The 228,490-nt window shown below is 73.6% G+C and carries 207 protein-coding genes, 4 tRNA genes and 1 pseudogene (2 of these 212 cut by a window edge); 70 read left to right on the top strand and 142 right to left on the bottom strand.

Going from position 1 to position 228,490, the window contains the following annotated elements; genetic code table 11:
• On the bottom strand, positions 1-2,078 hold the 5' portion of the coding sequence (locus tag HGB54_RS06140; RefSeq protein WP_168915654.1) for a purine-cytosine permease family protein. The gene continues 1,024 nt to the left of window position 1, outside the view; only the first 2,078 of its 3,102 coding nucleotides appear in the window; it begins with the start codon at positions 2,076-2,078; its stop codon lies beyond the left edge, outside the window.
• An 18-nt stretch (positions 2,079-2,096) separates the two neighbouring features.
• On the bottom strand, positions 2,097-2,993 hold the full coding sequence (locus HGB54_RS06135) for a DMT family transporter (RefSeq protein WP_228545990.1): 897 nt from the start codon (positions 2,991-2,993) through the stop codon (positions 2,097-2,099).
• Positions 2,994-3,099: 106 nt separating this feature from the next.
• Between HGB54_RS06135 and HGB54_RS06130 the strand changes: the two genes are divergently transcribed.
• Positions 3,100-3,471 carry a hypothetical protein gene (locus HGB54_RS06130; RefSeq protein WP_168915653.1) on the top strand — a complete coding sequence of 124 codons (372 nt, stop codon included), beginning with the start codon at positions 3,100-3,102 and terminating at the stop codon, positions 3,469-3,471.
• A gap of 37 nt (positions 3,472-3,508) precedes the next feature.
• Here HGB54_RS06130 and HGB54_RS06125 read toward each other — a convergent pair whose 3' ends face one another.
• From HGB54_RS06125 to HGB54_RS06110, 4 genes are all read right to left on the bottom strand, one after another.
• On the bottom strand, positions 3,509-3,916 hold the full coding sequence (locus HGB54_RS06125; protein ID WP_168915652.1) for a hypothetical protein: 408 nt from the start codon (positions 3,914-3,916) through the stop codon (positions 3,509-3,511).
• Positions 3,917-3,969: 53 nt separating this feature from the next.
• On the bottom strand, positions 3,970-4,902 hold the full coding sequence (locus HGB54_RS06120; RefSeq protein ID WP_168915651.1) for a PDDEXK family nuclease: 933 nt from the start codon (positions 4,900-4,902) through the stop codon (positions 3,970-3,972).
• Between the two features lie 105 nt (positions 4,903-5,007).
• Positions 5,008-5,080, bottom strand: a tRNA-Val gene (locus HGB54_RS06115).
• A 13-nt stretch (positions 5,081-5,093) separates the two neighbouring features.
• Positions 5,094-5,558 (bottom strand): peroxiredoxin, encoded by a 465-nt coding sequence (locus HGB54_RS06110; RefSeq protein ID WP_168915650.1) that lies wholly within the window; start codon positions 5,556-5,558, stop codon positions 5,094-5,096.
• Positions 5,559-5,729: 171 nt separating this feature from the next.
• Between HGB54_RS06110 and aceE the strand changes: the two genes are divergently transcribed.
• From aceE to HGB54_RS06080, 6 genes are all read left to right on the top strand, one after another.
• Positions 5,730-8,456 carry a pyruvate dehydrogenase (acetyl-transferring), homodimeric type gene (gene aceE / locus HGB54_RS06105; protein ID WP_168915649.1) on the top strand — a complete coding sequence of 909 codons (2,727 nt, stop codon included), beginning with the start codon at positions 5,730-5,732 and terminating at the stop codon, positions 8,454-8,456.
• A gap of 88 nt (positions 8,457-8,544) precedes the next feature.
• Positions 8,545-9,714, top strand: a complete 1,170-nt coding sequence (locus HGB54_RS06100; protein WP_168916855.1) for a PucR family transcriptional regulator — start codon at positions 8,545-8,547, stop codon at positions 9,712-9,714.
• A gap of 94 nt (positions 9,715-9,808) precedes the next feature.
• On the top strand, positions 9,809-10,723 hold the full coding sequence (locus HGB54_RS06095) for an ACP S-malonyltransferase (protein WP_168915648.1): 915 nt from the start codon (positions 9,809-9,811) through the stop codon (positions 10,721-10,723).
• Positions 10,720-11,721, top strand: coding sequence for a beta-ketoacyl-ACP synthase III (locus tag HGB54_RS06090; protein ID WP_168915647.1), 1,002 nt, complete (start codon positions 10,720-10,722; stop codon positions 11,719-11,721). Before HGB54_RS06095 ends, HGB54_RS06090 begins: the two co-directional genes overlap by 4 nt.
• Positions 11,722-11,817: 96 nt before the next feature.
• On the top strand, positions 11,818-12,066 hold the full coding sequence (locus HGB54_RS06085; RefSeq protein ID WP_168915646.1) for an acyl carrier protein: 249 nt from the start codon (positions 11,818-11,820) through the stop codon (positions 12,064-12,066).
• Between the two features lie 96 nt (positions 12,067-12,162).
• Positions 12,163-13,401, top strand: coding sequence for a beta-ketoacyl-[acyl-carrier-protein] synthase family protein (locus tag HGB54_RS06080; RefSeq protein WP_168915645.1), 1,239 nt, complete (start codon positions 12,163-12,165; stop codon positions 13,399-13,401).
• A gap of 200 nt (positions 13,402-13,601) precedes the next feature.
• Here HGB54_RS06080 and HGB54_RS06075 read toward each other — a convergent pair whose 3' ends face one another.
• Positions 13,602-14,081, bottom strand: a complete 480-nt coding sequence (locus HGB54_RS06075; RefSeq protein ID WP_228546004.1) for a DUF3145 domain-containing protein — start codon at positions 14,079-14,081, stop codon at positions 13,602-13,604.
• 349 nt (positions 14,082-14,430) lie between these two features.
• On the opposite strand from HGB54_RS06075, the gene HGB54_RS12625 reads away from it, so the two are divergent.
• Positions 14,431-15,000 (top strand): PadR family transcriptional regulator, encoded by a 570-nt coding sequence (locus tag HGB54_RS12625; protein ID WP_228545989.1) that lies wholly within the window; start codon positions 14,431-14,433, stop codon positions 14,998-15,000.
• A gap of 4 nt (positions 15,001-15,004) precedes the next feature.
• Here HGB54_RS12625 and HGB54_RS06065 read toward each other — a convergent pair whose 3' ends face one another.
• The 9 genes from HGB54_RS06065 to HGB54_RS06025 all read right to left on the bottom strand — a co-directional run bounded on the left by HGB54_RS06065 (position 15,005) and on the right by HGB54_RS06025 (position 24,503).
• Entirely contained in the window at positions 15,005-16,663 is a 1,659-nt protein-coding gene (locus HGB54_RS06065; protein ID WP_228545988.1) for a bifunctional 3'-5' exonuclease/DNA polymerase, read from the bottom strand.
• Positions 16,664-16,787: 124 nt separating this feature from the next.
• A complete protein-coding gene (locus HGB54_RS06060) occupies positions 16,788-17,195 on the bottom strand; it encodes a DUF779 domain-containing protein (RefSeq protein ID WP_168915643.1) in 408 nt (135 codons plus the stop codon).
• Between the two features lie 100 nt (positions 17,196-17,295).
• Complete coding sequence (exaC, locus tag HGB54_RS06055) at positions 17,296-18,819, bottom strand: acetaldehyde dehydrogenase ExaC (RefSeq protein WP_168915642.1); 1,524 nt, start codon at positions 18,817-18,819, stop codon at positions 17,296-17,298.
• Positions 18,820-18,976: 157 nt separating this feature from the next.
• Entirely contained in the window at positions 18,977-20,296 is a 1,320-nt protein-coding gene (locus tag HGB54_RS06050) for a GAF domain-containing protein (protein ID WP_168915641.1), read from the bottom strand.
• Positions 20,297-20,371: 75 nt separating this feature from the next.
• Positions 20,372-21,199, bottom strand: a complete 828-nt coding sequence (locus HGB54_RS06045) for a DUF1684 domain-containing protein (RefSeq protein WP_228545987.1) — start codon at positions 21,197-21,199, stop codon at positions 20,372-20,374.
• A 55-nt stretch (positions 21,200-21,254) separates the two neighbouring features.
• Positions 21,255-22,034 carry a hypothetical protein gene (locus HGB54_RS06040; RefSeq protein WP_168915639.1) on the bottom strand — a complete coding sequence of 260 codons (780 nt, stop codon included), beginning with the start codon at positions 22,032-22,034 and terminating at the stop codon, positions 21,255-21,257.
• A gap of 31 nt (positions 22,035-22,065) precedes the next feature.
• Positions 22,066-22,139, bottom strand: a tRNA-Ile gene (locus HGB54_RS06035).
• Between the two features lie 108 nt (positions 22,140-22,247).
• Entirely contained in the window at positions 22,248-23,483 is a 1,236-nt protein-coding gene (locus HGB54_RS06030; protein ID WP_228545986.1) for a glycosyltransferase, read from the bottom strand.
• A gap of 99 nt (positions 23,484-23,582) precedes the next feature.
• Positions 23,583-24,503 (bottom strand): DMT family transporter, encoded by a 921-nt coding sequence (locus HGB54_RS06025; RefSeq protein ID WP_228545985.1) that lies wholly within the window; start codon positions 24,501-24,503, stop codon positions 23,583-23,585.
• 40 nt (positions 24,504-24,543) lie between these two features.
• On the opposite strand from HGB54_RS06025, the gene def reads away from it, so the two are divergent.
• Positions 24,544-25,110: a peptide deformylase gene (def, locus tag HGB54_RS06020; RefSeq protein WP_168915638.1), complete on the top strand. Its 567-nt coding sequence runs from the start codon at positions 24,544-24,546 to the stop codon at positions 25,108-25,110.
• A gap of 213 nt (positions 25,111-25,323) precedes the next feature.
• Here the strand turns inward: def and HGB54_RS06015 are convergent, their stop codons facing one another.
• The 9 genes from HGB54_RS06015 to dusB form a co-directional block, all read right to left on the bottom strand.
• Positions 25,324-25,638, bottom strand: a complete 315-nt coding sequence (locus HGB54_RS06015) for an AzlD domain-containing protein (RefSeq protein WP_168915637.1) — start codon at positions 25,636-25,638, stop codon at positions 25,324-25,326.
• Complete coding sequence (locus HGB54_RS06010) at positions 25,635-26,423, bottom strand: AzlC family ABC transporter permease (RefSeq protein WP_168915636.1); 789 nt, start codon at positions 26,421-26,423, stop codon at positions 25,635-25,637. Before HGB54_RS06010 ends, HGB54_RS06015 begins: the two co-directional genes overlap by 4 nt.
• Positions 26,420-27,310, bottom strand: a complete 891-nt coding sequence (locus HGB54_RS06005; protein WP_168915635.1) for a sensor histidine kinase — start codon at positions 27,308-27,310, stop codon at positions 26,420-26,422. Before HGB54_RS06005 ends, HGB54_RS06010 begins: the two co-directional genes overlap by 4 nt.
• A 109-nt stretch (positions 27,311-27,419) precedes the next feature.
• A tRNA-Asn gene (locus HGB54_RS06000) sits at positions 27,420-27,495 on the bottom strand.
• 86 nt (positions 27,496-27,581) lie between these two features.
• A complete protein-coding gene (locus HGB54_RS05995; protein ID WP_228545984.1) occupies positions 27,582-28,664 on the bottom strand; it encodes an NAD(P)-dependent oxidoreductase in 1,083 nt (360 codons plus the stop codon).
• A 106-nt stretch (positions 28,665-28,770) separates the two neighbouring features.
• Positions 28,771-29,610 carry an ATP-binding cassette domain-containing protein gene (locus tag HGB54_RS05990; protein WP_168915634.1) on the bottom strand — a complete coding sequence of 280 codons (840 nt, stop codon included), beginning with the start codon at positions 29,608-29,610 and terminating at the stop codon, positions 28,771-28,773.
• A 148-nt stretch (positions 29,611-29,758) separates the two neighbouring features.
• Positions 29,759-31,684 (bottom strand): DNA primase, encoded by a 1,926-nt coding sequence (gene dnaG / locus HGB54_RS05985; RefSeq protein ID WP_168915633.1) that lies wholly within the window; start codon positions 31,682-31,684, stop codon positions 29,759-29,761.
• Positions 31,685-31,727: 43 nt separating this feature from the next.
• Positions 31,728-32,969 (bottom strand): deoxyguanosinetriphosphate triphosphohydrolase, encoded by a 1,242-nt coding sequence (locus HGB54_RS05980; RefSeq protein WP_168916850.1) that lies wholly within the window; start codon positions 32,967-32,969, stop codon positions 31,728-31,730.
• Positions 32,970-32,989: 20 nt separating this feature from the next.
• Positions 32,990-34,216 carry a tRNA dihydrouridine synthase DusB gene (gene dusB / locus HGB54_RS05975; RefSeq protein WP_168915632.1) on the bottom strand — a complete coding sequence of 409 codons (1,227 nt, stop codon included), beginning with the start codon at positions 34,214-34,216 and terminating at the stop codon, positions 32,990-32,992.
• Between the two features lie 83 nt (positions 34,217-34,299).
• Here dusB and HGB54_RS05970 point away from each other — a divergent pair, with 83 nt between their 5' ends.
• Complete coding sequence (locus tag HGB54_RS05970) at positions 34,300-34,779, top strand: aminoacyl-tRNA deacylase (RefSeq protein ID WP_168915631.1); 480 nt, start codon at positions 34,300-34,302, stop codon at positions 34,777-34,779.
• Positions 34,780-35,100: 321 nt separating this feature from the next.
• Here the strand turns inward: HGB54_RS05970 and HGB54_RS05965 are convergent, their stop codons facing one another.
• From HGB54_RS05965 to HGB54_RS05885, 16 genes are all read right to left on the bottom strand, one after another.
• Positions 35,101-36,078, bottom strand: a complete 978-nt coding sequence (locus HGB54_RS05965) for an IS481 family transposase (RefSeq protein ID WP_168915630.1) — start codon at positions 36,076-36,078, stop codon at positions 35,101-35,103.
• 92 nt (positions 36,079-36,170) lie between these two features.
• Entirely contained in the window at positions 36,171-36,344 is a 174-nt protein-coding gene (locus HGB54_RS05960; protein WP_168915629.1) for a hypothetical protein, read from the bottom strand.
• Positions 36,341-37,009 carry a DsbA family oxidoreductase gene (locus tag HGB54_RS05955; RefSeq protein ID WP_168915628.1) on the bottom strand — a complete coding sequence of 223 codons (669 nt, stop codon included), beginning with the start codon at positions 37,007-37,009 and terminating at the stop codon, positions 36,341-36,343. The genes HGB54_RS05960 and HGB54_RS05955 overlap by 4 nt, the downstream gene beginning before the upstream one ends.
• Positions 37,006-37,938: an endonuclease domain-containing protein gene (locus HGB54_RS05950; RefSeq protein WP_168915627.1), complete on the bottom strand. Its 933-nt coding sequence runs from the start codon at positions 37,936-37,938 to the stop codon at positions 37,006-37,008. The genes HGB54_RS05955 and HGB54_RS05950 overlap by 4 nt, the downstream gene beginning before the upstream one ends.
• 372 nt (positions 37,939-38,310) lie before the next feature.
• Positions 38,311-39,693, bottom strand: a complete 1,383-nt coding sequence (locus tag HGB54_RS05945; RefSeq protein WP_168915626.1) for a UDP-glucose dehydrogenase family protein — start codon at positions 39,691-39,693, stop codon at positions 38,311-38,313.
• A 182-nt stretch (positions 39,694-39,875) separates the two neighbouring features.
• The gene (locus HGB54_RS05940) at positions 39,876-41,045 is read right to left on the bottom strand and encodes a right-handed parallel beta-helix repeat-containing protein (RefSeq protein WP_228545983.1); all 1,170 of its coding nucleotides are present in this window, start codon (positions 41,043-41,045) and stop codon (positions 39,876-39,878) included.
• On the bottom strand, positions 41,042-42,889 hold the full coding sequence (locus HGB54_RS05935; RefSeq protein ID WP_168915625.1) for a right-handed parallel beta-helix repeat-containing protein: 1,848 nt from the start codon (positions 42,887-42,889) through the stop codon (positions 41,042-41,044). The genes HGB54_RS05940 and HGB54_RS05935 overlap by 4 nt, the downstream gene beginning before the upstream one ends.
• Positions 42,886-44,148, bottom strand: a complete 1,263-nt coding sequence (locus HGB54_RS05930) for a glycosyltransferase (RefSeq protein ID WP_228545982.1) — start codon at positions 44,146-44,148, stop codon at positions 42,886-42,888. Before HGB54_RS05930 ends, HGB54_RS05935 begins: the two co-directional genes overlap by 4 nt.
• Before the next feature lie 343 nt (positions 44,149-44,491).
• Positions 44,492-45,877, bottom strand: a complete 1,386-nt coding sequence (locus tag HGB54_RS05925) for a glycine--tRNA ligase (RefSeq protein WP_168915624.1) — start codon at positions 45,875-45,877, stop codon at positions 44,492-44,494.
• A gap of 82 nt (positions 45,878-45,959) precedes the next feature.
• A complete protein-coding gene (locus HGB54_RS05920; protein ID WP_228546002.1) occupies positions 45,960-46,739 on the bottom strand; it encodes an isoprenyl transferase in 780 nt (259 codons plus the stop codon).
• Positions 46,740-46,828: 89 nt separating this feature from the next.
• Positions 46,829-47,614, bottom strand: a complete 786-nt coding sequence (recO, locus tag HGB54_RS05915) for a DNA repair protein RecO (RefSeq protein ID WP_168915622.1) — start codon at positions 47,612-47,614, stop codon at positions 46,829-46,831.
• Between the two features lie 142 nt (positions 47,615-47,756).
• Positions 47,757-48,932: a cysteine desulfurase family protein gene (locus tag HGB54_RS05910; protein ID WP_168915621.1), complete on the bottom strand. Its 1,176-nt coding sequence runs from the start codon at positions 48,930-48,932 to the stop codon at positions 47,757-47,759.
• A complete protein-coding gene (nadC, locus tag HGB54_RS05905) occupies positions 48,929-49,825 on the bottom strand; it encodes a carboxylating nicotinate-nucleotide diphosphorylase (RefSeq protein ID WP_168915620.1) in 897 nt (298 codons plus the stop codon). The genes HGB54_RS05910 and nadC overlap by 4 nt, the downstream gene beginning before the upstream one ends.
• Positions 49,822-51,657: an L-aspartate oxidase gene (locus tag HGB54_RS12620; protein WP_228545981.1), complete on the bottom strand. Its 1,836-nt coding sequence runs from the start codon at positions 51,655-51,657 to the stop codon at positions 49,822-49,824. The genes nadC and HGB54_RS12620 overlap by 4 nt, the downstream gene beginning before the upstream one ends.
• 8 nt (positions 51,658-51,665) lie before the next feature.
• Entirely contained in the window at positions 51,666-52,937 is a 1,272-nt protein-coding gene (gene nadA, locus HGB54_RS05890) for a quinolinate synthase NadA (RefSeq protein WP_168915619.1), read from the bottom strand.
• Positions 52,934-53,629 carry an NUDIX hydrolase gene (locus HGB54_RS05885; protein ID WP_168915618.1) on the bottom strand — a complete coding sequence of 232 codons (696 nt, stop codon included), beginning with the start codon at positions 53,627-53,629 and terminating at the stop codon, positions 52,934-52,936. The genes nadA and HGB54_RS05885 overlap by 4 nt, the downstream gene beginning before the upstream one ends.
• A gap of 122 nt (positions 53,630-53,751) precedes the next feature.
• On the opposite strand from HGB54_RS05885, the pseudogene HGB54_RS05880 reads away from it, so the two are divergent.
• Both HGB54_RS05880 and HGB54_RS05875 read left to right on the top strand, forming a co-directional pair.
• Positions 53,752-54,405 (top strand): annotated as a pseudogene (locus tag HGB54_RS05880) (trimeric intracellular cation channel family protein); the annotation flags it as partial.
• Positions 54,406-54,794: 389 nt separating this feature from the next.
• Positions 54,795-55,400 carry a P-loop NTPase family protein gene (locus HGB54_RS05875; protein WP_228545980.1) on the top strand — a complete coding sequence of 202 codons (606 nt, stop codon included), beginning with the start codon at positions 54,795-54,797 and terminating at the stop codon, positions 55,398-55,400.
• Positions 55,401-55,535: 135 nt separating this feature from the next.
• On the opposite strand, the gene leuA is transcribed toward HGB54_RS05875, so the two are convergent.
• Complete coding sequence (leuA, locus tag HGB54_RS05870; protein WP_168915617.1) at positions 55,536-57,296, bottom strand: 2-isopropylmalate synthase; 1,761 nt, start codon at positions 57,294-57,296, stop codon at positions 55,536-55,538.
• Between the two features lie 267 nt (positions 57,297-57,563).
• On the opposite strand from leuA, the gene HGB54_RS05865 reads away from it, so the two are divergent.
• Genes HGB54_RS05865 through HGB54_RS05855 form a run of 3 tightly spaced genes read left to right on the top strand, consistent with a single transcriptional unit; the run spans position 57,564 to position 59,694 of the window.
• Entirely contained in the window at positions 57,564-58,847 is a 1,284-nt protein-coding gene (locus HGB54_RS05865; protein WP_168915616.1) for a sensor histidine kinase, read from the top strand.
• Positions 58,844-59,005: a hypothetical protein gene (locus tag HGB54_RS05860; protein ID WP_168915615.1), complete on the top strand. Its 162-nt coding sequence runs from the start codon at positions 58,844-58,846 to the stop codon at positions 59,003-59,005. Before HGB54_RS05865 ends, HGB54_RS05860 begins: the two co-directional genes overlap by 4 nt.
• Complete coding sequence (locus HGB54_RS05855) at positions 59,002-59,694, top strand: response regulator (protein WP_168915614.1); 693 nt, start codon at positions 59,002-59,004, stop codon at positions 59,692-59,694. The genes HGB54_RS05860 and HGB54_RS05855 overlap by 4 nt, the downstream gene beginning before the upstream one ends.
• Positions 59,695-60,075: 381 nt before the next feature.
• Here the strand turns inward: HGB54_RS05855 and era are convergent, their stop codons facing one another.
• From era to hrcA, 9 genes are read right to left on the bottom strand one after another with little or no spacing between them, the layout of a single operon-like run.
• Positions 60,076-61,011, bottom strand: a complete 936-nt coding sequence (gene era / locus HGB54_RS05850; protein ID WP_168915613.1) for a GTPase Era — start codon at positions 61,009-61,011, stop codon at positions 60,076-60,078.
• Positions 61,008-62,324, bottom strand: a complete 1,317-nt coding sequence (locus HGB54_RS05845; protein WP_168915612.1) for a hemolysin family protein — start codon at positions 62,322-62,324, stop codon at positions 61,008-61,010. The genes era and HGB54_RS05845 overlap by 4 nt, the downstream gene beginning before the upstream one ends.
• Positions 62,321-62,788, bottom strand: coding sequence for an rRNA maturation RNase YbeY (gene ybeY / locus HGB54_RS05840; RefSeq protein ID WP_168915611.1), 468 nt, complete (start codon positions 62,786-62,788; stop codon positions 62,321-62,323). The genes HGB54_RS05845 and ybeY overlap by 4 nt, the downstream gene beginning before the upstream one ends.
• Positions 62,789-62,791: 3 nt before the next feature.
• Positions 62,792-63,880, bottom strand: a complete 1,089-nt coding sequence (locus tag HGB54_RS05835; protein ID WP_168915610.1) for a PhoH family protein — start codon at positions 63,878-63,880, stop codon at positions 62,792-62,794.
• Positions 63,881-63,887: 7 nt separating this feature from the next.
• Positions 63,888-64,244: a histidine triad nucleotide-binding protein gene (locus tag HGB54_RS05830; protein ID WP_168915609.1), complete on the bottom strand. Its 357-nt coding sequence runs from the start codon at positions 64,242-64,244 to the stop codon at positions 63,888-63,890.
• Between the two features lie 10 nt (positions 64,245-64,254).
• The gene (locus HGB54_RS05825) at positions 64,255-65,040 is read right to left on the bottom strand and encodes a phosphotransferase (RefSeq protein WP_228545979.1); all 786 of its coding nucleotides are present in this window, start codon (positions 65,038-65,040) and stop codon (positions 64,255-64,257) included.
• 4 nt (positions 65,041-65,044) lie between these two features.
• Positions 65,045-65,824, bottom strand: coding sequence for a 16S rRNA (uracil(1498)-N(3))-methyltransferase (locus HGB54_RS05820; protein WP_168915608.1), 780 nt, complete (start codon positions 65,822-65,824; stop codon positions 65,045-65,047).
• Between the two features lie 6 nt (positions 65,825-65,830).
• The gene (gene dnaJ, locus HGB54_RS05815; RefSeq protein ID WP_168915607.1) at positions 65,831-66,940 is read right to left on the bottom strand and encodes a molecular chaperone DnaJ; all 1,110 of its coding nucleotides are present in this window, start codon (positions 66,938-66,940) and stop codon (positions 65,831-65,833) included.
• Between the two features lie 4 nt (positions 66,941-66,944).
• On the bottom strand, positions 66,945-67,964 hold the full coding sequence (gene hrcA / locus HGB54_RS05810; RefSeq protein ID WP_168915606.1) for a heat-inducible transcriptional repressor HrcA: 1,020 nt from the start codon (positions 67,962-67,964) through the stop codon (positions 66,945-66,947).
• Positions 67,965-68,178: 214 nt separating this feature from the next.
• Between hrcA and HGB54_RS05805 the strand changes: the two genes are divergently transcribed.
• The gene (locus HGB54_RS05805) at positions 68,179-68,559 is read left to right on the top strand and encodes a DUF4870 domain-containing protein (protein WP_168915605.1); all 381 of its coding nucleotides are present in this window, start codon (positions 68,179-68,181) and stop codon (positions 68,557-68,559) included.
• A gap of 79 nt (positions 68,560-68,638) precedes the next feature.
• On the top strand, positions 68,639-69,010 hold the full coding sequence (locus tag HGB54_RS05800) for a DUF4870 domain-containing protein (protein WP_228545978.1): 372 nt from the start codon (positions 68,639-68,641) through the stop codon (positions 69,008-69,010).
• Positions 69,011-69,040: 30 nt separating this feature from the next.
• Here the strand turns inward: HGB54_RS05800 and hemW are convergent, their stop codons facing one another.
• Entirely contained in the window at positions 69,041-70,270 is a 1,230-nt protein-coding gene (gene hemW, locus HGB54_RS05795; RefSeq protein WP_168915604.1) for a radical SAM family heme chaperone HemW, read from the bottom strand.
• Between the two features lie 193 nt (positions 70,271-70,463).
• On the opposite strand from hemW, the gene HGB54_RS05790 reads away from it, so the two are divergent.
• Together HGB54_RS05790 and HGB54_RS05785 are read left to right on the top strand one after the other, a co-directional pair.
• Complete coding sequence (locus HGB54_RS05790; RefSeq protein WP_168915603.1) at positions 70,464-71,582, top strand: flavin-containing monooxygenase; 1,119 nt, start codon at positions 70,464-70,466, stop codon at positions 71,580-71,582.
• Complete coding sequence (locus tag HGB54_RS05785; protein ID WP_168915602.1) at positions 71,579-72,280, top strand: HAD family hydrolase; 702 nt, start codon at positions 71,579-71,581, stop codon at positions 72,278-72,280. Before HGB54_RS05790 ends, HGB54_RS05785 begins: the two co-directional genes overlap by 4 nt.
• A 44-nt stretch (positions 72,281-72,324) precedes the next feature.
• On the opposite strand, the gene HGB54_RS05780 is transcribed toward HGB54_RS05785, so the two are convergent.
• Both HGB54_RS05780 and truB read right to left on the bottom strand, forming a co-directional pair.
• Positions 72,325-72,693, bottom strand: a complete 369-nt coding sequence (locus HGB54_RS05780; RefSeq protein WP_168915601.1) for a hypothetical protein — start codon at positions 72,691-72,693, stop codon at positions 72,325-72,327.
• A gap of 61 nt (positions 72,694-72,754) precedes the next feature.
• Positions 72,755-73,633, bottom strand: coding sequence for a tRNA pseudouridine(55) synthase TruB (gene truB, locus HGB54_RS05775; protein WP_168916843.1), 879 nt, complete (start codon positions 73,631-73,633; stop codon positions 72,755-72,757).
• Between the two features lie 52 nt (positions 73,634-73,685).
• Between truB and HGB54_RS05770 the strand changes: the two genes are divergently transcribed.
• On the top strand, positions 73,686-74,741 hold the full coding sequence (locus tag HGB54_RS05770) for a ketopantoate reductase family protein (RefSeq protein WP_228545977.1): 1,056 nt from the start codon (positions 73,686-73,688) through the stop codon (positions 74,739-74,741).
• An 80-nt stretch (positions 74,742-74,821) separates the two neighbouring features.
• Here HGB54_RS05770 and HGB54_RS05765 read toward each other — a convergent pair whose 3' ends face one another.
• From HGB54_RS05765 to HGB54_RS05750, 4 genes are read right to left on the bottom strand one after another with little or no spacing between them, the layout of a single operon-like run.
• Positions 74,822-75,697, bottom strand: a complete 876-nt coding sequence (locus HGB54_RS05765; RefSeq protein ID WP_168915600.1) for an aldehyde dehydrogenase family protein — start codon at positions 75,695-75,697, stop codon at positions 74,822-74,824.
• Entirely contained in the window at positions 75,694-77,205 is a 1,512-nt protein-coding gene (locus HGB54_RS05760) for an aldehyde dehydrogenase family protein (protein ID WP_168915599.1), read from the bottom strand. Before HGB54_RS05760 ends, HGB54_RS05765 begins: the two co-directional genes overlap by 4 nt.
• A gap of 3 nt (positions 77,206-77,208) precedes the next feature.
• Entirely contained in the window at positions 77,209-78,222 is a 1,014-nt protein-coding gene (deoC, locus tag HGB54_RS05755; protein WP_168915598.1) for a deoxyribose-phosphate aldolase, read from the bottom strand.
• Complete coding sequence (locus HGB54_RS05750; protein WP_228545976.1) at positions 78,219-79,223, bottom strand: sugar-binding transcriptional regulator; 1,005 nt, start codon at positions 79,221-79,223, stop codon at positions 78,219-78,221. The genes deoC and HGB54_RS05750 overlap by 4 nt, the downstream gene beginning before the upstream one ends.
• Positions 79,224-79,409: 186 nt before the next feature.
• Between HGB54_RS05750 and HGB54_RS05745 the strand changes: the two genes are divergently transcribed.
• A complete protein-coding gene (locus tag HGB54_RS05745) occupies positions 79,410-80,342 on the top strand; it encodes an ROK family protein (RefSeq protein WP_323740686.1) in 933 nt (310 codons plus the stop codon).
• Positions 80,343-80,418: 76 nt separating this feature from the next.
• On the opposite strand, the gene HGB54_RS05740 is transcribed toward HGB54_RS05745, so the two are convergent.
• The 5 genes from HGB54_RS05740 to lepA are packed head-to-tail and all read right to left on the bottom strand — an operon-like array spanning position 80,419 to position 85,634.
• Positions 80,419-81,672 (bottom strand): MFS transporter, encoded by a 1,254-nt coding sequence (locus tag HGB54_RS05740; protein ID WP_168915596.1) that lies wholly within the window; start codon positions 81,670-81,672, stop codon positions 80,419-80,421.
• Positions 81,673-81,677: 5 nt separating this feature from the next.
• On the bottom strand, positions 81,678-82,637 hold the full coding sequence (locus HGB54_RS05735) for a bifunctional riboflavin kinase/FAD synthetase (RefSeq protein ID WP_168915595.1): 960 nt from the start codon (positions 82,635-82,637) through the stop codon (positions 81,678-81,680).
• The gene (locus tag HGB54_RS05730) at positions 82,634-83,056 is read right to left on the bottom strand and encodes a hypothetical protein (protein WP_168915594.1); all 423 of its coding nucleotides are present in this window, start codon (positions 83,054-83,056) and stop codon (positions 82,634-82,636) included. The genes HGB54_RS05735 and HGB54_RS05730 overlap by 4 nt, the downstream gene beginning before the upstream one ends.
• Before the next feature lie 16 nt (positions 83,057-83,072).
• Positions 83,073-83,774 carry a DUF1990 family protein gene (locus HGB54_RS05725; RefSeq protein WP_168915593.1) on the bottom strand — a complete coding sequence of 234 codons (702 nt, stop codon included), beginning with the start codon at positions 83,772-83,774 and terminating at the stop codon, positions 83,073-83,075.
• A gap of 3 nt (positions 83,775-83,777) precedes the next feature.
• Complete coding sequence (lepA, locus tag HGB54_RS05720; RefSeq protein WP_168915592.1) at positions 83,778-85,634, bottom strand: translation elongation factor 4; 1,857 nt, start codon at positions 85,632-85,634, stop codon at positions 83,778-83,780.
• Between the two features lie 260 nt (positions 85,635-85,894).
• On the opposite strand from lepA, the gene rpsT reads away from it, so the two are divergent.
• Complete coding sequence (gene rpsT / locus HGB54_RS05715) at positions 85,895-86,155, top strand: 30S ribosomal protein S20 (RefSeq protein WP_168915591.1); 261 nt, start codon at positions 85,895-85,897, stop codon at positions 86,153-86,155.
• A gap of 155 nt (positions 86,156-86,310) precedes the next feature.
• Here rpsT and holA read toward each other — a convergent pair whose 3' ends face one another.
• The 5 genes from holA to HGB54_RS05690 form a co-directional block, all read right to left on the bottom strand.
• Entirely contained in the window at positions 86,311-87,351 is a 1,041-nt protein-coding gene (gene holA, locus HGB54_RS05710) for a DNA polymerase III subunit delta (RefSeq protein ID WP_168915590.1), read from the bottom strand.
• A gap of 115 nt (positions 87,352-87,466) precedes the next feature.
• The gene (locus HGB54_RS05705) at positions 87,467-89,866 is read right to left on the bottom strand and encodes a ComEC/Rec2 family competence protein (protein WP_168915589.1); all 2,400 of its coding nucleotides are present in this window, start codon (positions 89,864-89,866) and stop codon (positions 87,467-87,469) included.
• Complete coding sequence (locus tag HGB54_RS05700; protein WP_168915588.1) at positions 89,863-90,630, bottom strand: ComEA family DNA-binding protein; 768 nt, start codon at positions 90,628-90,630, stop codon at positions 89,863-89,865. Before HGB54_RS05700 ends, HGB54_RS05705 begins: the two co-directional genes overlap by 4 nt.
• A gap of 98 nt (positions 90,631-90,728) precedes the next feature.
• Entirely contained in the window at positions 90,729-93,380 is a 2,652-nt protein-coding gene (leuS, locus tag HGB54_RS05695) for a leucine--tRNA ligase (RefSeq protein WP_168915587.1), read from the bottom strand.
• 22 nt (positions 93,381-93,402) lie between these two features.
• Positions 93,403-94,824 (bottom strand): anthranilate synthase component I family protein, encoded by a 1,422-nt coding sequence (locus tag HGB54_RS05690; protein WP_168915586.1) that lies wholly within the window; start codon positions 94,822-94,824, stop codon positions 93,403-93,405.
• Between the two features lie 225 nt (positions 94,825-95,049).
• On the opposite strand from HGB54_RS05690, the gene HGB54_RS05685 reads away from it, so the two are divergent.
• The 3 genes from HGB54_RS05685 (at position 95,050) to HGB54_RS05675 (ending at position 98,111) form a co-directional block, all read left to right on the top strand.
• Positions 95,050-96,711: a DUF2510 domain-containing protein gene (locus HGB54_RS05685; RefSeq protein ID WP_168915585.1), complete on the top strand. Its 1,662-nt coding sequence runs from the start codon at positions 95,050-95,052 to the stop codon at positions 96,709-96,711.
• A 117-nt stretch (positions 96,712-96,828) separates the two neighbouring features.
• Positions 96,829-97,746 carry a DUF2510 domain-containing protein gene (locus HGB54_RS05680; RefSeq protein ID WP_168915584.1) on the top strand — a complete coding sequence of 306 codons (918 nt, stop codon included), beginning with the start codon at positions 96,829-96,831 and terminating at the stop codon, positions 97,744-97,746.
• Between the two features lie 53 nt (positions 97,747-97,799).
• Complete coding sequence (locus HGB54_RS05675) at positions 97,800-98,111, top strand: tryptophan synthase subunit alpha (RefSeq protein WP_168915583.1); 312 nt, start codon at positions 97,800-97,802, stop codon at positions 98,109-98,111.
• A 40-nt stretch (positions 98,112-98,151) separates the two neighbouring features.
• Here the strand turns inward: HGB54_RS05675 and HGB54_RS05670 are convergent, their stop codons facing one another.
• Positions 98,152-100,710: a DEAD/DEAH box helicase gene (locus HGB54_RS05670; protein WP_168915582.1), complete on the bottom strand. Its 2,559-nt coding sequence runs from the start codon at positions 100,708-100,710 to the stop codon at positions 98,152-98,154.
• Between the two features lie 125 nt (positions 100,711-100,835).
• Between HGB54_RS05670 and HGB54_RS05665 the strand changes: the two genes are divergently transcribed.
• Positions 100,836-101,054: a hypothetical protein gene (locus HGB54_RS05665; protein WP_168915581.1), complete on the top strand. Its 219-nt coding sequence runs from the start codon at positions 100,836-100,838 to the stop codon at positions 101,052-101,054.
• Between the two features lie 27 nt (positions 101,055-101,081).
• Here the strand turns inward: HGB54_RS05665 and HGB54_RS05660 are convergent, their stop codons facing one another.
• The gene (locus HGB54_RS05660) at positions 101,082-101,933 is read right to left on the bottom strand and encodes a CPBP family glutamic-type intramembrane protease (protein WP_168915580.1); all 852 of its coding nucleotides are present in this window, start codon (positions 101,931-101,933) and stop codon (positions 101,082-101,084) included.
• Between the two features lie 129 nt (positions 101,934-102,062).
• Between HGB54_RS05660 and HGB54_RS05655 the strand changes: the two genes are divergently transcribed.
• From HGB54_RS05655 to HGB54_RS05645, 3 genes are read left to right on the top strand one after another with little or no spacing between them, the layout of a single operon-like run.
• On the top strand, positions 102,063-102,290 hold the full coding sequence (locus HGB54_RS05655; RefSeq protein ID WP_168915579.1) for a hypothetical protein: 228 nt from the start codon (positions 102,063-102,065) through the stop codon (positions 102,288-102,290).
• Entirely contained in the window at positions 102,287-102,544 is a 258-nt protein-coding gene (locus tag HGB54_RS05650) for a hypothetical protein (RefSeq protein ID WP_168915578.1), read from the top strand. The genes HGB54_RS05655 and HGB54_RS05650 overlap by 4 nt, the downstream gene beginning before the upstream one ends.
• Before the next feature lie 7 nt (positions 102,545-102,551).
• Positions 102,552-102,803 carry a hypothetical protein gene (locus HGB54_RS05645; RefSeq protein ID WP_168915577.1) on the top strand — a complete coding sequence of 84 codons (252 nt, stop codon included), beginning with the start codon at positions 102,552-102,554 and terminating at the stop codon, positions 102,801-102,803.
• A gap of 109 nt (positions 102,804-102,912) precedes the next feature.
• Here HGB54_RS05645 and HGB54_RS05640 read toward each other — a convergent pair whose 3' ends face one another.
• Entirely contained in the window at positions 102,913-103,359 is a 447-nt protein-coding gene (locus tag HGB54_RS05640) for a GNAT family N-acetyltransferase (RefSeq protein ID WP_168915576.1), read from the bottom strand.
• Between the two features lie 178 nt (positions 103,360-103,537).
• Here HGB54_RS05640 and HGB54_RS05635 point away from each other — a divergent pair, with 178 nt between their 5' ends.
• Positions 103,538-104,821 carry a DUF2510 domain-containing protein gene (locus HGB54_RS05635; protein ID WP_228546000.1) on the top strand — a complete coding sequence of 428 codons (1,284 nt, stop codon included), beginning with the start codon at positions 103,538-103,540 and terminating at the stop codon, positions 104,819-104,821.
• Here the strand turns inward: HGB54_RS05635 and HGB54_RS05630 are convergent.
• Positions 104,818-105,525, bottom strand: coding sequence for an alpha/beta hydrolase (locus tag HGB54_RS05630; protein ID WP_168915574.1), 708 nt, complete (start codon positions 105,523-105,525; stop codon positions 104,818-104,820). The two genes, HGB54_RS05635 and HGB54_RS05630, sit on opposite strands and share 4 nt — an antisense overlap.
• Positions 105,526-105,576: 51 nt before the next feature.
• Positions 105,577-106,005, bottom strand: coding sequence for a hypothetical protein (locus HGB54_RS05625; RefSeq protein ID WP_168915573.1), 429 nt, complete (start codon positions 106,003-106,005; stop codon positions 105,577-105,579).
• Between the two features lie 111 nt (positions 106,006-106,116).
• On the opposite strand from HGB54_RS05625, the gene HGB54_RS05620 reads away from it, so the two are divergent.
• The 4 genes from HGB54_RS05620 to HGB54_RS05605 all read left to right on the top strand — a co-directional run bounded on the left by HGB54_RS05620 (position 106,117) and on the right by HGB54_RS05605 (position 109,581).
• On the top strand, positions 106,117-107,601 hold the full coding sequence (locus HGB54_RS05620; protein WP_168915572.1) for a phytoene desaturase family protein: 1,485 nt from the start codon (positions 106,117-106,119) through the stop codon (positions 107,599-107,601).
• On the top strand, positions 107,601-108,062 hold the full coding sequence (locus HGB54_RS05615; RefSeq protein WP_168915571.1) for an SRPBCC family protein: 462 nt from the start codon (positions 107,601-107,603) through the stop codon (positions 108,060-108,062). The genes HGB54_RS05620 and HGB54_RS05615 overlap by 1 nt, the downstream gene beginning before the upstream one ends.
• Before the next feature lie 71 nt (positions 108,063-108,133).
• The gene (locus tag HGB54_RS05610; protein ID WP_168915570.1) at positions 108,134-108,721 is read left to right on the top strand and encodes a hypothetical protein; all 588 of its coding nucleotides are present in this window, start codon (positions 108,134-108,136) and stop codon (positions 108,719-108,721) included.
• A gap of 17 nt (positions 108,722-108,738) precedes the next feature.
• Positions 108,739-109,581: a PKD domain-containing protein gene (locus HGB54_RS05605; RefSeq protein WP_168915569.1), complete on the top strand. Its 843-nt coding sequence runs from the start codon at positions 108,739-108,741 to the stop codon at positions 109,579-109,581.
• A gap of 74 nt (positions 109,582-109,655) precedes the next feature.
• Here the strand turns inward: HGB54_RS05605 and HGB54_RS05600 are convergent, their stop codons facing one another.
• The gene (locus HGB54_RS05600; RefSeq protein WP_168915568.1) at positions 109,656-113,204 is read right to left on the bottom strand and encodes a TM0106 family RecB-like putative nuclease; all 3,549 of its coding nucleotides are present in this window, start codon (positions 113,202-113,204) and stop codon (positions 109,656-109,658) included.
• A gap of 149 nt (positions 113,205-113,353) precedes the next feature.
• Between HGB54_RS05600 and HGB54_RS05595 the strand changes: the two genes are divergently transcribed.
• Positions 113,354-113,689, top strand: coding sequence for a DUF3024 domain-containing protein (locus tag HGB54_RS05595; protein WP_168915567.1), 336 nt, complete (start codon positions 113,354-113,356; stop codon positions 113,687-113,689).
• 34 nt (positions 113,690-113,723) lie between these two features.
• Here HGB54_RS05595 and HGB54_RS05590 read toward each other — a convergent pair whose 3' ends face one another.
• The 3 genes from HGB54_RS05590 to HGB54_RS05580 all read right to left on the bottom strand — a co-directional run bounded on the left by HGB54_RS05590 (position 113,724) and on the right by HGB54_RS05580 (position 115,734).
• The gene (locus HGB54_RS05590; RefSeq protein WP_168915566.1) at positions 113,724-113,894 is read right to left on the bottom strand and encodes a hypothetical protein; all 171 of its coding nucleotides are present in this window, start codon (positions 113,892-113,894) and stop codon (positions 113,724-113,726) included.
• 76 nt (positions 113,895-113,970) lie between these two features.
• Positions 113,971-114,735, bottom strand: coding sequence for a hypothetical protein (locus HGB54_RS05585; RefSeq protein ID WP_168915565.1), 765 nt, complete (start codon positions 114,733-114,735; stop codon positions 113,971-113,973).
• 228 nt (positions 114,736-114,963) lie between these two features.
• Positions 114,964-115,734 (bottom strand): DarT ssDNA thymidine ADP-ribosyltransferase family protein, encoded by a 771-nt coding sequence (locus HGB54_RS05580; protein WP_168915564.1) that lies wholly within the window; start codon positions 115,732-115,734, stop codon positions 114,964-114,966.
• A gap of 142 nt (positions 115,735-115,876) precedes the next feature.
• Between HGB54_RS05580 and HGB54_RS05575 the strand changes: the two genes are divergently transcribed.
• Positions 115,877-116,842, top strand: a complete 966-nt coding sequence (locus HGB54_RS05575; protein WP_168915563.1) for a carbohydrate kinase family protein — start codon at positions 115,877-115,879, stop codon at positions 116,840-116,842.
• On the top strand, positions 116,839-117,702 hold the full coding sequence (locus HGB54_RS05570; RefSeq protein ID WP_168915562.1) for a DUF429 domain-containing protein: 864 nt from the start codon (positions 116,839-116,841) through the stop codon (positions 117,700-117,702). Before HGB54_RS05575 ends, HGB54_RS05570 begins: the two co-directional genes overlap by 4 nt.
• Positions 117,703-117,713: 11 nt before the next feature.
• Here HGB54_RS05570 and HGB54_RS05565 read toward each other — a convergent pair whose 3' ends face one another.
• The 4 genes from HGB54_RS05565 to HGB54_RS05550 all read right to left on the bottom strand — a co-directional run bounded on the left by HGB54_RS05565 (position 117,714) and on the right by HGB54_RS05550 (position 119,821).
• Positions 117,714-117,887 (bottom strand): hypothetical protein, encoded by a 174-nt coding sequence (locus HGB54_RS05565; RefSeq protein ID WP_168915561.1) that lies wholly within the window; start codon positions 117,885-117,887, stop codon positions 117,714-117,716.
• Between the two features lie 114 nt (positions 117,888-118,001).
• Positions 118,002-118,457 (bottom strand): hypothetical protein, encoded by a 456-nt coding sequence (locus HGB54_RS05560; RefSeq protein WP_168915560.1) that lies wholly within the window; start codon positions 118,455-118,457, stop codon positions 118,002-118,004.
• An 86-nt stretch (positions 118,458-118,543) separates the two neighbouring features.
• A complete protein-coding gene (locus HGB54_RS05555; RefSeq protein ID WP_168915559.1) occupies positions 118,544-118,804 on the bottom strand; it encodes a hypothetical protein in 261 nt (86 codons plus the stop codon).
• A gap of 90 nt (positions 118,805-118,894) precedes the next feature.
• Entirely contained in the window at positions 118,895-119,821 is a 927-nt protein-coding gene (locus HGB54_RS05550; RefSeq protein ID WP_168915558.1) for a J domain-containing protein, read from the bottom strand.
• Between the two features lie 53 nt (positions 119,822-119,874).
• Between HGB54_RS05550 and HGB54_RS05545 the strand changes: the two genes are divergently transcribed.
• A complete protein-coding gene (locus HGB54_RS05545) occupies positions 119,875-122,121 on the top strand; it encodes a S9 family peptidase (RefSeq protein ID WP_168915557.1) in 2,247 nt (748 codons plus the stop codon).
• Between the two features lie 250 nt (positions 122,122-122,371).
• On the opposite strand, the gene HGB54_RS05540 is transcribed toward HGB54_RS05545, so the two are convergent.
• Positions 122,372-124,360 carry a heavy metal translocating P-type ATPase gene (locus HGB54_RS05540; protein WP_228545973.1) on the bottom strand — a complete coding sequence of 663 codons (1,989 nt, stop codon included), beginning with the start codon at positions 124,358-124,360 and terminating at the stop codon, positions 122,372-122,374.
• Between the two features lie 168 nt (positions 124,361-124,528).
• Between HGB54_RS05540 and HGB54_RS05535 the strand changes: the two genes are divergently transcribed.
• Positions 124,529-124,861, top strand: coding sequence for an ArsR/SmtB family transcription factor (locus tag HGB54_RS05535; protein ID WP_228545972.1), 333 nt, complete (start codon positions 124,529-124,531; stop codon positions 124,859-124,861).
• A 718-nt stretch (positions 124,862-125,579) separates the two neighbouring features.
• Here HGB54_RS05535 and HGB54_RS05530 read toward each other — a convergent pair.
• Positions 125,580-126,485, bottom strand: coding sequence for an aldo/keto reductase (locus HGB54_RS05530; protein WP_168915555.1), 906 nt, complete (start codon positions 126,483-126,485; stop codon positions 125,580-125,582).
• An 82-nt stretch (positions 126,486-126,567) separates the two neighbouring features.
• Positions 126,568-127,062: an 8-oxo-dGTP diphosphatase gene (locus HGB54_RS05525; protein WP_228545999.1), complete on the bottom strand. Its 495-nt coding sequence runs from the start codon at positions 127,060-127,062 to the stop codon at positions 126,568-126,570.
• Between the two features lie 55 nt (positions 127,063-127,117).
• Between HGB54_RS05525 and HGB54_RS05520 the strand changes: the two genes are divergently transcribed.
• From HGB54_RS05520 to HGB54_RS05505, 4 genes are all read left to right on the top strand, one after another.
• Complete coding sequence (locus HGB54_RS05520) at positions 127,118-127,822, top strand: Pr6Pr family membrane protein (RefSeq protein ID WP_168915553.1); 705 nt, start codon at positions 127,118-127,120, stop codon at positions 127,820-127,822.
• 89 nt (positions 127,823-127,911) lie between these two features.
• Entirely contained in the window at positions 127,912-128,151 is a 240-nt protein-coding gene (locus HGB54_RS05515) for a hypothetical protein (RefSeq protein ID WP_168915552.1), read from the top strand.
• Between the two features lie 91 nt (positions 128,152-128,242).
• Positions 128,243-129,118 carry an aminotransferase class IV gene (locus HGB54_RS05510; protein ID WP_168915551.1) on the top strand — a complete coding sequence of 292 codons (876 nt, stop codon included), beginning with the start codon at positions 128,243-128,245 and terminating at the stop codon, positions 129,116-129,118.
• 56 nt (positions 129,119-129,174) lie between these two features.
• Positions 129,175-130,497, top strand: a complete 1,323-nt coding sequence (locus HGB54_RS05505; protein ID WP_168915550.1) for a maltokinase N-terminal cap-like domain-containing protein — start codon at positions 129,175-129,177, stop codon at positions 130,495-130,497.
• A gap of 45 nt (positions 130,498-130,542) precedes the next feature.
• On the opposite strand, the gene HGB54_RS05500 is transcribed toward HGB54_RS05505, so the two are convergent.
• The gene (locus HGB54_RS05500) at positions 130,543-132,675 is read right to left on the bottom strand and encodes a DEAD/DEAH box helicase (protein ID WP_168915549.1); all 2,133 of its coding nucleotides are present in this window, start codon (positions 132,673-132,675) and stop codon (positions 130,543-130,545) included.
• 339 nt (positions 132,676-133,014) lie between these two features.
• Here HGB54_RS05500 and HGB54_RS05495 point away from each other — a divergent pair, with 339 nt between their 5' ends.
• Entirely contained in the window at positions 133,015-134,376 is a 1,362-nt protein-coding gene (locus HGB54_RS05495) for a M20/M25/M40 family metallo-hydrolase (protein ID WP_168915548.1), read from the top strand.
• 31 nt (positions 134,377-134,407) lie between these two features.
• On the opposite strand, the gene HGB54_RS05490 is transcribed toward HGB54_RS05495, so the two are convergent.
• The 4 genes from HGB54_RS05490 to HGB54_RS05475 form a co-directional block, all read right to left on the bottom strand.
• Positions 134,408-135,334, bottom strand: a complete 927-nt coding sequence (locus HGB54_RS05490) for a glycerophosphodiester phosphodiesterase (protein WP_168915547.1) — start codon at positions 135,332-135,334, stop codon at positions 134,408-134,410.
• 82 nt (positions 135,335-135,416) lie between these two features.
• Positions 135,417-136,190: a CAP domain-containing protein gene (locus HGB54_RS05485; RefSeq protein ID WP_168915546.1), complete on the bottom strand. Its 774-nt coding sequence runs from the start codon at positions 136,188-136,190 to the stop codon at positions 135,417-135,419.
• Between the two features lie 59 nt (positions 136,191-136,249).
• Positions 136,250-137,713: an SDR family oxidoreductase gene (locus tag HGB54_RS05480; protein WP_168915545.1), complete on the bottom strand. Its 1,464-nt coding sequence runs from the start codon at positions 137,711-137,713 to the stop codon at positions 136,250-136,252.
• Between the two features lie 64 nt (positions 137,714-137,777).
• Complete coding sequence (locus tag HGB54_RS05475) at positions 137,778-138,452, bottom strand: nucleoside/nucleotide kinase family protein (protein ID WP_168915544.1); 675 nt, start codon at positions 138,450-138,452, stop codon at positions 137,778-137,780.
• A 41-nt stretch (positions 138,453-138,493) separates the two neighbouring features.
• Between HGB54_RS05475 and HGB54_RS05470 the strand changes: the two genes are divergently transcribed.
• A complete protein-coding gene (locus HGB54_RS05470) occupies positions 138,494-139,369 on the top strand; it encodes an HhH-GPD family protein (protein WP_228545998.1) in 876 nt (291 codons plus the stop codon).
• Here the strand turns inward: HGB54_RS05470 and HGB54_RS05465 are convergent.
• Entirely contained in the window at positions 139,348-139,893 is a 546-nt protein-coding gene (locus HGB54_RS05465; RefSeq protein WP_323740685.1) for a helix-turn-helix domain-containing protein, read from the bottom strand. The two genes, HGB54_RS05470 and HGB54_RS05465, sit on opposite strands and share 22 nt — an antisense overlap.
• Before the next feature lie 78 nt (positions 139,894-139,971).
• Here HGB54_RS05465 and HGB54_RS05460 point away from each other — a divergent pair, with 78 nt between their 5' ends.
• Both HGB54_RS05460 and HGB54_RS05455 read left to right on the top strand, forming a co-directional pair.
• Positions 139,972-141,264, top strand: a complete 1,293-nt coding sequence (locus tag HGB54_RS05460) for an MFS transporter (protein ID WP_168915543.1) — start codon at positions 139,972-139,974, stop codon at positions 141,262-141,264.
• A 123-nt stretch (positions 141,265-141,387) separates the two neighbouring features.
• Positions 141,388-141,564, top strand: coding sequence for a hypothetical protein (locus HGB54_RS05455; RefSeq protein WP_168915542.1), 177 nt, complete (start codon positions 141,388-141,390; stop codon positions 141,562-141,564).
• Between the two features lie 106 nt (positions 141,565-141,670).
• Here the strand turns inward: HGB54_RS05455 and rbfA are convergent, their stop codons facing one another.
• The 8 genes from rbfA to HGB54_RS05415 all read right to left on the bottom strand — a co-directional run bounded on the left by rbfA (position 141,671) and on the right by HGB54_RS05415 (position 151,139).
• Entirely contained in the window at positions 141,671-142,111 is a 441-nt protein-coding gene (gene rbfA / locus HGB54_RS05450; RefSeq protein ID WP_168915541.1) for a 30S ribosome-binding factor RbfA, read from the bottom strand.
• 68 nt (positions 142,112-142,179) lie between these two features.
• A complete protein-coding gene (gene infB, locus HGB54_RS05445) occupies positions 142,180-144,834 on the bottom strand; it encodes a translation initiation factor IF-2 (RefSeq protein ID WP_228545971.1) in 2,655 nt (884 codons plus the stop codon).
• A 79-nt stretch (positions 144,835-144,913) separates the two neighbouring features.
• Complete coding sequence (locus tag HGB54_RS05440) at positions 144,914-145,201, bottom strand: YlxR family protein (RefSeq protein WP_168915540.1); 288 nt, start codon at positions 145,199-145,201, stop codon at positions 144,914-144,916.
• A gap of 55 nt (positions 145,202-145,256) precedes the next feature.
• Positions 145,257-146,252 carry a transcription termination factor NusA gene (gene nusA / locus HGB54_RS05435; RefSeq protein WP_168915539.1) on the bottom strand — a complete coding sequence of 332 codons (996 nt, stop codon included), beginning with the start codon at positions 146,250-146,252 and terminating at the stop codon, positions 145,257-145,259.
• 143 nt (positions 146,253-146,395) lie between these two features.
• The gene (locus HGB54_RS05430; RefSeq protein ID WP_168915538.1) at positions 146,396-148,165 is read right to left on the bottom strand and encodes a proline--tRNA ligase; all 1,770 of its coding nucleotides are present in this window, start codon (positions 148,163-148,165) and stop codon (positions 146,396-146,398) included.
• A 329-nt stretch (positions 148,166-148,494) separates the two neighbouring features.
• A complete protein-coding gene (ispG, locus tag HGB54_RS05425; RefSeq protein ID WP_228545970.1) occupies positions 148,495-149,643 on the bottom strand; it encodes a flavodoxin-dependent (E)-4-hydroxy-3-methylbut-2-enyl-diphosphate synthase in 1,149 nt (382 codons plus the stop codon).
• Positions 149,644-149,703: 60 nt separating this feature from the next.
• Complete coding sequence (locus tag HGB54_RS05420) at positions 149,704-150,351, bottom strand: CoA transferase subunit B (protein WP_168915537.1); 648 nt, start codon at positions 150,349-150,351, stop codon at positions 149,704-149,706.
• Positions 150,351-151,139 (bottom strand): CoA transferase subunit A, encoded by a 789-nt coding sequence (locus HGB54_RS05415; RefSeq protein ID WP_168915536.1) that lies wholly within the window; start codon positions 151,137-151,139, stop codon positions 150,351-150,353. Before HGB54_RS05415 ends, HGB54_RS05420 begins: the two co-directional genes overlap by 1 nt.
• Before the next feature lie 201 nt (positions 151,140-151,340).
• Here HGB54_RS05415 and HGB54_RS05410 point away from each other — a divergent pair, with 201 nt between their 5' ends.
• The gene (locus HGB54_RS05410) at positions 151,341-152,522 is read left to right on the top strand and encodes an acetyl-CoA C-acyltransferase (protein WP_168915535.1); all 1,182 of its coding nucleotides are present in this window, start codon (positions 151,341-151,343) and stop codon (positions 152,520-152,522) included.
• A gap of 48 nt (positions 152,523-152,570) precedes the next feature.
• Here HGB54_RS05410 and HGB54_RS05405 read toward each other — a convergent pair whose 3' ends face one another.
• On the bottom strand, positions 152,571-153,887 hold the full coding sequence (locus HGB54_RS05405) for a M50 family metallopeptidase (protein WP_168916835.1): 1,317 nt from the start codon (positions 153,885-153,887) through the stop codon (positions 152,571-152,573).
• 100 nt (positions 153,888-153,987) lie between these two features.
• Here HGB54_RS05405 and HGB54_RS05400 point away from each other — a divergent pair, with 100 nt between their 5' ends.
• Positions 153,988-155,364, top strand: a complete 1,377-nt coding sequence (locus HGB54_RS05400) for a serine/threonine-protein kinase (RefSeq protein WP_228545969.1) — start codon at positions 153,988-153,990, stop codon at positions 155,362-155,364.
• Entirely contained in the window at positions 155,361-155,864 is a 504-nt protein-coding gene (locus HGB54_RS05395; protein WP_168915534.1) for a hypothetical protein, read from the top strand. The genes HGB54_RS05400 and HGB54_RS05395 overlap by 4 nt, the downstream gene beginning before the upstream one ends.
• Here HGB54_RS05395 and HGB54_RS05390 read toward each other — a convergent pair.
• From HGB54_RS05390 to HGB54_RS05380, 3 genes are all read right to left on the bottom strand, one after another.
• A complete protein-coding gene (locus HGB54_RS05390) occupies positions 155,861-156,946 on the bottom strand; it encodes a 1-deoxy-D-xylulose-5-phosphate reductoisomerase (RefSeq protein WP_168915533.1) in 1,086 nt (361 codons plus the stop codon). The two genes, HGB54_RS05395 and HGB54_RS05390, sit on opposite strands and share 4 nt — an antisense overlap.
• 41 nt (positions 156,947-156,987) lie before the next feature.
• Positions 156,988-158,001 (bottom strand): FKBP-type peptidyl-prolyl cis-trans isomerase, encoded by a 1,014-nt coding sequence (locus HGB54_RS05385; protein WP_168915532.1) that lies wholly within the window; start codon positions 157,999-158,001, stop codon positions 156,988-156,990.
• 63 nt (positions 158,002-158,064) lie between these two features.
• The gene (locus HGB54_RS05380; RefSeq protein ID WP_168915531.1) at positions 158,065-158,550 is read right to left on the bottom strand and encodes an OsmC family protein; all 486 of its coding nucleotides are present in this window, start codon (positions 158,548-158,550) and stop codon (positions 158,065-158,067) included.
• A 53-nt stretch (positions 158,551-158,603) separates the two neighbouring features.
• Between HGB54_RS05380 and HGB54_RS05375 the strand changes: the two genes are divergently transcribed.
• The gene (locus HGB54_RS05375) at positions 158,604-159,602 is read left to right on the top strand and encodes an asparaginase (protein WP_168915530.1); all 999 of its coding nucleotides are present in this window, start codon (positions 158,604-158,606) and stop codon (positions 159,600-159,602) included.
• Positions 159,603-159,662: 60 nt separating this feature from the next.
• Here the strand turns inward: HGB54_RS05375 and HGB54_RS05370 are convergent, their stop codons facing one another.
• Genes HGB54_RS05370 through HGB54_RS05355 form a run of 4 tightly spaced genes read right to left on the bottom strand, consistent with a single transcriptional unit; the run spans position 159,663 to position 163,824 of the window.
• Complete coding sequence (locus HGB54_RS05370; protein ID WP_168915529.1) at positions 159,663-160,460, bottom strand: ABC transporter permease; 798 nt, start codon at positions 160,458-160,460, stop codon at positions 159,663-159,665.
• Positions 160,457-161,371 carry an ABC transporter permease gene (locus HGB54_RS05365; RefSeq protein ID WP_168915528.1) on the bottom strand — a complete coding sequence of 305 codons (915 nt, stop codon included), beginning with the start codon at positions 161,369-161,371 and terminating at the stop codon, positions 160,457-160,459. Before HGB54_RS05365 ends, HGB54_RS05370 begins: the two co-directional genes overlap by 4 nt.
• A gap of 3 nt (positions 161,372-161,374) precedes the next feature.
• Positions 161,375-162,574: an ABC transporter ATP-binding protein gene (locus HGB54_RS05360; RefSeq protein ID WP_168916833.1), complete on the bottom strand. Its 1,200-nt coding sequence runs from the start codon at positions 162,572-162,574 to the stop codon at positions 161,375-161,377.
• Between the two features lie 44 nt (positions 162,575-162,618).
• Positions 162,619-163,824: an ABC transporter substrate-binding protein gene (locus tag HGB54_RS05355; RefSeq protein WP_168915527.1), complete on the bottom strand. Its 1,206-nt coding sequence runs from the start codon at positions 163,822-163,824 to the stop codon at positions 162,619-162,621.
• Between the two features lie 249 nt (positions 163,825-164,073).
• Between HGB54_RS05355 and ald the strand changes: the two genes are divergently transcribed.
• A complete protein-coding gene (ald, locus tag HGB54_RS05350) occupies positions 164,074-165,189 on the top strand; it encodes an alanine dehydrogenase (RefSeq protein WP_168915526.1) in 1,116 nt (371 codons plus the stop codon).
• A gap of 13 nt (positions 165,190-165,202) precedes the next feature.
• Here the strand turns inward: ald and HGB54_RS05345 are convergent, their stop codons facing one another.
• From HGB54_RS05345 to HGB54_RS05300, 10 genes are all read right to left on the bottom strand, one after another.
• Entirely contained in the window at positions 165,203-167,845 is a 2,643-nt protein-coding gene (locus tag HGB54_RS05345) for an FtsK/SpoIIIE domain-containing protein (RefSeq protein WP_168915525.1), read from the bottom strand.
• 93 nt (positions 167,846-167,938) lie between these two features.
• Positions 167,939-169,264, bottom strand: coding sequence for a zinc-ribbon domain-containing protein (locus HGB54_RS05340; RefSeq protein WP_168915524.1), 1,326 nt, complete (start codon positions 169,262-169,264; stop codon positions 167,939-167,941).
• Positions 169,261-171,624, bottom strand: coding sequence for a transglutaminase-like domain-containing protein (locus HGB54_RS05335; protein ID WP_168915523.1), 2,364 nt, complete (start codon positions 171,622-171,624; stop codon positions 169,261-169,263). Before HGB54_RS05335 ends, HGB54_RS05340 begins: the two co-directional genes overlap by 4 nt.
• Entirely contained in the window at positions 171,618-173,045 is a 1,428-nt protein-coding gene (locus HGB54_RS05330; protein ID WP_228545967.1) for a DUF58 domain-containing protein, read from the bottom strand. Before HGB54_RS05330 ends, HGB54_RS05335 begins: the two co-directional genes overlap by 7 nt.
• Positions 173,042-174,010 (bottom strand): AAA family ATPase, encoded by a 969-nt coding sequence (locus HGB54_RS05325; RefSeq protein WP_168915522.1) that lies wholly within the window; start codon positions 174,008-174,010, stop codon positions 173,042-173,044. Before HGB54_RS05325 ends, HGB54_RS05330 begins: the two co-directional genes overlap by 4 nt.
• Positions 174,011-174,098: 88 nt before the next feature.
• Positions 174,099-180,020 (bottom strand): fibronectin type III domain-containing protein, encoded by a 5,922-nt coding sequence (locus HGB54_RS05320; protein WP_168915521.1) that lies wholly within the window; start codon positions 180,018-180,020, stop codon positions 174,099-174,101.
• Between the two features lies 1 nt (position 180,021).
• Positions 180,022-181,410 carry a serine/threonine-protein kinase gene (locus HGB54_RS05315; protein WP_228545966.1) on the bottom strand — a complete coding sequence of 463 codons (1,389 nt, stop codon included), beginning with the start codon at positions 181,408-181,410 and terminating at the stop codon, positions 180,022-180,024.
• A 70-nt stretch (positions 181,411-181,480) separates the two neighbouring features.
• On the bottom strand, positions 181,481-182,272 hold the full coding sequence (locus tag HGB54_RS05310; RefSeq protein WP_168915520.1) for a PP2C family protein-serine/threonine phosphatase: 792 nt from the start codon (positions 182,270-182,272) through the stop codon (positions 181,481-181,483).
• Positions 182,273-182,343: 71 nt separating this feature from the next.
• The gene (locus tag HGB54_RS05305; RefSeq protein WP_168915519.1) at positions 182,344-182,952 is read right to left on the bottom strand and encodes an FHA domain-containing protein; all 609 of its coding nucleotides are present in this window, start codon (positions 182,950-182,952) and stop codon (positions 182,344-182,346) included.
• Positions 182,953-182,976: 24 nt separating this feature from the next.
• On the bottom strand, positions 182,977-184,431 hold the full coding sequence (locus tag HGB54_RS05300) for an aminobutyraldehyde dehydrogenase (RefSeq protein WP_168915518.1): 1,455 nt from the start codon (positions 184,429-184,431) through the stop codon (positions 182,977-182,979).
• A 124-nt stretch (positions 184,432-184,555) separates the two neighbouring features.
• Between HGB54_RS05300 and HGB54_RS05295 the strand changes: the two genes are divergently transcribed.
• From HGB54_RS05295 to HGB54_RS05275, 5 genes are all read left to right on the top strand, one after another.
• On the top strand, positions 184,556-185,023 hold the full coding sequence (locus HGB54_RS05295; RefSeq protein WP_168915517.1) for an Lrp/AsnC family transcriptional regulator: 468 nt from the start codon (positions 184,556-184,558) through the stop codon (positions 185,021-185,023).
• On the top strand, positions 185,020-186,501 hold the full coding sequence (locus HGB54_RS05290; protein WP_267237856.1) for an aspartate aminotransferase family protein: 1,482 nt from the start codon (positions 185,020-185,022) through the stop codon (positions 186,499-186,501). The genes HGB54_RS05295 and HGB54_RS05290 overlap by 4 nt, the downstream gene beginning before the upstream one ends.
• Positions 186,498-187,883 (top strand): NAD(P)/FAD-dependent oxidoreductase, encoded by a 1,386-nt coding sequence (locus tag HGB54_RS05285; RefSeq protein ID WP_228545997.1) that lies wholly within the window; start codon positions 186,498-186,500, stop codon positions 187,881-187,883. The genes HGB54_RS05290 and HGB54_RS05285 overlap by 4 nt, the downstream gene beginning before the upstream one ends.
• A 116-nt stretch (positions 187,884-187,999) precedes the next feature.
• Positions 188,000-188,533, top strand: a complete 534-nt coding sequence (locus tag HGB54_RS05280; RefSeq protein ID WP_168915516.1) for a TspO/MBR family protein — start codon at positions 188,000-188,002, stop codon at positions 188,531-188,533.
• Positions 188,534-188,561: 28 nt separating this feature from the next.
• Positions 188,562-189,668 (top strand): hypothetical protein, encoded by a 1,107-nt coding sequence (locus HGB54_RS05275; RefSeq protein WP_168915515.1) that lies wholly within the window; start codon positions 188,562-188,564, stop codon positions 189,666-189,668.
• Positions 189,669-189,687: 19 nt separating this feature from the next.
• Here the strand turns inward: HGB54_RS05275 and HGB54_RS05270 are convergent, their stop codons facing one another.
• On the bottom strand, positions 189,688-190,677 hold the full coding sequence (locus HGB54_RS05270; RefSeq protein WP_168915514.1) for an aldo/keto reductase: 990 nt from the start codon (positions 190,675-190,677) through the stop codon (positions 189,688-189,690).
• Between the two features lie 139 nt (positions 190,678-190,816).
• Here HGB54_RS05270 and HGB54_RS12735 point away from each other — a divergent pair, with 139 nt between their 5' ends.
• Together HGB54_RS12735 and HGB54_RS05260 are read left to right on the top strand one after the other, a co-directional pair.
• On the top strand, positions 190,817-191,416 hold the full coding sequence (locus HGB54_RS12735; protein WP_168915513.1) for a methylated-DNA--[protein]-cysteine S-methyltransferase: 600 nt from the start codon (positions 190,817-190,819) through the stop codon (positions 191,414-191,416).
• The gene (locus tag HGB54_RS05260) at positions 191,416-192,012 is read left to right on the top strand and encodes a DNA-3-methyladenine glycosylase I (RefSeq protein ID WP_168915512.1); all 597 of its coding nucleotides are present in this window, start codon (positions 191,416-191,418) and stop codon (positions 192,010-192,012) included. The genes HGB54_RS12735 and HGB54_RS05260 overlap by 1 nt, the downstream gene beginning before the upstream one ends.
• 51 nt (positions 192,013-192,063) lie before the next feature.
• On the opposite strand, the gene HGB54_RS05255 is transcribed toward HGB54_RS05260, so the two are convergent.
• The 13 genes from HGB54_RS05255 to HGB54_RS05195 form a co-directional block, all read right to left on the bottom strand.
• The gene (locus tag HGB54_RS05255; protein WP_323740684.1) at positions 192,064-192,840 is read right to left on the bottom strand and encodes a YaaA family protein; all 777 of its coding nucleotides are present in this window, start codon (positions 192,838-192,840) and stop codon (positions 192,064-192,066) included.
• Complete coding sequence (locus HGB54_RS05250) at positions 192,837-193,358, bottom strand: AAA family ATPase (RefSeq protein ID WP_168915511.1); 522 nt, start codon at positions 193,356-193,358, stop codon at positions 192,837-192,839. Before HGB54_RS05250 ends, HGB54_RS05255 begins: the two co-directional genes overlap by 4 nt.
• A 1-nt stretch (position 193,359) precedes the next feature.
• Positions 193,360-193,623, bottom strand: a complete 264-nt coding sequence (locus tag HGB54_RS05245) for a F0F1 ATP synthase subunit epsilon (RefSeq protein ID WP_168915510.1) — start codon at positions 193,621-193,623, stop codon at positions 193,360-193,362.
• A gap of 2 nt (positions 193,624-193,625) precedes the next feature.
• The gene (gene atpD, locus HGB54_RS05240; RefSeq protein ID WP_228545965.1) at positions 193,626-195,128 is read right to left on the bottom strand and encodes a F0F1 ATP synthase subunit beta; all 1,503 of its coding nucleotides are present in this window, start codon (positions 195,126-195,128) and stop codon (positions 193,626-193,628) included.
• A 22-nt stretch (positions 195,129-195,150) separates the two neighbouring features.
• Entirely contained in the window at positions 195,151-196,050 is a 900-nt protein-coding gene (locus HGB54_RS05235) for a F0F1 ATP synthase subunit gamma (RefSeq protein ID WP_168915509.1), read from the bottom strand.
• Between the two features lie 112 nt (positions 196,051-196,162).
• On the bottom strand, positions 196,163-197,791 hold the full coding sequence (atpA, locus tag HGB54_RS05230) for a F0F1 ATP synthase subunit alpha (protein WP_168915508.1): 1,629 nt from the start codon (positions 197,789-197,791) through the stop codon (positions 196,163-196,165).
• Between the two features lie 60 nt (positions 197,792-197,851).
• A complete protein-coding gene (locus HGB54_RS05225) occupies positions 197,852-198,640 on the bottom strand; it encodes a F0F1 ATP synthase subunit delta (RefSeq protein WP_168915507.1) in 789 nt (262 codons plus the stop codon).
• A gap of 2 nt (positions 198,641-198,642) precedes the next feature.
• Entirely contained in the window at positions 198,643-199,194 is a 552-nt protein-coding gene (locus HGB54_RS05220; protein ID WP_168915506.1) for a F0F1 ATP synthase subunit B, read from the bottom strand.
• 9 nt (positions 199,195-199,203) lie between these two features.
• Positions 199,204-199,437, bottom strand: coding sequence for an ATP synthase F0 subunit C (atpE, locus tag HGB54_RS05215; protein WP_168915505.1), 234 nt, complete (start codon positions 199,435-199,437; stop codon positions 199,204-199,206).
• A 53-nt stretch (positions 199,438-199,490) separates the two neighbouring features.
• Positions 199,491-200,300 (bottom strand): F0F1 ATP synthase subunit A, encoded by an 810-nt coding sequence (gene atpB, locus HGB54_RS05210; protein WP_228545995.1) that lies wholly within the window; start codon positions 200,298-200,300, stop codon positions 199,491-199,493.
• Positions 200,301-200,451: 151 nt separating this feature from the next.
• Positions 200,452-200,931 (bottom strand): hypothetical protein, encoded by a 480-nt coding sequence (locus HGB54_RS05205; protein WP_168915504.1) that lies wholly within the window; start codon positions 200,929-200,931, stop codon positions 200,452-200,454.
• Entirely contained in the window at positions 200,928-202,184 is a 1,257-nt protein-coding gene (locus tag HGB54_RS05200; protein WP_168915503.1) for an MraY family glycosyltransferase, read from the bottom strand. The genes HGB54_RS05205 and HGB54_RS05200 overlap by 4 nt, the downstream gene beginning before the upstream one ends.
• Positions 202,181-202,858 carry an L-threonylcarbamoyladenylate synthase gene (locus tag HGB54_RS05195; protein WP_168915502.1) on the bottom strand — a complete coding sequence of 226 codons (678 nt, stop codon included), beginning with the start codon at positions 202,856-202,858 and terminating at the stop codon, positions 202,181-202,183. The genes HGB54_RS05200 and HGB54_RS05195 overlap by 4 nt, the downstream gene beginning before the upstream one ends.
• 105 nt (positions 202,859-202,963) lie before the next feature.
• Between HGB54_RS05195 and HGB54_RS05190 the strand changes: the two genes are divergently transcribed.
• Positions 202,964-203,587, top strand: coding sequence for an HAD family hydrolase (locus HGB54_RS05190; RefSeq protein ID WP_168915501.1), 624 nt, complete (start codon positions 202,964-202,966; stop codon positions 203,585-203,587).
• 22 nt (positions 203,588-203,609) lie between these two features.
• Here HGB54_RS05190 and prmC read toward each other — a convergent pair whose 3' ends face one another.
• The 9 genes from prmC to HGB54_RS05145 all read right to left on the bottom strand — a co-directional run bounded on the left by prmC (position 203,610) and on the right by HGB54_RS05145 (position 215,420).
• Positions 203,610-204,473 (bottom strand): peptide chain release factor N(5)-glutamine methyltransferase, encoded by an 864-nt coding sequence (gene prmC / locus HGB54_RS05185; RefSeq protein ID WP_228545964.1) that lies wholly within the window; start codon positions 204,471-204,473, stop codon positions 203,610-203,612.
• 28 nt (positions 204,474-204,501) lie between these two features.
• Entirely contained in the window at positions 204,502-205,584 is a 1,083-nt protein-coding gene (gene prfA, locus HGB54_RS05180; protein ID WP_168915499.1) for a peptide chain release factor 1, read from the bottom strand.
• Positions 205,585-205,625: 41 nt separating this feature from the next.
• Positions 205,626-207,812: a transcription termination factor Rho gene (gene rho, locus HGB54_RS05175; RefSeq protein ID WP_168915498.1), complete on the bottom strand. Its 2,187-nt coding sequence runs from the start codon at positions 207,810-207,812 to the stop codon at positions 205,626-205,628.
• A gap of 188 nt (positions 207,813-208,000) precedes the next feature.
• Complete coding sequence (thrB, locus tag HGB54_RS05170) at positions 208,001-208,948, bottom strand: homoserine kinase (RefSeq protein WP_168915497.1); 948 nt, start codon at positions 208,946-208,948, stop codon at positions 208,001-208,003.
• On the bottom strand, positions 208,948-210,033 hold the full coding sequence (gene thrC, locus HGB54_RS05165) for a threonine synthase (protein WP_168915496.1): 1,086 nt from the start codon (positions 210,031-210,033) through the stop codon (positions 208,948-208,950). Before thrC ends, thrB begins: the two co-directional genes overlap by 1 nt.
• 5 nt (positions 210,034-210,038) lie before the next feature.
• Entirely contained in the window at positions 210,039-211,367 is a 1,329-nt protein-coding gene (locus tag HGB54_RS05160) for a homoserine dehydrogenase (RefSeq protein ID WP_168915495.1), read from the bottom strand.
• Complete coding sequence (gene lysA, locus HGB54_RS05155) at positions 211,364-212,818, bottom strand: diaminopimelate decarboxylase (protein WP_168915494.1); 1,455 nt, start codon at positions 212,816-212,818, stop codon at positions 211,364-211,366. The genes HGB54_RS05160 and lysA overlap by 4 nt, the downstream gene beginning before the upstream one ends.
• Positions 212,819-212,910: 92 nt before the next feature.
• A complete protein-coding gene (locus HGB54_RS05150; RefSeq protein ID WP_168915493.1) occupies positions 212,911-213,750 on the bottom strand; it encodes an LmeA family phospholipid-binding protein in 840 nt (279 codons plus the stop codon).
• 2 nt (positions 213,751-213,752) lie between these two features.
• On the bottom strand, positions 213,753-215,420 hold the full coding sequence (locus HGB54_RS05145; RefSeq protein WP_168915492.1) for an arginine--tRNA ligase: 1,668 nt from the start codon (positions 215,418-215,420) through the stop codon (positions 213,753-213,755).
• A gap of 62 nt (positions 215,421-215,482) precedes the next feature.
• On the opposite strand from HGB54_RS05145, the gene HGB54_RS05140 reads away from it, so the two are divergent.
• The gene (locus tag HGB54_RS05140; protein WP_168915491.1) at positions 215,483-216,091 is read left to right on the top strand and encodes a hypothetical protein; all 609 of its coding nucleotides are present in this window, start codon (positions 215,483-215,485) and stop codon (positions 216,089-216,091) included.
• Between the two features lie 35 nt (positions 216,092-216,126).
• On the opposite strand, the gene HGB54_RS05135 is transcribed toward HGB54_RS05140, so the two are convergent.
• Complete coding sequence (locus HGB54_RS05135) at positions 216,127-216,957, bottom strand: transglutaminase-like domain-containing protein (protein WP_168915490.1); 831 nt, start codon at positions 216,955-216,957, stop codon at positions 216,127-216,129.
• An 89-nt stretch (positions 216,958-217,046) separates the two neighbouring features.
• Between HGB54_RS05135 and HGB54_RS05130 the strand changes: the two genes are divergently transcribed.
• Positions 217,047-217,122, top strand: a tRNA-Arg gene (locus HGB54_RS05130).
• 109 nt (positions 217,123-217,231) lie between these two features.
• On the opposite strand, the gene HGB54_RS05125 is transcribed toward HGB54_RS05130, so the two are convergent.
• Positions 217,232-217,708 (bottom strand): ATP-dependent zinc protease family protein, encoded by a 477-nt coding sequence (locus HGB54_RS05125; protein WP_168915489.1) that lies wholly within the window; start codon positions 217,706-217,708, stop codon positions 217,232-217,234.
• Between the two features lie 25 nt (positions 217,709-217,733).
• Here HGB54_RS05125 and HGB54_RS05120 point away from each other — a divergent pair, with 25 nt between their 5' ends.
• Positions 217,734-218,927: a RimK family alpha-L-glutamate ligase gene (locus tag HGB54_RS05120; protein ID WP_168915488.1), complete on the top strand. Its 1,194-nt coding sequence runs from the start codon at positions 217,734-217,736 to the stop codon at positions 218,925-218,927.
• A 34-nt stretch (positions 218,928-218,961) separates the two neighbouring features.
• Here HGB54_RS05120 and HGB54_RS05115 read toward each other — a convergent pair whose 3' ends face one another.
• Entirely contained in the window at positions 218,962-220,416 is a 1,455-nt protein-coding gene (locus HGB54_RS05115) for a helix-turn-helix domain-containing protein (protein ID WP_168915487.1), read from the bottom strand.
• A 114-nt stretch (positions 220,417-220,530) separates the two neighbouring features.
• Between HGB54_RS05115 and HGB54_RS05110 the strand changes: the two genes are divergently transcribed.
• From HGB54_RS05110 to HGB54_RS05080, 7 genes are all read left to right on the top strand, one after another.
• Positions 220,531-222,393: a phosphoenolpyruvate carboxykinase (GTP) gene (locus HGB54_RS05110; RefSeq protein WP_407663498.1), complete on the top strand. Its 1,863-nt coding sequence runs from the start codon at positions 220,531-220,533 to the stop codon at positions 222,391-222,393.
• 95 nt (positions 222,394-222,488) lie between these two features.
• Positions 222,489-223,061, top strand: coding sequence for an RNA polymerase sigma factor (locus HGB54_RS05105; protein WP_168915485.1), 573 nt, complete (start codon positions 222,489-222,491; stop codon positions 223,059-223,061).
• The gene (locus HGB54_RS05100; RefSeq protein ID WP_168915484.1) at positions 223,051-223,770 is read left to right on the top strand and encodes a hypothetical protein; all 720 of its coding nucleotides are present in this window, start codon (positions 223,051-223,053) and stop codon (positions 223,768-223,770) included. Before HGB54_RS05105 ends, HGB54_RS05100 begins: the two co-directional genes overlap by 11 nt.
• Positions 223,771-223,779: 9 nt before the next feature.
• Positions 223,780-226,041, top strand: a complete 2,262-nt coding sequence (locus HGB54_RS05095; protein WP_168915483.1) for a TPM domain-containing protein — start codon at positions 223,780-223,782, stop codon at positions 226,039-226,041.
• A 130-nt stretch (positions 226,042-226,171) separates the two neighbouring features.
• On the top strand, positions 226,172-226,906 hold the full coding sequence (locus HGB54_RS05090) for a PspA/IM30 family protein (RefSeq protein WP_168915482.1): 735 nt from the start codon (positions 226,172-226,174) through the stop codon (positions 226,904-226,906).
• A gap of 94 nt (positions 226,907-227,000) precedes the next feature.
• The gene (locus HGB54_RS05085; RefSeq protein WP_228545993.1) at positions 227,001-228,032 is read left to right on the top strand and encodes a DUF418 domain-containing protein; all 1,032 of its coding nucleotides are present in this window, start codon (positions 227,001-227,003) and stop codon (positions 228,030-228,032) included.
• Positions 228,029-228,490 carry the 5' portion of an arginase family protein gene (locus HGB54_RS05080; RefSeq protein ID WP_168915480.1) on the top strand. The gene runs 351 nt beyond the window's last position, so the window shows 462 of its 813 coding nt (coding positions 1-462); its start codon is at positions 228,029-228,031; the stop codon falls past the right edge of the window. The genes HGB54_RS05085 and HGB54_RS05080 overlap by 4 nt, the downstream gene beginning before the upstream one ends.

Genomic DNA, 228,490 nt, shown 5'->3' with positions numbered 1-228,490 from the left:
AGGCGGGGGTCGACGCCGAGGGGCGCGAGGGCGGAGGCGGTGCCCGTGCCGAGCATCCACAGCAGGGCTGCCGCCCACAGCAGACGGGTCAGCACCGACAGCGCCGCGGGCACCGCGTTGCCGACGACGCCGAAGGTCGCGCGGGAGACCACGATGGTCGGCTGGCCGCTCCACTTGCCGGCGAGCGTGCCGAGCCCCAGGGGCAGGAACGAGACGGCGACGCCGATGAGCGCCGAGAGGATGGCCTGCCGCAGGCTCATGCCGAGCCCGAGCAGCACGCCGCCGAGGCCGATGCTGACGGCGCTGGCCGAGACCGAGAACCAGAGCCAGAACAGCCGCAGCGACCGCCCGGCCCGGAGCGCCGCGGGCGTCGGCTCGAGCGCGGCCTCCTCGACGCGGAGCGGCGCGGGGTCGCGGGGCGGCCCGGCCGTCGGCAGGGGGACGATGGGCGCCGTGCCGGGGGCGGGGGTGCGCGGCGCGGGCGGGGCGGCGTCGGGTCGTCCGGCGGCGGCGAAGGCCGGCGCCGCGGCGGGTGCGGAGGATCCGACGGGAACGGCGGGCGCGGAAGGGGACGACGTCGACGGCGCGACCGGCGGCGCAGGCGGGCCGGCGGGCGCAGGCGCGGCGGTCGCGGTGGACGCCGGGGCGAGCGGGTGAGCCGGGGCGAGGGGGGCGCTCGGCGCGCTCGAGCCGGGGCCTCCGCTCGTCGACGTGCTCGCGGAGGCGCCGTCGGCGTCGTCCGCCGAGCCCGGCGCGTCGGTGCGACCCAGCGGCGTCTCCCCCGTCGGCGGGGGGATGCTCGCGAAGAGCCGTTCGAGGTCGGTCAGCCCGGTCGTGGTCGGCACCGGCTCCACGATCGGCTCGACGAGCGGCACGGGCTCGGGGGTCGGGCTCACGGGCGATGCCGACGGCGGGGCGCCCTCGTCGGCGGGCGACGGGGTCGGCGCGGCGGGTGCGGGGGCGGCCGACGACGACGGCACGGGGTCGACGGACCAGGGCGAGGTCGGCAGCACGAGCGGGATGTCGGCCGTGTCGTCGTCGGCCGGCGGCGGCGCCACGGCGGAGGGCACGAGGCCGTAGGGCGGCGGCGCGGCGGCGAGGGATCCCGCGCCGGGTGCGGCCGGGGAGCCGGGCAGCGGCGCGGGGCTCATCGAGGGCACCGACGAGCCGGATCCGCTGGCCTCCGGCGCCGCCGCGCTCTCGACGGGCGAGGGCACGGTGACCCCCGTGCCGACGACGGGGGGCGGAGCCTCGGCGAGGGCGCTCAGCAGGTCGGGGGCGGGGCCGGCCGCAGGTGCGGGCGAGGCGGGAGAGGCGCTCGGCGCCGCAGGACTCGGCGTCACGGGCGTCAGGGGGTCGACCCCCGCCGGGCCGGGTACGGCAGCGCCGACCGCCGCGGGAGCGAGCATCGTGTCGGGCGACGGCGACGCCGGCCGCGCATCCGCCTCGACGCCGGCCTCGACGGCCGGGGCCGCCGGCGCGTCCTCCGAGCGGACGACGAGAGGAGCGTTCGCGGGCTCGCGGTCCTCCTCCGAGCGCGGCGGCGGCGAGACCGTGCCCGGGTACTGCGCCCAGGGGTCGTCGCCGACGGTCGGCGCCGCGTCGCGCGGCGGAACGAGGTCGATCACGCCCGTGAAGCTGCTGCGCACCGACTGCACGAGCTCGTCCGCGTCGGGCACGCCCGCGTCGCGCACGGCGCGCTCCCAGAGCTGCAGCCGCTCGGCCTCCTCGACGCGCAGCGACAGCTGCTGCTCGACGAGCGCGATCAGCGCGGCGGTGTCGGCGTCGGCGGCGTCCGGGTCGGCGACGCGCAGCAGGGCCTCGTCGGTGAGGGATGCCCGGCGCGGTGGATCGGGGATGCTCACGGGTGCCGACGCGGGCGAGGGCGAGGCCGCGCTGGGCATCGCGTCGACCGGCATCGGCGAAGGGGCCGGAGCCGCGATCGGCGGCGCGCCCTCCCCATCGGTGAGCGAGCCCGGGCGGTACTCGGCACCGGCCGGGGGCGGGGTGAAGGTCGACCGGCGGGGCCCGGGCGGAGCCGCGGAGCCCGGGGACTCCTCGGGCCGATCGTCGATCATGCCCCGATGATAGGGGCGCTACGCGGCGATGCGCGGGCGACGGGCCGTGGAGACGACGGCCACTCCGAGCAGGATCAGCAGCAGCCCCACCCAGCCGATCGGCTGCAGCCGCTCCCCCACGACGAGCACGGCGAGCAGCGTCGCCACGAGCGGTTCGAGCAGGGTGATGACCGTGACCGTGCTGCTGCGCAGCGCCCGCAGGCCCCAGCCGAACAGCAGGTACGCGAGCAGCATCGGGCCGAGGGCCAGATAGGCGGCGAGCGCGAGCGTCGTGGGCCCGCTCGTCAGCAGCGGCCCGCCGGTGACGAGCAGCACGAGTGCGAGCGGCACCGCGCCGAGGCCGAACACCGCGCCCATCGCGCTGCGGCTCGGCACGCCGAGACCGATGACCCGGCTGGAGGCGTAGGTGTAGAGCGCGTAGGCGGCGCCGGCGAGCAGCCCGAGCGCGACGCCGAGGCCGAAGGACTCACCGCCCTCCTCGGCCGATGCGCCGCCGTGCCCGCCGACGACGAGCAGGGCGACCCCGGCGATCGCGGTGCCGGCGCCGAGCATCCATCGCCCGGTCAGCCGGCGGCGCTCGATGAGCCGCTCGAGCAGCGCCGCGAAGAGCGGCCCCGATCCGAGCGCGGTGATGTTGCCGATGGCGACCCCGGCGAGATCCATCGCGGAGTAGAAGGCGAGGGGGTACACGACCACGCCGACGGCGCCGAGCAGCAGCCAGCGGCGGGTCTCGGGGCGGCGGATCGCGGCGAGCGAGCCGCGGGCCGAGACGGCGAAGAGCAGCGCACCGCCGACGGCCATCGTCGCGGCGCCGATCGCGAGCGGGCTCACCGCGTCGCTCATGAGGCTCGCCGCCGTGCCCGTCGTGCCCCAGAGCACGCTCGCGGCGACGAGCGCCCAGACGGCACTGCTCACGGCGCGCTCCTCTATCGTGGGCCGGGTGCGGCACCCGCCGCGAGCACCATTCTCACCGAGACGGCGCGGTCGCTCCGACCGCCGCCGCGAGACCCCGGGAGCCCTCGTGACCGAGACGCAGCTGATCGCGCACTGGAACACCGCCCGCTGGCACATCATCGTCTCGCAGCTGGCCCCGACCTTCCTGCTGGCGGTCACGGTGTGGATGCTCGTCGACGGTCTCGCGGAGACGGCTCTGCCCGTGCGCCTCGCCGCCATCGGCATCCTGCTCGCCTCCGGCGTGCTCGGCGCCGTCGCCCAGTTCGCCGCCGCCAACGAGGGCGCCGCCGTCATCGAGGAGCTCCGCGGGCTGGATGCGCCCAGCGCGATCTCGCGCCGGATCATCGCGACGGGCCGCGGGGTCGACGTCGTGCGCTTCGTCTCGCCGACGATCTTCGTGCTCGTCTTCGTCGCCCTGCTCGTCGCCCTCCTCGCCTAGTCCATCCCGGGAGCGACGGGCCGCGAGGCGACGCCGCTCAGAAGGGCTCGTCGTCGGCGGGCTCGGGCGGACCCTCCGGCTCGACGGTCGGCGCGACGCCCCCGAGCCAGTCGAGCACGATGCCGTGCAGCTCGGGTGCGGGCGGCGCGGGGCGCTCGACGTTCCAGACCGCGTGCCGCCGCGTCTCGGCGCGCCGCTCTCCGAGCTGGATCGCCGTGCGCTCGGCGGCCAGGGGCTGCAGCTGCAGGAACCGCTCGGCGGGGTCGTCGAGCCGGTGCAGCATGATCCACTCGCCCCCGGCGCGCGCATCGGCGACGAGCCGGTCGAGATGATGCCAGGACTGCACGCGCCCCGCGCGGCCGCCGAGGGTCGGCGAGCGGTAGCCCAGGGGCATCGAGAGGCGCGGCTCGGCGGCCGGGCTGTCGCGGATCAGCGTGGTCATCATGGCGCCTCCTCAGCGGCTCGTGCCCTCACGCTACGGCCGACCGCCGACACCGCTCAGGCCCGGCGGTAGGCGGCCACCATGAGCTCGCCGCGGGCCTCGCCGATGCGGTCGACGAGCTTCTCGGCCGCGCGCTGCGAGATACCCGGCACGACCAAATCGTGCGGCCCGAGGGGCGCGAGCGGCCGCACGCGCAGCCGGATGACCTCCCATCCCACCTCGCGCAGCAGGCGGTCCTTGCGCCGATCGATCGCCTCGCGCCGGCCGATGTGCTCGTCGCCCGCGCGGCCGATCGTGTCGAGCTCGATCGCGAGCGCGAGCTCGGGGATGACGATGTCGGGCCACACCTCGAGCCGCTCGAAGAAGGCCGTGCGCACCCGCACCGCGTTCGGCGTGAGATCGACCGCGAGCCGCTCGGTCAGGAGCGCCCGCACGCGGCCCTCGGCGGCCGAGGTCGCCCGCGGGGCCCGGGCGCTGCGGAAGGCGCGGCCCACGGGCACGCGGCCGACGTCGACGGTCGGCACCGCGCGGTGCGCCGCCGGCACGTGCCGCGGCCGGGGAGGGCGGGACGGGCGAGTGCCCGACGATGCGGCGCGCGGGTCGGCGCGCGCCGGGTCGAGGGTCGGGGCATCCCGCACCGCCGCGATCTCGGCAGCGGCGGGCCATCGCCGCCCGGGCGGCGGCGCCTCGCTCGGGGCCGCGCACACCGGGCACCAGGATCGCGCACCGCTCGCTCCCCCGGGGCGCGCCCGCTGCTCGGCGGGCGTCGCGACGAACTCGTGCCGCAGGGCGCACACCCAGATCAGCCAGACGTCGGCGGCCGGCGGGATCTGCGAGAGCAGCAGCCCGGCGTTGCGCTCGGGCCGGAACTGCTCGACGAGCGCCCGGTACGGCGACCACGCGGCCCGGTGCGCACCGATGCCGTAGGGCACGGAGCGGCCCGTCGACCACTGCCGACGGCGCCACCACTGCTCGACGCTCTCGGTCACGGCGCCGCCCTCCCTCCGCGCCGCGGGGCGCACGGGGAGGCTACGGACGACCGCCGACACCGGGCGATCGAGCCCCGGACGGGCCGAGGGAGAACGGGACAGGGGTGGGCCCTGAGGGACTCGAACCCCCGGCATCCTCGGTGTAAACGAGGCGCTCTACCAACTGAGCTAAGAGCCCTGACCGCTCGAGGCTACCGCTCGAGCGCGCGCAGCGCCTCGCGGTACGCGTCGAGATCGCGCGCCTCGCCCGGGCCCGTGACGAAGCTCGCGCGCAGCATCCCCTCGCGGTCGATCACGAAGGTGCCGCGGGTGGCGAAGCCCTTGTCCTCGAGCAGGACGCCGTAGCGGCGGGCGACCTCGCCGTGCGGCCAGAAGTCGGCGAGCAGCCGGAAGGGGTAACGCTCGCGCTCGGCGAACTCCCGCAGGGTCGCGGTCGAGTCGACCGAGATCGCGAGCAGCTCGACCCCGGCGTCGTCGAACAGGGCAATGCTGTCGCGCAGCGCGCAGAGCTCGCCGGTGCAGGTGCCCGTGAAGGCGAGCGGGAAGAAGACGAGCACGACCGGGCGCGCGCCGACGGTCTCGGAGAGCGTCACCGTCGCCCCGTGGTGATCGCGGAGGGTGAAATCGGGGGCGGGGGCATCGAGGGCGGGGAGCACGGCGGCCTTCCTGGCGTCGGCGGGCGGGATGCGCCCAGCATCCCACCAGCTCGCACGGAGTCTTCGTCAGACGCGGGTCTAGAGTGGAACCGCCGTGCCCGCGCGGGTCGTGACCCGACCGCGACGCCGAGCCGGCGCACTCCCCCATCTACCCCCAGGAAGAGGTCAAGGGTGACGGTCAACGACCAGGATCCGTACTCGGTGAGCACCATGGATGCGGATCCCGAGGAAACCGCCGAGTGGAACGAGTCGCTGGACGCGCTCGTGCAGCAGCACGGCCCCCAGCGCGGGCGCGAGATCATGCTCAGCCTGCTGAAGCGCTCGAAGGAGCTGCACCTCGGCGTGCCGATGGTGCCGACCACGGACTACCTCAACACGATCGCGCCGGAGAACGAGCCCGAGTTCCCGGGCGACGAGGAGCTCGAGCGCCGCTACCGCGCCTGGATCCGATGGAACGCCGCGATCACCGTGCACCGCGCGCAGCGCCCCGGCATCGCCGTCGGCGGCCACATCTCGACCTACGCCTCGAGCGCCGCCCTCTACGAGGTCGGGCACAACCACTTCTTCCGCGGCGCCGACCACCCCAACGGCGGCGACTCGATCTTCTACCAGGGCCACGCCTCCCCCGGCATGTACGCCCGCGCCTTCCTCGAGGGCCGGCTCGGCACCGAGCAGCTCGACGGGTTCCGTCAGGAGAAGTCGCATCACACGGGCGGCCTCTCGAGCTACCCGCACCCGCGCCTCATGCCGCACTTCTGGCAGTACCCCACCGTGTCGATGGGCCTCGGCCCGATCAACGCGATCTACCAGGCGCAGCTCAACAAGTACGTCTCGAACCGCGGCATCGTCGACGGCGACGACTCGCAGGTCTGGGCGTTCCTCGGCGACGGCGAGATGGACGAGGTCGAGAGCCGCGGCGCGCTGCAGCTCGCCGCCAACGACGGCCTCGACAACCTCAACTTCGTCATCAACTGCAACCTGCAGCGGCTCGACGGTCCGGTGCGCGGCAACGGCAAGATCATCCAGGAGCTCGAGAGCTTCTTCCGCGGCGCCGGCTGGAACGTCATCAAGGTCGTCTGGGGCCGCGAGTGGGATGCCCTGCTCGCGCAGGACCACGAGGGCGCGCTGCGCGACCTCATGAACGTCACCCCCGACGGCGACTACCAGACCTACAAGGCCGAGTCGGGCGCGTTCATCCGCGAGCACTTCTTCGGCCGCGACCCCCGCACGGCGGCCATGGTCGAGGGCTACAGCGACGACCAGATCTGGAAGCTCAAGCGCGGCGGCCACGACTACCGCAAGGTCTACGCCGCCTTCAAGGCCGCGCAGGAGCACAAGGGCCAGCCGACCGTCATCCTCGCGAAGACGGTCAAGGGCTACGGCCTCGGCCCGAGCTTCGAGGGCCGCAACGCGACCCACCAGATGAAGAAGCTGACGCTCGACAACCTCAAGCAGTTCCGCGACGAGATGCGCATCCCGATCACGGACGCCCAGCTCGAGGCCGACCCGTACCAGCCCCCGTACTACCACCCGGGCAACGACGACCCGGCGATCCAGTACATGCACGAGCGCCGTCGCGAGCTCGGCGGGTACCTGCCGGAGCGCCGCTCGAAGCACGTCGACATCACGCTGCCGCCCGAGAGCGCCTACGCGATCGCGAAGAAGGGCTCCGGCAAGCAGGAGATCGCCACGACGATGGCCTTCGCCCGCCTGCTGAAGGATCTGCTGCGCGACAAGGAGTTCGGCAACCGCATCGTGCCGATCATCCCCGACGAGGCCCGCACCTTCGGCATGGACGCGTACTTCCCGACCTCGAAGATCTACAACCCGAACGGCCAGCACTACACCTCGGTCGACCGGGAGCTGCTGCTCGCCTACAAGGAGAGCCCGCAGGGCCAGATCATCCACACCGGCATCAACGAGGCGGGCGCCTTCGCGGCCTTCACCGCGGTGGGCACGAGCTATGCCACGCACGGCCAGCCGCTCATCCCCGTCTACGTCTTCTACTCGATGTTCGGGTTCCAGCGCACGGGCGACGCCATGTGGGCAGCCGGCGACCAGATGGCTCGCGGGTTCATCATCGGCGCGACGGCCGGCCGCACCACGCTCACGGGCGAGGGCCTGCAGCACGCGGACGGCCACTCGCCGCTGCTCGCGAGCACGAACCCCGCGGTCGTCAGCTACGACCCGGCCTACGGCTACGAGATGGGCCACATCGTGCGCGCCGGTCTCGACCGCATGTACGGCGGCCATCACGAGGACCCCAACGTCATGTACTACCTGACGGTCTACAACGAGCCGATCGTGCAGCCCGCCGAGCCCGAGGGCCTCGACGTGGACGGCGTGCTCAAGGGCCTCTACCTGCTCAACCGCAGCGAGGCCGAAGGCCCCAAGACGCAGCTCCTCGCCTCCGGCGTGGCGGTGCCGTGGGCGCTCGAGGCCCAGCAGCTGCTGCAGCAGGACTGGGGCGTCTCGGCCGACGTCTGGAGCGTCACGAGCTGGAACGAGCTGCGCCGCGACGGCCTCGCCGCCGACGAGCACAACTTCCTGCACCCCGAGCAGGAGCCGCGCACGGCCTACGTCACGCAGAAGCTGCAGGACGCGCAGGGCCCGGTCGTGGCCGTGAGCGACTTCATGCACGCCGTGCCCGACCAGATCCGGCAGTTCGTGCCGGGCGACTACGCGACGCTCGGCGCCGACGGCTTCGGCTTCAGCGACACGCGTCCGGCCGCCCGCCGTTTCTTCACCATCGACGGGCCGTCGATCGTCGTCCGCGCGCTGCAGCAGCTCGCGCGCCGCGGCGAGATCGACCCGGGCGTCGTCGGCCGCGCGATCGAGCAGTACCGCCTGCACGACGTGACCGCCGGCACGACCGGCTCCGCGGGCGGCGAGGCCTAGCCACGGGCACCATCACCGGGGTCCCGCGCAGCGGGGCCCCGGTGCATCCATTCTCCGAACGATCGACGAGGGGCGCGACGTGGCGCAGATGACCAAGGCGCAGACGCTGGCGTACCTGCGCAACATCTCGGGCGACCTCGCCACGGCGACGCTCAAGCGGCTCGACGACACGCTGCCCTGGTACCGCGACATGCCGCCGAGCCGGCGCAGCGCCGTCGGCCTCGTCGCGCAGGCGGGCATCTCGTCGCTCATCAGCTGGTACGACGACCCGACCTCGCAGCCGTGGATCGCGGCCGACGTCTTCGGAGCCGCCCCGCGCGAGCTGCTGCGCTCGGTGAGCCTGCAGCAGACGCTGCAGCTCATCCGCGTCACCGTCGAGGTCGTCGAGGAGCGCGTCACGAGCGGCGACCAGGGCCTCCGCGAGGCGATCCTGCTGTACAGCCGCGAGATCGCCTTCGCCGCGGCGGACGTCTACGCGCGTGCCGCCGAGGCGCGGGGGCTGTGGGATGCCCGGCTCGAGGCCCTCGTCGTCGACTCGATCCTCAGCGGCGAGTACGACAACGAGCTGCCCAGCCGCATCGCCGCGCTCGGCTGGAACGGCCACGGCTCGGTCTGCGTGCTCGTCGGCACGACCCCCCGCATCGTCGACGTCGACCAGATCCGGCGCACCGCCCGCCACGTCGATGCGGACGTGCTCATCGGGGTGCAGGGCAACCGCCTGGTCGTCGTCATCGGCCGCGCGGCGCCGAAGTCGGAGGAGGCGCCGGCCGCGCCCCTCGCCTTCCCGCAGATCGCCGAGGGCCTCGAGCCCTTCTTCGGCACCGGGCACCTCGTGCTCGGCCCCGAGGTGCCCGACGTCGTCGACGCGGGCAAGAGTGCGAAGGCCGCGCTCGCGGGCTTCGCCGTCGCGCGCTCGTGGCGCAACGCCCCGCGGCCCGCGCTCGCCGACGACCTGCTGCCCGAGCGCGCGCTCGCGGGCGACCCGATCGCCCGCGGCACGCTCATCAACCGCATCTACAAGCCGCTCAAGCAGCACAACGTCGAACTGCTCACGACGCTCTGGGCGTACCTCGACAACGGCCGCAGCCTCGAGGCCACCGCGCGCGAGCTCTTCGTGCACCCGAACACCGTCCGCTACCGCCTCAAGCGCATCAGCGAGCTGATCGGCTGGGACGCCACGGGCGCCCGCGAGGCGATCATCCTGCAGTGCGCGCTCATCGTCGGCTCGATCTCGGAGCCGGAACCGCCCCGCCGCTGAGGCGTCGCGCTGTGCCCTGCGCACAATGTCGCGCCGATGCGCTGTGGGGATCCCACCACCGTCCGCCGCTCCGCCTCTTGGGAGGATGAAACCCATGATCGTCGTCGTCGCCCCCGGCCAGGGGTCCCAGACCCCCGGCTTCCTCGAGCCCTGGGTCGCCGACCCCGTGCACCGCGCCCGCCTCGAATCGCTCGGCGAGGCCGCCGGCCTCGACCTCGTCGCCCACGGCACCACCTCCGACGCCGACACGATCCGCGACACCGCGATCGCGCAGCCGCTCATCGTCGCCGCCTCCCTGCTGAGCGCCGCCGTGCTGCTCGAGGGCCGTCGCGACCGCATCGGCGCCGTCGCCGGGCACTCCGTCGGCGAGTTCGCCGCCGCCGCCATCGCCGGCGTCATGACCGACCGCGAGGCGCTCGGCCTCGTCCGGGAGCGGGGCCTCGCCATGGCCGAGGCGGCCGCGCTCGTGCCCACCGGCATGAGCGCCGTCCTCGGCGGCGACGCGGATGCCCTCGCCGAGCGGCTCGTCGAGCTCGGGCTCGAGCCCGCCAACGTCAACGGCGGCGGGCAGACCGTCGTCGCGGGCGAGCTGAACAACCTGGAGGCGCTCGCCGCCGACCCCGTGCGCGGCAGCCGCGTGATCCCGCTGCAGGTCGCCGGGGCGTTCCACACCAGCTACATGCGGCCCGCGGTCGACCGCGTGCGCGCCGCGGCCGCCTCGATCGAGGGGCGCGCGCCGAGCATCCGGCTGTACACGAACCACGACGGCACGGTCGTCACCGACGGCGCGCGCGCGATCGAGCTGCTCGTCGGCCAGGTCGCCTCGCCCGTGCGCTGGGACCTCTGCATGGAGTCGATGGCCGCCGACGGCGTCACCGGCATCATCGAGCTGCTGCCCGCGGGGGCGCTCGCGGGCCTCGCGAAGCGCGGCCTCAAGGGCGTGCCCACCGTGGCCGTGACGACCCCCGACGACCTCCCCGCCGCCATCGAGATGCTGGAGACCGCATGACCGAGCCCGTGCTGCAGCAGTCCGTGGGAGTGCCGTTCACCCGCATCCTCTCGCTCGGGGCCGCCCGCGGCGACCTCACCGTGCCGAACGACGACATCGTCGGCCCGATCGACTCCTCCGACGAGTGGATCCGCCAGCGCACCGGGGTCGTCACCCGCAAGCGCGCCTCCGCGGGCGTCGGCGCGATCGACCTCGCCGAGGCGGCCTCGCGCGAGGCCATCGAGCGCGCGGGCATCGACCCGAGCGAGATCGGCGCGGTGATCGTCTCGACGATCTCGAACGCCGTGCAGACCCCCTCCCTCGCGGCGCTTCTCGCCGAGCGGGTCGGCGCCAACCCCGCCCCCGCCTACGACGTCTCCGCGGCCTGCGCCGGCTACACCTACGGCATCGCCCAGGCGGATGCCCTGGTGCGCGCCGGGGCCGCCCGCTACGTGCTCGTGGTCGGCGCCGAGAAGCTCAGCGACTTCGCGAAGCCCACCGACCGCACCATCTCGTTCCTGCTCGGCGACGGGGCCGGAGCCGCCATCGTCGGCCCGAGCGACACCCCCGGCATCGCGGCGAGCGTCTGGGGCTCCGACGGCTCGAAGTGGGAGACCATCGGCATGGACCGCACGATCGCCGAGAGCGTCGACGCCGGGGAGTTCCCGACGCTGCGCCAGGAGGGCCAGACGGTCTTCCGCTGGGCGGTGTGGGAGATGGCGAAGGTCGCCCAGCGGGCCCTCGACGCCGCCGGCGTGACGGCCGAGCAGCTCGCCGCCTTCATCCCGCACCAGGCCAACATGCGCATCATCGACGAGTTCGCCAAGCAGCTGAAGCTGCCGGAGTCGGTGGCGATCGCGCGCGACATCGCCACGACCGGCAACACCTCGGCCGCGAGCATCCCGCTGGCCACCCATCGGCTGCTCGAGGAGCACCCCGAGCTGAGCGGCGGGCTCGCCCTGCAGATCGGCTTCGGCGCCGGGCTCGTCTTCGGCGCGCAGGTCGTGCGCCTGCCCTGACCGACCGCGGCGCCCCGCCGTCGACCGCCGCCGCCGGCGGGAGCCCCCGCCCTAGGATGGGGGACGGTCAACCGACACCCCCTTTAGGAGAACCACATGGCACTGTCCACCGAAGAAGTCCTCGCCGGCCTGGCCGAGCTCGTGAACGACGAGACGGGCATCGCGACCGACTCCGTCCAGATGGACAAGTCGTTCACCGACGACCTCGACATCGACTCCATCTCGATGATGACCATCGTGGTCAACGCCGAGGAGAAGTTCGACGTCAAGATCCCCGACGAAGAGGTCAAGAACCTCAAGACCGTCGGCGACGCCGTCACCTTCATCACCAACGCCCAGGGCTGATCGAGCCCTGATCGCGTCGGGGCCGGGAACGCCGGCCCCGACGCGCAGCACCACCCGCGCCGCACCGTGCGCGCCCGACCAGAGAGAGCCGATGCCATGACCACCATCGTCGTCACCGGAATCGGTGCCACCTCCCCCCTCGGCGGCACCGCGCGCGAGAGCTGGGACGCCCTGCTGCGCGGGGAGTCGGGCAGCCGCCCGCTCGAGCAGGAATGGGTCGCGACCCACGAGCTGCCCGTGACCTTCGCCGCGCAGGCCAAGGTGCGCCCCTCGGAGGTGCTCGAGCGCCAGGAGGTCAAGCGCCTCGACCCCTCCGCCCAGTTCGCCCTCATCGCCGCCCGTGAGGCCTGGGCCGATGCCGGCGCCCCCGAGATCGAGCCCGAGCGCATCCTCGTCGACTACGCCACCGGCATCGGCGGCCTCTGGACCCTCCTCGACGCCTGGGACGTGCTCAAGGAGAAGGGCCCCCGTCGGGTCCTGCCCATGACCATCCCCATGCTCATGCCCAACGCCGCCGCGGCCGCGATCAGCATGGGCATCGGCGCCCGCGCCGGCGCCCGCACCGTCGTCTCCGCCTGCGCCTCCGGCACCGAGGCCATCGCCAATGCCTACGAGCACCTGCAGCAGGGCCTCGCCGACATCGTCGTCGCCGGCGGCACCGAGGCCGTCGTGCACCCCCTGCCCATCGCCGCCTTCGCCTCCATGCAGGCGCTCTCGCGCCGCAACGACGACCCGGCCGCGGCATCCCGCCCCTACGACACGGGCCGTGACGGCTTCGTGCTCGGCGAGGGGGCGGCCGCGATCGTGCTCGAGACGAAGGAGCACGCCCTCGCCCGCGGCGCCCGCATCTACGCCGAGCTCGCCGGCGGCGCGGTGACGAGCGATTCGTACCACATCACCGCCCCCGACCCCGAGGGCTCGGGCGCCGCCCGCGCCGTGCTCGCCGCGCTCGAGCAGGCCGGCGCCACGGCCGACGACGTGACGCACATCAACGCGCACGCGACCTCCACCCCCGTCGGCGACGTCGCCGAGTTCGAGGCGCTCAAGCGCGTCTTCGGCGATCGGGTCGGCTCCATCCCCGTCTCGGCGACGAAGGCCTCCACCGGGCACCTCCTCGGCGGCACGGGGGCGCTCGAGGCCGTCTTCACGATCCTCGCCCTGCACGAGCGCACCGCTCCCCCGACGATCAACCTCGACGATCAGGACGAGCGGATCCCGCTCGACGTCGTCACGAGCCCGCGCCCGCTCGGCGACGGGCCGCAGCTCGCCATCTCGAACTCGTTCGGCTTCGGCGGGCACAACTCGGTCATCGCGTTCCGCTCGTACGACGACTGACGGCGCGGCGGCGCGGCAGGCGCGGCGTCGAGCGGCGTCGATGACTCAGGACGATGCGTGCCGCCTCGCGCGGGCATCCCGATCAGGCGGGATGCTGCACTCACGCGCTGCGGCGAATCCGCTGAGCCGTCGACACCGCCCTCCGCCGGGTCCTGATGCCGCGCCGGCCGGTCGGCCGCGCGGATGATGCCGGAGCGGGCTCAGCCCGCGCGGTGCAGCCAGACCACGCGCTGCCCGTCGCCCGCGTGCCGGAACGCCTCCAGCTCGTCGTCCCATGCCTGGCCGAGGGCGAGCCGCAGCTCGCGGTGCAGCTCGAGGGCGTTCGAGCCCGCGACCTCCATCGCGTAGCGCACGCGGTCCTCGGGGATCACCGTGTTGCCCGCGACGTCGGTCTGCGCGTAGAAGATGCCGAGGTCGGGGGTGTGCATCCAGCGGCCGCCGTCGGTGCCGGGGCCGGCATCCTCCGTGACCTCGAAGCGCAGGTGCTCCCAGCCGCGCAGGGCGCTCGCCATCCGGGCGGCGGCGCCCGGCTCGCCCTCCCACACGAACTCGGTGCGCTGCGCGTTCGCCAGCACGGGCTGCTCGATCCAGTCGAAGCTGACGGGGCGGCCGAGCGCTCGGCCCGCCGCCCACTCGATGTGGGGGCTGAGCGCGCGCGGCGCGGAGTGGACGAAGAGCACGCCGCGGGCGACCGGCGAGGCGGCCGCGGCGGTCGGCACGTCGGTCGTCAGCGCGTCCGACGTCGACGAGGAGGCCCCCGTCGTCGTGGACGACGAGCGCCGGGCGGAGTCCTCCGCCGGGGTGCGCGGGGTCGTGGGACCCTGCGTGATGTATCCCTGTGCCACAGTCCGCTCCGTTTCCTCAGGTTCGACTTCCCCATCGACCTGGTCACGGTGCATGCAGCTCTTCAGTTTTGCGCGCGAGCGCTGCTCGTAGTATCACCTATCCGGCGCACGAATGACAAGCATGGGATTCGGCGTTCACTCCGGAGCGGTGCTCACGTCTCCCGGTGACGTATAGCCTGGAGCCATGACGCTGCGTCATTCCCTCCTCGCCGTGCTCACCCTCGGACCGGCGTACGGCTACCAGTTGCACGCCGAGGTCGTGGAGCGCACCCGGCGCGACGCCCCCCTCAACGTGGGCCAGGTCTACTCGACGCTCGACCGCCTGCGTCGCGACGGCCTCGTCGAGGACGCGGGCAGCACGCCGGACAACCTCCCCCTGTACCGCCTCACCGACTCGGGCGGCATCGAGGCGCGCATGTTCCTCACCGAGCCCGATCTCGCCGACTGGCACGACATGGTCGAGCGCGTGCTGCTCGCCCTCTCCCTGCCGGGCGACCACGCCCCCGAGCTCGTCGCGAGCTACCGCCGGCTGTGGGCCCCTCGCCCCGGCGTCTCCGACGAGGTGACCGACCCGACGGGCGGAGCCTCGCAGGCCTCGGCCGCCCACGCCCAGCGCCTGCTGCGCTCGGCCGCCCTCGCCTGGCTCGACTCGCTGCCCCAGCTGGAGCCCTGGCCGCTGCGCACCGACCGCCGCCGGCGCGGCCGTCGGGCCGCCGACCCGGCCGAGAGCCTCGCGCAGGACGCGACGGGCTGACGGCCTACTTCGCCTCGCTGTACCGCTCGACGATCGCGACCGTGACCGGGAAGGTCACCGGCGCGGTGCCGAAGAGCAGCCGGCCGGCATCGGCCGCCGCCTCGCGCAGCGCGGTCGCGGCCTCCTCCGCGCGGTGCGCCGGGGCATGCACCATCAGCTCGTCGTGCAGGAAGAACACCAGGTGCGGCTGCACCGTGAGCGGGCCCGCGTCGGGGCTCCAGAGTCGACGACGCACCCCCGCCATCCACGCGAGCGCCCACTCGGCCGCCGTGCCCTGCACCACGAAGTTGCGGGTGAACCGGCCCTGCGCGCGGGAGGCGGTACGGGCATCCCGTCGCTCGCCCTCGCCGACGCCCTCGGCCGCCGCGAGCAGGCGGCGCTCCTGCCAGGCCTCCCCGGGTGCCGGGGAGGTGCGCCCGAGCCGCGTGCGCACCGTCTCGCCCCGCTCCCCCGCCCGCGCGGCCTCCTCCACGTAGGCGGTCGCCCGCGGGAACACCCGCTGCAGCCGCGGCAGCACGAGCGCGCTCTGCCCGGTCGTGCCGCCGTACATCGCGCCGAGCATGCCGAGCTTCGCCTGCTCGCGCGAGCGCACGGCGCCGCTGTCGACGATGCCCTGGTAGAGGTCGACGCCCGCGCCGGCGCGCGCCATCTCCGCGTCCTGCGAGAGGGCGGTGAGGATGCGCGGCTCGAGCTGCGCGGCGTCGGCGACGACGAGCACCCAGCCCTCGTCGGCCCGCACGGCGCTGCGCACCTGCCTCGGCAGCTGCAGCGCTCCCCCGCCGTCGGAGGCCCAGCGCCCGGTGACCACCCCGCCGGGCACGAACACGGGGCGGAACCGGCCGTCGCGCACCCACTCGTCGAGCCAGTTCCAGCCGTTGGCGGTCATGAGGCGGCTGAGGCTCTTGTACTGCAGCAGCGGCGCGATGGCGGGATGGCCCTGCTGCTGCAGCTCCCACGACCGGGTCGAGGCGACGTCGATGCCGGCGCCGCGCAGAGCGGCCACGAGCTCGGGCGGCGAGTCGATCGCGAGCGAGCCGGGGCGCACGCCGAGCCGGCGCTCGACCTCGGCGGCGAGCTCGACGAGGCGCGCCGGCCGCTCCCCCGGGCGCGGCCGGGCTCCGAGCGCGTCCTCCAGCAGCCGTTCGTGGTCGGTCGAGCTCCACGGCAGGCCGGCGTGGGTCATCTCGGCGGCGGCGAGGGCGCCCGCCGACTCGGCCGCGGCGAGCAGGGCGAGCGCGCCCGGCTGCGCCGCCGAGGCGCGCTCGAGAGCCGCGAGCTGCTCGGCGAGCAGTGCGGCCGCAGCGGGCGCCTCGGCGGGCGGCGCGCCCTCCGACTCGAGATCGAACAGGGCGGTCGACTGCCGCTCGGGCAGGGCGACCGCGGCGCGCGGGCGGGAGGCGAAGGCGCGCACGGGCCGCCCCTCCACCCCGGCGAGGATGCCCTCGACGAGGCGCAGATCGTGGCAGCGCTCGACCCGCACGCCCGCGCGGAGGAGCGGCGGGTACCAGTGCGCGGTGTCGCTCCAGACCCATCGGGGCGGATCGGCGCGGCGTTCGCGGTCGGCGACGAGGGCGGGGAAGGCGGCGGCCGGGACGACCTCGGTGCCGCCGCGATCGTCGGTGAGGAGCATCCCCTCGGGGTGGCGGTCGACGACGAGATGCACGTCGGCCAGTCTGCCCTGCCGCACCGACGACGCGATGCCCGCGACGGCCGGCCACGCCGGGACGGCGGCGGGCGGCGTCCGACGGGCGGGCGACCCGAAACGCGCCCGCCCGTCGGGGCCCGGATCAGGCGAAGGGCTGCGCGTCCTCCATCAGCCGGGAGCGGATGAGGAACCGCACGCCCTCGGGCGCCTCGACGCTGAAGCCGCTGCCCCGCCCGGGCACGACGTCGACCGTGAGGTGGGTGTGGCTCCAGTAGGCGAACTGCTCGCTGCTCATCCAGAACTCCAGAGGTTGCGGGTCCTCCCCCGCCTCGGCGAGGTCGAAGCGTCCGAGCAGCACGTCCTGCGCCGAGGTCATGAAGTCGCCCGCCGGGAAGCACATGGGCGAGGAGCCGTCGCAGCACCCGCCCGACTGATGGAACATCAAGGGCCCGTGGATGCCCTGCAGTCGCCGCAGCAGCGCCACGGCCGCATCGCTCAGCGCCACCCGCGAGCTCGTCTCGTTCTCGATCGTCACGGCGGATTCCTGCATGCTCGCTCCTCTGCTCGGGGCTCGGCGGCCCGGGTCGTTCGATGGTGCGCGGCGGCCGGCCCCACCAGGCCGGGAGCCGACCGCCGCGCCGTCGCGGGGCCTAGAAGAACCCGAGCTTGTTCTCGCTGTACGACACCAGCAGGTTCTTCGTCTGCTGGTAGTGCGAGAGGGCGAGCTTGTTGTTCTCGCGGCCGATCCCGGAGCTCTTGTACCCGCCGAACGCCGCACCCGCGGGGTACGCGTGGTAGTTGTTCACCCAGACCCGTCCGGCCTGGATATCGCGTCCGGCGCGGTAGGCGACGTTGCCGTTGCGCGACCAGACGCCCGCACCGAGCCCGTACAGGGTGTCGTTGGCGATGGAGATCGCGTCGTCGTAGCCGTCGAAGCTCGTGACGGCGACGACGGGGCCGAAGATCTCCTCCTGGAACAGCCGCATGCCGTTATGACCCTCGAAGATCGTCGGCGTGACGTAGTAGCCGTCGGTCAGGTCGCCCCCGAGGTCGTTGCGCTCGCCGCCGAGCAGCAGCTTCGCGCCCTCCTGCTTGCCGATGTCGATGTAGCTCATGATCTTCTCGAGCTGGTCGTTCGAGGCCTGCGCGCCCACCTGGGTGTCGGTGTCGAGCGGGTTGCCCTGCACCGCCGCGCGGGTGCGCTCCACCGCATCCCCCAGGAAGCTGTCGTAGATCGGCTTCTCGATGAGCGCGCGGCTCGGGCTGGTGCAGACCTCGCCCTGGTTGAAGGCGAAGAGCGTGAAGCCCTCCTGCGCCTTGTCGTAGAACGCGTCGTCCTTGTCGGCGACGTCGGCGAAGAAGACGTTGGGGCTCTTGCCGCCGAGCTCGAGCGTCGCCGGGATGATGTTGGCGCTCGAGTACTGCAGGATGAGCCGGCCGGTGGTCGTCTCACCGGTGAAGGCGATCTTGCGGATGCGGTTGCTGCTCGCGAGCGGCTTGCCCGCCTCCACGCCGAAGCCGTTGACGATGTTGATGACCCCGGGCGGCAGGATGTCGCCGATGAGCTCGATGAGCACGAGGATCGACACGGGCGTCTGCTCGGCCGGCTTCAGCACCACGGCGTTGCCGGCGGCGATCGCCGGGGCGAGCTTCCACGCCGCCATGAGGATGGGGAAGTTCCACGGGATGATCTGACCGACCACGCCGAGCGGCTCGTGGTACTGGTAGGCGGTCATGTCGCCGTCCATCTCCTGGAAGTCGCCGTCCTGCGACCGGATCGCGGCGGCGAAGTACCGGAAGTGGTCGGCGGCCAGCGGCAGGTCGGCGTTGAGCGGCTCGCGGATGGGCTTGCCGTTGTCCCAGGTCTCGGCCACCGCGAGCAGCTCGAGGTTCGCGTCGATGACGTCGGCGATCCTGTTGAGCACCGCGGCGCGCTCGGTGGTGCTCGCCCTGCCCCAGGCCGGGGCCGCCTTGTGCGCGGCGTCGAGGGCCGCCTCGATGTCCTCCGCCGTGCCGCGCGCGACCTCGGCGAAGGGCTTGCCGTTGACCGGCGAGATGTCCTCGAAGTACATGCCCTTGACGGGCTTCACCCACTCACCCCCGATCCAGTGCTCGTAGCGCGACTTGAACTCGACCTTGCAGTCGGGCGAACCGGGAGGGGCGTAGACGGTCATGATACTCCTTGCGACGTCGTTGTCGGGATGCTCGCGCTGCGATCGCGCGTGCCGCCACGGTAGATCGGCGCAGGTTGCGTCGGGTTGCGCGGTGTTGCGCCGTGCTGCGTCCCTCGCAGCGCCCGAGCCCGCGCGCGATCGCCCCGGAACTCGAGGCTCAGCGCCCGAGCTCGCGCTCGATCGCTTCGATGCGCGTGACGACGGCGGTGCGCCGCGGGCTGTCGACGGGGAGAGCGCGGAACGCCGCCGTCCACACCGGCAGGTCGAGCGCGGCCTCGTCGCTGCGGGCGTAATCGAGCAGCGTGTCGACGTGGGCGTCGGCGAGCATCGCATCGCGCAGTCGCGCCGACACTTCGGCCCGCACCGCCTCGACCCCGGGAGCGCCCGAGCCCGGCAGAACCGGTCCCGCGTAGTGCCCGAGGGCCACCCGGTGGGCGCCCCGGTCGAGGAAGGCGAGCACGCGCTGCGCGTCGAGCGCGAGCGGCACGGGCAGGCGGTACGGCCGGGAGACCGGCGCCAGAGCGCTCAGGCCGGCGCTCGCGAGCGCGCGACGGAGGCGCACCATCTCCGCCCGGAGCGTGACGAGAGCGTCGTCCCGGCCGTAGACGGCGAGCGCGAGCGCCTCAGCCCCGAGACCGGCGCGGTGCCAGGCGAGCAGCGCGAGGATCTCGGCGTGCCGGGCGCTCAGCTCGAGCTCGACGCCGTGGGCCTCGAGGAATCCGGTCTCGCGGCCGAGCACGTGCAGCTTCGGCTCCACGAGCGGGGCGGGCGGCGGAGCGGCGGCGCGGGACGGGGTGCTCGGGCGGGCGGCGCGCCGGGCCAGGGCATCCAGCCGCCGCACGTGCAGTTCGGCCTCGACGGCCGCGACCGTCGCCTCCAGCAGCGGCAGCGTCGCCGGCGCGACCGCGTCATCGCCGCCCGTGATGTCGATGACGCCGACGATGCGCCCGCTCGCCGGGTCGTGCACGGGCACCGCGGTGCAGCTCCACGGGTGCACGATGCGGCTGTAGTGCTCGGCGCCGCGGATCTGCACGCCGTGATCGAGCGCGAGCGCGGTACCGGGGGCCGAGGTGCCCGCGACCTCCTCCGACCAGTTCGCGCCCTCGACGAAGGCCATGCTCTCGGCGCGGCGGCGCAGCCCCCGGTCGCCGTCGATCCACAGCAGACGCCCCGACTGGTCCCCGATCGCGATGATCAGGCCCGCGTCGAAGGTGTGGCGGATGAGCAGGCGGTGGATGATCGGCACGGCGCTCGCGAGGGGATGGGCCGCGCGGTACTCGCGCAGGGCATCCTCGTCGAGGTCGATCGCGCCGGGCAGGCGATCAGGATCGACGGCGCGGTCGCGGGCGCGCCGCCAGGACTCCTGGACGATCGAGCGCACGGGGGCGCCGCCGCCGGTCGCCTGGGCCTCCTCCAGCCGGTCGCGCCAGGCCGAGGGGTCGTCGGGCGCGGGCGAGGAGAGCCACGGGTTCGACACGCCCACCTCCGCCGCGCAGCCGCCGGTGGATGCGCGAGCACATGGTACCCCGGCGCCCTGACGGCGGGCGAGGACTCAGTGCAGGAGCGAGCCGTCGGCCTTGAGCACGTTCTTCTCGCCGGCCTCGATCGCGAAGGGGAAACGGTTCTGCTTCGGCGGCAGCGGGCAGTTGAAGTTGTAGCTGAAGGCGCACGGCGGCAGGATCGCCGTGTTGAAGTCGAGCGTGATCGTGCCGTCGGGGTTCGGCGCCATGAAGAGGAACCGGCCGACCGAGTAGGTGCTGTCGCCGGCGGTCGCGTCGCTGAAGACGAGCTGCAGCGCGCGGCCCGACTTGAACGCCGCGATGTCGTACTCGACGCCCTCGTGGGTGAAGCGGATCTCGCCCGGCACGACCTCGTCGCGGGTGCGTCCCTCGTCCTTCAGGTGCTCGAAGCCGACGGTCGTGCCGCCCTCGATCTCGCGGAACGTGCCCGTGAGCACCCAGGCGGGGGCGTAATCGAAGGCGTCGATGCGGCCGAAGCTCGCGATGGCCTCGCTCTCGGCGTCCCACACGCGCAGGGCGTAGGCGCCGCCCTCGCCGGCGATGACGAAGCCGGTGGTGTGCTCGTCGAACACGATCGTGCTCGGCGCGGCGTCGTCGTTGCCCCGCACGCGCACCGTGCCGTCGACGAGCGCGTCGTCCACACGGATGCCGTCCGCCGCCTCCGCCGTCAGCAGCAGGCCGCCCTCGGGCGCGGGCGCCCATCGGCCGGGCACGCCCCAGATGCTCTGCTCGCCGTCGACCCACTGCGTGTTGACGAGCGCGAGCGGGCCCTGCGGCTGCACCGCGGCGAGGTCGCGCCGCTGCCGGAACACGGCGTAGCGCTCGGCGGGGCTGGCGGGGGCGGGGGATGCGCTGCTCATGCCGTCCATCCTGTCGAGTCGAGGGCGCTCGACGCGAATCGACGCGCTGCCCGGCTCAGGCCGCGGCGGGCACGAGCAGCAGCAGGGCGAGCGCGGCGAGGACGAGCGGCAGCAGCGCGAGCAGCACCAGCTGCACGACCTCGGCGCGGGCGGCGGGATGCTCGGCCGCCCCCGGACGCCGGGCGGCGACCCACACGGCCGCCCACACGAGCGCGCTCAGCACGAGGGCGACGATCGTGACGACCCGCACCGCGACGCTCGGCCCGGCCCCCGCGAGCCCGCCGCCCACCTGCGCGAAGGCGATGACGCCCCAGGGCACGATGGCGATCGCGGTGCCGAAGGAGTAGGCGAGCAGCCCGCGGCGCCCCGGCTCGGTGCGGCGGTCATGCAGCACGAGCAGCAGGGGCGCCGCCGCCCCGATCGCGTACAGCAGCACGAGCGCCGGGATCTCGGCGATGCCGTTCAGCTGCCCGATGAGGAACACCGTGACGCCGCTCAGCTGCGAGAGCTCGATCCAGCGCAGACCGTGGCGATCGCGCGCGACGGCGTCGAGCCAGGCGCCCTTCGCCGCCGGCCGCGACGACGCGAAGCGCAGCAGCGCGGTGAAGGCGAGCAGCACGACGATCGCGAGCACCAGGTCGACCTGCGCGAGCACCAGGCGCACGGGCGCGCCCTCCCCCGCTCCGAACGAGGCCTCGGCGGGCAGCAGCAGACGATCGCGGGATGCCCCGACCGAGGCCGCGACGACCGCCGCGACGAGCAGCACGAGGCCGGTGCCCGCGTTGACGATGGCGAGCAGCCGCTCGGCCCCTCCGCGATCCGACTCGGATCCCATGACGACCTCCTCGGCGGCGCGACGGTGAGCGTAGGGCGGACGGGACTTGAACCCGTGACCGACGGATTATGAGTCCGCTGCTCTGACCAGCTGAGCTACCGCCCCGTGGGGCCCGCGGCGGCGCGCCCGCTCACACTCTACCGAGCGCGCGGCCGCGGCAGCGGCATCCGCCCCGCTCGTCAGCGGCATCGGCGTGCCGAAGGTGCGGCCGCCTCAGTGGCTCGTGGTGCCCACGCCGTCGACCACGGTGTCGTCGACCTGCTCGCCCCGGTACAGCGCCTCGAAGGTGTCGAGCGTGCGGTTGATGTCGTGCGCCTCGACGATCGCGAGGCTCTCGCGCTTGAGCACGAGCAGCTCGTCGTGCGGCATCGTGAGGATGCGGTTCAGGCGCTCGGCGAAGCCGTCGATGTCGCCCGGCTCGTACAGGAACCCGTTCTCGCCGTCGTGGATGAGGTGCGGCAGGGCCATCGCGTTGGCGCCGACGACGGGCAGGCCGCTCGCCATGGCCTCCATCGTCGCGATGGACTGCAGCTCGGCGATCGACGGCATCGCGAAGACCGTCGCACGCGTGAGCTGCTGCGTGAGGTACTCCTCGGGCGCGTAGCCGGCGAAGTGCACGCGGTCGGCGATGCCGAGCTCGCGTGCGAGCCGCTCGAGCGCGGGGCGCTGCTCGCCGTCGCCGATGATCTCGACCTGCACGGCGAGGGCGGCGTCGAGGCGGGCGACCGCGCGCAGCATCTCGTCGATGTGCTTCTCGGCCTCGACCCGGCCGAGGAACAGCACGACGTTCTCGTCGCGCGGCTGCATCGAGGGGGTGTAGTTGTCGATGTGCAGGCCGCAGCTGATCGCCCGCACGCCGCGCAGCTCGGTGTACTTCTCGAGGTAGTCGGCCGCCTTGCGGGTCGGCGTGGTGACCTCGGCGGCGAGGCCGAAGGTGCGCCCGGCGGCCTTCCACATCGCGGAGATCGCGCTGTCCTTCAGACCGCCGATGAACGGCGTGAACTGCATCGCGTTGTCGGGCATGAAGTGGTTGGTGCCGACGATGCGGATGCCGCGCTTCGCCGCCTGCCGGGCGAGACCGCGCCCGACGACGATGTGCGACTGGAAGTGCACGACGTCGGGCCGCACCTCGTCGAGGATGCGAGCGGCGTTCTGCTCGATGCGCCACGGCAGGGCGTAGCGCAGCCAGGGGTGCGGGTGCCAGCGCCACGAGCGCAGGCGGTGCACCGTCATGCGCTGACCCTCGTGCTCCTCGACGCGCGTGACGTTCGGCCCGCCCTCGGGGCGCGGGGCGACGACGTGCACCTCGTGGCCGCGCTCGACGAGACCACCGGCGAGGCGCTCGGCGAACTTGGCGGCGCCGTTGACGTCGGGGGCGAAGGTGTCACCGCCGATGAGGATGCGCAGGGGGCGGGCGGTGGAGCCGGGCTGATGCGGGGCGTCCGTCAACTCGAGGGTCCTTGACGTAGGGGGAGGTGGGGGGCCGATTCCGGCACTCGGTCGGCTACGCGATAACGGTACCGCAGAGCGCGCCCGGGACGGCGGCGCTCAGCGGTGGGTCTGCGGATGGTGCTTCGCGAGCCGCACGACGCCGATGATCGCGACGACGCCGGCGACGCCGCAAAGCAGCGCGGCGGGCAGCGGGATGAACACGGCCTCGCCGAGCACGAGCACGCCGATGAGCACCGCGACGAGCGGATCGATCACCGTGAGCCCCGCGATGACGAGGTCGGGCGAGCCCACGGAGTACGCGGTCTGAACGAAGTAGCTGCCCAGCGCGGCCGAGGCGAGCAGCGCGACTAGGCCGATGACCGTCAGCACGTCGAAATCGCCGCTCGAGATGCGGCTGATGATGACCTTCGCGAGGGTTGCGACGAAACCGAACAGGATGCCCGCCCCGACGATGTAGAACATCGCGCCCGCGCGGCGCCGGTAGCGGGCGAACAGGACGCCGAATGCCGCTGTGACCACCGCGAGGATGCCGAGCACCGTGAGCAGCTGCTGCTCGTTGATGCGCTTCTCGACCGCGAAGGTGGCCGCGACGATGACGAACACCGCCACCCCGCCGACGCTCATCCCGATCGCGGTGATCGCCTTGCGATCGAGCCGGATCCGCGAGATGCGCGCGTTGAGGATCGCGGTGATGACGAGCGCCACGACGCCGATCGGCTGCACCACGATGAGCGGCGCGAAGCCGAGCGAGGTGAGCTGGAAGAGGATCGCGAGCCCGAGCATCACGGTGCCGAGCACCCACGAGGGACGGCCGAGCAGGTGCATCAGCTGCCGCGGGCTGAGGCCGGCGCGCGCCCCATCGCCGAGCCGCGCCTCGACCTTCGTGACGCCCTGGCTCTGGAACTGCGCGCCGAGGGAGAGGAAGACCGCACCGACGAGCGCGAGCGGGATGCCGAAGCCGAGGGTCGGCGATCGGAAGAACTCCTCCGTCAATTCCTCGATCCCGGTCCCCAGCACGCGGACAATCTAGCGGCCCCCGCGCGGATATCCTTGGCGAATGGCCGTGCTCCCCATTCGCATCACCGGTGAGCCGGTGCTCCACACCCGCGCCGAACCGGTCACCGAGTTCGACGACGCCCTGCGCGCGCTCGTCGACGACATGGTCGCCACGATGACCGCGGCCCCCGGGGTCGGCCTCGCCGGGCCTCAGGTCGGGGTTCCGCTGCGGCTGTTCGTCTACGACTGGACGGACGAGGACGACGTGCGCTGGCAGGGCGTCGCCATCAACCCGGAGCTGCTCATCAGCCCGCTCGAGCTGGACGAGCTCGACGAGGATCTCGAGGCCGAGGGCTGCCTCTCGGTGCCGGGCGAGCGGTTCCCGCTGCGCCGCGCCGAGCGCGCGCTGCTGCGGGCCGTCGACCTCGACGGCGCGCCCTTCGAGATCGACGCGCGCGGCTGGCTGGCGCGCATCTTCCAGCACGAGTACGACCACCTCGACGGCGTGCTCTACGTCGACCGCCTCGCCCACCCCTACGGCAAGGCCGCGGCCAAGGCGGTGCGCCGCAACTCCTGGGGCTCCCCGGGCGCGAGCTGGCTGCCGGGGCGCGACCACCTCGACGACTGAGGCCTCGCCGACCGCTGCGCGCCGCCCGCTCCGTGCTGCGCGCCTCCCGGCGCGTCCCGCGCCGCGGTGCGCGGCGTCGTCGGCGGCCGCCGATGTCGACAACTCAGGAACCGTGCGCGTTCGCAGGCTCGATCCGGGACGCAGCGGCCACGGCGGCGGCGGATCTCCTGAGTTGTCGACGGACCGCGGGCCAGGCGTGGGCGGGCGGAGTGGTCAGGCGGCCCAGCCGAGCGCGCGCAGCGCCGCCGCGGTGAGCGCCGCCGCGAGGATCACGAGGATGAAGGGCGCCCGCAGGGCGAGCAGCGCGGCCGCGACGACGACGGCGGGGAGCCGGGCATCCAGCACCAGGCTCTGACCGGTCGAGACCGTCTGCACGACGATGAGCGCCGCGAGCAGAGCCACGGTGGTGAGCTGCGCGGTGCGCCCGGCGGCGGGCTTCTCGAGCACCGAGGGCGGCACGAGGTAGCCGAGCAGCTTCAGCGCGAGCACGGCGATCGAGGCGAGCAGGATGATCTGCCAGAGGGTCATCGGTCGGCCTCCCCGGCGTCGGGCGCGGGCGGGACGTCGGCGTGGTGCTCGATCGGGGCGGCGACCGGCCGCCCGAGCAGGTCGAGCGGGCCCACGACGACCGCGACCAGTGCCGCGAGGATGACCGGCACCCCCGCGGGCAGCACGGGGATGGTCGCCGCCGCGACGACCGCGGCCCCCACGGCGACCGCGACGGGCTGCAGCGCCCGCAGGCGCGGCCAGACCAGGCCGAGGAACGCGGCCGCGGCGGCGGCATCGAGCCCGTAGGCGCTGACGTCGCCGAGCAGGTCGCCGAGGAGGGCGCCGAGCAGGGTCATGAGGTTCCAGCCGAGGAAGATGATCCAGCCCGTCCACCAGAAGCCGGCGCGCTGGCCCTCGGGCGTGGCCTGCGCGGTGGCGACCGCGGTCGACTCGTCGATCGTCAGGTGCCCGGCGAGCAGGCGGCGCCAGAAGCCCGCGCCGACGATCGGTGAGACGCGGATGGCGTACAGGCCGTTGCGCAGACCGAGCAGGGCGGCGCCGGCGATCGCGGCGGGGCCGGCCGCCGCGCCGCCCGAGGCGAGCACACCGATGAGCGCGAACTGCGATCCGCCCGAGAACATCACGAGCGAGAGCACGCAGGCCTGCCAGACGTCGAGCCCCGAGGCCACCGCGAGCGCGCCGAACGAGACGCCGTAGGCCGCGACGGCCAGGCCGACCGCCCACGACGCCCGGCGAGCCTCGGCGACGCCGGGAGCGGGCGCCGAGCGCGGCGCGGGATGGCGCGAGGCCCGCGGGCCGTTCACGAGCGCCTCAGATCCACCCCGTGCACGCCGTTGTGGTGCCGCAGCGAGGGGAAGACGACCGAGAGCGTGAAGCCGACGGCGGGCTGGGTCGTCGCGCTGAGGATGCCGCCGTACAGCTCGGCCCGGGCGCGCATCTCGGCGATGCCGCGGCCCGTGACGGTGGCGGTGAGCGCGGCCATGTCCTCGGCGATCGTCACGCGGCCGGGCTCGTCCTCCCCCGCCGCCCGCGCCCGGATGCCGTCGTCCTCGACGCGCAGCTGCAGGCCCTCCCCCGACCAGGTGAGCGTGACGCGCACCTCGGTACCGCGCCCCCCGAAGGCCAGGGCGTTCGCGAGCGCCTCCTGCACGATGCGGTACACGGCGATCTCGGCGCCGGGCTTGAGATCGAAGGCCGATCCGAACTCCTCGACCGTGATGACGAGCCCCTGGTCGCGCATGATGGCGAAGAGCTCGTGGGTCGTGTCGAGGCGCGGCGCGACGGCGCGCGACTCCCCCTCGCCGACGAGCGACATGATGCGGCGCAGGTCGGCGAGCGTCGACCGGGTCGTCTCCGCGATGACCGCGGCCGAGCGCGCCGCGGCGGAGGGGTCGCGCTCGGCGGCGTAGCGCGCGCCGTCGGCCTGGCTGATGACCACCGACAGCGAGTGCGCCGCGACCTCGTGCAGCTCGCGGATGATGCGCAGCCGGTTGCGCTGATCGGCGGCGGCGAACTCCGCCTCGACGCGGGTCTGCTCGGCGGCGGCGCGGTCGCGCTCGCGGGAGGCGGCGCGCGAGCGTGCGCGCAGCCACGCGACGAGCAGCACGACCACCAGCATGAGCAGCACCGCGGCGGCCACCGTGATGACGAGCACCAGATCGGGGCCCGCCTCGAGCATCCACGCGATCACTGGGGCTCCTTCCGCGCCGATGCCGTCCGGACGCACCGCCGCCCCTGCCCGCCGCGGCATGCGCGGCCGATCAGGGGCGGAACGGTGATGAGGGGCGGTGGTGGACCACTGGCTCCCCGACTTGGACTCGAACCAAGAACCTGCCGGTTAACAGCCGGCTGCTCTGCCAATTGAGCTATCGAGGATCGCTGCGAACAGCTCGTCAACGCTATCAGAACTCCGCGGTGCGCACTGCACGCGGGATGCCCGCCGGGCGCTCCCCCGACGCGGCTCAGTACCCCGCCGCCGGGTCGACGAGCCCCACGAATCGGCCGTCGCCGAGGAACCCGCGCACGTTCTCGGTGATGCGCCGCGCGAGCAGCGGCGCCGTCATCTCGGGGGTGTCGGCCGAGTGGGAGGTGATGATGCAGCGCGGCTCCCGCCACAGCGGGTGCTCGTCGGGCAGGGGCTCGGGATCGGTCACGTCGAGGCCCGCGCCGAGGATGCGCTTCTCGCGCAGGGCGGCGGTGAGGGCATCCGTGTCGATGAGCGCGCCGCGGGCGATGTTGACGATCGCGGCGCGCGCGGGCAGCAGCGCGAGCTCCGGCGCGCCGATGAGGTGCCGGCTCGCCGTCGTCGAGGCGGCCGCGAGCACGAGGGCGTCGGCGTCGGGCAGCACGGCGTGCAGCTCGGCCGCGCTGACCGTGCGATCGGCCCCGGGCATCGGCTCGGCCGTGCGGCGCACGACCGTCACCCGCACGCGCCACGGCGCCAGCAGCCGCAGCAGCTCGGCCGCGATGCCGCCGGCCCCGACGATCACGACGTGCGCCCCGTAGAGCGACAGACCCGTGCGCACCGGCGCCCAGCGGGCGGCGCGGGCCTTGGGGCCGAGCTCGCGCATGACGGCGTGCAGCAGGGCGAGGGCGTGCTCGGCGACGGGCTCGCTGTACGCCCCCTTCGCGCTCGTGAACACCGGCCCGCCGCCGTCCGCGTAGCGCGGCAGCACGCTCGCGAAGCCGTCGACGCCGGCCCAGGGCAGCTGCACCCAGCCGATGCCGGGGTACTGCTCGAGGATCTCGCCGAGCTCCTCCGCGCGCTGCTCGCTCAGCCAGATGAGGCCTCGGGTACGGGCATCCAGCTCGGTGATCTCGGCACCGCCGGCCGCGGCCGCGTCGACGAAGAGCGCCGTGGGGCGCGGCAGCACGGCGATCGGTCCGGGCTCGGGGCGCGGCCGGCCCTCGGGGGCCCGCGCGGTGCCGGCGACGGGGTCGCGGTGCTGATCGGGATGCCCGACCCCGCCCTCGGGCACGAGCGAGCGCGCGGGCGCGCCCGCGGCCGCGCCGCTCATCCGGTCCTGCCGCTGCTGCTCGTCCACGTCGGGCCTCTCGGGGTCGGGTCGGGGGTCGGAGCGCGCCGGGCGCGCCGCGTCGCCGCCGCGCACGCGCGCCGCAGCCGCACGGCCGAGCTCGAGGTCGGGCGCCTCAGCGGCGGCCGAGCGCCGCGAGCCGCTCCACGTACGGGTGGGTCGGCGCGGCGAGCACCTCGTCGACCGATCCCATCCCCACGATCGTGCCACGGTGCAGCACCGCGAGTCGATCCGACAGCCGGCGCACCTCGCCGATCTCGCTCGAGACGACGAAGGCGGTGAAGCCGCGGCGCCGCTGCACCTCGGCGAGGTGGTCGAGGATGCTCGAGCGCACGGTGGCGTCGACGCCGCTGGTCGGCTCGTCGGCGACGAGGAGGTCGGGGTCGAGCACGAGGGCGCGGGCGAGCGCGACGCGCTGCCGCTGGCCGCGGCTGAGCTCGTGCGGGTACTTCGGGATCGTCGCGAGGGTGAGGTGCATCGCGTCGATCGCCTCGGCCACGATGCCGCCCGCGGTGCGCCGGGTGAGCTTGGCGTTGCGCTCGTACAGCGGAACGGCGACGTTCTCGCCCGCGGTGAGGTGCGGGTCGAGCACGTGCGAGATGTCCTGCGGCAGGTAGCCGACGCGCAGCGCGAGCTCGTCCGACTCGCGCGGGCGCAGGTGCCGCACGTCGATGCCGAGCACGCGCAGCCCGCCGCCGGAGATCTGCGGACCGCCCTCCCGACTGCGGTCGGTGAGCCCCGCGACGGCCCGGGCGAGCGTGCTCTTGCCGCTGCCGGCCTCGCCCACGACGGCGAGGGTGCCCCCGACGGGGATGCTCAACGAGATGCCGGTGAGCGCGATCGCGTGACCCCGCCCGGTGCCCGATCGGTAGCGCGCCGAGAGGTCGTCCACGAGCACGGCCGCCCCGTCGCCCTCGTCGGCGCCGATGGCGGCGCGGGGTGCGAGGGCGGTCATGGTGGAGCGTCCTTCCCGACGGCGGGCGGTGCCGATGCGGTGAGAGAGGGGCGGGGAGCGGCGATCCCGCGGCCCTGGCCGGATCTGATGACGACTCTACAACCGCTCCGCCGCGGCGCGCCGGGGGCTCTCGGGCAACGTTCGAGAATCAGTCCCCGAGGACGCGGCGGCGCTCGGCCTCGGTGTCGACCAGCTGCCGCTGCAGCGAGCGGTAGCGCTCCGGATCCTCCGTCGAGGAGGTGCGCTGCAGGGCCCCGAGCAGCTCGCTCTTGCGCCGCAGCAGGTCGCGGCCGATGAGGCTCGTCGTCAGCCCGCGGCAGTACTCCCGCACCTGGTCGTCGCGGATCGGCAGCGGCGCGATCGCGAGCTGGGTGACGAGGGCGGCGAAGACGCCGGGGGCCTCGTCGGCGGCCCGGGCGACCCACTGCGGCGTGCCGTAGTGCTCGAAGGCGGCGACGAGCGCGTCGCGCACCGTCGCGAGCGCGGGCTGGGTGAAGGTCGTCGCGAGCGCCCGCGCAGCCACCTCGCGGTCGACCTCGCCGGGATGCTGCAGCACCGCCATGAGCAGCTCCCGCTCCAGGCGCGTGACCGGGTCGGTGGGCAGCTGGTCGATGCTCATCGAGGGGGCGGCGGGCTCGGCGGTCGGGGTCGCGGATCCGGGCGCGTCGGGCCGGGCATCCTGCGCCGACGGCCGCTGGCCCTCGCGGGAGCGCGTCGTCTCCGCCGGCTTGCTCGCGGCGGCGGAGCGGGCCGACTGCACCGCGCGCGAGACCTCCTGCGGGTCGAGCCCGATCCAGCCGGCGAGGGTGCGGCCGTAGCCGGACTGCATCGAGCGATCGCGGATGCCGGCGACGACGGGCGCGGCGGCCCGGAGCGCGCCGACCCGCCCCTCGACCGTCTCGAGGTCGAACTGCTCCAGCTGCCGGCGGATCATGAACTCGTACATCGGCTTGCGGCCCGAGACGAGCATCCTGACCGCGTCGTCGCCGCGCGCCAGGCGCAGGTCGCACGGGTCCAGCCCGTCGGGGGCGACGGCGACGAAGGTCTGGGCGGCGAACCGCGACTCCTCGGCGAAGGCGCGGCTCGCGGCTTTCTGGCCCGCCTCGTCGGGGTCGAAGGTGAAGACGACCTCGCCGAGCTGGGTCGTGTCGGCATTCGCCGTATCGCCCATCACGCGCCGGATCACCTTGATGTGGTCGACGCCGAAGGAGGTGCCGCAGGTGGCGACGGCGGTCGTGACGCCCGCGAGGTGGCAGGCCATGACGTCGGTGTAGCCCTCGACGACGACGACCTGCTTGGCCCTAGCGATGTCGCGCTTGGCGAGGTCGAGCCCGTAGAGCACCTGGGCCTTGTGGTACACCGGCGTCTCGGGGGTGTTGAGGTACTTCGGGCCCTTGTCGTCATCGAGCAGGCGGCGCGCGCCGAAGCCGAGCGTCTGGCCGGTGACGTCCTTGATCGGCCAGAGCAGGCGCCCGCGGAACCGGTCGTAGGGGCTGCGGTCGCCCTGGCTCAGCAGCCCCGCGGCGAGCAGCTCCTCGGTGCTGAAGCCGCGGCCCGTCAGGTGGGTGCGCAGCGCGTCGAACGACTGCGGGGCGAAACCGATCGAGAAGCGGTCGGCCGAGGCCGGGTCGAAGCCGCGCTCCCCCAGGAAGCGGCGCGCCGGCTCGGCGGCCGCGGTGCCGAGCTGCTCGCGGAAGAACGCCTCCGCCGCCTCGTTCGCGGCGAGGATGCGCCGGCGGTTGCCCTGCTCCTCGCGGGCGGGGCCGCCGTCCTCGTAGCTGAGGGTGAAGTTGAGGCGCTGGGCGAGCCGCTCGACCGCCTCGCTGAAGGTGACGTGATCCATCTTCTGCAGGAAGGTGAAGACGTCGCCGCCCTCGCCGCAGCCGAAGCAGTGGTAGAAGCCGACCTGCGGCCGCACGTGGAAGCTCGGGCTGCGCTCGTCGTGGAAGGGGCAGAGCCCCGAGAGCGAGCCGACGCCCGCGCGCTTCAGCGTGACGTACTCGCCCACGACCTCGCCGATGTTCGTGCGCGACCGGACCTCGTCGATATCGCTCCGCTTGATCAGGCCCGCCACGCAGCGATTCTAGAGCCGGTCGAATGGATGCCCGCCGCGGGCCTCAGCGCACCACGCGCTCGTGCCAGGCCATCGCCGACTGGTCGGTGAGGCTCGCGACCTGGTCGACGATGACCCGGCGCCGGGCCGCATCGTTCGGAGCGGCACGGAAGTCGTCGGTGAAGCCGGGGTCGAGCTGCGCATCCCCCGCCTGCCAGAGCGCGTCGGCGAGCTCGGTCAGCAGCGAGCGCTGCCGCGCGTAGATCGGCTGGCGGCTGTTCGTCGACATGACGTTCGCGGCGACGATGCCCTTGAGCACCGCGATCTCGGCGGCCGTCTCACGGGGCACGATGACGTCGGCGCCGAAGCGGGCGAGGCTCTGCCGGGGATAGGCGGCGCGGGTCGCGTGCACGGCCTCGTGGGCGAAGCGGCCGATGAGCTGGCTCGTGAGGTTCTTCAGGCGGGCGAGGTCGCGGCGCGAGCCGTCCCAGGTGTCGATCCAGAAGTCGAGGTGGTCGAGCCGGTCGAAGGCGGCGATGAGCTCGTCGTGGCTGATCTCGCCGCCGATCCACTCGAACATCGAGTCCACCAGGGCGTCGTGATCGACCCGGGCGCTCAGGGCGGGCACGTCGAGGTAGCCGCTCACCACGGCGTCCTCGAAGTCGTGCACGCTGTAGCCGATGTCGTCGCTGAGATCCATCACCTGGGCCTCGATGCACCGCTGCCGATCGGGGGCCCCGGCGCGCAGCCATTCGAAGGCGTCGGCGTCGTCGTCGTAGAAGCCGAACTTGCTGCGCCCGCTCGGATCGGGAATGCCCTGCGCCTGCGGCCACGGGTACTTGCAGCTCGCGTCGAGGCTCGCCCGCGTGAGGTTGAGCCCGTAGCTGCGGCCGTCGGCGCCGAAGACCTTCGGCTCGATGCGCGTGAGCAGGCGCAGCGTCTGCGCGTTGCCCTCGAAGCCGCCGACGTCGCTCGCCCAGTCGTTGAGCGCCCGCTCGCCGTTGTGACCGAAGGGCGGGTGGCCGAGGTCGTGCGCGAGGCAGGCGGTGTCGACGACGTCGGGGTCGAGCCCGAGGCTCGCGGCGAGCTCGCGGCCGACCTGGGCGACCTCGAGCGAGTGCGTCAGGCGGTTGCGGGCGAAATCCAGCCCCGCCGTCGGGCTCAGCACCTGCGTCTTCGCGGCGAGGCGGCGCAGCGCGCTCGAGTGCAGCAGTCGGCCCCGGTCGCGGGCGAAGTCGCTGCGGCGCGTCGAGTGCTGCTCGGGCATCCAGCGCTCGGCGTCCTCGGGCAGGTAGCCCGGGGTCATGACATCGGTCAGCACGTCGCTCAGCCTCCGCTGTGGTGCAGTTCGGCCGCGGTGACCTCGGCGCGGTTCGCCTCGTCGAGCTCGCGGCTCGCGAGCCAGTTCTGGGGAAGGGACGGCTTCTTCGGCGTGCCCGCGCGGCCGCGCTGGCCCTCGGCCGGAGCGCCCGGGTAGGGCTGATCGCGGTCGAGCTCGCCGAGCAGGTCGTCCATCTGCGCGAGGCTCTCGACGCTCGCGAGCCGCGCCCGCAGCTCGCCGCCGACGGGGTAGCCCTTGAAGTACCAGGCCACGTGCTTGCGGATGTCGCGGCAGGCCCGCGGCTCGTCGCCGTCGTAGAAGTCGACGAGCAGCTCGGCGTGCCGGCGGAAGGCGTCGCCCACCTCGCCGAGCCCGGGCTGGATCTTGAGGCCCCCGCCGGTGAACGCCGAGGCGAGGTCGCCGAACAGCCACGGGCGGCCCAGGCAGCCCCGGCCGACGACGATGCCGTCGCAACCCGACTGCTCGACCATGCGCAGCGCGTCCTCCGCGCTCCAGATGTCGCCGTTGCCGAGCACCGGCACGCTCGAGACGGACTGCTTGAGGGTGCCGATCGCATCCCAGTCGGCATTCCCGCTGTAGAACTCGGCCGCCGTGCGGGCGTGCAGCGCGATGGCGGCGACGCCCGCGCCCTCCGCCGCCTTCGCGGCCTCCAGGTAGGTGAGGTGGTCGGCGTCGATGCCCTTGCGCATCTTCACCGTCACCGGGATGCTCCCCGCGGCCTTCACGGTGGCCTCCACGATGCGGCGGAAGTGCTCGAGCTTCCACGGCAGCGCCGCCCCGCCGCCCTTGCGGGTCACCTTCGGCACGGGGCAGCCGAAGTTCATGTCGATGTGGTCGGCGAGGCCCTCGCCGACGAGGAACGCCGCGGCCTCCCCCGCCGTGACGGGGTCGACGCTGTAGAGCTGGATGCTGCGCGTCGTCTCGCTCTCGTGGTGCTTGATGAGGCGCATGCTCTCGGGGGTGCGCTCGACGAGCGCACGGCTCGTGATCATCTCGCTCACGTACAGGCCCGCGCCGTACTCGCGGCACAGGCGGCGGAAGGCGGTGTTCGTGATGCCGGCCATCGGCGCGAGCACGACGGGCACGCTGAGCGGGAGCGGGCCGATCGTCAGCGCGGGCGCGGCGGTGCCCCCCGGAGCGGCGGGGCCGGGCGCGGAGGCTGTGGGCGGCGCGGCGCTGCCGGGCGCGGCGGTGTCGAGGGCGGAGGGCATGGTGCTCCTATCCTCCCATCACCCGGCGGGGGCATCCGCATCGTCGCCGGAATAGCCGGGCGCCGCTCGCGTTGCACTGCACCATGACCACCGCGCCGAACGGGACCGATCGCGTGCTCGCCGATGCCGCCGCGCGCGGGCTCGACGTGCAGATCGTCGAACGGGCGGAGGCGCGCTCGATCGAGGAGGCCGCGGCGCTCATCGGCGTCGACGTCGCCTCGCTCGTGAAGACGCTCGTGGTGAAGCGCTCCGACGACCGCTACCTGCTCGTGCTCGTGCCGGGAGACCGGCGCATCGCCTGGGCCCCGCTGCGCGCGCTCGTCGGCGTCAACCGGCTGCAGCTGCCCGACGCGGAGCAGGCCCTCGCGGCCACCGGCTACGCCCGCGGCACGATCACGCCGCTCGGCGCGCTCGGCGACTGGCCCGTGATCGCCGACGAGCGCATCCGGGGGCGCCGCATCGCCCTCGGCGCCGGAGCCCCCGGCCGCAGTGCGCTCGTCGACGGGGATGCCCTGCTCGCGTCGTTCGCGGCGACCGTCGGCGCGATCACCGAGCCGGCGTAGCCGCGCGCGGCGCGCTCGGCCGCGCGGGCCTGCCCGCTCGCCGTGCCCGCCCTCTCGCACCTGCGTGCCGTGCCCGCCCGCACCCGCTCGCTCTCCCGAAGACGCCCGGCGACCAGCGCCCCTGTCGACAACTCAGGAACCTGCTCGTCGAGCGTCCGCTCTGGGTCCGAGCACGGCGCGTCCTGGACACGAAGTCCTGAGTTGTCGACACGGCGGACGGCCCGACCGCGAGGGGCGCGCCGAAGCAGATCCGAGTCGAGCCCACGCCGGGGCTCAGACGTTCGCGGAGTGGAGAGCCGCGGCAGGGCTAGTTGTACTCGGTCATGAGGTTGGTGACACTCGACTGATCGGTGGCAGGTCTTTGCAGGCGGTGTGGGGTCGATCGTAGTTGTAGTGGTCAAGCCAGGGCGCGAGGGCGTTGGCGCGTTCCTGGTTCGAGGTGAACGCGTGTCGATATGCCCACCCCTCCTGGAGGGTGCGATTGAAGCGTTCGGCTTTCCCGTTCTGCCAGGGCGAATACGGTCTCGTGAGCACGTGGGTGGCCGCTAACGACTCCATAACGCTTCGGAAGGCTGCGGAGTTTCGGTAGTTCAAGGCGTTGTCGGTCATGACCTGCCGGATCCTGATCCCGTGTCCGGTGAAGAACGCAGCAGCGTTGGCGAGGAACGCCGCGCAGGTTTCGCCCTTTTCGTCCGGCAGCACCTGCGCGAACGCGAGCCGGGAGTGGTCATCGACCGCGACGTGGACGTAGTCGAAGCCGAGCCTCACGGATCGTTTCCGGCCGATGTTGTGCTCGATCGTTCCCAGACCGTTCAGGCGCCATCCGCCGCCGTCAGGGATGCGGCCGAGCTTCTTCACGTCGATATGGATCAGATCACCCGGCTGCTCGCGCTCGTATCGAAGACGGGTCCGGCGGCCTTGACGGATGCGAGTCCCGGTGACCGGGTCCAACTCATGCAGGGCAGGCAAGCCGGCCCGGGCGATCAACCGGGACGCGGTCGAAGGGCTCACCGCGAAGCGTCGGGCGAGCTCATCGCGGCCGAGCCTGTCGTGTTCCCGGGACGCGATCAGCGCTGCGGCCAGCTGCGGGGAGGTGGTGGTGGGTGAGCGGTGCGGCCTGGAGGAGCGGTCCTCCAGCGCGCGGATTCCGTGCTCGCGGAAGCGGGTCACCCAGCGGTGAGCGCACTGGCGTGATACTCCGAGCTCTTTCGCGACATGCGAGACAGGCCGGCCGGACAGCACCCGTCGGACCAGGATCAGTCGGCCGGCGGGAGCAAGGGGAGCGTTACGGTGGACCACGAGAAGGCCTTCCTCTTCAGGGCGTTTAGACACCACCCAGAATGAAGGCCTTCTCCTCTGCCTTGTGTCACCAACGTGCTGACCGGGTACAGCTAGTCCCGCAGCGGGACCGCGCAGACGTCGCCCTCGCACGCCGCGGCGTCGGGCGAGCCGAGCATGGTGAAGGATGCGACGACGGCCGGTGCCTGCTCAGTCGCGTCCGTGTCGGTGCCGGCGTCGCGCGAGCCCGGGGCGGCCGCGTCGGGGACGTCGCCCGGCGCGGTCACGCCGACGCCTCCGCGGTCGCGGCAGCGCGATCCGCCGCCGCCTGCTGCAGCGCTCCGAGGAACGCGGCGGGCTCCTGCGCACCGGAGATGCCGTAGCGATCGTCGATCACGAAAAACGGCACGCCCTGGATGCCGTACGCGACCGCCTGCGCCATGTCGGCCTTGACGTCGGCGAGGTGGCGGTGGTCGGCGAGCGACTCGGCAGCAGCATCCCGATCGAGGCCGACGTCGGCGGCGAGGTCGGCGAGGTCCTCGGCCCGGCCGACGTGCCGGCCCTCGACGAAGTAGGCGCGCAGCAGGCGCTCCTTGAGCTCGAGCTGCCGCCCATGCGCCTTCGCGAAGTGCAGCAGCTCGTGGGCGAGCACTGTGTTCGTCTGGTGCACGTGCTCGAAGTCGTAGTCGAGGCCGACGCTCGAGGCGATCTGCGTCACCCGGTCGAGCATCTGATGCACCTGCTCGAGGGGCATGCCCTTGCGCTCGCTCAGGTAGTCGACGGTGGATCCCTCGTAGTCGACGGGAGTGTCGGGCGCGAGCTCGAAGGAGCGGTAGACGATGTCCACGTCGCCGTCGAACTCGGCGACGGCGGCCTCGAACTTGCGCTTGCCGATGTAGCACCACGGGCACTGCACGTCGGAGAAGATCTGCACACTGATGGGAGCGGTCATGCAGAGGGCAACGCTCGGCGCCGCGGAGTATTCCGCCGGCCCGGCGGTGGGATCGCCGTGAGCGAGCCGCCGAGACCGCGCTCGCGCAGAGCGCGGAGAACCGCGGCGCGGACGACGCCCCAGTCGTGGAACACCTGCCGGGCGCTGGGTCGCAGCGCGTGCATGCCCGCGACGGTGATGGCGAGATCCTTGGCCCGATCGCCCTCGAAGCGGTCCCGGTGGAAGGCGTCGCCGTCGACCTCGATGGCGACGGTCCCCTCAACCACCAGGTCGATCGGGCTCGCGCCGACGACCGGCACCTGGCTGCGTACGTCGAGTCCGAGCGCGGCGAGCCGCGTGCGGACGAGACTCTCGGGAAGCGAGTCGCAGCGCGGATCGACCGCGGCCAGCACCGGGCGTCGGTGCCGGGGGATGCTGGACGCGAGCTCGCGAAGGCCATCGGCATCGACGGCTCCGGTGCGGCACGCCCAGTCGAGCGCCGCGATGGCGTCCTCGAGTGGCGCCGTGCGGATGACGACCTCGAGCGCCTCGAGGACGGGGACGATGCCCGTCGTGGTGTCCGCATCGTGACGCTCGGAGCGCCACAGCAGACGAGCGCCTCGGCGCCGCGAGCGGAACCCGCCCCGACGCTCAGGATCCCGCAGGCGCGCGGCGTTCCTCGGCACGGCGACCTGCAGCGGCGGATCGTGCAGCACCCATCCGCCCAGCGCGCGCACGGCCGCGAGACCGGTCAGTCTGCCGCCGACGCGCACGGCGCGGAACCGGGGGTCGTCCCGCGCCCAGACGCTGTACCAGCCGCGCCGCGGCCGCCGCAGCGCACCGTTCCGGAGGGCGTCGCGGAGCATCCGGTCGGGGAAGCCGTGTGCATTGAGATACCGGCGGCCGGCGGCTCCCCCGGCCTCGGCGATCGTCGTGAGCAAGTCGTGCACCGCCGCATCGTCGCGCGACGACGCGCCTCGCCTCCGGGCTGAGGGTCGATCCCCCGGGTGTGGCGTCCCTCGTGCCGCTGGGGAGGAGCGGTGGACCGCGCCTCCGTCGACAACTCAGGAGCGCGGGCGCGGCGGGGACGGCATGAGGGGCCGAAAAGGAGTTACGAGTGGAGAACTCCTGAGTTGTCGACGCGGGGTCGGGGCGCGCGGACGAGGGGGCGGCGGGCGGGGCGCGCGGGGCGGGCACGGCCCGCGCGGCGCGCGGGGACTCCCCGGGGCGGCATTGGGGGGTGGGCCGCCCCGGGGAACCCGTGGGCTGCCGGGTCACCGTCCACCCGTAGACGGCGACCCGACAGGTCGGTGCGCGGGTCGCTAGCCCGCGGGCTGGTAGGACGGCACCGCGGTGGGCACGCTGGGCCGCCCGAGCGCGCGGTACTCCCAGCCGGCGGCGCGGTAGGCCGCCGCGTCGAGCGCGTGGCGGCCGTCGACCATGCGCCGGTGGGTGACGAGCGCCGCCGCCGAGACCGGGCTCATCTCGCGGAACTCGTCCCACTCCGTCAGGAGCACCACGACGTCGGCGCCGTTGAGTGCGTCGCCGAGGATGTCGGCGTAGTCGAGGTCGGGGTAGACCCGGTGCGCGTTGGCGCTCGCCTCCGGGTCGTAGACCGCGACGCTCGCGCCCTCCAGGTAGAGCATGCGCGCGACGTCCAGGGCCGGCGCGTCGCGCACGTCGTCGGAGTTCGGCTTGAACGCGGCGCCCAGGGCGGCGACGCGGACCCCGTCGAGCGATCCGCCCGCGAGCTCGCGGACGAGGTCGACCGTGCGGGAGCGCCGGCGCAGGTTGATCTGGTCGACCTCGTCGAGGAAGGCGACGGCCTGCCCGACCCCGAGCTCCTCCGCGCGGTAGCGGAAGGCGCGGATATCCTTCGGCAGGCAGCCGCCGCCGAAGCCGAGCCCGGGCTTGAGGAACCGCGAGCCGATGCGGTCGTCGTAGCCGAGCGCCTCGGCGAGCAGCGTGACGTCGGCCCCGGTCGTCTCGCAGATCTCCGCCATCGCGTTGATGTATGAGATCTTGGTGGCCAGGAACGAGTTGGCCGCCGCCTTGACGAGCTCCGCCGTGGCGGTGTCGGCGACCACGAGCGGCGTGCCCACGGCGAGGATGGGCGCGAAGACCTCGCGAAGGGATGCTTCCGCCGTCGCCGAGCTGACGCCGAACACCAGGCGATCCGGGTGCAGGGTGTCCTCGACGGCGAAGCCCTCGCGCAGGAACTCCGGGTTCCAGGCGACCTCGACGGCCGATCCGGCGGGCGAGAGACGGGCGACCAGCTCGGCCATGCGCGCGGCCGTGCCGATGGGCACCGTCGACTTGCCGACGATGAGCGCGGGACGGTCGATGCGGCGGGCGAGCTCGCTGAAGGCGGACTCGACGTACTGCATGTCGGCCGCGGCCGAGCCGGCCTTCTGCGGGGTGCCGACGCACACGAAGTGCACGTCACCGAAGGCGGCCGCCTCGTCGAACGAGGTGGTGAAGCGCAGCAGGCCAGAGTCGAGGGCATCCCGCAGCTTCTCGGGAAGGCCGGGCTCGAAGAACGGCACGCGGCCGTTCGCGAGCGCGTCGATCTTCTCCTCGGAGACGTCGACGCCGAGCACCTCGAAGCCGAGCGTCGCCATGCAGATCGCATGGGTCGCTCCGAGGTATCCGGTGCCGATGACGGTGAGGCGGGGGCGTCGTGCGGGGGTGTGCTCGGTGTGCATGGGGTTCCTCCTGGGTCGGGAGAGCCTCGGACGAGGCGGGTGTCGGGTAGGGGTGTGGTGCCGGCTCGGGCGGCCGTGGGGGTGCCGGGATGCGGTGGTGCGGAGCGTAGACGCCGCGAGGGGTGCTCGAGGCCTGCCGGGGTGGTGCGGTGCTGCTGCGCGCGTTCGGGTCGCGCACCTGCTCAGCGGGATGCGCAGTCGGTGTTGCTCGTCCCCTCTCCCGCTCGAGAAGCCGTGTTGGAGCATTCGACGACGTTGTCGCGTTCCGGGGTCAGGGAGTAGCCGAAGCCGGGGCCGTTCACATCGGCGGCGTTGGCGCGGAAGACGTTGCGGGTGCCCCAGCCGTCGATGATCTCGTGCGTCTGGTACCCGTCCATGGGGCTGTTGACCCCGGAGTTGCCCTCGATGAGCCAGTCGTTGCCCTTGACGTCGACCCAGGAGTCGGCGCCGGTGATCTCGCTGCCGTCGAAGGTGTTGCCGCGGACGATGCCGCCCGAGGTGCCCTCCTTGATGTCGACGGCCTCGGCCGAGGTCGCGAAGATGGTGTTGCCCTCGACGAGGTTGCGGTCGGATCGGTCGGGCTCGCACTCGGTGATGTCGCACCAGTTGCTCTCGGCCGTGCCGATGTAGACGCCCTCGCCGAACTTGTCCCGACGGTTGCCGGTGTCGCTGATGGTGTTGCCGATGACGGCGTTGTCGGTGCTGTACTGCCGCAGGTGGATCGCCTCGTCGCCGATGCGGGTCACCTCGAGGCCCTCGATCCTGACGCCGGTGACGCCGTCGGCCATGACGCCCTTCTGCCCGTTGCGCACGGTGAAGCCGGCGACGAGCCAGTGATCGGCGCCGTCGAGGTGCAGCACGTAGCCCCCCTCGATGCCGTCGCCGTCGAGCACGGCGTCACGGGGTCCGCACAGGCTGATCGGCTCGTCCGGCGTGCCGGGGGTCGCCGCGACGAACTCGCCGACGTACTCCCCCGCGGTGAGCTGGATGCTCGTCCCGGGCCGCGCGTCGGCCAGGGCCTCCTCGAGCTCCTCCGCCGTGCTGACGGTGACCGTCGCCGCCGGGCACTCCGCCGCCGGGCCGCCGGCCGGAGCGGGCGCGGGCTCCTCCTCGGCCTCCGGCCCCGGCGCTCCCGGGGTCGTCTCCGGGCGCGGCGACGGCGTCGAGTAGGCGCCGACGGACGGCTCGCCGCCGCGTGCGGTGACGAGCGCCGCGATGCCCGCTCCGACCGTCCCGGCGAGGAGCGCCAGGATCACGCCGCCGATGACGATCGGCCGGCGGAGCATCCCCCGGCGGCGCGTGGGCGCCCCGGGCGCGCTGCCCGGATCGCTGCTGCCGGTCTGCTCGGTCATGAGGCCCCCACCGTCTCCCGCGGCACGATGCCGCGGGTCATGCTCGTGAGCGGTGCGCGGTCGGCGAAGGGGTCGTGGATGCCCTTCGCCCGCAGGCGCCGGCCGGCGACGAGCCCGACGAGCACGAAGATCCCGATCGCGATCCAGAGGATCGTCAGCGGCTGGAACATGCTCGCCAGCACGACGGAGAGCGGCTTGGTGCTGCGCCAGTCGGAGACGTCGTTGGCGCGCACCGCGGTGCCGGAGGTGCGGATCACGTCGACGGGCGAGGGGCCCGCTCCGGCGATGCGGTTGTCGACGACGACCGAGTTGCCCGTGTCGCCGATGAGCGTCACGCCGTGCACGGAGACGCCCGCGATGCGGTTGTCCTCGATGGCGGTGACCGACTCCCGCACCATGATGCCGGTGGTCGCGCCGTCGATCGTGTTGTCCCGGATGATGATGCTGGTGCCCGCGTCGCGCACGCTGATGGCCTGCCGCGGGTGATCGGTCAGCTCGTTGCCCACGATGGTGACGCGCGAGGCGCCCTCGCTGACGACGATGCCGAGGTCGTTGCCGGCGAGCGTGTTGCCGCGCAGCTCGATGTCGAGGCCGTCGGTCACGGCGATGCCGGCCCGACCGTTGTCGGTGAGGGTGCTCTGCGTCACCGCGTTGTCGCCGGAGACGCGCACGGGCAGGCCGATCGCGCTCGGTCCGTCGACGATCGATCCGCCGTCGAGCGTGATGCCGTTGCGGCCGTTGCCGTTGGCGGTGATGCGGTCGAGCACGACGCTCGAGGTCGACCGGGCGATGAGGATCCCGTCGCGGCCGCTCCCCGAGGTCGTCGTGTTGATGATCGCGCTGCTGCTGACGTCGCGGTGGAACACGATGCCGTCGACGAGGCTGTTGCGGATGAGCGTGTCGCGCACCTCGACCTGGGTCGAGGAGGTGACGAACAGCCCGAACGCGTTGCCGTCGAGGGTCACCGACTGCACGACGCCGGAGGCGTAGCCCAGGTCGGGCTCCTCGCCGACGAAGTCGAGCGTGTCGAGCTCGCTCTCGAGCGGCAGCACCTCGGCGCCCGTGGCGTCGCTCAGCGCGGCGGCCTGGCCCGCCGCCGCATCGCTCGTGCCCTCGGTGGCGAGCTCGGTGCCCGTGAAGGAGAGCCCGCCGGTCGTGCCGCTCCAGAAGCCGAGCCCCGAGAGCTCGGCGTTGATGATGTCGGCGCGACCGCCGAAGGCGCGGACGTACGCGCGCCCGTCGTCCGTGAGCGCGTCAACGGCGTCCGCCCCGGCATCCCAGGAGCTGATGCGGACGGGGCGGTCGGGCTCGCCGCGCACGCTCAGCGAGCCGCCCGCCGAGACGATGCTGACGAACCCGGCGGCGTCGGAGCGCAGGCGCACAACGTCCGCGTCCACGGCGGCGATGACCACCGCGGCGCCCCGGGTGATGACGATGTGCTCGAGCACCTCGATGGTGCCGTCGCCGGTGCGCGAGGCCGTTCGCGGGGAGAGCCGCGTGATCTCGTCGAGCGAGTACGGGCTGTCGCGCTCGGTCAGCACGAGGGTCGCCACCGGCGCGGTGTCGAGACGGAACGGCCGGGAGAGGTCGACGCCGGCCCGCAGCGCCGTGGTGAGCGTGGTCTGAACGCCCGTGATGCGCTCCGACTCGGTGAGCACGAGGCGCGCCTCCGCCTCCGGGTCCCCGCCGTAGGCGGCGAGCGCGTCGACCGACGGGGACTGCGCCGCCGCGGAGGCGGGCGCGGGGGCCGCGCCGAGGACCGAGGCGAGGACGCCCGCGCTCAGGACGAGCGCGGCGAGGGCGGTGCTGCGGGCGCGCAGCCCGGCAGCGCGCGCGGCGCTCACGCGGGCACCGCCTGCAGCGTCTTCGCCGTCTGGCCGTCGCCGCCGACGCGGTCGGCGTGCCGGGTGAGCCAGCCCTGCTTGTTCATCGTCACGAAGGCGTACAGCTTGATCGGGAGGGCGATGAAGATCACGACGAGCACGATCACGGGCAGCAGCAGGATCTCCTGCGGGTGGCGGCGCAGGTGCGAGATGCCCCGGATGCCCCGCCCGAGCAGGATCCACGCGACCACGGCCCAGATGCCGATGGTCGTGAGCTCGAGCCTGCTGAAGGCGATGTACGCGATCGTGAAGCCCATCGTGACGGGCGTGAGCAGGATCTGCAGCACGGTCACCTGCGTGACGAAGGGGACCTTCCAGAGCCAGCCTTTGGCGATCGCGGTGAGGTAGCAGCGGTAGGAGTTGCGGCTCCAGCGCACCCGCTGCTTCACGAAGGCGCGGAAGGAGGAGGGGAACATCGAGACGGCGCGGGCCGAGCGCTGGTGCACCGTGCGGTAGCCGGAGGCCAGCACGAGCCAGGTGAGGCGCCCGTCGTCGCCGGAGATGCAGCGCCGGCCGAGGAAGAACTCGTTCTCGAGCTGCTCGAGCACCGGCATGACGGCGCTGGCCCGGTACACCGCGGTGCGACCGGAGATGCACGGCACGGCACCCGCGGCGCCCATCGCCGGCACGTAATTGTAGTAACGCAGGTTCACGAGCCAGTCGGCGACGCGGCGCCAGATGCTCGACGTGCGCTGGTAGACGTTCTGCTGGGTGGACACGCCCCCGACCGTGGGGTCGATGAAGGGCTTCTGCACGTTCTCGAGCAGCCCGGGCGTCCAGGAGGTGTCGGAGTCGGTGAGCACGAGGATCTCGCCCTTCGCTCGACGGATGCCGGCGCCGAGCGCCGAGCGCTTGCCGGCGTGCTCGAACAGGATCGGATGCACCGTCTCGTCGCCGAGCATGACGATGCGGTCGTAGGCCTCGATGTCCGCGACGTCGAGCACGATGATGATCTCGGTCGGCGACTGCGCCCGCCAGGTCTCGAGGCAGTCGAGCAGGATGTCGGGGTCCTCGTGGAACGAGGGCACGATCACCGAGGTCGTCGTGCGGAAGTCGCTCTCGATGGGCTTGACGCGCGCCGAGAGGATCGACCGGTAGAGCCAGAGGGCCCAGACGACCGCGCCGGCGACGGCGAGCGGGAAGTACGGGGCGAGGGTGGCGAACCAGTTCGCCAACCCCTCCACCGTGATGGTCGTCTCGCCGATGGTGACCATCGGCATGACGCCGTTTTCGAGCAGGGGGAACGGGCTTCGGGTGGGGTGCAATTCGGGTGGTCCTTCTGTGGGTGGCAGCAGGATGACACCGACGCTCGGGTGCGCGGATCGGGGTGGACCGCCGTCGACGCGGAATCCTTTTCGGGTGGATCCGCGAGTACGGCCCGGTGACGGGGCGACCCTGACAGAGGTGCACGACCGCGGTCAACGAGAACGATCAGTTCGTCGCGGATTGTTCACATAACGGCGCTGAGCCGACATCCCCCGGAAACATCCACCGGCGTGTCGCGCACACCGGCGACACGCGGCGCCCGGCCGCGACCCGCCCTACGCTCCGCCGCGACCCGCGCTACGCGCCGAGCAGCTCGGCCGCGAGGAAAGCCTCGAGCTTCGCGAGCGGGATGCGCTGCTGCTCCATGCTGTCGCGCTCGCGCACCGTGACGGCCTGATCCTCGAGGGTGTCGAAGTCGACCGTGATCGCGAACGGCGTGCCGATCTCGTCCTGGCGGCGGTAGCGGCGACCGATCGCGCCGGCGTCGTCGAAGTCGACGTTCCAGTGCTGGCGCAGCGTCGCGGCGAGCTCGCGCGCGACGGGCGAGAGCTGCTCGTTGCGCGAGAGCGGCAGCATCGCGGCCTTGACGGGGGCGAGACGGCGGTCGAGCCGCAGCACGGTGCGCTTGTCGACGCCGCCCTTCGTGTTCGGCGCCTCGTCCTCGTAGTAGGCGTCGAGCAGGAACGCCATGAGCGCGCGCGTGAGACCGAACGCCGGCTCGATGACGTACGGCACCCAGCGCTCGTTCTTGGCCTGGTCGAAGTACGACAGGTCGGTGCCCGAGGCGGCCGCGTGGGTCGCGAGGTCGAAGTCGGTGCGATTGGCGACGCCCATGAGCTCGCCCCACTCGCTGCCGGTGAACCCGAAGCGGTACTCGAGGTCGACGGTGCGCTTGGAGTAGTGCGAGAGCTTCTCGGCGGGGTGCTCGTACTGCCGGATGTTCTCGGGGTCGATGCCGAGGTCGGTGTACCACTTCTGCGAGAGGTCGATCCAGTACTGGTGCCACTCCTCGTCCGTGCCCGGCTCGACGAAGAACTCGAGCTCCATCTGCTCGAACTCGCGCGTGCGGAAGATGAAGTTGCCGGGCGTGATCTCGTTGCGGAACGACTTGCCGATCTGCCCGATGCCGAAGGGCGGCTTCTGCCGCGAGGCGCCGAGCACGTTGACGAAGTTCACGAAGATGCCCTGGGCCGTCTCGGGGCGCAGGTAGTGCATCCCGGATTCGTCGTCGACGGGGCCGAGGTAGGTCTTGAGCAGGCCGCTGAACTCGCGCGGCTCGCTCCACTGGCCGCGGGTGCCGCAGTTCGTGCAGACGATGTCGGCGAGGCCGTTCTCGGGGGCGCGGCCCTTCTTCTCCTCGTACTCCTCCTCGAGGTGGTCGGCCCGGTAGCGCTTGTGGCACTGCAGGCACTCGACGAGGGGGTCGCTGAAGACGTCGACGTGGCCGGAGGCCTCCCAGACCTTCTTCGGCAGGATGACGCTCGAGTCGAGGCCGACGACATCGGCGCGGCCCTGCACCATCGTGCGCCACCACTGGCGCTTGATGTTCTCCTTCAGCTCGACGCCGAGGGGCCCGTAGTCCCACGCGGAGCGCGACCCGCCGTAGATCTCACCGGCCTGGAACACGAATCCGCGCCGCTTGGCGAGGGAGATGACCGAGTCGAGTCGGGTCGGGGCTGCCACTGTGGGTCTCCTAAAGGGGTCGGCCGAACTGGATGCTCGGCGCCGGTCGCGCAAAGTCCGAGTCTACTGAGGCCGGGTGCGGCTACTCCCCCGGCGCGGGCTCGGCGGGCTTGTCCACCGCTCCGCCGAAGCGCCGGTCGCGCCCCGCGTACGACTCGATCGCCGCCCACAGGTGCCGGCGCCGGAAGTCGGGCCACAGCGTGTCGAGGAACACCATCTCGGCGTAGGCGCTCTGCCAGAGCAGGAAGTTGCTCGTGCGCTGCTCGCCGCTCGACCGCACGAAGAGATCCACGTCGGGGGCGTCGGGCTCGTAGAGGTGGGCGCCGATCGTGCGCTCGGTGATGCGGGCAGGCGCGATGCGGCCGGCCGCGGCCTCCTCCGCGATGCGGCGCACGGCATCCACCAGCTCGATGCGGCCGCCGTAGTTGACGCACATCGTGAGGGTGAGGCCGGTGTTGCCGGCGGTGCGGCGCTCGGCCTCCTCGAGCTCGGAGACGACGCTGCGCCACAGCCGCGGGCGGCGGCCCGACCAGCGGATGCGCACGTTCCAGGCGTCGAGCTGGTCGCGGCGGCGGCGCAGCACCTCGCGGTTGAAGCCCATGAGGAACCGCACCTCCTCGGGGCTGCGGCTCCAGTTCTCGGTCGAGAAGGCGTAGACGCTGAGGTGGGTGACGCCGAGCTGGATGGCGCCCGCGACGACGTCGAGCAGGCTCGCCTCGCCGGCGCGGTGGCCCTCGATGCGGGTGAGGCCCTGCAGATTGGCCCAGCGGCCGTTGCCGTCCATGACGATCGCGACGTGCTTCGGCACCGCGGCGGCGGGCACGGCGGGGGGATGCTCGCCCGTCCAGTCGATCGGGCGCAGCGGCTCGGCGGCCTCGGCCCTGCGGGCCGCGCGGCGCTCGCGGCCGGTCGCGGGGCGGGCGACGCCGCCCGCCCCCTGCTCGACGCCGCTCACGCGGTGCTGCCGATCGCGAGGTCGTCGGCCGGGTGCACGGGGATGCTCGCGCGCGCATCGCGATCGACGTGGGGCAGCGAGCGCAGACCCCGCTCCAGGTGGAACTGCGCGTAGGCCGCGATGATGCCGCTCGCCTGCTGGCGCGCGCGGTCGTCGCTGCCGTCGGCGACGTCCCAGTCGCCGGTCATGAGCGCCGAGAGCAGCGCGAGCGCGGGCGGGCTCACCCTCGGCGCCCCGGGCGGCGCGGCCTCGTCGGCGACCATGCCGCCGAGCTGCACCACGAACGACCGGTGCGGGCCGGGCGCGCCGGTGACGGCGCAGTCGCCGAAGCTCGGCGCCCATCCCGCGATCGAGAGCGACCGCAGCAGGTACGAGTCGAGCGTGAGGCTCGGGTCGTGCTCGCCGCGCGAGAGCGAGCGCAGGGCTCCGACGAGCAGCAGGTACTGCTGGATGCCCCCGCCGTCGTCGCCCGTCACGCGATCGGCCGTCTCGACCATGACGCTCGCGGCCGTGTACCGGCCGTAGTCGCTCACGATGTCCTCGCCGTACGCGCCGAGCGACTCGGCCTGCTGCACGATGTCGAGGCTGCGGCCCTGGTAGAGCTGCACGTCGACGACCATGAACGGCTCGAGGCGGGATCCGAACCGGCTGCCGGTGCGGCGCACGCCCTTCGCCACCGCGCGGATCTTGCCGTGCTGGCGGCTCAGCATCGTGACGATGCGGTCGGCCTCACCCAGCTTGTGGGTGCGCAGCACGACGGCTTCGTCTCGGTAGGTGGGCACGCTCCAGTATCCCGCGAGCGGCGGCGAGCGGGGTGGACGGCGCGCGCTCGGGCGGCGGCCCGGGGTCGCCCGGCTGGCGGCTCGGGCCCGCCCTGCTGGCGGCGAGACCCCGCCCGGCAGGCGGCTCGGGCGCGCGCGGTGCTCAGCGCAGGGCGCGCAGCCCGGCCGCCGAGTCGCGCAGCGCGGCGACCGCGGCGTCGAGCTCCTCCTCGGTCGTCGCCGTGCCGAAGCTGAAGCGCAGGGCCGTGCGAGCGAGGTCGGGCTCGAACCCCATCGCCAGCAGCACCGGCGAGGGGTCGTCGCGGCCGGCCGCGCAGGCCGAGCCGCTGGAGCAGATGATGCCGCGGTCGTCGAGCGCGATGAGCAGCGGCTCGCCGCCCAGCCCCTCGACGACGAACGAGGCGTGGCCGGGCAGGCGGTTCTCGGGATGCCCGGTGAGCCGGGCCTCGGGCACGGCCTCGAGCACGTGCGCGATGAAGCGGTCGCGGCGTGCGGCGACCGCGTCCACGGCGGCCCCGTCGCGCTCGGCCTCGGCGAGCTCGAGCGCGGTCGCGAGCCCGACGGCGCCGGCGACGTTCTCCGTGCCCGAGCGCCGGTCGCGCTCCTGCCCGCCGCCGTGCACGAGCGGCTCGAGCGGCGCGGCGGTGCGCAGGATGAGCGCACCGACGCCCTTCGGCGCGCCGAGCTTGTGCCCGCTGATGCTGATCGCGTCGGCCGTCGACAACTCAGGAGTCTTCACCGGGTCGAGCGAGACCCACCCCGCCGTCTGCACGGCGTCGACATGCAGCAGCGCCCCGACCTCGTGCGCCGCCGCGCCCAGCAGCCGCAGGGGCTGCAGGGTGCCGACCTCGTTGTTCGCGTGCTGCACGCTGACCAGCGCGGTGCCCGGCCGAAGCGCGGCGCGGACGGCCGCGACGTCGACGACTCCTGAGTTGTCGACGGGCGCGAGGGTCACCTCGACGTCGTGCCAGCGGCGCAGATGGTCGGCGGCCTCGAGCACGGCCTCGTGCTCGACGGCCCCCACGATGATGTGGCGGTCACGGCCGGCTCGGACGCTTCCGAGGGTCAGGCCGATGACGGCGAGGTTGTCGGCCTCCGTGCCGCCGCTGGTGAAGACCACCTGCGCCGGGCGCACCCCGCAGGCGGCGGCGACGCGGGCGCGGGCATCCTGCAGCGCCGACGCGGCCGCGCGACCGAGCGCGTGCGTGCTCGAGGGGTTGCCGTAGCCGCCGGTCAGGTGCGGCCACATCGCCTCGAGCACGGAGCGGCGCACCGCCGTCGTGGCCGACTGGTCGAGGTCGATGAGGCGGTCGGTCATCGCACGGCGATGTCGAGCCCGAGGTCGAGCGCCGGGGCGGAGTGGGTGAGCGCGCCGACCGAGATGATGTCGACGCCGGTCTCGGCGATCGCGCGCACGGTGCCGAGGGTCACTCCCCCGCTGGCCTCGATGAGGGCCCGGCCGTCGATCTGCGCGACCGCGGTGAGGATGTCGGAGGGCGCGAAGTTGTCGAGCAGGATGATGTCGGCGCCGCCCTCGAGCACCGCGTCGAGCTGGTCCAGGCGGTCGACCTCGACCTCGAGCGTCGTGGTGTGCGGGATGCGGCTGCGCACCGCGCGGATCGCCTCGGCCACGCCGAGCCCCTCGGCCGCGAGCACGGCGAGGTGGTTGTCCTTCAGCATGACCGCGTCCGAGAGCGAGTGCCGGTGGTTGTGCGCGCCGCCCGCCCGCACCGCCGCCTTCTCGAGCACGCGCAGGCCGGGGGTCGTCTTGCGGGTGTCGACGATGCGGGCCCCCGTGCCCGCGACGGCGTCGACGTACGCGCGCGTGAGCGTCGCCACGCCGGAGAGGCGCTGGGCGAGGTTGAGCGCGACGCGCTCGCCGGTGAGGATGCCCCGGGCCGGGCCCTCGACGACGGCGACGTCGGCTCCGGGGGCGAGCGGCGCGCCGTCGGCGAGCAGCAGGCGCACCTCGATGCGGGGGTCGGCCCGTCGGAACGCGGTGGCGAGCGCGAGCCCGCCCGCGAGCACCCCGTCGACGCGGCTGACGAGCCGCGCGGTCGCGGTCGCCGACGCCGGGGTCGAGGCCTCGCTCGACAGGTCGCCCCAGGGGGCGTCCTCGGCGAGGGCCAGGGCGACGATCTGCTCGACCGCGGCGAGGGGCGGGTCGGCGTCGCCGGGGCGGGGGCCGATCGGGGCGGGGGCTGCGGTCATGCGAGGGCTCCTGCGGGGGTCGTGGGGGCGGGAATGTCGTCGGCGGCGGCGGTCGCGGCGGCGGCGGTCGCGTCGGCGGCTGCCGGGGATGCGGCGGCGGGCACGCCCGTCGTCGACAACTCAGGAGACGCTGCCATCGCGCGCATCCAGGCGGAGCGCACCGCTGCTGCCGGATCGGTCGCCGGGGCGTCGGAGCGGAAGTGCGCCCCGCGCGACTCGACGCGGGCGAGAGCGGCCTCGGTGACGAGCCGGGCGAGCGGGAGGAGCGTGGTCGCGAGGGCGTCGGCGGGCCGGGATCCCGCGAGCCGGGAGCGCAGTGAGGCGAGCGAGACGCCGTCGCGGACGAGCCCGAGGTGCTGCCAGGCGAGCTGTCGGATCTCCTCCCCGGAGAGGGGGTCGCTGCCGTGGGTGAGGAGGTCGTCGCGACCGGGCGCGGCGAGGAGCCGGATCGGGATCTCCTGAGTTGTCGACGGAGTCGGCGACGGGGCAGTCGACGCGGCCGCCGACCGTGTCGCCGACGGGGTCGGCAAGGCGGCCCCGAACGGGGTCGCCGACGGCACGACCCGCCCCGGATCGCTCGCGAGCGTCGCCCCGACCGCGGCAGCGGGCTCCGCCGCCGCCGGGACCGGTAGAGGCGCGCCCCACACCGTGGGCTCCTGCTGCAGCAGCGCCGCGCACCGCATCGCCGAGACCGCCGCCTCGAGCAGCGAGTTCGAGGCGAGCCGGTTCGCGCCGTGCACGCCGGTCGCCGCCGTCTCGCCGATCGCGAAGAGGCCGGCCACGGTGGTGCGCCCGTCGAGGTCGGCGAGCACGCCGCCCATCGCGTAGTGCGCGGCGGGCGTCACCGGCACGAGCTCGGTCGCCCAGTCGATGCCGAGCCGGCGCACGAGCCGGTCGATCGTGGGGAAGCGGGCGGCGAGGGCGCTCGCGCCTCCGAGGCCGGTGGCGTCGAGCTGCACGGGCCTGCCGCCCTGCGCGGCCATGGTGGCGGCGATGGCGCGGGCGACGATGTCGCGCGGAGCGAGCTCGGCACGGGCATCCACGTCGAGCATGAAGCGGCGGCCGCTCTCGTCGCGCAGTACGGCGCCCTCGCCGCGGACGGCCTCGGAGACGAGCCCGCCGCCGGCGAGCACCGTCGGGTGGAACTGCACGAACTCAAGGTCGGCGACGGCGGCCCCGGCGGCGTAGGCGAGCACGATGCCCGAGCCGATCGAGGTCTCGGGGTTGGTGGTGTGGGGGTAGAGGGCCCCCGCTCCCCCGGTGGCGAGCACGACGGCATCGGCCGTGAGCGTGCTGCGGCCCTCGGGCCCGTCGAGCTCGACGCCGGTCGCGCGTCCGCCCTCGGTGAGGATGCGCGTGACGAGGGTGCGCTCGCGCACCTCGACGCGGCTCTCGCGGATGCGGGCGCTGAGGGCCGTGACGATGACCGAGCCGGTCGCATCGCCGCCGGCGTGCAGCACGCGCCGGCGGGAGTGCGCGGCCTCGAGACCACGGGAGAGCTCGCCGTCGGCGTCCCGGTCGAAGACGACGCCGCGGGCGATCAGCTCCGCGACCGCGGCCGGGCCGTCGGCGCAGAGCGCGGCGGCGACGGCGGGGTCGGTGAGTCCGGCGCCGGCCGCGATCGTGTCGGCGGTGTGAGACTCAGGAGCATCGTCGGCGCCCGTCGCCGCGGCGATCCCGCCCTGCGCCCAGAGACTCGAGCCCGAGGGCAGGCGCCCGCCCGTGACGAGCACGATCTCCTGAGTTGTCGACGCGGAGAGGCCCGGCCCGTCGGCCAGGCGCAGCGCGGCGAGCTGCCCCGCGAGGCCGCTGCCGATGATGACGACGCGCACGGCGGGCCTCAGTCGCGCGGCTTCGCGGCGAGCATGCGCTCGAGGGCGACGCGGGCGCCGGACTGCACGCGCTCGTCCACCTCGATGCTGTTGACGACGCGGCCGGCGACGAGCTCCTCCAGCACCCAGGCGAGGTAGCCGGGGTGGATGCGGTACATCGTCGAGCAGGGGCAGATTACGGGGTCGAGGCAGAAGATCGTGTGCTGCGGGAACTCGGCGGCGAGCCGGTTGACCATGTTGATCTCGGTGCCGATCGCGAAGGTCGTCGGCTCCGTCGCACCGGCCACGGCGCGGCGGATGTAGTCGGTCGAGCCCGCCTCGTCGGCGGCGTCGACGACGGCCATCGGGCACTCCGGGTGCACGATGACGCGCACATCGGGATGCTCCGCGCGGGCCTGCTCGATCTGCCCCACGGTGAACCGCTTGTGCACGCTGCAGAAGCCGTGCCAGAGCACGACCTTCGCGTCCATGAGCTCTTGGGTGCTGGAGCCGCCGAGCGCCTTGCGCGGGTTCCACATCGGCATGAGGTCGGTGGGCACGCCCATCGCCTTCGCGGTGTTGCGGCCGAGGTGCTGGTCGGGGAAGAACAGCACCCGCTGCCCGCGCTCGAAGGCCCACTCGAGCACGGTCTTCGCGTTCGAGGAGGTGCAGACGATGCCGCCGCGCTCGCCGCAGAAGGCTTTGAGCGCCGCCGAGGAGTTCATGTAGGTGACGGGGATGATCGGCACGCGGCCCTCGGCGTCGGGCTCGGTGCCGTAGACGGCCTCGAGCTCCTCCCACGCGGCCATGACCGAGTCGATGTCGGCCATGTCGGCCATCGAGCAGCCGGCGGCGAGGTTCGGCAGGATGACCTTCTGCTCGGGCCGGGCGAGGATGTCGGCCGTCTCGGCCATGAAGTGAACGCCGCAGAAGACGATGTACTCGGCATCGGGCTTCGTCAGGGCCGCGTTCGCGAGCTGGAAGGAGTCGCCGAGGAAGTCGGCGTGCTCCACGACCTCGTCGCGCTGGTAGAAGTGCCCGAGCACGACGAGGCGGTCGCCGAGCGTCCGCTTGGCGGTGAGGATGCGCTCGCGCAGCTCCTCGGCGGGAGCATCCTGGTACTCGCGGGGCAGGCCGCCCTGCCGGGGCGAGCCCGTCGGGATGACGTCGAACATCGACGAGCCGGGGCCGTAGCCGGGCATCGCATCGAACTCCCACGGCCCCTTCGCGAGGTCGGGGGTGCACGTGTCGCCGGGGGCCGTGCCGTTCGTGATGGCGCGGATGGTCGTGTCGAGCGTCATGCGGGGATCCTCGGGGTGAGCGGGCCGGCGTCGACGAGCTGGACGTCGCCGACGTATCGATACAGGCGGGGAGGGCGGTGGCGGCCGCCGGTGACGACCTCGTCGGTCGCGACGACGTCGCCGGAGGACTCGACCTGACGACGGAAGTTCGCCGGGTCGAGCGGCTTCTGCAGCACGGCCTCGTACACGCCGCGCAGCTCGGCGAGCGTGAACTGGTCGCCGAGGAACGCCTGCGCGATGCGCGAGTACTCCATCTTCGTGCGCAGTCGCCACAGGGCGTAGTCGACGATGAGGTTGTGGTCGAACGCGAGCTCGGGCAGGGCATCCGCCGCGAACCAGCGCACGTTCTCGCCCGCGGTCACCCGCTCGGCCTCCTCGGCGCGCACGAGCGCCCAGTAGACGATCGACACGACGCGGCGGTCGGGCGAGCGGTCGACGTCGCCGAAGGCGTAGAGCTGCTCGAGGTACGCGGGCTCGAGCTGCGTCGTCTCGAGCAGGTTGCGGCGGGCGGACGACTCGAGGCTCTCGAGCGCGTCGACCGGGCCGCCGGGCAGCGCCCAGCAGTCGAGGTGCGGCTCGCGGATGCGGCGCACGAGGGGCAGCCACACGCTCGAGGCGCCGCGCTCGTCGGTGCGCAGGGCGAAGATGACGGTCGACACGGCGAGATCGATGGATGCTGCACTGGTGCTCATCGCGCCCTCCCGTCGTACTCGCTCGCGTTCACGCCGGGTTAAAGTCACTCCGACACGAACCGATCGTACCAGTTCGGGTCACGGGCACACGAACTGGCTCAGCGCACTGGCAGACTGACGAGGTGACCGCCCTCTTCGTGATCCCGCTCTGGGCCGACCTGCTCGCCGTGGGCATCGGAGCGCTCCAGGGCGCGCTCTTCGCGGCGCAGTTCCGCGACCGGCGGCTCGACCTCCTCGGCGTCGCCCTCATCGGCATCGCGACCGGCTTCGGCGGTGGTCTGCTGCGCGACATCCTCCTCGACCAGCCGCTCGCCCCGCTCGCCAGCAACTGGTACCTCACCGTCGCCACGGCCGCCGCCCTGCTCGGGATGCTCCTCGAACGCCTCTTCTCCCGATTGGGCCTGCTCATCACCGCGCTCGACGCCCTGACGCTCGGGCTCTTCGGCGCGATCGGCACCACGAAGGCGCTCGCCCTCGGGCTGCCCCCGGTGGCCGCCGTCTTCGTGGGGGTTCTCGCGGCGGTGGGCGGATCGATCCTGCGCGACCTGCTCCTCACCATGCCCATCGCCCTCATGCACGTGGGCTCGCTCTACGCGCTCGCGGCCGCGGGGGGCACGACCGTGCTCACCGTGCTGCTCGCGCTCGAAGTGCCCGTGTTCCTCGCGGCGGGCATCTGCGTCGCCGTGACCTTCGGCGTGCGCATCCTCTCGGTGCTCTTCGGCTGGTCGCTGCCGGAGCAGCGGCGCATCGAGCGCCTGCCGCGCATCCCCCGACCGCGCCTCGCGCGCCGCCGCACCGTCTCGACCGCGACCGGGGTCATCCACCTGCTGCCGACGACCGCGGCGCCGCCGGTCGACGAGCCGGACGAGAGCCCGGGCCTCGTCGAGCGCGCCCGCACGGGAGCGATCCGCATCGTGCGGCCCGCGCCCGAGCCGGTGCGCGGCCGCCGCCGCTCCCCCATCCCGGGTGCGAGCCGCGCCCGACGCTGAGCTTCCGCCCGCGCGGGCCTGCGCGAGCCGGGTCATCCGGCGCCCGTGTCAACAACTCAGGAGATCCACGCAAGTCACGCCGGTCGAAGCCCGAACCCGCGCCTGTCGGGCCGCTGCCGCTTGACGAAGTTCCTGAGTTGTCGACAGGCAGCGGGTTCTCGCCTACATTCTGGGGCGTGCCTCCGCCACTGCGCCTTCCCGAGCGGGCGCTCGTCACGATGCGGGCCGGAGACGCGCGCGTCGTCATCGCCGGCGCGTCCGGTGCGGGCAAGTCGACGCTCGCGCGAGAGATCAGCGCGCGCACGGGGATCCCCCACGTCGAGATCGACGCCCTGCACTGGGGCGCCGGGTGGACGTCGAGACCGGAGTTCCTCGACGACGCCAGAGCCTTCGTCGCCGAAGACCGCTGGATCACCGAGTGGCAGTACCGGCGCGCCCGCGACCTCGTCGTCGCTCGGGCCACCGTGCTCGTCTGGCTCGACCTGCCCTTCCCGCTCGTGCTCGCTCGCGTCGTGCGACGGACGGCCCAGCGGCGCCGGCGCCGCACGGAGCTGTGGAACGGGAACGTGGAGCCCGGCCTCCGGCACGCACTGCTGAACCCCGAGGGCGTGATCCGGTGGTCCGTCGCGACGCGGCGGAAGTACGCGCCGCTGATCGCGGCGCTGGAAACGACGGCGCCGCATGTCGCAATCATCCGGCTCCGCCGCCGGCGCGACGCTCGGATGCTCCTGCGAGCCCTCGGCCCGGCCTCCCACGTCGACAACTCAGGAGAATCCTGCTGAGCGCGCGACGGCGCACCCGGGCCTGCGCGGGTCAGCGGGCAGACCGCGGCGGAGGTTCCTGAGTTGTCGACACAGGGGTGAGCTCCGCAGCCGCGAGCGACCCCACGCGCGAGCGAGCGCCCGCGCCCGTGCGGCCTACGCCTCGACGAGCTCGCGGTCGGGCGCCTCGAGCCGGATCGCCCGGTTGACCGCCGAGACGACGGCCTTGAGCGAGGCCGTCGAGATGTCCGCGTCGATGCCCACGCCCCAGAGGGTGCGGCCGTCGACCTCGAGCTCGACGTACGACGCCGCGAGGGCATCCCCGCCGGCGCTGAGGGCGTGCTCGACGTAGTCGAAGAGGCGGATGCTGATGCCCTCCTCCTGCATGATCGAGAGGAAGGCGGCGATGGGCCCGTTGCCGGTCGCCGTGACGCCGTCGATCGACTCGCCGTCGCGCAGCGTCGCGTCGAGGCGCACCTCCCCCGTCATGTCCGACGCGGTGCGGGTCGAGAGCAGCTCGAAGCGGCCCCACTTCTCGTCGGCGGAGGCGGCGGGCAGGTACTCGTCCTGGAAGATCTCCCAGATCTGCTCCGAGGTGACCTCGCCGCCCTCGGCGTCGGTCTTCGCCTGCACGACGCCGCTGAACTCGATCTGCAGCTTGCGCGGCAGGTCGAGCTTGTGGTCGGTCTTGAGCAGGTAGGCCACGCCGCCCTTGCCCGACTGCGAGTTGACGCGGATGACGGCCTCGTACGAGCGGCCGAGATCCTTGGGGTCGACGGGCAGGTACGGCACCGCCCACACGAGGTCGTCGACGCCGACGCCCTCGGCCGCGGCACGGGCATCCATCGCCTCGAAGCCCTTCTTGATGGCGTCCTGATGCGATCCGCTGAAGGCCGTGTAGACGAGGTCGCCGGCCCAGGGGCTGCGCTCGTGCACCTTGAGCTGGTTGCAGTACTCGGCGGTGCGCTTGATCTCGTCGAGGTCGCTGAAGTCGAGCTGCGGGTCGATTCCCTGCGTCATCAGGTTGATGCCGAGCGCGACGAGGTCGACGTTGCCGGTGCGCTCGCCGTTGCCGAAGAGGCAGCCCTCGATGCGGTCGGCTCCGGCGAGGTAGCCGAGCTCGGCGGCGGCGACGGCGGTGCCGCGGTCGTTGTGCGGGTGCAGGCTCAGCAGCACGTTCTCGCGGTGCGCCAGGCGGCGGTGCATCCACTCGATGGAGTCGGCGTAGACGTTGGGCGTCGCCATCTCGACGGTCGCGGGCAGGTTGATGATGACCTGGCGCTCGGGCGTCGGCTGCAGCTCGTCGAGCACGGCGTTGCAGATCTCGAGCGCGGTCTCGAGCTCGGTGCCGGTGTAGCTCTCGGGGCTGTACTCGTAGAAGATCTCGGTACCGGGCACGGTCGCCTCGTACTGCTTGCACCAGCGCGCGCCCTGCAGCGCGATCTCCTTGACGCCGGCGACGTCGGTGCGGAACACGACCTCGCGCTGCAGCGCGCTCGTCGAGTTGTAGAAGTGCACGATGGCGCGCTTGGCGCCCTTGATCGACTCGTAGGTGCGGGCGATGAGCGACTCGCGCGACTGCGTCAGCACCTGGATGGTGACGTCGTCGGGGATGAGGTCGTCCTCGATGAGGCTGCGCACGAAGTCGAAGTCGGTCTGCGACGCCGAGGGGAACCCCACCTCGATCTCCTTGAACCCCATGCGCACGAGCAGGTCGAACATGATGCGCTTGCGCTCGGGGCTCATCGGGTCGATGAGGGCCTGGTTGCCGTCGCGCAGGTCGACGGCGCACCAGCGCGGGGCCTGCGTGATGGTCTTCGTCGGCCACGTGCGGTCGGGCAGGTCGACGGGCAGCACCGACTGGTACGGCGCGTACTTGTGGATGGGCAGTCCGGAGGGCTGCTGGCGGTTCTGCATGAGGTGCTCCTGGCGGTTCGCGGGTCTGGGATTTCAGCCGACGACGAACTCCGCGACGAGGGAGGCTAAGGGCTAGACCTCGTCGCGGCAGCGAAGAAGAAGCTGACCGAACACGGTTTCAGGGTACACCCGGGTCTCGGCGGGTCGCGAACGGCGGTCCGGGATGCGCGGCGCGGGCCGCCGCAGGGATGAACCCCCTCATCCCTGAGGATGACATCCGCTCGAGTCCCGCCCGTTCGGAGCGGCTCGGGGCTTAGCGTGACGACCATGTTCGATCGACTCCTCGCCCGGCTCAGTGAGCGCGCCGAGCAACGGCTGCTCGTCACGGAGATCTCCCTCGGCGCGCTCTTCTCGCTCACGGTGGCGTACTACGCCGTATCGTTCACCGGTTCCCCGGCCGTCGGCCTCGTGCTGCTGCCGCTGGGGGCGGGCATCGCGCTGCACAGGATCGCGCCGCTGCCGGCGCTCATTGCCGCCCTCACCCCGATGCCGCTGCTCATGGTGGTGGGCTACGGCGGCGGAACGCCGAACGGGGCGATCTGGCTCCCGGTGTACCTCTCGATCTTCGGTGCCGTCGCCTACGGCGAGAAGCGCACGCGCTGGACCGGGCGCATCATCGGCGGCATCCTCACGGTCGTCTACGTGGGCGGCGGCATCTTCGTGACGGGGTACGGGCTAGGCCCGCTGAGCCTCATCGCCCTCGTCGCACCGGCAGCCGCCGTCGTCGGCGGCGAGCTCGTCATCGCCGCGAACCGGCGACGCGCCCTCACCGAGGTCGTCGAGACGGTGAGCACCGAGCGCGACGCCGCGCTCACCCGCGCCGACCTCGAGGCCGAGCGCTCGCGGGTCGCCCGCGACGTGCACGACATCGTCGCCCACTCGCTCACGGTCGTCATCGCTCAGGCCGACGGCGCGCGCTACGCGACGGCGAGCCGCGACGCGCAGGCCGCCGAGGCCTTCGAGACGATCGCCCGTTCGGCCCGTGACGCGCTCGCCGACGTGCGCGTGCTGCTCACCGAGCTGCGCCACACCCAGGAGGCCGGACCTCAGCCCGGCCTCGCCGACCTCGACGGGCTGCTCGCCGCGATGCGCGACTCCGGACTCGCGCTCGAGACCCGCGAGTTCGGCGACCGGGGCCGGCTCACCGGGGCGCGGCAGCTCGCGCTCTACCGCATCACGCAGGAGGCCCTGACGAACGCCCTGCGCCACGGCGACGGCACGGCGGTGCTCGAGCTCGAGTGGGGCGCGACCGCTCTCGACCTCGTGGTGACGAACCCGGCGCGCGTCGACGCCATCCGGGCGGGCGACCCGGCCTCGGGTCACGGCATCGACGGGATGCGCGAGCGCGCCGCCCTCGCCGGGGGCGAGCTGAGCATCCACCACGGCGACGTCGTCCGCGTGCGGGCTCGCCTACCCCTGGAGCCGGCGGGGGCCGAGTCGACGCTCGACGTGCCCCCGTCTCCCGGTGACGACCCGGCCGGGCAGGCTCAGCGACCGGATCCGCGCGATACGACGCCCACATTGGAGCTCGAGAGCGGGGCGCGCTCATGACCGCCACCGCGTCCCACACCCCCGCGCCGCGCTCCCCTGCCGACTCCCCCGCGCCGGCCCCGACCGCCGTGCGCATCATCGTGATGATCGTGCCGCGCCGCCGCGGCGATCTCGCGACCGCGCTGCCCTTCTTCCTCGGACGGGCGATCGCCCGATGAGCCCGCACGGGATCGGCGTGCTGCTCGTCGACGATCAGCAGCTGTTCCGCCGCGGCATGGCGATGCTCGTCGACTCGCAACCCGACCTGCACGTGGTCGGCGAGGCCGGCGACGGCGCGGCCGCGGTGACGGCGGCGGAGACCGCGCCGGACGTCGTGCTCATGGACATCCGGATGCCCGGCACCGACGGCATCGCGGGCACGGCGGGCATCCTGCGCGATGCCGCCGAGGCCGGCCGCACCCCGCCGCGCGTGATCGTGCTGACGACCTTCGACCTCGACGACGCCGCGCTGCGCGCGATCCGCGCGGGGGCCAGCGGGTTCCTGCTCAAGGACGCCGAGCCCGAGTTCCTGCTCGCCGCGATCCGGGCCGTGCACGGCGGGCACGCGGTTGTCGCGCCGGGGGCGATCGGCGACCTGCTGGCCCACGTGGATGCTCGAGCCGGGCATCCCGCCCCCGCCTGCCGCGCCGCCGATGCCGGAGCGCTCGACGGACTCAGTCCGCGCGAGCGCGAGATCTTCGCCGCCGTCGCCGCGGGCCTGAGCAACGCCGAGATCGCCGCCCGCGAGTTCGTCAGCGAGGCGACGGTGAAGTCGCACGTCGGGCGCATCCTGGCGAAGCTGGCCCTGCGCGACCGCGTGCAGGTCGTGCTCTACGCGCACGACCACGGGCTGCTGCCGCGACGGTAGTACCGCCCCCGTCCATCCCGTCGGCGTCGCGGACCGCGCGAGCCGAGCGTCGGTGTCCATGCAGCGCGGTCATCAGTCCGACACGCCGGGCACGGATGACCGCCATCGGCGCGGCGCTCCGACGCTCCGCGCCCGGCGGACATCCGGCCGGGAGAGGAGTCGAGCCCGGCGACCGAAGGCGCATCGTCGTGCGGGCTCGGGCCGTGACACGCCGCACGGCAGGCGCGACCCGCCGCGTTCCACGACCGCGCGTCCGAACGAACGAACAGGCGGCGCCGGACGGGCGGCGCCGGGGCGACGCCGGACAGGCGACGCCGGGGCGGCGCAGCGCGAGCGACGTGCGCCCCGGGATGCGCGGCGCCGGCCGAGATCCGGCCGCGTCTAGAACCCGAGCCGCCCCAGCTGCTTCGGGTCGCGCTGCCACTCCTTGGCGACCTTGACGTGCAGCTTGAGGAAAACGCGGCGGCCGAGCAGCGCCTCGATCTCGGCGCGGGCGCGCGCGCCAACCTCGCCGAGTCGGGCACCGCGGTGGCCGATGATGATGCCCTTCTGGCTGTCGCGCTCGACCCAGACGTTGGCGAAGATCTGCAGCAGGCCGTCGTCGCGCTCGTCGATCTCGTCGACGGTGACGGCGAGCGAGTGCGGCAGCTCGTCGCTGACGCCCTCGAGCGCGGCCTCGCGGATGAGCTCGGAGATGCGGTCGTCCTCGGTCTCGTCGGTGCGGGCCTCGTCGCCGTAGAGCGGCGGCGAGAGCGGCATGAGCGTGAGCAGCTGAGAGGCCAGCAGCTCGACCTGGTCGCCGGTGACGGCGGAGAGCGGGATGATCTCGTCCCAGTCGCGCAGGCGCGAGACGGCGAGCAGCTGCTCGGCGACCCGCGTCGGGCCGGCGGTGTCGGTCTTCGTGACGATCGCGACCTTGCGCGTGCGCGGGAACGACTCGAGCTGCTCGTTGATGTACTTGTCGCCCGGGCCGATCGTCTCGGTGGCGGGCACGCAGAAACCGATGACGTCGACGTCGCCGAGCGTCGTCTGCACGACCGAGTTGAGGCGCTCCCCCAGCAGCGTGCGCGGGCGGTGCATGCCGGGAGTGTCGACGACGATGAGCTGGCCCTGCGGGCGGTGCACGATGCCGCGGATGGCGCGGCGGGTCGTCTGCGGCTTCGACGAGGTGATCGCGACCTTCTCGCCGACGAGGGCGTTGGTGAGCGTCGACTTGCCGACGTTGGGGCGGCCGACGAAGGTGACGAAGCCGGCGCGGTGCTCCGGCGCCGCGGGGTCGCCGAGGCCGCGATCGGGGGTTCCGGATGCTGCGCTCATGCCTGCTCCTCCACGAGGGTCGTGTCGTCCCCGGCGAACGCGCGCCGAGCATCCAGCAGCGCCTCGTCGGCCTCGACGAGCACGGTGACGACGCGCTTGCGCCGTCCCTCGGTGCGCTCGGCGGTGAGCTGCAGGCCGTCGACCGCGGTCGTCGAGCCGGCCACGGGAAGGCGCCCCAGGTGCTTGGTGAGCAGCCCGCCGACGGTGTCGACGTCGTCGTCGTCGAGCTCGATGCCGAAGAGGTCGCCGAGCTCGTCGACGGGCATGCGCGCGCTGACGCGGAAGAGGTTCTCGGCCAGCTGCTCGCTGGCCGCGGTCTCGCGGTCGTACTCGTCGCTGATCTCGCCGACGAGCTCCTCGATGAGGTCCTCCATCGTCACGAGGCCGGCGATGCCGCCGTACTCGTCGACGACGAGGGCGAGGTGGTTCGACTCGAGCTGCAGCTGCCGCAGCGCGTCGTCGGCCTTCTTCGACTCGGGCACGAACAGCGCGGGCTTCGCGACGCTCTCGACGAGCGTCGTGGCGCAGGCCTCGGGCGTCTCGAACGCCATGCGCGAGGCGTCGCGCAGGTAGACGACGCCGAGAACGTCGTCGGTGTCGTCGCCGATGACGGGGATGCGCGAGACGCCGCGGGCGAGGAAGAGGCCCATCGCGTCGGAGACGGTCGCGTCGCGCTCGAGGGTGACCATGTCGGTGCGGGGCAGCATGACCTCGCGCACGATCGTGTCGTTGAACTCGAAGATCGAGTGGATGAGCTCGCGGTCCTCCTTCTCGAGCACCTCGAGATCGGTGGCCTCGTCGACCATGCTCAGCAGCTGCTCCTCGCTCGAGAAGGTGGCGCTGCGCGGACGGCCGGGGGTCACCCGGTTGCCGATGGCGACGAGCGCGTCGGCGAGCGGGCCGATGGCGAGGCGCACGCCGCGGATGAGCCCGCCGGTGAGCCGCAGGAGGGGCCGCGGATGCGTGCGGCCGACGCTGCGCGGGCTCGACCCGACGAGGATGAAGGAGACGGCGATCATGATGAGCGCGCTGACGACGAGCGCCCACCACCACTCGTCGATGAGGCGCGCGAAGGCGAGCGTCACGAGCACGGCCGCGATCGTCTCGGCGACGATGCGCAGGAAGTTGACGGCGTTCACGTGCGCGCCGACCTCGTTCGAGACCGCGAGCAGCGTGCGCGGGTTCTTCTTCTGCGCCGCGAGGTCGACCATGTCGGTGCGGCTGACCGAGCCGAGGGCGGCGTCGATGGCCGCCATGAGCCCGCCGAAGGCGACGAGCAGTGCGGCGACGATGAAGAAGACGGCGGTGATCATCGCGCTCGGCGGCGCTCGGCGAGGGTGAAGCCGACGAGCACGTCGCGCTGGATGCCGAACATCTCCTTCTCCTCCTCCGGCTCCGCGTGGTCGAAGCCGAGCAGGTGCAGCAGACCGTGGGTGGTGAGCAGCAGCAGCTCGTCCTGCGTCGAGTGCCCGGCGGTCTCGGCCTGGCCGATCGCCACCTGGGGGCACAGCACGATGTCGCCGAGCAGGCCCGGCGGGGTGGGCTCCTCGTCGCTGCCGGGGCGCAGCTCGTCCATGGGGAAGCTCAGCACGTCGGTGGGGCCGGGCTCGTCCATCCACTGCAGGTGCAGCTGCTCCATCGCGCCCTCGTCGACGAGCACGATCGCCAGCTCGGCGTCCTGGTGCACGTTGAGGTACTCGAAGGCGTGGAACGCGAGGCGCTGCAGGGCGGCCTCGTCGACCGGGATGCCCGACTCGTTGTTGATCTCGACGGCCATGGTCTACCAGCCTCTCGGTCGGGGGTCGCGGCGCTGGGGCTGGCGGTCGCGGCTCGCCCCGGCACGGCGCGCGGCGCGGTTCTCGCCCTCGCCCGAGCCGCCGGCGTCGCGCGCGTGCTGCTGCGCCTGCTTCTCGGCGTCGTACTTCGTGTAGGCGTCGACGATGCGGCTGACGAGCGAGTGCCGCACGACGTCGTCGCTCGTGAGGCGCGCGAAGTGGATCTCGTCCATCCGGTCGAGCACGCGGGTGACGAGCTGCAGCCCGCTCGCGCCCACCGGCAGGTCGACCTGCGTGATGTCGCCGGTGACGACCATCTTCGAGCCGAAGCCGAGCCGGGTGAGGAACATCTTCATCTGCTCGGGCGTGGTGTTCTGCGCCTCGTCGAGCACGATGAAGGAGTTGTTGAGCGTGCGCCCGCGCATGTAGGCGAGCGGTGCGACCTCGACGACGCCCGTGGTGAGGAGCTTCGGCACGAGCTCGGGATCCATCATCTCGTTGAGCGCGTCGTAGAGCGGCCGCAGGTACGGGTCGATCTTGTCGCTGAGCGTGCCGGGCAGGAACCCGAGCCGCTCGCCCGCCTCGACGGCCGGGCGCGTGAGGATGATGCGGTCGACCTCCTTGCGCTGCAGCGCCTGCACGGCCTTCGCCATCGCGAGGTAGGTCTTGCCGGTGCCCGCCGGGCCGATGCCGAAGACGATCGTGTTGAGGTCGATGGCGTCGACGTACGACTTCTGACCGAGCGTCTTCGGGCGGATGCTCTTGCCGCGGCTCGTGAGGATCGACTGGCTCAGCACCTCCGCCGGGCTGCCGGCGCCCTCGGCGATGATCCTCGCCGAGCTGGTCACCTCGGTGGGCCCGAGGTCGTGTCCGTTGCGAACCATGGTGATGAGCTCCTCGACCAGCGTGGTGGCCGCTTGTACCTGCGAGGGCTCGCCCTCGAGGGTGATGAGGTTGCCGCGCACGTGCACGGCGAGGTCGGGGTGCTGCTGCTCGAGCGTGCGCAGCAGGCGATCCTGCGGGCCGAGCAGCTGCACCATGGCGACGCCGTCGACCTCGAGCTCGGCGCGGGAGCCGGGCGGGGCGGGGGTCATGGCATCGTCACCCGGCAAGCGAACCCTCGTGCACTCCCCCCGCGAGCACGTGCGCGTGCACGTGGAACACGGTCTGGCCGGCGCTCTCGCCGGTGTTGAAGACGAGGCGGAACTGCCCGTCGGCGTGCGCCTCGGCGAGGCTGCGCGCGGTGGCGACGAGCTCGGCGAGCAGGGCCGGGTCGCCCGCGGCGAGCTCGACGACGTCGCGGTACTGCTCGGTCTTGGGCACGACGAGCAGGTGCACGGGGGCCTGCGGCGCGATGTCGCGGAAGGCGATCAGCCGCTCGGTCTCGTGCACGATCTCGGCCGGGATCTCGCGCGCGACGATGCGGCTGAAGATGCTCGGCGACGGGTCGGTGCTCATGCTCACGAGTCTAGAGCGAGCCGCCGACGGTGCTCCCGCCGCCTCCTGCCGGTTCGCTGTCAGCGTTCCAGCGCTCGCGCCACCGCGCGATGAGCCGCTCGTCGCGCTCGATGCCGTAGGCGTCGAAGAACTCGTCCTCCCACCCGGGCCCGAAGTTCCAGCCGAGCGACATCGAGGCGATCGCGAGATCCGACCAGCGGTCGGCCACCCCGAGCGCCCCGAGATCGACGTGGGCGAGGAACGCGCCCTCGGCGTCGATCAGCGTGTTCGGCGCGCAGGCGTCGCCGTGGGCGACCACGGGATGCTCGACCGCGGGCTCCCCGTCGAGCCGGGGCCCGGCGAACGGGCACTCGGCCGCGGGCAGCGCCTCGTGCAGGCGGCGGAGCCCGGTGCCGATCGCGCGCACCGCCGTGCGGGGCTCGGCGCGCCAGCGGTCGCTCACCGCGGAGTCTCCGGGCAGGCCCGCGGTGAGCATCCATTCGGCGACGCCGCCCGCGCCGTCGGCGGTCTCGCCCGCATCGAGCACCCGGGGCACCGCGTGGTACCGCCCGGCCCAGTCGAGGCGGGCGCGCTCGTCGGCGAGGGCGACCTCGCGGCCGGGCGGGCTCCACTTGAGGAACAGCGAGGCCCGGGCGCGATGCGGATCGAGGCGCACGACGAGACCGCCGAGCCCGTTGCGCCAGACGGGGACGAGCCGCGCCTCGGGCGCGAGGCGGGCGGCGAGGGCGCGCAGGGTCGGCGGCACGGGCGCGTCGGGGCGCAGCAGCTGCGCCGCGAGATCGACCCGGTCGGTCACCGCGCTACCAGCGCCCGAGCGCCGCGGAGAGCACGGCGATCGCGGCGGGGCCGGCCGTCGAGGTGCGCAGAACGGTGGCGCCGAGCCGCACACGACGGGCGCCCGCGGCCTCGAGCGCGGCGAGCTCTTCGGGAGCGATGCCGCCCTCGGGGCCGACGACGAGCAGGATCTCGGTGACGTCGTCGGCGCCCTCGCCGATGAGCGCCGAGCGGTCGAGCGCGGCGAGCGCGGCATCGCCGAGCGGGTCGAGCACGAGCGCGAGAGTCGAGGCGCCCGGCTCGCCGGGCTCGCCGAGCCGGCGCGCGAGCGCGGCCGTGCCGACCACCGGGGCGACCGGCGGCACATGAGCGCGCACGGCCTGCTTGCTCGCCTCGCGCACGATCGTCTGCCAGCGCGCGCGGCCCTTCTCGGCCTTCGCGCCCTCCCAGCGGGAGACGCTGCGCGCCGCCTGCCAGGGCTGCACGCCGTCGACGCCGAGCTCGGTCGCGGCCTGCACGGCGAGCTCGTCGCGATCGCCCTTGGCGAGCGCCTGCACGAGCACGAGCCGGGGGCTCGGCACGGGCTCGCGCACGATCGACTCGGCGCGCAGCAGCACCTCGGCGGGATCCGACCGCACGACCTCGCCCTCGACGACGAGACCGGCACCGTCACCGAGCGCCACGCGCTCGCCCGTGCGGAGTCGGGCCACCGTCACGGCGTGCCGGGCATCCTGCCCCCGCAGCGCCACCGTCTCGCCGACCGTCGCCGGCGCGATGAGCGACTCGTCGAGGTAGAAGTGCGCCACGCGGGCCTAGAGGTTGAGGAAGCGGTCGCGCAGCTTCGAGAACAGGCCCTGCTGGAAGGTCGAGAACTGCGGGGCGACCGGGCGGCGGCTGTTCGCGAAGTCCTGCACGAGCTTGGTCTCCTTCGAGTTCAGCCGCACCGGGGTCACCACCTGCACGCCGATCTTCAGGTCGCCGCGCCCGCTGCCGCGCAGGCGCGTGATGCCGCGCTCCTTGACGGTGAGGATCTCGGCGCTCTGCGTGCCCGGCTTGATCTCGACGCTGACGTCGCCGTCGAGCGAGGCGAGCGTCGCCGTCGTGCCGAGGATGGCGTCGGTCATCTGCACCTCGAGCGTCGCGAGCAGGTCGTCGCCCGAGCGGCTGAAGGTGTCGTGCGTCTTGACCTTGATCTCGAGGAACAGGTCGCCGTTCGGGCCGCCGGCGGGGCCGACCTCGCCCTGCCCGGGCATCTGGATGCGCAGGCCCGTGTCGACCCCCGCGGGGATCTCGACCGGGATGGCGCGCCGAGCGCGCACCCGACCCTGGCCCGCGCAGGTGGGGCAGGGGCTCGGGATGACCGTGCCGTAGCCGCGGCAGGTGCCGCAGGGGCTCGAGGTCATGACGTTGCCGAGCAGGCTGCGCACGGTGCGCTGGATCTGGCCGGAGCCGCGGCAGATGTCGCAGGTGGCCGGCTCGGTGCCGGGCGAGCAGCACGAGCCGTTGCAGGTCTCGCACAGCACCGCGGTGTCGACCTCGAGCTGGCGGGTCGTGCCGAAGACGGTCTCCTCGAGCTCGACCTCGACGCGCAGCAGGGCGTCCTGCCCGCGCTCGCGGCGCGACCGCGGGCCGCGCTGCGACTGCCCGGCGCCGAAGAAGGTCTCGAAGATGTCGCCGAAGCCGCCGAAGTTGCCGCCGCCCGCGCCGCCGAAGCCGCCCGAGCCGCCGAGGTCGTACTGCTGGCGCTGCTGCGGGTCGCTCAGCACGTCGTAGGCGTGCGTCACGAGCTTGAACCGCTCCGCCGCGTCGCCCGAGGGGTTCACGTCGGGGTGCAGCTCGCGCGCGAGCCGGCGGTACGCCTTCTTGATGTCGTCCGCACTCGCATCGCGGGCGATGCCGAGAACGTCGTAATGGTCTGCCACGTGCCTAATCCTCACCGAGCAGCCGTGAGACGTAGCGCGCGACGGCGCGAACGGCTGCCATGTTGTTCGAGTAATCCATCCGGGTGGGGCCCAGCACCCCGAGTTTGGCCGATCGGTCTGCACCGACTCTGTACGCGCTCGTGACGACCGCGGTCTCGCGCAGCACCTCGTCGTTCTCGCGCCCGATGCGGGCGGAGACGCCGAACTGGTCGAGCTCCATCTCGCGGAACAGCTTCAGCAGGGTGACCTGCTCCTCGATCGCCTCGAGCACGGGGTAGACGCTGCCCGCGAAGTCGCCCTCGGTGCGCACGAGGTTCGCCGCCCCCGCGATGACGAGGCGGTCGCTGCGATGCGCATCCACGTGCCCGACGAGCGAATCGGCGATGACGGCGACGGAGGCGCGGCGCTCGGCGGCGAACTGGGCCGGGAGGGCGGCGGCGACCTCGGTGACCTGGGCGAGCTCGGTGCCGTCGAGCGCGGCGTTGATCTTCGCGCGCAGCTCGCCGATGAAGACCTCGTCGGTCTCGGCGGGCAGCTCGATGATGCGCTGGTCGACGCGGCCGCCGTCGGTGATGAACACCGTCATGACGCGCGTGGCCGACATCGGGATGAGCTCGACGTGGCGCACGCGGGCATTGCCGAGCGTCGGGTACTGCACGAGAGCGACCTGATTGGTGAGGTGGCTGAGCAGGCGCACGGTGCGGCCGAAGACGTCGTCGAGGTCGACCGACTGATCGAGGAAGGCCTCGATCGCGCCGCGCTGCGCGCTCGTGAGCGGACGGAGATCCTGCAGCTGGTCGACGAAGAGGCGGTACCCCTTGTCGGTGGGGATGCGGCCCGAGGAGGTGTGCGGTGCCGCGATGAGCTCCTCCTCCTCCAGCTGGGCCATGTCGTTGCGGATCGTGGCCGCGCTCACGCCGAAGCTGTGGCGCTCGACGATCGCCTTGGAGCCGACGGGCTCGCGCGAGGAGACGTAGTCCTGCACGATCGCCCGGAGCACGTGCATGGCACGCTCGGAGACCATCACCCACCCCCTCTGACTGGCACTCGTGAAGTCTGACTGCCAATTCTACCGCGGTCGGCGGGGCCCCGATCGTTGCCCGCGCGGTGCGGCGGCGCTAGTTTGTGCATGTGCGGGTGCCCTCGGGCGTCCGGCGCCGCTCGCGCGGGGCCCCGCATGCGATCGCCCCACCCCCGGGGACCACCCTCCGAACCGCCGCGTCGAAAGGCACCGATCCATGACCACCACGCCCCCGCCCGCATCCGCCGCCGCACCGCTCAGCGAGGCGGAGGACCGCCAGTGGGCGTCCTTCGCCCACCTCGGCGGCATCCTCGGCATCCTGCCCTCGCTCATCATCTACCTCGTCTTCAAGGACCGCGGCTCGTTCACGCGGGCCGAGGCGAAGGAGGCGCTGAACTTCCAGATCACGCTGCTGGGCATCCAGATCGTCGCCTACATCATCGGCACGATCCTGCTCGTGGTCGTCATCGGCTTCCTCTTCTACCTGGTCGCCTGGGCCGCGTACATCGCGGGCCTGATCCTCTCGATCGTCGCCTTCCTCAAGGCGAAGGACGGCCACGCCTACCGCTACCCGTTCGCGCTGCGCCTCATCAAGTAGCGCGCCGCACCGGCAGAGGGGCCCGACCGTCCGCGGTCGGGCCCTTCGTCGTCGGCGACCCGCCCGCCATACTGGTCGCATGACCGATCAGCCCCCCGCGAACCCGTACTCGAGCAGCCCCGTCACGATGCGGCCCGAGGACGAGAAGCTCTGGTCGATCCTCACCCACGTCGGCGGCATCGTCGTCTTCCTCATCGTGCCGCTCGTCGCCTACCTGGTGCTGCGCGAGCGCGGCCCCTTCGTGCGGCACCACACGGGTCAGGCGCTCAACTTCCAGCTCACGATGCTCATCGTCTACGTGGTCGGCTTCATCACGAGCTGGATCGGCGTCGGGTTCCTGCTGATCCTCGCGGCGGGCATCCTCAGCCTCGTCTTCGGCATCATCGCCGCCATCGCCGCCTCCCGCGGCGAGTTCTACCGCTACCCGCTCGCCATCCCCTTCACCCGCTAGCGCGATCGACCGGGGCCCGTCCGCCGCCGGTCAGTCGTCGGGCAGCAGCCGCCGCACCACGGCGTCGGCGAGCAGACGGCCCCGGCGCGTCAGCACGACGCGGCCGCGGAAGGCCGCGACGGCGTCGACGAGCTCGTCGGCGATGAGGCCGGCGACCCGCGTGCGCCCGGCCGGGCTCAGCGAGTCGAGCGGCAGCCCCTCGGCCAGGCGCGTCTCGAGCATCACGCGCTCGACCCGACGGGTCTCGGCATCGAGCTCCTCGCGCCCCGCGGCGGGCGACGAGCCCGCGGCGAGCCGCTGCGCGTAGGCGGCGGGGTGCTTGACGTTCCAGAACCGCGTGCCGCCGATGTGGCTGTGCGCGCCGGGCCCGACGCCCCACCAGTCCTGACCCGTCCAGTAGGCGCGGTTGTGCCGCGAGCGCTGCGCCGGCGTGCGGGCGAAGTTGCTCACCTCGTACCAGTCGTAGCCGGCCTCGGCCATGCGCGCGTCGAGCATCTCGTAGAACGTCGCGTGCAGGTCGTCGTCGACGGGCGGCACCTGGCCGTGCGCGATCTGCCGGGCGAGCTTCGTGCCGGGCTCGACGATGAGGGCGTAGGCGCTGAGATGATCGGGATGCTCGGCGAGGGCCGCGTCGAGGCTGCGGCTCCAGTCCTCCGCCGACTCCCCCGGCGTGCCGTAGATGAGGTCGAGGCTCACGCCGAGACCCGCGGAGCGCGCCTCGGCCACCCGCCGCGCCACGTTCGCCGGGTCGTGCGTGCGCTCGAGCACGGCGAGCACGTGCGGCACCGCCGACTGCATGCCGAGGCTCAGGCGGGTGAAGCCCGCGGCCGCGAGCTGCTCGAGCCCGGCCGCATCGATCGAGTCGGGGTTCGCCTCGGTCGAGATCTCGGCGCCCGGGGCGAGACCGAAGCGCTGCTCGACGGCGTCGAGCATGCGCACGAGGTCGCTCGGCGGCAGCAGCGTCGGGGTGCCGCCGCCGAAGAACACCGTGCTGACCGGCCGCGGGGGCAGGCCGCCGCGCTCGAGCACGGAGAGCGCGAGGTCGAGCTCGGCGATGGCCTGGTCGGCGAAGTCCGACCGCGAGACGCCCCGCACCTCCTCCGCGGTGTAGGTGTTGAAGTCGCAGTACCCGCAGCGCACGCGGCAGAAGGGCACGTGCAGGTAGATGCCGAGGTCGCGCGACCCCGCGCCCTCCGCCGCGCTCGGCGGGAGCATCCCGTCGTCGGGGGCCGGATCGGCGAGGGGCAGGGCGCTGGGCACGCTCCATCCTCCCACCGCGCACGGTGCGCTCCGGCGGCCCCCGTCGACAACTCAGGAGACGCGGGCTCGTGGAGTGCCGCGCACCCACGATCGGCGACGAACGGGAGCGGCACTCCTGAGTTGTCGACACCGGGGCGCGCGGCGCGGCGGCGGCGTCCAGCGGATGCGCTACCGCAGCGGCGAAGATGGGCGCATGAGCGACGAGAGCCCCCACCCCGCCCTGCCCGAGAGCGTGGAGGTGCTCGTCGTCGGTGGCGGGCAGGCGGGGCTCGGCATGGGGTTCCGGCTGCGCGAGGCGGGGATCCCCGTCGTGATCGTCGACGATCGCGCGCGCGTCGGCGACGTCTGGCGCGACCGCTGGCGCAGCCTCGTGCTCTTCACGCCGCGCCGGTTCGCCGCGCTGCCGGGCCGCGCGCTGCCCGCGTCGACGGCCTACTACCCGAGCAAGGACGAGGTCGCCGACTACCTCGAGCAGTACGCGGTCGCGCACGAGCTGCCGGTCGTCACCGGGGCGCGCGTGAGCGCCGTGCGCCGCGAGGGCAACGGCTTCGTCGCCGAGACCTCCCGCGGCGCGGTGCGCGCCCGGGCGGTCGTCATCGCGACCGGCCCGTTCCAGTACCCGCGGGTGCCGCGCGTCGGGGCGAAGCTCGACGACGCGATCGCCCAGTTGCACTCGAGCGCCTACCGCGCGCCCGAGGACCTGCCCCTCGGCCGCACCGCCGTCGTCGGCGGCGGCAACTCGGCCGCGCAGCTCGCCGTCGAGCTCGCCGCCACGCGCGAGGTCACGATGGTCGCCCCCGCGCCGCCGTGGTTCATCCCCGAGCGCATCCTCGGCATCTCGGTCTACTGGCCGCTCAAGCTCCTCGGCATCCTCGGCTCGCCCGCCGAGAGCCGCATCAGCCATTACATCCACTCCCGCGGCGACGGCATCCTCGGCACGGAGGCGAAGCGGGCGGCGCGCGCCGGCCGTCTCGCCCTGCGCACCAGCAGGGTGGTGGATGCCCGGCCCACGGCGCTCGTCCTCGCCGACGGCACCGAGCTCGAGGTCGACGCCGTGCTCTGGGCGACGGGGTTCCGCACGCACTACCCCTTCGTGCACATCGACGGGGCGCTCACCGAGCACGGCGCGCCGATCCAGCAGGAGGGCGTCTCGCCCGTGCCCGGGCTCTACTGGATCGGCCTGCCCTGGCAGAGCCGGCTCGACTCCTCGATCCTGCACGGCATCGCCGCCGACTCCCGCGACCTGCTCGCCGCGCTGCGCGCGCACCTCGGTCGGGCGGCGCGCACCGCCTCTGCCAGGCTGGACGGGTGACCCCGCCGCTCCCCGCCCCGACCCCCACCACCATCCTCTGGGACGTCGACGGCACGCTGCTGTTCAACGCCGCCGCCGGCGGCGGCGCGCTCTACCACCTCGCCGTCGAGGAGGCGGTCGGCCGCGAGCTGAGCCCGCCGCTCCCCCGCGCGCACGGCAAGACCGACGGGCAGATCCTGTTCGAGATCCTCGACGCCTTCGACTACCCGGCCGAGCGGCAGCCCGAGGCGCTCGCCCGGCTCGACGCGCTCTCGGTCGCCCGGCACGAGGCCGGCGAGCGGCGCGTCATCGCCCCGGGCGTGCCCGAGGCCCTCGCCGCGATGGCCGAGCGCGGCTTCATGAACGCGCTGCTCACGGGCAACTCGGCGACGCGCACGCGCGTGAAGCTCGAGGGCGCGGGGCTCGACCCCGCGCTCTTCGACTGGAGCCGGTCGTACTTCGGCGGCAGCGCCCGGGTGCGCAGCGAGATCACGCTCGCGGCCCGCGCGGGCATCCCCGGCGAGCGGCTCGTCATCATCGGCGACACCCCGCGCGACGACGAGGCGGCGCGGGCGGCGGGCATGCCCTTCATCGCCGTCGCGACCGGCGTGTACACGGTCGAGGAACTGCGCGAGACGACCGCCGTCGTCGTAGTCGCCGACCTCGCGCATGGCCTGCCCGCGGTGCTGGACGCGCTCGACGAGCTCGACGCGGCCTGAGCTACGCCGCGCGCGACGGCACGGCATCCCGCCCCGTCGCCGGCTCAGGCGACCTGCGCGAACCAGATCTCGCCCATGCGGTAGACCATGACGGCGACGGCGAGGGCAACGACGCCGAGGATGACCGTCGCCCAGCGCGAGCGGTCGACGAGCCCCCAGACGATCGCGGCGGGCGGCAGCAGCAGCGCCGAGACGAGGTAGATCCAGTACTCGAGCAGGTCGCCGGTCGGCTCGTTGCCGACCACGGGCGCGACGATCGAGATGACCACCTGCGCGAGCAGCAGCAGCGTCAGCAGCGCGCTGAGCCCGTTCGTGAGGTCGCTCGGTGGCCGGCCGATGCCGCCGGCGACGAGGCAGACGACGCCGATGACGACGGCGACGGCGACCTGGGCGGTCGTGAACCACTCGATCACCGCGTGCTCCTGCCTGTCGTCCGCGCCCCGATAAGGCGATGGGATGCCCGCCCGCGGTCGCTCACGCGGGGAACCCCACCAGCGTACGGCCGACCCCGCGCCGCACGCTGACGAGCGCGACGAGGCGGCCGTCCTCGGCCACGGCCGCCACGGGCTCGGCGTCCTCCCGCCCGGCGAGGTCGAGCTTCTTGCCGTGACCGAGGTCGACGGCCTGCTGCGCATCGAGCCGCAGCACCGGGAACAGCTGCTCGGCCACCGCCGCCGCGGCGAGCAGGGCGGAGGGGCCCTGCTCGGCGAGCCGATCGAGGTCGATGGCGCTCGCGACCGCGAACGGTCCGACCTGGGTGCGGCGCAGCGCCGTGAGGTGGCCGCCGACGCCGAGCGCGGCGCCGAGGTCGCGCGCGAGGGCGCGGATGTAGGTGCCGGAGGAGCAGTCGATGCGGGCATCCACCTCGATCGCCCCGCCGGTGCGGCGCACGGCCAGCACGTCGAAGGCCGCGATTCTGACCGCTCGGGCGGCGAGCGCGACCTCCTCGCCGGCGCGCACCCGGTCGTAGGCGCGCCGGCCGTCGACCTTGATCGCGCTCACGGCGCTCGGGCGCTGCTCGATGGCGCCCGTGAGCCGCGCGACCTCCTGCGCGAGGCGCGCGTCCGTGACCGCCTCGAGCGCGTCGGCCGGCGCCGGGGTGCCGATCGGCTCGCCCTCGGCGTCGTCGCTGGTCGTCGCGCGGCCGAGCAGCATCGTCGTCTCGTACTGCTTGTCGAGGCCGACGAGGTAGGTCAGCAGGCGGGTCGAGGGGCCGACGCCGAGCGTCAGCAGGCCCGTGGCCATGGGGTCGAGCGTGCCGGCGTGGCCGACCTTGCGCGTGCCGAGCGCGCGGCGGGCGCGGGCGACGACGTCATGGCTGGTGTGCCCGGCGGGCTTGTCGATGAGGAGCATTCCGCTGGTCACGCCTCCACGGTAGCGCGACGCCGCCGCGTAGGATTCCGGGGTGCGAGACGGGGCGCGGGACGGGGTCGAGGGCGAGCGACGAGGCAGCCTGCGGATCGGCGTGCTCGGCGCCGGCGCCGTCGGCGGAGCCCTCGCCGCGCTGCTCGACCGCGCGGGGCACGCGGTGCTCGTCACGGCGCGGGGCGAGCACGGCGATGCCCTGCGCGCGCACGGGCTGCGGCTCACCGGCGGGTGGGGCGCGTCCGAGCATCCCCTCGCCGTCGTCGAGCGGATGCCCGCCGACCTCGACCTCCTCGTGCTCGCCACGAAGGCGCACGACTCGGCCGCCGCACTGACCGCCGCGACGGCGTGCGACGGCGTTCCGGTGCTCGTCGTGCAGAACGGGCTCGGCGGCGCCGACGCGGTACGGCACGCTCTGCCGCGCTCCCCCGTCGCCCTCGGCCTCGCCCTCTTCGCCGCGAGCCTCATCGAGCCCGGGCGCATCGACGTCACCGGTCCCGCCGGCCTCACGCTCGGCGGTGACGACGCGGCCCTCGCCGTCGCGCTGCCGCTGCTGCGCGGCGCCGTGCCCGCCGAGGTGACCACCGCCGCCGACGTGCGCGGCGCGCAGTGGACGAAGCTGCTCGTGAACCAGGTCAACGCCCTGCCCGCCATCACCGGGCTCAGCGTGCAGCAGGTCGTCGCCCACGATGCGCTGCGCCGCCTGCTCACCGCGAGCATGCGCGAGACCGCCGCGGTGGGACGGGCGCTCGGCGTCGACTGGGCGACGATCGGCCCCGTGGGCCCGCGATCGGTGGATGCCCTCCTCACGCCACCCGACGCCCTGGGCGACCCCGTCCAAGGCGATGCCGTACCCCTGGCTCTCGTCGCCGGCATGGGCGAGGTGCCCAATCCCGCGTCGACGTTGCAGAGCATCCGGCGCGGGCGCACGACCGAGATCGACGCGCTCAACGGCGCGGTCGTCGCCGCCGGGGCCGGAGCGGGCGTGCCCGCGCCGATCAACGCGGCCCTGGTGTCGCTCGTGCACGAGGTCGAGCGCACGGGCGTCTTCCTGACGCCCGAGGCCGTGCTGCGGGCGGTCGACGCGGTCGCCTGACGCCCGCGAGCCGCAGGGGACGGAGGACGGGCCGGTCCCCCACCACGAGGACCGGCCCGGGAACGGGGAGGCGTGCGGCGCTAGGCCATCGCCTTCGTGTGCCAGACCGTCTTCGTCTCGACGAAGGCGGTGACGCGCTCGAGCGAGGGCGCCGGGGCACCGACCACGGGCGGCAGCACCCGCGTCAGCGTCTCGGCCGCCGCGATCTGCAGGTCGATCCACGCCGCGCCGTCGCCGATCGAGCCCGCACCGGCGAGGTCGAGGGCGTTGACGTCGGCGTGCGAGGCCAGCCACGGCGCGATCTCGGCCGGCGATCCGGTGAGGATGTTGATGACCCCGCCGGGCACGTCGCTCGTCGCGAGCACCTCGCTGAGCGAGATCGCCGAGAGCGGCGAGGCCTCGTTGGCGACGACGACGACGCTGTTGCCGCTGAGCACGATCGGCGCGACGACGGCCGCGAGGCCGAGCAGCGAGACGCCCGTGCGCTCCTGCGGCGCGATCGCCGCCACGACGCCCATGGCGTCGGGCACCGAGATGTTGAAGTACGGGCCCGAGACGGGGTTGCCGTTGCCGGCGACCTGGGCGTACTTGTCGGCCCAGCCGGCGTACCAGACCCAGAGGTCGATCGCGGCGTCGACCTGCGCGCCGGCTTGAGCGGCGGTGACGCCCTCCGACTCGACGATCTCGGCGACGAACTGGGCGCGACGGCCCTCCAGCAGCTCGGCGATGCGGTAGAGCACCTGGCCGCGGTTGTAGGCCGTGGCCGATGCCCACTTCGGCTGCGCGGCCCGCGCGGCGACGACCGCGTCGCGGGCATCCTTGCGCGAGGCCATCGCGGCGTTCGCGAGGAAGGCGCCCTTCGGCGTCGTCACCGCGTAGGTGCGGCCGCTCTCGCTGCGCGGGAACGCGCCGCCGATGTAGAGCTTGTAGGTCTTGGGCACGGTGAGGCGGCTCACTTCGCCACCGCCTTCCTGGCCTTGCGGCCCGATCGAGTGGATGCTGCAGCCGACTCGGGCGCGGCGTCCCAGCCGCTCGCCTCGAGGTACGCGGCGAGCCCGTGGCGGCCGCCCTCGCGGCCGTAGCCCGACTCCTTGTACCCGCCGAACGGCGAGGCCGGGTCGAACTTGTTGAAGGTGTTGGCCCAGACGACGCCCGCACGCAGCTGGTCGGCGAGGGCGAGCATGCGCGAGGCCTTCTCCGTCCAGATGCCGGCCGAGAGGCCGTACGGGGTGTTGTTGGCCTTCGCGACGGCCTCGGCCGGGGTGCGGAAGGTCAGCACCGAGAGCACGGGGCCGAAGATCTCGTCGCGCGCGATGCGGTGCGAGGTCGACACGTTGGTGAAGATGGTCGGCGCGAACCAGAACCCGTTCTCGGGGATCTCGCACGCGGGGCTCCAGCGCTCGGCGCCCTCCTGCTCGCCGATCTCGCTCAGCGCGCGGATGCGCCCGAGCTGCTCGGCGGAGTTGATGGCGCCGATGTCGGTGTTCTTGTCGAGCGGGTCGCCGAGGCGCAGGGTCGAGAGGCGCTGCTTGAGCCGGTCGACGACCTCGTCGTGCACGTTCTCCTGCACGAGCAGGCGCGAGCCGGCGCAGCACACGTGGCCCTGGTTGAAGAAGATGCCCGAGACGATGCCCTCGATCGCCTGATCCATCGCGGCGTCGTCGAAGACGATGTTCGCGCCCTTGCCGCCGAGCTCGAGGGTGAGCTTCTTGCCCGTGCCGGCCGTCGAGCGGGCGATCTCGCGCCCGACCGGGGTCGAGCCGGTGAAGGCGACCTTGTTCACGTCGTCGTGGGTGACGAGCGCGCGGCCCGTCTCCCCCGCGCCGGTGATGATGTTCACGACGCCCGCGGGCAGCTCGGCCTGCTGGCAGATCTCGGCGAAGAGCAGCGCCGTGAGCGGCGTCGTCTCGGCGGGCTTCAGCACGACGGTGTTGCCGGCGGCGAGGGCCGGGGCGATCTTCCACGCGAGCATGAGCAGCGGGAAGTTCCAGGGGATCACCTGGGCGGCGACGCCGAGCGCGCGGGGGTTCGCGCCGAGGCCGGCGTACTCGAGCTTGTCGGCCCAGCCGGCGTAGTAGAAGAACCAGGCGGCGACGAGCGGGATGTCGACGTCGCGGGTCTCCTTGATCGGCTTGCCGTTGTCGAGGCTCTCGGCGACGGCGAGCTCGCGCGAGCGCTCCTGGATGAGGCGGGCGATGCGGAAGAGGTACTTGCCGCGGTCGGAGCCGCTCATGCGCGACCAGGTGCGGTCGTAGGCGCGGCGGGCGGCGGCGACCGCGCGGTCGACGTCGGCCTCGTTCGCGCCGGCGATCTCGGCGATGCGCTTCTCGGTGGAGGGGCTGATGCTGAGGAAGGACTCGCCGCGGCCGTCGACGAACTCGCCGTCGATGAAGAGGCCGTAGCTGTCGCGCAGGTTCAGGATGCTCGTCGACTCGGGAGCCGGGGCGTATTCGAGGAAGCTCATGGTCTAGTCCACCGTCACGTAGTCGGGGCCGCTGTAGTGGCCGGTCGTCATCTTCTGGCGCTGCAGCAGCACGTCGTTCACGAGGCTCGAGGCCCCGAAGCGCCACAGCTGCGGCGTGAGCCACTGCTCGCCCACCGTCTCGGCGACCGTCACGAGGTAGCGCACGGCGTCCTTCGAGGTGCGGATGCCGCCCGCGGGCTTCATGCCGATCCGCTCGCCGGTGAGGCGGTGCCAGTCGCGGATGACCTCGAGCATGAGCAGGGTGACGGGCAGCGTCGCCGCCGGGCTCACCTTGCCGGTCGAGGTCTTGATGAAGTCGGCGCCCGCGAGGATCGAGAGCCAGGATGCCCGGCGCACGGTGTCGTAGGTCTGCAGCTCGCCGGTCTCGAGGATCACCTTGAGGTGGGCGTAGCTGCCGTCGGCGCGGCGGCAGGCCTCCTTCACGGCGACGATCTGGTCGAAGACGAGGCCGTAGCGGCCGGAGAGGAAGGCGCCGCGGTCGATGACCATGTCGATCTCGTCGGCGCCGGCGCGCACGGCGTCGGCCGTGTCGGCGAGCTTGATGTCGAGGCTCGCGCGGCCCGAGGGGAAGGCGGTGGCGACCGCGGCCACCTGGATGCCCGTGTCGCCGCCCGCGGCGTGGTGGCCGCCGAGCGCCTCGACGGCGTAGCCGACCATGTCGCCGTAGACGCACACGGCGGCCACCTGCGGCGCGCTGAGGTCGCTCGGGTCGGGCGTGATCGCCTTGGCGACGAGCGAGCGCACCTTGCCGGGGGTGTCGGCGCCCTCGAGCGTCGTCAGGTCGCAGGTGCGGATGATGGTGTCGAGGGCCCAGGCCTTCGAGGTCGTCTTGATCGAGCGCGTCGCGAGCGAGGCCGCGCGGGCCTCGAGCCCGATCGCGTCGACGCCGCTGAGGCCCTCGAGGTGCAGGCGCAGGGCCTTCTCGGTGAGGTCCCCTCCGAGCAGGCGCACCGCGCGGTCGGCGGGCGCGAGCGCCACGGGGTGGTCGATGGTCATGAGGCGTCTCCTCCAGAGGGGACTTCGTGGTGGTCGGATGCGGTCTCCGCGCCCTCGTCGAGCAGGGCGCGGGCGGTGTGCTCGTCGGTGACGAGCACCGAGCAGAGGGCGTGGGCGACGATGGCGCGGGCGACGGGGTGCTTGGCCTCGCCGCCGATGACGAGGATGCTCGTGGCGGCGCCGCGCAGCTCCTCCAGCGAGAGGCCGAGGGTACGGGCATCCAGCTCGGGATCGGCGATGGTGCCCTCGGCCGTGATGTACCGGCCGATGACGTCGCCGACGGCGCCGCGCGCGACGAGCTCGTCGATGTCGGAGGCCGTGAGGTAGCCGCTGTCGACGTGCACCGAGGTGGTGTCGGCGACGCCCGCGCTGTAGAGGTACGCGGCGGCGCCGCGGGCCATCTGCACGACGCCGCCGACGGTGCGGTCGCCCTCGATGGCCTTCTTCGTCTCGAGCCGCTCGAGGATGGCGGGGCTCGGCAGCAGGGTCGCCTGGCCGCTGGCCTTCTGCGCGATCATGACGGCGGTGCTGGCGGCCGTGCCGGGGCGCTTGGAGAGGCTGACGCCGCCGTTGATCTGCACGACGTTGACCCCGGTCGACCAGCCGACGGGCAGCGCCTCGGCGACCTGGTGCAGGGTGCGGCCCCAGCTGACGCCGAGCAGGCGCGGCACGGGGCGCACGCTCACGAGGTAGTCGGCGGCGGCTTCGGCGACGCGGGCCTGCAGTTCCGCCTCCTCGAGCGGGGCGGGCACGACGATGGCGTCCTTGAGGCCGTAGCGCGCGGTGAGCTCGCGCTCGAGGGCGAGGCGCCGGGCGCGGGGGTGCACGATCTCGATGCGGATGATGCCGCGCTCGCGCGCCTGGGCGAGCAGGCGGCCGACCTTCCAGCGGGTGACCCGCAGGATGGCGCCGATCTCGTCCTGCGTCTTGTTCTCCTCGTAGTACAGCTCTGCCGCACGCACGGCGAGCAGCTCGGTGGCGGAGTCGCTGTCGATCGACACGATGGGTCTCTTCCCTCGGTGCAGGGGGCGGGATGCTCGTCCCAGGCTATTCCCGCGCACCGAGCCCCGCCAACATATGTTGCACCCCTGCTCAGATGAGCACGAGGCGGGATGGCGCCCCGTTCGCGCGTCGGTACGCTGGAGCCGCGCCGGCCCGTCCGCGGGCGTCCACCCGAGAGGATTCCCGTGACCGAGTACGCCCTCGCCGTCGACCTCGGCGGCACCAAGGTCGAGTCGGCGCTCGTCGACGAGCACGGCGCCGTGCTCGCGTCGAGCCGCCACCGCCGCCCCACCGGCAGCGCTGCCAGCTCGGAGCAGCTCGCCGCCGCCGTCACCGGGGCCGTCACCGACGCCCTCGCCGCGCTGCCCGGCGAAGCGCACCTCGCGGGCGCGGGCATCGGCTCGGCCGGCCCCATCGCCGGCACCACGGGCGACGTCTCGCCCCTCAACCTGCCGGCCTGGCGCGACTACCCGCTCGGCGCCCTCGTCGCCGACCTGCTCCCCCGCGGCCTGCCCGTCACCCTGCGCATGGACGGCATCTGCATCACCCTCGCCGAGATCTGGACGGGCGCGGCCCGCGGCGAGGAGAACGTCATGGGCATGATCGTCTCCACCGGCGTCGGCGGCGGGCTCGTGCTCGGCGGGCACGTCGTCACCGGCCGCTCGGGCAACGCCGGGCACATCGGGCACGTGCAGGTCGCCGGCTTCGTCGACCTCTGCGCCTGCGGCGCGCGCGGCTGCCTCGAGGCCGTCGCCTCCGGCCCCCGCTCGGTCGCCTGGGCGCGCACGCAGGGCTTCACCGGCGCGACGGGCGAGGAGCTGGCCGCCGCGGCGCGCGCGGGCGACGCGGCCGCCCGTGCGGCCGTCGAGCGCTCCGCCGCCGCCGTCGGCCGTGCCATCGCCTCGGCCTCCGCGCTCGTCGACCTCGACGTCGTCGCCATCGGCGGCGGGTTCTCGCACGTCGCCGACGACTACATCGACCACGTGCAGGCGACCGTCGCCGACCACAGCGACTTCGGCTTCGTGACGAGCACCCGCGTCGTCGCCTCGGCGCTCAGCGGCGAGGGCCCGCTCGTGGGGGCCGCGGCGCTCGTGCACCGGCGCGATCTCGTCGCCTGAGCATCCCGAGCCGCATCGCCGACCGCACCGCGCACCGCAGCGCCGCCCGCGCCGCCCCCGCCGCGACGGTCCGGCGTCAGCCGGCGCGGCGGGCGAGCTCGGCGTCGACCGTCTCGCCCGAGCGCAGGAACGGGATCGACGTGAGCGAGAGCAGCGCCACCGAGGCGAGCGCGATGAGCGCGGGCGCCCAGGAGCCGGTCAGCGTGTTGACGACGCCGAGCGCGAGCGGGATCGCCGCGGCGAGGCTGTAGCCGACGGCCTGCACGAATCCGCTGACGGTGGTCGCCGTCGCGGGGCTCGCGCTGCGCTGCGAGATGAGCGCCAGGCAGACCGGGAACAGCACCTGCCCGGCCCCCATGAGCGCGACCCAGAGCAGCGGCGCCGCGGTCGGCAGCAGCAGCATGCCGAGGAACCCGGAGGCGCCGCAGGCCGCTCCCATGACGATGAGCGGCGTGGGGCGTCGCAGCCGGCCCGTCAGCACGGGGGCGACGAGGCTCAGCGGCAGGCCGACGATCGCGAAGACCGCGAGCGCGGCGCCCGCCGCGGCCTCCGAGAGCCCCGCGACGTCCTGCAGCACGAGCGGCAGGATCGCGAAGACCGAGTAGGCCGTCATGCTCGACGCGGTGAAGGCGATCGTGACGCCCCAGGCCACGCGGGATCGCAGCAGGTCGCGGAACCGCCCGGTGTCGGGCTCGGGGATGGCGGCGGCGAGGTCGATCTCGCTCGTCGGCGGATCGCTCGGCGCGGGCGGGCGGGGCGGGCGCAGCGCGAGCAGCAGCCACGGCACCGCCGCGAGCACGGCGACGACCGCCCAGAGCCCGAGCGCGAGGCGCCAGTCGGTCGCATCGGCGATCGGCACGCCGACGGCGGGCGGCAGCGCCGTCGAGATCGACATGAGGGTCGCGTAGGCCGCGGTGACGATGCCGAGCGAGAGCGGCGCGTAGCGCTTCACCGCGGGCGGCAGCAGGATGTTGCCGAAGCCGGCGCCCATGAGCACGATCGCCGTGCCGAGCATGAGCACGAGGTAGTCGGGGGCCGCCGAACGGACCAGGTGCCCGACCACCATGGCGAGCACCGCGAGCAGCAGCGACCGCTCGAGCCCCCACCGCCGCGCGGCGAGCGGGGCGATGATGCCGCTGAGCGCGAATGCCACGGGCGGCACCACCCCCAGCAGGCCGATCGCGGTCGGATCGAGCGGGATGTCGGCGTCGATGCGGCCGGCGAGCGGCGAGATCGCGGCCACCGCCGAGCGCACGTTGAGCGCGATGAGGAGGATGCCCGCGAGCCCCAGCAGGCGCAGCGAGCGGGGCGAGAGGTCGCCGGCGGGCATGCGGATCAGGCCGCGTCGGGCAGCGGCAGGCCGAGCACGGAGCGGATCTCGAGCTCGTCGCGCCCCATCTGCTCGGCGAGCGCATCGGCGCTCGGGAACTTCTGCATACCGCGGATGTAGGCGACGAACTCGAGCTCGACCGTGCGGCCGTACAGGTCGACGACGACGTCGATCGCGTGCGCCTCGACCGTCTTGTCGGGCACGTCGCCGAAGGTCGGGTTGTTGCCGACCGAGACGGCCGCGCCGTAGCGCTCGCCGTCGACCGCGAGCCAGCAGGCGTAGACCCCGTCGGCCGGGATGAGACCCTCGGCCTCGTGCGCGAGGTTCGCCGTGGGGTAGCCCATCTCGCGACCGCGCTGGTACCCGGGCACGACGAGCGACCGGATGCGCGGGGCGCGGCCGAGCGCGGCCGTCGCCTCCTCGAGGCGCCCCGCCACGATCGCCTCGCGGATGCTCGTCGACGAGACGCGCCGCCCGTCGACCTCGCACACGTCGTCGACGAGGCCCACGGCGAAGCCGTGCCGATCGCCGAGGCCCCGCAGCGTCTCGACCGTGCCGGCGCCCCGCGCCCCGAAGCGGAAGTCGCTGCCGACGAGCACCTCGACGCTGCCGAGCGCGTCGACGAGCACCTGCTGCACGAACTGCTCGGGCGCGAGGGAGGCGAGATCGCTCGTGAAGGGCAGCACGACGACGAGCTCGACGCCCGCCTCGACGAGCGCCTCGGTCTTCTGGGCGACGCTGAGCAGCGGGGTCGGAGCGCGATCCGGCGCGAGCACCTCGGCCGGGTGGCGGTCGAAGGTGACGACGACGCTGCGGGCGCCGGCGTGCGCGGCGGCGCGCTCGCGCAGGGTCTCGATGACGGCGCGGTGGCCGCGGTGCACCCCGTCGAACTTGCCGATGGTCACGACGGAGGGACGGGCATCCAGCGGCAGGCCGGTGAGGCCGTGCACGACGAGCCCGGTCATGCGACGACCTGCGCATCGAGCGAGCGGCGCACGCGGCGGAGCCACAGCAGACCCAGCACGGGCAGCACGAGCGGGATGAAGAGGTAGCCCTGCCCGAAGCGCGACCAGACGGTGTCGTCGGGGAACAGCACGGGGTCGATGAGGCTCAGGGCGCCGACGACGAGCACGCCGAGCAGCTCGAAGCCGATCGCGACGACGGCCGTCCGGTAGGCGCCGCGGCCCCGGCGCACGAGCGCGACCGTCGCGACGATGTAGACGACGGCGGCGACCGCCGAGAGCGCGTAGGCGACGGGCGCCTCATCGAGCTTCGTCGCGATCTGGTACGCCGAACGGCCCGTTGCCGCGAGGGCGAGGATGGCGTAGACGACGACGAGCACGCGGCCGATGCCGGTGGTCGTCGGGCGGGGTTCCTCGGTCATCGCACCTCAGACTAGGTCAGTCATCCTGGGCGTCGCGCGGCGCCTCGACGGCGGCGTCGGAGTCGGCGCCGATCGGGCCCGCGAGCGCGCGCAGGTAGCGGCGCGACCAGGCCTCCTGGAACAGCCGCAGGGCGGGGGCGACGAGGCGCCAGCCCGCGTGGGCGGGCCGCGAGAACGAGCGGATGCTGAGCCAGACCGAGCCGTCCTCGGTGCGCTCCACCACGAACAGCTCCTCCCCCGATTCGGGATGCCCCGGCAGGGTGCCGTACGCGAAGCCGCGTCGATCGGGCTCGTCGACGATCAGCACGACCCGCGCGGGGGCCGACACCCGCAGCACGCCGAGCACCGGCACGTGGAGCACGATCGTCTCGCCCGGGAAGGTCAGCTGCACGCCCTCGGCCGTGTACTGCGGCTCCGACCCCAGCTCGGCGGCGTGGATCGGCTGCCCCTCATCGTCGAACTGCACGGGCTGATAGCCCGACTCGGCGAAACCGTCGGCCGCGGGGATGCGCTCGACGCGCATCCCCGCGTTGTGCTGCACGCCCCAGGTGAGCACCTGGTCGCAGGCGTAGCGCCAGCGCGCCTCGCCGTGGCCGATGCGGGCGCGGTACTCGGCGGGGCGGTGGCCCTTCGGCGGGTACTGCATGAGGTCGACGGCCTGCGTGCCCCCGACGGAGCCGTAGGTGACGCTGCGCTGCGCCACGGGGGTGCGGGCCATGACCTACTTCTTCTCCTTCTTCGTCTCGGTCTCGCCCGAGAGTGCGGCGATGAACGCCTCCTGAGGAACCTCGACGCGGCCCACCATCTTCATGCGCTTCTTGCCCTCCTTCTGCTTCTCGAGGAGCTTGCGCTTGCGGGTGATGTCACCGCCGTAGCACTTGGCGAGCACGTCCTTGCGCATGGCGCTGATCGACTCGCGGGCGATGATGCGGGCGCCGATGGCCGCCTGGATGGGCACCTCGAACTGCTGGCGCGGGATGAGCTTCTTGAGGCGCTCGGTCATGAGCACGCCGTAGGCGTAGGCCTTCTCGCGGTGCACGATCGCGCTGAACGCGTCGACGGCCTCGCCCTGCAGCAGGATGTCGACCTTGACGAGGTCGGCCTCCTGGTCCCCGGTGGGCTCGTAGTCGAGGCTCGCGTAGCCCGCCGTCTTGCTCTTCAGCTGGTCGAAGAAGTCGAAGACGATCTCGCCGAGCGGGATCGTGTACTTGATCTCGACGCGGTCCTCGCCGAGGTAGTCCATGCCGATGAGGGCGCCGCGACGCGACTGGCACAGCTCCATGATCGTGCCGACGTAGTCCTTCGGCGCGAGGATGGCCGCCTTCACCATGGGCTCGCTCACGCTCGCGATCTTGGCGCCGGTCGGGAACTCGCTCGGGTTGGTGACCGTGAACTGCTTGCGGTCGTCGGTCGTGACCTCGTAGGTCACGCTCGGCGCGGTCGAGATGAGGTCGAGGCCGAACTCGCGCTCGAGGCGCTCGGTGACGATCTCGAGGTGCAGCAGGCCGAGGAACCCGCAGCGGAAGCCGAAGCCGAGCGCCACCGAGGTCTCGGGCTCGTAGTTGAGCGCCGCGTCCGAGAGCTTGAGCTTGTCGAGCGCCTCGCGCAGCACCGGGTAGTCGCTGCCGTCGATCGGGTAGAGGCCCGAGAAGACCATGGGCTTCGGGTCGGTGTAGCCGGGCAGCGCGTCGGTGCTGGGCTTGCGCGCCATCGTGACCGTGTCGCCGACCTTCGACTGGCGCACGTCCTTCACGCCCGTGATGAGGTAGCCGACCTCGCCGACGCCGAGACCCTGGCTGGGGGTCGGCTCGGGCGAGCTCACGCCGATCTCGAGCAGCTCGTGCGTGGCCTTCGTCGACATCATCTGGATGCGCTCGCGCGGGCCGAGGCTGCCGTCGATCATGCGCACGTAGGTGATCACGCCGCGGTAGGCGTCGTAGACCGAGTCGAAGATCATCGCGCGCGTCGGGGCGTTCGCATCGCCGACCGGGGCGGGGATGCGCTCGACCACGCGATCGAGCAGGTCCTCGACGCCGAGGCCCGTCTTGCCGCTCACCCGCATGACGTCGTCGGGGTCGCCGCCGATGAGGCTCGCGAGCTCCTTCGCGTACTTGTCGGGGTCGGCCGCGGGCAGGTCGATCTTGTTGAGCACCGGGATGATCGTCAGATCGTTCTCGAGCGCGAGGTAGAGGTTCGCGAGCGTCTGCGCCTCGATGCCCTGCGCGGCGTCGACGAGCAGGATGGCGCCCTCGCAGGCGGCGAGGCTGCGGCTCACCTCGTAGGTGAAGTCGACGTGGCCGGGCGTGTCGATCATGTTGAGCGCGTAGGTGGTCTTCTCGACCTGCCACGGCATGCGCACCGCCTGGCTCTTGATCGTGATGCCGCGCTCGCGCTCGATGTCCATTCGGTCGAGGTACTGGGCGCGCATGTCGCGATCGCTCACGACGCCCGTCACCCCGAGCATGCGGTCGGCGAGGGTCGACTTGCCGTGATCGATGTGCGCGATGATGCAGAAGTTGCGGATCATCGACGGATCGGTCGCGGCGGGGGCGAGGGGCGTGAGGGAGCGCGGAGACATGTCGCGCCATTCTCCCACGGCGCGGGCCGGTGGCCGTGCGGTGCCCGGGATGCCCGGCCCGGGCATCCCGTCGCCGCCGCGCCGCCCGCCCGATTGCCGATGCCGCGTCGCGACTGGTAATGTCGCCTGTTGGCTTGCGTGTCAGGAAGCCCTCTCTCTTCCGACACGGAATGCGGCCCCGGTTCGCCACGGAGCATCACCGCTCCAGGCACCCCACGGCGGCCGCGTCACTCATCCGAACACCTCGAAGAAAGACAGTCATGGCGAACATCAAGTCGCAGATCAAGCGCATCAAGACGAACCTCAAGGCGCAGGAGCGCAACAAGGCCGTCAAGAGCGAGCTCAAGACGGCCGTGCGCCGCGCCAAGGAGGCCATCTCGGCCGGCGACAAGACCAAGGCCGCCGAGGCCCTCGTCGTCGCGACCAAGAAGCTCGACAAGGCCGCCAGCAAGGGCGTCATCCACAAGAACCAGGCGGCGAACCGCAAGTCGGCCATCGCCAAGCAGGTCGCGGCCCTCTAGGCCCGACCTCGTCGCCTCACGGCGCATCCGACGCCCCGCTCCGCCTGTTGGCGGGGCGGGGCGTCGTCGTTTCATGAAGACCGGGCGCCCCGCTCCGCCTCCCGGCGGGGCGGGGCGTCGTCGTCCGCGGGGCGCGCGAGTGCAGGGCGGGCGCGTCAGCCGACGGGCAGGCCGCGCGCCGCCACCATGCGCACGAGCATCTCGAGCGAGTAGACCGGGTCGCGGCCTGCGCCCTTGACCTGCGCATCGGCGTCGGCGACCGCGAGGATGGCGCGGCCGAGACCCTCCTCGTTCCAGCCCTGCAGGTCGCGGCGAGCGCGATCGATCTGCCAGGGGGCGAGCCCGAGCGATCCGGCGAGCTGCCCGCCGGAGCCGCGGCTGCCGCCCACCTTCGCCATCGTGCGCAGCTTCATCGCGAAGGCCGCGACCATGGGCACCGGATCGGCGCCGGTCGCGAGGGCGTGCCGCAGCAGCCCGAGCGCCTGCCCGTAGTCGCCGGCGATGGCGGCGTCGGCGACGGCGAATGCGTTCGTCTCCACGCGGCCGCCGTAGTAGCGCGCCACCGTCTCGAGCGTGATGTCGCCGGTCGTGTCGGCGAGCAGCTGCTGGCAGGCGCCGGCGAGCTCGGCGAGGTCGTCGGTGAAGGCGCTCACGAGCGAGCGCAGCGCCGCGGGCGCGATGGCGCGCTGGGCGTGGCGGAACTCTGCCGCCGCGAACTCGGCCCGGTCGCTGTCGCGCTTCAGCTCGCTGCAGGCGACCTCGACGGCGCCGCCCGTGCCGGAGCGCACGGCGTCGAGCAGGCGCTTGCCGCGCACGCCGCCCCCGTGCCGCAGCACGACGACGACGTCCTCCGCCGGCGATTCGAGGTAGTCGATCATCTCGAGCAGGAAGGCGTCGGTCGTCTTCTCGACGTTCTCGACGCGGATGAGCCTCGGCTCCCCGAACAGGCTGGGGCTCGCGAGCGTGAGCAGCTCGCCGGGGCCGTAGCCGTCGGCGGTGAGGTCGTGCACCTCGAGGCTCGGATCGCGGTCGCGCAGGGCATCCCGCAGCAGGCGGCTCGCCCGATCGGCGAGGAAATCCTCGGGGCCGCTCAGGAGGATCACCGGCGCCGGCCGGATCTCGTGCCAGGCGAGCTGCGGGATGGCGGCCTTGGTCGTCTTCGCGCCGCGCGCTCCGCCCCGGGGTGACGCTGCCATCGGGCTCCTCAGAGGTGTCGGGGCGGCTCCCGGGATCGGGATGCACCGGCGCAAGCACGACGGCGGCTCCAGCCTATCCGCCGCCCCCGACGTGCGTCCCGCGCGGGTGCCGGGCTCACGGCGGCACAGCGATCCGGCCGCGCTCCGTCCAGACCCGCCACGCGCCGGGGTCGTCGGGCGCGGGGGCGATGAGCGCGAGGCCGTGCCGGTCGGAGCGCACCGCCACCCCGCCGGCCGCGCTGACGGCGTCGAGCGCCTCGGACGCGGGATGCCCGTAGCCGTTGCCCTCCCCCACCCCGATGAGCCCGAGCGCCGCGGCGGCGGCCGTGTACAGCGCGGGCTCCTGATCGGCCGAGCCGTGATGGCTGACCTTGACGACGTCGACGGGGCGGATGCGCACCGCGTCGAGCAGGCCGCGCTGGGCCTGCTGACCGAGGTCGCCGAGCGCGAGCATGCTCGGCGGGCACGTCGGGGCGCAGTCGCCCGCCGCCCGCCACTCGAGCACGAGGCTCGCGTCGTTGCCGGGCTCGACCCCGCGGTGGTCGGGCGGCCAGAGCACCCGCCAGCGCTGCGCGCCGAGCACGCCCTCCTCCCCCGCGGCGACCTGGCGCACCGCCGCTCCGCCGGCCGCGAGCCCGTCGAGGATCTCGACGTCGCGCTCGTCGGCGACGGGGCCCGCGATGACCTCGTCCACGCGCCCGACGACCACCTCGACCGCGCCGACGTGATCGTGATCGAAGTGCGTGAGCACGAGCAGGTCGATCCGCTCGACGCCGAGGGAGCGCAGGCAGCCGTCGAGCAGCTCGGGCTCGGCCCCGGTGTCGATGAGCGCGAGGCGGTCCGCCGAGCGGACGATCAGGGCGTCCCCCTGCCCGATGTCGCACTGCGCGATGGTCCAGTCGGCCGGGCGGCCGAGGTTCTGCAGGGTCGTCGCGCCCACGGTGAGACCGGCCGTCACGACGAGCAGCGCGGCCGTGCCGATGAGCACCCGCCGCCGAGCGCGCCCGCCCAGCACGGCGGGGATGCCGGCCACGAGCGCGAGCCCGGCGAGCACCACGGCGAGCAGCACCGCGCCGAGCCCGCCCTCCGGCCAGGGCAGCTGCGAGCCGGGCAGCTCGGCCGCGACCCGTGCGATGCCGCCGATCCACGACGCCGGCAGCCACGCGATGCCGGCCGCTCCGAGCGCGAGGGGCGGCGCCAGCGGGGCGAGCAGGCAGGCGATCATGCCGACGATCGTCGCGACGGGGGCGGCCGGCGCCGCGAGGATGTTCGCGGCGACGCCGGCGAGCGGGATGCTCGGCTCGAGCAGCACGAGCACCGGCTGGCTCGCGATCTGCGCGGCCAGGGGCACGGCGATCGCGAGGGCGAGGGGTGCGGGCATCACGCGTCCGAGCCGCTCGGCGAGCGGCCCGGAGAGCAGCAGCAGCGCGGCGGTGGCGAGCACCGAGAGCACGAAGCCGTACTCGCGACTCGTCCACGGATCGACGACGACGATGCCCAGCACGGCGGCGCCGAGCACCGGCAGCCCGCGCCCGGGCCGCCCGCCCGCGAGCGCCACGAGCACGACCGCGGCCATGACGGCGGCGCGCACGACGCTCGGCTCGGGGGTCACCAGCAGCACGAAGCCGCCGAGCGCGGCGAGTGCGGCAGCGATGCGCACCGGCCGTCGCCAGCCCGCGAGCGCGCCCGCACCCATCACGAGTCCGACGACGATGGCGCAGTTGGCGCCGGAGACCGCGGTGAGGTGGCTGAGGCTCGAGCGCTTCATCGCCTCGTCGAGGTCGTCGCCGACGGCGCTCGTGTCGCCGATCGCGAGCCCGGGCAGCAGGGCGGCGCCGTCGCCGGTGAAGGCGCTCGCGAGCGCGAGGAAGCGCGCGCGCAGACCGTCAGCGGCCGAGAGCAGCGCGGGAGCGGCCGCGACGACCTCGACGGCGCCCATCGGAGCGAGCAGGGCCGCGCGATCGTCCCCGGCCTCCGTCGGGATCGCCCGCCACCGCGCCTCGACCCGGGTGCCGAGAGAGAGCCGCTCCGGCGCCGGGATGCTCAGCACGCGCACCGGCACACTCACCGCGCTCGTCCTGCCGGACGCGCGATCCTCGATCGCGAGCAGCGTGCCGTCGACGCCGCCCGCCGCGCCGGGCATGACCGTCGCATCGAGCGCCACGACGCCGACGGCCGACCCGCCCTCCTCGACGAGCTCGCCGAGCGCGGGCGGGGTGCGCCCCGGCGCCGCGAGCGCGACGGCCGCCGCGACGACCACGAGCGCCACGAGCGACGGCAGGACGAGGGGCGGGATGCGGCGCGCGGCAGCGTGGCGGGAGGCCGGGCGACGGGAGGCGAGGAGCAGCGCGACCGCCGCGGCACTCGCCGCGATCGCGGTGGGCAGCGCGGCCGCCGGGAGCGCGACGAGGAGCACGGCGGTCAGCCAGCCCGCGCCCGCGGGCAGCGCGAGCCGCGCATCCACCGCCGCCGCTCTGCCGGCGCCGGGGACGCTCGCCGGTGCCGCGCCGCTCACAGCGCCACCTGGTCGCGCATGCCGTCGAGCGTGCGCTCGCCGATGCCCGAGACGGCGAGCAGCTCGTCCACCGCGCGGAAGGGGCCGTTCTCCTCCCGCCAGGCGACGATGCGGGCCGCCAGGGCCGGGCCGACGCCGGGCAGTGCCTCGAGAGCCGCGGCGTCGGCGGTGTTGATGTTGACGAGCCCGGCCGCCGCGCTCCCGGCCGCGGGGGTACCGCCCGCGGCGGCCGCCCCCGGTGCGGGCGGCGGCGCGACGACCTCGCCCGCCCGCGGCACCCGCAGCTGCTCGCCGTCGGCGAGGAGGCGGGCGAGGTTGACGCCGGCGAGATCGGCGTCGTCGCTGGTGCCGCCGGCCGCCGCGATGGCGTCGACGACGCGGTCGCCGGGGCGCAGCTCGACGATGCCGGGCGCGCGCACGGCGCCCAGCACGTGCACGATGACGGCCGCGGCCTGCCCCGCCGACTCCGGGTCGGCGCCGCCCGGCGCCGCACCCTCGCCGGAGGCGGAGGACGCGGGCTCGGGCGCGGTGCCGCCCGCGGCGACGGTGGTGGCCGTGCCGCCCGGGGTGACGATCGCCCCGACGACCGCGGTCGCGAGCCCGAGGAGGCCCAGGAGCAGGACGCCGCCGATCGCGGCGCGCACGCGCGCGGACCGGCGGGGAGCGCGCACCGGCAGGGGCTCGGGCGCGGACGGCGACGCCCCCGCACCCCTGAGCCGGCCGGAGGACGGAGGGGCGAGCACCTCGTCGTCGCGCGCCGCCATGCCGCCCCCGTCATCCCGCGAGGGCCGCCCCCGCGTGCGGAGACCCTAGGCGGGCGCGGCGCGGCCCCGGCGCGCAGGACGCCGGGGCCGGGGAGCGGCTAGCGCTGCGTCGCGATGTTGACGACCCGCGGCGCCCGCGCGATGACGCGCGCGACCGGGCGGTCGCCGATCGCCCGCTGCACGGCCGCCGAGGCCAGGGCGAGCTGCTCGAGCTCGTCGTTGCCGATCTTCGGGCTCACCTCGAGGCGGTCGCGCACCTTGCCGTCCACCTGCACCACCGCGGTGACCGACTCCTCGACGAGCAGCAGCGGGTCGGCCTTGCGCCACCCCGCGAAGGCGATGAGGCCGTCGCGGCCGCGGGATGCGTCGCCGCGCCCGAGCCGCTGCCACATGTCCTCCGCCGTGTACGGGGCGAAGAGCGACAGCGAGAGGGCCACGGCCTCGACGGCCTCGCGCACGGCGGGGTCGCCCGCGCCGGGGCCCGCGTCGACGGCCTTGCGGATCTGGTTGACCAGCTCCATGGTGCGGGCCACGAGGACGTTGAACTTGAAGGCCTCGACGAGCCCCGGCGCATCGGCGAGGAACCGGTGCGTGGCGCGGCGCAGCGCCGCATCCCCGGTCGCCGGATCGGCGTTGACCGCGGACGACACCTCGCCGGAGAGCCGCCAGGCGCGCGCGAGGAACTTCTGCGAGCCGGTCACCGAGACGTCGCGCCAGTCGATGTCATCCTCGGGCGGGCCGGCGAAGGCCATCGTGAGGCGTACGGCATCGACGCCGTACGAGTCGAGCTCCTCGGTGAAGTAGACGAGGTTGCCCTTCGACTTCGACATCTTCGCGCCGTCGAGGATCACCATGCCCTGGTTCAGCAGCGCGCTGAACGGCTCGGTGAAGCTCACGTAGCCCATGTCGAACAGCACCTTCGTGATGAAGCGCGCGTACAGCAGGTGCAGGATGGCGTGCTCGACGCCGCCGACGTACTGGTCGACGGGCGCCCACTTCTCGGCCTCGGACGGGTCGAAGGCGCGCTCGGCGTCGGTCGGGTCGAGGAAGCGCAGGAAGTACCACGACGAGTCGACGAAGGTGTCCATCGTGTCGGTGTCGCGGCGGGCGGGCTGCCCGTCGGGCGTGGTCGTGGCGACCCACTCGGCGGCGCCGCCCAGGGGCGAGGTGCCCTTCGGCTTGAGGTCGAGGCCCTCGGTGTCGGGCAGGCGCACGGGCAGGGCATCCATCGGAACCGGCACCTCGGTGCCGTCCTCCGTGTACATGATCGGGATGGGCGTGCCCCAGAAGCGCTGCCGGCTGATGAGCCAGTCGCGCAGGCGGTAGGTCTTCGCCGCGCGACCCGTGCCGCGCTCCTCGAGCAGCTCGATGACGCGCTTGATGGCGTTCTGCTTCGACAGGCCGTCGAGCGGGCCGGAGTTGATGAGCCGGCCGTCGCCCGTGAGCGCCTCGCCCGTGTGCGAGGGGTTCAGCTCGGGGATGTCGCCCGTCTCGAGCATCTCGGGCGTGATGACCGGGATGGCGCCCGTGACGGGGGCGTTCGTGTCGACGACGACCTTCACCGGCAGGTCGAAGGCGCGCGCGAAGTCGAGGTCGCGCTGGTCGTGGGCGGGCACGGCCATGACGGCGCCGTGGCCGTAGTCGGCGAGCACGTAGTCGGCGGCCCAGACGGGCATCCGCTCCCCCGTGACGGGGTTCAGCGCCCAGCGGTCGAGGAACACGCCGGTCTTCTCGCGCGAGGTGTCCTGCCGGTCGATCTCCGACTTCTTCTGCACCTGCTCCAGGTAGTCCTGGAACCGCATGCGCACCTCGGGCGTCGAGCCCGCGACGAGCTCGGCCGCGAGGTCGCTGTCGGGCGCGACGACCATGAAGGTCGCCCCGAACAGCGTGTCGGGCCGAGTGGTGAAGACGGTGACCGGGCTGTGGTGGCCCTCGATCACGAAGTCGACGTCGGCGCCGGTCGACCGGCCGATCCAGTTGCGCTGCATCGACAGCACCTTCGAGGGCCACGAGCCCTCGAGCTGGTTGAGGTCGTCGAGCAGGCGGTCGGCGTAGTCGGTGATCTTGAAGTACCACTGGGTGAGCTTCTTCTTCACCACGACGGCGCCGGAGCGCTCGGAGGTGCCGTCGGCGAGCACCTGCTCGTTGGCGAGCACCGTCTGATCCACCGGATCCCAGTTGACCCAGCTGTCCTTGCGGTAGGCGAGGCCCTTCTCGTACATCTTCAGGAACAGCCACTGGTTCCAGCGGTAGTACTCGGGGTCGGAGGTGTGGAGCACGCGGCTCCAGTCGAAGGAGGCCGCGTAGCGCGTCATCGAGGCGCGCTGCTGCGCGATGTTCTCGTACGTCCAGACCTTCGGGTCGACGCCGCGCTTGATCGCCGCGTTCTCGGCCGGCAGCCCGAAGCTGTCCCAGCCGATGGGGTGCAGCACGCTGAATCCGCGCTGGCGCCAGTGCCGCGCCACGACGTCGCCGAGCGCGTAGACCTCGGCGTGCCCCATGTGCAGGTCGCCCGAGGGGTACGGGAACATGTCGAGGATGTACTTGCGCGGCCGCGTCGCGTCGTCCTCGGTGATGGAGAAGGGCTGCAGCTCCTCCCACACGGGCGCCCAGTGGGCCTCGATGCGCCGGAAGTCGTAGGCGTTCTCGTCGCGGTCGTCGTGCGGGCGGTTCTCGTCAGTCACGGAAGGTCTCTCGCAGAAAAGGCGGGTGGGGCAGCGGGGATGCGGCGCGAGCGCGCCGTCTGTCATCGTACCCGCGGCCCGGCGGCGCTCAGGCGCGCTCGACCGCGAGCGCGGCGAGGATCGCGGCGGCCTTGAGCCGCATCTCGGCGACCTCCTCGGCGGGGACGCTGAGCGCCGTGATGCCGCCGCCGGCTCCGACGGTCGCCGTGCCGCCCTCGAGGACGGCGCTGCGGATGACCATCGCGAGATCGGCCGCGCCGTCGGCGGCGACATACCCCATGCATCCCGAGTAGACGCCGCGCGGGGCCCCCTCGAGCTCGGCGAGCAGCTGCATCGCGCGGCGCTTCGGCGCCCCCGTCATCGACCCGGCCGGGAAGCAGGCGGCCACCGCGTCGAGCGCGTCGAGACCCGGTCGCAGCCTGCCCTCGACCGTCGAGACGAGCTGGTGCACGTGCGCGTAGGTCTCCACCTCGAGCAGCCCGGTGACGGTCACCGTGCCGAGCTCGCTCACGCGCGAGAGGTCGTTGCGCATGAGGTCGACGATCATGAGGTTCTCGGCGCGCTCCTTCTCGCTCGCGGCGAGCTCGGCGATGAGGGCGGCATCGGCAGCGGCATCCGCCCCCCGCGGTCGCGTGCCCTTGATCGGGCGCGTGCGCACGATGGTGCCCCGCTCGTCGCGCTCCACGCGCAGGAAGGTCTCGGGGCTCGCGCTGACGAGCGCGGTGCCGCCGATGCGGATGACGGCGCCGTGGTGCGCGGGACTGCCGGCGCGCAGGCGGGCGTGCAGGGCGAGCGGGTCGAGACCGGGGGCGTCGACCTGCACCGAGGTCGTGAGGCACAGCTGGTAGGCCTCGCCGTCGCGGATCGCCGCCTGGCAGCGCTCGACGAGCGCGGCGTAGCGCGCGTCGTCGTCGCGCCGCCGGGGGCGCGGCTCGCCGGCGCTCGCCGAAGCGTGGCCGGCGGTCGCCGGGGCGTCAGTGCCGTCGTCGCGGGATGCCCCGCGCAGGCCCGCCACGATCGCGAGCACCCCCTGCCGCCAGTCGTCGAGCTCGGCGCTCCAGACGCCCGTGCCCGCCGGATCCAGCGCCACGAGCTCGGCCGTGCCGCTCGCGTGATCGAGCAGCACGCCGCGGTCGACGGCGAGCCAGGCCGCCCGGTGGTGGGCCGGAGCGTCGGCGACGGGCATCCCCATGGTCTCCTCGGCGAGCTCGTACCCGAACCAGCCGATGAGGCCCAGCGGCACGACGTCGTCCGCCGCGGCGGGCTCGAGCGCCGGCATCGAGGCGAGGGCGGCGCGCAGCTGCGGCAGCACCGGCAGCCCGGGCTCGAGGGCGACGCGGGAGCCGGTGGCGAGCAGGGAGCGCCCGGCCTCGGCCGCGGCGCCCGAGTCGAGCCAGACGAGATCGGCCCCGGGGTCGTGCGCCTCCATGGCGGCGGCCAGCGCGGCGAGCGCGGGAGGACTGTCGAACGGGTGGCGCAGCAGCCCCGCGCGCCGCCCCCCTCGTCCCATGCTGCGAGTGTACGAGCGAGCGCTCGCGACGAGGCTCGGAGCGCGCGGCGCAGCGGCCCCCGGAGGGGCCTGAGGCGCCGCACACAGCGGCGCATGCGCTGTTCGGAATGCGCATGCTCGCCACCCGGACTGGGGGCGTGCGGGCACTCCCCCTGCCCGCCGGCCGTCCGTAAGCTGGCGGCAGTCGCGCCACGGGTGCGCGGCACTGATCGGGGGATCGATAGCGTGAGCGACGACGAGTACGGGCGAGTGCCGGCCGGGTGGTACCCGGACCCTCTCGGCCTCCCCCAGCTGCGCTGGTGGGACAACCACGCGTGGACCGAGCACGTCTCCGACGCCCGGCAGCCCGTGGTGCCCCAGGCCGCCGCGACGACGACCTTCGCCGACGACGAGCTGCCCGAGCGCGACGAGGTCGACCCGATCGGCACGAGCGGCGTCGTCGTCGAGCAGCCGAGCGCGCAGGTGCTGCGCGAGCTCGAGCCGCCGCGCACGAACCCCGTCCCCCTGCTCATCGAGCCGGACGTGATGCAGGCGGCCGCGGCCGCCGCCGACGTCCCGCCCCTGCACGCCTCCGTGCCGACCACCCCGCCGCCGGCCGCGCCCGCCGCCGTGCCGAGCTACACCGCGGCGCCCGCCGCCGAGCCCGCAGCCGGGCCCGCCTCGTCGACCGCGGCGCAGGACATCCCGGCGTGGCAGCAGCCCGCCGCCGCCGCGACGCAGCCCGCCGCGACGGCCACGCACGACCACGAGCAGCCCGCCGGCAGCGTGCCCGGGCCCGTGCCCGCCGCCTCGGCGCCGGCGGCCTACTCCGCCGGGTACCCCTCGGCCGCGCAGCCCTCCGCTTCGCACGCCTCGGCCGCGCATCCCTCGGCCCCCGTCGGCGGCGCGCCCTTCGGCATGAACCCCGACTACGGCGGCTGGACCACCGATGCGGCGGGCGCCGCGCCCGGCACCTCCGCCCCGTTCGGCTCGGCTCCCGCGTACGGGGCGCCCGGGCAGACCCCGGGCTACGCGCCGCAGCAGGCCGCCGGCCAGGGCTACGCGCCCCAGCCCGGGTTCGCGCCGCAGCCGGGATTCGCACCGCAGTACGGCTCGCCTGCCGGGTACGGCTCGGCGGCGGGCTACGGCTCGACCCCGGGCTACGGCTCCGCCGCGGGCTTCGGCTCCGCGCCGGGTGCTCCCACCTACGCTCCCCCCGTCACCGAGACGCCCGTCGCCGCGACGCGGCGCCGGGGCGGAGGGGCCTCGATGAGCGCCGGCACCGCCGCGACGGCTCCCGCGCTGCACACGGTCTCGGCCTGGGCGATCGCCCTCCTGCCGATGCTGCAACTGCTGCTGAGCCTGCTCGTCGTCGCCGCCTTCACCGGGGGCCAGAGCGTGCCGATCATCGCGATCCTGTGGCTCGCCCCGTACCCGATCGTCATCGTGCTCGCCCTCATCGATGCGCGGGGCCTGCGCCGGCGCGGCGTCGACCGCCCGGCGAGCGGGCTCTGGGCGCTCCTCGGCCCGCCCGTCTACCTCACGGCGCGCGCCGTGCGCCTCAGCCGCTTCTCCGGCGCGGGATTCGGGCCCGTCGCGGTCTTCCTGCTGCTCGGCGGACTGCAGGCGGGCGCGGTCATCGCCGTGCCCGGCCTCATCATCGGTGCCGTGCCGCAGCTGTTCGCGGCCGAGGCCTCCAACAGCATCGAGCTCAACGCCCGCAGCATCGGCTCGAGCCTCGACGTGACGTGCCCCGACACCCCGCCGCTCTTCATCGGCCAGCAGTTCCGCTGCCCCGCCGAGTCGAGCGACGGCACCACCGTCGTGGTCACCGCGAGCCTCCAGCGCAGCAACGGCTGGATCGCCTGGCAGGTCGACGACTGGGGCGTCTACACGCTCGGCGGATAACCGGATACGCACCATCGGCTCGCCCCCGCCGACCGGCGGAGGCGGCGGACCGCACGGCAGCGGGTGCCGCGCGGAGTACCGACCGGGGGGTCGGATCGATCGGGGGATCGAATGAGCATGACGACGACGACGCGGGTACCGGCGGGCTGGTACCCCGACCCGCTCGGCGACGCGGGCACGACCCGGCGCTGGTGGAACGGCGAGATCTGGACGGAGTACACCGCTCCGCTGTCGTTCGGCTCGCCCGCGAGCGGCGCATCGACGTCGAGCGCGGCGGCCAGCGCGGCGGAGGACGCGGCGACGACCGCGAGCGGCGGCACCGTCGCCGGCACCCCGCTCGCGCCGACCGCGCACGACTCCGCGCTCGCCGCCCTCGCCATGACGCTGCACGCCGGCTCGCCCGCGGCGAGCCCGTGGGACGCGCTGCCCTCGGTGGCCTCCGCGACGGTCTTCTCCCCCGCCGCGGTGACGCCGGCGAGCGGGGCGACGGGGGCCACCGCGATCCGGCCCGCGCCGATCCGGCGCCGGACGATCGCGTCGGCCGACCCGGCCGAGGCCGAGGGGACCCGAGCGGTCGTGACGGCGCTCGACGAGCTCGGGCCCCTCGCGGCGCCGGCCGTGCATCCCGTCGCCCGACCGGCCGCGCGGGTGCACACCAGCGCGGTCTGGATCATGACCGCGATGCCCGCCGTGCACCTGCTGCTGGCGGTGGCGATGGCCACGCAGTACCCGGTGGACGCGCCCGGCTGGACGGTCGTGCTCGCGCTGCTGCTGCCGCTCATCTGCTGCACCGGTCTCGCCGACGTCGACGCGCGCCAGCTCGGGGAGGACGGGCATCTGCGGGTTGCGCCGTGGGGCCTCGCGCTCGTCGCGCCGCCGCTGTACCTGCTCGTGCGCGCCGCGCTGCTCGCGCGCGTCCGCCGCGCGGCCTGGGCGCCGCTCATCGTCTGGATCGCCGTGCAGGTCGCGGTGCTCGCCCTCGGCCTCCTGCTCGCGCCCGCCGCCCTCGCCGCGGTGGTCGCCCTCATCGTCTGAGCCCGCCCCCCGGGTTCAGACGCCACCCTCCGAGCCTCTCGTAGGCTCGGAGGGTGACCTCTCTCCCCCGTCGTCCCGGCGCGAGCCTCGAGCTGCTGCGCGCGGAGGCGCACGACGAGCTGCAGACCGTCGTGCACGAGCGCCTGCGCGAGGGGCAGGACCCGTGGGACTTCATGGAGGAGCTGCCGACCGTCGACGAGCTGGTGGTGTGGATGCTCCGCGCCGAGCGCATCCGCGAGGACGGCGAGCGCACGCCGACCCCCGCCCGCGACTACCGCGTGCTGCGCCAGATCGCGCTCGACCACCCCGCGCTCACGCCCACGGTGTGGCGCATGCTCGGGCGCCTCGGGGCCGACGCCGGCTGACGCCGGACGCCGCGAGCCCGCGCTCCCGCGCGCACCCCGCCTACAGCCGTCGCAGCCCCGCCACCCGCACGACCGCGACGCCCTGCTCGGCGCTCTCCTCGAGGTCGACGACCGCCTCGATGCCCCAGTCGCGATCGCCGGCGGGATCCTCGATGACCTGCCGCACCGCCCACGTGCCGGGAGCATCCACCGGGCTCTCGTCGATCTGCACCATGCTCGCCGCGCGCGCCGCGCCGCCCGTGCCGATCGCGTCGTGCTCGTCGTAGTAGGCGTCGAGGGCCTCGGGCCAGCCGGCATCGGGGTCGAGGGCCACGAGATCGTCGTCCCGCTGCAGCGCCGCGAGCTGCACGCGGCGGAACAGCTCGTTGCGCACGAGCACCCCGAAGGCGCGGCGGTTGGTCGTGACGTCGGGCGGAGGCGGCGGCACCACCGGCACCGAGGGATCGGTCGTCGGGTTCGACAGCTGCTCCCACTCGTCCTGCAGGCTCGAGTCGACCTGGCGCACGAGCTCCGAGAGCCAGGCGATGAGGTCGCGCAGCTCCTCGGTCTTGGCCTCGTCGGGCACTGTCTGGCGGATGGCCCGGTCGGCGTCGCTGAGGTAGCGCAGCAGCAGGCCCTCGGAGCGCGCGATGCCGTAGTGCGAGACGTACTCGGTGAAGGTCATCGCCCGCTCGAAGATGTCGCGCACCACCGACTTGGGCCTCAGGCTCGCATCGCGGATCCACGGCTGCGAGGAGGCGAAGGTCTCGAACGCCTGCTCGAGCAGCTCGGCGAGGGGCCGGGGGTAGGTGATCTCGTCGAGCGCGTCCATGCGCTGGTCGTAGTCGAGGCCCTCGGCCTTCATCGCGCCGATCGCCTCGCCGCGGGCGCGGTGCTCCTGCTGGTTCAGCACCGGCCGCGGGTCGTCGAGCGTCGCCTCGATGACGCTGACGACGTCGAGCGCGTAGTGGCCGGTGCCGATGCCGCCGCGGTGCGCGCCGGTCTCGTCGCGCGAGGCGCCCTCGACGTCGTCCGGGTCGAGCAGCTCGATCATGGCGAGCGCGAAGGGCGACAGCGGCTGGTTGAGCGCGAAGTTCGGCTGCAGGTCGACGGTGAGGGCGATGCGGGGCGGATGCCCGGCCGGCACGTCGCGGTCGATGACGAGCACCCCGGCCGCGACGAGCGTCTTGGCGATCGAGAGCGCCCGGCGCACGAGGTCGCGGCGCTGCGCGGCGGGCTCGTGGTTGTCGGTCAGCAGCGAGCGGGCGTGCTCGAAGACGTCGCCGCCGCGGGCGATGATGTTGATGAGCATGGCGGCCGAGACGCGCATGCGGCTCTCGAGCGGCTCGGGCACGCCGCCGACGAGGCGCTCGAAGCTCGTCTCGCTCCACGTGACGAAGCCCGCGGGCGCCGCCTTGCGCACGATCTTCTTCTTCTTCTTGGGGTCGTCCCCCGCCTTCGTGGTGGCGAGGGCGTTCTCGATCTCGTGCTCGGGCGCCTGCACGACGACGAGCCCCGAGGTGTCGTAGCCGGCGCGCCCCGCGCGGCCGGCGACCTGGTGGAACTCGCGGGCCGTGAGCTGCCGCGTGCGCACCCCGTCGTACTTCGACAGCGCCGTGATGAGCACCGTGCGGATGGGCACGTTGATGCCGACCCCGAGCGTGTCGGTGCCGCAGATCACCCGCAGCAGGCCGCGCTGGGCGAGCACCTCGACGAGGCGGCGGTACTTCGGCAGCATGCCGGCATGGTGCACGCCGATGCCCGCGCGCACGAGCCGGCTGAGCGTCGCGCCGAAACCGGTCGTGAAGCGGAAGTCGCCGATCGCGGCGGCGATCTCGTCGCGCTGCTCACGGCTGACGATGCGGATGCTCGACAGCGCCTGCGCGCGCTCCATGGCGGCGGCCTGACTGAAGTGCACGACGTAGACCGGCGCCTGCCGCTCGTCGAGCAGCCTCTGCACGGTCTCGTGCACGGGCGTGCGCACGTACTCGTAGGTGAGCGGGATGGGGCGCTCGGTGTGCGTGACCTCGCTCACCGGCCGGCCGGAGCGGCGGTGCAGATCCTCGGCGATCGCCGAGACGTCGCCGAGCGTGGCGCTCATCAGCAGGAACTGCGTGCTCGGCATCGTCAGCAGCGGCACCTGCCAGGCCCACCCGCGCTCGGGGTCGGCGTAGTAGTGGAACTCGTCCATCACGACGAGGCCCACCTCGAGCCCGTCGCCGTGGCGCAGCGCCAGGTTCGCCAGGATCTCGGCCGTGCAGCAGATGATCGGCGCATCCCCGTTGACCGCCGAGTCGCCCGTGACCATGCCGACGTTCTCGGCGCCGAAGACCTCGACGAGCTGGAAGAACTTCTCGCTCACGAGGGCCTTGATCGGCGCCGTGTAGTAGCTGCGGCGGCCCTCGGCGAGGGCGACGGCGTGCGCGGCGACCGCGACGAGGCTCTTGCCCGAGCCGGTCGGCGTCGCGAGCACCACGTGCGCCCCGGCGACGAGCTCGAAGACCGCCTCCTCCTGCGCGGGGTACAGCGGCCTGCCGCCCTCGGCCGCCCACCCGGCGATGGCGTCGAACGCCGCGCCGGCCTCGTACGGTGCGGGCATGCGCTCCATCAGCGGGATCATCTGCTCGAGTCTGCCCTATCCCCCGGCCGCGCCCGTGTCCAGCCCCTGGATGCTCGGAGCGGGCCTTGGTTCACTGGGGTCGATCGCACTCACGCGGTCGAGCGAGTTCCAGGAGGAGCATCCCGATGACCGAGAAGAACGCACCCCACGAGAACGAGACCATGCACGACGCCGACGCGGTCACCGAGCCGGAGCAGGCGCCCGAGGACGGCCGCTTCGACATCGGCGAGGGCGTCAGCGGCGTCGCGGAGACCGATGCCGAGACCGAGACCGACCCGGCGAACCCGGAGTTCGACGACGCGCGGCGCAGCATCGAGGGCGTCGGCGAGGACCGCGACGCCTGAGCGCTTGCGCCCTCGTGCCGTCGCCGATCAGCTCGGCGACGGCACGAGGAAGATCGGGATGAGCCCCGGGTTGTGGGCGTGCACGATCACGAGGAACACCACGAGGTCGAACAGCAGGTGCACGATCAGCACGTAGGTGAAGCTCTTGGTGCGGGTGAAGATGAAGCCCTGCAGCAGGGCGAAGGGGATCGTGAGCGCGGGGCCCCAGGCCTGGTAGCCGAGCTCCCAGAGGAAGCTCACGAAGATGATCGCCTGCAGGATGTTCGCCACCAGCGGGCGGAAGTGGCGCAGCAGCAGGGCGTAGCAGGTGCAGATGAAGAACAGCTCGTCCCAGGTGCCCACGGCGTTGACGCCCACGAACAGCCGCGCGATCTCGTCGGGCGCCTCGACGGCCGGCCAGTTGAGGTAGACCTCGCTCGTGATGAAGTAGAACGGCAGGATCAGCCAGCCGAGGAACGGCACGGTGAACAGGTACGACTTCTCCCACGGCGCCCACTTCTGGCCGCTGCGCCACGGGAACCGGATGGCCCTGCGGCGGTACACGAACCGATCGATGAGGAACGGCACGAGCACCGCGAGCGTGAACACCGTGCCGAGCACGAGGATGTTGCCGTAGCTGATGTCGGCCTCGACGCTCACGAGGCTGACGATCGTGATGCCGATGCCGATGAGCAGCAGGTCGCGGAACAGCCCCCGGTCGACGACGAACGCGGCGATCAGGCTCGCGACGAGCAGCGCGTAGCCGCTGGGCCGCACCGGCTGGTCGTAGAGGCCGAAGAGCAGCACGGCCGAGAGCGCCACGCCGACGGCGGGCAGCAGGCGCGCCGCGGTCAGTGCGGGGACGTCGGTCGGATCGAGGGCGCGATCAGCGGCGGGCATGCGACCATCCTGCCCTGGATGCCCCGCTCGCGCCGCCCCGCACCGCGGTAGCGGCCGCACACGATAGACCCGTGCGCGCGCGCTGTCCAGCCCCTGTCGGCGGGCGCCCGCGTGCGCTTGTCTTGCCCCATGACCACACACGAGCAGGATGAGACCACGATGGGCCAGAACCCCGGAGCCGACGGCGACGTCGGAGCGGGCCACGGCGACGACACCCAGACCGGCGGGCACCCCACCGGTACCGAGCAGCCGCGCCCGGAGGAGCTGGAGCAGGACGGCGGCTTCGACGAGGGCCAGCGCGACGGCGGCATCCCCGGCAACGCGCCCGAGCACGACCACGACGGCGGCACCCGATGACCGCCGAGCACCACGACGGCCACGGCGGCGAGCACGACGACCACGTCGAGGTCTCGGCCGATGCGCTGGGCGGCACCAACGCGACCGGCGGCTACGGCGACGAGTCGACCGGGCTGAGCGACGAGGCGACCGCCGACGAGGCGCCCACCGAGAGCATCGACGCCGAGCCCGAGCTCAGCGACGACACCCCGCTGCTCGACCGCAGCCCGGGCGAGGACGCCGTGGACCCCCGCGGCGGGAACGCCGACCGGTGACGCCGTGATGGATGCTGCGCACGAGTCGCACGACGGCGACCCCGTCGCCGCCGACATCAGCGAGCGCGACCCCGCCACGGCCGACGCCGTCGCGGGCGAGCAGGTGCTCGACGAGGGCCGCGTGGCGCCGGATCAGGACGAGCTGCGCGACAACGCCCAGCCCGACGCCGACGCCGAGGAGTCGCCCGACGAGCGCGCGCACGCCGCCGACGAGCGCACCGACGCGGGCGCACCGCCCGCGCAGGAGGAGCCGGGCTGATCCCCCGCCCCACGAGCGGGGCTCGCGCCGGTCCGGCGCGCGGCCCCGCTCAGCGCTGCCCCGCTCAGCGCGACCTCGTTCAGCGCGGTCCCGTTCAGCGCGGCCCCGCTCAGCGCGGTCCGACCTCGCGCCACATCCCGCGCATGTCCGAGGATCCGAAGCCGGCCTCTTCGTAGACGTGCTCGGCCTCCGGGCTCGCGAACAGCCCCACCCAGATCGGCGCCGCCGCCTGCTCCGACGCCCGCGACAGCAGCCGATCGACGAGCGCCTCGGCGATGCCGGCGCCCTGGTGCTCCGGGTGCACGATGACGTCGTGGATCATGAGGTACTGCCGGCCATCGCCGAGCATCCGGGCCATGCCGACCGCCGCGCCGTCGGCGTCGAGGGCGACCACCCCGCGCACGGACGCGGCCAGCGCCTCCTCGATCGTGGGCCAGTGGAAGTGGTCGAGCCAGCCGACCGCCGCCGCCAGCGCGTGGAACTCCTCCGCGGTCGCGACCCGGTCGAGCAGGCGGGCCTGGCGCCCAGGCGGATCGCTCGGCGTGCGCTCGGTCATCTGCTCGTCGTCCCTCCGGTCGGCTGACGCGGCCCGGTCGCCGCTCGAGGCGAGTGTAGGACGAGCACGGGCTCCGCATGCCCCCCTGTCGCGGGGCGTGCGCACCGCCCGAAGCCGACGTACACTCGCCGAAGTCGTGTCCGTGAACCCGAATCACGGAATTGAGGGGGGACCCGTGATGGACTCTCGCGCCGCATCGCCAGCGCCGGGGTGGTACCCCGATGCCGCGCGCCCGGGCATCGCTCGCTGGTGGGACGGATCGGCGTGGACGGAGCACAGCGTGCTCATCGATCAGGCGCGGCCGGTCCTCGATGACGTCGAGAGCGTCGACAGCACCGCGCCCGTGCTCGCAGCGGAGCACTTCGAGTCCGCGGCGGCACCTTCCGAGCCGTCCGCACCTCTCAGTCGGCGCGAGCGGCGGGCGCTCGACGAGAGCAGAGGGTCCGACTCCTCTTCGCCCCCGCTGGTCGTCTCCGCCCCGTTCGCCGTCCCCCCCTCCGACGCCGACGAGTCCGCGGTCACTCCCGACCCCTTCGATGGCGCCGCGGGCTGGGCGCCGGTCGCCGCCTCCGCCGCACCGAAGGTCGAGGGCGGCCCCCTCAGTGGACCCTCGCTCCCCAGCGCCGATCAGCCCGCCGCAGTTACCGCCGCGCAACTCGCCGACGCTGCGCCGCCCGTGCCCGGTACCGCGGCGCCGGCTGAGTCGCTGCAGCCCGGATGGCCCGTGCTGCCCCAGCTCGCGGCGCCCGGGTCCGCCCTCGACGTCGCCTCCGCCGACTATGAGCCGATGGCGCGCACGTACCCCTCCTCCGCGGCGGCGCCGCCCTACATGATCCGCGGCAGCCTCCCCACCGGCACGGTCGGGGCGTGGGGGCTCGCCCTCATGCCGATCGTCATCGGTGCGGCACTCGCAGCGGTGGTGGCTCTCGTCGTCCTGCCTGATCCGAGTGTGCTGCTCATGACGAGCGCGGTGCTGATCACCGTCGCCGGCATCGGCGCCGGAACGCTGGTGTGGACCATCCTGTTCGCCGCTCTGGATCGGAGACGGCTGCGCACCCTCGGACACGATCGTCGCCCCTCGGTGCTCTGGGCCATCTTCCTCGGGCCGGTCGCATACTTCCTCGCCCGGATCGTGGCGCTCCGCGACAGCGGTCGTCGCTCCGCCGCTCCGCTCGTGGGCTACATCGCCGCGCTCGTGCTCGTCGGCGTCGGAGCGGGCGTCGCAGTGGGAGCCGGAGCGGCGAGCCTGACCACCGTCTCGCCCATCGTCGGCATCGAGTCGTCGCTCGAGGCCTCCCTCGCGCAGCAGGGGATGCCCTACGCGGTGCTGTGCCCGAGCGGCATCGAGCTCGCGCAGGGCGCCGTGATGACGTGCGAGGCGCGGGATGACCTCGGCGTCGCCGCGCTCGTCGAGGTGACCATCACCGACCCCGCCGGCGCGTTCTCCTACCGGGTGGTCTAGCCGCCCGCGGGCACCGCGCCCGCTCCCCCGGCATTCGCGGGGGCCTCGGCCCAGCGCGCGACCTCGTCGAGCACGAGCGGGTGCGCGAGCACGCGGAAGTGCCCGGCGAGGGGCAGCTCGATGTTCGTCGCCCCCTCCAGCCGGCTCGAGCCCGGCACGTACTGGTCGAAGCGGCTGTAGATCGACACGATGCGCGCGTGCACATCCGTCGCCGCGGCGAGCTTCCGGATCACCGGTCGGGTCGGCGAGAACTCGCGCCAGGCGCTGATGGCGTAGCGGGCGAGCGGCGAGCCGGGGAACGGCGCGTTGACGGCGACGAGGCGCGCGAGCCGGGCATCCCGATCCTCGAGCAGCAGCAGCTTGCCGATGAGGCCTCCCTTCGAGTGCCCCACGATGACCACGTCGCGCAGATCGTGGCGATCGAGGTACCGCTGCACGAGGGCCGCCGTCTCGGGGATCGGCCGGCTCGTGAGCCCCAGCTCCTCCGGCTGGTGCACGGCGTGCCCGCGGGCGCGCAGGTGCTCGCCGAGCGCCTCGAGATAGTGCCAGCTCTCGAACACGCCGGGGATGAGCAGCACCGGCCGTCGCAGCGCGTCGGCTTCGGGGCCCGGCGGCGTCATCCCCCACCGGATCGAGCGCCACCGGCGGCCCACGACGTAGGCGTAGTCCTGCACGAGCTCGCGCGCGGTGGACAGCAGGGGCACGGCCCCAGTCTCGCGCACCGCGTCCGCGGCGGCCCGCCGCTCGCACGGCGCTCACAGGTCGTCGATGCCGAGCAGCCGCACGCCCCCGTCGTGGGCGAGCAGCAGGGCCCGCAGCGGTGTCCCCGCCTCGGCGGCCGCATCGACGAGCACTGCGCCCCACGCGCACACCCCGCGGTCGGGATGCTCGCCACCGGGTCGCTCGAGCACCGCCACCACGCTCGCGGCCCCCGCCGAACGCGCGAGCTGCCCGATGATGCGGGCCATCCCCGCCACGGCGTCGAGCTCGGGATGCGCCGGGATGCCCTCGACGGGCACGAGCAGCGGCAGCTGCCGGCCCCGGGGGTCGAGCAGCATGAGCCACAGCTGAGGGCGGATGGCCGCTCCGACCAGGCGGGTGGCGCGGTCGAGCACCTGCGCGTCCGTGCGCAGCGGCTCGTCGTCATGGGCGGGAGGGCGGTGGCGTCCGATGGGCGTTCTCATGCCGGGCATCCTGCGCCGGCGCGCGGACGGACGGGAGCGCCCCGCCCGAACCGGGGAATCCGGTGAACGATCCCTGCACGGGGAGGGGCCGTGATGCGTAGGGTCGTGGGCATGACGGAGCGCACCTCGAGCACATCCGACCTCGGCGCCGCCGACGCGATAATCGTCGGCGCCGGCCCCAACGGCCTCGCCGCGGCCGTCACCCTCGCCCGCGCGGGCCTCGACGTGCTCGTGGTCGAGCGCTCGGCGACGATCGGCGGCGGCGCCCGCAGCGCCGAGCTGACGCTGCCGGGCTTCGTGCACGACGTGGGCTCGGCCGTGCATCCCCTCGCCCTCGCCTCGGGATTCTTCCGCCGGTTCGAACTCGATCGCCGCATCGAGCTGCGGGTTCCCGAGGCCTCGTACGGGCATCCGCTCGACGGCGGACGGGCGGGCGTGGCCTGGCGCGACCTCGACCGCACGGCCGACGCCCTCGGCGTCGACGGCCCTGCGTGGCGGCGGCTCTTCGCCCCGCTCGTGGCACGCTCGCAGGAGGTCGCCCAGTTCACCGGGTCGACCCTGCTGCAGCTGCCGCCGCACCTGCGCACGGCGGTCAATTTCGGCCTGCGCGCCCTCGAGCAGGGCACCCCGTTCTGGGGAGCGCGGTTCCGCGAGGAGGCGGCCCCCGCCCTGCTCACGGGCGTGGCGGCGCACTCCATCCAGCCGATGCCCTCGCTCGGCACCGCGGGCGTCGCGCTCTCGCTCGGCACGGCGGCCCACGCGGCCGGCTGGCCGATCCCGGTGGGCGGTTCGCAGGCGATCGCGGATGCCCTCGCCGACGATCTGCGCGCGCACGGAGGCCGCATCGTCACGGGCGTGCAGGTCGACGCGCTCGCCGAGCTGCCGCGCTCGCAGGTCGTACTGCTCGACACCTCGCCGGAGGCGCTCATCGACATCGCGGGCGACGCGCTGCCCGACGCCTACCGCCGACGGCTCGAGGGCTACCGCTACGGCAACGGCGTCGCCAAGGTCGACTTCGCGCTCGACGGCCCCGTGCCGTGGGCGGCGGCCGAGCTGCGGTCGGTGCCGACGCTGCACCTCGGCGGGTCGCGCGAGGAGATCGCCTACGGCGAGCTCGAGGTCGCCGCCGGGCGCCACGCGACCTCGCCCTACGTGCTCGTGGCTCAACCGACCGTGCTCGACGAGACCCGGGCTCCGGCCGGCAAGCACTCTCTCTGGGCGTACACGCACGTGCCCGCGGGCTCGACCCTCGATCCCACCGAGGCCGTCACGCGCCAGATCGAGCGCTTCGCCCCCGGGTTCCGCGACGTGATCCTGGCCTCCGCGGCCTCCTCTGCCGCGCAGATGGAGCACGGCAACCCCAACTACCTCGGCGGCGACATCGCCGTCGGCGAGCCGACGCTCGTGCAGCTCGCCGCGCGTCCCGTGCTCTCGCGCGACCCGTGGCGCACGCCGGTCGACGGGCTCTACCTCTGCTCCTCCGCGACGCCGCCGGGGCCCGGGGTGCACGGGCTCGCGGGCGCCTACGCGGCCCGCAGCGCGCTGCGCCACGACTTCGGCATCCACCGCCTGCCGTACCTGGGAGTCGGGCGCTGATGTCGGTGAACGTGATGGCGATGAACTGCCGCCCCGAGGACGTCTTCGACGTGCTGGCCGACGGCTGGATGTTCCCGACCTGGGTGGTGGGGGCATCCCGCATGCGCGCCGTCGAGGCCGGATGGCCCGAGGTCGGCGGACGACTGCACCACTCCTTCGGCATGTGGCCCCTCGTGATCGACGACACCACGACGATGCTCGAGTGGGATCCGCCGCGGCGGGCCGTCATGAAGCCCGCCGGCTGGCCGCTCGGCGAGGCGATGGTCATCTTCGAGGTGCGCGAGCGCTCGGCCGCGCGCGGCGGAGGCTGCGTCGTGCGCATGACCGAGTGGGCCGAGGCCGGCCCCGGCACCCTCGTGCCCGACCTCGTCGCCGACCCGGTGCTGCGCGTGCGCAATCACGAGACGATGCGGCGCCTCGCCTTCATGGCGGAGGGCCGCGGCGGCACCCACGCCGACTGAGCTGCCAGGCTCGGCAGGCCGTGTGGAGAGCGTCCGCCCCGATGATGGATGCTCGCTCTACCCTCTCGCGCATGCCCACGCTTCGCGCCCGCCGGCCCCGCCGGCTCACGTCGCTCGCTCTGGCCCCCGCCGCCGCGCTCCTCGTCGCCCTGGTCGGATGCTCCGGCACCCCCGAGATCCCCGACGCCGACCCCGCGCCGAGCGCCCCGCCGTTGTTCGCGACCGAGGAGGAGGCGCTCGAGGCCGCGACGGCGGTGTACGAGGAGTACCTCGCCGTCTCCAACCAAGTTCTTGCAGATGGAGGCTCGGACCCGGACCGCGTCGCACGTTTCCTGTCGCCAGAGCTGTTCGAAGCTGAAGCCGCAGGATTCGCCGACATCGCGGAGCAGGGCATCTCGTTCAAGGGCGGGACCAGCATCACCGGATTCCTCCTGCAACAGGTGTCACCCACGGCGGAAGGTGGAGCCGATGTCCAGCTCTATGTCTGTGTGACAAACGACGGAACAACCCGGCTTGGGAGTGACGGCCTTCCTACAACCGAACAACCGCCTGCGTTCCTCGGAACATTCGAGGTAATCGTCAATTTCGGTACCGCACAGAGTCCCCTCATCAACCGCAAGGATTTCTGGGCAGAGGGTGACCAATGCGCCGTCGAGTAGGAATTGCCGCAGTTGCTTTGGCGCTACTTTTCTCAACGTCCCTGCCCGCATCTGCTGCAGGTTTTGCGGGCTGTACTGAAGCCCAAGTAAACGCGGGCACCTGCCCTGCGCCGACGGTAAGCACCGATGGTTCGGCGGTTTCGATCGGAGGATCGCAGACGAGACCTGGGACCGGCGGTACAAATCCTTCCGCGCCACGTGCAGACTCACCCAGTGGCTCGGGCGGCTCCGGCAGCGCCGCCGCCCCGGCCCCCGTCGTCGAGACCGGTCCCCCGCTCCCGCCGCCGGTCAGCTGCTTCGGCCGCTGGTGCGCCGAAGAACTGCTCGGCGGCTGGACGCCGCCCGCCGACCCGGCGGAGCCCCCGCCCGGGCAGACCGCCATCACGATCGCCGACCTCGTCACGTTCCGCCCGCAGACCGCGACCCTCGCCTCCGAGCCCGGCGGTTTCGCCGTCATCGGCCTGCCGTTCAACCCCCACGCGCAGATCGGTCAGCACGTCGTCGCCGGCACCCTGCTCGGCCAGTCCGCCGAAGTGCGCTTCACGCCGTACGCCTACCGGTGGGACTACGGCGACGGCGCCACCGCCCGCACCGGCACCCCCGGAGCACCCTGGCAGGTGCTCGGGCTGCGCGAGTTCGACCCGACCCCCACCAGTCACGTCTACAGCGAGCGCGGCACCTACACGCTCACCCTCACGGTCGAGTACGCCGCCGAGTACCGCGTCGGCGGCAGCGGGTGGATCCCCGTCGCCGGCATCCTCACCCTCCCCGCCCCGCCGATAACCGTCGTCGTGGGCTCCGCCACGACCGTGCTCGTCAGCGGGGACTGCCGGCAGGCGCCCAGCGGCCCCGGCTGCTGAGCGCGAGCGCGACACGGCCGAGCGCTGCACGACCCGCTCCGGAGCCGTCAGAGCGACGCTCGACGCCGCTCAGCTCAGCTCGGCTCGGGCTCCACGATCCGCAGGAACGCGCTCAGCTCGGCGACGCCCTCGGCCGAGCGGGGCAGGTAGTCGACCAGCGCCGGCGAATGCACGACGAAGGCCGCCCACTGGGCGCGCGAGATCGCGACGTTCAGCCGATTGCGGTTCAGCAAAAAATCCATGCCACGGGACACCTCCGCGGCGCTCGAGGCGCACAGGCTCACGATCGCCACGACCGCCTCCTGCCCCTGGAACTTGTCCACCGTACCGACGCGGGTGCCGGGGAACCCGGCCGCGTCGAGGTGCTCGCGAACGAGCAGCTGCTGCGCGTTGAAGGGGGTGACCACGATGACGTCGGAGTCGCGCAGGGCATCCGGTACCGCCCCCGCCGACGACCGCCACGCCGACCCGAGCAGGCCGCGCACCAGCGCGACCACCTGCTCGGCCTCCTCCGGCGAGTCGACCGCGTTGCCGTGGTGCACCACGGGCACCGCGTGCACGCCCGGCGTCACCACGTCGAGCGACCGCTGCGCCGCGCTCGGATGGGCGCGCAGCGCGCCCTCGTACGACAGCTCGCTCACGACCGAGGTGAGCGCCGGGTGCATGCGCCGCGACTCGGCGAGGAAGTAGCCGAGCTCGGGCGGCAGCACGTCGTGCCCCTCGCTGAGGAACCCCAGGGCCGAGCCGTCGACCGGCTCGGGGTGGGTGCCCTGACTGACCTGCGGCAGCTGCTGCGGGTCGCCGAGCAGCAGCAGCGACTGCGCCGACATCGCCGAGGCGATCGTCGCGGCCAGGGAGAACTGGCCGGCCTCGTCGACGACGAGCAGATCGAGGCTGCGCCGGCCCACGCGCTTCGGGTCGGCGAGATCCCAGGCGGTGCCGCCGATCACGTAGCCGCCGGGCTGCGCGCCGATCCAGCTGCCGAGGGTGCCGCGCGGGACGACCGTGTACGCGCGCGGCTCGTCGGCCTCGCCCTCGCGGGGGCACTTGCCCACGAGCGCGGGTGGGAGCCCCGCATCCACCACCGCGGTGAGCACGTGCTCGACGGTGCTGTGCCCCTGCGCGACCACGCCGACGCGCCAGCCGTGCTCGGCGACGAGCCGGGCGATGACGCGCGAGCCGAGGTAGGTCTTGCCCGTGCCGGGCGGACCCTGCACGGCGAGGTACGAGCGGTCGAGGTCGAGCAGGCTCGCGACGACGGCCGAGACCCGGTCGGGCTCGCCCTGCTCGTCGGACGGCGCCGGTGCGAGGGCGCCGCTGCGCGTGCGCGGGGGGATGCGGCGGAGCAGATCCCCCACCGGATCCTCGGGCCAGTGCGGCGCCGACTCGGCGAGCAGCTGCCCCCACTCCTCGATCGCGGGCTTCTGCTGGCCGGGCGGCGGGGGCGGGCCCGGCGTCAGGGCGACCGGGATGTCGTCGTAGGGGTCGACGCCCTTCGGCAGGGTCTCCTCGATCGTCACGCCGTCGTCGTGGATCGCGATGATGCGCACCGATCGGGTCGCGCGGGCGAGCGGATCGGCGCCCGGCTGAGCGAAGGGGCCGGGCAGGTCGTAGAGCGCGAACGGGCCCGACTGCCCGGACAGGGTCGGTCTGCTGCCCGCGGCCCAGCTGCCGCGCAGCCGCACGTGACGGCGCAGGCTCTGCCGCGGGGTGTCGCGGTACCAGACCATCGTGAGCTGCTCGCCGGAGGTCACCGCGAGCACGTCCCGGGTATCGGCGAAATCGGCGACGGGCGCGCCGAGGCGGGCGAAGTGGTCCCACCAGAAGGTCTTGTGCTCGCGCCGGTGGTAGTCGATCGCGGCCGCGGCGAAGGCCCAGGCCCGTTCGTCCGCCGACCGCTCGCCGTCCTCCGCCGTGCCGGCGAGTCGCAGCAGCTCCTCGCGCAGCGGGCTCGGTTCGAGCTCGCGCGGCAGCGGCGGCTCGAGCCCGTCGAGAGCCGCGGAGCCCGTGGACACGCCGTGCTCGTGCGCGGCATCCCGCAGCCAGTCGCGCAGCGCCCGCGTCGAGACGCAGTCGATGCGGTTGTACTCGGCGATCTCGTCGAGCAGCCGGGCGAAGCCGAGCTCGTCGCCGCGGTCGCGCGCCGCGATCGCCTGCGCGTACTGGTCGACGCTCGCCGCGCCGTCCGCCACCGCCGCGCCCGCGCGCGCCTCGGGCAGGTACAGCGGCTCGAGCTTCTTGATCGAGTAGCTCGACGAGCCGAGCCGCAGCGCCCCGCGCACGATCGGGTACAGGTCGACGAGCACGCCCTCGCGCAGCAGCTGGTCGACCTCGTCCTCCCCCTCGCCGTGCCGGGCGGCGAGGCTCAGCAGGTGCGTGCGCTCGTAGGGGGCGTAGTGGTAGACGTGCAGGTCGGGATGCTGCTGCCGACGCCGCGCGAGATCGTCGAGGAAGGCGCGCAGAGCCTGGCGCTCCTCAGCGAGATCGTGGGCCCAGAACGCCGTGAAGCGGTCGTCGACATCGACGAGGCCGAAGAGGTAGTCGAGGCCCCAGCGATCGCCCGATGCGGAGGGCTCGCGGTAGAGCGGATCGCCCTCGAAGTCGAAGAAGAGGTCGCCCGGGCTCGGCTCGGGCAGCGCGCGCAGGGCGTCGGGCCGCATCCACTCCACCGGGGGCGCGGTGCCCACGACGGCGGCGCGCTGCAGGCGGGCCTGGGCGCGGAGGGACTCCAGCGTGCCCGCACCGATGCCGGCGACGGGGCCGGACGAGTCGGCGAGGTCGGGCAGCGTCTCGATGCCGGCGGCCGCGAGCCGGCTCCACTGCCCGCCGCGCAGCCCGGCGACCTGCCACACGTCGTCGTGGGCCGTGATCTCGGCGCGGCACCACGCGCAGTCGCCGCAGTGCGCGAGCGCGGCATCCCGCCACGGCGTCGCCCCGTCGGCGAGGCGCCGTCGCTCGATGAGCGCGAGCAGCCGCGCCTCGCGGTGACGGTGCACGGGAGCGATGTCGGCCAGCCGGTGCACGCTGAGGCGGCCGTCGCCGAGGATGAGATCGACCTCGTCGGCGATGGGGAGCCCCAGCCGCCTCAGCTGCCGGGCGTACGCCGCGAGCTGCAGCAGGGCGGTGACCTTCGCGCGACGGGAGAGCTTGGTGTCCTGCACGCGCCATGCCGCGGCGCTGCCCGCCGGCCGCCCCTCACGCACGATGAAGTCGGCGAAGCCGAGGAACCCGATCGCGAGCTCGTCATCGGTGCCCGCCGCGACGGTCGCGTGCCGCTCGTCGAAGAAGGTGGCCTGGAACACCGTGTCGGGCTGCTCGGCGAAGGCCGCGACGGTCTCATCGGCCCGCAGGGCGAGCCCCGCGCGATCGGTGCGCGGAGGACGCTCGATCTCGAGCACGCGGCCGCCCTCGCGGTACCGGGCGAGCACGCGCTCCTCGTGCTGGGTGCCGAGCTCGGCGGCGCGCGCGAGCATCGCGTCGGGCTCGTCGACGACCGGCGCGATGCGGCCGAGCTTCGCGTCGAGCGACCGGCTGAAGCCGAACTCGCACTCGCTCGCGCGGGTCAGATCGCTCGCCGAGACCACGAGCAGCGGTCGGGAGGCGTCATCGGTGAGGAGGAACACGGGATGCCTGTCGGTCGGGCCGGGCGGGCCGGCGGGCTGCTGCCACTGTAGGCCGGACCGGCGACACCGGCGGCGGGCCGGTCGCTCGGCACGATGCGGGCCGGGCGGCGGCCCAGGGTGCGCGGGAACCGATGCGGCAGGATCGACCGGTGCCCATCCCCCACGACGACCTGCTGACGATCGGGGCGTGGGCGCGCGACCGGGTGCCCGCGGCGCACCGCGGCGAGTGGCGCATCGAGTGCGAGATCGAGCCCCGGCACGTCACGCTCGTCGAGGTGCGGTCGCCCTCGAACGACCCCGGCGGGGCGTGGACGCGCAGCACGCTCGTGCGCCTGCGCTACACGGCGACCACGGCCACGTGGACCATCTTCTGGCGGGACGACCGCGGCGCGTTCCACCGCTACGCGCCCTTCGCGCCGACGGCGTCGATCGGCGCAGTGCTCGCCCGGCTCGACGCGCTCGACGATCCGCTGCTCTGGGGCTGAGCGGAGCGCGGGGCGGCGGACCGCTCGGTGCCGCTCAGTCCTGCTTGGGGTAGTGGAACTCGCGCATCCCGCGCCGCACCGCGCGCCAGATGACGGTGTACAGCAGCCAGAAGCCGAGGGCGACGAGGGCGATGTAGGCCACGGCGAAGAACAGGAGGCCGATGAGGCCGACGCCGAAGAGCCCGCTGGGGTCGTAGGTGGTCATGATCGAAGCATGGCACGGGCAACGCCGCGGCCGACAGCCCGCAGGCGCGCGCTCGGATGCCCCACCGGCGCCGCGCTCAGGAAGAGCTGCTCGGGCTCGCGAGCGAGCCCCACGGCGCGCTCATCGGGCTGGCGGTGGAGCCCCAGGGCGCGCTGACCGGGAACCGGGCGGCCTCGGCATCGGCGTCCGCACCGCGCAGCGCCGCGAGCAGCTCGGCGAGGAGCTGGTCGGCGGCGGGGTGCGGCGCGAGGGCGGGCCGGGCCGAGCGGTCGAGCGGCACCCGCTCGGCGACCGCGCTCATGGCCGCCACGAAGTAGTCGGGCATGATCTCGTGCCGGTGCACGCGCGCGGTGACCACGGCCGCGCCGAGGCGGCTGAAGGCCGTCAGCCCCTCGCTCGAGAACAGGATGAAGGCGTCGCGGTCGACCCACGCCGCGGGGTACACGGCGCGCACCGCCGACCAGTAGTGGGCGATGAGGCGCGCGAGGAGGCGCGCCCCCTGCTCGAGGCGCGCGTGCTGCGGCGACCCGGCGCCCACCAGGGCGGCCTCGGCGCGCAGCTCGGCGGGCAGGAAGCGCTCGACGAGCGGCCGGGCGTCGCGCAGGGTGTGGCGCATCATGGTCGTGATGGCCGTGCGCCCGATGGCGGGGGCCGCGGGCGCGTCGTCGATGGCCGTCGGCGACAGCACGGCGCCGGGCCGCATGAGCTCATCGGTGATCCACCCGGCGAGCCCGTCGTCCTCGAGCAGGCGCTCGAGATCGTCGGGCCGGGTGATGGAGGACTGGTCGGCGTCGATGCGGGATTGCGGGCGGCGCACGGAAGCGCTGAGGATCTCTGGCATGGCGGTGCTCCCATCGGGATGCCGTCGCGGGGCGCGCCGGCATGGGTGCGGTTCGGGTGATCGCGCGCCGGGTTCGGGGGCGGCGCGCGGAGGGTCGGGTGTTCCGGGTCGTACGCGGAGCGAGGGGTGGGCGCTCCGTGTCGCCATGATGCGGCAGCACGATGCCCGCCGCAACCCCCCGGACGGGGGGCGCGAGCGGTGGTGAAGCCGGCGTGGAACCCGGCCGCGTCAGTCGAGGGGCGTCGGCACGAACCAGGGCGGGTACACGGCCACCTTGGCCGGGATGCCCGCGGCGCTCAGCATGCGCTTGACCTCGTCGCGGCGCTTGTCGTTGGCGACCGCGACGAGCGCGACGCTGTCGAGCGGCACCGTGCCGGGCACGAGGGCCTCCGCGGCGTGCATGACGGCGTCGTCGAGCGCGGCGCGCGCGAGCATCCGCTTCGCCTCGACGGGCGTCGCACCGACGGCGGTGACCATCGCCGCGGCGTCCCCGTCGGTGACGACGAGCCGGTCGGCGACGGAGGCGATCGGCACGCCGAGCACGACGAAGTCGACCGCGAGCGCCTGGCGGGCCTGATCGCTCCACGTCGGTCCGGCGGCGCCGTCCTGCACCTCCGACCACCAGGTGGCCTTGGGGCTGAGCGAGAAGGCGACGCAGTCGAGCACGCTCGCGGCGTCGGTGGCCCGGGCCGTCTCGCGCAGCTCGCCCGTGATCGGGCTGCTCAGGCGCACGGCCGGCTCGGCCTCGCTGCTCGGCAGCAGCTCGCCCGCCTCGAGGATCGCCGGCAGGTTCTTCACGTGCGTCACGTGGAAGATGCGCTGAGGCAGGTTGGAGGCGCGGGGCTCGGGCTTCGCGGCGGCCGCCGTGCCGGGGGCCGGCGTGCGCAGCACGGTCTTCGCCGGCTTCGACGGCCGCTTGACGACCACCTTCTCGGGCTCCGGCGGCGGGAAGCAGGAGGCGCACATTCCGGGCTCGAAACCGTGAATGCACTCGTCCATGTCGCTGCTCCTCAAGTCGTCTTCGGGCCAGAGGCCCAAAGGTCTACGGTACGCCCGTTCGTCCCCGCGCGGTGACGCGCTCTGCTGCGCGCGCTCGCTTATGCTCGGCTCAGACGCGCACTGCGAGGACGAGGAGTCGCTCATGACCGGCACATCCAGGCGCGCGACCCGTGCCCTCGTCATCGGCGAATCGCTCATCGACGTGATCGTCACCGAGGGCGCCGAGGGCGAGACCGTGCGCGAGATGCCGGGCGGCAGCCCCATGAACACGGCGATCGGCCTGGCCCGGCAGGGCGTCGACGTCGCCTTCATCACCGAGCTCGGTGCGGACCAGCGCGCCGACACCATCGAGCAGCGCCTGGTCGCCGAGGGCGTCGACGTCTACACGGCCCCGCGGGCCGGCCGCACCTCCACCGCCGAGGCGCGCATCGCGACGAACGGCGCCGCGGACTACTCCTTCGACCTCTCCTGGAACCTCGGCGAGGTGCCGCTGCCCCGCGGCGACGCCGACGTCGTGCACTTCGGCTCGCTCGGCGCCGCGCTGCAGCCGGGCTCCGAGACCGTCGACGCCCTCGTCGAGCGGTACGCCTCCACCGCGACGGTCACCTTCGACCCCAACATCCGCGCCCGCGTCGACCGCGATCCCGATGCCGCGCGCCTCCGCGTCGACCGCCACGCGGCCCGCAGTGACATCGTCAAGGCGAGCGACGAGGACATCGCCTGGCTGAACGCCGACGAGCCGATCGACGCCGTCATCGATCGCTGGATCGAGGGCGGAACCGCGATCGTGGTCGTCACGCTCGCCGAGGCGGGCATGGTCATCGCGACCGCGCAGCACCGCGCGCGCCTGAGCGGTCGCCCCGTGCCGATCGCCGACACGGTCGGGGGCGGCGACGCGGTGACCGCCGGCCTCATCGCGGCCCTCGGCACGCTCGGGATGCTCGGGGCCGAGCACCGCGACGCGCTGCGCGCGCTCGACGAGGCGACCCTGCGCCGCGTCGGCGCCTGGGCGCAGCGCACGGCCGAGATCACCGTCATGCGCCCGGGGGCCGAGCCGCCGACGTCGCTCGAGATGCTGGAGCGACGGGCGCCGGACGCCCCCGCGTGACGCGGTTCCTCGGGGTCGACCTCGCCTGGGGCCTCGGCGGCGCGCATCCCGTCACCGGACGCGCCCGCGTGCCGAACGAGACCGGGCTCTGCCTCCTCGACGATGAGGGTGTCGTGCTGGCGGCCGACTGGGCGCGCGGCGTCGACGCGGTCGCGGACTGGATCGCCGAGCACGAGCGACCCGGCGACGTCATCGCCATCGACGCGCCGCTCATCGTCGTCAACGAATCCGGGATGCGCCAGGCCGAGCGCGCCGTCGGCCGCGGGTACGGGCGCTGGAAGGTCGGCGCGAACGCCAGCAGCCGCACCCTGGCGGCGCGCGCCGGGGAGCTGCTGCTCGAGCGCCTCGGCGAGCGGGGCATCCGGTACACCGACGGCGCGTCCCCGCCGCCGCCGGGCACGACGGTGGCCTTCGAGTGCTACCCCTTCACGACCCTCGTCGGAGCGCCCGAGCTCGGCTACGACGTCGAGCGCCCGCGGTACAAGCGGCTCGTCCCCGGCATCCCGCGCGACGAGGCGCGTCGCCGGCGCGCGGCCGCCGCGGACGAGCTGCTGCGGCGCATGAGCGCGCTCGCCGACGCCCGACCGCCGCTGCGGCTCGACTCGCACGAGCGCACGGCGCAGCTGCTCGCCGAGCCGTCACCGATGCTCGACCGGCCGCACAAGCACCGGGAGGACCTGCTCGACGCGGTGCTCTGCGCGTGGACGGCCGCCTTGTGGTTCGACGACGTGCGGGCGCCGGCGGCGCGGTCGCGCGTGCAGGTGCTCGGTGCGGAGGGCTCGGCGACGCCGGGCGAGACCGACGCGCTCGGCCGGCGGGCGACGATCGTCGCCCCCGCCCGGCCGGAGCAGCGCCGCTAGCTAGCCCGCGATCACTCCGGCGTCGGCGGCGTGCGGGCCTGCGTGCCCTCGCCCTCGTGCGGCTCGGTCGGAGCGGCAGGATCGCCGGTCCCGCTCGAACCGTCGACGGTCTTCGCCGCGTGCGGTGCGCCCTCGACGTCGCGCTCGTCGAGGTTCTCGGAGGACGGTTCGTTCTGCCAGGTCATGGGGTGCCTTCCGCTGGGGTGCGCACGACGGGGAGCCGCGGAGCGGCATCCAGCCTGGCCCCGCGGAGCCGGCGCGGCCAGGGGCTTGCGCTCGGCGGTCGCCGTCAGGAGGGATCAGCGCGCGGCGGCCGCCTCGGCATGGTCGGCGGGCACGTCGTCGGCGGGCACGTCGTCGGAGGGAGCGTCGCCCTCCGCCTCCTCCGCCTCGCACCGCTCGCGCTCGGCGCGGGCGCGGTCGACGTCGCGCAGCGACTCGGCGAGGGTGATGATGCGCTCCTCCGTCAGCTCGACCTTGCTCGCCTTGAGCCGCTCGCGCAGCAGGGCCTCGGCCTCGAGGTGATGACCGCCCCGCAGGTCGTGGCGCATCTGCTCCCTGAGCCCGGCCACCTTCTGCCGGTGCAGCGCGGCGGTCGCCCCCGACAGCACGGGGATCTCCATCGTCGTGGGCTGCGCCCTCGGAGCCGGCTGCAAGGTCCACGGGCCGCTCGGCAGCGAGCGGTTGGCGTTCGCCGCGCCCGGCTCGGGGCGCATGCGCGGGATGGGTCCGGTGCCGGTGCTCTTCCAGGTCATTTCGACACCGTGCGCCCTCAACCGGGGGCGCGAGTGGATGCCCGCCGTGCGTTCGCTGAACGACGCGGCGCCGCGGCCGACGCTCGTCAGGCCGTGTCGGCCTCGAGCCCTTCGGCCAGTTGGGCGACGCGCGCGCCCTCGACCTCGATGCCGGACTGGTCGAACCGCTGCTGCAGCAGCTCCTGCGCCGAGCGCTGGTGGCCGCCGGCGAGGTCCTGCCGCGTCTGGGCGACGATGCCGGCGATCTTCTCCTCGTCGGTCGCCTCGAGGGCGTCGTCCTCGATGGGCTCGGCCTGCGCGTTGGTCGGGTCGAGGCGAGGGCTCGGGGCGTCGTTGGGGTGGGTCATGCCTCGATCATGCCGCGCCCGGGCGGGCGGCGCCTGCGGACGCGCCCGCGCGGAACCCGGCGATCGCGGCGGCGACCCGCTCCGGGCGGGTCAGACGAAGCGGATGCTCGACTGGAGCCGCGTGCGCACCTCGAAGAGATCCGTGCCCCCGACGCCGACGCCCGGCAGCCCCGTGCGGATGAGGTTGACGAGACGCGAGCGCTCGACGAGCATCCCCTGCGCCCCCCGCACGCTGCCGAGCTCGGTGAGCGAGCCGGGCGCCTGGCCGTCCTCGACGACGATGACGAGGGCGGAGAAGCGCGCCTTCGCCGCCCGGGCGACGACCTTGGCGCGGGTGCCGAGCTGGTGCAGGGGGCGCTCGCCGGGAGCGAGGCCCTCGCCGATGAGGTCGCCGCGCTTGACGCGCACCTCGGTGCCCCAGTCCTCACTCAGCACGGCCCACAGCCCGGTGGGGCCGAGCACGACGTGGTCGACCTTGTCCTCGGGGTGGGCGCCGGCGACGACGTCGTGCCAGATGGTGAAGCCCATGCCGAGCGTCGCGAGGGCCGTCGCGGTGCGCTCCTCGGCGACGGCGGCGGCCAGCAGGTGCTTGATCTCGCGGGGCGCGGTGCGCACGAGGCGCGGGTCGTAGGGGTCGTCGAGCTGGGTGCCGCGGCCGGCCCACTCGCGCATGAGCCGCAGGTACTGCTCGCGGTACCAGCCGCCGGGGTGCCCGCTGCTCTTCGCGCTCGGCCGGGTGTCGCCGCGGCGAGTGCCGCCCCCCGCCGCGCCGTACGACCAGGCGGCCGATCCCCCGCTCGAGGCGTCTCCGCCCGCGTCGTAGGCCGATCGCGCCTGCGCCGTGCCGATGCGCTGCCAGGCCTGCTGCACGCGATCGAACTCGGCCGAGGATCCGCCCGTGTCGGGGTGCGCCTCGCGCAGCCGCCGGCGGTACGCCTTCTTCAGGTCGTCGTCGCTCGCGGTGGGCGCGACACCGAGAACCTCGTAGGGGTTCGCGGCGAGAGGGGACTCGCTCATGGTGAGCCGAGCCTACCGATCGGTCTTCGGTGTTCACTGCACGACGGACGGGCATGCACGGCCGCCCCGCCGCGGGCGGCGGTTCGGGATGCTCCGCCTACGCTGGAGCGGTGACCGACGCCCCCCTCGCGCAGAAGATCCCGACGACCCGCACCCACCACGGCGATGCCGTGGTCGACCCCTACGAGTGGATGCGCGACAAGGAGAGCCCGGAGGTGCTCGCGCACCTCGCCGCCGAGAACGCCTACGCCGAGGCCCGCACCGCGCACCTCGACCCCCTGCGCGAGCGCATCGTCGCCGAGATCCGCGGCCGCGTGCGCGAGACCGACATGGGCGTGCCCGTGCGCGAGGGCGACTGGTGGTACTACGGCCGCACCGTCGAGGGCAGCCAGTACGCGATCCAGTGCCGCGTGCCCGCCGAGCCGGGCGACTGGACTCCCCCGGCCCCGCTCGACGACCCCTCGCAGCCGCGCGAGGGCGAGCAGATCGTGCTCGACGCGAACGTCGAGGCCGAGGGCCACGACTTCTTCAGCCTCGGCTCGCTCGACATCACCCCCGACGGGCGCCTCATGCTGTTCGCCGTCGACACGGAGGGCGACGAGCGGTACGCCCTGCGCATCCGCGACCTCTCCACCGGCGAGACGCTGCCCGACAGCATCGAGGGCACGGCCTCCGGCGCCTTCTTCAGCCCCGACGGCCGCTTCGTCTTCTACTCGACCGTCGACGACTCGTGGCGCCCCGACACCGTGTGGCGCCACGCGGTCGGCACCGGTCACGCCGACGACGTGCGGGTCTTCCACGAGCCCGACGAGTCCTTCTGGGTGGGCGCGGGCCTCACCCGCTCGCAGCGCTACCTCGTCATCGAGGCCTCGAGCTCGGTCACGAGCGAGACCCGCTACCTCGACGCGGCCGACCCGACCGGCGCGTTCACGATCGTGCAGCCGCGCGCCACGGACGTCGAGTACGACGTCGACCACGCCGTCATCGGCGGGCGCGACTGGTGGCTCATCACTCACAACGAGGACGCCCCCGACTTCCAGGTGGTCGCGGTCCCCATCGGTGAGGATGCGCGCTCCGAGCACGCCGTCACCGTCGTGCCGCACGTGCCGGGCCGTCGCGTCGAGGGCGTCGACGCCTTCGAGGGGTTCCTCGTGCTCGACTCGCGACGGGAGGGCATGCCGCGCACGGCGGTGGCGCCGCTCGCCGGCGTCGCCGACCCGGCGGGCGTCGACTTCGTCGAGCTCGAGGTCGGCGCCGGGCTCGTGTCGATCGGCGCGAGCGGGAATCCGGAGTGGCGGCAGCCGATGCTGCGCGTCGGGTACACGAGCTTCGTCGAGCCGGCGACCGTGGCCAACTACACCGTGGCGACGGGCGAGTGGACGGTGCTGAAGCGGCAGCCGGTGCTCGGCGGGTACGACTCCGCGCGGTACGCCGAGCGGCGCGACTGGGCGGTCGCGGCCGACGGCACGCGCATCCCGATCTCGCTCGTCTGGAAGCGGGGCCTCGTGCCCTCGCTCGACGCGGTCGAGGAGACCGCCTCGATGGGGGCCGGCGCCGTGCCGAGCCCGACCCTGCTGTACGGCTACGGCTCGTACGAGGCGAGCATGGATCCGGGCTTCTCGATCCCCCGGCTCTCGCTGCTCGACCGCGGCGTCGTCTTCGCCATCGCGCACGTGCGCGGCGGCGGCGAGATGGGCCGCCAGTGGTACGAGTCGGGCAAGAAGCTCGCCAAGCGCACGACCTTCACCGACTTCGTCGCCGTCGCGCAGCGCCTCATCGACACCGGCGTCAGCTCCCCCGAGCAGCTCGTGGCCGAGGGCGGCAGCGCGGGCGGCCTGCTCATGGGCGCGGTGGCGAACATCGCCCCGCAGCTCTTCACGGGCATCCTCGCCGACGTGCCCTTCGTCGACCCGCTCACCTCGATCCTCGACCCATCGCTGCCGCTCACGGTCATCGAGTGGGACGAGTGGGGCGACCCGCTGCACGACGCCGAGGTCTACGCGTACATGAAGGGCTACTCGCCGTACGAGAACGTCACCGAGCAGCGGTACCCGCGCATCCTCGCGGTGACGAGCCTCAACGACACCCGCGTGCTGTACGTCGAGCCCGCCAAGTGGGTGGCGCGCCTGCGCGAGGTCGGCGCCGACGTCATCATGCGCTGCGAGATGGAGGCCGGGCACGGCGGCGTCTCGGGCCGGTACTCGGCGTGGAATCAGCGGGCCATCGAGCTCGCGTGGATCCTCGACGTGCTCGGCCTCGCCGCCCCGCCCGCGGAGGACGGGGCGGCGTCGGCCGAGTGAGGGCCAAGAGTCCTTCTCCGGGCTACTGCCGGCGTCGATCGAGCCTTGCTTGACCCAGCCTCGAAGGGTGCTGTCGTCTACCCCGGTTCGTCGCCCGATCCGGACCATCGAAGCATTCAGCAATAGCTCTGGATTTCTCCTCCTGCGCTTCTTGCACGAGCCTGGTCGCCCGTTCAGGCAGCTCCTGCGGATACTTCGTCCGTGCTGTCATTGAATGATGTTGGGGGGTTTCCATCCAGCCCAGGGCGACTCACGCCGCCGCTGGCTCGGGCCTATCGCGCGGTGGAGCATCTTCGTGGTCGATCCCGTGGTGCTCCCTGTTGCGATCGAAATTCAGCATGCGCAGGGCGTTGGCGACCACGATGAGGGTCGAGCCCTCGTGAATGAGGACGACGGCGCCGATGTTGAGCCCGGCGAAGGTGGCGATGATGAGAAACGCCACTACGGCGAGGCTTGCGATGAGGTTCTGGCGGATGATGCGGCTCGTCGCGCGGCTGAGGCGTACGGCGAACGGCACGCGGCCGAGATCGTCGCTCATGAGGGCGATGTCGCAGGTTTCCAGGGCGACGGTCGAGCCGGCGGCGCCCATGGCGATACCGATGTCGGCGCGGGCCATGGCCGGGGCGTCGTTAACGCCGTCGCCGATCATCGCGATCGGTCGCGATCGCTCGGACAGCACGGTGATCTGGGTCACCTTGTCTTCTGGCATGAGTTCGCCGAGCGCGGTATCGATGCCCACCTCGCGGGCGACAGCGTCGGCGACCCGCTGGTTGTCCCCAGAGATCATCACCAGCTGCGTCACTCCGACGGCGCGCAGAGCGATGAGCACCTGCGCGGACTCGGCGCGCGCGACATCCATCACCCCGACGATGCCGAGGAAGCGGTCACCGCGGCGCACGATCATGATCGTCTGCCCGGCGTCGAGCGCACGTTCGTACTCGGTGCTCAGCGGCTGTGGCAGAGCGAGTCCCTGCTCGTCGAACATGCGGAGGTTGCCCACCTCGACGAGCTCGCCCTCGACCGTTGCGCGCACGCCACGGCCGACGACCGACGTGATGTCCGTGACCTCGAGACGGTCACGTTCGCCCAGCTCGGGAGCGAGATCGCGAAGGATGGCGGAGGCCAGCGGATGATCACTGAGCGCCTCGACCGCGACGAGGGTTGGCACCAGCAGCTCGCCGGCCGCGCCCTCGACACGGATCACGGAGCTGACGCGCGGCTCGCCCCAGGTGAGGGTTCCGGTCTTGTCGAAGGCCATGGTCGTGACGCGGCCGAGTGTCTCGAGCGGGCCGCCGCCCTTGACGAGCACACCGGCCCGCGCGGCGCGCGCGACCCCGGCCAGCACAGCGCTCGGTGTCGCAATCGCGAGTGCACACGGGCTCGCGGCGACCAGCACGGTCATCGCCAAGTAGAACGCGTCGGGGAACTCCTGCCCGAACCCCCAGAGGGACACCCCGAGCGTGACCGCCACGCCGACGATGACTACCGGCACGTACCAGCGCTGGAACTTGTCGATGAACTGCTGAGTCGGCGACTTCGCCTGATCCGCGGTGCGCACCATCTCGATCACCCTGCTGAGCGTCGAGTCTGCGGCGGTGGCCGTGACCGCGATTTCGAGCGCTCCTGCGCCGTTCACCGTGCCGGTGAACACGCGGTTCGCCGCCGGCAGGGTGTTCGCATTGCGCAGCGCGCGCTCGGGGTCGTTAACCGGCGACTTCTCGACCGGGATCGACTCGCCGGTGACCGCGGACTGGTCGACGGCCGAGACGCCCGAGACAACGAACCCGTCGGAAGGGATACGCGAGTTCGGTCGCACCACCACGACGTCGCCGATGTTGATCTGCTGCACGGGCAGCTCGACGGGCTCGTCGCCGTTGCGCCGCACGAGCGCCGTGCGAGGTGCGAGTTCGGCGAGTGCCTCGATCGACTTGCTCGCCCGGCTCATCGCATACTCCTCGAGTGCGTGACCGAGGCTGAAGAGAAACAGCAGCACGGCACCCTCGGCCCATCGTCCGATGAGGGCGGCGCCGATCGCGGCCACCAACATGAGGAAGTCCACCTCGAACTTGCCTCGCATCGTGGAAGAGATCGCGCCGCGGATGGTGAAGAAGCCGCCGAAGAAGTAGGTGCCAAGGAAGAAGACGAGCGGCAGGCCGAGCATAGGCAGGTCAAAGACCAGTTCGGAGATCACGCCGGCGCCGTAGGTCAGGCCTGCGGCGATCGCGAACCGCAGCTCCATGCGTGATGATCCGTGAGCGTGCTCCTGGTCAGGTTTCGCTGCTGCGGAGGACTTTTCGGGGGCACCGGATCGCGTCATGGACATCACCATACATCACCGTATGATGATGTATCGAGGGCGGACGGGAAGGGCACTGGCCGCGCTGATTCGTCGGGCACAATGGTGCACGTGAGGATCTCGGAAGAGAATTATCAGCACGAGATGCTGAGCAAGTCCGACGCGGAACGACTTGCGGAACTCATGCACGCCCTGGCCTCGCCCGTGCGGCTGCGGATCTTGAGTGCGCTGCGCAGGGGACCGTTCACCGTCACCGAGCTGACCGATCGACTCGGCGTCGGGCAGACGACGGTGTCGAACCACCTGCGGCTACTGCGGCACCTCAGCCTTGTGCAGGGCGACCGACATGGGCGCAGCATTTTCTACTCGCTGTTCGACGAGCACGTCGTCGATCTGCTCGACGACGCGGTCGGTCACGTGGGGCACCTGCCGCGGATCGGTTAGCGAGACGCTGATGTCATGCGCTGTTCTTCGTTGGTGCAAGCGCCTCGGAGCGACTGGGTCACAGCGGCTCGCCATGGAGAGGACGCATGAGGCGCACGAACAGCCATATCGATCGTCCACGACCGCATCCGTGCGCGTAGTCGATGACTCGACCGCATCCGCGGTCGCGATTGTCGCCGCGTCCGGAACCCCGGTTGCCTACACTGCGTCCCCACTGATCACCGGTTTCAGGAAAGCCACCACGCGTTGTCAATCCCTGAGCCTGCCGAAGACTCGCCACGCGTAATCACCCTCTGCGCAGTATGGGCGGTTGGGCGGGCGCGGGACGCCACCTCGGACGGGCGAAGTACATGTCGGCAGTCCCCGACGCGCTACCGATGACCAGATCCGAAGCGCCCTCCGCGCCGCCGAAGGGTTCGAGCATGAACCTCGACTCGCCCCACTGTGCCCCATACGCGAACATATCTCGGGGAAACATGCGATCAATATTCCCCGCCCTCGAGCGTTTCGTCGCTCACAACACCGCGCGGTCGCAGCGCACCGCCACCCACCGTCCTGCTCCCTCACTCGAGACGATGGGCCCGCCAGCACGCATTCATCTCCATCTGGGCCCGCACCCACGCCCCGGCTTGCGCACTACGAATACGATCGACCGCACACCGCATCGACGGTCTGCCTCCGCCGAGTCGAGTGTCACCTACTTCGTGACGGAGCCCACCTACGCCAGGCGCGCGAGCTCGTCGGCGCTCAGCTCGAGGTCGAACGACTGCACGAGCTCGGGCAGCTGCTCGGTCGTGCGCGCCGAGGCGATCGGAGCGCCGACCGAGGGCTGCTGGCGCAGCCAGGCGAGCGAGACGGCCGTGACCGAGACCCCGCGCGCGGCGGCGATGTCGTCGAGCACCGCGAGCAGCTCGAGGTTGCGCGGGTCGTCGAGCAGCTTCGTGGCGTTGCCGGCGCGGGCCGAGTCGACCGCGACGCCCGGGCGGTACTTGCCGGTGAGGAACCCGCCCTGCAGGGCGCCGTACGGCAGCTCGACGATGCCGAGCTCGAGCAGCGTCGGCACGAGATCCTGCTCGAGCCCGCGCTTGACGAGGCTGTAGCCGTCCTGCGCGACGGTGAAGCCCGTCACGCCGAGCTCCTTCGCCATGCCGACGGCCGTGCGCAGGCGCCCGGCCGTGAAGTTCGAGGCGCCGACGAGACGGATCGTGCCCTCGTCGACCAGCTCGGCGAAGGCCCGCACGTACTCCTCCTGCGGCACGCTCTCGTCGTCGCGATGCGCGTAGTAGAGGTCGAGGTAGTCGGTCTGCAGGCGCTCGAGCGAGTCGCGCACCGCCGCGCGGATGTTCTCGCGCGAGAGCCCGGGGCGCGCCTCGAGCGAGAATACCTTCGTGGCGATCGACACCCGGTCGCGGTTGCCGCGCGAGGCGAGCCACTCGCCGAGGATCGTCTCGGACTCGCCGCCGCTGTTGCCCGGCGCCCACGCCGAGTAGACGTCGGCGGTGTCGATCGCGCGCCCGCCGGCGGCCACGAAGGCGTCGAGCACGGCGAAGCTCTCGTCGCGCGAGGAGGTCCAGCCGAAGGTGTTGCCGCCCAGCACGAGGGGGCCGAAATCGAGATCAGTCATGCGGAGAACGCTATCCAGGCTCTCTGGAGGCGGCTCCCAGACTCACTCCGGCGGCCGATGGCTCCCCCGCGGGATGCGGCGCTCAGGTGCGGCGCGCCCCCGACCAGTCCGCCCCCACCATCGCGTCGCCCGCGCCGAAGCTCAGCGTCGCCTCGACGAACTCGCCCGCGAGCGCGCGCGGCAGCCAGTGGGCGGCATCGGCCCACATGCGCTCGAGCGGCAGCGCCGCTCGCGGGAACCACTGCGGCGCGAGCTCGCTCGACGCGCGCGGCTCGCCCCGCCACCGCTCGCAGGCGAACACGTGGTGGAACTGCGAGTGCTCGGGGCGGTCGACGAAGGGGTAGGCGATCCGGGCGAGCGGTACGAGATCGGCCTCGTGGATGCTCACCCCTACCTCCTCGCGCACTTCCCGCACCGCGGCGGCCCGCGGCGACTCCCCCGGCTCGAGCTTGCCGCCGGGGCCGACGAGCCGGCCGCGGCCGAAGCCGGTGAGCTTCTCGCCCAGCAGCACCTCGGCCGCAGCATCCCGAACCGAGCCCGGAGGGCGCGTCAGGTACACCACGCTCACCTCGACCATCGCCACGCGCCCCAGCCTAGGCAGGCGCCCGCGGGCCCGTCGGTACAGTGACGGAGTGCCGACGTCGACCGCCCCCGCCTCCCCCTCCACGACGAGCCGACGGGGCGGGGTGCCGGTGCTGCGCCACGTGCTCGGAGCGCTCAGCGCCCTCGCCGGGCTCGCCGTGCTCGCCGCCGTCATCACGCAGGTGAGCGACCAGATCGGCGCCGGCCGCTTCGAGGCCGACGAGTACTTCCACTTCTTCACCATCCAGACCGCCCTCATCAACGTCGTCGTGCTGATCGCGGCCGGCATCGAGGCGTTCCGGCGCCCGGTCGACACCCTGCTGTACACGGCGGTTCGGGCGAGCGCGGTGGCGTACGCGGTCGTCACGGGCCTCGTCTACAACGTGCTGCTGCGCGGCATCCCGAACGACGACGGCTACGTCGGGCCGGTGTGGCCGAACGAGCTGCTGCACGTGTGGATCCCCGTGTACATCGCCCTCGAGTTCCTGCTCAACCCGACGCGGGCGCGGCTCGGCTGGGGAGCCCTCGGGCTCGCGGTGAGCTTCCCCCTCGCCTGGGTCGGGGTGACGATGGTGCGCGGCGCCGTCGAGGGCTGGTACCCCTACCCCTTCCTCGAGCCCGACGGCCCGGACGGCGTCGGCGGCGTCGTCGGCTACGTCGTTGGCATCGCCGTGCTCATCATCGGGCTCGCGGCGCTCACGGTGCTCGTCACCCGGGTGCAGCACCGGGCTGCGGGCGGCGCTCGACGGCCCTGATTCCGGCACGCGGTGCCCTGCTCGCACCGGTCGGTGCACACCGGGGCTCACCGTTTGCGAATGTCGGCGGCATGGGGTGCACTGTTCGCATGACGCACGAGGGAGCGGCCGCACGGGAGCAGCCCGAGCTCCGCTGCCCGCGCTGCGCGAGCGCCGATCCGCTGCCGATCGTCTACGGCTCCCCCCGCCCCGAGCACCTCCGCGCGGCGCTCCGCGGCGAGATCGCGCTCGGCGGCGAGGTGCACGCCGCCCCGCGCCCCGCCTACGAGTGCCGCAGCGAGCATTGCGGGCACACCTTCGACGCCGACCACCTCGCCGCCTCCGGCTGAGCGCGCGCGGGCGCCGGTGCGGGATGCCCGTCCCCTCCGCCGCGCGCCGCCGCCGGCCCCTCGACGCCCCGCGGCCTGGCACGATGGTGCGATGAGCACGCCCCAGCACCTCGTCCTCGTCGTCCACGACCCGGAGGGGCACGCCACCGGCCTCCTGCCGGCCGAGCCGGAGGCGCCCCAGCTCAGCGTGCTCGACGCCTCGGCCACCCGCGGCGACGGGGTGTTCGAGACGATCAGCATCGGCTCCGGGCATCCCCAGGCCCTCGACGCGCACCTCGACCGCTTCGCCCGCTCGGCCCGCATGCTCGACCTGCCCGAGCCCGATCCGGGCGTCTGGGCCGATGCCGTGCACGCGATCGCCGAGCGCCTCGCGGGCCATGACGAGGCCTGGGTGAAGACCGTGCTGAGCCGGGGCGTCGAGGGCGGCACCACGCCGACCGGCTGGGCCTACGGCTCCGTCTCCCCCGACTTCCGGCGCGAGCGCACCGAGGGCGTAACGGTCGCCCTGCTCGATCGCGGGCTGCGCAGCGACGCGGCCGAGACCTCCCCCTGGCTGCTCGCGGGCGCGAAGACGCTCTCCTACGCCGTCAACAAGGCCGCCGTGCGCGAGGCGCAGCGCCGCGGCGCCGACGACGCCGTCTTCGTCTCCACCGACGGCCTGCTGCTCGAGGGCCCGACCTCCACGCTCGTGCTGCTGCACGACGGAGCGCTGCTCACCCCGCCCGCGACCCTCGGCATCCTGCCGGGGACGACCCAGCACGACCTGTTCGCCGCCGCCGGCGACTGGGGTCTCGAGGCGCGCGTCGAGGTGCTGCGGCCCGAGCAGCTGCGGTCGGCGCAGGCTGCCTGGCTGGTCTCGAGCCTGCGCCTCGCCGCGCCCGTGCGCGCGGTCGACGGCGCGCCCACGGCCGTCGACGCCGGCCTCACGGCCGCGATGAACGGGGCCCTGCGGGCGCGTCGCGCCTGAGCATTTCCGGTGCATTCCTCGTGCGTGCGAGGGGGGCCCGGCGTAGGGTCGGGGTCATGAACAGCACCGTGGACTGCCTCACCGACTGGATGACGCGGCAGCGGTGGTACGCCGGCAAGGGCCGGGTGCCGAACCTCGTCGACGTCTCCTCCGAGCGCTGGACCTCGCCCGACGACGACGCCCGCATCGTCATCCACATCCTCCGCGATCTGGCGAACAACCCGCCCTCGCTCTACCACGTGCCCGTCGTGGCCCGCCGCACCGTGCCGAAGGGCATGGGGCCGTACCTGATCGGCCGCGACGAGAACGACGACTACCTCTTCGACGGCGCGCACGACCCCTCGTACACGAGCGCGCTGCTGCGCCGCATGCACGTGCACCGCGGCGACGAGCGCTCGCGGGTGCACGGCGGCGAGCAGTCGAACACCTCGATCATCTTCGACCAGGGCGGCGAGGCCCCCCTCGTCGCCAAGATCTTCCGCCTCGTGCACGCCGGCGAGAACCCCGACGTCACGCTCCCCTCCGCCCTCACCTCGCGCGGCTACCGGCAGGTGCCGCGGATGCTCGGCTCGGTGACCGCCCACTGGGACGACCCGCACCGCAGTTCGCGCACCGAGACCGGGCACCTCGCCTTCGCCCAGGAGTTCGTGCAGGACGTGCGCGACGGCTGGGAGCTCGCGCTCGAGACAGCCGCCCGCGGCGACGAGTTCACCGTCGAGGCCGAGCAGCTCGGCCGCACCACCGCCGTCGTGCACCGCGGGCTCGCCGAGGCGATGCCCGTGCGCCCCGCGACCCTCGGTGACATCGTCGGCTTCGTGGCCGGCTGGCACCAGCGCCTCGCCGTCGCCACCTCCGACGTGCCCGCGCTGCGCGAGCTGCGCCCCGCGATCGAGGCGGTCTACGACGCCGCGCAGGACGCGCCCTGGCCGGCCCTGCAGCGCGTCCACGGCGACTACCACCTCGGGCAGGTGCTGCGGCGCTCCTCCGGCGACTGGGTGCTCGTCGACTTCGAGGGCGAGCCGCTGCGTCCGCTCGACGAGCGCAACCGTGTCGACTCTCCGCTGCGCGACGTCGCCGGCATGCTGCGATCCTTCGACTACGTCGTCGGATCGCGGCGCAACACCGCTGCCGACGATGCCGCCCGCGACGCCGTCGACACCGGCTGGTCGCACCGCGCCCGCGCCGCCTTCCTCGACGGCTACATCCGCGAGAGCGAGATCGACCTGCGCGCCCACCGCGCGCTGCTCGACGCCTTCGAGCTCGACAAGGCCGTCTACGAGGCCATGTACGAGGCGCGCAACCGGCCGACGTGGCTGCCGATCCCGCTCGCGGCGGTGCGGCACCTCGTCTCGGCCGAGCGCGCGAGCGCCCGGCCCTAGGGCCGCGGCGCCCGCGCGCCGAACGACGCCGGGGCGCCCGCGCGCCTAGCGGCGCCGCAGCGCCTCGGTGAGCAGCGCCTGCAGGGCCTGCAGCTGCACGGTGCCCTCCTGCACGACCGCCTCGTCCGAGCCGTCGAGCGCGCGCGCGGCGAGCCCGGCCTTCGAGTCGATCAGGTCGGCGATGCGCGCGTCGATCGTCTGCGCGGCGAGGATGCGCCAGGCGGTGACGGGCAGCTCCTGGCCGATGCGGTGCACGCGGTCGATCGCCTGCGTCTGCTCCGCCGAGGTCCACGAGAGCTCGGCGAGCACGACGTTCGACGCCGCCTGCAGGTTGATGCCGACGCCGGCCGCCGACAACGAGCAGACGATGACGGCGACCTCGGGGTCGTTGGTGAAGCCGTCGATCGCCTCCTGCCGCGCCTTCGTGCTCTGGTCGCCGCGGATGCTGACGGCCCGCAGGCCGGCCTGGGCGAAGTGCGCCTCGGCGGCATCCATCACGTCGATGTGCTTGGCGAAGAAGACCACCTTGCCGACGTTGCGGGCGAGCTGCGCGGTGTAGTCGGCGGCGAGCACGGCCTTCGCCGTGCCGATGCGGCGCACGAGCGTGAACACGTTGTCCCCGTTGGTCGAGCCCTTCGACTCCTCGAGCTCGGAGTGGGCGACGAGGCGCACGAGATCCTCGTCGATGCCGACGGGCTTCGTGTCGCGCGCGGCGACGACCCGGTCGTAGCGCTCGACGAGCCGGGCGACGAGCGCGCGCTCGGAGGCGCGGATCGAGCGGCCGTACTCGTCGTCGAGCTCGACGGGGATGTCGGCGATGCGGCGGGCGGGGATATCGGCGGCGACGTCGACCTTCTTGCGCCGCACGATGCCCATGTCGATGACGCTGCGGCGGGCCTCAGCGAAGAAGCCCGGATCCGCGGGGGTCAGCCCGCTGTCCTCGAGCCGCACCATGAGGCGGCCGAGCGGCTTCTTGTCGTCGATCCAGCCGAGGAACTTCCAGATCATCCGGAAGTCCTCGATCTGGTTGATGAGCGGCGTGCCGGTGAGCGCCATCATGAGCGCGCGGGGGTTCAGGGTGCGGATGCTCTGCGCGAGGTTCTGCACGTGGCGCGAGCGCTGCGAGGTCGCGTTCTTGATGAAGTGCGCCTCGTCGACGACCATGCCCTTGAAGCCGAAGCGGCCGAGCCATCCGACGTGGCGGTCGAGGATCTCGTAGTTGACGATGATGACGTCGCTGAAGGCGTCGAGGTCGTCGCCGTCGCCGTGCACCACGGTCGCGGCGCGCGCAGGGATCCAGCGCTGCACCTCGCGCAGCCAGTTGGTCTTCACGACGTTCGGCACGACGACCAGCAGCGGGAAGGCGTTCGCGACGTTCGCGGCCATGAGCGCCTGCGCGGTCTTGCCGAGACCCGGCTCGTCCGCGAGGAGGAAGCTGCGGTGCCCGCCCCGCACGGCCTCGATGAGCCGGGCCTGGTGGCGCATGAGCTCCATGCCGCCCGGGGTGACGAGCGATCCGGCCTCGGGCAGGTCCATGCTCGCGGCCTGCCCGCCGGCGCCGTACTCGAACGAGCGGAACAGGGGCTCGATGAGCTCCCAGTTCGACAGGCGCGCGGTCTGCGGCTTCGGCTCGGCCGCGAGGGCCGAGAAGTCGGGGGCGAGGAAGGGGTTCGCGAGCTGCGCCCGCTGCACCGAGGGCGGCAGCACCTGCTTGGCGACCTCGGGCTTCACGGCCTCGGGCTCGCTCACGATGATGAGGTCGTCGGGCTCGAGCTCGGCGCCGGAGGCGAGCAGCATGTCGCGGCGCATCATGCGCGCGGTGTCGCTGATCTTCGCCTCGGGGGCGAGCAGGGCGATGAGGGTCGTATCGCGGGCCGCGGTCTTGGCCATGATGCCCGCGAGTCCGTCGAGGCGCTTCAGCACCTCGGCGCGCTCGCCCTCGGGCACCTCGCGGTCCTCCTTGACGCGGGCGCGCTCCTCGCGCACGAGCAGCGCGGCGACCTGGAACTTGATGCGGTTCGACCCGCTCACCTTGCCCCCGCGCTCGGCGGCGCTCTCCACCTCGCGCACGGCGCGCGCGAGGATCGGGATGATCCCCTGCTCGTCGAGCGGGCGGCGGCGCCGCGCGGGGGTGCCCGCGCTCTTGCGCGACTTCTGACGCTGGCCGGACTGGGCCATGCTCCTCCTCGAAGGGGCGCTCGCGGTGCGACGACCGCGAGCATGCGGGGTGCGGGTGGCGGCGCATCACGAGCGGATGCGGGGCATCCCCTCGACGACGCGCCGTCATCGGCACGCGTGTGTGGATCGTGTCGTGAAGACCGTCTCCGGTGGACCGTGTGTCGAGTGCAACGGCCCCGCCGTGCTGCGCGGAGCCCGGCCCCCGAGCCCTGACCCGGTCGAGAACGACACGGTGGGCTGCAGAAGCTGACGACCAGTCTACGCCTGATCGCGGCACCCGGCGACGCGGGCGCGCGGAGGGCCCTCGTGCCGCGGGGCGCGGCCGCCTAGAGTGTGCGGATGACCGAGGTCTCGACCGCGGCCGCTCCGGTGCTCGGCGACGACGCCGCCCTCGAGCGGTTCCGCGAGCTGCTGCGCATCCCCACGATCTCGCTGCGGCCCGGGGACGACGCCGAGCCCTTCGACCGATTCCTCGCCGCCCTCCCCCGCCTCTACCCCGGCGTGCACGCCGTGCTGCAGCGCGAGCGCCACGCCGGCCACGCGCTGCTCTACCGCTGGGAGGGGCGGGAGCCCGGCCCCGCGACGGTGCTCATGGCGCACTACGACGTCGTGCCGGCCGAGGACGAGGGCTGGGAGCATCCCCCCTTCGCCGCCGCGATCGATCGCGACGAGTGCGGCGATCGCGTGCTGTGGGGCCGCGGCACCCTCGACGACAAGGGCTGCGTCGTCGCGGTGCTCGAGGCTGTCGAGCGCCTGCTCGCGGAGGGCGTGCAGCCGCGTCACGACGTGCTGCTCGCCTTCGGACACGACGAGGAGACCGCCGGCTCGGGCGCGCGCGCCATCGTGCGAGCGCTCGAGAAGCGGGGCGAGCGACCGGCGCTCGTGCTCGACGAGGGCGGCGCGATCGTGCGGGGGGCGTTCCCCGGGGTCGACGAGCCCTTCGCCGTCGTGGGCGTCGCCGAGAAGGGCGTCACCGGGCTGCGGCTGCGCGTCGACCAGCACGGCGGGCACGCCGCGAGCCCCCCACCGCTGTCGGCCACCGACCGCCTCGCGCGCGCGGTGCTGCGCCTCGCGGAGCGCCCCGCCCCGGCACGGCTCGATCCGACGACGCGCCGCATGATCCGCACCCTCGGCGGCCGGGCGCGGCAGCCCCTGCGCACCGTCTTCGGGCTCGTCGACGTGCTCGCGCCCGTGCTCGCCCGGGTGCTCGCCCGCCGCGGCCCCGAGACGGCCGCGATGGTGCGCACGACCCGCGCGGTGACCGAGCTGCGCGCCGGGCACGCCGCGAACGCGCTCGCGGAGCGGGCGGAGGCCACGGTCAACATGCGCATCGCTCCGGGCTCGAGCGTCGAGGAGGCCGTCGAGCAGGTGCGCCGCGCGATCGACGACCCCCAGGTGGTCGTGAGCGTCACCGATCCGAGCGAGCCCTCGGCCGTGTCGCCCGCCGAGGGCGCGGCGTGGAGCGCGATCGTCGAGGCGGTGCAGGAGGTGCATCCCGGCCTGCTCGTCACGCCCTACGTGATGATGCAGGCCAGCGACGCCCGCTGGTTCACCGCCATCAGCGACCATGTGTACCGCTTCGCGCCGTTCCGCATGAGCGGAGAGGAACGGGCCTGCCTGCACGCGCGCAACGAGCGCATCCGCGTCGACGCCTGGCTCGAGGGCATCGAGGTCTACGCGGCCCTGCTGCGCCGGCGCTGACCGGCCGTCCGCCCCGGTTCCGCCGGTCGGGTCAGGTGCCCGGTGCGGTGTTCGCGAGCCAGTCGTCCAGCGCGCTCGGCTCGTCGGTGACGATGCCGTCGACTCCGTACGCGAGCGCCTCGTTCCAGCGCTCCTCGCTGTTGAGCGTGTAGAGCAGCAGGCCGTAGCCGGCCGCGTGCATGCGATCGACGACCCCCGGGTCCTCCTCCACCGCCTGCAGCCGCGTCAGCACCGCGGCGGCCCGGTAGAACTCGGCCAGCCAGACCGGATCGAACTGCAGGTCGCGCCGGATGATCACGCGCGGCAGGTTCGGTGCGGCATCCACCAGATGGTGCATCGTGGCGAAGGCGAAGCTCGCGAAGACGATGCGGTGCTGCACCCCGGCGGCGTAGATCTCGCGCACGAGCGGGCGGATCTCGTCGACGCTCCACTCGCCCTTGAGCTCGACGAGCGCCTTCTTCTGCGAGCCGCGGAACAGCGCGATGAACTCGTCGAAGTGCGGGATGCGCGTGCCGGCGTACTCGCCCGCGTACCAGCTGCCCGCATCGAGCGCCGAGAGCTCGGCCCAGGTGAGCTCGGCGACGAGGCCCGTGCCGTCGGTCGTGCGGTCGACGGTCTCGTCGTGGATGATGACCGGCTCGCCGTCGAGGCTCTTCTGCACGTCGATCTCGACGTACTCCATGCTCGAGCCGAGCACGGCCGCGATGGCCGGCAGCGTGTTCTCGGGGGCGGTGGCGCGGTCGCCGCGATGGCCGGCGATGAAGGCCGGGTCGCCCGGCTCGCGCAGGCCGCCGAACATGCTCTGCGCCTGCACGCTCGCGGCGTGCACCGAGGCCGCATCGGCGTCGACGACCATGACGAGCACGAGGGCGATGGTCGCGGCGGCGGCGCCGATGGTGCGGTGGGCCGGGTGCGCCGGGCGGGCGGTCGCGGCTCGGACGGGCTGCAGTGACGTCATCGGCACGCTCCCCAGGGGGTATCGGGTGGCCCGCGACGGTGCGGGTCCCGTCACCCTAACCCAGGCGTTACCGTTCCGTGACCTAAATCGCCTTCGCGGGCGCGTCGCGGCGCCCGAGGGCGACGAGGCGGCGACGGATGCCCGGCACGAGCATCCCGATGCCGCCGAGCACGACGAGGCCGACGAGCGCCGCGAGCCCGAGTCCCGGCCCCAGAGCCACGGGCCCGATGCCGGCGACCGCGGAGGCGGCGACTGGGTCGCCCGCCCCGCTCGCGCCGATGGGCCCGCCGCTCGAGTCGCGCGATGCCGCGGCCCGCGCGTCCGCCTGCTCCTGCTCCTGCGCGGCGAGGGCCGCGCGGGTCTCCTCGATCCGGGCCTCCTCGGCGGCCTGCGCGGCGGCGAGCTCCTCGGCGCGCACGCGCGCCTCCTCCTCGAGACGGGCAGCCTCCGCCGCGGCGGCCTCGGCCGCCGCCGCCTCCGCGGCGCGCGCGGCCTCCGCGGCCGCGGCGCCGCCGCCCGAGCCGATGGCGCCGGAGGCGTAGCCCTGGGCGACGTTCTCCCCCGCCCGCGTCCACCCGCCCGGGATCTGGCTGCTGTAGCTCGGGTTGTGCGCGAGCGTGCCGTTCGCGGCCATCTGCGCGGCCCAGCCCGCCGCGACGGCGTCGAGCGCCCCGTTGCGCCGCAGGGCGCCGAGGCCGTTGGCCGCGCGGGCCTCGTTCAGCCGGGCCGCGATGACGCCCGTCTCATCGGCGTGGGCGGGCGAGGCCGGCCCGGCGAGCACGAGGCCCGCGAGCAGCGTCATGAGCAGGGTGAGCGCGGCCAGGGCGCGCGCGAGCGCGGGACGGGCATCCGTCATCGTCGTTCTTCTCCCCCCGGAGAACGGGCGCTCGCGATCGGCCCCGCGCCGACGCGACGTCAGCGGGCTCTGCCCGTGATCGCCGTCTTCGCCATCGAGCTTGCCATGCCCTGGAAGATCACGCCATGGAACGGGAGGATCGAGATCCAGTAGAGGCGCCCGCCGAGACCGGAGGGGAAGAAGATCGCGCGCTGGACGAGGCGCGAGCCGTTCTCGCCGCGGGGCTCGACCGTGAACTCGAGCCAGGCGCGGCCGGGCACCTTCATCTCGGCGCGGAGGCGCAGGAAGCTGCCGCGCTCGATGCTCTCCACTCGCCACCAGTCGAGCGCGTCGCCGGGCGCGAGCCTCTCCGGGTCGCGACGGCCCCGGCGCAGTCCGACGCCGCCGACGAGCTTGTCGAGCCAGCCGCGCGCGGCCCACGCCACGGGCAGCGAGTACCAGCCGTTGTCGCCGCCGATGCCCTCGACGACGCGCCACAGCGCCTCGGGCGGGGCCGAGGAGTCGACGGTCTTGAGGTCGGTGAAGACGGTGTGGCCGCTCCAGTCGGGGTCGCTCGGCAGCAGATCGCTCGGGGCGCCCTGGACGGCGCTGTTGCGCCAGCTGGTCTCCACCTCGCCCTCGCGCATCTTCGAGAGCGCGTAGCGCACGGCGGTGCGGTAGCCGGTGAGCCCGCCCTCGGGCGGCGCGATCACGGCGTCGATGTCGTGCTCGCGCGCGACGGCGTCGTACTGCAGGCTCGAGATGATCGGCACCGCGAGCGAGCGCGGGATGGGCGTGACGAGGTTCACCCACTGGCTCGCCAGGTACGGGGTCAGCACGGGCAGGCTCGCGATGGGGCGCTGCTTGAGCCCCGCCTCGAGCGCGTAGCCGTTCATCATCTGCCCGTAGCGCAGCACGTCGGGCCCGCCGATGTCGAAGGTGCGGTTGACGTCGTCGGGCAGCTCGGCCGACTCGATGAGGTAGTGCAGCACGTCGCGCACGGCGATCGGCTGGATGAAGTTGCGCACCCACTTCGGGGCCGGCATGTACGGCAGCACCTCGGTGAGGTGGCGGATCATCTCGAAGCTCGCCGAGCCCGATCCGATGACGACGCCGGCCTGCAGCGCGACCGTCGGCACGCCCGAGCTCAGCAGGATGTCGCCGACCTCCTTGCGGCTGCGCAGGTGGCGCGAGAGCGGGCCGTCGGGGTGCAGGCCGCCGAGGTAGACGATGCGGCGCACGCCCGCGGCCTTCGCGGCATCGGCGACCGTGCGGGCGATGACCTGCTCGGTGCGCTCGAAGTCGCCGCTCGAGGCCATCGAGTGCACGAGGTAGTAGACGACCTCGACCCCCTCGACCGCCGCGCGCACGTCGTCCGCGTGCTGCAGATCGCCCTGCGCGACCTCGACCTCGTCGCCCCAGGGCACCTCGCGCAGCCGCGCCGGGTCGCGCACGAAGACGCGCACCTCGTGGCCCGCCTCGATGAGTCGCGGCACGAGCCGCCCGCCGATGTAGCCGGTTGCCCCGGTGACCAGTACGCGCATCGCGCCAGGCTAGGGGCGGGGGCTGGGAGCGCGGTGCGGCACCGGCGCGCCTCCCACCGCGCGCTCAGCAGAAGTCGTCGAACACCCGCCGCGGGGCGGCCCAGTCGGCGTTGTCGACGATGACGGCGGCGGCCCGGCGCGGGTTCGCCTCCTTCTCGTAGAGGTACTGCCCCTCGGTGTAGCGCGGCGCCACCGAGTGCTCGCCGTCGCGCTCGCGCAGCCGCGCATCGCGCACCTCCGGCGGCACGTCGAGCCAGATCGTCCAGTGCCAGAGCGTCCTCAGCTCGGGCCGGTGCAGGAACACCCCGTCCAGCAGCAGCACCGCATCGCGCGGGATGCCGCTCTCGCGCTCGTCGACGGCGGCATCGCTCGCGTGGTCGAACACGGCCGTCGCGACCTCCTCCGCCCCCGAGCGGAACGGCTCCACGAGCGAGGCCCGGAGCGCCTCCAGGTCGAACGAGTCGCGGTAGTACCCCTCCGCCGACTCGCGTCCGCGCGCGTAGCGCGCGGCGCGCGGCTGATGGAACCCGTCGATCGAGGCGCGCACGACCGCGGTGCCGCGAGCGCGCAGCACGGGCGCCCAGTCGTCGGCGAACCGGGTCTTGCCCGCGCCGTCGACGCCGTCGATCGCGACGAGGATGCGGCCGCGCGGGTGCAGGGCGAGCAGCTCGTCGCTGAGGGCGTCGAGGAGCGCGCGACGGGCATCCGGAGACGGGGAGGGGGCGGCGGGATCGCTCATCGCGCCAGCCTAGGCTGAGGGGCGTGGAGCCCGACGACCGCCTGTCAGCGATCGCGCAGGGCGTCGAGGCGTGGTTCGCCGAGCACGCGCGGCCGCTGCCGTGGCGTAAGCCCGGCTTCCCCGCCTGGGGCACGCTCGTGAGCGAGATCATGCTGCAGCAGACCCCGGTCGCCCGGGTCGTCCCGCGGCTCGCGCAGTGGCTCGAGCGCTGGCCGACGCCCGACGCGCTCGCCGCCGACTCCCCCGCCGAGGCCGTGCGCGCCTGGGACAGGCTGGGCTACCCGCGCCGCGCCCTCGCCCTGCACGCCGCGGCCGTCGCGATCAGCGAGCGGCATGACGGCGTGGTCCCCCGCGAGGTGGATGCCCTGCTCGCCCTCCCCGGTATCGGCGACTACACCGCCCGCGCCGTCGCGAGCTTCGCCTACGGGGTGCGCGCACCCGTCGTCGACGTCAACACCCGCCGGGTCATCGCCCGCGCCGTGAACGGGCTCGGCGAGGCCGGGCCCGCGCGCACCCGCGTCGACCTCGCGGCGATGGAGGCGCTGCTGCCCGCCGAGCCGCAGCGCGCCCGCGCCGTCAACGGCGGCACCATGGAGCTCGGGCAGACGGTCTGCACGGCCCGCGCCCCGCGCTGCGCGGCGTGCCCGATCGCCTCGCTCTGCGCCTGGCGCGCAGCCGGCTACCCGGCCTACGAGGGCCCGTCGGCGCCGCGGCAGGCGCGCTTCGAGGGCAGCGACCGCCAGGTGCGCGGGCTCATCATGCGCGAGCTGCGGCACTCCGACACCCCGGTACCGGCTGAGGTCGTCGAGGGGCTCTGGCCCGACGCCGTGCAGCGCGAGCGCGCCCTCGCCGGTCTGCTGCGCGACGGTCTCGCGCTCGGATCGCCCGAGGAGGGCTACCGGCTGCCGGGCGCCTGAGCCGCGCCGGTCGAGCCGACCGCGCCGGACGGGCCGGGCGCCCCTTCCGGGTGCATGGCGAGGAAGAGCGAATGCGCCTCGCCGTCCTCGTCGGGCGCCGAGTGGTACTCGAGCACGACGTCGACGAGCCGGGAGCGCATCTGCTCGAGGCGCTCCGGTCGCAGCTTGAATCCCATGCGCACCATGAAGACCTCGTCCAGGTCGTGCTCGCCCACCTCCTCGAGGAAGGTGCGGAGCATGAGCGATCCCGCGCCGTCGAGCGGAGCATCCCACGACAGCCCCGTCGCGCGGTACGGGATCTCGACCGTGCCCCGCCGGCCCGGCCGCCCCTCCTCCGCCGCGAGGAACCCCGTCTCGACGAGCGTGCGCACGTGGTGGAGGCTCGTGCCCGGGTTGAGGTCGAACTGCGCGGCGATCTCGCGGTTCGAGCGGGCCTCGTAGAGGCAGAACCGCAGGATGCGCATCCGCAACGGCGAGGAGAGCGCGCGAGCAGCGGCCTGCCGCCGCGCATCCTGGTCCGTCACCAGCCCCACGTTAGCCGGTGGCGCGCCGGCCCGAGCGAATGATTGACGTTTACCAATCACTCGCGGCAGACTGAGCCCATGACCACCCCGACGGCGCCCCCCGCCCCCTCCGCCGCCGGCCCGAGTCTCTGGCGGCACCGCAACTTCCTGCGCCTGTGGGGCGGCGAGGCCGGCGCGCAGGTCGGCAGCGAGCTCGGGTTCCTCGCGATGCCCGTGCTCGCCATCGTGCTGCTCGGCGCGGGCGAGGTCGAGGTGGGCCTGCTCGGGGCCGCCGGCACCCTCGCCTTCCTCGTCGTCGGTCTGCCGGCCGGCGCCTGGATCGACCGCGCCCGCAAGAAGCCCATCATGATGCGGGCCAACGCCGTGCGCGTGCTCGCCTTCGCCGCGATCCCGGTGCTGTGGTGGGTCGGCGTGCTCGAGATCTGGCACCTGTTCGTCTTCGCCGGCATCGTCGGCGTCGCGACGGTGTTCTTCGACGTGGCGTACCAGAGCTACATCCCCGTGCTCGTGCCGCGCGAGCGCATCGCCGATGCGAACGGCAAGCTCGAGTCGACGGCGCAGCTCGCCGGCGTGGGCGGCCCGGCGATCGGTGGCGTGCTGCTCACCGTCGTGCAGGCCCCCGTGCTCATGGCCGCGACGGCCGCCACCTACCTCGGCTCGTTCCTCATGCTCGCGACGATCCGCGACGACGAGGTCACCCGCCCGCGGGCCGAGCGGCGGCCTCTCCGCCTCGAGATCGCCGAGGGCCTGCGCTTCGTCTTCGGCAACCGCCTGCTGCGCGCGATCACCCTCTGCACGGCGTCCACCAACTTCTTCGCGACGCTCGGCTTCACCATGCTGCCGCTGCTCGTGCTGCGCGACCTCGGGCTCGGCCCCGAGATCTTCGGCCTCGCGACCGCGGTGGGCGCCATCGGCGGCATCATCGGCGCCGTGATCGCCGCGCGGGTCGGCGCCCTCGTCGGCGAGGGCACGATCATCCCCGTCTCGGCCCTGCTCTGCGGCCTCGGGCTGGTGCCCCTCGCGCTCATGCCGGCGCTGCCGGGCCTCGCCGTCCCACTGCTCATGCTCGGGCAGGCCCTCGGCGCGGTCGCCGTGCTCGTCTACAACATCGCGCAGGTGAGCTTCCGGCAGCGGATCTGCCCGGTGCCGCTGCTCGGCCGGATGAACGCGTCGATCCGCTTCGTCGTCTGGGGCGTCATGCCCATCGCCGGGGTGCTCTCGGGCATCCTCGCCGGCTGGATGGGCATCCCCGCCCTGCTCTGGATCGCCACGGCCGGGGTCGTGCTCGGCTCGCTCTTCGTCGTGCTCTCGCCGCTGCTGACGATGCGCCGCCTGCCCGACTCCGACGATCGGCACGCACCGGCCGCGTGACGCGCCCCGCTCCCGGTCACCGCGCAGGCGCATCCGTGTCAGGATGCTGGGCAGAGGCCGCGCGCGGCCGCCCACCGTTCTCGCCCTCCCCCCCGAGGGCCGCACCGCTCGAGGAGACCCGCGATGACGCTCCCCACCTCCCCCACCCCGTCGGAGTCGACGCAGAAGATCGGCAAGGTCGAGGGCGCGCTGCTCGGCGTGCTCGGACTCATCGCCCTGCTCATCACCGGCGGCGCCGTCGCGATCAGCATCGTGTCGCTGGTCATCGGCGGCGGTCAGGTCGAGATCTTCACCGAGTAGTCGGGGCGCGCCGAGCTCCACCGGCGCGCGAGCCGCATCGCACCGGCGGGACGAGCAGAGCCCCCGGCACGGCCGTCGCCGCATCGGGGGCTCTGCTCGAGCGCGATCAGTCCTCGTCGTCGCCGAGCTCGCGCGGCTTGACGTAGGGGTCGGGGTCGCCGGCGTACTCGGCCGCCTCCGCCTCGGCCAGCGTGCGGGCATCCCGCTCACGGGCCTCGCGCAGCAGCGCGTCGATCGCCATCGCGTTCTCGGGCACGCCGTCGAGGATGAACTCGAGCGAAGGGGTCAGGCGCGTGTTGAGATTGCGCCCCACCTCGGTGCGCAGCATGCCGGTGGCCGCCTTGAGGGCCGCGGCCGTGTCGGCGCGCTCCTCGTCGGAGCCGTAGACGGTGTAGAAGATGCTGGCGTGCTGCAGATCGCCGGTCACCTGCACGTCGGTGATCGTCGCGAAGCCCATGCGGGGGTCGCGAATGCCGCGCTCCAGCCGCTTGGCGACGATCTCCTTGATGCGGTCGGCGACCTTCCGCACGCGAGGGCTCTCACCCATGGTCGTTCCCTTCACTGGGGAGGAGAGCGGCCCCCGTCGAACGACGGGGGCCGCGGTACCGGCGTCGATCAGACGCGCGGCTTCTCCTTCATCTCGATCGTCTCGATCTCGTCACCGATCTGGATGTCGTTGAACTTGCCGAGACCGATACCGGCCTCGAAGTCCGTGCGCACCTCGGTGACGTCGTCCTTGAAGCGCCGCAGCGACTCGATGGCCAGGCTGTCGCCCACCACCACGCCGTCGCGGATGACGCGGGCCTTCGCGTTGCGCGTGATCGTTCCACTGCGCACGATGACACCGGCGATGTTGCCGAACTTCGACGAGCGGAAGATCTCGCGGATCTCGGCCACGCCCGACTGCACCTCTTCGAACTCCGGCTTGAGCATGCCCTTGAGCGAGCTCTCGATCTCCTCGAGCGCCGCGTAGATGACGGAGTAGAAGCGGATGTCGACGCCCTCGCGCTGAGCGCGCTCGCGCGCCTTCGTGTCGGGTCGCACGTTGAAGCCCACGATGATCGCGTTGTCGATCGTCGCGAGGTTCACGTCGCTCTCGGTCACCGCACCCACACCGCGGTGGATGATGCGCAGCTGCACGCTGTCGTCCACCTCGATCTTCATGAGCGACTCCTCGAGCGCCTCGACGGCACCCGACACGTCGCCCTTGATGATGAGGTTGAGCGACTCGACCTTGCCGTCCTCGAGGGCCTTGGTGAAGTCCTCCAGGCTGATGCGCTTGCGCGCCTTCGCCAGCTGGGCGTTGCGCTCGGCGGCTTCGCGCTTCTCGGCGATCTGACGCGCCGTGCGGTCGTCGTCGGTCACCAGGAAGGTGTCGCCGGCCTTCGGCACGCTCGAGAGGCCCTGCACCGCGACGGGGCGCGAGGGGTAGGCCTCCTCGATCTTGTCGCCGTTCTCGTCGACCATCGCGCGGACGCGGCCGTAGGCCGTTCCGGCGACGATCGCGTCGCCGACGCGCAGGGTGCCCGACTGGATGAGCACGGTCGCGACCGCGCCGCGACCCTTGTCGAGGCGGGCCTCGATGGCGACGCCGCGAGCGGTGCGGGCCGGGTTGGCGCGCAGGTCGAGCCCGGCATCCGCCGTCAGCAGCACCGCATCGAGCAGGGCGGGGATGCCCATCCGCTGCAGCGCGGAGACGTCGACGAACATCGTGTCCCCGCCGTACTCCTCGGCGACGAGGCCGAACTCGGTCAGCTGCTGACGCACCTTGGCCGGGTTCGCGCCCTCCTTGTCGACCTTGTTGACGGCGACGACGATCGGCACCCCGGCGGCCTGGGCGTGGTTGAGCGCCTCGACCGTCTGGGGCATGATGCCGTCGTCCGCCGCGACCACGAGGATCGCGACGTCGGTGACCTGGGCACCACGGGCGCGCATGGCGGTGAACGCCTCGTGACCCGGGGTGTCGATGAAGGTGATGGCGCGCTCGATCTCCTCGTGCTCCGTCCACACCTGGTACGCACCGATGTGCTGCGTGATGCCGCCGGCCTCGCCCGCGACGACGTTCGCCTCGCGGATCGCGTCGAGCAGCTTGGTCTTTCCGTGGTCGACGTGGCCCATGACGGTGACCACGGGCGGGCGGATGACGAGGTCCTCCTCGTTCTCCTCCTCGTCCAGGTCGATGTCGAAGCTCTCCAGGAGCTCCTTGTCCTCGTCCTCGGGCGAGACGATCTCGATGCGGTAGCCGAGCTCGGCACCGAGCACCTCGAAGGTCGAGCCGTCGAGCGACTCGGTGGCCGTGGCCATCTCGCCGAGGTGGAAGAGCACGGTCACGAGGTTGCCCGGGGGCACGTTCATGCCGCTGTGCTGCTCGAGCTTGTCGGCGAAGTCGGTGATCGAGGCGCCCTGGCGCAGGCGGATGACCTGCTTGCCGTCGCCGCGGGGAACGCTGACACCGCCGACCGACGGCGCCTCCCGCATCTCGAACTCCTGCCGCTTCGTCCGCTTGGACTTGCGGGCCTTGCTCTTGCCGCCGCCGCGGCCGAAGGCGCCGGCCGTGCCGCCGCCCGGTCCACGACCGCGTCCGCCGCCGCCGCCGGGGCGGGGGCCGCTGAAGCCGCCACCCGGAGCGCCGCCGGGACGGAAGCCGCCGGCGGGAGCGCCGCCGGGACGGCCCGGGCCGCCCGTGCGGCCCTGGAAGGGCGTGTTGCCGCGCGGCGCGCCGGGGCGCGGGCTGCCGGGGCGGGGCGCGCCGGGGCGCGGGGCTCCGGGTCGCGGCGCCGTCGGGCGCGGGATCGCGCCGCCGCCGGGGCGCGGCATGCCCTGCGAGGCGGAGAAGGGGTTGTTGCCGGGGCGCGCCGTGCCCGGGCGGGCCATGCCCTGCTGGGAGGCGAAGGGGTTGTTGCCGGGGCGGGGCGTGCCGGGCGCCGCGGAGGCGGGCTTCGACTCGCCGCCGTCGGCGGGCTTGGCCGCCTGGGCGGCCGGCGCGGCCGGCGCGGCCGGAGCCGCGGGCGCCTCAGCGGGCTTGGGGGCGGCGGGCGTCGCCGACGGCTTCGCGGCGGCGGGCTTCGCGACCGGGGCCGGCGCGGCCTCCGGCTTCTTCGCGATGCCGGCGGCCTCGACGGCCTGCCGCAGCTTGCGGGCGACGGGGGGCTCGATGGTGCTCGAGGGGCCCTTGACGAATTCGCCGAGCTCCTTGAGCTTCTCGAGGGCGACCTTGCTTTCGATGCCGAGTTCGCTCGCGATCTCGTGCACGCGTGGTTTTCCAGCCACTTCTTTTCTCCTGTCTGGGATCCGCTCCCAGGCAGGGGCGGACCGCTAGTAGTGGACGGGTCTCATTTCGAGCCGCTCATTAGTTGTCCATTGGCCGATCAGCCTGTTCTCTCGGGGATCCGACGGATCCGATCACTGCCAGAACCGGAGCCGCGTCGAGCGGACCCGTGACGCGGAGCGCCCGGCCGAAGGCCCGGCGCGACGTCGCGGTCTCGATGCAGTCGCGGGTGGCATGCACCCACGCACCCCGACCCGGTGACCGGGGCGGGGAGTCCGGCACGGCCGTCTCGCCGCGGGCCACGACTCTCATGAGAGAGCTCTGCGGCGCACGCCGACGGCAGCCGATGCACGTTCTGACGGGTTCCATCCTACCCCCTCGATGTCGGGATGCTCGTGATGGGCGTGTCGCGGGTGCGAGCCGCTCAGTCCTCCATGACGGAGTCGGGCTGGATATCGATGCGGGCCCCGGTCAGCTTCGCGGCGAGGCGGGCGTTCTGGCCCTCCTTGCCGATCGCGAGCGAGAGCTGGTAGTCGGGCACGAGCGCGCGCACGGCCTTGGTTGCCGGGTCGATGACGAAGGCGTCGGTCACCTTCGCGGGCGACAGGGCCTGCTTGACGAAGGTCGCGAGGTCCTCGCTGTAGTCGACGATGTCGATCTTCTCGTTGCCGAGCTCGTTGGTGACGGCGCGCACGCGCTGCCCCAGCTCGCCGATGCAGGCGCCCTTGGCGTTGACGCCCGGCACCGTCGACCGCACCGCGATCTTCGTGCGGTGCCCGGCCTCGCGCGCGAGCGAGGTGATCTCGACCGTGCCGTTCGCGATCTCGGGCACCTCGAGCGCGAAGAGCTTGCGCACGAGGGAGGGGTGGGTGCGGCTCACGGTGATCGAGGGGCCCTTCATGCCCTTCGAGACGCTCGTGACGTAGACGCGGATGCGACGGCCGTGGGTGTACTCCTCCCCCGGCACCTGCTCCTCGGGCGGCAGGATCGCCTCGATCGTGCCGAGGTCGATGTGGATCATGCGCGGGTTCGGGCCCTGCTGGATGACGCCGGCGATGATGTCGCCCTCGCGGCCCTTGAACTCGCCGAGCACCTTGTCGTCGCCGATGTCGCGCAGGCGCTGGTTGATGACCTGCTTCGCGGCGAAGGCGGCGATGCGGCCGAAGTCGTCGGGGCTGTCGGGGGCCTCGCCGATGAGCGCGCCCTCCTCGTCGAACTCCGGGGCGTAGACGGTCACGTGGCCGGTCTTGCGATCGAGCTCGACGCGGGGCTGGGCGGCGTCCGTGCCGCGCTCGTCGGCCTGATCGGTGTGCTTGAGATAGGCGGTGAGGATGGCCTGCTCGATGATGGCGACGAGCTCGTCGAACGGGATCTCCCGCTCGCGCTCCATCATCCTCAGCACGGCAAGATCGATGTCCACGTCGGTACCTCCAGTATTCGATTGGCGACGCCGGCCGCGCTGACGCAGGGCGACCGGTCAGGCCCTACGGTACCCGAGAACGCTCATCCCCCGCCCCGTGGTACGGGGTCGTGAGGGCGCGGCGCAGGGGCGCCCCCGCGCTCTCAGCCGGCGGCGCGGATCGCGTCCAGCACCTCGTGCACGGCGACGTCGCGGCGCTCGCCCGACCGGCGGTCCCAGAACTCGACGACGCCCTCGGTCGCGTTGCGCCCGACGATGACGACGAGGGGCACGCCGATGAGCTCGGCGTCGCCGAACTTCACGCCCGGCGAGACCTTGGGGCGGTCGTCGTAGAGGGTGTCGAGGCCGATGCCGTCGAGTTCGGAGACGAGGGCTTCGGCGATGCCGTACACCGCGGTGTCCTTGCCGGTCGCCACGACGTGCACGTCGAAGGGCGCCACGCTGCGGGGCCAGATGAGGCCGCGCTCGTCGTGGTTGCCCTCGGCGATCGCGGCGAGGATGCGGGTGACGCCGATGCCGTACGAGCCCATCGTGACCGTGACGAGCTTGCCGTTCTCGTCGAGCACCTTGAGGTCGAGCGCCTCGGCGTACTTGCGGCCGAGCTGGAACACGTGCCCGATCTCCATGCCGCGGGCGAGCTCCACCTCGCCGCTGCCGTCGGGCGCCGGATCCCCCGCCCTCACCTCGGCGATGTCGGCGATGCCGTCGGCGACGAAGTCGCGGCCGGCCACGAGCGAGAGCACGTGCTTCTCGGGCAGGTTCGCGCCGGTCATCCAGGCGGTGCCGTCGCCCACGCGGGGGTCGACCAGGTACCGGATGCCCGTGACCGACTCCTCGCCGAGCACGGCGCCCTCGGGCGACCAGGGCCCGATGTAGCCCTTGACGAGCCCCGGGTGCTTCGCGAAGTCCTCGTCGCCCGCGGCGGCGACCTCGGCGGGCGCGAAGGCGACCTCGGCGCGCTTCATGTCGACCTCGCGGTCGCCCGGCAGGCCGACGACGACGAGCTCGGTGGAGCCGTCGAGGCGGCGCAGGCGCAGCACCACGTTCTTGAGGGTGTCCGCGGCCGTCCAGGCCCGATCGTCGCGCGCGTGACGGTCGTTCGCGAGGGCGACGAGCGTGGCGATCGTGGGCGTCTCGGGCGAGTCGAAGACGAGGGGCTCGGCGAGGCCCTCGAGCGGCAGGGGCTCGGCGCGCGGCGCGCGGTAGGCCTCGACATTCGCCGCGTAGCCGCCGGCCGAGCGCACGAAGGTGTCCTCGCCGACCGCCGTGGGGTGCAGGAACTCCTCGCTGCGCGAACCGCCCATGGCGCCCGCGTCGGCGTGCACGATCACGTACTCCATGCCGAGCCGCGCGAAGATGCGCTCGTAGGCGTCGCGCTGGGCCTGGTACGAGGCGTCGAGCCCGGCGTCGGTGTAGTCGAAGGAGTACGCGTCCTTCATCGAGAACTCGCGCCCCCGCAGCAGGCCCGCGCGGGGTCGGGCCTCGTCGCGGTACTTGTCCTGGATCTGGTAGATCGACAGCGGCAGATCCTTGTAGCTCGAGTAGAGGTCCTTCACCAGCAGGGTGAAGGCCTCCTCGTGCGTGGGGGCGAGCAGGTAGTCGGCGCCCTTGCGGTCCTGCAGGCGGAAGAGGGCGTCGCCGTACTCGACCCAGCGGCCGGTGCGCTCGTAGGGCTCGCGCGGCAGCAGCGCGGGGAAGTGCACCTCCTGCGCACCGGCGGCGGCCATCTCCTCGCGGATGATCTGCTCGATGCGGCGGCGCACCTTCAGGCCGAGCGGCAGCCAGGCGAAGACGCCCGGCGCCTGCCGGCGGATGTAGCCGGCGCGCACGAGCAGGCGGTGGCTGGCCACCTCGGCGTCGGACGGGTCGTCGCGGAGGGTGCGGACGAAGAGCTGGGAGAGTCGCGTTGTCACCCGCCCACACTACTTCGTGGCCCGGGCCCGGCAGCCCGGCGCGGCGCGCGGGCGGCGGCACCCCCCCCCCCCCCCCCCCGGACGGGGGAGAATGGTGTCGGCCTGCGAGCGACGGCAAGGGGGGCTTGGGTCGCTCGCAGGCCCTTCCCGCACGCGATGCGCAGCGGAACCCTGCGGACCGGGTGACCCGGCGCGCCCTGCGCGCCGGACCGGGCACCGCCCCCCGGCGCCCGATGTCGAATGGCTCCCGGCCGCTGGTGATCAAGCTAGCGGCGGTGTGCGCATGCCGGTCAGTCCCCCAAGAGGGGGACCGAGCGGGGATGCCCGGCTCAGGCCGTGACGACCTCGGGCGAGCCGAGCTCGCCGGCGGGCATCTCGGCCGCGAGGCGGTTGGCCTCCTCGATGAGGGTGGCGACGATCTCGCTCTCAGGCACGGTCTTGATGACCTCGCCCTTCACGAAGATCTGGCCCTTGCCGTTGCCGGAGGCGACGCCGAGGTCGGCCTCGCGCGCCTCGCCCGGGCCGTTGACGACGCAGCCCATGACGGCGACGCGCAACGGCACGGTCATGCCCTCGAGGCCCTTCGTGACGTCCTCCGCGAGGGTGTAGACGTCGACCTGGGCGCGGCCGCAGGAGGGGCAGGAGACGATCTCGAGCTTGCGCTCGCGCAGGTTGAGGCTCTCGAGGATCTTGAGGCCCACCTTGACCTCCTCCGCCGGCGGGGCGGAGAGCGAGACGCGGATGGTGTCGCCGATGCCCTCGCCCAGCAGGATGCCGAAGGCCGTCGCGCTCTTGATCGTGCCCTGGAAGGCGGGGCCGGCCTCGGTGACGCCGAGGTGCAGCGGCCAGTCGCCGCGCTCGGCGAGCTGGCGGTACGCCTTCACCATGACGATGGGGTCGTTGTGCTTGACCGAGATCTTGAAGTCGTGGAAGTCGTGCTCCTCGAACAGGCCGGCCTCCCAGACGGCGCTCTCGACGAGGGCCTCCGCGGTGGGCTTGCCGTACTTCTGCAGCAGTCGCGGGTCGAGGGATCCGGCGTTGACGCCGATGCGCAGGCTCACCCCGGCGTCCTTCGCGCGGCGCGCGATCTCGCCCACCTGGTCGTCGAACTTGCGGATGTTGCCCGGGTTGACGCGCACCGCGGCGCAGCCCGCGTCGATCGCCTGGAAGACGTACTTCGGCTGGAAGTGGATGTCGGCGATGACGGGGATCTGGCTCTTCTTGGCGATGATGTGCAGCACATCGGCGTCGTCCTGGCTCGGCACCGCGACGCGCACGATGTCGCAGCCGCTCGCGGTGAGCTCGGCGATCTGCTGCAGCGTGCCGTTGATGTCGGTCGTCGGCGTCGTCGTCATCGACTGCACGCTCACCTGCGCGTCGCCGCCCACGAGCACCTTGCCGACCTTGATCTGGCGGGACTTGCGGCGGGGAGCGAGCACCTCGCGGGCCTTGGGCATTCCGAGGTTGACTGCAGGCACGGCGACTCCAGGGTCAGGCGGTTCGTGACGGCCGGGGCCGCCGATCGGGACCGGCTCAGACTAGGGCACGGGCCTGAACGCGACCCGGAGCGGCGGTTCCGTGGCGGCGCGCACCTCGTCGACGCCCACCCCGTCCGCCAGCTCGACGAGCACGAGCCCGTCCGGCGTCACGTCGATGACCGCGAGGTCGGTGATGATGCGATCGACGACGCGCCGGCCGGTGAGCGGCAGCGAGCACTCGTGCACGATCTTCGGCGAGCCGTCGCGCGCGACGTGCTCCATGAGCACGATGACGCGGCGGGCGCCGTGGACGAGGTCCATCGCCCCTCCCGGCCCCTTGACCATGCGGCCGGGGATCATCCAGTTCGCCAGGTCGCCGGTCGCCGACACCTGCATCGCGCCGAGGACGGCGGCGTCGATCGCGCCCGAGCGGATCATCCCGAAGCTCGCGGCCGAGTCGAAGAAGGAGGCCCCCGGCAGCACCGTCACGGTCTCCTTGCCGGCGTTGATGAGATCGGGGTCGACCGCGCGCTCCTCGGGGTACGGGCCCACGCCGAGGATGCCGTTCTCGGACTGCAGCACGACCTCGACGCCCGGCGGCACGTGGTTCGGCACGAGCGTCGGCAGGCCGATGCCGAGGTTGACGTACGAGCCGTCGACGAGCTCGCGGGCGGCGCGCGCCGCCATCTGGTCGCGGGTGAGGCCCATCAGCGCGCCTCCCCCTCGACCGCCGCTGCGCGCGTCGTGCGCCGCTCGATGCGCTTCTCGACCTCGCCGACCTCGACGACGCGATCGACGTGGATGCCCGGCAGGTGCACCGCGTCGGGATCGAGCCGCCCCGGCTCGACGAGCCGCTCGACCTGCGCGACGGTGACGCGCCCGGCCATCGCCGCGAGCGGCGCGAAGTTGCGGGCGGAGCGGTCGAACACGAGGTTGCCGTGCCGGTCTCCGAGCGCCGCGTGCACGAGGGCGTAGTCGGTCGTGATGGCCTCCTCGAGCACGAACTCGCTCTCGCGCCCGCGGTAGGTGAACGGCCGCACCTCCTTCGGCTCGGAGGCGAGCGCGACGCCGCCGTCCAGCGCGTAGCGGCGGGGCAGCCCGCCCTCGGCGACCTGCGTGCCGACGCCGGTCTGCGTGTAGAAGGCGGGGATGCCGGCGCCGCCCGCGCGCAGCTTCTCGGCGAGAGTTCCCTGCGGCGTGAGGTTCACCTCGAGCTCGCCGGAGAGGAACTGCCGCTCGAACTCCTTGTTCTCGCCCACGTACGAGGAGGTCATGGCGGCGATGCGGCGGGCGCCGAGCAGCACGCCCAGGCCCCAGTCGTCGACGCCGCAGTTGTTGCTCACGACGCGCAGCCGATCGGCCCCCTGCTCGAGGAGCGCCTGGATGAGGATCATCGGGATGCCGCAGAGCCCGAACCCGCCGACGGCGATGCTCGCGCCGCTCGGGATGTCGGCGACCGCCTCCCGGGCGGTCGGGACGGTCTTGTCGATGGCCATGGCGCACCTCTTCCTCGGGGGTGGGCGCCGCCCGTGCCGGGGTCTCCGACAGAACCGCACGCCCTCGTGCCCCGCGTGCGCAGCCCCCACCCGCGCGGGGTTTCCGCGCTACGGTGGCCGCTGTCGCCGCGTTCAGCCGAACGGTATCGGCGCCCCGACGACGCTGTCAACGCCCGCCCCGTGAGCGCGAAGGAGCACTCCATGACCGACGACATCGTGATCGTCTCCGCCGCCCGCACCCCGTTCGGTCGGGTCCGCGGCGGCCTCTCCCCCCTCACCGCCGTGCAGCTCGGCGCCGTCGCCGTGCGCGGCGCGCTCGCCCGCGCGCGCCTCGATCCGGCCGCGATCGACGCCGTCGTCATGGGGCAGGTGCTGCAGGCCGGGGCGGGGCAGAACCCCGCCCGGCAGACGGCCGTGGGCGCGGGCATCCCGCTCACCGTGCCCTCGGTCGCGGTCAACTCGGTCTGCCTGTCGGGGGCGCGCGCCGTCATCGACGCGGCGAGGATGCTGCTCGCGGGTGACGCGGACGCCGTGGTGGCCGGCGGCCAGGAGTCGATGACCCGCGCCCCGCACCTGCTGCCCGGCAGCCGGCTCGGCTGGGCCTACGGCAGCGTCGAGGCGCTCGACCACGCGGCCCACGACGGCCTCACCGACGCGATGAGCGGGCGATCCATGGGTGCGGCGACGGAGGCCGACGTGGCCGCGCTCGGCCTGAGCCGCGCGGAGCAGGACGCCGTCGCCGCCGCCTCGCACCAGCGCGCCGAGCGCGCCGCCGCCGAGGGCGTGCTGACGGCAGAGCTCGAACCCGTGACGGTGCCGGGGCGCCGCGGCGACGTCGTCGTCGACGCCGACGAGGGCGTGCGGCCGGGCACCACGGAGGAGTCGCTGGCCGGACTGCGACCGGCCTTCGCCGCCGAGGGCACGATCACCGCCGGCAACGCCTCGCCGCTCAGCGACGGGGCGGCCGCCGTCGTCGTCGCACGCGCGTCGTGGGCGCGCGCCCAGGGGCTGCCGGTGCTCGCGCGCATCGCGGGATGGGGCCACGTCGCCGGGCCCGACACCTCGCTGCACGGGCAGCCGGCGCGCGCCATCCGGCGGGCGGCGGAGCGCGCAGGCTGGAGCATCGACAGCCTCGACCACCTCGAGATCAACGAGGCCTTCGCCGCCGTCGCCATCCAGTCGGCGCGCGACCTCGGGGTCGACTTCGAGCGGGTCAACCCGCACGGCGGTGCGATCGCGCTCGGGCATCCCATCGGCGCCTCGGGCGCGCGCCTCGTGGCGCACGCCGCGCACGTCATCGCCGCGGGCGGGGCCGAACGGGCTGCCGTCGCGCTCTGCGGCGGCGGCGGCCAGGGCGACGCGCTGCTGCTCGAGCGCGCCTGAGCGCGTGACGCGGCCGCCCGCTCGCGCCCGCCGGCGCGCCCCCGCCCGCTAGAAGATGCTGACCGGGTTGACGATGTCGGCGTAGATGAGCAGCGCGCTCATGGCGCCGAGCACGAGCACGACGACGAGCGTGATCGGCACGAGCCGCGCCGTGTCGACCGGGCCGGGCTCGGGGCGGCCGAAGAGCGTCGCGAGGCGGCGGCGCAGCCCCTCCCAGAGCGCGCCGGCGACGTGGCCGCCGTCGAGCGGCAGCAGCGGGATGAGGTTGAAGACGAAGAGCGCGACGTTGAGCGAGGCGAGCACGCCCGTGATGTTCGCGATGCGGTCGACGACCGGGATGCTGTCGAGGCTCGCGATCTCGCCCGCGATGCGGCCCACGCCGACGACGCTGATCGGCCCGTTCGGATCGCGCTCCTCGGTGCCGAAGGCGGCCTGGGCCACGTCGATCATGCGCTGCGGCAGCGAGAGGATGATCTCGACGACGCGCACCACGTTGTCGCCCACGGCGGGCAGCACCTCGGTGGCCGGCTGGCGCACGGTCTCGTACGCGGCGCCGACGCCGACGAAGCCGACCTCTTCGAGCACCGGCTCGCCGTCGGCGCCCTCGACGATCTCGCCGTCGGCGACGGCGAAGCGCTCGGTCAGCATCGGGGTCACGACGACGGTCAGCGGATCGCCGTCGCGCTCGATCTCGACGACCAGGTCCTCCCCCGCGGCGGGACGCACGGCGCCCGTCACGTCGTCCCAGCTCTCGACGGCCTCGCCGTCGATCGACACGATGCGGTCCCCGGGCCGCAGGCCCGCCTCGGCGCCGGGCGCGGCCGCGTCGCCGGGCGCGCACTCCTGGCGCTCGCTCGACGCGGGCAGCACGCACTCGTTGACGCTGCCGATCGTCGTGGAGAGCTGCGGGACGCCGAAGCCCATGAGCAGCACGGCGTAGAGCACGACGGCGATGACGAGGTTCATGAACGGGCCGCCGAGCATGATGATGACCCGCTGGAGCACCGGCAGCCGGTAGAACGCCCGCTGCTCCTCGCCCTCGACGATGGTGTCCGCCGACGCGGTGCGGGCATCCTGCACCAGGGTGCCGAAGAAACCGGTCGTCGAGTACCGCCCGGCGGCGGCGCCGTTCGCGGGCGGGTACATGCCCGACATCGAGATGTAGCCGCCGAGCGGGATCCACTTGAGCCCGTACTCGGTCTCGCCGCGACGGCGCGAGACGATCGTCGGGCCGAAGCCGATCATGAACTGGCCGACGCGCACGCCGAACCACTTGGCGGGGGCGAAGTGGCCGAGCTCGTGCAGCGCGATCGAGACGGCGAGGCCGACGACGACGGAGAGCACGCCGACGATGTACAGCAGGATCTCCACGGCGACACTGTAGCCGCGCTCGCGCCCGCCGGGCCTGAGCGCGACCTGCGGGGGGCCTCGGCGCTCTCATCATGCGCCGGTACGCTCAGGGGTCGTGCAGGAGACCAGGAACGACAGTGCCGCGACGGACGGGCGCATCGGCGAGCTCGTCGCCGGGCGGTACCGCGTCGAGCGCCTCATCGGCCGCGGCGGCATGTCGACCGTGTACGAGGCCGCCGACGAGAACATCCCCCGCCGCGTCGCGCTCAAGGTCTTCCGCCCCGAGCTCACCGACGACGACGACATGCGCCGCCACGAGGGCGAGGTCGGTGTGCTCGCCTCGCTCAACCACCCCGGCCTGGTGACGCTCTTCGACGCCGTCGCCGACGAGGACGGCAGCGCCGTGCTGGTGCTCGAGCTCGTGACCGGCAACGACATGCGCACGGCGATGGATGCCGGACCGCTGCCGGGCGAGGAGGTCGCCGTCATCGGCGCCGCCGTCGCCGATGCGCTCGCCTACAGCCACGACCGGGGCATCGTGCACCGCGACGTGAAGCCGGGCAACATCCTCGTGCCCGAGCGCGCGAGCGCCGACACGGGCGCGCGGGCGAAGCTCGCCGACTTCGGCATCGCGCGCCTCATCGACGAGACCCGCATGACGGCGACGGGCTCGGTGCTCGGCACCGCCCACTACCTCAGCCCCGAGCAGGCGGTCGGCGGCGCCGTCGGCCCCGCGAGCGACGTGTACAGCCTCGGCCTCGTGCTGCTCGAGGCGCTCACGGGCGAGCGCGCCTTCCCGGGCTCGGGCGTCGAATCCGCCGCGGCCCGCCTCGCGCGCGACCCGATCCTTCCCGCGCGGCTCGCGCCGGTGTGGGTCGAGCTGCTGCGCGGCATGACCGCCCGCGAGCCGGATGCCCGGCTCAGCGCCCGCGAGGCCGCCGAGCTGCTGCGCACCGCCGCGGCGATCCCGGCGCTGCCCGCCTCCCCCGACGAGGGGCTCGACCCGACGCTGCGGCTGCCCGTCGCCGCGCCGGCGACCGGCTCCGACGCGCCCACGGCGGCGATGGGCGCCGCCGGCGCCGACCCCTCGGTCGGCGCGGCCGCGGCCGTCGCGGGAGTCACCGCCGCGACCGAGGTCATGGGCTCCTCGCTGCCCGCGCCCCCGCCGCCGGCAGCGGGCTCCCGTCCGGAGCCCGCTGCCGCACCCGCTGCGACGTCGTCCCGGCTCACCGCGCCGACGACCTCGGCCCCGGGGTCCGCCGCCGACCGCCCCGAGACCGGCGCCCTCACCGCACTGCGGCGGCGCCCGATCGTCACCATCGTGGGCGCCGCGGCCTCGGTGCTGGTGGCCGGGATCGCGCTCGCCGCGCTCTACGGCGCGACCACCGGCTCGGCGACCCGCATCGATGCCGAGAACCCGCCCGAGTACGCCGTCGTCGACGGCACCCTCGGGGAGCACCTGGAGCAGCTGCAGAGGAGCGTGGAACCGTGATCCGCCGCACCGACCGACCCCGTACCGTACTGCCCGCCCTCGTCATGGCCGCCGTCCTCGGTCTCACAGGCTGCGCCGGCTCGGCCTACGACGCCGAGACCGCCCGCGCGCTGCAGGAGCGCGTCGCCGCCGTGAGCACCGCCGCCGCAAGCGAGGACTGGCCGACGACCGAGACCGAGCTCATGGAGCTCGAGACCGAGACGCAGACGGCCCTCGCGCGCGGGGAGATCACGCAGGCCCGAGCGGACGCGATCATGGCCTCCGTGGCGCTCGTGCGCGCCGATGTCGACGCCGCCCTCGAGGCGGAGCGCGTCGCGGCCGAGCAGGCCGAGGCCGAGCGCATCGCCGCCGAGGAGGCGGCTCGCGCCGCGGCCGAGGAGGCTGCCCGCGTCGCCGAGCAGGAGGCCGCCGCTCAGCGAGCGGCCGAGGAGGCGGCTCGGGACGAGGAGCGCGGCAACGGGAACGGCAAGGGCAAGAAGAACGACGAGGACGACGACTAGCCGATGCCGCGGGCGATGAGCGCGTCGGCCGCGGCCCGCGCCGCCTCCTCGGCACCGAGCACGCCCGCGAGCGTCATCGGCTGGGGCTCGTGCGCATCCACCACCGCGGTGACGACGTCGAGGATCCCGAGGTAGCCGATGCGACCGTCGTGGAAGGCGTGCACGGCCTGCTCGTTCGCCGCGTTGAAGGCCGCCGGGTAGGTCGCCCCGGCCTCCCCCACGCGCTTCGCGAGCGCGACCGCGGGGAACGCCTCCTCGTCGAGGGGCGCGAAGGTCCAGGTGCTCGCGGTGGTCCAGTCGAGCGGCGCGCCGACGCCGGCGACGCGGTTCGGCCAGTCGAGCCCGAGCGAGATGGGCAGGCGCATGTCGGGCGGCGAGCACTGCGCGATCGTCGAGCCGTCGACGAACTCGACCATCGAGTGCACGATCGACTGCGGGTGCACGGTCACGTCGATGCGGTCGTAGGGAACGTCGAAGAGCAGGTGCGCCTCGATGACCTCGAGGCCCTTGTTCACGAGGGTCGAGGAGTTGGTCGTGATCACGCGCCCCATGTCCCAGGTGGGATGCGCGAGCGCCTCCTGCGGAGTGACGCCCTCGAGCGAGGCGCGATCGCGACCGCGGAACGGGCCGCCGCTCGCGGTGAGCACGAGCCGACGGACGTCGGCATGGGCGCCCGCGAGGAGCGCCTGCGCGATGGCCGAGTGCTCGCTGTCGACGGGCACGATCTGCCCCGGGCGGGCGCGCGAGGTGACCAGCTCGCCGCCGACGATCAGGCTCTCCTTGTTCGCCAGCGCGAGCGTGCGCCCCGCGTCGAGCGCCGCGAGCGTCGGGGCGAGGCCGACCGAGCCCGTGATGCCGTTGAGCACGACGTCGCAGGCGACGTCGCGCACGAGCGCGGCGGCCTCCTCGGCCCCGAGCGCGACGTGCTCGACGCCGAACTCCCGCGCCTGCCGCTCGACCAGCTCGCGGTTGCGGCCGGCCGCCAGGCCGACCACGCGGAACCGCTCGGTGTTCGCCGCGACCACCTCCAGCGCCTGGACGCCGATGGAGCCGGTCGAGCCGAGGATGATGATGTCGCGCATGGTCTCATCCTGCCCGACGCGAGCCGGGCATCCCGCCCCCGCTACTGGGCGGCGAGGATGTCGACGACGAAGACGATGGTGTCCTCCGCGCCGATGGAGCCGTCGGGCGTGCCGCCGGACGGGCCGTAGCCGAGCTCGGGCGGGATGACCGCGATGACCTGGCTGCCGACCTGCTGGCCGACGAGCGCGTCGCGGAAGCCGGGGATGACGCCGCTGGTCGGGAAGCTCGCGGGCTCGCCGCGCTCCCAGCTCGAGTCGAAGATCTCGCCGGTGTTGAGGTTCCAGCCCGTGTAGTGCACGACGACCGTGGCGCCCTCGGCGACCTCCTCGCCTTCGCCCTGGATGAGGGTGGCGAGCTGGTAGCCGTCGGTGGGCACCTCGTCGGGGATCGTGATGGTCGGCTCGCCGTTCTCGGCCAGCTCGACCGCCGGAAGGCCCTCGGGAGCGTCCTGCGGCTCGCCCTCGGCGCGCTCGAGCGGCTCGGGCGCGATGCCGATGATGTCGGCGACCACGACGAGCGACTGCTCGGCCTCGAGGCCGAACTGCGGCTGGCCCTCCTCGCCGAAGGCGTCGGCGGGCGGGATGACGCCGACGACGCGGGAGCCCTCGGTGACGCAGCCGATGGTCTTCGAGAGGCCCGCGAGAAGCTGCGAGTCGGTGTCGACGAGCACGGTCACCGGCGGCTGGTCGCCGAAGCCGGTGGTCTCGATCTCCTCGCCGGTGCCGCCGTTGACGATCGTGTAGTGGATGGTGAGGGTGTCACCCTCCTCGATGGCGTCGCCCTCGCCCTCGACGAGCACCGTGCGCTCCGTCTCGGCGGGCTCGAGCGGCGCGTCGAAGGTGATGGTCGGCAGAGCGCCGGCCTCGCCCTCGACCGTGATCGCGTCGGAGGCGGTGCCCGCCTCGGTGGGCACGCACTCCTCGGCCGCGGTCTCGCCGTCGACCTCCGCATCGGAGTCGGCGGGGGCGCAGGCCGCGAGGCCCGCGACGAGCGCGAGGGAGAAGAGGATGGCGGGGGTGCGGCGCACGAGATGTCCTTTGCTGTCGGCGAGCACGAAGTCCCCATCCTCGCACGGGCCGGCTATGCGGGCCCTCCACGGCGGCCGGGCGCCGGCGGGCTATGCACCGGCGATGCGGATGCTCGGCTCGTGCCGCACGGGGAAGTTCACCGAGTTCGCGATGAAGCACAGCTCGCTCGCCCGGGCGTGGGCCGCCTGCGCCCGGCGCGCATCCCCTTCGTCGTGATGGGCGGCGAGCGTGACCACCGGCCGCAGGGTCGCCTCGATCAGCCGGCCGCCGAGGCCCTCGGTGCGGAGCGTGCCGGTCGCGGAGTCCTCGTAGGCGACGACGACGAGCCTCTCGGTGGTCGCGACGTGCAGGTAGCTCAGCAGGTGGCACTGGGCGAGGGCCGCGACGAGCATCTCCTCCGGGTTCCAGCGCTCGAGCTCGCCGTGGAAGGGACGCGCTGCGGAACCGGCGATCGCGTGGGTCTTGCCCGCGGCCCGCACCTCGTGGTCGCGGCTGTAGGCGCGGTAGCCGGTCGTGCCGCCCTCTCGCGCGCCCGTCCACTCGACGTCGACGGCGAAGCCGTGCTCCCGGTCCATGACGCTCCTCCCCCGCCGACGCCGTGCGCGCCGCCGGATACGCTCGACCCATCATGCCCTCCGACGCCCTCGCCTCCGCCGCCCCTGCCCCCCTCGACGTCGCCGGCAGCGCCGAGCTCGCCGTGATCGAGCGCTCGGGCTTCGTCGAGTCGCGGCACATCGGCGCCGCCGTCGTCGTCGACGCCGAGGGCCGCGTGCTGCGCTCGGTCGGCGACGCGCGGGCCCTCGTGTTCCCGCGGTCGACGCTCAAGCCGGTGCAGGCGCTCGCCGTGCTCGGCACCGGCGCCCGCTTCAGCGATGAGGAGCTCGTGCTCGGCACCGCCAGCCACTGCGGCTCGCCCGCGCACCTGGCGGTCGTCGAGGGGATGCTCGCCGCCGATCACCGCGACGCCGAGGCCCTGCAGTGCCCCGCGCAGTGGCCGCTCGGCTCGCGCGAGCGCGCCGCCCGCCAGGCCGCAGGCCTCGGGCCCGCGCGCATCACCATGAACTGCTCGGGCAAGCACGCGGCCTTCCTGCGGGCGAGCGACGCGCTCGGGGCGGACGCCGGGAGCTACCTCTCGCCCGAGCACCCCCTGCAGCAGCGCATCGTCGCGACGATCGAGGAGTGGACGGGCGAGCCCGTGGCGCACTCCGGCCTCGACGGCTGCGGCGCCCCGCTGCACAGCACGAGCCTCGTCGGGCTCGCCCGCGCGATCGCCCGCATCGCCGGCGGGGCGGACGCGCACGCCGCGCGGCTCATGGCGGCCGTGCAGGCCGAACCGTGGGCGATCGACGGGCCCGGCCGCGCCAACACCGAGGCGATCGAGCGCCTGGGCGTGCTCGCCAAGATCGGCGCCGAGGGCCTCGTCGTCATCGGCACCCCGAGCGGGCACGCGGTGGCGGTCAAGGTGCTCGACGGCTCCATGCGCGCGACGACGCCCGTGGCCCTCGCCCTGCTCGTCGCCGAGGGGCTCGTCGACGCGGCGGCCGCGGCCGAGGTCGTCGCCGCCGGGCAGGAGCCCGTGCTCGGCGGGGACGTCGTCGTGGGCGGGCTGCGCGTCACCGCCGTCTGAGGCGGGAGGAGCATCCCGCCGCCGGCGACGGCCGCCGCAGCGACGGCCGACGCCGCCCGGTCAGCCGGTCTTCGCGAGCCGGCGCCGCCGCGCCGCCGCGCTGAACTGCGCGATGAGTACGAGGGCGATGGCGAGGAAGAACACGCCGGAGGCGATGACGTTGGCCTCGGGTGGGATGCCGCGCGCCGCCGCCGTGTAGATGTACGAGGGGAAGGTGACGTCGGCGCCGCGGTTGAAGTTCGTGATGATGAAGTCGTCGAAGCTCAGCGCGAAGGAGAGCAGCGCCGCCGCGATGATGCCGGGCAGCAGCAGCGGGAACGTGATGCGCCAGAACACGAGCGACGGCGAGCCGTACAGGTCGCGGCCGGCCTCCTCCAGCGCGGGGTCCAGGCTCGCCACCCGGGCGCGCACCGTCACGACGACGAAGCTGATGCAGAACATCGTGTGGGCCAGGATGATCGTGCCGATGCCCTTGCTCACGCCCGCCTGCAGGAACTGCGCCGCGAGGCCCGCGCCGAGCACGACCTCGGGCGTCGCCATCGGCAGGAACAGCAGCAGGCTCGTCGCCGAGCGGAACCGGAACCGGTAGCGCACGAGCGCGAGCGCGATCATGGTGCCGAGCGTGGTCGCGAGCACCGTCGCGACGACGCCGATGAGGATGCTGTTGCCGAAGGCCTGGCAGACGCCCTGCGCCTCGCACACCGTGAACCAGTTCTCGAGCGTGAAGCCGCGCCAGACGATGTTCGTGCGGCGCGCGTCGTTGAACGAGAACACGATCGTGTAGACGATCGGGATGAGCAGGAACGTCAGCGCGATGGCGGAGTAGATCCAGATGCCGTACTTGCCGAAGCCCCTCACAGCAGATCGTCCGTTCCGCTGCGCTTCACGTAGAAGCTGACCAGCACGAGGATGACGGCCATGAGGATGATCGAGAGCGAGGCGGCCGCCGGGAAGTTCTGGAGCACGAGGAAGTTCGCCTCGATGACGTTGCCGATCATGGCCGTGTCGGTCGACCCGAGGAACTCGCGACTGGCGTTGATGTAGTCGCCGGAGGCCGGGATGAACGTCAGCAGCGTGCCCGACATGATGCCCGGGGCCGCGAGCGGCAGCGTCACGCGCAGGAAGGTCTGCGCGGGGCTCGCGTACAGGTCGCCGCCCGCCTCGACGTAGCGCAGGTCGAGCCGCTCGAGGGAGGTGTAGATCGGCAGCGTCATGAAGGGGATGAAGTTGTAGGTGATGCCGAAGATCACCGCGAAGGCGCTGCCGGTGATGGCCGTTCCCTCGGGGAGGATCGACAGCGAGGAGAGGAACCCGACGACGGGGCCCTCGTCGGCGAAGAGCTGCTTCCACGCCAGGGTGCGCAGCAGGAACGAGATGAAGAACGGCGCGATGACGAGCACGAGCGCGAGCGCCTGCAGCAGCGGGTAGCGCCGCAGCGTGATACCGATGAAGTAGGCCAGCGGGAACCCGATGAGCAGCGCGCACAGGGTCGCGAGCGCCGCGTAGCCGAAGGAGCGCACCGCCTGCACCCAGTACTGGTCGAGCACCGCGACGTAGTTCTCCCAGCGGAACGCGTTCTGGAAGGTGCCGAAGAGCACCGGGTCGGGCTCCTGCAGGCTCGTGATGACGAGCGAGATGAGGGGCACGAGGAAGAACAGCCCCAGATACAGGATGCCCGGCAGGAGCAGCAGCAGCGCGATGGGGCTGCGGCGACGGGCCGCGGGCTCGACCGGTGCCGCGGTCGCCGTGCCGAAGGCGCCGAAGGCCATCGCCTACGCCTCTTCCAGCTCCGCCGCGAGCGCCTGGCGCTTCTGCGTGGCGAGCATGCTCGTGTCGGTGTCGTCGTCGAAGCGCACGGCCGTCGCGGGGTCGTCCTCGAGCCCGAAGCCGTGCTCGACCGCCCAGCTCAGCCAGACCTCGTCGCCCGCGTGGGCGAGCGAGGAGATCGAGGTGTTCTGCGCGAAGACGGTGAGCGCTCCGAGGCCGGGCACGGTGACCTCGTACTGGGTGCTCACGCCGCTGAACGAGACGTCGGTGATGCGGCCGGGGCCGACCACGTTGCGTCCGCTCGACTCGGCGGGAGCATCCCCATGCAGCGTGACCTTCTCGGGGCGCACCCCGATGGTGACGCCGCCCGCGTGCCGCTGGGCGCGCTCGCGCGGCACCTCGATCGCGCGGCCCTGCACGTCGACGACGATCGAGCGGCCGCTCGACGACGAGACCTGGCCGGTGAAGAGGTTGGACTGCCCGAGGAACGTGGCGACGAAGGCGGTGCGCGGCAGCTCGTAGAGCTCCTGCGGCGGGCCCATCTGCTCGATCTCGCCCTTGTTCATGACGGCCACGACGTCGGCCATGGTCATGGCCTCCTCCTGGTCGTGCGTGACGTGGAGGAAGGTCAGGCCGACCGTGCTCTGGATGTCCTTCAGCTCGATCTGCATCTGCCGGCGCAGCTTGAGGTCGAGCGCGCCGAGCGGCTCGTCCAGCAGCAGGAGCGCCGGCCGGTTCACGATCGCGCGGGCGAGCGCGACGCGCTGCTGCTGCCCGCCGGAGAGCTGCGCGGGCTTGCGGGCGGCGAGGTGGTCGAGCTCGACGAGGCGCAGCGCCTCGTGCGCGAGCGAGGTCGCGTCGGCCACCTTGCGCCGCTTCAGCCCGAAGGAGACGTTCTCGATGATCGTCATATGCGGGAACAGCGCGTAGCTCTGGAACACCGTGTTGACGGGGCGCTGATACGCCTTCGTCGCGGTGACGTCCTTGCCGCCGATGAGGATGCGCCCCTCCGTCGGCTCCTCGAGCCCGGCGATGAGCCGGAGCGTCGTGGTCTTGCCGCAGCCCGAGGGGCCGAGGAGGGCGAAGAACGAGCCCGCCGGGATGGTCAGGTCGAGCTTCTCGATCGCGGTGAAGCCGGGGAAGCGCTTGGTGATGCCCACCAGTTCGAGGTCGGCCCCCGCCTCGGCGAAACCGCCGTGGGGCACGTCGCTGTTCGTCACCAGGGTGACTCTCCTTCGAGTAAGAGGGCTCAGGACCCGAGCAGCACGCTCTGGAAGGCGGACTGGAACTCGTTCTCCTCCTGCGCCGTGAGGCCGCGGAAGATCGAGGTCGTCGCGAGCGTGTCGGCGTTCGGGAAGATGAGCTGGTTCTCGGCGAGCTCGGGATCGATGGCGATCGCCGCTTCCTGAGCGCCCTCGACCGGCGTGATGTAGTTGACCCACGCGGCCACCTCGGCGGCGACCTCCGGCTGGTAGTAGTAGTCGATGAGCTTCTCGACGTTCGCCTTGCGGGTCGAGCCGATCGGCACGAGGAAGTTGTCGTTCCAGAGCGTGCCGCCCGCCTCGGGGATGACGAACTTCCACTTCTCGTAGCCCGCTTCGAAGTTCAGCACCGTGATGTCGCCCGACCAGCAGATGGCGGCGAGGGTGTCCTCGCTCACGAGGTCCTCGGTGTAGGCGTTGCCGCGCACGTTGCGGATCTGCCCGCTGTCGACCTTCTCGCGGAACACGTCGAGCGCCGCCATGAACTCGTCCGAGCTGAAGTCGCCGGCGATGTCGACGCCGTTCTGCAGCATGATGAGGCCGATCGTGTCGCGCATCTCGCTGAGCACGCCGACGCGGCCGGAGAGGTCGGGGCGCCAGAGGTCCTCGACCGAGCGCACCTCGTCGGTGAGGTCGGTGTTCCAGGCGATGCCGGCGAAGCCGCCCTGCCAGGGCAGCGAGTGCACGCGGCCGGGGTCGAAGGAGGGGTTCTGCAGCGCCTCGACGAGGTTCGCGGCGTTGGGGATGTTCGCCTTGTCGAGCTCCTGGGTGTAGCCGAGCTGGATCCAGCGCGACACCATCCAGTCGGTGAGGCAGACGGTGTCGGCGCCGATGTCGTCGCCGAGGGCGAGCTGGTCGCGCACGGTCGCGAAGTAGGAGTTGTTGTCGTCGACGTCGATCAGGTAGTTGACCTCGATGCCGGTCTCCTCCTGGAACCGCTCGAGCGTCGGGTAGCCGCCGTCGTCGTCCTCGTCGATGTAGAAGGACCAGTTCGCCCAGTTGAGCGTGGGGTCGTTCGCAGAGTTGTCCTCGGCGGCGGTGACCTCACCGGGGCCGGTGGAGCAGGCGGCGAGCGCGAGAGCGGTGGCCCCGGCCCCCGTTCCGGCGAGCATCGCGCGGCGGCTGACCTGCGCACGGCGGGCCTGCGCGATGAGGCTGCGGATCATCGGGTCTTCGGGAAGCGGACGGTGCATGGCGCTGCTCCTTCGGCGAGGGAGGTACGGCGGTGTACCCGGCGGTGATGGTGGGTCGATACTGGCATACGGCATCGGGTCACGCACCACGGAACGGCCGAATCGGCCATTCTGAAACATGAACGTCACGAAATCAGCACAAAAGTCGACGAATCGGTGCGGAATCCATCGTCCTCGCCCGCTACGCTGATTCCGCAGCGCAGCGTGGCGCCAGGATGCCGCGCGTGCGCCCTCGATCAGGGAGAAGTCATGAGAATCGCGGTTCCGTCTGAGGTCAAGAACAACGAGTTCCGGGTCGCCATCACGCCCGCGGGCGTGCACGACCTCGTGGGCGGCGGGCACGAGGTGATCATCCAGTCGGGGGCCGGTCTCGGCTCCTCGATCACCGATGACGAGTACGCGGCGCAGGGCGCGCGCATCGTCGCCGACGCCGCGACCGTGTGGGGCGAGGCCGAGCTGCTGCTCAAGGTCAAGGAGCCCATCGCCTCGGAGTACGGGCACTTCCGCGAGGGCCTCGTGCTGTTCACCTACCTGCACCTCGCCGCGGAGCGCGAGCTCACGCACGCCCTCGTCGAGAGCGGCGTCACCGGCATCGCCTACGAGACCGTGCAGCTGCCCTCCCGCGCCCTGCCGCTGCTCGCGCCGATGAGCGAGGTCGCCGGCCGGCTCGCGCCGATGGTCGGCGCGACGGCGATGATGCGCCCGAACGGCGGGCCCGGCCTGCTCGTGCCCGGCGTGCCCGGAACCCACCCCGCCGACGTGGTCGTGCTCGGCGGCGGCGTCGCGGGCACGAACGCGGTCGCGATCGCCGTCGGCCTCGGCGCGCAGGTGACCGTGCTCGACACGAACCTGCAGCGGCTGCGCGAGATCGACGCCCTGTACGCCGGGCGCGTGCGCACGATCGCCTCGAACGGCTACGAGATCGAGCGCGCCGCCGTGCGGGCCGACATGCTCATCGGCTCGGTGCTCATCCCCGGCGCGAAGGCGCCGAAGCTCGTGAGCAACGAGCTCGTCTCGCGCATGAAGCCGGGCAGCGTGCTCGTCGACATCGCCGTCGACCAGGGCGGCTGCTTCGCCGATTCGCGGCCGACGACGCACGCCGAGCCCACCTTCGCCGTGCACGGCAGCATCTTCTACTGCGTGGCGAACATGCCGGGCGCCGTGCCGTCGACGTCGACCCACGCGCTGACGAACGCGACGATGCCGTACGTGCGCGCGATCGCGACGCACGGCTGGGCCGAGGCGCTGCGGGCGGACCCGGCCCTCGCGCTCGGCCTCAACACCCACGCCGGCGCGGTGACGAACGAGCCGGTGGCGCGCGCGCACGACCTCGCGGCCGTGACGCTCGAGGACGCGCTGGCGTGACCCTCGGCTCGCTCTAGCCGAGGGCCGCCCAGCGCGCGCGGCGCAGCGGCTCCCCCGCCTCCGCGATCCAGACCTCGTCCGCGGCCCCGGCCCGCCGGGGCGGGAGCGTGCTGCGCTGGCCGAGCAGCATGCGCACCTCGGCCTCGGCCACGTCGGCGAGCACGACGGCCCCCTCCCGGCGCGCCCGCGCCAGGGCGCCCCACGCGGCCTGCCACGACTCGGCGTCGGCGATCGCGATCGTCGGCGAGCCGACGGCGGCGGGTGGGCGCTCGAGGTCGACCGGTGCCGGCCCGAGCAGCATCGCGGGATCGAGCGCGCCGACGATGCCGCCCTCGGCGAGCCGCTGCTGGAGCGCCCGGGGGCGGGCGGCGACGACGGCGACGGGGCCCGCGGAGGGCGTCCACTCCTCGATGAGGTCCGCCGCGGCGGGCGGCAGCGGGGCGGGGGCGAGGCCGACCTGGACGAGCGAGCCGTGCCATCGGCCGCGCCCCGGCGGGGCATCCCGATTCCACGGCCCGCCCGCGCCGGCGAGGCGGTGCTCGTCGAGCGAGGCGGCGCGCAGCACCAGCACCGAGTCGAAGCGGCCGACGGCGGAGGCCGGCAGCCCGTGCAGGGAGCGGACGCTCGCCGCGAGACCGCCGCCGGCGGCGCGGAGCATCCGGAGGGCCCCGTCGAGGCGGTCGAGCAGAGCGGGGGCGCCCTCGCCCGCGGCGGCGAGCAGCACGTCGAGATCGTCGATGAGGAGCAGCCGCGCCGAGGCGGTCGGGGCGGCCGTGCGCTCGGGGCCGCTCGCCGGACCGTCGGAGCGGTGACCCTCCCGCGCGATGCCGTGCTCGAGCACCGACCATGCCGCAGCGGGCTCGACCGGCAGCACGACGACCGCGGTGCCCGCGCGCTCGGCGGAGGCGGCGAGCGCGGCCAGGGCGGTGCTGCGCCCGCTGCCGCTCGCGCCGACGACGAGCAGGGCGCCGTCGCGCCGCGGGCTCCACCGCGCGACGGCCCGACGCTGCTCGTCGGGGTGGTCGAGCAGCCCGAACGGCCAGCCCTCGGCCGCCGTGATCGCGGGGTCGGGGTCGGCCGGCAGGGGAAGCTCGAGCGGGAGCGGCTCGACCCACGGGCGCTCCGCCGCGGGGGACGCGCGATGCCGCTCCCCCACCGCCCGGATGTCGGCGGGCGCCACGCGGGCCACCTGCACCGCGACCGCAGCCGCCCCGGCGGCCACCACGGCCCGCCCGACCGGTGCGGCCTCGATGCCCGAGACCGACGCCCCGAGCAGAGTGCGGCTCTCGCCCGCGGCGGTGACGCGGAAGAGGATGCGGATGGAGCAGTTGGCGAGCACGGCGTCGCGCACCACGCCCGCGGGACGCTGCGTGCAGAGCACGAGGTGGATGCCGAGGGAGCGCCCGCGCGCCGAGAGATCGGCGAAGAGCGCGGGCAGCTCGTCGACCGACTCGACGAGAGCGGCGTACTCGTCGACGACCACGAGCAGTCGGCTCATCGCGCCGGGCGGCAGCTCGGCGATGTCACGGCAGCCGTGCTCGAGCAGCAGGCGCTCGCGGCGGCGCAGCTCGGCGCGCAGGCTGCGCAGCGCGCGCTCGGCGGCCTCCGGCGCGAGATCCGTCATGAGGCCGACGACGTGCGGCAGCTCGGCGAGGCCCGCGAACGCCGCCCCGCCCTTGAAGTCGACCAGCAGCACCGACTGCTCCCGCGGGGCGGCCGCGGTCGCCCAGCCGAGCACGAGGGTGCGCAGCAGCTCGCTCTTGCCGCTGCCGGTCGTGCCGCCGATGAGCGCGTGGGGGCCGTCGGCGACGAGGTCGAGGTGCACCGCCCCGCCCTCGCCGATGCCGATCGGGATGCGGGCGGGCCGCGGACGCTCGGGAGGCGGCAGCTCGGCGAAGCGCACCGACGCCGGGATGCTCGGCGCCCGCTCGACCGGGCGCAGCACGGCGATCTCGAGCGCGCTGACCGGTTCGAGCCGGAGCTCGATCGGGACGGCGGCGGGCAGCTCGAGGCGGGCGCGCGTCGCGGAGAGCACCTCGACGACCGCGGCGGCCGGCGACTCGCCGGGGGCGTCGAGGAGCTGCGTGGCGGGAGCCGTGGCGACGAGGCGCCGCAGGTTGTCGGCGGCCGCTCCGCGCCCTCGGACGAGCACCGGCCCGGGCGGGAGCGCCACGGGCAGCGCGGGGTGCACGGCCGCGCGCTCGTGGAGCGCGCGGAGCCGCGCGCCGTCGGCGTCGACGGGGAGGCTGCGCGGAGCATCCGGTGCGCACCTGCTCGGTCGCGGGGCAACCCCGATGCGGACGGGGAGCGGCGCATCGGCGGCGCCCGCGGCGTCGGCGGCGGGTGGCGGGAGCGCGCGGTCGGCCTCGAGCCGCTCAGCCGCATGGGCCCGCTCGATCTCGCGCTCGTACTCGCCGAGCTCCCGGTCGAAGCGCTCCCGCTCCTCCCGACGGTGGCGCCGACCCTGCCGGCGGCCGTCCGCCATCGTCGCGAGCGCGATGAGGGGGCTGAGCACGGCGAAGACGAGCACGAAGGGGCTGCGCACGATGAGGCCGATCGCGATCGCGCCGACGAGCGGCGCGATGACCGCGATGAGGGGGAAGGGGACGCGCGGCGGCGCGGACGGCGGCGCCGGGAGGGGCGGGAGGCGGAGCATCCCGGCAGTGAAGCGGAGCCGGAGGAGCCGGACCCCCGCCGCCGCGCGGTCTCGGGAGAGCGCGGCACGGCGCCCGGTCGGGGAGGAGCCGCGTCAGCTGATGACGACGAACTGCTCGCCGAGGTCGACGCGCGTGCCGCGGACGACCCGGTACCGCTTGCCCGGATCGGCGTAGCGGGGCTCCGCACCCGGCTCGCGGATGATCGTGCCGTTGCCCGAGTGGCGGTCGCTGACGAAGAAGACGCCGGAATCCTGCCCGAACTCCAGGTGGGTCTTCGAGACGGACCGCCCGGGATCGACGATCGTCACGAGGTGGTCGACCACCTCCCCCGGCTCGGAGCGCGGATTGCGGCCGATCAGCCCGGAGCCGACGACCGTGTAGCTCTCGCCGGTGGAGAACTGGAGCACGAAGCGCACCCCCGTCGTCGAGCGCGGCACGAGCCGCGTGCTCTCGACGTCGGGGTCGAGCCGCGGCGGCGGGGCGAGCGGCGGCAGCGGCGGGGCCGGCCGGGGATCGGGGGCGGCGACGGGAGGCTCGGCAACCGGCGGGGCGGATGCGACGGGGGGCGCCGGGGCGACCGGGATCTCGGGGCGCGCGGGCGGGGCCGACGCGACAGCGGGCGCCGGGACGGCCGGGGCCTCGGGGCGCGCGGGCGGCACCGACGGCGGCTCCTCGGCGGGTGTCTCGGCGGGCTGCGCGACCGGCTGCCCGGGCACGGCGACCGCGGAGGCCCCCGTGCTGCGCGCCGCCGGACCGCTCGTCGCGGGTGCCGAGCTGCCCGTGAGCAGGGAGGCCCATCCGGGCAGCGGCGCCGGCACCGGGGCCGGCGGGATGACGGGCTCCGGCGGGATGACGGGCCTGGGGGCGGCGGCCTCGACCGGCCCGCCCGGCGTCCCGGCCGGCGCGTCGGCGACGGGCGCTGCTCCGCGGGGATCGGCAGAGGGCGCGTCGAGCCGCTCGATCACGCGGGTGTCCTGCGGCATCGCGGCGCCGCACTCGGCGCAGAAGAGGTCGTCGCGCTCGCCCTCGGTGCCGCAGGAGCCGCAGACGACGGGCGGGGCGACCGGCGCGGGCCGGGCCGGCGGGACGGGCGAGCCGCCGACGGGCGGAGCCGCGGGCTCGGCGGGCGCGGGCTCGGCAGGAGCATCCGCCCCCGTCTCGGGATCGAGGGGGCCCGGGGCGTTCGCCGTCCCGATCGGCGCCGCAGCAGTGGCCGGCACAGCGGGCTCGGACGGCTCCTCCGGCTCCGGCGGCGTCGCCGGCGTGATCGACAGCACCTCGCTCGCGGAGAAGACCGGCGCCGCGGCGCTCAGCAGCACGGGCGGCACGACGGGCGTGCGGGCGGCGACGGAGCGGCCGCAGGATCCGCAGAACATGGCGATCGGCGGCAGCGTCGCGCCGCAGTGGCGACAGATCATCGCGACGCTCCTCCCCTGGGTCGTGCCCCTCCAGGGTATCGGCGCAGCGAGCGGGTCGAGACGGCGGCGCGCCACCGCTCGCGGCGGGTGCCGTCGACGGCGAGGGATGCCCGCACCGCGTCGACCGCCTGCCACACCTGCTCGACCTCCGCCGCGGGGGGCTCCTCGGGCGCGTAGTCCGCGCGGTCGGCGACGCGCGCGAGGACGGCGGCCTGGGGCCGCCCGATCGCGAGGGCGAGCTCGCGCCGCGTGCCGCCCGCGGGCAGCTCGATGCCGCGGTCGACGGCGCTGTCGGTGATCTCGCGCCAGCCGGCCAGGATGCGGCGCGCGGGATCTCCCCTGCGGCGGCGTCGGCGCCGGCGGCGGGCCTTCGCGGCGACGATGCCGATGAAGGGCGCCGAGAGCAGGCCGAGCACGAGCAGCACCGCGCCCGCGATGCGCGCGATGAGCAGCAGCAGCTGCAGGAGCGAGTCGTCGACGGGCGCCTCGCCCGGCTCGATCTCGGGGGGCGCCTGGTCGTCGCGCACGGGCGGATCCTCGAGCGGGGGCTGCACGGCGTTCTGCGGCCGGGTGACGGGGATGGGCTCGTCGGGCTCGGCGGGCGGGATCTCGCGCTCGGGCGGCATCACGTCGATCGGCACCCAGCCGATGCCCTCGGCGTCGACCTCGATCCAGGCCGTGAGGTCGCCGCCGCGCAGCACGAGGTCGCCCGCGCCGGCGGGCGCGTAGCCGAGCACGACGCGGGAGGGGAACCCCGCCTCGCGGGCGAGCAGCGCCGCGGCGGCCGCGTACTGCTCCGCGTCGCCGAGCATGGGGCGCGCGGTGACGAGCTCGGCCAACCGGTCGAGCGAGTGGCCCGAGCGGCTCGGCGGCTCGTCCTCGCCGACGCCGTGCGAGATGTAGCCCTGCTCCTGCAGGGCGTCGATGGCCGCGGCGAGCCGGGGGCCCGGCCCCTCCGCCTCGACCGCGACCGACTGGAACCAGGTGCGCAGCTCGTCGGGCACGGCCGTGATCGCGGGCACCCGCGCGGCGCCGGGCGCGAGCTCGGCGGGGTCGACGGCAGCGGACTCGGGCTGCAGCGCGGTGAGCCGGTACGCGCGCCCGGCATCCACCCCGCCGATGAGCGCCGCGGTGCCCGTGACGTCGTTGACGACGAAGCGGTCGCGCACGTCGGCCGCGTCGTCGCCGGCGAAGCCGATCGCGGCGAACTCGCCGATCGTCGGCAGCCACGGCCCGATGGGCTGCTCGACGACGACGTCGACGACGATGCGGTCGCCCGCGATGCCGGTCACGTCACGACGGGTCGGAATGCGCTCGAACCGGCCCGACGCCGCATCGACCTGCTCGCCGCCGACGGCGAACACGACCCCGTCGTAGCTGTCGAGCGTCGCGACCCGCAGCCGGGCGCCGGAGGGCAGGCCCGCGACGAGCACGGCCGGGGCATCGACCGCCGCGGGCAGGAAGGCGGTGCGATAGGCCGCGAGGGGGCTCGGCAGCGCGCGGGGGTCGAAGGGCGGCTCGGTGAGCGATCGCAGCACGGTGCGCGGCTGCTCGGGCGGCGCGACCGCGACGGCGGCGGCGCCGATGCCGCCCGCGGCGAGCAGCACGACGAGCGCCCCGACGACGGGGCGGGCGACGGCGGCGCGCCCCGGTCGGGCGGCCGCGCCCGCGGCCCCGGCCGAGCCCGGCGCCGCGCCCGAGCGCACCGCGTCGGCGCGCCGGTGGCGGCCCTGCACGACGAGCCAGAGCAGCAGCACGACGGCGAGGCCGACGGCGGTGCCGGCGGGCAGCGGGGCGCGCTCCGACCCGAGGGCGACCGCGAGCGCGAAGGCGAGGAGCGGCACGAGCGCCGCGAGGGCGGGCCGGCGCGTGCGCAGGGCGATGCTCGCCGTCAGCACCGGCCCGGCGTAGAGCAGCACGAGCGCGGGGACGAGCAGCGCCTGGTAGTCGGCGACCGGCAGCTCGATGGTGACGAGCTGGCGCCAGCCGAGCACGACGCCGCTGACGAGCTCGAGCAGCCCCTGCGGCTCGGGCAGCACGCCGTAGAGCGCGCGGCCGGGCACGGCGAGGGGAACCCCCACGATGACGAAGATCGCGACGGCGGCGAGCAGCACGCCCTCGCCGCGCCAGCGGGCGAGCAGCACGCCGACGACGAGCAGCACGCCGAGCGGCACGGCCACCGCGGCGAGCAGCAGGAAGGAGGGGTGCTGGTAGATCGGCCAGAGCGCCGCGGCGACGGCGGCCCAGGCCAGCACGGTGAACACCGCGGCGGAGACGAGCACGGTCGCGCGCGGCCGCACGACGGGCGGGCGACGGCGCCGGCGCCGGCGGGCGGCGGCCGCGGCCGCGCGGCTCACCACGTCTCGGCCCCCCGCATCGCGCGCCGCAGGTCGGCGAGCGAGCCGATGGTGATGACCGTGAGGGCGCCGAGGCGGCGGCGGCCGGGGATGCGGTCGGGGTCGCACTGCAGCGCGACCACCTCGACGGCGGGCGGGTACGCGGCGGCGGCGCTGCGGAGTCGGGCGGGGGTGACGCTCGAGCCGACGACGAGGAACGCCACCGAGATGCCGCGCGCGTCGTCGCCCGACAGCCGCGCGACGTCGAGGATGCCCAGGGCCGACGGCCCGAACTCCACGAGCGCGAGCTCATCCAGCAGCGCGGTCGGGGTGCGCGTCGTGAGCGGCCGGAGGGCGACGAGGGTGCGCTTGGCGAACTCGGGCGTCACGGCGCTCACGACGACCGAGATGTCGCGGGCATCCCGGATCGCCCTCGTGCCCAGCGAGCCGGCGACGCCGACGGCCAGCTCGAACTCGGCTTCGGAGGCGAAGTCGATGCTCGCGATGCTGAGGGCGACGACGAGGTGCGAGCGGCGGGTCTCCTCGTACTGCCGCACCATGAAGGTGCCGGTCTTCGCCGTCGACTTCCAGTGGATGTGCCGGCGGTCGTCGCCGGGGGCGTACTCGCGCAGCGCGTGGAAGGCGAGGTCGCTCGAGGTCAGCTGCCGCGTGGGCTGCCCCTCGAGGTCGCGCACGAGCCCGCTGGAGGTCGAGGGGATGTCGATCGTGCGGGGGTGCACGATGATCTCGGCAGGCTCCGTCCAGGTGATCTCGCGCCGCACGAGCCCGACCGGGTCGGCGCGCACGCTCGAGACGGGGCCGATCACGAGCCGTCCGCGTCGCGTCGTCGGCACGACGATGGCCCGCGTCGCCTCGCGCCCCGCGCCGAGCCCCGGCATCGCGACGGGCACGAGGCCGCGGCCGACCGGCACGTCGAGCACGGCCGAGAAGCTGCGGCGGGCGCTGCGATTGCGCACGTGGATGCTCGCCGCGGCCTCGTCGCCGACGGCCACCCGCGCGGCCGGCGGGTCGAGCCGCACGGCGAGGGGCGTGCGACCGATGAGGAACAGCAGCGCGATGACGGCGAGCACCGCTCCCCCGATGCCGAGCACGACGAGCTCGGCCCAGCCCCAGGCGTACCCGGCGAGCAGCATGAGCGGCACGAGGAGCAGCAGGCTCCAGCCCAGCGGCGTGATGACGGAGGACGCGGCCCCGATCGCGCCCCCCACGCCGGAGCGCACCGCGCGGGCGCTGCGCACCGCCGCGACGAGGGCGTCCGCTCCGACGCCCGTGCGGCTGCCGACGATGCGCGTGCGCGCGGTCGTGACCGTCGAGGCGATGGCGGTGTCCTCGACGAGGCGCCGGGTGCGGTCGCGATCGCGGTCGCGCCCGCGCGTCGAGGTCGTCGACCCGCGCGCCGGGCGGCTGGGGGTGCGCAGGCTCACACGGCGACCCGGTCGCTCGGCGGCGGGGTCTCGAGCAGCAGCTGCCCCATCACGGAGGCCGTCGTGACGCCGTCGAACTCGGCCTCGGTGTCGAGCACGAGGCGGTGCCCGAGCACGGGCTCGGCGAGCGCCTTGACGTCGTCGGGCACGACGTAGTGGCGGCCCTCCATCGCGGCGTAGGTCTTCGCGCAGCGCACGAGGGCGAGCGCCCCGCGCACGCTCGCGCCGAGCCGCACGTCGCTGTGCCCGCGCGTGGCCTCCACGAGGCGCGCGACGTAGTCGGTGATCACCGGGTCGACGTGCACCGTGCGCGCGGCGGCGATGAGGTCGCGCACGACGTCGAGGCCGACGACGGGCTGGATGACGGACGCCCGGGGGCCCCCGGCGCCGTCGAGGATGCGGACGGTCGCCGCGTGGTCGGGGTACCCGATGCCGGTCTTCATGATGAAGCGGTCGAGCTGCGCCTCGGGCAGCCGGTAGGTGCCGGCCTGCTCGATGGGGTTCTGGGTGGCGATGACGAGGAACGGGGCCTCGACGTCGTGCGTGACGCCGTCGATCGTGACGTGCCCCTCCTCCATCACCTCGAGCAGCGCCGACTGCGTCTTCGGGCTCGCGCGGTTGATCTCATCGGCGAGCACGATGGTCGCGAAGACGGGCCCGCGGTGGAACGAGAACTCGCCCGAGCGCTGGTCGTAGACGGTGATGCCGGTGATGTCGCCCGGCAGCAGGTCGGGCGTGAACTGCACGCGCGTGGTGGTGCCCCGGATGCTCTGCGCGAGCGCGCGGGCGAGCGAGGTCTTGCCGGTGCCCGGTACGTCCTCGAGCAGCAGGTGCCCCTCGCTGAGCATGGCCGTGAGGCTCAGGCGCACGACGTAGGTCTTGCCCAGCAGCACCTGCTCGACGTTGCCGACGATGCGCGACGAGATGTCGGCGAACCAGCGGGCCTGATCGGGGGTCATCGTCATGGTCGGGGGTGGCCTTCCGATTGGGGGATGCGGGAGCGGGCGGGCGGTGCGGGGCGCGGCGCGATGGCGGGCGGGCGCGCCCTCATGGCTACCACGTCCACGACCGGTCGTACTCCTCGCCGCCCTCGCGGACGCGGATGAACAGCTCGGCGACCTGCCCGGTGGCGAGGGTCATCTCGCAGCGGCCCGCGTCGGTGTCGATCGAGACGACGGCGCCGCCGCGGCAGCTCTGCTCGACGAGGTCGTAGGCCGCGCCGCGGACGGGGCTCCAGGTGATCACGACCGTGCGCACCTCAGGAGCGGTCTCGGTGAACTCGGCCGCGGGCGCCGCATCGATCGCGATGGCCGTCGGCAGGGCGAAGGGGCCCGACCAGGCGCCGCAGAGCAGCGTCTCGTACTGGCGGCAGGCGCGCACCTCGACCGCGAGCGCGGCGCCGTAGTGCGAGCGGTCGGCCGTCGTCAGCGCGGTGGGCAGGGCGACGACGCCCGACTCGGACCGCACGGCGCCGTCGGCGATGAGACGGTACTGCACGCTGTCGACGCGGCCGCCGTCGGCGGTCGTGACGCCGACGAGCGACGAGTCCCACGGTCCGACGTCACCGCCGCGCTGCCGCTCGGGAGCGTTCACGTCGATCGCGGTGACGGCACCCGGGACGGGGCGGGGCGTCGCGCGCACCTCGGCGGCGGCCGTGCATCCCTGCCCGTTGTAGGCGTAGACGACGACGCGGTACTCCGTGTCGGCGGTGAGGCCGGAGACGGTCGTGCTGGTCGCATCGCCGCCGAGGGCGGTGGCGCCCGCGGGCGGATTCGGCTGGGGCGACCCCGACTCGACGCCGGTCACGGTGCAGCTCGGCGCGCTGCCGCCGTCCGACACCCAGACGTAGTGGGTCTGCACGGACCGACCGTTGCCCGCGAACACCGAGGGCCAGGCGACGTCGACCCGGTGGCCGTTGCTGCCCGTGGCGTCGCGCGAGCCGGTCGCGGTGACCGCGCCCACGACGAGGGGCGGGCCCGCCGGCGTGCCCGAGGCCTCGGCGCTCGTCCAGCGGGTGAGCGCCTCGAAGGAGTCGTTGCGCGCGCTGACGCTCACGCCGTACGCCGTGCCGTTCTGCAGCGCGGCGTCGCGCACCGAGACCGCGTACTCCGTGCCGGCGGGATCCGACGCCGGGGCCGGCACCTCGCGGACGACCGGGCCGACCGTGAGCACGTAGCGGGTGATGGGCGAGGCGGAGGCGTCCTGGGCCGGCTTGCGGAACACGACGCGCAGGCCGCCGTCGAGGGCGATGACGGTCGAGATGATCGGCGCGGGCGGCACGAGGTCGCTCCAAACCCGCTCGGCGAGCGAGGTCGGCGCCGACTCGCCCTGCGCGTTGACGGCGACGACGCTCACGCGCACCGCATTGGAGGAGCCGTTGCCGGGGGTCGGCACCGTGCACGGCGAGAACGCGCACTCGACCTCCGCCGTCTGTGCGCCGTCGGCGACCCGGACGACCCTCACGACGAAGCCCTCGATCGGCGCGTTGTTCGAGGCGCCGGGCTGCCACGAGAGCTCCAGCTGACGGTCGCCGTAGCCCTGCACGCGCAGGTCGGTGACCGGGTCGGGGACGTCCTGCACGGAGACCCGCACGGACGCCCACACGTAGCGGTCGGGGTCGTCGGTCGCATCGGCGACCTGGTACTGCAGGTTGGTGTCGGTCGGAGCCGCCGAGCCGGAGACCGTGACCTCGAGCCGCTGCCCGTCGGCGCTCGGCACGATGCGCACGCCGGCCGGCAGGGATGCGCCCTCGAGCCCGCGGATGGCCACGACGCGCAGCGGCTCGGCGGGGAAGGGATTGCCGGCCTGGTCGTTCTGCAGGACGTCGACGACGGTCGTCTCCCCGCGGGGCGCGATCGCCGCGTCGGCCGCGGGGTTGGGAAGCGGACGCGTCGAGGGCACGACCGTCACGGTGATGCGCCCGGCGGTGCCGACGGCCGCGTCGTCGCGCACCCCGACGGTCACGCTCGCGGTCGTGCCGCGCGCGGTGCCCGCCGGCACGCTCGCGACGAGGGTCTGCCCCCGCAGCTCGACCTCGAGGCCGGACTGCGGCCCGCCGAGCACCGAGAACTCCAGCTCGTCGAGGTCGTCGGGGTACGGGTACGAGGTGATGCGCAGCAGGTCGATCTCCCGCTCGCCGCCGGGCTCCATCTCGATCGCCGCGCCGAGCAGCGCGGGCGGCTGGTTCTCGCGCGGGGTCACCTCGATGGGCAGCACGATCGTGGCCACCCGGCCCTCGGGGGCGTCCGCGCTCGCGCCGTCGGTGACCTCGAACGAGATCGAGGCCGGACCGAAGTAGAGGTCGGCCGAGGTGAAGCGCAGCGTGTCCTCGTCGACGACGAGGGCCGAGCCGTCGGCGTTCGTCGCCCGCACGGTCGCGGTGTCGGTCAGCCGCACGCCGTCGTCCCCCACGGCGATGACGTGGTCGTTGATGTCGATCTCGACGGTCTCCTCGCTCACCACGCGGATGAGGGGGGCGCGCCGGTCGAGCTGCGGCAGGGCGTCGTCGGTGCCGGGCACCCAGATGAAGGCGTAGGCGCGCACGTCCGGGTCGACCGGGTGCTGCAGCTCGAAGGGGATGATCTGCCGCTGCTCGCCGACCGTCACGCGGATGCTGCGGTTCGCGAGCACGCGGGCGCCGCCGCCGTCGTAGCCCGGCACGATGCGGAGCGCGAGATCGGCGATCTCGCCCTCGGCGAAGAAGGCCTGCGAGAGCACGTCGACGTCGATGGTCTCGCGATCGAGCACGTCGGCGAGGGTGAGCACGACGTCGCGGGCGACGGGCGGCGTGAGGGGGGCGTCCTCGACCACGTCGACGGTGACGAAGGCCTGGGATGCTCCGCCCGCCTCGCTCACGATCGTGTACACGAATCCGTACCGCCCCGCCCCCTCCGGCGGCACGACCCGCACGAACTGGTCGTCGACCACCGAGGCGACGGCGGTCGGATCGGAGGACTCCACGGCGCTCACCCGCAGCGCCGAGCCGTCAGGGTCGGTGTCGTTCTCGAGCACGGGCACGAGCACGCTCACGCCGGGCCGCACGACCACGAGGTCGTCGTTGGCGATGGGGTTGCGCGCCCCGTCGAGCCGCGGGCTGATACCGACGCGCACGAGGCCCGAGGCGCGCGCCCCGAGGGCGTCGACGACCGTGTAGCGGAACTCGTCGGTGCCGGCCGAGTACTCCCCCGCCGTGTAGACGATCGTGTCGGCCGTCACCTCGGTGACGGTGCCGCGGGAGGGCGCGGTCTGCTGCCCGACGATCTGCACGGAGTCGCCGTCCGGGTCCATGCCCTCGACGGGGATGCGGATGCGCACGGTCTCGCCCGCGATCACCCGCGCGGTGACGGTGCGCGGCACCGGGGCGGCGTTGGTCTCGAGCGACACCTCGCGCACGCTGATCCGCACGGTCGCCTGCGCCCGCTCGAGCCCGAGCGGCCCGGTGATCTCGTACACCGCCGTGTACTCGCCCGGCTGATCCGGCGCGAGGTAGCGCAGCCGGTCGCCGGCGACGAACAGCAGTCCGGAGTCGCCGTCGAGGCCCTGCGGCAGCACGGGCGAGAGCGTGAGCGGCTCGTCGTCGGGGTGCTCGTCGTTGTCGAGCACGGGGATGCTCACGGCGTCGCCGACGCGGACGGTGATCGCGTCGTCGCGGGCGATGGGCGGTTGCAGGCGATCGAGCGGCGGGATCTCGATGACGGTGATCGTGCCCTCCGCCTCCGCCGTGCCGTTGCTGATGCGGTACCGCACGTCGGTGGGCCCGTCGAGCGGCCGGGTCAGCGAGATACGCACGTCGCGCTGGTCGAGGATCTCGGCCCGGATGCCGCTCGCCGGCGGGACGGACGAGATGCCCGTGACGACGAGCACGCCGCCCGCCGGGTCGACGTCGGCCGTCGCGACGGGGACGATCGCGCTCGAGAGCGTGCGCACGAAGGCGGTCTTGGGCACCGTGATCGGCCCCGCTCCCGCTTCGGGCGGCGGCAGCACGTCGACGCGGACCACGCCGGTCGCCGTCACCTCGTTGTCGGTGACGACGTACTCGAGGTAGTGGGTGCGCACCTCGTCGCTCACGAAGCGGAACACCCCGCGGTCGAGGCTCGGGGTGATCGTCGATCCCTGCTTGGCGGGCACCGCGCTGAGCCGGATCGGACCGGATCCGCCCCGGACGTGCACGAGCGGATCGATGCGCACCTCCTCGCCCGCGTAGGCGGAGACCGCGAAGGGCTCGGCGATGATGGGGGTCTGGCCCACGGGCTGCACGGTCACGGCGAGGGTGCCCGCGCCGCTCAGCACCCCGTCGGAGACCGTCAGCGAGACGGGCCGCAGCTCGCCGGCACCGCCCGCCTCGCGCACGGTGACCCGGCCGTCCGGCCGGAAGGTGACGACGTCGGGCTCGGCGATCGCGGCGTCGGCGAGGTAGAGCGGATCGCCGTCGGGGTCCACCCACTCGGCGAGCACCGCGGCCGTGGCCGTGCCGCCCTCGGCGACGAGGGTCTTCGAGGTGCGCAGCTGCACCGGGGGCCCGTTCTCGCCCGCCGCCCGCACGGTGAGGGTGACGACGGCGCTGTCGCTGCCGCCGCGCCCGTCGGTGATCGTGTAGGCGAAGGCGGTCGAGCCGCTCGCCGAGGCCGCGAGCGCGATCTGCAGCTGCTGGCCGCCGCCGACGACGTCCACGCGGCCGAACGCCGGATCGACCGGCTCCACGGCGCTGATGACGAGCACGTCGCCGTTCGGGTCGCTGTCGTTGAGCAGAACCGGCAGCGGCGAGACGCGGCCGGGCCGGGCGCCGAACTCGTCGTCGACGGCGACGGGCGGCTGCGGGGCGACCTCGAGCTCGGGCGGGGTGTCGAGCTCGTCGAGCTGCGCCTGCTGCTCGTCCTCCTCCTCGACGATGAGCTCGTCCCAGTTGTCGATGAGCGCCCCGTCTGACTGCACGGCCCAGGAGGCGCCGGTGCGGGTGTCGTTGAGCACGGCGCGGGAGCCGCGCACCGCGACGGCGAGCTCCGCCGCCGGGTCCATGCCCTCCAGCTCGAGCAGGATCGGCTCCCGGCCGCCGCACTGCCGCCAGGCGGCGCCGTCGCTCCAGGCCGCGAGCACGCAGCCGTCGACGAGCGCGGGCGCGGCCGGCCGGCCGTCGCGGTCGTCCGCGATGATGCGCACGGCGCCCTCCGCGTCGACGGCGAGCAGACCGGCGGGATGCGCGACGAACAGCTCGTCGCCGCCGGGGGCCGACAGCACCGCCTCCGCGGGCGAGTCGATGAACCCGGAGAGGTCGACGGCGCCGACCGCGGTGTGCAGCACCGCCGTGCGCAGCGAGAGCGCGGCCCAGCGGCCGTCGGCGGTGGTCACGGCGACGGGCTCGTCGGGCTCCACGGGCAGCGGCCAGCGCTCGGCGACGCGGTCGGGGGCATCGAGGCGGATGCGCAGCACCTCGGCCGTGCCGGGGGCGGCGGCGATGAGGCCGAGGCGGGCATCCACCACCACGGCGGAGCCGTCGCCGAAGACGAAGGGCGCGGCCGAGGACGAGTCGAAGTCGGTGAGCAGCGCGCGCGGGACGAGCCACGTCTCGCCCGTGCCCCCGCTGTGCACCACCGTCGTCTCGTCGAGCATCAAGAGGCTCGGCGCGTCGGGCGGCAGCGGGACGGTGTCGGAGACCTCGGCGAGGGCCGCGTCGACGATGTCGGCGGTCGCGTTCGCCGCGTCGACCACGACGACGTCGGTCTCGTCCTGCACGACCGCGAGCGCCGAGCCCTCGCCCGCCACCACGGTGTCGAGCGACCCGAGCTGCAGGTTGGCGCGGCCGACCGCCTGCTGCTCGCCGTTCGCGACCCACACCGAGCCGTCGTTGAGGTCGAGCCGTTCGGCCTGGAAGCCCGGGGCCACGATGGCGAGGGTCGTCAGCACGGCGAGCGCGGTGCCGCCGCCGATGCCGCTCAGCGCGGCGGAGCGGTGCCGCGCGAACCACTGCCGGGCGCCCATGTCAGCCCCCCGCCGGCTCGGCGCACTGCTCGGCGCTCGAGGGGCCGACCCGGCCCTCGCGCGCGACGCTCACGGTCAAGCAGACCCGCGAGCCCTCCGGCGCGGCGATGCGGAACTCCGCGGCGCGCTGCACGGTGGCCTCCCCGCCGACGACCCGCACCTGGTAGGCGTCGGTGTCGCGGATGCCCGGGTCGGGCCAGCGGAACGCCACCGTCGCCCCCTCGACGGTCGCGGTCACGTCCGTCACGCGCGGCAGATCGTCGTCGGAGCCCTGGATGGCGAGCACCGCGCCGAGCGCACCGAGCCCGACGACGGCGAGCAGCGATCCGACGAGGATGCCCGCCGCGAGCCGCCCGCGCGGCCGCGGCCGCCGCCCGCCGGTGCCGGTGGCCGCGGTCGGCGCGGCGGCCGGGGCCGCGCGCCGCCGACGCCGGTCCGGACGCGGAGCAGCCGACTCCCCCGCCACCGAGCGCACGATCGTGCGATCGGCCGGGTCGTCGGCCGTGACGAGCGCCCAGTCCTGCACCGCCATGTCGGCGGGCGTCGGCGTGAAGCCGAGCTCGGCCTCGACGGCCTGCAGCTCGCGCACGAACTCGATCGCGCTCTGCTGCCGCCGGGCCGGATCGCGGGACATCCCGCGCCGCAGCACCTGCTCGAGCGAGTCGGGAACGTCGTCCCGCCCAATCGCCGGCAGGCGCCCCCGGGTGATGCGGCTGATCAGCTCGTCGGAGGTGTTGGTGCCGTCGACGACCTCGAAGGGCGAGCGCCCGGCGAGGAGGGAGTGCACGGTCGCGGCGAGCGACCACACCTCGCTCGTCACGGCCCCGGGCGTCGTGTCGAGCAGCACCTCGGGCGCGGACCAGGGGATGGACATCCCGACGGTGTCGTGGGCGCTGGCGGCGCTGAGGCTGGCCGCGATGCCGAAGTCGCTGAGCACGGGGTGGCCGTAGACGGTGGTGAGGATGTTCGAGGGCTTGATGTCGCGGTGCAGCACGCCCTGGCGGTGCGCCGTCTCGACCGCGCTGCCGATCTGCACGCCGATGCGCAGCACCTCGGCGACCGGCATGCGCTCGCGGCGGAAGCGCTCGGCGAGCTGGGCGGAGCAGAGCTCCATGACGAGGTAGGGCCGGCCGTCGGCCGAGATGCTGGCCTGGTAGACGGTGAGGATGCTCGGATGGGCCGACAGCTGCGCCATGAGGTTCGCCTCGGCCTGGAACATCTGCCGAACCGACTCGGTGACGACGTCGGCGAGCATGACCTTCACGGCCACCTGGCGCCGCGGCATGTTCTGCTCGTAGAGGAAGACGTCGGCGAAGCCGCCCGATCCGAGCATCCGGATGTGGCTGAACCCGGCCAGGATCGGCGGGTCCGAGGGTCGACGACGCGCCACGGTTCCCCCCTTCTGCCGCTGTCTGCTCCTCAGTGTAGGGAGTGCGGCATGCGGCGGAGGGCCGCCGCGCTCAGTCCTCGGAGGAGGGGGCGCGCACCACGTCGACGACGACGACGGTGATGTTGTCCCGGCCGCCCTGGGCGAGCGCGGCGTCGACGAGCGCGTTGGCGGTCTCGCGAGCGCTGAGGCGCGCCGCGAGGTGCAGGCGGAGGCGCTCGGAGGGCACCTCCTTCGTGAGGCCGTCGGAGCAGAGCAGCAGGCGCATGCCCGCCTCGAGCGGGATGCGCACGAAGTCGATCTCGGGGTCGACGGAGAAGCCCACGGCGCGCGTGATGACGTTGGCGTCGGGGTGGCTCTCGGCCTCCTCCGCCGTGATCTGGCCGGCGTCGACCATCTCCTGCACCATCGAATGGTCGGTCGTGACCTGCCGCAGCTCGTTGCCGGTGAAGAGGTACACGCGCGAGTCGCCGACGTTGAAGACGGTCACGACCGGGCGGCCCTCGTGCAGGGTGAGCGCGGCGCCCGTCACGGTCGTGCCGATGCCCCGCTCCTCCTCGTCGAGCTCGCCGATGTCGATCGTCGCGCGCTGCAGCGCCTCGATGATGCGATCCGGATCGACGAAGTCGCCGTCGACGGCGGCCTGCAGCCGCCGGACGACCGAGTCGCTCGCCCGGTCGCCGTGCGCGTGCCCGCCCATGCCGTCGGCCACCGCGAAGAGCGGCACGTCGGCGAGGTAGCTGTCCTCGTTCGCGGCGCGCCGGTAGCCGACGTGGGTGACGCCGTGCCACGAGAGCTCGACGACGTCGGCGCGATCGGGGAGGGCGAGGATGTGTCGCACAGTGCTGCGGCCGAGCGCGGTCACGGGCGTCTCCGTAGGGGGATTCGAGGGGCGGGCGGGCGTCGAGCGGCGGGGCGGTGGCGAGGCGGCGAGGGTCAGGTCGCTCGGGGATCGATCGCCTGGACGGCGATGTCGATCCCGTCTCCGAGCGAGACGACCGAGCCGGGGAGCACCGCGCAGGACTCTCCGGGGCGGAGCCGGCGGACCGACCCACGGGGCAAGTGTACGACGATGCCGTTGGACGAACCGAGATCGGTCACCACGAGGGCGCTGCCGAGCTGCTCGATGCGCGCGTGCCGCGCGGAGACGCCCCGGCGGTCGGCCGGCACGACGATGCGCAGCGGGGCGGGCGTCTCGGGCATCCGCACCGCCGCGGGGCGCCGCCCGATGACGACGGGGCGGTCCAGCGGCACGTCGCGGTCGACGCCCGGGATGCGCAGGGTCGCGAGCGGCGCGGGCGCGGCGGGCGGGGCCGCGTCGCCGGGCTCGTCCGGCGGCCGCGGGGGCAGCACCGCCGCGTAGAGCGGGGCGCCCTCGGGCACGCCGAGCGGCACCGTGGGCGGGATATCCGGCTCGATCAGCCGGATGACGGTGGCCTCGTCGGCGCCGGGGTCGGCGCGGTCCTCCACCGGTCGCGCGTCCGTCGGCGCGAGCGGGCGTCGGGGGCGGATGACCGTGTCGTCGTGCTCGCCCTCGTGCGCCATGCCCTGAACGCTACCGCGCGCCGCTCACTCCCCCAGGAAGCTCATGACGTGCTTGAGGCGCGTGTAGTCCTCGAACCCGTAGTGCGAGAGGTCCTTGCCGTAGCCGGAGTGCTTGAAGCCGCCGTGCGGCATGTCCGAGACGAAGGGGATGTGCGTGTTGATCCACACGCAGCCGAAGTCGAGGTCGCGGCTCAGGCGCATCGCGCGGGCGTGGTCGGCCGTCCACACGCTCGCCGCGAGCGCGTACCGCACCCCGTTCGCGAGCGCGAGCGCCTCGGCCTCGTCGCGGAAGCTCTGCACGGTCAGCAGCGGCCCGAACACCTCCTCCTGCACGGCCTCGTCGTCCTGGCGCATGCCCGTGACGAGCGTCGCCTCGTGGAAGTAGCCGCGCTCCCCCTGGCGCCGTCCGCCGGCGACGATCTCGGCGTGCGCGGGCAGCCGCTCGACCATGCCCTGCACGCGCGCGAGCTGGTCGGCGTTGTTGAGCGCGCCGTACAGGATGCCCTCCTCGTGCGGCGCGCCGGTGCGGGCGTGCCCGGCGATGCGGGCGGCGAGCGCCGCGACCACCGCGTCGTGGATCGACTCGTGCACGAGCACCCGGGTGGCGGCCGTGCAGTCCTGACCGCCGTTGACGTAGGCGGCGAGCACGAGGCCCTCGGCGACCGCGGCCGGGTCGGCGTCGGCGAAGACGAGCGCGGGCGCCTTGCCGCCGAGCTCGAGGTGCACGCGCTTGAGCCCCTGCGCGGCGGAGCGGGCGACCTCCATCCCCGCGCGCACCGAGCCGGTGATCGCGACCATCTGGGGGGTGGGATGCTCCACGAGCGCCGCCCCCGTGCCGCGGTCGCCCAGCACGACGTTGAGCACCCCGGCCGGCAGGTGCTCCGCGGCGATCTCGGCCAGCAGCAGCGTCGACTGCGGGGTCGTGTCGGAGGGCTTCAGCACCACGGTGTTGCCCGCGGCGATGGCCGGAGCGATCTTCCACACCGCCATGTTGAGCGGGTAGTTCCACGGCGTCACCTGCCCGATGACCCCGATGGGCTCGCGGCGCACGTACGAGGTGTGCCCGGCGAGGTACTCCCCCGCCGAGCGGCCGTCGAGGTCGCGCGCGGCGCCGGCGAAGAAGCGCAGCTGGTCGACGGACTGGTCGATCTCGTCGGCGACGAGGGTGGCGCGGGGCTTTCCGGTGTCCTGCGACTCGAGGTCGGCGAACTCCTCGGCGCGCGCCTCGACCGCGTCGGCGAGGCGGAACAGCGCGAGCTGCCGCTGCGCGGGGGTCGTGCGGCCCCAGCCGACGAAGGCGCGCTCCGCCGCGCGGTAGGCGGCGTCGACCTCCTCGGGCGTGCTGACGGGCGCCTGCGCGTAGACCTCCTCCGTCGCGGGATCGACGAGCGCGAGGGACTCGGCGGAGCGGCTGGCGACCCGCTCGCCGTCGATGACGTTGGACAGGATGCGGTCGGCGCGCGCGGCAGCAGGGCTCATGCCCGGAACAGTACCGGGCCTCCGCGCCGGATTCCAGAGCGGAGGCGACGGAATCAGTCGCGAATCCGCCGTTGCGGATACGGATTCACTTGTCAAACACTGTTTCGACTGTCAAGATCGGGTCATGGCAGCCCGCAGTAAGCCCGTGCAGCTCGATGAGGTCTCGAAAGCGATCATCGAGCAGCTGCAGGACGACGGCCGCCGGTCGTACGCCGAGATCGGCAAGCACGTCGGACTCAGCGAGGCCGCCGTGCGCCAGCGGGTGCAGAAGCTCACCGAGTCGGGCGTCATGCAGGTCGTCGCCGTCACCGATCCGATGCAGCTCGGCTTCTACCGCCAGGCGATGATCGGCATCCGCGTGACGGGCGACGCCACGCACGTCGCCGACACGCTCGCCGCCATCGCCGAGGTCGACTACGTCGTGCTCACGGCCGGCAGCTTCGACATCCTCGCCGAGGTCGTCTGCGAGAACGACGACGACCTCATCACCCTGCTCAACACGCGCATCCGCGGTATCGAGGGCGTGCTCTCGACCGAGACCTTCGTCTATCTACGACTGCAGAAGCAGTTCTACAACTGGGGAACACGATGAAACTCCTGAAGAGCAAGAAGAAGACCACCGCCGACGCGACCACCGCGCACGAGGCGCACGCCGCGCCCGCCGCGGCGGTGAAGAAGCTCACGGGGCCCGCCGCGGCCGCCGAGGCCGCGATGCAGAAGAAGGCCAAGGACCACCTCTGGATGCACTTCGCGCGCCAGTCGGGCATGGCCGCCGGCAACGGGGTGCCCATCATCGTCAAGGGCGAGGGGCACCACATCTGGGACAGCCTCGGCAACAAGTACATCGACGGCCTCTCCGGCCTCTTCGTCGTGCAGCTGGGCCACGGCAACCAGCGCCTGGCCGAGGCCGCCCGCAAGCAGGCCGAGGAGCTCGCGTTCTTCCCGCTGTGGTCCTACGCGCATCCCACCGCCATCGAGCTCGCCGACCGCCTCGCCGACTACGCGCCCGGCGACCTCAACCGCGTGTTCTTCACCACCGGCGGCGGTGAGGCCGTCGAGTCGGCGTGGAAGCTCGCCAAGCAGTACTGGAAGCTCGTCGGCAAGCCGATGAAGCACAAGGTCATCTCGCGCGCCGTCGCCTACCACGGCACGCCGCAGGGCGCGCTCGCGATCACGGGCATCCCCGGCATGAAGGAGATGTTCGAGCCGCTCACGCCCGGCGGGTTCCGCGTGCCGAACACGAACTACTACCGCGCCGAGGAGATGGGCTTCCACGGCACCCTCGAGGAGTTCGGCCAGTGGGCCGCCAACCGCATCGAGGAGATGATCCTGTTCGAGGGCCCCGACACCGTCGCGGCCGTCTTCCTCGAGCCGGTGCAGAACTCCGGCGGCTGCTTCCCGCCGCCCCCCGGCTACTTCCAGCGCGTGCGCGAGATCTGCGACCAGTACGACGTGCTGCTCGTCAGCGACGAGGTCATCTGCGCCTACGGCCGCACCGGCTACATGTTCGCCTGCGAGGGCTTCGGCTACGTGCCCGACATCATCACCTCGGCCAAGGGCCTGACCTCCGGCTACTCGCCCCTCGGCGCGATGATCGTCAACGAGAAGGTCTACGCGCCCTTCACCGAGGGCACGACGGCGTTCTACCACGGGTACACCTTCGCGGGGCATCCCGTCTCGGCCGCCGTCGCCCTGGAGAACCTCAACATCTTCGAGGAGGAGGGCATCCTCGAGCACGTGCGCGAGAACTCGCCGAAGTTCCGCGCGGCGCTCGAGCGGCTGCTCGACCTGCCCATCGTCGGCGACGTGCGCGGCGAGGGATACTTCTTCGGCATCGAGCTGGTGAAGAACAAGGAGACGAAGGAGACCTTCAGCGAGGCGGAGTCCGAGCGCCTGCTGCGCGGCTTCCTCTCCAAGGCGCTCTTCGACGCGGGCCTCTACTGCCGCGCCGACGACCGCGGCGACCCCGTCATCCAGCTCGCCCCGCCGCTCACCATCGGCCCGGCCGAGTTCGACGAGATCGAGGGCATCCTGCGGAAGGTGCTCACCGAGGCGGGGAAGCTGCTCTGAGCGGTCCCGCCGCTCCCCGCACCGACGCCGACTACCGCGGGCTCAGCCTCTGGCACGACACGGTCGACGACGATCTGACCCCGCGCGCGCCGCTCGACGGCGACGACACGGCCGACGTCGCGATCATCGGCGCGGGGCTCACCGGCCTGTGGACGGCGTACGAGCTGCAGAAGCGCGACCCCGGTCTGCGCATCCTGCTGCTCGAGAAGGAGATCGCCGGCTTCGGCGCCAGCGGCCGCAACGGCGGCTGGGTCTCGGCGCTGTTCCCGCAGTCGACCGCGGCGCTCGCGCAGCGCCACGGTCGCGAGGCCGCTCTCGCGATGCGCCGCGCCATGATCGGCACGGTCGACGAGGTCGGCCGCGTGATCGCCGAGGAGGGCATCGACGCCGGCTACGCGAAGGGCGGCACGGTCGTCTTCGCCCGCTCCGAGAACCAGTGGCGGGATGCCCGGGCCGAGGTCGCGCGCGCCGCGGGCTTCGGCGTCGACCGGCTCGAGCTCTGGGGTGCCGATCGCGTGCGCGCCGCCGGGTCGCTCGGCGCCGTGTTCGACCCGGCCTGCGCCCGCGTGCACCCCGCGCAGCTCGTGCGGTCGCTCGCCCGCATCGTGGAGCACCGCGGTGCGATCATCCGCGAGCGGACGACGGTCGAGTCGTGGGGGCCCGGCGAGGTGCTCACCGATCGCGGCCGGGTGCGCGCCCGCCGCATCGTCGTCGCGCTCGAGGGCTACGCCGCCGCCGTGCCGCAGACCCGCCGGCGGGTGCTGCCGCTCTACTCGCTCATGATCGGCACCGAGCCGCTGCCCGCGAGCGTCTGGGACGAGCTCGGCATCGAGCACGGGCAGACCTTCTCCGACGGCCGCCACCTCGTCATCTACGGCCAGCGCACCGCCGACGACCGGCTCGCCTTCGGCGGGCGCGGCGCCCGCTACCACTTCGGCAGCACCATCGCGCCGCAGTACGACCGCGTCGAGGCGGTCTTCGAGCACCTCGTCGCGACCGTGCGCGAGCTCTTCCCCTCGGTCGGGGACCTGACCGTGACCCATCGCTGGGGCGGTCCGCTCGGCGTGCCCCGCGACTGGCACGCGAGCGTGCAGTACGACCGGGTGACGGGCATCGCCTCGGCCGGCGGCTACGTCGGCGACGGCCTGTCGACCACCAACCTCGCCGGGCGCACCCTCGCCGACCTCCTCACGGAGCAGGACACCGAGCTGACGCGCCTGCCGTGGGTCGGGCACCGCTCCCCCTCCTGGGAGCCCGAGCCGCTGCGGTTCCTCGGGGCCAACGCCGGTCTGCTCGCCATGACGGCCGCCGATCGCGAGGAGCGCCTCACCGGGCGCGGCTCGCTCATCCTGCGCGCGATGGCACCGCTGATCGGGCACTGAGCCGGTCGGGCCGCAGCGCCGCCCGCACCCGGGGCGCCCCTGCGACGGGCGAACCCAGCCCGCGTGCAGGAGGCTCGGAGCGAACGACCGTACTCTCATCAGCGGAGAGGAGAGCCATGGTCACCATGCAGACCCGCAGTCGTGCGGTCGAGCGCAGCACCGTGCGCTCCGCCGCCGCCCTCGTCGGCTTCTTCGGCATCGCCTTCCTCGTCGCCGCCTTCGGCTCCGCCATCTCCGCCCCCGCGATCGAGGGCTGGTACGCCGACACCCCCAAACCGATGTGGAACCCGCCGAACGCGATCTTCGGCCCGGTCTGGACGGTGCTGTACAGCGCGATGTCCGTCGCCGCCTGGCTGGTGTGGCGCAGTCCCGCCACGGAGGCCCGCCGGCGGGCGCTCTCGATCTACGTCGCGCAGCTCATGATCAACGCCGTGTGGACTCCGGCCTTCTTCGGCCTCGGCTCGGTCGTCGGCGCCGCGGGCATCTGGGTCGCCCTCGTCATCATCGTCGTGCTCGACTTCATGGTGCTCGCCGCCATCATCCGCTTCGCGGAGGTCAGCAAGCCCGCCGCGGCGCTGCTCATCCCCTACTGGTTCTGGGTGCTGTTCGCCACCACGCTCAACGCCGCGATCGCCGTCCTCGCGGTCTGACGGGGCCGCCGCGGGTACCGTGGACGGCGTGACCACCCCGGCCGTCCGCTCGACCCGCTCCCGGGCATCCCGCATCGGTCGCGGCGCGCTCATCGCGGTCGCGGTGGTCGCGATCGTCGCCCAGGGCGGCGTCATCGCCGGGGCCGCGTGGGTCGCCGCGAACCCTCGACCGGTGTCGGACGCCCTCACCGTGTGGACGAACGACCTCGACCCCCGCATCGAGGGCTACGCCGCGCAGGCGGGCCTGAGCGAGCGGGGCCGGTTCCTGCTGGCGGCGAGCCTGCCCGAGATCCTGGCGCCGGCGGAGTTCGAGCGGGTGTGCCGCGTCTCCGCCCCCGGCATCGGGGTGCTCGGCTGCTACGCCCTCGAGGAGGGGCGCATCCACCTGTACGACGTCACCGACGACGACCTCTCGGCCCTCGAACCGGTCGTCGCCGCGCACGAGATGCTCCACGCCGCCTGGGATCGGCTCGAGCCCGAGGAGCGCACCGCGCTCGTCGAGCCGCTCGAGGCCGCCTTCGCCGCGCTCGGCCCCGATCACGAGCTCGTGGAGCGCATCGCCGGCTACGAGGAGCGCGACCCGGCCTCGCGCATCCCCGAGCTCTACGCGATCATCGGCACCGAGGTGCGCGGCGGCGAGGGCCCGGGGCTCGCCCCCGTGCTCGAGCAGCACTACGCGACCTTCTTCGCCGACCGCTCGCGGGTCGTGGCGCTCGCCGAGCAGGTGCAGTCGCTCTTCGCCCAGCTCGAGCAGCAGCTGCTCGCGCTCGCCGCCCGCGTCGACGAGCTCTCGGCGCGCATCGTGAGCGAGCAGGAGGCGTACCGCGTCGACTCCGACGCCTTCACCGCCGACCTCGCCGTGTTCGAGGAGCGCGCGGCGACCCCCGGCGGCTACCGCAGCCAATCCGTTTTCCTCGCCGATCGCGGCGCCCTCATCGAGCGGCAGGATGCTCTGCGCGCGCGACGCGACGCCACGAACGCCCTCGTCGACGAGCACAACGCGCTGCTCGTCGAGCTCGAGACCCTCAACGCCGAGGCCGCCGCGCTCAACCAGGCGATCAACGTCGAGGCGCAGCCGCTCGCGGGGACGGCCCCGGCCGAGGGCGACGTCGAGGAGGCGCCCCCCGGCGGCTGAGCCGGCGCACGGGCGACGGTCAGTACGAGGTGAGTCCCCCGCTGCCGGGCGGGAAGATCGCGTCGATCGCGTCGAGGTCCTCGAGGCTCGGCGTCCAGGCGTCCGCAGCCCCGGCGTTCTGCACGACCTGCTCGGGGGTGGTCGCGCCCGCGATCACGCTCGTGAGGGACGGGCGGCTCAGCAGCCAGCCGATCGTGGCCTCGAGCATCCCGACGCCGCGGTCGGCGCAGAGGGCCGCGTAGGCCTCCATCGCGTCCCACGGCGCATTCGCGACCAGGTGCGGGCGCTGGCGCATGATGCGGGTGTCGGCGGGGCCGCCCTCGCGCGTGAACTTGCCGGTGAACAGGCCGTTGTGCAGCGGGAAGTAGGGCAGCAGGCCCACGCCGCTCGCCTCGGCCGCCGGCAGCAGCTCGGCGTCCGCGCCGCGCACGAGCAGGCTGTACTCGTTCTGGGCGGAGACGAAGCGGGGGTGCCCGTGCCGCTCGGCGAGCAGGTCGGCCTGCACGAGCTGCCACGCGGCGAAGTTCGAGTGGCCGTAGTAGCGGATCTTGCCCTCGTCGACGAGCTCGTGCAGCGCCGCCAGGGTCTCCTCGATCGGGGTCAGTGGGTCGGGTGTGTGGAACTGGTACAGGTCGATCCAGTCGGTCTGCAGGCGCCGCAGCGAGCCCTCCACCGCGAGCCGGATGTAGCGCCGCGAGCCCTTCGCTCCCCAGTGCGGCAGCGGGCTGTCGTAGTCGGCGTGGCCGAACTTGGTGGCGAGCACCACCTCGTCGCGGCGGCCCTTCAGCGCGTGACCCATCATCGTCTCGCTGCGGCCGTAGGCGTAGCCGTAGATGTCGGCGCCGTCGAGCAGCGTGATGCCGGCGTCGATCGCGGCGTGCAGCACGCGGTCGGTGCCCTCCTGCGACTCGGTCGCCGTGCCGGGCCGGCCGAAGTTGTTGCAGCCGAGACCGACCGTCGAGACGCGGAGCCCGCTGCGGCCGAGGGTGCGGTAGGTCATGTCGCTCATGCCCTCCATCCTCGCGCACGCGCGCTCCGGCGTCCTCCGCGGCCGTCTGCCGCTCCTCCCCCGGGGACGGTTCGGGATGCTCCTCCCCCGCGTCCGATTCCCGCCGGAGCCGCCCCGGCCCCCGCGCTAGCCTCGAGCCATGCCGACCCTCACCGACGCCCCCGCCGCGGCTGCCTCCGCCGCCCCTGCCTCCGCCGCACCCGCCGCCGCCCGCCCGCTCGTCGCCTCGGCCGCGGCCATCGCGGCCCGCGCCACCGCGCGCCGCGTCATCGACTCCCCGATCGGCCGCATCCTGCTGCTCGGCGACGGCGACCACGTCACGCTGCTCGAGATCGAGGGCGCGCACGGCTTCCGCTCGCCCGAGCCCTCCGCGCCCCTCGACGGCGACGCCGTGCTCGACGCGGCCGCGACCCAGCTCGACGAGTACTTCCACGCCGGCCGGCAGCGCTTCGACGTGCCCGTGCTGCTGCAGGGCACGGCGTTCCAGCAGCAGATCTGGCAGCAGCTGCGCGCGATCCCCTTCGGCGAGACCCGCACCTACGGCGAGCTCGGCATCGCGAGCGGCCGGGCGACGGCGGGCCGCGCGGTCGGCGGCGCGGTCGGCGCGAACCCCGTCCCCCTGCTCATCCCGTGCCACCGCGTGCTGGCCGGCGACCGCCGCATCACGGGGTACAGCGCGGGCGCGGGAGTGCCCACCAAGGTGCAGCTGCTCGACCTCGAGGGCATCGCGCACCGCTGATGGCCGTCACCCCCGACCTGCGCATCGGCCCCGACGAGCTGCCGCGCTGCGGCTGGGTCGGCGACGACCCCGAGTACCGGCGCTACCACGACGAGGAGTGGGGGCGGCCCCTGCACGGCGACCGGCCGTTGTTCGAGAAGCTCAGCCTCGAGGCCTTCCAGTCGGGACTCTCCTGGATCACCATCCTGCGTCGGCGGGAGGGCTTCCGCGCCGCCTTCGACGGCTTCACGATCGAGACGGTCGCCGCCTACGACGAGCGGGATGCCCAGCGCCTGCTCCTCGACGAGCGCATCATCCGCAACCGCGCGAAGATCGCCGCGACCATCGCGAACGCGCGAGTGCTGCACGACTGGCTGCAGCAGGAGCCCGGAGCGCTCGACGCCCTCGTCTGGTCGCACGCCCCGGCCGCGGACTCCCGTTCCCGCCCGCGCACCCTCGCCGAGGTGCCCGCGACCACGGAGCGGTCGACGGCGCTCGCCCGGGCGCTCAAGGCGCGCGGCCTGCGCTTCGTCGGCCCGACGACCGCCTACGCGCTCATGCAGTCCGCGGGCCTCGTCGACGACCACGTCGCCGGGTGCTGGCGCGCGCAGGGCTGAACAGGAGCGTCGGGCCTCGTGGGTCGGCGCTCGAGGAGCAGCCCTCGTCGGTCAGCCCTCGCGGGCGACGAGCTCGAGCTCGCCGGGAGCACCGTGGCGCAACGTCCATCCCGTTCCGGCGGCCGCGGCGATGAGCCCCTCCACCGAGGCGGGCACGGAGCCCTGCTCGAGCAGGTCGCGCACGAAGAGCCCCTTCGACTTCTTGTTGAAGTGGTTGAGCGCCCGCACGGCGCCGTCCGCCGACTCGGCCACCACCCGCACGAACAGCGCATCCGCGCGGGCGGGCAGCGGGCCGAGCGCGGCGTAGCCCTCCGACCGCAGGTCGACGACGGGGCCCTCGTGCCGTTCGAGCACGGGGCCGATGACAGGCGCCCAGCGGCGCTTCAGCGGCCCCCCCGGCAGGCGCGAGGAGTGCGAGAGCCGGTACGCGGGCACGGCGTCCTCCGCCCCGATGAGCCCGAGCAGCGCCGAGTGGATGCGCACGTGGCGCCCCGCCCGCTCGCGAGCGGGCGCGCTCAGGGTCGGCGCGTCCAGCGCGTCGAACAGCACGCCCGTGTACCGCTCGAGCGCCGGCATGAGCGGGCTGGTGCGCAGCGCACGATCGCGGGCGAGCTCCGCCTCGGCGATCTTGTGGCCCACGCCGAGCGCGCGCGCGGCCTGCGCGTCGTCGCCGGCGACGAGCTGCTCGAGGGCGGCGAGGGTCGCGAGACGGGCATCCCGCACCGCCGCGTCGTCGGCGTGAAGCAGCGCATCGAGATCGAGGGCGGAGCCGGCCGCGCCGCCGTCGCGCTTCGTCTCGGAGGGCGGCAGCAGGAGCAGCAGGGTCACGACCGCAGGAAGGCGACCGCCTCGGCCACCAGCTGCTCGAGCGGGGCGACCGTGTCGAGCACGAGCCGGGGGGCGGCGTCGGCCTCGCCCGACCACGGCGCGTACTCCTCGAGGCTCTGCTCGACGGCGTGCCAGGTCGGCTCGACCAGGTGGGCCAGGTCGCGCTGGCGCTGCTCGAGGCGACGGCGGTGCAGCTCGGTGTCGCTGCAGACGACCTCGACGAAGCGCAGCTCCACGCCGTGCCGCCGCGCGAGGCCGACCCACTGGTCGCGCGCAGGAGCGACGGCGTTCACGGCGTCGACGATGACCGCAGGGCTCGTACGCAGCACCGCGTCGGCGATCGTCTCGGCGACGAGGTACGCCGCGAGACCGGTCGGCTGATCACTGTCGATGCCGGCCTGCAGGATCGCCGACTCGACCGGGTCCACCGAGACCACCGGCGCGGAGAGCGCCTGCGCGATCCGCTCCGCGATCGTGCTCTTGCCCGAGCCGGGGAGCCCGGCCATGGCGATCAGCACGTCAGGAGAGCAGTTCGGCCTGGCCCGCGACGATCGTCACGGTGTTGTTCTCGACCGAGAGGAACCCGTCCTCCGCGCGCGCCGTCACGACCGCGCCCGAGACGGGCGTGATCCGCACCTCGCCGGCGCCGAGGATCCCGAGGAGGGGCTCGTGGCCGGGGAGGATGCCGATCTCACCCTCGGTGGTGCGCGCGACGATCTGCTTCGCGGCGCCCGACCAGACCTCGCGGTCGGCCGAGACGACGCTCACGCTGAGCTCGGCCACGGTTAGCCGTTCTCCTTCTGGATGCGCGCCCACGCCTCTTCGACGTCGCTGATCGCACCGACGTTGAAGAACGCCTGCTCGGCCACGTGGTCGAACTCGCCCTTCGCGATCGCGTCGAACGACTCGATGGTCTCCTTCAGCGGGACGGTCGAACCCTCGACGCCCGTGAACTTCTTGGCCATGTAGGTGTTCTGCGAGAGGAACTGCTGGATCCGGCGCGCACGCGACACCGTGATCTTGTCCTCCTCGCTGAGCTCGTCGACACCGAGGATGGCGATGATCTCCTGCAGCTCCTTGTTCTTCTGGAGGATCTGCTTGACGGTCGTCGCGACGCGGTAATGGTCCTCGCCCAAGTAGCGGGGGTCGAGGATGCGCGAGGTCGAGGTGAGCGGGTCGACGGCCGGGTAGAGGCCCTTCGACGCGATCTCACGGCTGAGCTCGGTCGTCGCGTCGAGGTGGGCGAAGGTCGTCGCCGGGGCCGGGTCGGTGTAGTCGTCGGCGGGCACGTAGATGGCCTGCAGCGAGGTGATCGAGTGGCCGCGCGTCGAGGTGATGCGCTCCTGCAGGATGCCCATCTCGTCGGCGAGGTTCGGCTGGTAGCCCACCGCGGAGGGCATGCGGCCCAGCAGCGTCGAGACCTCGGAGCCCGCCTGCGTGAAGCGGAAGATGTTGTCGATGAAGAGCAGGACGTCCTGGTTCTGCACGTCGCGGAAGTACTCGGCCATGGTGAGGGCAGAGAGGGCGACGCGGAGACGCGTTCCCGGCGGCTCGTCCATCTGGCCGAAGACGAGGGCGGTCTTGTCGAAGACGCCCGCCTCCTCCATCTCGAAGATGAGGTCGTTGCCCTCACGGGTGCGCTCGCCGACGCCGGCGAACACGGAGACGCCGCCGTGGTCCTGCGCCACGCGCTGGATCATCTCCTGGATGAGGACGGTCTTGCCCACGCCGGCACCGCCGAACAGGCCGATCTTGCCACCCTGCACGTACGGGGTGAGGAGGTCGATGACCTTGATGCCGGTCTCGAAGAGCTGGGTCTTCGACTCGAGCTGGTCGAATGCCGGGGGCTTGCGGTGGATGGGCCAGCGCTCGGAGACCTCGACGGCAGCGCCGGGCTCGCCGTTGAGCACCTCGCCGAGCACATTGAAGACCTTGCCCTTGGTGACGTCGCCGACGGGCACGGTGATCGGCTCGCCGGTGTCGCGCACCTCCTGGCCGCGGACGAGCCCGTCGGTCGGCTTGAGGGCGATCGCGCGGACGAGGTCGTCGCCGAGGTGCTGGGCGACCTCGAGGGTCAGCGTCGTCGACTCGTCGCCGATGGTGACGGTCGTCTGCAGCGCGTTGTAGATGCCGGGGATGGCGTCATGCGGGAACTCGATGTCGACGACCGGACCGGTCACGCGGGCGATGCGGCCCACGCCGGCGCCCGAGGTCGGGGTGTGGTCGCCCGCGCGGGCGGCGGGCTCGTTCGCGGCGGGGGTCGTCCCGGCGGGTGCTGTCGTGGTCATGGCTTCCCTTTTCTCGTGCGTTCTACTTGGCCGAGCTCAGGGCGTCGGCGCCGCCCACGATCTCGGAAATCTGCTGGGTGATCTCCGACTGGCGGGCGTTGTTGGCTAGTCGGGTGTAGTCGGTGATGAGCTTGTCGGCGTTGTCGCTGGCCGACTTCATGGCCTTCTGACGCGCGGCGTGCTCGGAGGCGGCCGACTGCAGCATCGCGTTGAAGATGCGGCTCTCGATGTAGACGGGCAGCAGCCCGTCGAGCACCCTGTCGACCTCGGGCTCGAACTCGTACAGGGGCAGCACCTCGCTCGAGGCGGGCGCCTCGACGCCCTCGACGACCTCGAGCGGCAGGATGCGCACGACCTCGGGGGTCTGCGTCACCATGCTGACGAAACGGTTGTAGACGATGTGGATCTCGTCCACGCCGCCCTCCGCCGTCGGCTGCACGAAGCGGGCCACGAGCGCGTCGCCGATCTCCTTCGCGGTGGAGAACTCGGGCTGGTCGGTGCCGCCCGTCCACGCCTGCTCGACGTCGATGCGCCGGAAGGAGAAGTACGCGACCGCCTTCCGGCCGACGAGGTAGAAGACGACCTGCTTGCCCTCGCCCTCGAGGCGCGAGCGCAGCTCCCCGGCCTCGCGCATGATCTGCGAGCTGAAGGCGCCGGCGAGACCGCGGTCGGAGGTGAACAGCACCACCGCGGCGCGCGTGGGGTTCTCGGCCTCGGTCGTGAGGATGTGGTCGACGTTCGAGTACGTCGCGACGGCCGACACGGCCCGCGTGACGGCGCGCGAGTACGGGCCGGAGGCCTTCACCCGGGCCTGCGCCTTCTGAATGCGCGAGGCGGAGATCAGCTCCATGGCACGAGTGATCTTCTTGGTCGTCTGGGCAGACTTGATCTTCTGCCGGTAGACCCGAAGTTGCGCTCCCATGTCCCTTGCTTTCCTGTAGTCGGTGGTGGAGTCGATGTGCGGCGGGGGCGGCTGCGCCCCGCGCTGGTGGGGCCCGGTGGATGCGCGAGAGCGGCATCCACCGGGCGCCCGATCAGCGCTTCTGCTTGACGATCTTCTCCTGCTGGATCTCGTCCTCGCCGATGGCGTCGAACTGCTCGGCCCCGGGGGCCGAGCCGTCGCCGGCCTGGAACTCGGTGACGAACTGGTCGACGGCCTTCTCGAGGGCGGCCTCGGTGTCGGCGTCGAGCACGTTCGACTCGCGCAGCGTCGTGAGCACGTCGGTGTTGCGGCCGAGGTGGTCGATGAGCTCGCGCTCGAACCGCAGGACGTCCTCGACGGGGATGGTGTCGAGCTTGCCCTTGGTGCCGGCCCAGATCGAGACGACCTGCTCCTCGACGGGGTACGGCGAGTACTGCGGCTGCTTGAGCAGCTCGGTGAGGCGGGCGCCCCGGGCGAGCTGACGGCGGCTGGCAGCGTCGAGGTCGGAGGCGAACATCGCGAAGGCCTCGAGCGAGCGGTACTGCGCGAGCTCGAGCTTCAGCGTGCCGGAGACCTTCTTGATGCTCTTGACCTGGGCGTCGCCGCCGACGCGCGACACCGAGATGCCGACGTCCACCGCGGGGCGCTGGTTCGAGTTGAAGAGGTCGGACTGGAGGAAGATCTGGCCGTCCGTGATCGAGATCACGTTGGTCGGGATGTACGCCGAGACGTCGTTGGCCTTCGTCTCGATGATCGGGAGACCCGTCATCGAGCCCGCGCCCAGCTCGTCCGAGAGCTTGGCGCAGCGCTCGAGCAGACGGGAGTGCAGGTAGAAGACGTCACCGGGGTAGGCCTCGCGTCCCGGCGGACGGCGCAGGAGGAGCGACACGGCGCGGTACGCCTCGGCCTGCTTCGACAGGTCGTCGAAGATGATGAGGACGTGCTTGCCGCCGTACATCCAGTGCTGGCCGATGGCCGAGCCGGTGTAGGGGGCGAGGTACTTGAAGCCGGCGGGGTCGGAGGCGGGGGCCGCGACGATCGTCGTGTACTCCATCGCGCCGGCGTCCTCGAGGGCGCCCTTCACCGCGGCGATGGTCGAGCCCTTCTGGCCGACGGCGACGTAGATGCAGCGCACCTGCTTGGTGGCGTCGCCCGACTCCCAGTTGGCCTTCTGGTTGATGATCGTGTCGATCGCGATGGCGGTCTTGCCGGTCTGGCGGTCGCCGATGATGAGCTGGCGCTGGCCGCGGCCGACGGGGATCATGGCGTCGATCGCCTTGATGCCGGTCTGGAGGGGCTCGTGCACGCTCTTGCGCTGCATGACGCCGGGGGCCTGGAGCTCGAGCGCGCGGCGACCCTCGTCGACGATGTCGCCGAGACCGTCGATGGGCGCGCCGAGCGGGTCGACCACTCGACCGAGGTAGGCGTCGCCGACGGGGACGGAGAGGACCTCGCCCGTGCGGGTGACCTCCATGCCCTCGACGATGCCGGTGAACTCGCCGAGCACGACGACGCCGATCTCGTTCTCGTCGAGGTTCTGGGCGAGGCCCAGCGTGCCGTCGGCGAAGCGGATGAGCTCGTTCGCCATCACGCCGGGCAGGCCCTCGACGTGCGCGATGCCGTCGGCCGCGTCGGTGACGCGACCGACCTCGGTGGCCGCGGCCGCGCCGGGCGCGTAGCCCTTGGCGAAGTTCTTCAGCGCGTCGCGGATCTCGTCCGGGCTGATCGTCAGTTCTGCCATGTTCTTCCCTTTTCGTTCGACCCGTCCGGGGGACGGATCGTCTGGTGTGACGGCGAAGGCCTAGCCGGCCAGCCGGAGCTTGAGTTCGGAGAGTCGCGCCGCGATGCTGCCGTCGACGACCTCGTCGCCGACCTGCACGCGCACGCCGCCGATGACGGCGGGGTCGACGACCTGATTGAGCGTGTGCTCGCGGCCGTACCGGCGCGCGATGCTCTGCGCGATGGCGCTGCGCTGCTCGCCCGTGAGCGGCCGGGCGACGGTGACCGTCGCCACGCCCTTGCCCGAGGCGTCGGCGACCGTGGTGGCCGCCGAGCGCACGAGCTCGCCGATGCGGCGGCCGCGCGGCTGCTGCACGAGGTGCCCGGCGATGGACCGGGCCTGCGGGCTGGACTGCGCGAGGAGCGCGTGCACGAGATCGCGCTTGCCCTCCACGTCGCCGCGCTTGCTGCCGATCGCCAGCTCGAGCTCGGCGTCGGAGGTCACGGCCTGGCCGAAGGCGAAGAGCTCGCCCTCGACCGAGGATCCGGCGGGGGCGGAGGCGGCGATCGCGCGGATGCCCACCTCCTCGATGCCGGCCAGCAGGTCGTCCCCGCTGGACCAGCGGCTCGCGACCATGCCCTCGAGCAGGGTGCGGGCCGCGGGCTGGAGGCCGGCGAAGATCGTGCCGATGAGGCCAGCCTTTGCAGCGTCGCCCGCCGAGGAGTCGGTGAGCGCGCTCACGAGCTGCTTCGACGACCCGATGGTGCGGGCCGCGCCGAGCAGCTGCTCGCCGGTCGTCAGATCGACGCCCGAGGTGCGGGCCAGCGCAGCGCGGGCCGACTCGGTGGCGCCTCTCGTCGCGGAACCCATGCCTACTTGGCCGCCTTCTCGCTCGTCTCGAGGTCGACGAGGAACCGGTCGACGAGGGCCGTGGCCTTCGCGTCGTCCGCGAGCGACTCGCCGATCACGCCGCTGGCCAGGTCGAGCGCCAGCGAGCCCACCTCGGCGCGGAGCGAGACGAGCGCCGCCTGGCGCTCGGCCTCGATCTGCTGCTGCGCGGTAGCGGTGATGCGCGCGGCCTCCGCGGAGGCCTGCTCCTTGAGCTCGGCGAGGATGGCGCCGCCGTCGACGCGCGCCTGCTCGCGGATCTTCGCGGCCTCGGCACGGCCCTCCGCGAGGAGCTTGTTGTACTCCTCGAGCGCCGCCTTGGCTTCGGCCTGGGCCGACTCCGCCTGCGCGATGCCGCCCTCGATCTTCGCCGCGCGCTCGTCGAGCGTGCGCTGCATGCGCGGCAGCACGACCTTCCAGAACAGCAGGAGGACGAGCGCGAACGGGATGATCGAGTAGACGATGTCGTACCACGCCGGAAGCAGGGGGTTGACGGTCTTCCCCTCTTCCGCCGCGACGATGAGTTCGGTCAGCATGGAAGACCCTTAGACGAAGATGTAGTACGTGGCGATGCCGATGAAGGCGAGGGCCTCGGTGAAGGCGATACCGATGTACATGAGCACCGTGAGGCGACCCTGCAGCTCGGGCTGGCGGGCGACCGACTCGATCGTCTTGCCGACCACGATGCCCACGCCGATGGCGGGGCCGATGGCGGCGAGGCCGTAGCCGACCGTGGCGATGTTGCCCGTGATCTGGGCGAGAACGGTGTTTGCGTCCACGAGGGGTGTTTCCTTCCGTGAGGGAGTGAGGCGAGCGGGGCGCTCGAACTCGATTAGTGCTCTTCCGCCAGCGCGAGCTGGAGGTACACAGCGGTCAAGAGGGTGAATACGTAGGCCTGCAGCACGGCGACGAGGATCTCGAAGAACGTGAAGACGATGCCCATCGCCTGCGTGCCGACGGCGAAGAGGGCGCTGAAGCCCCCGACGTCGAACATGAAGAACGCCGAGGCGGAGAAGAACAGCACGAGCAGCAGGTGCCCGACGATCATGTTCATCAGCAGTCGCAGCGTGAGCGTGATCGGACGCAGCACGAACATCGAGACGAACTCGATCGGCGTCACGATGATGTAGAGCACTTTGGGCACGCCGGGCGGAAACAGCGCGTTGCGGAAGAACGCGAGCGGGTGCTTGCGCACGCCGGCGTAGATGAACGCGACGTACGCGGTGACGGCGAGCACCAGCGGCAGACCGATCGAGCCGGTGCTGGCGATGTTGATGCCCGGGATGATGCCCGTGAGATTCGAGAACAGGACGAGGAAGAAGATCGACGTCAGGAGCGGGAGGAACCGCTTGCCGTCCTTCTTGCCCAGGAGGTCCTCGGCGATGTTGACGCGGACGAGGTCGAGACCCATCTCAACGGTGCCCTGGAAGCGGCCGGGCACGAGCTTCATGCGCCGGGTGCCGAGCCAGAAGACCAGGATGAGGAGAGCGGCGACGAGCAGCCGGACCAGCATGATGCGGTCGAGCTGGAAGAACTCGTTGCCCTCGAAGAAGATCGCGGGGGGCTGGAAGTCGCCGATCGAGGGACCGGAGAAACCACCGCCGGAACCGTCATCGGTCGCGAACGGGAGCAGGGGGATCAGGGCAGCAGCGCTCAGGGGAGTCTCCAGAATCGGGGCGGCACGAGAGTGTGCCGCGGCGATCGGCAGTTGCTTCTCACCTTAGCAATGAAACGCCCCCCGGCCGAATCGGGAGAGCCCATCGCGCGGCGGGAGCGACGCGGTCGGGTGCGGGTCAGGGACGGGGCGCGCGGGGCTCGTCGACGTAGGGCACCCGAGCGCGCGCGACGCCCACGAGATCGGTCACGAGACCGCCCAGGACGGCGACGACGAGCGTCAGGAACAGCACCGTGCGGTCGAGCGCGTCGACGTCGCCGAGCACGAAGATGAGGATGAGGAAGAGCAGGAACTTCAGCAGCCAGGCGCCGAGCACGATGCCGAAGTACGCCGGCGACAGCAGGTCGCCGCGCGTGACGCGATCGGCCAGCAGGATGCTCGCCGCGGTCATCCCGAGGAAGACGAAGCCCATGAGCGAGCCGATGAGGCCGCTCAGCAGACCGGGCAGCTCGGCGACGAGGGCACCCACGACGCTCGCCGCGATCGCGAGCACGACCGTGAAGACGGCGCCGTAGAGCAGGGACTTGCGCATCGCGGGCACCGCACCGGAGACCGGTCGGGGCGCGGCGGGCGAGGGGGCGGGATCGGGGGTCGTCATCGGGTCTCCTCGGCGCGGCGCGGGCCGCGGCTGATCATCGAGGCGGGCGCCTCGTCGGGGTCGGGCTCGTCGTCGAGCGGCGGGGCCGCGGCGTCGAGCGGGTCGTAGCGGGCGACGTCGGCGGGGGCATCCATCGCCGACTGGGCGGCGGCCTCGACGCGCTTGCGGCGGCTGAGCGGCGCGAGCGTGACGGCGGTGCAGACCACGAGCCCGAGGGCGATCGCGGAGAGCGCCCACCACCACGCCACGAAGAGGAACAGCAGGGCGCCGAAGGCGACGACGGCCGTCCAGCCGTAGAAGATCAGCACCGCGTGGAAGTGCGAGTGGCCCATGTCGAGCAGGCGGTGGTGCAGGTGCTGCCGGTCGGCGCTGAACGGCGACTTGCCCGCCCGCAGGCGGCGCAGCACCGCGAGCCCGAAGTCGAGCAGCGGCACGACGAGGATGGCGAAGGGCAGGGCGATCGGGATGAACGCCGGCAGCAGGAGGCTGCGATCGATCGAGGCGGGGTTGATCTGCCCGGTCACCGTGATCGTGGAGACGGCGAGCAGGAGCCCCACCACGAGGGCTCCCCCGTCGCCCATGAACATCTTCGCCGGGTGCCAGTTGAAGGGCAGGAAGCCCGCGACCGCGCCGAGGAGCACGGCCATGAGCAGGGAGGCGAGGTTGAAGGCCGTCTGCGAGGTGTCGATCGCGAGCAGGTAGCTGTAGACGAAGAAGACGCCGCCCGCGATGAGGGTGACGCCCGCGACGAGGCCGTCGAGGCCGTCGATGAAGTTGACGGCGTTCATGACGAGCACGACCGCGAGGATCGTGAGGATGAGCGAGCCCGTCGGCCCGAGCAGCGAGATGCCGTTGTCGATGCCGATCGGCAGCGAGACGATCTGCAGGCTCGACCAGGCGAGGAACCAGGCGACGATGAGCTGCGCGGCGAGCTTCGTCATCCAGTTGAGGTCGTAGAGGTCGTCGAGCACCCCGACGCCGAGCATGACGGCGGCGGCCACGAGGATGGCGATGACGGGGAAGGCGTCGGCGTAGACGCCCTCGAACCAGGAGATCTGCGAGGCGACGGCGAGGGAGATCGCGACCCCGAACACGATCGCGATGCCGCCGAGGCGGGGCGTCGGGCTCGTGTGCACGTCGCGGTCGCGGATGCCCGGGTACAGCTTGAACCGCTTGCTGAGCCGGTAGACCGCGTAGGACGCCCCGAAGCTGGCGACGCCCGAGATCAGCGCGACGAGCAGGTAGAACCTCACGCCACCCGCTCCGCGCCGACCACCCGGATGATCTCCTCATCGGAGATCGCACCGTGGCGCACGATGCGCAGGCGGCCGTCGGGTCGGAGCAGGCCGGTCGCGTCGACGATCGTCGAGCCCGGGTCGCGCCCGGGCTCGGCCTCGGCGCCGACCTCGCCGCCGTCGAGGTACACCGAGACGCGGTCGCCGAGCATCTCGAGCGCCTCCTGCGCGGTGCGCGCGGCGGGCATCCCGCTGATGTTGGCGCTCGAGACGGCGAGCGGGCCGGTGTCGGCGAGCAGGTTGAGGGCGACCCGGTCGTCGGGCATGCGCAGGGCGACCGTGCCGCGGGTCTCGCCGAGATCCCAGGCGAGGGATTCGCGGGCCTCGACGATGACGGTGAGCCCGCCGGGCCAGAACGCCCTCGTGAGGGCGGTCACCTCGTCGGGCACCGTCTCGGCGAGGGCGGCGAGGGTCGGGATGCCCGGCACGAGCACCGGCGGAGGGGCGTCGCGCCCGCGCTCCTTCGCGTCGAGCAGCCGCTGCACCGCCTCGGGGCGGAACGCGTCGGCGGCGACGCCGTAGACGGTGTCGGTCGGCATGACGACGAGCTCGCCGCGGCCGATCGCGCCGCGGGCCGCGCGCAGACCGGCGAGGAGGCGGCTCTCGTCGGAGCAGTCGAACACGGTGGACATGATGCGTTCATCGTAGTGCGGCACACTGGCAGGACGGGCCCGGCGGCACCGCGACCGCCGACCGCGCCCGCTCCCCCGACCTCGATCCGAGAGCCCTCCTCCCCCATGAGCCTGCTGTTCCTCTTCGACATGGACGACGTCCTCTACGACTACGACTGGCGCGAGCGGATGGCGGGGCTCACCGCCATCACGGGCCTCGACCTCGACGAGCTGCGCCGCCGCTGGTGGATCAGCGGCCGCGAGTGGGCCGCCGAGGCGGGCGACCCCGCGACGCCGGAGGGGTACCTCGCCATGGTGAACGAGAGCATCGGCGCGAGCATCCCGCGCGAGGAGTGGGTGCGCATCCGCGGCGAGGCGACCCGACCCCGCCTCGAGGCCCTCGCGGCCGTGCAGCGCGCGACCGAGCTGGGCCGCGTCGCGCTGCTCACCAATAACGGGATCCTCGTGCACCACGACCTGCACCTCGTCGCGCCCGAGCTCGTGCCGATCATGGGCCGCGAGAACATGCACGCCACCGCGGCCTTCGGTGCGCGCAAGCCCGAGCCGCTCGTCTACGAGCGCGTGCTGCAGCACTACGCCACCGACGCGGCCGACGCCTTCTTCACCGACGACCGGCCCGAGAACATCGCCGGCGCCGAGAGCATCGGCATCACCGGGCACCTCTACCGGGACGCGGCCGGGCTGCTCGGCGCGATCGAGGCCTTCGCAGCCCGGGTGCCCGCGCGCTGAGCGACCGGCCTACCGGGGAGCGCTAGCGGCGGGCCGTGGTGGCCCGGTCGCGCCCGAGCAGGTCGCGGTGGGCATCCACCGCGGTGAAGCCGTCGGCGCGCAGGATGGCGGCGATGCTCGCCGCCTGCAGCTCGCCGTGCTCGATGACGAGCGCACCGCCGGGGCGCAGCAGCCGGAGAGCGGTGCGCGAGAGCGCCCGCACGGCGTCGAGGCCGTCCTCGCCGGAGTAGAGCGCCGCCTCCGGGTCGAAGAGCCGCACCTCGGGGTCGCGCGGCACCGCGCCGAGCGGGATGTACGGCGGGTTGGAGGCGACGACGTCGACGGCGCCGTCGAGCTCGGGCAGGGCATCCGCCAGATCGGCGAAGACGAGCCGCACGCGGTCGTCGCCGTAGCGCTGCACGTTGCGGCGCGTCCACGGCAGGGCCGCGGGCGAGTTCTCGACCGCGACCACGCGGGAGTGCGGCACCTCGGTGGCCATGGCGAGGGCGATCGCGCCGCTGCCGCTGCCGAGGTCGACCGCGAGCGGCTCGGGCGAGGCCGTGGCCTGGAGCGCGTCGATGGCGAACTGCACGACGAACTCGGTCTCGGGGCGCGGCACGAACACGCCGGGGCCGACGGCGAGCTCGAGCAGGCGGAACGGCGCGAGCCCGGTGATGTGCTGCACCGGCTCGCGGAGGGAGCGCCGCTCGATCGCCTCGGTGATGGCGAGGATCTGCTCGGCGTCGACGGCGCTGCGGATGAGGGCCTTCGCCTGCACCTGCCCGCGGCTGAAGCCGAGCACGTGCCCGATGAGCAGGTCGGCGTCGGCCTCGGGGCTCGGCACGCCCGCCTGCGCGAGCACCTCGATGGCGTGGCGCCGCAGGGCCTCGAGATCGGGCGGGGTCATCGGTCGCGCGGTCGGCTGCGCCACCGGGTCAGACGTCGGTCTCGCCGAGAGCGGCGAGCCGCGACTCCTCATCGGCCTGGATGCAGGACTCGATGACGGGGCCGATGGCGCCGTTCATGACGGTGTCGAGGTTGTACGCCTTGTAGCCCGTGCGGTGGTCCGCGATGCGGTTCTCGGGGAAGTTGTACGTGCGGATGCGCTCCGAGCGGTCCATGCCGCGGATCTGGCTCTTGCGGGCGTCGGAGGCGGCGGCATCCACCTCCTCCTGGTGCTTGGCGAGGATGCGGGCCCGGAGGACGCGCATGGCGGCCTCGCGGTTCTGGATCTGGCTCTTCTCGTTCTGCATCGACACGACGATGCCCGTCGGGAGGTGCGTGATGCGCACGGCGGAGTCGGTCGTGTTGACCGACTGCCCGCCGGGGCCGGAGGAGCGGAAGACGTCGATCTTGAGGTCGTTCTGGTTGATCTCGACCTCCTCCGGCTCGTCCACCTCGGGGAACACGAGCACCCCCGTCGTCGAGGTGTGGATGCGCCCCTGCGACTCGGTCGCCGGAACGCGCTGCACGCGGTGCACGCCGCCCTCGTACTTGAGGCTCGCCCAGACGCCCTGCGAGGGATCGGAGGCGTTCGACTTGATGGCGACCTGCACGTTCTTGAAGCCGCCCATGTCGGAGCTGGTCGCGTCCAGCAGCTCGGTCTTCCAGCCCCGGGACTCGGCGTAGTAGGTGTACATGCGCAGGAGGTCGGCCGCGAAGAGCGCCGACTCCTCGCCGCCCTCGCCGCCCTTGATCTCCATGATCACGTCGCGGGCGTCGTCGGGGTCGCGCGGGATGAGCAGACGGCGCAGCTTCTCCTGCGTCGTCGCCACCCGCTCCTCGAGCGCCGGCACCTCCTCGGCGAAGGCGTCGTCCTCCTTGGCGAGCTCGCGCGCCGCCCGGAGGTCGTCCTGCGCCTGCAGCCACACGGTGTTGGCGTGCACGATGCGGCTCAGCTCGGCGTAGCGCCGGTTGAGCTTCTTAGCCCGACCCGCGTCGGCGTGCACCGCGGGGTCGGCGAGCTGCTCCTGCAGCTCCTCGTGCTCGGCGATCAGTGCGCCGACCGAGTCGAACATGTCGTGCTCCCTCGAGAGCGGACCCCGCGGGGCCCGATCGGTCAGTCGTCCTTGTGGCCGGAGCCCTGGTGGCCGCTCTGCGGCAGCGCCTTCTGGATCTGCACGAGGAACTCGACGTTCGACTGCGTCTCCTTCAGCTTGCCGAGCACGATCTCCAGCGACTGCTGGGGGTCGTGACCGGCGAGGGCGCGGCGCAGGCGCCAGGTGACCTTGACCTCCTCGGAGCCGAGGAGCATCTCCTCGCGACGGGTGCCCGAGGCGCTGATGTCGACGGCCGGGAAGATGCGCTTGTCGGCGAGTTGGCGCGAGAGGCGGAGCTCCATGTTGCCGGTGCCCTTGAACTCCTCGAAGATCACCTCGTCCATCTTCGAGCCGGTCTCGACGAGCGCGGTGGCGAGGATGGTGAGCGAGCCGCCGTCCTCGATGTTGCGCGCCGCGCCGAAGAAGCGCTTCGGCGGGTAGAGCGCGGCCGAGTCGACGCCGCCCGAGAGCACGCGGCCGCTGGTCGGCGCGGTGACGTTGTACGCGCGGCCGAGGCGGGTGATCGAGTCGAGCAGCACGACGACATCGTGGCCCAGCTCGACGAGGCGCTTGGCACGCTCGATGGCGAGCTCGGCGACCGTGGTGTGGTCCTCGGCGGGGCGGTCGAAGGTCGAGGCGATGACCTCGCCCTTCACCGAGCGCTGCATGTCGGTGACCTCCTCGGGGCGCTCGTCCACGAGCACGACCATGAGGTGCACCTCGGGGTTGTTCTTGGCGATCGCGTTGGCGATGGCCTGCAGCGCGAGCGTCTTGCCGGCCTTGGGCGGCGAGACGATGAGGCCGCGCTGGCCCTTGCCGATGGGCGCCACGAGGTCGATGATGCGCGTCGAGAGCTTCTGCGGCTCGGTCTCGAGGCGGAGGCGCTCCTGCGGGTACAGCGGGGTCAGCTTGCCGAACTCGACGCGCGCGCCCGCCTCCTCGATGGTCTGGCCGTTGACGGAGTCGATCGAGACGAGGGCGTTGTACTTCTGGCGGCCCTGGTTCTCGCCCTCGCGGGGCTGGCGGATCGCGCCGACGACGGCGTCGCCCTTGCGCAGGTGGTACTTCTTCACCTGGCCGAGCGAGACGTAGACGTCGCTCGGGCCGGGCAGGTAGCCGGTGGTGCGCACGAAGGCGTAGTTGTCGAGCACGTCGAGGATGCCCGCGACGGGGATCAGCACGTCGTCGTCGCTCACCTCGGGCTCGAACTCGTCGCCGCCGGGGCCGCGGCCCCGCTTGCGGTCGCGCCCGCGGCCGCGGCCGCGCGCATCGGCGTCCTGCTCGGCGGCGCGGTTGCCCTGCGCCTGCGGGCCGTTCTGACCGCCGTCGTTCTGCGGCGCGCCCTGCGCGCCCTGACGGCTCTGGCCGTTCTGCTGGCCGTTCGAGTTCTGCTGGCCGTTCTGGCGGCCGCCCTGCTGGCCGCGGGCCGGACGGGCGTCGTCGCCCTCCTGCTCGGCGCCGTTCTGGGCGCTCTGGCCGTTCTGGCCGCCGGTCTGGCGGTCGCCGCGGCTGCGACGGTTGCGGTTGCGGCCGCGACCGCGGCCCTCGCCCTGCTCGTCGCCCTCGCGGGAGTCGGTGTCGCGGGAGTCGCCGTCGCGGGCCTCGTCGCGGGAGCGGTCGTCGGCCTCGTCGGCGGACGCGGCCTCGGGGGCGGTGCGCTCGGCGGGAGCGGCATCGGCGGCGACGTCGACGCCGGCCTCGCCGCCCGCGACGTGGGCGCGCGCGGAGCGGCGGCTGCCGCGGCCCGAGCGGGCGCCGGCGGCGGCCTGCTCGGCGGCGGCGGACGGGGCGTCGGCGGGCTGCTCGGCGGCGGGGGACGTCGCGGTCGCGCCGGTGGTGGTCGCGGGGGCGGGGGCGTCGGCCTGCTCCGGGGTCTCGCGCACGGCGGCGGTGACGGTGCTGCTCGAGACGCGGCGCGAGGCGCGGCGCTTCGGGGCCTCGTCGGCGGGTGCGGCCTCGGCCGCGGCGGGGGCCTCGGCGGGAGCATCCACCACGGGGGCGGCCTCGGCCGGAGCGGCCTCGTCGGACGGCACGGGGGCGGCGCCGCCCTGGTGCGCGGTGATCGCGGCGAGCAGGTCGCTCTTGCGGAGCTTGGAGACGCCGGGGATGCGGAGCTCGGTGGCGAGCTGCTGCAGCTGCGGGAGCTTCAGGGTGGTCAGGTCGGCGGGAACGCCCGCGCTCGCGGCGCGGTCGAGGGAATCAGTCACAGGGGGTTGGTCCTTTCGACTCCGCGGCGCACTGCCGCGAAGGATGGCGATCGCTTCGACACCGGCCGCACCGTAAGAGGCGGCGGGACGTGCTGTGGAACGGCTGTCGCGCGATGATCGCGGAGGGCCGGGAGAAAGCGAGAGCTGCTTGGGGATGACCGGGGAGGGTTAAACGGGCTACAGCGGGGCTAAGCCGCACCCTCGACCGGATTCGCCACCACTGTAGCACCCTTGAAATCGACGGCCAGCATATGCGCCTGCCACGGCGTGGTGCTCGCCTCGGCCACCACCTCGGCGGCCGCGAGACGCTCGGCGGGGTCGCCGCAGAGCACCAGCACCGAGGGGCCGGCGCCCGAGACGACGGCCGCGTAGCCCTTCGCCCGCAGCGCTCGCACGAGCGCGTCGGTCTCGGGCATCGCGGCGGCGCGGTAGTTCTGGTGCAGCCGGTCCTCCGTCGAGGCGAAGAGCAGCTCGGGGCTCTGGATGAGCGCCGCGATGAGCAGCGCCGAGCGCGAGACGTTGAAGATCGCGTCGGCGTGCGGCACCGACTCGGGCTGCAGCGAGCGCGCGAGCGCCGTCGACATCGTGCTCGTCTCGGGCACGCAGACCAGCAGCGAGACGCCGCGGTGCACCGTGAGCCGCTTGTGCTGCGGGCCGTCCTCCGCCATCCAGGCGATCGTGAGCCCGCCGAAGAGGGCGGGGGCGACGTTGTCGGGATGCCCCTCCAGCTCCGTCGCGCGGGCGAGCAGCCCCGCGGCGTCGATGTCGACGATGCCCTCGAGCAGTCCCTTGGCGGCCATGACGCCCGCGACGATCGCCGCGCCGGAGGAGCCCATGCCCCGCCCGTGGGGGATCACGTTGCGCGCGACGAGGTCGAGGCCGGGCATCCCGATGCCGTAGGCGTCGAAGGTGTGCCGGATCGAGCGCACGACGAGGTTGGTCTCGTCGACCGGCACCTCCCCCTCCCCCACGCCGTGCACCACGACGCTGGCGCCGGGCGCCTCGCGCACCGCCACGTCGAGCTCGTCGTAGACGGCGAGGGCGAGCCCGAGCGTGTCGAAGCCCGGGCCGAGGTTGGCGGTGGTGGCGGGCACCTTGACGTGCACCCGGCGGCCGGCGAGCCGCGGGTCGATCATCAGATGACGGCCTCGCGCTGCAGGCCCAGCACCTCCGCGACGCCCGCGGTGTCGGCCGGCACGACGGTCGGCGAGACCTCGGAGCCGTCGGCGCGCTTGAGCGCCCACTGCGGGTCCTTCAGGCCGTGACCGGTGACCGTGAGCACGACGGTCGCGCCGCGCGGGATGACCCCGGCCTCGCTGCGCTCGAGCAGGCCCGCGACCGAGATGGCCGAGGCGGGCTCGACGAAGATGCCGACCTCCTGCGAGAGCAGGCGGTGCGCCTCGAGGATGTGCGCGTCGTCGACGGCGCCGAAGTAGCCGTCGCTGTCGGCGTGGGCGTGCAGCGCGAGCTCCCACGAGGCGGGGTTGCCGATGCGGATGGCGCTCGCGATGGTCTCGGGCTTCTTCACGACCGAGCCCGTGACGAGCGGGGCGCTGCCCGCGGCCTGGAAGCCGAACATGCGCGGCAGCTTCGTGGTGACGCCGCGCTCGAGCTCCTCGCGGTAGCCGCGGTGGTAGGCGGTGTAGTTGCCCGCGTTGCCGACCGGCAGCAGGTGGAAGTCGGGGGCGTCGCCGAGCACCTCGACGACCTCGTAGGAGGCGGTCTTCTGGCCCTCGATGCGGTCGGGGTTGACCGAGTTGACGAGGTGCACGGGGTAGCCGGTGGCGAGCTCGCGGGCGATCTCGAGGCAGTCGTCGAAGTTGCCCTCGATCTGGATGATCTCGGCCTTGTGCGCGATCGCCTGGCTGAGCTTGCCGAGCGCGATCTTGCCCTCGGGCACGAGCACGGCGGCGGTGATGCCCGCGTGCGTCGCGTAGGCGGCCGCCGAGGCGGAGGTGTTGCCGGTCGAGGCGCAGATGACGGCCCGCGCGCCGTGCTCGACGGCCTTGGAGATGGCCATCGTCATGCCGCGGTCCTTGAAGGAGCCCGTGGGGTTCATCCCCTCGTACTTCACGTAGACGTCGGCGCCGGTGCGCTCGGAGAGGTACCGCGCCGGGATGAGCGGCGTGCCGCCCTCGCCCAGGGTGATGATGGGCGTCGCCTCGGAGATGTTCAGACGGTCGGCGTACTCGTGCAGGAGACCGCGCCACTGCTTCGACAAGATTTCTACAGTCCTTCTACTCGCAGCACGCCGGTCACGCTGTGGACGACCGTGCTGGTGGTCAGTGCCGCGACCGTTGCGGCGAGATCGGCCTCCCGAGCCTCGTGGGTGCCGATCACCAGGGTAGCCGCGGGCGCTGCGCCCGCCGGCTCGGCGTCGGAGGCGACGATCGACTGCTCGATCGTCTCGAGGGAGACCCCGTGCTCGCTGAAAAGGGTGGCGATTCGCGCGAGCACGCCGGGTTCGTCCGCCACCTGGAGGGTGATCTGGTAGCGGGTGGTGACGGCGCTGATGGGCAGCACCGTCAGGTCGGCATTCGTCGACTCTGCCACACCCGGGCCGCCGACCACGTGCCGACGGGCGGCGGAGACCACGTCTCCCAGCACGGCCGAGGCCGTCTGGATGCCGCCGGCGCCCGCGCCGTAGAACATGAGCGGGCCCGCGGCCTCGGCCTCGACGAAGATCGCGTTGTTCGCGCCGTGCACCGCGGCCAGGGGGTGGTCGAGCGGCACGAGGGCCGGGTAGACGCGGGCGGAGACGCCGTCGACGCCGGCCTGCGCGTCGATGATGCGCTCGCAGATCGCGAGCAGCTTGACGACGTAGCCGGCCTTGCGGGCGGCGCGCACGTCGTCGAGGGTCACCGAGGTGATGCCCTCGCGGTGCACCTCGTCGAGCGGCACGCGGGTGTGGAAGGCGAGGCTCGCCAGCAGCGCGGCCTTCTGCGCGGCGTCGAAGCCCTCGACGTCGGCCGTCGGGTCGGCCTCGGCGTAGCCGAGCTCGGTCGCCGTCGCGAGCGCCTCCTCCATGCTCTCGCCGTGGCGGTCCATGCGGTCGAGGATGAAGTTCGTCGTGCCGTTGACGATGCCGAGGATGCGCTCGACCCGGTCGCCCGCGAGCGAGTCGCGCAGCGGCCGGATGATCGGGATGGCCCCGCCGACGGCGGCCTCGTAGTAGAGCTGGGCGCCGACCTGCTCGGCGGCCTCGAAGAGCTCGGGCCCGTGGGTGGCGAGGAGCGCCTTGTTGGCGGTGACGACGTCCGCTCCCGAGTTCAGGGCCTGGAGGATGAGCGTGCGCGCCGGCTCGATGCCGCCCATGAGCTCGACGACGATGTCGGAGCCCAGGATCAGGCTCTCGGCGTCGGCGGTGAGCAGCTCGCGCGGGATGTCGGTGTCGCGCGGAGCATCCACATCGCGCACCGCGACGCCGACGAGCTCGAGGCCGGCGCCGATGCGCGAGCCGAGCTCGTCGCCGTGGCGCAGCAGCTGGTCGGCCACCTGGGAGCCGACGGAGCCGCCGCCGAGGACGGCGATGCGCAGGTTTCGGTACTCGATCACGCGGGGTCTCCTTGTCGTTCGGCTGCGGGTGCTGCGCCGGCGTCGGTGCCGGGGTGCGCGAGCACGTCGCGCCGCAGCAGGTCCTCCTCCGTCTCCCCGCGCACGATGACGCGGTCGACGCCGTCGCGCACGGCGACGACGGCGGGACGGGCGAGGTGGTTGTAGTTGCTCGCGAGCGAGAAGCAGTACGCCCCCGTCGCGGGCACCGCGACGAGATCGCCGGGGGCGACGTCGCCGGGCAGGTAGTCGGCGTGCACGACGATGTCGCCGCTCTCGCAGTGCTTGCCGGCGAGGCGCACGAGGGCGGGGTCGGCCGCCGAGGAGCGACCGGCGAGCCGCACGCCGTAGTCGGCGCCGTAGAGGGCCGGACGGGCGTTGTCGCTCATGCCGCCATCGACGCTGACGTAGCGCCGCACCGCGGTGCCGCCGCCCTCGAGGCCCACGACGACGTCCTTCGTCGTGCCGACCTCGTAGAGGGTCACGCCCGCGGGCCCGATGATCGTGCGACCCGGCTCGACCGCGATCACCGGCACGGGGATGCCCAGCTCGCCGCACACGGAGGCCACCGCCTCGGCGAGGCCCTCCGCGATGCGCTCGATCGGCAGCGGGTCGTCGCCCTCGAGGTAGGCGATGCCGAAGCCGCCGCCGAGGTTGAGCTCGGGCACCTCGCCGCCCTCGAGCAGCGTCGCGTGCAGGGCGAGCAGGCGCCGCGCCGCCTCGAGGAACCCGTCGACGACGAAGATCTGCGACCCGATGTGCGAGTGCAGCCCGAGGAACCGCAGGTGAGGGGCGTGCGCCCGGATCGCAGCCACGGCGGCGGGCGCCTCGGCGAGCGGGATGCCGAACTTCTGGTCCTCCCGCGCGGTGGCGAGGTACTCGTGGGTGTGCGCGTGCACGCCCGAGTTGATGCGCAGGCGGACGGGCTGCGTGCGCCCGTGCCGCTCGGCGGCCGCGGCGATGCGCTCGATCTCGACGAGCGAGTCGATGACGATCGCGCCGACCCCGACGCCGACGGCGCGGTCGATCTCGCGCAGCGACTTGTTGTTGCCGTGCAGCCCGACGCGCGCCGGGTCGACCCCGGCCGCGAGCACGACGGCGAGCTCGCCGCCGCTGGCGACGTCGATGTTGAGGCCGTCGGCGGACATCCAGCGCGCGATCTCGGTGCTGAGGAACGCCTTGCCGGCGTAGTAGACGGTGGCGCGGCCGCCGATGGCGCCGAAGGCCGCGTCGAAGGCGCGGCGCGTGCGCACGGCCCGGTGACGGGCATCCGCCTCGTCGATGACGTAGAGCGGGGTGCCGTGGGATGCCGCGAGCCGCGTCGCCGGAACGCCCCCGATCTCGAGCGCGCCCGCCTCGTCGCGCCGCGCGGACCCGGGCCACACGGCGGCGGCGAGCGCGTTCGCGTCATCCGGATGGCGGAGCCACGCGGGGGCGAGAGGGTTCACGGTCACGGTGCGGCTGCCTGTCGTGAGAGCGGGGAGAGGGGCGGAGGGGACGGCGGATCGCGCCGACGCCCGAGTTTACGGGACGCTCGGTGGGCGGTTCAGCCGCAGGAGCCGGTGCGCGGGCCGTCGGGCGTCGACAGCGCGACGTCCTCGCCGCCGAGCTCGAGCACGATCGTCCCGCCCGTGACGACCGCGGAGCGCAGCGAGATGCCCTCGGGCAGCCGCTCGTCGACGCAGATCGAGGGCGCGGCGAGGGCGCCGCCCTCCGCATCGAGGCCCAGCAGCCCGAGCAGGTCGCCGAGCGGCACGTCCTCCCCCTCGGCGAGCGCGACGTCGGTGGGGGTGAGCACGAGGGCCCCCGCATCGACGCTCGGCTCGAGCGCGACGGTGAGGGGCAGCTCGGAGCCGAAGATCGGCAGGGCCGTGTCGAGGCGGATGAGGCCGTCGACGAGCTCGAGCCCGCGGAACGGCAGATCGAGGAAGGTCTCCCCCGCGGCGCGCACGGTCTCCTCCGGCACGGTGACGGTCGCGTCGATGCCGTCGACGGCCCGCCCGCTCTCGAGGGGCACGCCCGTGAGCACGAGCTCGAGGTCGCCGGAGAAGGGCGGCAGCTCGATCGCCTCGGCGCCGACCGCGACCTCGTCGAGGCGGCCGCCCAGCAGTTGCAGCAGCACGGAGGCGCCGGCGATGCGCACGTCGAGCTCCTGGTCGGCGGGCAGCGCGAGCGCCGTGCGCACCTCGTCGGCCACGCGGGCGGTGGTCTGCTGCCGGGCGACCGACTCGGCGACGACGGCCGCGATGACGAGGAGCACGACGACGACCACGAGCACGATGACGGCGACGAGTCCGCGGCGCCGGCGACGCGGCGGGGCGGGTGTCGTGGCCGGGGCGGCGGCGGGGTCCGACGCGGCGGGCGCGGCGCCCGCGCTGTCGCTCATCGTCACATCCGCTCGGGAGCCGAGACCCCGATGAGGTCGAGGCCGGTGCGCAGCACCTGGCCGGCGGCGTCGTTGAGCCACAGGCGGGCGCGGTGCACGTCCTCGACGGGGTCGTCGCCCTGCGGCGCCACGCGGCACACGTCGTACCAGCGGTGGTAGGCGGCGGCGAGCTCCTCGAGGTAGCGGGCGACGCGGTGCGGCTCGCGCAGGTCGGCCGCCTGGGCGACGATGCGCGGGAACTCCGCGAGGGCGCCGAGCAGGATGCTCTCCGTCTCCTCCACGAGCGCCTCGGCCGCGAAGCCCTCCTCGCGGCGCACCCCGGCGGCGGTCGCGTTGCGCGCGACCTGGTGCGTGCGCGCGTGGGCGTACTGCACGTAGAAGACGGGGTTGTCGTTGGTGCGCTTCTGCAGGAGCTCCGGGTCGAGCGTCAGCGGCGAGTCGGCGGGGTACCGGGCGAGCGAGTAGCGCAGCGCATCGGTGCCGAGCCACTCGCGCAGGTCGTCGAGCTCGATGATGTTGCCCGCGCGCTTCGACAGGCGCGCGCCGTTGATGCTCACGAGCTGGCCGATGAGCACCTCGATGTCCTTGGCCGGGTCGTCGCCCGCGGCCCCGGCGAGCGCCTTGAGGCGGTGGACGTAGCCGTGGTGGTCGGCACCGAGCAGGTAGATCGTGTGCGCGTAGCCGCGGTCCTTCTTCGAGAGGTAGTACGCCGCGTCGGCCGCGAAGTAGGTGTAGACCCCGTTGCCGCGCTTGATGACGCGATCCTTGTCGTCGCCGAAGTCGGTCGTGCGCACCCAGATCGCGTCGTCCTCGTCGAAGACGTGGCCCTGGGCGCGCAGGCGGTCGACGGCCCCGTCGATGGGGCTTTGCTCGCCTCCCGCGGCGTCGTGCAGGGTGCGCTCGCTGAACCAGACGTCGAAGCGCACGTTGAACTTCTCGAGCGACTCGCGGATCTCGCCGAGCTGCTGGGCGTAGGCGAACTCGCGTGCGGCGGCCACAGCCTCGTCGCGCGGCATCGAGGCGAGATCGGGATGCGCGGCGAGCGCCCGGGCGCCGAGATCGGCGATGTACTGCCCGGGGTACGCGTTCTCGGGCGCGGGCTCGCCGAGCGCGGCGGCGAGCACGGAGGCGCCGAAGACGTCCATCTGCGCGCCGGCGTCGTTGATGTAGAACTCGCTCGCGACCTCGGCGCCCGAGGCGGCGAGCACGCGGCGCAGCGAGTCGCCGAGCGCCGCCCAGCGGGTGTGCCCGATGTGCAGCGGGCCGGTGGGGTTGGCCGAGACGAACTCGAGGTTGATGACCTGGCCGGCGAGGGTCTCGGTGCGGCCGTACGCGGCGCCGGCCTCGACGATCGTGCGCGCGAGCATCCCGGCGGCCGCCGCATCGAGGCGGATGTTGAGGAAGCCGGGACCGGCGATGTCGACCGCCGCGACGCCCTCGATCGCCTGGATGCCCGGCACGAGCTCCTCGGCGAGCGCGCGCGGCGCGAGGCCCACGCGCTTGGCCACCTTGAGCGACACGCTCGTCGCCCAGTCGCCGTGATCGCGGTTGCGGGGCCGCTCGAGGGCGATGTCGCCGACGCTCAGGCGGGCCGCCTCGGCCTCGTCGCGTCGCCCGACCGCCGAGGTCACGACGGCGAGCAGGGAGGAGGCGAGGAGGTCGGGATTCACGAGGGTCGATCCTACCGGGCGCGCCTCGGGCGACCGCCGCGTCGAGGCGGCATGATGGCCGCATGACGGGTCGGATGCGGGGGGCGGCTGCGGTCGCGATGGTGACGGCGGTGCTGCTCGGCGGCTGCGTCGGCGACGACGAGACGGCGGAGCCGAGCGCGACGCCCTCGGCGCCCTCGTCGAGCGCCTCGCCCAGCGCGAGCCCCGAACCCTCGGCGACCCCCGAGCCCTCCCCCAGTGCCCCGGCGGAGGAGCCGGACGAGGCCGACGCGCTCACCGCCGTCCCCCTCGGCGTCGGCTGCGACGCGCTCGTGAGCCCGCAGGCCCTCTACGACTTCAACCCCAACGTCGGCACCGACCCGGCCTTCGACGCCGGCGCCTGGGCCCTCGCCCCCGCCGTTGCCGCGCTGCAGGGCAGCGCCTGCGGCTACCTCAACCAGACCAGCGGCGAGCGGCTCGCCGTCTCGGCCGCCCGCGTGGCCCCCGAGAGCGTCGGCGATCTCGCCGCGCAGGTCGCCGCGCGCGGGCCGGCCTTCCGCACCTCGGGAGCCACGAGCACCCTCGAGGTGGTCGCGGGCGACCGGTGGATCGTCGTCGAGGCGCCGTCGTTCTTCGGCGAGGGCGACCTGCAGCCGCTCGCCGACGCCGCGCGGGCGAGCACCGGCGGCTGAGCAGCGCCGCCCGTCGACGCGCGCGGCCCCGCGGGTCAGCGCAGGGCGACCTCGGCCGTCGCGTCCTCCTCGAGCCGCTCCGAGGCCGCGGCCTCGACGCGGATGCCCGTGAGCGTGAGCCAGGAGCCGTCGTTGGCGAGGAAGGCCGTGTCGGCCGAGTCCCGCCCGGTCGCGATGCGCAGCATCCCGGATCGGGGCGCCAGCCCGGTCGCGTCGAGCAGCAGCCACTCGTCGTCGATCGCCACCTCGACGACCGCGTGGAAGTCCATCGGCTCGAGCTGCGGCGCGTAGACCGAGACGGTGCGCGCCGGCAGGTCGGTCGCGCGCAGGATCGCCGCGAGCAGATGCGCGAAGTCGCGGCACACGCCCTTCGCCTGCTCGAGGGTCTCGACGATGCCGTCGGTCGGCCCGGTCGTGCCCGGCCGGTAGTCGAGGGCCTCGGCGACCCAGTCGCGCACGACGAGCACGCGCTCGCGCGGCGCGATGGCCATGAACTCGTCGACGAGGCCCGCGGGCAGCAGGTCGCCGTAGAGCAGGTCGGCCTGCGCGTACCGACTGGGCCGCACGTGCACGATGCGGTCGACCGCGTCCACCCGGCGCGGCGCCGCGCGGCCCGTGACGGTGGCGCGGTACTCGATCTCGAGCTCTCCGGGGCCGGCCTGGGCCGTGTGCCAGCGCGTGCCGCCGGGCCCGGTCACCTCGGTGACGGCGACGGGATGCCCGTCCAGCGTCACCCGCAGCGACTCGACGAGCTCGGCCGGGCTCGGATCCGCGACCGCCACGGCGAGCACGAGCCCGCTCTCGCCACTGAGGTGCGCCTGGAGCCGGCTGCCGACCGTGCGCACGAGCGGTGCATCCCCCGTCACGTCGTCACGCCCCTCATGCCGTCGCCCCCGTCATGCCGTCACTCTGGCACGACGGCGAGCGCCGGGGAACCCGCTACGCTAGGAGTCACGCCTCCGTAGCTCAGGGGATAGAGCATCAGTTTCCGGTACTGAGGGCCGCAGGTTCGAATCCTGCCGGGGGCGCCACAACACCGGTCGACGGCCCGCGGATCACGATGATCCCGGGCCGTCGTCGCGTCCGGGATCTTTCGGGGCCGACCGCGCCGTCGCGCGCGGGCCGTCGGGGCGCGCGGCCTCAGCGCCCGCGGTTGGCGCGGCGCACCTCTTTCGGCGCGCGCCCCCCGAGGAACGAGCGCCGGGCATCCACCACGAAGCCCTGCCGCAGGGTCTGGCGGCCGATGAGCATGCGGAACCCCATCGCGTCGCGGTTGCTGAGCGTCATCTCGGTGGGCACGACGACGCCGTGGATCTGCACGTCCATGATGACGACGATCCGCTCCTGCGCGTGGCCGGAGGAGCTGCGCACGCTGCGGCGATCGTGCACGGGGCACTCGATCTCGACCTCGTCCTCGTCGCTCGCCTGCCATGGCCGGATGCGGAAGCGCACACGCTCCTCAGCGCCCTCCCCGGTGACGCGCACGTCGAAGGCGTGGATGGTTGAGGTGCGGGCGCCGGTGTCGAGCTTCGCCTTGATCCACGGGATGCCCGCCCCGGGCAGGCCGACCCACTCGCGCCACCCGGCGATGGTGGTTGAATGGGCGCTCCTCGTCACGTCACCATCTTGTCAGGGGCTCCCCATGAAGATCGCCATCCTCTCGCGCGCCCCGCAGTCGTACTCGACCGCGAGGCTGCGCACCGCCGCCCACGACCGCGGCCACACCGTCAAGGTGCTCAACACGCTGCGCTTCGCGATCGACCTCTCGGGGCCCGAGCCCGACCTGCACTTCCGCGGCCGCCCGCTGTCGAGCTACGACGCCGTGCTGCCCCGCATCGGCAACTCGATCACCTACTTCGGCACCGCCGTCGTGCGCCAGTTCGAGCAGATGGACGTCTTCACCCCGAACACCGCGAACGGCATCAGCAACGCGCGCGACAAGCTGCGGGCGACGCAGATCCTCTCCCGGCACGACATCGCGATGCCGGCGACGGCCTTCGTGCGCAACCGCGCCGACGTGCGCCCCGCGATCGAGCGGGTCGGCGGCGCGCCGGTGGTCATCAAGCTGCTCGAGGGCACGCAGGGCATCGGCGTCATCCTCGCCCCCCAGGTGAAGGTCGCCGAGGCCATCATCGAGACGCTGCACTCGACGAACCAGAACGTGCTCATCCAGAGCTTCATCTCCGAGAGCCGGGGGCGCGACATCCGCGCGCTCGTCGTCGGCGACCGCGTGGTCGCGGCGATGCGGCGCACGGCCGACGGCGACGAGTTCCGCTCGAACGTGCACCGCGGCGGCCGCGTCGAGGCCGTCACGCTCGACCCCGCCTACGAGCGGGCCGCGGTGCGCTCGGCGCAGATCATGGGCCTGCGCGTCGCGGGCGTCGACATGCTCGAGGGCAACGACGGCCCGCTCGTCATGGAGGTCAACTCCTCCCCCGGGCTGCAGGGCATCGAGACGGCGACGAAGCTCGACGTCGCCGGCGCGATCATCGATTACATCGCCCACGAGGTCGCGTTCCCCGACATCGACGTGCGCCAGCGCCTCGCCGTCTCGACGGGCTACGGCGTGGCCGAGCTGGTGGTGCACGCGGGGGCCGACATCGTCGGCACGACGCTCGGCGAGTCGGGCATCCTCGAGCGCGACATCACGGTGCTCACCCTCAACCGCGGCACGACCGTGATCCCGAACCCCCGCCGCGGCCAGGTGCTGCAGGCCGAGGACCGCCTGCTCTGCTTCGGCAGGATGGACGAGATGCGCTCGATGACGCCGAGCCGGCGCCGCCGGGCCTCGGTGCGAAAGCTGCCGAAGGTGCCCAAGCCCGCGCCCGTCGGCTGAGCGCGCCCGGCCCGCTCACCACCGGCCGGCCCGCTCAGGCCGGTGCGGCGCCCTCCGCGGCCCGCGGCGCGTGCGCCTCGAGGAAGCCGTAGAGCTCCTGGTCGTCGACGCCGGGGAAGGTGCCGCTGGGCAGCGGCGACAGGATGTGCGCGTGCAGCTTGGCGCTCGTCCAGACCTTGCCGCCCCAGCGCCGCCCCAGCGAGCCGTCGGGGCGCTTGCAGCAGGCCGGGTCGGGGCAGGTCGAGACGCGGCGCTCGGTGGTCTCGCGCCCGCGGAAGAACTTCGCCTGCGCGAAGGGCACCCCCACGGTGATGGAGTACTCGTCGGTCGAGCTCGAGCCGATCTGCGTCGACTCCCAGTAGGTGCCCTCGGGGGTGTCGGTGTACTGGTAGTACTCCGTCGTGCGGGTCGTGCGCGCGAAGGCACGGCGGGCGGCCACGTTGCGGCAGACGAGCTGCCCCTCGACCGAGCCGGTGACGTCGACGGGCAGGCGAAGCCCGTCGTTCTCGTAGGCCTTGTAGACCGCGCCGTCGTCGCCGACCCGCAGGAAGTGCAGGGTCAGGTCGAGGTGGGCGGTGGCGAGGTTGGTGAACCGCAGCGCCGCCGCCTCGTGGGTGACCCCGAAGGCGTCGCGGAAGTCCTCGACGGCGATGTTGCGGTCGGCCTTCGCCTGGGTGAGGAAGGCGACCGACTGCGCGCGGGGCATGAGCGCGGCGGCGGCGAAGTAGTTGATCTCGAGCCGCTGCTGCAGGAACTGCGCGTAGGTGCTCGGCACCTCGTGGCCCAGCAGGCGATGCGCGATCGCCTGCAGCGCCATCGAGCGCAGGCCGTGCCCCCCGGGGATGGAGGCGGGCGGCAGGTAGATGCGGCCGTTCTCGAGGTCGGTCACGGAGCGCGCCGAGTGCGGCAGGTCGTGCACGTAGACGAGCTCGAAGCCGAGCCGGGTCGCCATCACCTCGACCTCGCGGTGGGTGAGGGCGCCGCTCACGTGCCCCGTCTCGGCGACGGTGCGCTCGGCGAGCTCCTCGATCTCGGGCAGGTGGTTGTCGAGCGTGCGCATGTGCAGGCGCAGCTCGGTGTTCGCCCGCCGCGCCTCCTCCGGCGTCGCGATCGTGCGCCGCTCGCGGGCGACGAGCTCGCGGTGCAGCCCGACGAGGGAGGCGAGCACCTCGTCGCTCATCGAGCGGCCGGGGCGCACGACGGGCAGGCCGAGCGAGCCGTAGAGGGTCGAGCGCTGCGCCCTCTCGAGCTCGACCTCGAGCGCGGCGCGCTCGCTGGGCGGGCTCTCGTCGAGCAGGGCCGAGAGCGGCACCCCGAGCGCCTCGGCGATGCCGGTGAGCAGGCCGATGCGCGGCTCGCGCTTGCCGTTCTCCATGAGGGAGAGCTGGCTGCCGGCGACGCCGACGCGCTCGCCGAGCTGGTCGAGGGTCAGCTCCGCCTCGGTGCGGAAGTGGCGGATGCGCTGGCCGAGGATCATCAGGTCGCTCATGCCTTGACCATACCGAAAGAAGCAGGTTTCTTTCGAGCAGATTGACACGAATGGATGCCCGAGTCTCATCAGGATGGACACATCAAGGTTTCCTTCCCGAGAGTGGAGTCCCCCGTGACGCTGATCGAGCATCCCCGCACCGGCCGTGACCTGCCGCCGCGCGCCGCCGCCGCGAGCGCGACCCCCGCCGACGCCCGTCCGCACGCCGTGGCCGCCTGGGTCGACGAGATGGCGCAGCTGCTGCAGCCCGACGCCGTGCACTGGTGCGACGGCTCGACGCGCGAGCGCCACGAGCTGCTGCAGGGCCTCGTCGCGGCCGGCACCCTCGAGCAACTCAACCCCGACCTGCGCCCCTACTCCTTCCTCGCCCGCTCCGACGAGCGCGATGTCGCGCGCGTCGAGGAGCGCACCTTCATCTGCTCGACCGATGAGGCCGATGCCGGCCCGACCAACAACTGGGCCGAGCCGACCGCGATGCGCGCCGAGCTGACGGAGCTCTTCCGCGGCGCGATGCGCGGCCGCACCCTCTACGTCGTGCCCTTCTCGATGGGCCCCGTCGGATCGCCCATGGCGAAGATGGGCGTGCAGCTCACCGATTCGCCCTACGTCGTCGTCAGCATGGGCACGATGACGCGCATGGGCTCGGCGGCGCTCGGCGCCATCGACCGCGGCGCCGACTGGGTCGCCGCCCTGCACAGCGTCGGCGCCCCGCTCTCCCCCGGCCAGCAGGACGTGCCGTGGCCGTGCAACGAGACGAAGTACATCGTGCAGTTCCCCGAGAGCCGCGAGATCTGGTCGTACGGCTCCGCCTACGGCGGCAACGCCATCCTCGCGAAGAAGGCCTTCGCGCTGCGCATCGCCTCGGTGCAGGCGCGCGACGAGGGCTGGCTCGCCGAGCACATGCTGCTCATCAAGGTGACGGCGCCGACGGGCAAGGCGTACCACCTGGCCGCCGCCTTCCCCAGCGCGTGCGGCAAGACCAACCTCGCGATGCTGACGCCGAGCATCCCGGGCTGGACGGTCGAGACGATCGGCGACGACATCGCCTGGCTGCGCATCGGTGCCGACGGCCGCCTGCGCGCCATCAACCCCGAGGCGGGCTTCTTCGGCGTCGCCCCGGGCACCGGCCCCGCGACGAACCCGACAGCGGTCGAGACCCTCTGGGGCAACACGATCTTCACGAACGTCGCCCGCACCGACGACGGCGACGTGTGGTGGGAGGGGCTGAGCAAGCAGGCCCCCGCGAACCTCACCGACTGGCGAGGCGAGCCCTGGAGCCCCGACTCCGGTCGTCCGGCCGCGCACCCGAACTCCCGTTTCACCGTGTCCGCCCAGCAGTGCCCGTCCATCGCGGGCTCGTGGGAGGACCCGGAGGGCGTCGTCATCGACGCCATCATCTTCGGCGGCCGCCGAGCGAGCAACGTTCCTCTGGTGGTAGAGGCGCGGGATTGGGATCACGGCGTCTTCATGGGCGCCACGATCGCATCCGAGCAGACGGCGGCCGCCGAGGGCACCGTGGGCGAGCTGCGGCGCGACCCCTTCGCGATGCTGCCCTTCTGCGGCTACAACATGGCCGACTACTTCGCGCACTGGCTGGCCTTCGGGCGCACGCTGCGCCGCTCGGCGCGCGTGCCGCGGGTGTTCCAGGTCAACTGGTTCCGCAAGGGCGCCGACGGCTCGTTCCTGTGGCCCGGCTTCGGCGACAACGCCCGCGTGCTGCAGTGGATGGTCGAGCGCCTCGACGGCACCGCCTGCGCCGACGACTCGCCGCTCGGCTCGGTGCCGCGCGCCGGCGAGCTCAACGTCGACGGCCTCGACCTCGACGAGGAGCGGCTCGCCGAGCTGTTCGCCGTCGACCCCGAGGCCCTGCGCGCCGAGGCCGACGACATCGAGCGGTTCTTCGCGAGCTTCGGCGACCGGATGCCCGCGGAGCTCGACCGTCAGCTCGAGCTGCTGCGCCGCCGCCTCGACGCGTAAAGCGGCGGCACCGCCCTCGTCCGCTCTTCCGTCGCCCGCCCGCGCGTGCGAGGGTGGCGGCAGCCCCGTCGGGGGCGAGGGCGGGAGGCATCGCGGTGGCACGCGCGGCGGAGGGCTGGGAGCGCACGCTCGCGCGCCTCGTCGCCGAGCGCGGCGACGCCCTGCTGCGCTACGCGCACCTGCTCTGCGGCGACGAGGACGACGCCGCCGATCTCGTGCAGTCGGCGCTCGTGACCGCGTTCGGCCGGCTGCGGCCGACGACCGACCTCGACCTCGCCGAGACCCGCGTCAAGCGCGCGGTGCTCGCCGCGGCCGTCGACGGCGGGCGCCGCCGCGACCGCTGGCGGCGATCGGCGCACCTGCATGCCGCGCCCGCGACCGCCGCGCCCGACTCGGAGCGCGTCGACCGCCGGTACGACCTGCGCGTCGCCCTCGGCCGGCTCAGCCCGCGCGAGCGGGCCTGCGTCGTGCTGCGGTACTACGGCGACCTCCCCGTCGCCGCGATCGCCGCCGAGCTCGGCATCAGCGAGGGCGCCGTCAAGCGGTACGTGAGCGACGCGCTGGCGCGGCTCACCGGAGTGCTCGCGGAGGGCTCCGGCGCCCCGACCGCGGGATCGCACGCCCTCGATGACGACGCCGCGACCCGAGGAGGCTCCCGTGTCGGATGAGCAGCTGCGCACCGCGCTCGACCGCGCGGCGGAGGGCGCGCCCCGGGCATCCCGCCTCGACGTCGATGCCGCCGTGCGCGCCAGCCGCGCCCGCCGCCTGCCCGCGCAGCTGCTCGTCGGCGCGACCGCGGCGGTGCTCGTGATCGGCGGCGGCGGGATCGCGCTCGGCGCGCTGCCCGGCACCGGCGCGTTCACCTCGGCCGCGGACGAGTCGGCCGACGCCCCGGCGGCGGGCGGCGCCGAGGCGGATGGCGAGGGGGCCGCCGGCAGCGACCCCGGCGCACTGCCCTCGTGCGGCGCCGCGCCGGCCGCGGCGGGCGTCGACGCGGGGCTCGAGCTCATCGTCGAGGCCACGGGGGCCGCCGCCGCGGACGGCGTGCCCGTGCGGATCACGCTGCGCAGCACGGCCGACGCGCCGCGCGAGCTGCGCGTCGCCTCCGCCCCGACGACTGCGCTCGCTCGCGACGGCCGCGTGCTCGGTGCCGCCGGTTCCGCCGGAGCGGCCGCGACCCCGTTCACACTCGCACCGGACCAGGAGCGATCGTGGACGACCGTCGTCCCGGCGATCTCCTGCGCGACCGGTGCCGCGATCCCTTCCGTCGACGTGAACGACGCCGAGCTGCTCGCCGCCGTCGCCGTCGAACTGCTCGACGCGGGCGGCGAGGTCGTCGCGGTGACGTCGGCGCCCGCGCCGATCACCGCCCCCTGAGGCTGCGGGATGCTCGCCCTCGCGTCACGCCTGCTGACTAGAATCGCGGCGGACGGCGCTCCGGCGCGGCGCACCCGCGAGGGGTCGCCGCCGGCGCCGCCGGATGCGGAAGAGGACGCCATGCGGGGCACGGGTCGCACGCCGGGGCGCATCGCGCCGTCATCGACGGAGGCGCGCTCCGGCGACGCCCCCCGGCCCCGCGCCCCCCAGCCCCGCGCCGCCCGACCCCGCGCCCCTCGTCGCCTGCTCGCGGCCGCCGCCGCCCTCGCCCTCGTGCTCGGCGGGGCGCCGACCGCGGCCGTCGGCTCCGAGCCCGTCGACCTCGGCGGCGCGTACGTGCTCGACGAGACGGGCGTGCTCGACGGGCAGATCGAGCGCATCGAGGAGGAGCTCGACGCCCTCATCGAGGCGGAGGGGGCATCCCTCTTCGTCGTCGTCACCGACCGCTTCGACGGCACGGCGACGCCCGCCGACTGGGCCGATCGCGCCGCCGTCGTCTCCGGGCTCGGCGACCGCGACGCGCTGCTCGCCATCGCCGTCGACGACCGCTCCTACGCCTACTCGATCGGGGCGGAGTGGGCGATCGACGATGCGACCCTCGCGCGCGCCGAGACCGAGGCCCTGCTGCCGGCCCTGCGGGCCGACGCCTACGCCGACGGCATCGTCGCCTTCTCGACCGCTCTGCGCGGCGGGTCCGGCGCGGGCGGCGGCCTGCCGATCGTGCCCCTGCTGCTCGGTGCGGTCGTGGTCGGCATCGTCGTCTGGCTGATCGTGCGCGCCCGGCGGAAGAGGACCGGGGATGCTGCCGCGCCCCCCGGGGGCGAGTCGCCCGAGCAGACCGAGGCGCGCGCCTCCCGCCGCCTCGTCGAGCTCGACGACGCCCTCACGACGAGCGAGCAGGAGCTCGGCTTCGCCGAGGCGCAGTTCGGCGTGGAGGCCGTCGCGCCGTTCCGCGCGGCCGTGGGCGAGGCCCGGGCGCGCGTCGCCGAGGCGTTCCGCCTGCACGGCGGCACCGCGTCGCCCGAGGGCGAGAGCCCGCAGCAGCGCCAGGAGCGGCTGCAGCGCGTCGCCGCTCTGTGCGACGAGGCGGATGCCCTGCTCGAGCAGCAGGAGGACGACTTCGACGCCCTCCGCGACGTCGAGGCCCGCCTGCCCCAGGCTCTGCCCGCGCTGCGCGCCGCCCAGCCCGGCCTGAAGGAGCGCGCGCAGGCCGTGGCGCAGCGGCTCGAGCAGCTGCGCGCCCGCTTCGCGCCCGCCGCGCTCACCGCCGTCGCCGACGCCGGCGACCAGCACCAGGGGCTGCTCGCCCTGCTCGACGCGGAGCTCGCGGAGGCCGAGCAGTCGCTCGCCGCGGGCGCCACCGGCGCCGCCGCGGTCGACGTGCGCGCCGCCCAGCTCGCTCAGACCCAGCTGACCGCCTCCCTCGACGCCGTCGAGCGCCTCGCCGGCGAGCTCGACGCGGCCTCGGCCGCCCTGCCGGCGCAGCGGGCCGAGCTCGAGCAGGGCATCGCCGCCGCCCGCGGCCTGCCCGGCGCCCCGGACCTGGCCGCCGCGATCGCGACCGCCGAGGCGGCGCGCGCCGCGACCGACCAGGGCGCCGCCGACCCGATCGCGGCCTCGCACCGCCTCGTCGAGGCCGACCGCGCGCTCGACGCCGCGATCGACACCTCCCGCGCCGAGGTCGAGCGCCGCGCCTCCGCCGTCGCCGCGCTCGACCGCTCGCTCGCCACCGCGCGCAGCCGCATCCTCTCCGGCGCCGAGTTCATCGCCGCGCACCGCGGCGGGGTCGGCGCCGCCGCCCGGGCCGCGCTCGCCGAGGCGCAGGCCCAGCTCGACGTCGCCGTCGCGGCGCAGACGAGCGACCCCGTCGCCGCCGTGGCCGCCTCCCAGCAGGCCGCGCAGCGCGCCGCGCAAGCGCTCGCCGCCGCAGAGTCCGACGTGGCGTCGCGGCTGGGCGGCGCCGCCCAGGGCGGGCTCCTCGGCGGCGCGGGCGCCGGCGGCGGGCTCGGCGGGCTGGGCGGCATGCTCGGCGGAGCCATGGGCGGCTCGCGCGGCGGCAGCGGCCTCGGCGACGCCCTCATCGGCGGGCTCATCGGCGGACTGCTGAGCGGCGGGGGCGGCCCGCGCCGCGGGGGCGGCTCCGGCTTCGGGGGGCCGTCGTTCGGCTCGTCGCGGCGATCGAGCGGCGGCGGCTTCGGCGGCGGGGCGCGTCGCGCCTCGGGCGGCGGCGGCCGAGCATCCGGTCGCCGCAGCGGAGGCGGCAGATTCTAAAGCGCACCCGGCATGCTGTGCAGGGAGGCGGGCCCAGCGCGACCGGCCGCTCCCCCGCGACCCCGTTCCTCCCCACGACCATAGCGACACCCTCCTCACCGATCACCGAACCGAAAGGCAGCACCCGATCATGACGAAGCAATCGATCTTCGGCCGCATCGCCCAGCTCGCGAAGGCCAACATCAACGCCCTGCTCGACTCGGCGGAAGACCCGCAGAAGATGCTCGACCAGATGGTGCGCGACTACTCCGCGAGCATCCAGGAGGCCGAGGCCGCGATCGCGCAGACCATCGGCAACCTGCGCCTGCTCGAGCAGGACTACGCCGAGGACGTCGCGACGGCGCAGGACTGGGGCCGCAAGGCCGTCGCCGCCAGCGCCAAGGCCGACGAGTACCGCGCGGCCGGCAACAGCGCCGACGCCGACAAGTTCGACAACCTCGCGAAGATCGCGCTCGGCAAGCAGCTCTCCTCCGAGACCGAGGCGCGGGCCGCGCAGCCGACCATCGCCGCCCAGACCGAGGTCGTCGACAAGCTCAAGTCGGGCCTCGAGGCCATGCGCGGCAAGCTCGGCGAGCTCGCCGCCAAGCGCGACCAGCTCGTCGCCCGCGCGAAGATCGCCGACGCGCAGAGCCAGGTGCTCGACGCCGTGAAGAGCATCGACATCATGGACCCGACGAGCGAGCTCGGCCGCTTCGAGGAGAAGGTGCGCCGCGAGGAGGCCAAGGTGCTCGGGCAGCAGGAGCTCGCCTCCTCGAGCCTCGACGCGCAGTTCGAGCAGCTCGAGGACGTCGGCCGCACCACTGAGATCGAGGCGCGCCTCGCCGCGCTGAAGAGCGGCGCGACCCCGCCCGCGATCGGTCAGTAGCACCGCCATCACCGCGCCGACCCCCGCCGTCGACCCCCGCCCGTCCCTGCGCTGGGCGGGGGTCGATGCCGCGCGCGGTCTCGCCGTGCTCGGCATGTTCGCCGCGCACACGGTGCCCCGCACGGGAACGGAAGAGCTGCTCGTCGACGGCCGCCCCTCGGTGCTCTTCGCGCTCGTCGCCGGGGTCGCCCTCGGGCTCGTGACGGGCGGGCCGACGCCGACCCGCCCCGAGGGCCGCGCCGAGGCGCGCGTCCGGCTCGCCCTCCGCGCCCTCGTGCTCTTCGTCATGGGCGTGCTGCTGTGGATGCTCCCCCACGGTGTCGCCGTCATCCTCGACTACTACGGCGCCATGTTCCTGCTGATGGTCCCGCTGGTGCTGGCCTCCCGGCTCGTCCTCGCCGGGGTCGGAGCGGTCGTGCTCGTCGTCGGCCCCCTCGTGCGTCAGGCGATCGAGGCGCGGCCGCTGCCGGGCGAGCCGCTCGACACCGCCATCGACTACCTGCTCACCGGCTGGTACCCGGCGCTGCTCTGGGTGCCCGTGCTCGCCGCGGGCCTCATCGCAGCGCGCAGCGACCTGGGGCTCGCGCGCACCCGCATCGCGCTCGTCGGCTTCGGCACGATCGCCGCCGTCGCCGGCTACGGCGCCGCGGCGGTGCTGCCCGAGGTCGACGCCGCGGCCCACAGCGGCACGACGGCCGAGCTGCTCGGTGCGGGCGGGCTCGCGGCCGCGGTCGTCGGCCTGCTGCTCGTGCTGCTCGATCCGCAGTCCGTCGCCGTCGGGGCGGTCGCCCCGGACGTCGCCGAGCGCGTCGACGCCGCCGACCGCGCCGCCCCTGCTCGCCGCGTCCTGCGCATCCTACTCGCCCCCGTCACCGCGATCGGCCGCATGCCGCTCACGATCTACGTCGCCCACCTGCTCGTGCTCGCCGCCATCTCGCCGCTCGGGCCGGCCGGGCGCTTCGACGGCGTCGTGGGCTGGGTCGTCCTCGTCGTGCTCGCGGTCGCCTCGGCCTCCTTCGCGCTCGCCTGGCAGGCCCTGCGCCTGCCCGGCCCGCTCGAGTGGGTGCTGCAGCGCGCCGCCGGTCTGCCGTTCCGCTACCGCTCGGTGCGAGACTTGCGCGCATGACCTCGCACTTCTTCGTCGTCCCGCAGTGGCAGGGCTCCGGCAGCGACCGCGCGATGCGCCTCGTCGACGGCGCCCACGCGATCCGCGGCGACCTGCCCGAGTCGGCCACCACGGTCGTCGAGGTGCCGCTCGAATCCGGCGACGCCGAGGGCACGGGCATCCACCGGTGGAGCTCGCTACGCCTCGTGCGCGAGCGCCAGGCGCGCGACATGGCCGACGTCGACGCGACGCCCATCACGATCGGCGGCGACTGCGGCGTCGAGTACGCGGCGGTCGAGCACGCGGCCCGCGCCGGGCGCACCGTGCTGCTGTGGGCGGATGCCCACGCCGACCTCAACACCCCCGCGAGCTCCCCCTCCGGCGCCTTCCACGGCATGGTGCTGCGCGCGCTCATCGATGACGGCGTCGTGGCGGCCGACGACGTGCTGCTGCTCGGCGCCCGCGACCTCGACCCCGCG

The organism is Microcella flavibacter, from assembly GCF_012530535.1.
In the GTDB taxonomy this organism is placed as follows: domain Bacteria; phylum Actinomycetota; class Actinomycetes; order Actinomycetales; family Microbacteriaceae; genus Microcella; species Microcella flavibacter.
The sequence above is the reverse complement of the archived record's forward strand: the minus strand, read 5'-3'. Positions and strand labels throughout refer to the sequence as shown.

Coding starts and splice junctions, on each gene's coding strand:
- HGB54_RS06125 (WP_168915652.1), bottom strand. CDS start 3,916: ATGATGACCACGCTGATCCGCGACAGCCCGGCCGCCGAGCCGCGCCTC.
- HGB54_RS06100 (WP_168916855.1), top strand. CDS start 8,545: ATGACCAAGGCGCAGACGCTGGCGTACCTGCGCAACATCTCGGGCGAC.
- HGB54_RS06095 (WP_168915648.1), top strand. CDS start 9,809: ATGATCGTCGTCGTCGCCCCCGGCCAGGGGTCCCAGACCCCCGGCTTC.
- HGB54_RS06090 (WP_168915647.1), top strand. CDS start 10,720: ATGACCGAGCCCGTGCTGCAGCAGTCCGTGGGAGTGCCGTTCACCCGC.
- HGB54_RS06085 (WP_168915646.1), top strand. CDS start 11,818: ATGGCACTGTCCACCGAAGAAGTCCTCGCCGGCCTGGCCGAGCTCGTG.
- HGB54_RS06080 (WP_168915645.1), top strand. CDS start 12,163: ATGACCACCATCGTCGTCACCGGAATCGGTGCCACCTCCCCCCTCGGC.
- HGB54_RS12625 (WP_228545989.1), top strand. CDS start 14,431: ATGACGCTGCGTCATTCCCTCCTCGCCGTGCTCACCCTCGGACCGGCG.
- HGB54_RS06060 (WP_168915643.1), bottom strand. CDS start 17,195: ATGCAGGAATCCGCCGTGACGATCGAGAACGAGACGAGCTCGCGGGTG.
- exaC (WP_168915642.1), bottom strand. CDS start 18,819: ATGACCGTCTACGCCCCTCCCGGTTCGCCCGACTGCAAGGTCGAGTTC.
- HGB54_RS06045 (WP_228545987.1), bottom strand. CDS start 21,199: ATGAGCAGCGCATCCCCCGCCCCCGCCAGCCCCGCCGAGCGCTACGCC.
- HGB54_RS06040 (WP_168915639.1), bottom strand. CDS start 22,034: ATGGGATCCGAGTCGGATCGCGGAGGGGCCGAGCGGCTGCTCGCCATC.
- def (WP_168915638.1), top strand. CDS start 24,544: ATGGCCGTGCTCCCCATTCGCATCACCGGTGAGCCGGTGCTCCACACC.
- HGB54_RS06015 (WP_168915637.1), bottom strand. CDS start 25,638: ATGACCCTCTGGCAGATCATCCTGCTCGCCTCGATCGCCGTGCTCGCG.
- HGB54_RS05990 (WP_168915634.1), bottom strand. CDS start 29,610: ATGACCGCCCTCGCACCCCGCGCCGCCATCGGCGCCGACGAGGGCGAC.
- HGB54_RS05980 (WP_168916850.1), bottom strand. CDS start 32,969: ATGACCCCGGGCTACCTGCCCGAGGACGCCGAGCGCTGGATGCCCGAG.
- dusB (WP_168915632.1), bottom strand. CDS start 34,216: ATGCCCTCCGCCCTCGACACCGCCGCGCCCGGCAGCGCCGCGCCGCCC.
- HGB54_RS05970 (WP_168915631.1), top strand. CDS start 34,300: ATGACCACCGCGCCGAACGGGACCGATCGCGTGCTCGCCGATGCCGCC.
- HGB54_RS05955 (WP_168915628.1), bottom strand. CDS start 37,009: ATGACCGCTCCCATCAGTGTGCAGATCTTCTCCGACGTGCAGTGCCCG.
- HGB54_RS05945 (WP_168915626.1), bottom strand. CDS start 39,693: ATGCACACCGAGCACACCCCCGCACGACGCCCCCGCCTCACCGTCATC.
- HGB54_RS05940 (WP_228545983.1), bottom strand. CDS start 41,045: ATGACCGAGCAGACCGGCAGCAGCGATCCGGGCAGCGCGCCCGGGGCG.
- HGB54_RS05930 (WP_228545982.1), bottom strand. CDS start 44,148: ATGCCGATGGTCACCATCGGCGAGACGACCATCACGGTGGAGGGGTTG.
- HGB54_RS05910 (WP_168915621.1), bottom strand. CDS start 48,932: ATGACCGACCGCCTCATCGACCTCGACCAGTCGGCCACGACGGCGGTG.
- nadC (WP_168915620.1), bottom strand. CDS start 49,825: ATGACCGCAGCCCCCGCCCCGATCGGCCCCCGCCCCGGCGACGCCGAC.
- nadA (WP_168915619.1), bottom strand. CDS start 52,937: ATGACGCTCGACACGACCATCCGCGCCATCACGAACGGCACGGCCCCC.
- HGB54_RS05885 (WP_168915618.1), bottom strand. CDS start 53,629: ATGAGCACCAGTGCAGCATCCATCGATCTCGCCGTGTCGACCGTCATC.
- leuA (WP_168915617.1), bottom strand. CDS start 57,296: ATGCAGAACCGCCAGCAGCCCTCCGGACTGCCCATCCACAAGTACGCG.
- HGB54_RS05865 (WP_168915616.1), top strand. CDS start 57,564: ATGTTCGATCGACTCCTCGCCCGGCTCAGTGAGCGCGCCGAGCAACGG.
- HGB54_RS05860 (WP_168915615.1), top strand. CDS start 58,844: ATGACCGCCACCGCGTCCCACACCCCCGCGCCGCGCTCCCCTGCCGAC.
- HGB54_RS05855 (WP_168915614.1), top strand. CDS start 59,002: ATGAGCCCGCACGGGATCGGCGTGCTGCTCGTCGACGATCAGCAGCTG.
- era (WP_168915613.1), bottom strand. CDS start 61,011: ATGAGCGCAGCATCCGGAACCCCCGATCGCGGCCTCGGCGACCCCGCG.
- HGB54_RS05845 (WP_168915612.1), bottom strand. CDS start 62,324: ATGATCACCGCCGTCTTCTTCATCGTCGCCGCACTGCTCGTCGCCTTC.
- ybeY (WP_168915611.1), bottom strand. CDS start 62,788: ATGGCCGTCGAGATCAACAACGAGTCGGGCATCCCGGTCGACGAGGCC.
- HGB54_RS05835 (WP_168915610.1), bottom strand. CDS start 63,880: ATGACCCCCGCCCCGCCCGGCTCCCGCGCCGAGCTCGAGGTCGACGGC.
- HGB54_RS05830 (WP_168915609.1), bottom strand. CDS start 64,244: ATGAGCACCGACCCGTCGCCGAGCATCTTCAGCCGCATCGTCGCGCGC.
- hrcA (WP_168915606.1), bottom strand. CDS start 67,964: ATGGTCTCCGAGCGTGCCATGCACGTGCTCCGGGCGATCGTGCAGGAC.
- HGB54_RS05805 (WP_168915605.1), top strand. CDS start 68,179: ATGACCACCACGCCCCCGCCCGCATCCGCCGCCGCACCGCTCAGCGAG.
- HGB54_RS05800 (WP_228545978.1), top strand. CDS start 68,639: ATGACCGATCAGCCCCCCGCGAACCCGTACTCGAGCAGCCCCGTCACG.
- HGB54_RS05790 (WP_168915603.1), top strand. CDS start 70,464: ATGAGCGACGAGAGCCCCCACCCCGCCCTGCCCGAGAGCGTGGAGGTG.
- truB (WP_168916843.1), bottom strand. CDS start 73,633: ATGCTCCTCATCGACAAGCCCGCCGGGCACACCAGCCATGACGTCGTC.
- HGB54_RS05760 (WP_168915599.1), bottom strand. CDS start 77,205: ATGAGCTTCCTCGAATACGCCCCGGCTCCCGAGTCGACGAGCATCCTG.
- deoC (WP_168915598.1), bottom strand. CDS start 78,222: ATGACCATCGACCACCCCGTGGCGCTCGCGCCCGCCGACCGCGCGGTG.
- HGB54_RS05740 (WP_168915596.1), bottom strand. CDS start 81,672: ATGCCCGCCGGCGACCTCTCGCCCCGCTCGCTGCGCCTGCTGGGGCTC.
- HGB54_RS05735 (WP_168915595.1), bottom strand. CDS start 82,637: ATGACCGGGCTCGTCGTGCACGGCCTCACCGGCCTGCCGCTGGATGCC.
- HGB54_RS05730 (WP_168915594.1), bottom strand. CDS start 83,056: ATGACCGAGGAACCCCGCCCGACGACCACCGGCATCGGCCGCGTGCTC.
- HGB54_RS05725 (WP_168915593.1), bottom strand. CDS start 83,774: ATGGCCCGCACCCCCGTGGCGCAGCGCAGCGTCACCTACGGCTCCGTC.
- lepA (WP_168915592.1), bottom strand. CDS start 85,634: ATGTCTCCGCGCTCCCTCACGCCCCTCGCCCCCGCCGCGACCGATCCG.
- rpsT (WP_168915591.1), top strand. CDS start 85,895: ATGGCGAACATCAAGTCGCAGATCAAGCGCATCAAGACGAACCTCAAG.
- holA (WP_168915590.1), bottom strand. CDS start 87,351: ATGGCAGCGTCACCCCGGGGCGGAGCGCGCGGCGCGAAGACGACCAAG.
- HGB54_RS05700 (WP_168915588.1), bottom strand. CDS start 90,630: ATGGCGGCGCGCGACGACGAGGTGCTCGCCCCTCCGTCCTCCGGCCGG.
- leuS (WP_168915587.1), bottom strand. CDS start 93,380: ATGACAGACGGCGCGCTCGCGCCGCATCCCCGCTGCCCCACCCGCCTT.
- HGB54_RS05690 (WP_168915586.1), bottom strand. CDS start 94,824: ATGGGACGAGGGGGGCGGCGCGCGGGGCTGCTGCGCCACCCGTTCGAC.
- HGB54_RS05680 (WP_168915584.1), top strand. CDS start 96,829: ATGACGACGACGACGCGGGTACCGGCGGGCTGGTACCCCGACCCGCTC.
- HGB54_RS05670 (WP_168915582.1), bottom strand. CDS start 100,710: ATGATCCCGCTGATGGAGCGCATGCCCGCACCGTACGAGGCCGGCGCG.
- HGB54_RS05665 (WP_168915581.1), top strand. CDS start 100,836: ATGACCGAGAAGAACGCACCCCACGAGAACGAGACCATGCACGACGCC.
- HGB54_RS05660 (WP_168915580.1), bottom strand. CDS start 101,933: ATGCCCGCCGCTGATCGCGCCCTCGATCCGACCGACGTCCCCGCACTG.
- HGB54_RS05655 (WP_168915579.1), top strand. CDS start 102,063: ATGACCACACACGAGCAGGATGAGACCACGATGGGCCAGAACCCCGGA.
- HGB54_RS05650 (WP_168915578.1), top strand. CDS start 102,287: ATGACCGCCGAGCACCACGACGGCCACGGCGGCGAGCACGACGACCAC.
- HGB54_RS05645 (WP_168915577.1), top strand. CDS start 102,552: ATGGATGCTGCGCACGAGTCGCACGACGGCGACCCCGTCGCCGCCGAC.
- HGB54_RS05640 (WP_168915576.1), bottom strand. CDS start 103,359: ATGACCGAGCGCACGCCGAGCGATCCGCCTGGGCGCCAGGCCCGCCTG.
- HGB54_RS05635 (WP_228546000.1), top strand. CDS start 103,538: ATGGACTCTCGCGCCGCATCGCCAGCGCCGGGGTGGTACCCCGATGCC.
- HGB54_RS05625 (WP_168915573.1), bottom strand. CDS start 106,005: ATGAGAACGCCCATCGGACGCCACCGCCCTCCCGCCCATGACGACGAG.
- HGB54_RS05620 (WP_168915572.1), top strand. CDS start 106,117: ATGACGGAGCGCACCTCGAGCACATCCGACCTCGGCGCCGCCGACGCG.
- HGB54_RS05615 (WP_168915571.1), top strand. CDS start 107,601: ATGTCGGTGAACGTGATGGCGATGAACTGCCGCCCCGAGGACGTCTTC.
- HGB54_RS05610 (WP_168915570.1), top strand. CDS start 108,134: ATGCCCACGCTTCGCGCCCGCCGGCCCCGCCGGCTCACGTCGCTCGCT.
- HGB54_RS05590 (WP_168915566.1), bottom strand. CDS start 113,894: ATGACCACCTACGACCCCAGCGGGCTCTTCGGCGTCGGCCTCATCGGC.
- HGB54_RS05585 (WP_168915565.1), bottom strand. CDS start 114,735: ATGCCAGAGATCCTCAGCGCTTCCGTGCGCCGCCCGCAATCCCGCATC.
- HGB54_RS05580 (WP_168915564.1), bottom strand. CDS start 115,734: ATGGACGAGTGCATTCACGGTTTCGAGCCCGGAATGTGCGCCTCCTGC.
- HGB54_RS05575 (WP_168915563.1), top strand. CDS start 115,877: ATGACCGGCACATCCAGGCGCGCGACCCGTGCCCTCGTCATCGGCGAA.
- HGB54_RS05565 (WP_168915561.1), bottom strand. CDS start 117,887: ATGACCTGGCAGAACGAACCGTCCTCCGAGAACCTCGACGAGCGCGAC.
- HGB54_RS05560 (WP_168915560.1), bottom strand. CDS start 118,457: ATGACCTGGAAGAGCACCGGCACCGGACCCATCCCGCGCATGCGCCCC.
- HGB54_RS05555 (WP_168915559.1), bottom strand. CDS start 118,804: ATGACCCACCCCAACGACGCCCCGAGCCCTCGCCTCGACCCGACCAAC.
- HGB54_RS05550 (WP_168915558.1), bottom strand. CDS start 119,821: ATGAGCGAGTCCCCTCTCGCCGCGAACCCCTACGAGGTTCTCGGTGTC.
- HGB54_RS05545 (WP_168915557.1), top strand. CDS start 119,875: ATGCACGGCCGCCCCGCCGCGGGCGGCGGTTCGGGATGCTCCGCCTAC.
- HGB54_RS05540 (WP_228545973.1), bottom strand. CDS start 124,360: ATGGAGCTGCGGTTCGCGATCGCCGCAGGCCTGACCTACGGCGCCGGC.
- HGB54_RS05530 (WP_168915555.1), bottom strand. CDS start 126,485: ATGACTGATCTCGATTTCGGCCCCCTCGTGCTGGGCGGCAACACCTTC.
- HGB54_RS05525 (WP_228545999.1), bottom strand. CDS start 127,062: ATGGTCGAGGTGAGCGTGGTGTACCTGACGCGCCCTCCGGGCTCGGTT.
- HGB54_RS05515 (WP_168915552.1), top strand. CDS start 127,912: ATGACGCACGAGGGAGCGGCCGCACGGGAGCAGCCCGAGCTCCGCTGC.
- HGB54_RS05510 (WP_168915551.1), top strand. CDS start 128,243: ATGAGCACGCCCCAGCACCTCGTCCTCGTCGTCCACGACCCGGAGGGG.
- HGB54_RS05505 (WP_168915550.1), top strand. CDS start 129,175: ATGAACAGCACCGTGGACTGCCTCACCGACTGGATGACGCGGCAGCGG.
- HGB54_RS05500 (WP_168915549.1), bottom strand. CDS start 132,675: ATGGCCCAGTCCGGCCAGCGTCAGAAGTCGCGCAAGAGCGCGGGCACC.
- HGB54_RS05495 (WP_168915548.1), top strand. CDS start 133,015: ATGACCGAGGTCTCGACCGCGGCCGCTCCGGTGCTCGGCGACGACGCC.
- HGB54_RS05490 (WP_168915547.1), bottom strand. CDS start 135,334: ATGACGTCACTGCAGCCCGTCCGAGCCGCGACCGCCCGCCCGGCGCAC.
- HGB54_RS05485 (WP_168915546.1), bottom strand. CDS start 136,190: ATGACGGATGCCCGTCCCGCGCTCGCGCGCGCCCTGGCCGCGCTCACC.
- HGB54_RS05480 (WP_168915545.1), bottom strand. CDS start 137,713: ATGCGCGTACTGGTCACCGGGGCAACCGGCTACATCGGCGGGCGGCTC.
- HGB54_RS05475 (WP_168915544.1), bottom strand. CDS start 138,452: ATGAGCGATCCCGCCGCCCCCTCCCCGTCTCCGGATGCCCGTCGCGCG.
- HGB54_RS05460 (WP_168915543.1), top strand. CDS start 139,972: ATGACCACCCCGACGGCGCCCCCCGCCCCCTCCGCCGCCGGCCCGAGT.
- HGB54_RS05455 (WP_168915542.1), top strand. CDS start 141,388: ATGACGCTCCCCACCTCCCCCACCCCGTCGGAGTCGACGCAGAAGATC.
- rbfA (WP_168915541.1), bottom strand. CDS start 142,111: ATGGGTGAGAGCCCTCGCGTGCGGAAGGTCGCCGACCGCATCAAGGAG.
- HGB54_RS05440 (WP_168915540.1), bottom strand. CDS start 145,201: ATGGAACCCGTCAGAACGTGCATCGGCTGCCGTCGGCGTGCGCCGCAG.
- HGB54_RS05420 (WP_168915537.1), bottom strand. CDS start 150,351: ATGGGCCTCACCCGCGACCAGATGGCGGCGCGCGCCGCCCGCGAGCTC.
- HGB54_RS05415 (WP_168915536.1), bottom strand. CDS start 151,139: ATGGCCATCGACAAGACCGTCCCGACCGCCCGGGAGGCGGTCGCCGAC.
- HGB54_RS05410 (WP_168915535.1), top strand. CDS start 151,341: ATGACCGACGACATCGTGATCGTCTCCGCCGCCCGCACCCCGTTCGGT.
- HGB54_RS05390 (WP_168915533.1), bottom strand. CDS start 156,946: ATGCGCGACATCATCATCCTCGGCTCGACCGGCTCCATCGGCGTCCAG.
- HGB54_RS05380 (WP_168915531.1), bottom strand. CDS start 158,550: ATGGACCGGGAGCACGGCTTCGCCGTCGACGTCGAGTGGACGGGCGCG.
- HGB54_RS05375 (WP_168915530.1), top strand. CDS start 158,604: ATGCCCTCCGACGCCCTCGCCTCCGCCGCCCCTGCCCCCCTCGACGTC.
- HGB54_RS05365 (WP_168915528.1), bottom strand. CDS start 161,371: ATGGCCTTCGGCGCCTTCGGCACGGCGACCGCGGCACCGGTCGAGCCC.
- HGB54_RS05355 (WP_168915527.1), bottom strand. CDS start 163,824: ATGCACCGTCCGCTTCCCGAAGACCCGATGATCCGCAGCCTCATCGCG.
- ald (WP_168915526.1), top strand. CDS start 164,074: ATGAGAATCGCGGTTCCGTCTGAGGTCAAGAACAACGAGTTCCGGGTC.
- HGB54_RS05345 (WP_168915525.1), bottom strand. CDS start 167,845: ATGCTCCGCCTCCCGCCCCTCCCGGCGCCGCCGTCCGCGCCGCCGCGC.
- HGB54_RS05340 (WP_168915524.1), bottom strand. CDS start 169,264: ATGATCTGTCGCCACTGCGGCGCGACGCTGCCGCCGATCGCCATGTTC.
- HGB54_RS05325 (WP_168915522.1), bottom strand. CDS start 174,010: ATGACGATGACCCCCGATCAGGCCCGCTGGTTCGCCGACATCTCGTCG.
- HGB54_RS05320 (WP_168915521.1), bottom strand. CDS start 180,020: ATGGGCGCCCGGCAGTGGTTCGCGCGGCACCGCTCCGCCGCGCTGAGC.
- HGB54_RS05305 (WP_168915519.1), bottom strand. CDS start 182,952: ATGGCGCACGAGGGCGAGCACGACGACACGGTCATCCGCCCCCGACGC.
- HGB54_RS05300 (WP_168915518.1), bottom strand. CDS start 184,431: ATGAGCCCTGCTGCCGCGCGCGCCGACCGCATCCTGTCCAACGTCATC.
- HGB54_RS05295 (WP_168915517.1), top strand. CDS start 184,556: ATGGCAGCCCGCAGTAAGCCCGTGCAGCTCGATGAGGTCTCGAAAGCG.
- HGB54_RS05290 (WP_267237856.1), top strand. CDS start 185,020: ATGAAACTCCTGAAGAGCAAGAAGAAGACCACCGCCGACGCGACCACC.
- HGB54_RS05280 (WP_168915516.1), top strand. CDS start 188,000: ATGGTCACCATGCAGACCCGCAGTCGTGCGGTCGAGCGCAGCACCGTG.
- HGB54_RS05270 (WP_168915514.1), bottom strand. CDS start 190,677: ATGAGCGACATGACCTACCGCACCCTCGGCCGCAGCGGGCTCCGCGTC.
- HGB54_RS12735 (WP_168915513.1), top strand. CDS start 190,817: ATGCCGACCCTCACCGACGCCCCCGCCGCGGCTGCCTCCGCCGCCCCT.
- HGB54_RS05260 (WP_168915512.1), top strand. CDS start 191,416: ATGGCCGTCACCCCCGACCTGCGCATCGGCCCCGACGAGCTGCCGCGC.
- atpD (WP_228545965.1), bottom strand. CDS start 195,128: ATGACCACGACAGCACCCGCCGGGACGACCCCCGCCGCGAACGAGCCC.
- HGB54_RS05235 (WP_168915509.1), bottom strand. CDS start 196,050: ATGGGAGCGCAACTTCGGGTCTACCGGCAGAAGATCAAGTCTGCCCAG.
- atpA (WP_168915508.1), bottom strand. CDS start 197,791: ATGGCAGAACTGACGATCAGCCCGGACGAGATCCGCGACGCGCTGAAG.
- HGB54_RS05225 (WP_168915507.1), bottom strand. CDS start 198,640: ATGGGTTCCGCGACGAGAGGCGCCACCGAGTCGGCCCGCGCTGCGCTG.
- HGB54_RS05220 (WP_168915506.1), bottom strand. CDS start 199,194: ATGCTGACCGAACTCATCGTCGCGGCGGAAGAGGGGAAGACCGTCAAC.
- HGB54_RS05205 (WP_168915504.1), bottom strand. CDS start 200,931: ATGACGACCCCCGATCCCGCCCCCTCGCCCGCCGCGCCCCGACCGGTC.
- HGB54_RS05195 (WP_168915502.1), bottom strand. CDS start 202,858: ATGTCCACCGTGTTCGACTGCTCCGACGAGAGCCGCCTCCTCGCCGGT.
- HGB54_RS05190 (WP_168915501.1), top strand. CDS start 202,964: ATGAGCCTGCTGTTCCTCTTCGACATGGACGACGTCCTCTACGACTAC.
- prmC (WP_228545964.1), bottom strand. CDS start 204,473: ATGACCCCGCCCGATCTCGAGGCCCTGCGGCGCCACGCCATCGAGGTG.
- prfA (WP_168915499.1), bottom strand. CDS start 205,584: ATGTTCGACTCGGTCGGCGCACTGATCGCCGAGCACGAGGAGCTGCAG.
- thrB (WP_168915497.1), bottom strand. CDS start 208,948: ATGATCGACCCGCGGCTCGCCGGCCGCCGGGTGCACGTCAAGGTGCCC.
- HGB54_RS05150 (WP_168915493.1), bottom strand. CDS start 213,750: ATGAGCGACAGCGCGGGCGCCGCGCCCGCCGCGTCGGACCCCGCCGCC.
- HGB54_RS05140 (WP_168915491.1), top strand. CDS start 215,483: ATGACGGGTCGGATGCGGGGGGCGGCTGCGGTCGCGATGGTGACGGCG.
- HGB54_RS05120 (WP_168915488.1), top strand. CDS start 217,734: ATGAAGATCGCCATCCTCTCGCGCGCCCCGCAGTCGTACTCGACCGCG.
- HGB54_RS05115 (WP_168915487.1), bottom strand. CDS start 220,416: ATGAGCGACCTGATGATCCTCGGCCAGCGCATCCGCCACTTCCGCACC.
- HGB54_RS05095 (WP_168915483.1), top strand. CDS start 223,780: ATGCTCGCCCTCGCGTCACGCCTGCTGACTAGAATCGCGGCGGACGGC.
- HGB54_RS05090 (WP_168915482.1), top strand. CDS start 226,172: ATGACGAAGCAATCGATCTTCGGCCGCATCGCCCAGCTCGCGAAGGCC.
- HGB54_RS05085 (WP_228545993.1), top strand. CDS start 227,001: ATGTTCGCCGCGCACACGGTGCCCCGCACGGGAACGGAAGAGCTGCTC.